This window comes from Geobacillus sp. C56-T2 (genome assembly GCF_007829715.1).
GTDB lineage: Bacteria > Bacillota > Bacilli > Bacillales > Anoxybacillaceae > Geobacillus > Geobacillus icigianus.
This window is the reverse complement of the sequence record NZ_VJWB01000001.1, coordinates 1,220,502-1,451,187: the sequence shown is the minus strand read 5'-3', so window position 1 is coordinate 1,451,187 and position 230,686 is coordinate 1,220,502. Positions and strand designations below refer to the sequence as shown.

Genomic DNA, 230,686 nt, shown 5'->3' with positions numbered 1-230,686 from the left:
ATCGTATTTATTAACAGTGGCCAGCCAACATTCATCCTCTCCTACTCATTGGACGATCACCCTGCGAATTTCTTGAGACGAAAGGCTTCCTCCGGAAATTAGGTTTTAAATAACAACAAACTGGCCGTTGACAACCCCTAACGGCCAATGGCCGCGTTCTAGCACAGCAATGAGAAAGTGAAACGGATTTGTCTCCCATCCTTCAAGATCAGACAATAGTTCCCAAGCACAAGCCATTCCACCGATGTACATCATATAGCCGACCGCGGTAGTGACAACATTATCTCCATACGGACGTAACACCGCAAATAACGGGTCAAAACTGTGTTGAAAAACCGCAGCCGGCACCTCATCGGCCAGCACCAAAAGCGCTTCCAATCTTCCTGCCTGTTCAGCCTGGCGCTTGAATTGATCAGGAACATGCCGCAGCGCCTGCCAAATGCTATCCTCTTCAAGATGAATGGCCTCGATTGACGATCGCAATTCTTGTTCAGCCAGCCACTTCACCCCGACGTGATGAACGCCGAAAAAATCAACAAATTGGCGGAGCGACTGTTCAACCTGTTCATCTCCCTGCTGGCCAAGCGAAGAAAGCCAATCGATATTTATAAAACGGTCGAGCAAACGGCGGACTGCTGCATTTTCCGTCATCGTTGTGGCTGTCTGATTGGTTCCCTTTTCAGAAACTGTGCTCATCGTCCCCCTCCTTATTTATACCCCCTACAGCTGCCGATCGCAAGGGAACGGCATTTAACTGCTTACCGCCCCTGCCTCGAACTCCCCGGCAACTGATTGATATCCGTTGTTATACGGGTACGCTTCTTCACGCTGCAACCCCAGTTTTTCCATAATCGGCAAATCATTGGCGCAGAAGAGAAGCGCATCCTCATTGGACGTGTTCACATGTTCATGCCAGGCCCAGTTCGGAATGACGAAATAGTCGCCTTTTGTCCAGTTGAACCGGACACCGTTAATGACTGTATATCCTTCGCCTTTGAACACGTGATAAATCGCTGAATACGTGTGGCGGTGCGCCTTTGAGTGATAGCCGACTGGCAATTTTTGCATCCAAGCAGCAATGTTCGGGTTGGCCGTATGACCATTTGATGGATTAATGTACTCGACCGCAATGCCATCATACGGATCCGGTTCAAAATCACTTAACCCCGTCAATGCCGCTTCAGTCTGTTTCCACTTGTACAACCCAAGCGGTGCGACTTGCGGCTTCCGGTCGCCAATCGGCCGAACCATGCCGCCGCGATACTTGCGCGCCGAGTAATCATCCGGAAGCGACGGCTGCTCAATGCCATCCGGGTACGGTTCAAAGAATGTACCGCCTGTCGAATAAATAAACGGGATATCTAAACAATCCATCCAGAACATCGGCTCTTCCCCCGGGTGGCTATGGCCATGCCATAATCCGCCTGGGGTGATGAGAAAATCTCCTTCTTCCATAAACAGACGTTCGCCCTGGACGATCGAATACGCCCCTTTTCCGTCTGTGATAAACCGCATGGCGCTTTGTGTATGGCGATGCGACGGTGCTGTTTCACCCGGCAAAATAAGTTGAACAGCCGCATATAGCGTGTTGGTCGTTGATGCCCATCCCCAGGGCTGCCGCTGCTTGAGCCCGGGATTTTGCAAGTAAATGGCTCGCCGTTCTCCGCCGCGCTCTGGTGTGAAAATTTGCGTGGCCTCCAGAAGTAATTCGCGGATCGTTTCTCCCTTCCATAAGTACGGCACTGCTTCCGGCCTCGGTTCTGTATGCATCAAATCCGGGATTGCCTCCCAAAGCGGACCTAAATGATACTGTTCAATTTTTTTCGTAAAATCTTTCACCTCTTTACTTTGAAAAAACGGATTCATTTCTGCCATAAACATTCCCCCTCCTCATTGTTTCGATTGCATAGCCTCATATTTATGCAAATTTCGTTCAATTTGGCGTAAATGGCCAGTCAAATGTTCAGTCAAAAAATGCTCAATTAAAAACGTCATCGGCTTCATGCCAAATTTCGGATTGCGGTGTGGCGCTTCCAACGCCAACTGTTCGTCATTTAGCGCCGCCAGTTGTTGATCGGCCAATTCCGCCGCCTCCCGAATCCCGTGAATCACCTCATCGACATGGCGGACGTCCGCTTGGCGAACCGCCGCTAGCCTCGCTTCATCATTGAGCCCCCGTCCCCACTCGCCGCCGCCAGCTTGAATGACACGAACAAGTTCCCTTATCCAGTAGCCGATCACTTCTTCAACGTGACAAAGGATTTCCATGATGGACCATTCGTCGGCAGACGGTTTCCAGCGGATCTCTTCTTCTGTCAACGTGCTAACTTTTTGGATGATCTTCTCGACCGACTCTTTAATTTCTTGGCGGTATTGCTCGATCAATGGCATGACGGTTCCACCTCCATCGGACTCGGTACAGCGGCGACCCGGTTCTCGAGTACGCCAATGTTCTCCACTTCAATACGCACAATATCCCCGTGCTGCAAAAAGACTTGCGGATTGCGGGCAACGCCGACGCCGCCCGGCGTTCCGGTGCAAATGACATCGCCCGGTTCAAGCGTCATGATATGCGACAAAAATTCTACAAGATAATGAACATTAAACACCAAGTTTTTCGTATTCGACCGTTGGCGCTCTTCCCCATTAACGGTCAATGAAATCTCCAAGGAATGCGGATCGGGAATTTCATCTTTTGTTACAAGCCATGGTCCCATCGGCGCGCTCCCATCGAGCGTTTTTCCTTGCAGCCATTGGATCGTCCGCCGTTGCAAGTCCCGTGCTGTCACATCATTGACAATCGTATACCCGGCCACATACTCGAGCGCATCCGCCTGCTTTACATTCCGCGCTCGTTTGCCGATGACGAACGCAAATTCCGCCTCGTAATCGAGCTGACTCGTGATCGGCGGCAACGGGATGTCATCTTCCGGACCGATGATCGCATTGCTAAACTTGGCAAAAATGACAGGGTATTCAGGCAGTTCTCGTTTCATTTCGAGAATATGCTCACGGTAATTATGGCCGACGCAAATGATCTTGTTTGGCTTTAACACCGGCGCTTCCATTTTGACATGGGCGCGGTCGATCGTAAGCCCATGTGCCAAGGCGAATTCAACCGCTTTTTGCGCCTCTTCCAAACTTTTCTCTCCGCCTTCAAGCAGCCCGATGGTATCGGTTGGAACAAGCGCGGCGGCAAGTTGCTCGGCGCGCGGATGCCCATCGGCTTTTAACCGGGCCACATACGCTTGATGGAGATCGATGACTTTGTCTTCAACGATGCACCCAGCGCGCACCGCATCCCCCAATCGGTAGTTGATGATTTTCATCCTTGTCCCTCCTTATGTGTGATCGGTATTGTCAAAAGTTTATCCTCCACACTCACGGTTTTCCCTTGAGTTTCAACGGTTAGAATAAAAAAAGCTTGCCACCCCCGTTGTTTTCGGCCATCATTGAGGTAACGACACCCAACAGCCAAAACAAAGGAGTGACAAGCTTTGTTACCTCAATTATTAGCCTATTTGCTCGAAATAATCAAGACCCAATATCAAATCATTGTGTATTTGATGGGTGTGATATTGGGAAAATCCTTGCATCTCGAGGACTTGGACGAACCCATCCAAAAGCCGTACCGGAAACTTCAGGTCGATGACCTTCCGATCATCGATGTGCCGGAAACCCTTGATTACCGGAAGCTGTTGGCAGACTATGAAGCCCAGCACAGACGTCCTTTACGGCCCATTCAGCGTCGCGCGAAGGCGAAACACCGTGTTCCGGATTCGTTGACCTGCCCCCGCTGCCAGGCTCCCTCTTCTTACCTGTACGCCAATAACGGCGGAAAAGGGCAATACCAATGCAAAGTGTGCCAATGCCGGTTCAACCACCGGAACCGATTCACCAAGCAAGCGGTCTTTCGTTGTCCGCACTGCAAAAAGACGTTGGAAAAAATCAAGGAACGCAAAGAATACAACATCTATAAGTGCAAGAACAACGATTGCCCGTTTTACCAGGCCAACCTTCGCCGGATGACGAAGAAGGAACGCCAACAGTTTCAACAGGATCCTCAAGCCTTCAAGGTGCGGTATTTGTTTCGAGAGTTCTTGTTTAACTTTCTCCCGTTGGCTTCCTCATCGCTCATCAAGCCGAAGGTCGATTTGTCCCGGCTGGCTGCATCGCCGCACGTGTTGGGGCTCGTGTTGACGTACTACGTCAACTTTGGGATGTCCTCGAGGGAAACCGCCGCCGCCCTGAAGGACATCCATGGCGTCTCGATCTCCCATCAGACGGTGCTCAACTACGCCAACAGCGTCGCGCTTTGGATCAAGCCCTTTGTCGACCGGTTCCCGTATGAGCTGTCCGGTTCGTTTTGCGGGGACGAGACGTATATTCGCGTCAAAGGGCGCTGGCATTACCTGTTCTTTATGTTTGACGCCATCAAAAAGATCGTGCTGTCCTATCGCGTCTCGCCCAACCGGGACACGCTCTCGGCCATCAAGGCGATCGATGATGTCCTCAGGAAGCTGCCGTCCCTTCCAGACGACTTGTCGTTCGTCGTGGATGGCAACCCGATTTACCGGCTGGCGCAACACTTCTTTGCCCAGCACGGGATTTCGTTTGACGTCCGCCAGGTGATCGGTCTGACCAACGAAGATCCGGTCTCGGAAGAGTTTCGCCCTCTCAAGCAGATCATCGAGCGATTCAACCGGACCTTTAAAGGCAACTACCGCCCGACCCATGGGTTCGGTGCGGAAGAAGGCTCGGTGTCCTTTGTGACGCTGTTTGTGGCGTATTTCAACTTTCTGCGCCCGCATAGCGCGCTCGAAGGCCGGGTGCCGGTCGTCATCCCGGAGCTCGACGGGCTGCCCCATATGCCAGCCCGGTGGACGAAGCTCATCACCATGGCTCAGGACTTCCTTCAAAACGAGGCAGCCTAACTTTTTTGTCCTCCAGAGCCCGTTGAACAGAACTCCTGCCGGATTCGGCGAAGCGAACCCTTGACCAACCGAACACCGCCAAAGGTAAAATTCGGTAAAAGCAGGGGCGGCTTTCTTATTGCCTTCTTTTTGTCCCCGTCGCCCTTGACGGCTCTTCCGCACCTTTGGCGGGTGTTGGTCAAGGGCGAATCCGGCTCTCTGCATGCCCCACGATGCCCAATGGGATGGTCTGTGTGGAGTTTTCATAGAACTTTTGACGCTACCGTGTGATCATGGCCGCCGTCTGCCGCACGTTCTCACGAAGCTCCGCCGGGATGGGAGCGGCTTTCGGCCTGCCTCCAGCGAATGTCGTCCACACCCGCACCTCATACCCGTCAGCCACAAGCTGGTCCCCGCGGAAAAACTGATGCTGGATGCGGAACGATTTTTCTCGCAGATCAGCGATAGATGACTTCACACAAACGTGATCTTCAAAAAAGAGCGGGGCAAGAAACTGACATTTCGCTTCCACAATCGGTATCCCGATTCGCTCCTCTTGAAACCATTTCCATGTCGAATGCCCAAGGCTGGCGAAAAAGTGGTGAGACGCTTCGTCCATCCACTTATAAAAATTCGGGTAAAAGACGATGCCTGCCGCGTCGGTATCCCCCCAGCGAACTTGAAAAGCGTACTCCATCGCGTTTCCTCCTGTTCAATATTTCGTCGACAGTTGCGGCGGGCCCGATTTCGGTCCATACGGTCCTTCATCAAGCCATTTGCCGAGACTTGGCAAAATCGGAGCAAGCGAAGCTGCTACTTCACGCTTCAGATGAATGGCCGGATCGGTGCCTTGAATATGCTCTAAGGCGATGCCTGCGCAATCGCGATTGTATCTTGCCGCGATCAGCCGCTCGTTGGCCGCTGCCGCAATGGCTGCTTTTGCTTCTTCGCGGTCTTCTGTGTCAAGAGCGGCCCGAATCGCTTTCGCCGCCATGATCGCATCCGGCACGCCGGAGTTCATGCCGCGGGCGCCAAACGGGGCAAACAAGTGCGCAGCCTCCCCGGCTAACAGCACACGATGATGGCGGTCGGTAAGTGATTTAGCAACCACTTGGAAAAAGCGGTACGTTGACACCCATGTGATGCGGTCTGCGTATTTGTCCGGCATCACTTTCGGCAGCCATTGTTTCACGCCTTCCACACTGCCGAACTGTTCCGGGTCATCCCCATCAAGCAGCTGCAAGTCAATGCGCCATCCACCAGCAAACGGTACAAAGAGGACGTTGCGCCCATCCACAGCCGGGTGTTGATAATGAAACACTCGCTCGAGCGGCAACGGATCCGCTTCATCTTCCTTCACATCGACGACAACAAAATAATCTTTCGTCCGCGGCCCTTCCATTTCAATGCCGACCGATTGGCGGACGGTCGAGCGCGCTCCGTCAGCAGCAATGAGATAATCGCACGACCACCGTTCACCGGATGCGGTGATGACAGTGACTCCTTCCTCATCGGTCTGGACATTGGAAACCGGCGTCTCCCAGACGAATTCGACCCCCTCCTCAAGGCAGGCGTTATACAAAAATTTTTCCGCTTCCACCTGCGGCAAACTCGTAAACGGCGGAAGCGCGTTCGGATCAGGAGACGGATATCGCTTTACATACACTTCCTTGCCGCGGAACAATGTGCGCTTAATCGGCCATACGATGCCATGTTGGGCAAAGGTTCTGCCTAGCCCGGGAGAAATATCCTCTAAATGCTGCAATGTCGCCTTATGAAAATAGATTGCCCGACTTCCTGGGCGAAGGCGGTCTTTTGGTTCCGCTTCCAATATGGTCGCGGGAAGTCCGACATGACGCAATGCTAAAGCAGCAGTCATTCCGATCGGTCCCGCCCCGACAACGAGAACAGAGCGCCGTTGAACGTTAGCTTGGCTCATCGTCCCTTCTCCCTTCTTTCCTATGACTTTTGTTTCCTTACTCAATTAACCCACTTGTTGTTGGTGATTGCGCTCATCGATGACTCGCTTGGCCTTCATCGAAAAACGGGGCAATGATCCCGGCGCGACCCGTTCGACATCAATTCGAATACCGATCCGTTCTCTGAGACGGTCGGCTAAACGCCATTCGACATCCGCTTCTGACTCGATTTGCACTTTTACTTGATTCATTTTGTGCTCTGTATAATAGACAATGCGAAATTCTTTAATCTCTATAAATTCCCTGACAACCGTTTCAATCGACGATGGGAAAATATTGACACCACGAACAACAACCATGTCGTCAGCCCGTCCAATGATCCCTCCCGGCAAAAAGCGATACGGATTACCACAAGAACATGGCGCTGACGAACAAAGCACGATATCTCTCGTCCGATAACGGATCAGTGGGTAACCGTAACGGCTGAAGTTGGTGAGCACGAGTTCTCCGCGTTCCCCTTCTTTCACTGGTTGCAGTGTTTCTGGATCGATAATTTCCGCCAGAAATTGTGCTTCGTTAATATGAAGCCCGTTTCGGACCGAACAGGAGTAACCGTACGCTCCCATTTCCGTCATCCCGGCATGATCGTACACGGCAGCTCCCCAGCGCGTTTCAATCTGCTCTCGCGTTGATGGCACTGATCCGCCCGGCTCTCCTGCGGTGATGATGGCTCTAACCGACGTCGATGGTAAATCAATGCCCATCTCCTCAGCCACCTCGGCTAAATGAAGGGCATAGCTTGGCGTACAAAGCAATACGGTCGCTTGATTTTCAATCATGCTGTACAATCGCTCCTTCGATGACTGTCCGCCTCCTGGGATAACAAGCGCCCCCATTTTTTTCGCCGCCTCATAGGCCGACCAAAAACCGATAAACGGTCCGAACGAAAACGCCAAAAACAAGCGGTCTCGATTTGTCACTCCGCTTGACTTCAACACTTCAACCCAACAATCCCGCCACCAGTTCCAGCTTTCTTCTGTATCCAAAATTTTGAGCGGCTTGCCGGAAGTGCCTGATGTTTGGTGGTAGCGGACATAACTCGTTTCGGGGTAACAGTGATTCCGGCCAAATGGCGGGTAAAGCTGTTGGTCTTGCACAAGCTCTTCTTTCGTTGTAAACGGCAATTTCCGGAACTCATCCATCGTCCGGATCGGCAAACAAAGGCTGCGGAACTTCTCCTTATAAAACTCGTTAAACTGGGTGACAAAGATGAGCAATTCATTGATTTTTTGCAGCTGATACTGCTTTAAATCGAGTTCCATCTCCCGAACCGACAACCCCATCCCGTTTCCCATCCCCTCTTTTCTATTTTGTTCTTAATGAAGTTGATAATATTTAAAACGTTCTGAAAGTTATGTTATACTATTATTGTCCCATATAAAAGTTTTATATTCCTCTATACGAAACATCGTAAGATTTTTTGAAAACGATTTCTTTTAAGCGAAGGAGGAAGGGAAACTCATGGGAGTGCGCAAAACTCGAACGTCTTTTTCTTCGTTAGAAAATGCGTTGAGACTGCTGCAGCTGTTTTCGATGGATGAAACAGAACTTAGCATCATCGATATTTCCGAGAGGCTGAATATCAGCAAAAGCGCCGCCCACCGGCTGCTGCAAACGTTAAAAAGCGAGGGATTTGTCAAAAAAGACGCGAAAACCAATCTATATTCCCTCGGTGCTTCTTTACTAGCAATGAGAAAAATCATTCATTCCCGCTTTCCGATTTGCCAGACTGCTCTTCCTTTCTTGCAAGAACTTGTTTCGGTATCAGGAGAAAGCGCACATATCGCCACGCTGCACGGTGCTGATGTCATTTATTTGCACAAAGTAGAATGTGATCATCCGGTTCGCCTTCTTTCTTACGTAGGCAAAAAAAATCCAGCGTTTTGCACAAGCACCGGTCAAGCCATTCTTGCTTATCAGCCGAGGGAAACGATCGACCGCATCATCGCCCGTGGACTTCCTTCGTTTACACCAAGAACGATCACCTCGCCATCGGCGCTTCTTGAAAAATTAACGCAAGTAAAACAACAAGGCTATGCCATCAGCAAAGAAGAACTTCATGAAGGGGTAACGTCAATCAGTGCTCCCATTCGTCACCGTAACGGTGAGGTGCGCTACTCTGTTTCCATCGCCGGACCAATCCAACGCATCAATGACCGTTCCATCCCTCATCTCGTACAGCTTGTCATGCAAACAGCCCATGCGATTTCTGCCAAACTGTAAAAACGATCCATCGAACTTATAGAACAAGCACAGATGTGATGAAAAAACAAAAGGAGGATCCTTACTTTGGAAAAAGCGACTGATACTCTTTCCTCTGTAAAAAACGGGATGCGCATTTTGCGTTTATTTTCTGTTGAAACGTCGGAACTAGGCGTTACGGAGATGGCTCAACGACTCGGGCTGCACAAGACGACCGTACATCGATTAGCCACGCTATTAGAAAAAGAAGGATTTCTTGAACAAAATAAAAAAACTCGCAAATATCGCCTTGGCCTTTCCATTTTGCATTTAAGCGGAGTGGTTGATTTGCATACCGAAATATTTCAAGACGCCGTTCCGATCTTGGAATCTTTGATGAAAGAGGCTAATGAAGCTGTTCATTTATCGGTGTTGGAAGACGATCGAATTGTTTACCTGTACAAAATAGAATGCCCGCACCCAGTGCGCCTGCTCTCTCATATCGGCCGAAGCAACCCGTGTACGTGCACAAGCTCGGGTAAAGTCATTCTAGCATTCAGTCCGAAATCGATAGTAGAAAGCATTCTCCGCCGCGGGTTGCCAAAATACGGACCGAACTCGGTGATCGACCAAAACGAGTTTATCCGCCAGTTAGCAGCCATCCGCCAGCAAGGGTACGCCGTCTGCATCGATGAACTCCATGAAGGAGCGACAAGCATCGCCGCCCCTATTCGCGACTATTCCGGTGAAGTCGTCGCCGCCGTCAGCATCGTCGGGCCAAATCAGCGGATTACTCAAGCAAACATTCTCCGTTTGGTTCAGCTCGCTTGCCAAGCCGCCCGCGACATTTCATTGCTGCTTGGATATTATGAATAAAGCTTTCTCTAACCAAGTGCAACCAATGACGAAAAAGATGGATTCCTTCCATATTATTACAAAAAGCCTGGAAGATCCGACTAAACCTGATCTCCCAGGCTTTCCCTTCATTAAAAAGGATACGTTCTTGCCTTCGTCTGCACGGACACCCATTTCACTGTCGTAAATTCATCGACCACCCACGGATTTCCAAAACGGCCTAAGCCGCTTGCTTTATTGCCGCCAAACGGAATGTTTGGAGCGTCATTAACCGTCTGATCGTTAATGTGTGTCATTCCGCTGTCAATTTGCAACGCCCACTCTTTTCCTTTTTCAATATCACCCGTAAAAATAGCGGAACTGAGTCCGTATTCCGTTTGGTTAGCAATGGAGATTGCCTCTTCGTCTGTTTTCGCTTTAATCACCACAGCAATGGGGGCAAACAGTTCTGTTTGGGCGAGCTTGCTTGCTGGATCGACATCAACAAACACATATGGGGTCAGCACATTGCCGATCCGCTTTCCTTCCAAGGCCACTCGGACTCCTTCCCGCTTGGCTTCTTCAATCATCTGCAGCGCCTTTTGCATTTGCTTTTCGTTGATGATTGGCCCAATCACGGTGCTTGGGTCGCGCGGATCGCCGCACGGAAGCGCAGCCGCCCTTTGCACGAACTTCTCGACGAATTCGTTATATTTGCTCTCATGGACAATAATGCGGTTGATGATCATACAAATTTGTCCTTGATGAATAAACTTACCAAAAATCGCTGCATTCACTGCTTGATCTACATCCGCATCGGATAAAACAACAAACGGGCTATTTCCCCCTAATTCCAATGCCACTCGTTTTAACTGTCTGCCGGCAATCTCACCAATTCGTCTGCCTACCGTCGTCGACCCGGTAAAACTGATAAGGCGTGAATGTGGATTGGTCAACATCTCATCGCCAATCTCATCAATGTCGGTTAACAAAACGTTCAATACCCCTTTCGGCAGCCCAGCGTACTCAAACGCTCGAGCAATCACCACACCCCCGACGAGTCCGACTTGGATATCGGGTTTATGCACGACGGTATTGCCCAAGGCAATCGCAGGAACAATCGTGCGCAGCGATAAATTTAACGGGAAGTTAAATGGAGAAATGGAAGCAATCACCCCTAACGGCAACCGATAAATGTAGTTGACTTTCCCCTCTATGTTAGAAGGCACCTCTTTTACAGCTCCAACCTCATCAACATAATGTAGCGCCTCTTCCAAAAGCTCAAGCGCCAAATGAAACTCCACGTTCGCTTTCAGCAGTGTTCCGCCTGTTTCGCGGACAATCAAGTCGACGATCTCCTCACGATTTGCTTGCAAATAGGCCATCGCTTTGTGCAACACTTCTTTTCGTTGGCCCGCTGAAGAACGCCCCCACTCCTTTTGCGCTTCGCTCGCCGCTTCAAATGCCCGATGAAGCTGTTCTGCTGTAGCCAACGGGATAGAGGCAATAACCGACCGATCATACGGATTCAAAATATCATAGGTACGGCCGCTTTCTCCTTCCACCCATTCTCCATTAATAAAGCTTTTGTTCCATTGTTCGTACCGTTCCATCTTCTTTCACTCCTTGCAAATTATCTTAAGCTGAAACCCCTAGATACTTATGCCTGACATCTTCATTGGCCATTAATTCATTCGGCGAACCGCTCCATACAATTTTCCCTTTATTCATGACCAAAATTTCATCTGCTGTTTTGCAGGCGAGGGCGATATTTTGCTCCACAATCAAAATCGACAACCCCGCTTCTTTCAACTGAACGATAATCTCCCCAACCTGGTCAATAATGATCGGCGCCAGCCCTTCAGACGGTTCATCCATTAACAAAAGCTCGGGATTGGTCATCAGCGCTCGCCCAATCGCCAGCATTTGCTGCTGGCCGCCTGACAACTGCGTGCCTAAGTTGTTCTCCCGTTCCTTTAAGACAGGAAACAACTGATAAACATTCTCCAGCTCCCAATGGCCGCGTCCTTCCTGCTCTCGTTTCCGCGCCGGCATCGTCAAATTTTCTTTTACCGTCAACGACGGAAAGATTCTCCTCCCCTGCGGCACAAACCCGATGCCAAGGCGAGAAATTTGATGGGGAGGAAGCGATTCAATCGATCGATCTTTGAACCGAATGCTTCCTTGTCTTGCCTTATGCAACCCGACAATTGTATGAATGGTAGTCGTTTTTCCTGCTCCGTTCCGTCCAAGCAAAGCGACGCATTTTCCTTTTGGAACAGAAAAGCTGACTCCCTGAAGAATGTAACTCGTTCCATAGTACGAGTGAACATCTTGGAGCTCAAGCATATTGTTTCGCTCCTCCTCCAAAGTAAATTTCTTTGACCATCTCATTGTTTCTGATCTCATCTGGGGAGCCGCTTAACACCACTTCCCCATGGTGCAGAACTGTGATGCGGTCCGCAATGGCAAAGACAACGTCCATATCGTGTTCAATAATCACCAGCGCTATAGAGCGAGGCATCTTTTGAATCATTGCCGCTGTCTGCGCCGTTTCCGCCGGCGACATTCCTGATGTCGGTTCGTCGAGCAAAAGAACCTTCGGATTGCTGGCCATGGCCAATAATACTTCAAGCAATCGCTGCTCCCCATAAGAAAGATGTTTTACCTTTACATGACGACGACTGAAAATTTCCCACTGTTCCAAAATATCATTGGTTTCCTTGCGTATGTCCGACCGGGCAGTCAGTGGTAAAAAAATATCGTACCGATACACTTTTTTTGCTGCAAGCGCCAAATGAATATTTTCTTCCACTGTCAAGTCGCCAAATAAGTTGTTTTTTTGGAACGTCCGTGACATGCCTAAATGGACAAGATGATGGGCAGGAAGCTTGCTGATCTCTTTTCCGTCCAAATACACAGCACCGGTGTCAATAGGCAGGATGTTCGTTATGCAATGGAAAAGCGTCGTTTTCCCAGCACCGTTCGGTCCAATGATGACATGGCGCTCCCCGTGGTTCACCTCCAAAGAAACATCGCGCAGCACTTGCAACGTTTTAAACGACTTGCTAATGTTTTCTACTTTAAGCAAGCTCAATGGACAGCCTCCCCCTTTTTTACCGGCTGTTGCGAAACCGCCTCACCGGTCCGTTTGCGTGAAACCAAAAGACGCCTTCCGTGTTGCAGCCAATGAATAAGCCCTCCTTTTCCAGCAAGAACAAGAGCGACAAGCAATACTCCCATAATCATCGGCCATCTTTCGGTATACGTGCTCATAAAATTTTGCAAGTAAATAAAGATGCTGGCGCCAAGTGCTGGCCCAAGCAACGTTCCTACTCCGCCGATAATCGCCATCACCATCACTTGCCCAGAAAACATCCAGCTGGACAAATCCGGCGAAACGAATACATTAAAATAGGCATAGAGCGCACCGGCCAGTCCTGCCAATGATCCAGACAATGTATAAACAAGCAGTTTGTAAGCTCGAACGTTATGACCGAGAGCGCTCATCCGCGCCTCATTTTCCATCACACCTCTCGTAATCCTTCCTGCCGGTGATTCAACAAACAGGTGCAAAAGAAAGTAAGAAATGACAAAAGCGAGTCCCATGACATAATAGAGACCATTCGGAGATACAATTCTTCCAAACCCAAAATTCATGACAGCGGAAACGGACATTCCGTCTGCCCCGCCTGTCCAAGTCTTTAATTGCCAAAACAAAACATACAACAATTGTCCAAAAGCGAGGGTAATCATTAAAAAGTAAAACTTGGACGTACGAATAAACACAACTCCGGTGACTAAGGCAATAAGCCCTGAAATGACCACAGCCAGCAGAAGCAACAAATATGTATTTGCTACGTGCTGACCGATAACGGCCACTGTATAAGCACCAATGCCAAAAAAACCGGCGTGCCCAAGCGACACCATTCCTGCATAGCCCATGATCAACCCAAGGCTCATCGCAAAAATGGCCATAATGTAGATCTCCGTTGCCAAGTTGATCCCAAAATCTGACAAAACGAGTGGCATAGCAAAAACAAGAGCAACCAACAACACAACACCAAACAACAACTTTTTCACTCTATACCACCTCTCTTCCAAACAACCCTTGCGGTCGAACGATAAGAACCATCATCATGATGAGGAACACGATCAACATAGACAAAGAGGGGAACCATACTTTTCCAAATGTTTCAATCACTCCGACTGCAATCGCACCAATAAACGAGCCCTTCCATGACCCCAGTCCGCCAATGACGACGACAATAAGGGACGTGACAAGAATTTCATTGTCCATGCCCGTATACATGCCGATCAACGGCCCGCCCAATACGCCGCTTAATCCTGCCAGCGCCGCTCCAAAAGCAAACACTCCAGTAAACACCAGTCCAACATTAACACCAAGTGCGCTAACCATGGCACGGTCGTCCACACCTGCGCGAATAATCGCTCCGATACGTGTTTTCGTTTCCAAGTACCATAGCAACCAAGCCAATAAACACCCAACCAAAACAACGAACAGCCGATACACCGGAAACTCCGTGCTTCCAATGGATAATGACCCACTCAACAAATCCGGTGTTGGAAGCGTATGCATTTCCGTACCCCATATCCATTCAACAGCATCGGCAATGATAAAACTTAACCCGAAGGTCAGCAACACTTGTTCAAGCTCTTTGCCATATACAGGCTTAATCAGCCATTTTTCCAGCACTAATCCCAATACAGCAGTCAAAAAAACAGCTAGAAGCAAAGAAATCCAAAAGCTTAGTTCATCATTGATAAACGTAAACGCAATATAAGCGCCAAGCATAAACAGCGTTCCGTGAGCAAGATTCACAACATTCATGACCCCAAGGATAATCGTCAAACCAGCGGCAATCATGAAATAGAGCATCCCATAGGCAACTCCTGTGAGCAACTGTGCTAGAATGGCAGACACCTCTCATCCCACCTTTTTTCTAAAATTTCAGTTCTATTGCTAATTTTTTAGGAAGGAGGAGATGACCATCTCCTCCTTGCTGGTGAATTAAAATGGTGAGTCCTCAGGCATCTTGACATTCTCTACGGTCTCCATGATTTGGGGAACGATGGCACCGTCTTTTAAAACATTTTTTGAAATATAGAAATTTTGAATTGGGTTATGTGTTGCCGGATCGATCGTAATTTTACCACGTGGGCTATCGAGAGAAATGCCTTTCAAGACTTTGATCAAATCCTGAGAGTTTAAACTTCCAGCTTTATTTATCGCTTGATCAATCGCTGCCGCTGAGTCGTATCCTTGGACGGCAAAAATATTTGGCAATTTTCCATATTTCTCTTTATAAGCTTCAACAAATTGTTTATTTTGTTCGTTGTCTAAGTACGGTGAATAGTTAATCCCAGCGATGATGCCTTCAGCCGCTTCCCCAGTAGGCTGAGTTAAAAGCTCATCCCCAAACTCCAGAGGACCTGTCAACGGAATCTTCCCTTTCAAACCAAATTCTTTATACTGAGTAATAAACCGAATGCCGTCGCTTCCAGTAAAGAACGCGTAAATGAAATCCGGTTTTTCCGCTGACGCCTGCTGAAGATACGGGGCGAAATCGTTCGTGTTCAACTTCGGATAAATTTCTTTCAAAACTTTTCCACCCGCTGCTTCAAAGGTAACCTTGAACGCCCGAAGCACTTCCTTCCCAGCTGGGTAGTCCGGAGCAAGGATAACGGCTTTTTTGCCGACTTGTTCTGCTAAATATTTCGCGGTGCTGCTACCGTTTTGCCAGTTCGAGAATGAGACACGGTAGACGTAATCGCTCTTTTTGCTCCACGAAAGATCATCACCAGCAGCGTTGGCATCGATTAGCACTTTTTTGTCCTTTTCGACTTCATCACGCAAGGCATACGCAACCGCTGAAGAAATCGGTCCTACAAGGATATCAGCTTTTTCACCATGAACTAATTGCCGATATTTACGCAAAGCCACCTGTGGGTTCGCTTCATCATCTTCCACCTTCATTTCAACCTTCTTTCCACCAAGCATCCCGTTATGCTGTTCTAAATACAGTTGAAAACCGTTGATGATCCCTTCGGATAGAGGAGCAAACGTACCGGTTTGCGAAAGAATAAAACCGATTTTGACCGATCCCCCTGAACCTCCTCCATTGCCCTTATCTGAACCGGATCCACTCGATGTGTTACTTTGCGCACATCCCGCCGTCATGAGCAAGGCGGCCATCACCATCATCCCCATTGCCCGTTTCCAAAACCCTTTCGTTTTCCTCATTCTTCTCGCCTCCTTTGGTTATTAAAGCGTTTTCATTTTTGTAAAATGAATCAATCACCAATCAAGAAAATGCAACCTATCCCCAGCGCATGCCACGGGATATATTGTAAATATTTAAAAGATTACAACTATTATATTAATGCAAAAGTTGTTGCGTATGAAAGCGTTGCATTCCTCTATATGAAACAAAACTAAAAGCAATGTTTTTTCAGCAGGAAACCAAATGAAACAACTTTCACGAGTGCTGTGCAGTCTGTTGCGGAACGTACAACGTCTTGTATTGGACAGGGGCAGGTTCGAACGTCATTACCACATTCCCACTGCCAGATGATTGGCCATACCCATAATAACGGCTGTGATAGTTTTCTTGAATGACACCAAGCAAGGCGGCCAAGTGGCGGCCTCCGGATTCAACACCGGCTGCTCGCGCGTATTGCGGAAGCATGTTCCAAGCGGCTCGCACACGATTGTTTTGTAAATATTGCAAAAACTCTCGGTCCAACGCCTGCTCGGCCAATGTCGGCAGCGCCTCGGGGCGCCGAACGAGGTTATGCGCTAACGCACCGCTACATACAAACATCGTCTTTTTCTTGCTTTCACGCAACACTTTGCCGATCACTTGTCCCCACGTATACGTTTCTTCCAAGTTGGCTGCCCACGTCACCGATAGACTAATAACAGCGATATCCTCATTTGGCACTAAGTAGCGAAGAGGAACGACCGTCCCGTAATCCCAAATGTACGTTGGATCGTTGACTTCAACGACCCGAAGCCCTGCTTCTTTCCCCACCTTCACAAGTTGTTTACCAAGCTCTTCATCCCCTGGATAATCGTAAGGGACATCAGCAATCAAATCCGGACATTCTACAGCGGTCAATATCCCCTTATGTCTTGGGGTGGCATCAACGAAATGGTCGAAACTTGACATCCAATGGCACGAGATCAAAACAAGGGTATCCGGTTTGACTTGCTCGACGATTTTCGCCACTTCGTGCATTCCTTTGACGAGTTCATGTTGAAACTCAGGAGTGCGATCCTCAAAACACATTCGCGGCGTATGCGGAACAAGCATGGCTAACTCCAAACTCATCGTGATTTTTCCTCCTCTTCCATTTTCATTGTTTATCGGACATTGGGATGCCGGCGACACCCCAATGAGATTTTGGTACTTCTGACACGATGACCCGCACGTTTTCCTTTGGCGAGCCTAAAACAGTGCTGATTGTATCAGTTACTTCGCGAATGACTCCTTGAATCTTTTCTTCCGGCCTTCCTTCGAGCAAATAGATATGAACAATCGGCATGCGGATCATCCTTTCCTTAATCTGTCGCTCGGAACGAAACCGTTCCTAATTGATCGAACTGGGCAAACACCACATCCCCTGCCACAAAGCGGACAGCTTCCGTCATCGCTCCAGCTAAAATGATTTCCCCAGCTTTCAGTCCTTCCCCTTTTCTAGACAGCATGCTAGCCAGCATGGCAATCGCGTTAGCTGGATGCCCCAACACCGCCGCACCAGCACCGAACGCCTTTCCTTCACCATTGATTGATAAACTCACTCCAAGCAAGTCGAGTTCAAGGGCGCTTGGAGAAACAAGGCGGCTTCCGAATACGACTCGGGATGAGGAAGCGTTGTCGGCAATCACATCCATCAGCGTAAATTGAAAGTTAGTATAGCGGCTATCAATAATTTCTAAAACCGGGATGATATACTGCGTTGCCTCTAAAATGTCTGCGGCGTCAATATTCGGCCCTTTAACATCTTCTTTTAAAATGAAGGCGATTTCCGCTTCCACCTTCGGATGGATCAGCTCATTCATGGCCACCGTCCCCCCGTTAGAGACGACCATATAATCGAACACATATCCGTAGATCGGCTCGTTCACCCCCATTTGCGCCATTTTCGCGGCGCTCGTCAATCCCATTTTTGGGCCGATGATGCGATAGCCGTTCTCCCGTTTCATCGCCACGAGCCGCTCTTGAACAGCATACGCCTCCTCAACTGTCATGTTTGGATATTGAACAGTTAGGCGAACAATTTCTCTCTTCTCATATTCAGCATTCAGAAGCTCCAAAGCGAGTTTTCCATAGTCAAGAGAGGTCATCGCCACTCTCCCTCCCCGACAGTAGCCTTTTGGCGTGCCATTTCAGCAGCGACATCGACAATCATATCTTCTTGACCGCCAACAACCTTTCGACGGCCAAGTTCGATTAAAATATCGCGGACATCGATGCCAAACATTCGAGCGGCCCGTTGCGCGTGAAGAAGGAAGCTTGAATAAATCCCCGCATATCCGAGAGTCAAACTGTCGCGCGTAATCTCCTGCGCTTTTGGCAAGATCGGTGCCACAAGCTGCTCGGCCAAATCCATCATTTTATACAAATCAATGCCGGTCGGAATGCCCATCCGATCCAACACCGCAACAAGCACTTCCGTCTGCGTGTTCCCAGCGCCAGCCCCTAAACAGCGAACACTGCCGTCAACGCGCGTCGCTCCTTCCTCGATCGCGGCTAATGTATTGGCCATCGCCAATGACAAATTGTTATGAGCGTGGAAACCAACCTCAATTCCAAGACTTTCCCTTAATGCCCGAACGCGCTCTTTCACTTCATGCGGCAAGAGGGCGCCGGCTGAATCTACGACGTAGACGACATCCGCTCCGTAGCTTTCCATAAGCCGCGCTTGATGGACAAGCACCTCCACAGGCGCCATATGCGACATCATTAAAAACCCGGCCGTTTCCATTCCAAGCTCCTTCGCTGCGGCAATATGTTGGGCTGAAATATCTGCCTCGGTCACATGAGTGGCAACGCGTACCATTTTCGCTCCTAAGCGGGCGGCCTGTTTCAATTCCTTAACCGTTCCGATGCCAGGAAGAAGAAGCACTGCAATTTTGGCCTGCCGACAAACTGCCACTGCTGTTTCAATCAGTGCAAATTCATCGGTACGCGACAATCCATACTGCAACGAAGACCCGCCCAAACCATCTCCGTGCGATACTTCAATATACGGAACGTTTGCTTCATCGAGCGCTTTGGCGATCATGGCCACTTGCTCCGTTGTATATTGGTGGGCGATGGCGTGGCTGCCGTCACGCAATGCCACTTCTGTAATCGTAATTGCTCGCTTCATCGTTTTCCCTCCTCAGCCAACAACTTCGACAGTCGATGTTTCGCGACTTCTTCCGCCACTTTCACCGCAGCGGCGGTCATAATATCCAAGTTTCCGGCATACTTCGGTAAATAATCGCCCGCTCCTTCGACTTCAATCATCACCGTCACCTTATTCCCTTCAATGATCGGACTTGTGCGCAACCGATAGCCGGGAACGTACGAACGAATGGTTTCTACCATTTCCTCGATCGAATCGCAAATTTCGCGCGCCGCTGCTTTATTTCCTTCCACAAGTGCATAAATCGTATTTCTCATCAAGATGGGTGGCTCAGCCGGGTTGAGAATAATGATGGCTTTTCCGCGCTTTGCCCCACCGATTTTTTCAAGCCCTCGAGCAGTCGTTGCTGTAAATTCATCAATGTTCGCTCTTGTCCCTGGCCCTGCGCTTTTGCTTGAAATCGTCGCGACAATTTCAGCGTAAGCGACCGGTTGGACGCGTCCAATGGCATGAACGATCGGAATCGTCGCCTGTCCACCACATGTGATGAAGTTAATGTTGGTTTCTTCTAAATGATCCGTTATATTAACAGGCGGCACAACAAACGGTCCAACGGCCGCCGGCGTCAAATCAAAGACGACCTTCTCGATCCGCTTCAACAGCTTTGCATGACGGATGTGCGCTTTCGCCGACGTCGCATCAAAGACGAAGTCCGCCCATTCCGGGTGTTCTAAAAACGTTTGAATGCCGCTGTCAATGACGCGATACCCTTTCTCCCGCGCCAGACGCAGCCCTTCCGACTGCGGATCGATCCCAATCACTGTCGTCAACTGCAACACATCCGAACGCTCAATCTTCAACATCAAGTCAGTTCCGATATTTCCAGAACCAAGAATCGCTACATTGATTTTCTCCACAGTCTCTCCTCCCTTACTTATGGCGCAAACTCGACCCGCACTTCCCCCAAATGGGCGAAGCGAGCGAAAAACACATCGCCGGGCTCGACGCTCACCGCTGCCGACAAAGCGCCGGATAAAATCACTTCTCCTGCTTTCAACCCTTTTCCATATTCATGGAGCTTGTTTGCCAGCCAAGCGACACAAAGCGCAGGATGTCCGAGCGCTGCGGCCCCAACGCCCGTATTGGCCAACTTCCCGTTTCGGTAAAGAGCCATGCCGATTTGCGCAATATCAACGGCGTGAACAGGCAACCGTTTTTCCCCCAAAACATAAAGTCCCGATGAAGCGTTATCGGCGATTGTATCCTCAAGACAGATATTCCAATCGGCAATGCGGCTGTCAACGATCTCCAGCGCCGGGACGATATAATCCGTCGCCAGTAGCACATCAATGACAGTCACGCGCGGGCCAACTAAGTCACGTTTTAAGACAAACGCAATTTCCGCTTCCACCTTTGGCTGCAACACCTGCTCCCACGAAACAACCCCACCGTTTTCCACCGCCATATCATCAAGCAAATGGCCATAATCCGGCTGGTCAACCCTCAACAACTGCTGCATCGCCTTAGAGGTCAATCCGATTTTCTTGCCGACAATCTGACGCCCTTCCTTTACTTTTTGTTCAATTGTCCTTAATTGAATTTGATAGGCGTCATACACGGTTAGCGCCGAATCGAGTGTCGTCAAGGGAGAGAGAGGACGTCTCTCCCTCTCAGCAGCCAGCAGTAACTTGGCATAATCGTTCCACTTCTTCACCATCATCACCTCCTTCGGTCATCGCGGCTAAAGCTTAATGCAAATATTCGTCAACTCTGTATAAAACTCAAAGCTATGCATGCCTCCTTCACGCCCAATGCCGCTTTGTTTCATGCCACCAAACGGTGTGCGCAAATCCCGCAAAAACCATGTATTTACCCAAACGATTCCGGCTTCAATACGCGCCGCCACCCGGTGAGCCCGACGCAAATCGTTCGTCCAAATCGTCGCGCTCAATCCATAGTGGGTGTCGTTCGCTTGGGCGATCACCTCCTCTTCTTCGTCAAACGGCATGACCGTCACCACCGGGCCGAACACTTCTTCCCGGACGATGCGGCAATTTCGGTTGACACCGACAATAATGGTCGGTTCAAGGTAATATCCTTGAGCCAGGCCATCCGGTCGCTTACCTCCTGTTAGAATACGACCACCTTCCTCCTTTGCTAGCTCGATGTAGCTCATCACCCGTTCATAATGCTCTTCGCTGATGAGTGCGCCGACATTGGTTTTCGGGTCAAACGGATCGCCGACAACAAGTTCTCTCGTTTTCGCTACAAATTTTTGCAAAAATTGTTCATAAACCGGACGTTCTACATAAATTCTTGATCCGCAGAGACACACTTCTCCTTGGTTCATAAAACTCGATTTCAACGTTGTCTCGATCGCTTCGTCCAAATCTGCATCGGCGAAAATGATGTTCGGATTTTTCCCCCCCAACTCGTAAGACAGCTTTTTTAACGATTTCGCCGCTGCCGCCATAATGACTTTCCCTGTTGTTGTCTCTCCGGTGAACGTAATAGCATCAACATCTGGATGCTCGCTCAACGCAGCCCCTGCTGAGTTCGGGCCAAACCCATGGACAACATTCACCACGCCATCCGGCACCCCGGCTTCTTTGCAAATTTCCGCCAGTACAGTTGCAGTGAGCGGCGTCCATTCCGCCGGCTTGATGACGGCTGTATTCCCACCGGCCAAACACGGGGCGAGCTTCCATGTCAACAACAGCAATGGCAAATTCCACGGATTGATCAACCCGACGACCCCAACAGGCCGACGGATCGAATAGTTGATAGCTACCTCATCGGTTTGATACGCTTCCGTGCCAACCGAACGCAAGTAGTCGGCGAAAAAATGGAAATTATACGCTGCACGCGGAATATCCAACGTGAGGGAGAGCGAATATGGCTTTCCTGTATCAAGCGACTCGAGGCGAGCCAATTCCTCTTTGCGCTCTAAAATGAGATCACCGATACGCCGCAAAACTGCGATCCGCTCCCCTGTCGTCATCCGCTTCCATGGACCATCCAATGCTCTTCTTGCAGCGGCTACGGCCAAGTCAATCTCTTCTTTTCCTCCTTCACAGACAGTGCCGATCACTTCTCCCGTAGCGGGATTGATATTTGGAAACACCTTTCCGCTTTTTGAAGGCAAAAACCTCCCATTGATGAAATGTTGACAGTCAAACGCTTTCACTTTCTCACTGATCATTGCTTCTGTTTGCATTCAATGTCTCCTCCCTTGTCAGAAAGCATCGAAATCAAAGAATTTAGAATCTTTTGTCCCCATCATAATGATTTGTTGTACCGTATACAACACTAATGTTCTTTTATATGAAACAATAAAAATTTTTTTATTTTTATTCTTTGCTATATTTTCAAAAATCATGTTCCCTATGTTATGATATAAGAAATATTGTTCTTTTATATGAAACTCTAAAAAGGAGCTGCATTCGATGGCACGCAATACAGAAGACTACTTGCTTTCATCCGTCAAAAACGCTCTCCGCATTTTGCGTAGCTTCTCACTGGATGAACCGGAGAAGAAAGTGACCGAATTAGCCTCTTCCCTTGGATTGTCAAAAAGCACTGTCAGTCGTCTTCTTCACACATTAGCCAGCGAAGGATTCGTCACGAAAGATCCGGAAACGCAAAAATATCGGCTTGGCTTGACCATTTTGCAACTAAACACGGTGCTGACATCCCATTTAGAAATCAACCGAGAAGCGCAACCGATACTGGAAAGGTTGGTCGACGACTTGCGGGAAACAGCGCATCTTGCCATGCTTGATGACCAGAGTGTGATTTACATTCACCGAGTGGAAAGCCGGCAACCTGTTCAAGCTCTTTCACACATTGGTCGAAGAAACCCTCTCCATTGCACCAGCTCAGGCAAAGTGCTGCTCGCTCATCAAAAAGATGAGGATATTGAAGCATACATCGAGCAAGGATTGACGCAGTTTACGCTGAATACGATGACCGACCCCCACGTGCTGCGCGAGGCATTGTATGCCATTCGCCGCCAAGGTTACGCCGTTAGTATCGAGGAACTCCGTGAAGGGGTCGCTTCCATCGCAGCACCGATCCGCGACTACACCGGAAAAGTCTCCTACGCACTCAGCGTGATCGGGCCGATTCACCGTTTTCATCCATACGATCCTACGGTCATCGCCAAAGTAAAACGCGCAGCAAGTGAGATTTCGGAAAAAATCGGCTATTGGCCGTCGTCACCGCCAACGAAACAGCCGACGATACCATGATGTAGAAAGGAGAAGAAAACGATGGAAAAACGTTTTGATGTCCATACGCACTTCATTCCACCGGAAGTAATGCAGTGGCTGAGAGAAGAACAAACCCACATTCCTGTTCATTGGGATGACGCGGAAAAAATGTTGACTATCAACCATCAGTGGGGATTTCGCCTAAAGGAGGAATTCATCGATCTCCATGCTTACCTCGAGGCGCAACGGCGGGCGGACGTTTTCCATTCACTCCTCTCTCCCATTCCGCAGCTGTTTTTATACAACGTGGAAGCCGCCGTCACCAATGAGCTGGCACGCCTTTACAACGATGCGCTGTGCCGATTGGCGTCAAACCACCCTGATCGTCTGTCGGCTTTGGCAACAGTGCCGCTCAATCATCCGGAACAAGCAGCCTTGGAATTGCGCCGGGCCATGAAAAACGGCTTAAAAGGGGCAATTATCGGCCCCTCTGTCGAACAGAAGCTCCTCACCGACGATTCATTCATCCCATTTTGGGAAGAAGCGGATGCGCTAGACGCCATTCTATTTATTCATCCGCTTCTTTGCGACGACCCACGCCTGAAAGGCCGGCGAATGACAAATTTGATTGGCGTCCCTTGGGAAACGACCGTTTGCGCTGCCGATTTACTGCTTGGCGGCTGGCTCGACCGCTACCCGCACGTCCGCATTTTATTGGCCCATGGCGGCGGCTTTCTTCCCTATCAAATCGGACGGTTGCAGAAAGGGTATGACGTATGGCACCCAGTGGCGTCTTCACTGCAAGCTCCGCCGCTCGACTATTTGCGCCGTTTTTGGTTCGACACCGTTGTTTGGGATCATCGCGTGCTGCAGCTATTGCTCGACCTCATCGGCCAAGATCGGGTGCTTCCGGGCTCAGATTTTCCGTTCGATTTATCACAATGGCCGCCTGTGCAGTCAAGCCTTGAAACCGTTCAGGCTTTCTTAGGCTTGCCATAAAGGAAAACAAGCAAAAAGGGGACGAATGTTCTTTGTCGTCCCCTTTGCCTCGTCTACATTACCATTTTAAAACAATATTGTTCATTGTCCATGCCTAAATCAATGACCACGCCTAAAAATGTCTACTAAATGCGGCAACATAGTTAACGTTCGATCAATGTAAGAAACAACCCAACCTAAAAAGAACATTAGCCATATGGTACCGCTGCCAACCTTTCTCCATAAACCATTCCTCCCTTCCTCGTTTACCGCAATACAGCCGTATTAGAGGCTAAGGCAACATGAACGGAGTATCCTCCGACTCCCTCGATTTCCATATGGATGACATCCCCATCATGAATCGGTCCAACGCCATCCGGTGTTCCTGTCGTAATGACATCGCCCGGTTCAAGCGTCATAATGTGCGAATAAATTTCCACCAACTCGGCGACAGAACAGATCATTTCCTTTGTGTTGACCTGCTGCCGAACCTCTCCATTGACTGTCAGCACCATATTGACGTTGTTAGGGTCGGCAATTTCCTCTTTCGTCACGATCCACGGCCCCATCGGTGTAAACGTATCAAATGACTTGCGCAAACACCGTTCCTCGTGGTGCGTTTCATCCGGACGCATCGTGACATCGATCAACCCGGTGTAGCCAAATATATAATCGTAGGCGTTTTCCGCTTTGACATTTTTTGCTGTTTTTCCGATAACAAATGCGAATTCCAGCTCATGGTCGAAACGACGGTTCGGATCCGGCAAAACAATCGTGTCGCCGGGCCCGATAATGGAAGAAGGCGCTTTCAAGAAAAAGCCTAGCCCTCTTGCCGTATGCTCCACTTTCATTTCCTTTTGGTGGGACACGTAGTTAACAGGAGCCGCAACGATTTTCCCCGGCTTTTTCACCGGCTGGCGCAGCCGAACATCCGCTAACGCATAAGCCGGACATTCGTATAAATGGTTTTCAATTTGCGGATAATAGGTGTCAAACTCGGCAACCAGCTGTGTCATTGGACAGAAACCAACCCCTTGATGCAGACGGCCGAACAGTCGGCTTCCAATCTCATAAATGACATCATCCACAATGACCCCAAGCTGAAAGTCATTAAACAGCGCTAGTTTCATATAGTTCATTCACTCCTTTTTCCTACTGGACTCCCGTCTGCGCGTATTGCTTGCGCAACATTCCTTTGCTCACCTTTCCTGATGCTGTCGTCGGCAGCTCGTCAATGATTTTTAAATATTCAGGTAGCTTATATTTTGCCATGCCCGCCTTAAGCAAATATTGCTGCATGTCCTTGAGTGAAAATGTCGTTCCTTCTTTCAAGGACACAATCGCACAGCCGCGCTCTCCAAGCCGTTCGTCGGGAACGGCGATCACCGCTGCTTGGCGAATATGCGGATGCGAGAGCAAGACTTCCTCAATTTCCGCGGCATGTACTTTCAACCCACCGCGATTGATAATGTCTTTTTTTCGGCTGACATAGTGGAGATAGCCTTTCTCATCTTTCCACCCTAAATCTCCAGTGAGAAAAAAGCCGTCTTTGGTCATAAATTGTTGAGTCGCAGCTTCGTTTTTATAATATCCTTTGAAGAGTGAACGACCTCGAAAACCGATCTCTCCTACTTGCCCGTTCGGCAACGGTTGCTGATTCTCATCAAAAATGCCGATTTCCCCTGTTGGGCACGGCCGGCCGACCGTATCGGAAGCGAGATAAGGCTCATCATTCGGCCGCGTAAATGATCCCGCTCCAATTTCCGTCATCCCCCACTGAGCAGCGACGCTACAACGGAAACGCTGACGGAACGATTCGACCATCCAAGACGGAATTTTTGTTCCCCCGGTTAAGACAAGACGCAGTGTTGAGGGATATTCTTTTGTTTCATCCGTTCCTTTTAATATATCAATCAAATGGGCAGGTGCAGCTACACAAAAGGTTACTCCGTGCTGGCTGAACGCATCTAAAACGTGCTCAACTGAAAATTGCGATAGCATGACTTGAGCAGCACCGTTATAAAGGCTCATTAAAATCATTGGTAAAGAAAACATATGGCTCATTGGGGTCAAACAAAGAACAACGTCATCATCCGTCAGCCCGTACTCCCGCCCATTGTACAAATGGGCGGGAATAAATGTCTCATACGTATGGATGACTGCTTTTGGATCAGACTCCGTTCCCGAGGTAAACATCATGATCATTGGATCATCTGGCGAAATCATGTCGTCATTCACTGAAAGCCCGTTACCTGTCAACAACGACTTGAAACCAGGCGTGTTGATTATCCAATAAAATCCAAAGGGTATAGAAAAAAGAGCACCTTTCCTGTAGAATGTGAGTAGCGACACAAACAAACCCAGGAGGTGCTCTCTATGAACAAGCATACCACACTCCCGAATTTGATGCAAAAACTTGTTTCGGATGAAGAGATTCAACTGATTGCCGAAGCGGTTGGGTATCGTGATTCGTCTCGAACCTTTACGTTGCGCGAGTTGATTCACTTCTTCCTGCTGGCCGCCATGCATCAATGGAAAAGCTTTCGCCACGGAGCCGATGTGGGGCCTCTGTATGGATTGCCGCGATTCCATTATTCAACTGTATCCAAGAAAGCGAAAGAAGTTCCCTATGACATCATGAAACGCTTGTTGGCGTTGATCATTTCCAAGTGCAACCGCCAAACCCGCCGTTCGCTTCGGTTTCCCAAACCGCTTCGGGTGGTGGATTCGACGACCGTCACGGTCGGGAAAAACCGCCTGCCATGGGCGCCGTATCACGGCGAACGCGCCGGAGTGAAGCTGCACGTCGCGTATTCGCCGGAATCCTCGTTGCCGGCAGACGTGGTGGAAACCATCGGACTGCGTCATGATGGCCCGGTGGGAGAACAGTTGACGAACGCTCAACAAGTGCTGGTGGAAGACCGGGCGTATTTCAAAATCGAACGCCTCGATCGATTTGTGGAGCAGCATCAGCTCTTTGTCATTCGGATGAAGGACAACATCGAACTTCATCAGAAAAAAAGCTTGAAACGCCTTTCCAGCACATCCTCATCGGTTCAAGCCGACTTCACGTGCCAGTTGGGGACGAAACAATGCCGCTCCACCAAGCGTCACCGGGTGGTGATCTTTCGAGATGCGAATGGCCGCGACATTCGGGTCGTGACGAACCTCTTCCATGCGTCTGCGGAAACCATTGCCGACATGTACCAACAACGTTGGACTGTTGAGGTCTTTTTCCGTTGGGTGAAGCAATATCTGAATGTCCCGACCTTGTTTGGCACGACGGAAAATGCGGTATACAACCAACTGTTTGCGGCGTTCATCGCGTATGTGTTGCTGCGATGGCTGTATGATCAAACCAAAAAACAGACGAACGTCTCTCTTTCCTTCATTTCGTTCGTTCGCCGTTTTTTCTCTGGGCAGCTTCCTCTCGATTGGAAATCCGGGATGGCCGCTGCTTTGTTTGAGTATGCCCAAATTTATGGAAGGCGTATGTATAATTTTGGATAATCAACACTCGTGACTTGAAACTATAGTGATCAGGATGCTTTCTCTCCCCAACGATGATGATATGTTGCAACGTTGGAATCGTTTGCCGGAGCGATTCCATCATTTTCGCATGATTAAATCCTTTCCATTCGTCAATGGCAATGACCGCTTTAACATGGGCAAACGAAAACATAAACGACAGCTCTTTTTGTCGATACACTAAATTGATAGGTACCATAATGGCTCCAAGACGTGCCAAAGCTAAATGAGCTATCACAAATTCCCAGCTATTTGGTAACTGTACAGCCACGGCGTCACCTTTTTGCACACCTAAACCTCTCAACCGCTCCGCCAGCCGCAAAAATCGTTCGTTCACTTCCACAAAAGACAGTACATGCTCTCCATCAATCAGGGCGGTCTTCTCCCCATAACGGGTTGTCGCATGATCCACAATGTCTTGCACCATATTCGGTATTGGAACCTTCAACCGCACAACCCTCCTGTTTTTGATTGGCACATTACAGACAAAAATCGTCTTTATCATTTATTCATTTAAATCGCTAAGCAAGCCGCTTATCAAGCTCGTTTCTCAAATAGATAAGCCTTGTCAGATCAGGATCGCCTTTCAAACGCTCCCCCATTGCTCAAGAGAAACAACCGTTTTTCACCAGCCTTCTAGGCACATCTTGAGAAAATGTGTATATACTAGATTTGGGAAAGTGGCTCGAACACATCAACGATAGATTGATAACCACCGTTTTTGTCATACTCCTCTTCCCTTTCCAAATCAAGCTTCTCCATAATTGGCAGATCATTAATGGAGAATAAATGAGCGTCTCCCTCTCCTGTATTGACATGCTCATGCCAACTCCAAGGCGGTAAAATGAAGAAATCACCTTTCGCCCATTCAAATTTGACACCGTTGATAATCGTGTATCCTTCACCGTCAAGAACGTGGTACACGGCGCTGTGGACATGGCGATGCGCCTTCGTGTGCATACCAGGAGTTAATTTTTGCATTGTTGTCCCAATACGCAAATCTGCTGATCCCCCTGTCAATGGATTGATGTAATCGACCGCATAACCGTCATAGGGATCAGGATCAAGTTGGGATAAATTCTCAAGTACTTGTTTCGTTGTCTTCCATTTATAGGCGATCAACGGAGATGGGTAGCCTTTTCGCTTCCGGTCGGAAACCGGACGCAGCGCTCCCGTTGCATATTTGAACGTTGAACCGTTGTGAGGGGCGACAACCGGGAATACATCTTCGGAATACGGTTCAAAGAACGAACCAGCAAAATTTCTCACCAATCCGACGTCGAGACCATCCATCCAAATGACCGGTTCCGTTCCTTCGTGACCGTGATCATGCCACGTCCATGCCGGGGTCAAAATCAAATCCCCGCGCTCCATATATGTTCGTTCGCCATCGACAGCCGTATAAGCCCCTTCACCTTCAATAATGAATCGGATCGCCGATTGGCTATGGCGATGTGCGGGTGCCACTTCGCCCGGCAACAACAGTTGCACTCCAACATACAGCGTGTTGGTCGAATAACCGATTAGACCTCGTTTCAATAGCGATGGATTCTGCAAATAAACGACTCGCCGCTCGCTCTCTCTCCCTAAGCGAAGCAACTCTCCAGCCTCCAGCAAATGCTTGCGGATCGTCTCCCATTTCCACAAGTACGGAACAACTTCATGATCGGGCTCGGGCGTCACCATTTTACCGAGTTTTTCCCATAACGGACCTAAATACACTTGTTCCAACTCTTCATGAAGCCGCTCAAGCGCCCTCATTCTCGTATCCGCCATCATTCCCTCTCCTTCCAATTCATATAGTGAATTAACAATTCATTTTTACACTTTAAATGATATAACAAACCTAAATACTTGTCAAACTATTTAGAATATAAATAAAAAAATATTCAATCTTCCCTCCAGCCTGGGCATCAATCATCGCTTTATGTTACAATGATGGACAGAGGTAAAATCGCTGCAGAGGAGCGCAATCATGAGAAAGGTAAATGTGGAGACAATTCGTTCAGTGGAACGAGCGGTTCAAATCTTGAACTGTTTTAGTTTTGAACGTCCGAGCCTTCCTATCGAAGAGATCGTCGCGAAAACAAAATTAGCGAAAGCTACCGTCTACCGCCTGTTATGGACGCTCGAAACGCAAGGGCTGATCCATTACGACCAAAAGGAAAACGTATACCGCCTCGGTTATAAAATGCTGGAATACGGAGGAATCGTTCTCGAAAACCTGGATATGCGGCGCGAGGCGGAACCGTTTTTGCATGACTTGCAGGCGCAAACTGGCTACACCGTTTTGTTTGGGGTGCGCCAACAAGACAGCTTGCAATATGTCATCCGTCTCGACAGCGATGATGGCTTTCAGCCCCGCTCATACATTGGACGTCGGCGCGTTTTGCACTACGGGGCGCTTGGAACGACCATTATGGCATATTTGCCTGATGAAGAAACAAAGGCAATTCTCGAAAAATATCCATTAGAAGCTCATACGCCGAACACGATCGTGGATAAACATCAATTTCTCGAGCGTTTGCGTGTCATTCGCAAAAACGGATTTTTTGTCGACAGGGATGAAACATTTATCGGTTTCACAGCGGTTGCCGCACCCGTTTTTGATCGAACTGGCATCATCGGCGCTATCGGACTGGCTGGTGCCACATTTAAAATGGCCGAGACATTGCCTGAGCTGATCCGTCAAACGGTCAATACGGCCCGACATATATCGAAACGGCTTGGACATCTTCCCCATCCCCCCTCCGCATAAAAAGTGTCTTCTTTTCCACTTCATTAATGCGTTATATAAAATCAGGCGGTTTTTCCTGTTGGGCATGGAAAAACCGCCGTTACGACTCATTTGCCAATTACCTTCCATTGTAAAAATACCGTCCTTATAATTCTTTTGCGAGCTTACAAACTTTCTCTTAGCCTATTACAGTCTCTCCCAAATCGCAGCAATGCCTTGGCCGCCACCAATGCATAAGGAAGAAACGCCGTATTTCTTTCCTCTTCTTCCTAATTCATAAACGAGCGTCAATGTGAGGCGCGTTCCCGAAGCTGCCAACGGATGACCAAGCGCAACTGCTCCGCCATTGACGTTACCTTTGTCGTCGTCAAATTCCAGTTCTTTCTGACAAGCCAAATATTGAGCTGAAAATGCTTCGTTGATTTCGATTAAGTCAAGGTCATTCATCGATAAATTCGCCTTGTCAAGCGCTTGGCGAATCGCCGGAACCGGGCCGATTCCCATGTACTGCGGCTCAACGCCGACGATTCCCCACGAAACGAGACGGGCGAGCGGCTTCAACCCACGCTTGGCGGCATAATCCTCCGAAGCGATAACGACTGCCGCAGCTCCATCGTTCATCCCACTGGCGTTTCCTGGGGTTACCACTCCATTTTCAAGGAAGCGCGGTTGAAGCGCCCTTAACTGTTCCAGACTTGTCTGGCGCGGATGTTCATCGGTGTCAACGACCGTTTTTCCCTTTTTTTCTCGTACGGTCACGGGGACAATTTCTTGGCGGAAATACCCGTTGGCCATCGCCGCAAGCGCCCGCTCATGGCTGCGGAGGGCATGTTGGTCGGCCTCTTCGCGCGTGATGTCATATTTTTTTGCTAAATTTTCTGCTGTTATCGCCATGCTACAACCACCAACGGTATCATACAGACCATCCCACAACCAGTCTTCCACCGTCGGACTGCCTAATGGTGTTCCCCAGCGCATACCTCGGATGACGTGCGGTACTTGACTCATGTTTTCGGTGCCCCCCGCCAGCACCACTTCCGCTTCCCCGGTTAAAATGAGGCGTGCCCCCATGATAATCGTCTCGAGTCCTGTTCCGCATAAACGGTTTACCGTTACGGCGGGCACATCGATCGGCACCCCGGCCTTCAAGCCAACATGGCGAGCGAGCAAGTGAGCATCGCGACTTGACTGCTGAACATTACCAAAGACGATATGATCGATTTCTTCCGGTTCAACGTTCGCCTTTTTTATCGCTTCCTTCGCTGCGATAGCTCCTAAATCGGTCGCGGAGATTTCACGAAACGAGCCGCAAAATTTGGCGAATGCAGTGCGTGCTCCTTCAAGCAGCACAATGTCTGTCCGCATATTCTTCCCTCCCAAGGTTTAACCCTCTTTGATCATCTCTCTTAATTTTCCTTTCTGAATTTTTCCGCTCGCCGTCGTCGGAAATTGGTCAACAAAAACCACTTTGTTCGGAAGTTTATAGCCCGCAACCAATGGACGCAAAAACTCGACAATGTCCGCCTCAGTTATATAAGACCCTTCCTTTGGTTGGATGACAGCGCAAACCTCCTCTCCCAACACCGGCTCAGGCAGACCGATCACTGCCGCGGCGAAGACACCCGGGTGCTGTTGCAAAATGGTTTCGATCTCTTTCGGATAAATGTTGTATCCCCCACGGATGATCAGCTCCTTTTTCCGACCCATAAACCGAATATATCCGTCCTCATCCATCATCCCGAGGTCGCCGGTATAATACCAACCTTCCTCGTCAAGCACTTCCGCTGTTTGTTCCGGCATGTTGTAATATCCTTTCATGACACCAAACCCTCGGCAGGCAATTTCACCAATTCTCCCTGGCGGCAGCACCTCTCTCCGTTCATTCACAATCTTCACCTCATTTCCTTCCAATGCCTTGCCAACCGTTTCAAATATTCGGTCTTCTTTTGCCTCAAACGGGGTGATCGTAACAGAGCCAGTCTCTGTTGTCCCGAATGATATGCATAATACCATTCCCATTTTTTCACGCACCGCTTTCACTGTTTCCAATGGACAAATATCAGCTCCCGTCATTCCCGCGCGCAATGACGACAAATCAAATGACTCATTATTCAACACATGCAACTCCATATGAAACATTGCCGGCACCGCATGATGAATTGTTACTCGTTCTTTTTCGATCAGTTGCAGCGCCTCTCTTGGGTTGTATCTTTCCTGCAACACCATTTTTGCTTGGCTGTACACAGCAGACATCAAGTTGCACGCCATGCCAAACACATGGAAAATCGGTGTACAAATAAGAAACACATCATCTTGACGGCACTTCAAGTTATCTGCAATGGCCATACCTGATTGGACGATGCCGCGATGAGTCATCATCACCCCTTTTGGGATTCCAGTCGTACCTGATGTATATAAAAGACAAAACAAGTCATGCTGCGGGTCGATTGCCACTGTACGCAACGGTTGATCAGTTGCATAGGATCTAAGTTGTTCCAAGGAAAGGAAGCCCGATTTGACAAACCGAACGGTGATGATCTGATTAACAATGGTCTGAATGAGATTCAATCCAATATGCTTTTCGATTTCCTCACATACAAACACAGTCCTCATTCCAGAATTTTTTATAATATGTTCGACTTCGTGCTGTCGATATTTCGGATTAAAAGGAACAACGATCGCCCCTATTTGGGAGATAGCAAAAAATAGTTGAACTGTCTCAAGCCAGTTTGGTAAACAAACGCCTACTCGATCTCCTTGTTTAATGCCGAGTGCGATCAACGCTGATGCTAACTGTCGTACTTCTTTATACAACTCACCATAAGTCATCCGATGACGAAGGTCATAAACAGCTTCTCTAGATGGATTGTCCGCCGCCGCTCGCTCCAACAATTGCGGAACAGACAAAACGCGAACTGTTTCCACCTCTCCCCATCCTCCGTTTCCCCAAAAGTTAGTTCACTTGATAAAACGCTACTTGTACTTCCGCTGGCTTCCGAATTCCTTCTCCAATAAATACCATTCTGTTAAAAAAATCATACCGACTATTCCGCACTTCAAAAGTAGGAGTCGTTTTAAAATAATACGAACCTTGTGGTACATCCTCGCCACGAAAAATTTTATCGATGATTTCTTGTGGTCCGTGTCGGTATCCTCTATTCACAACATAAATAGGTATTCCATCATCTGTCTCAATCACATAACAAGCAAGCAACTCTATGACTCCATCTTTCCGAATCAGTTGATAGTCTGCTCCTCCTGAAAGCACACGTCCCCGCATCCTCTTTCCTTCAAACCTTCCACCGATAATCGGCACTATCCTCCGATAACCAAAACCAACTTCGCCGATCTCAATTGGCTTTCCTACTTCGACATAAGCCGTAAATAGGTGTTCAAACTGAATGTTCATTTTCTCCCTTCCCAATCCCAATTGCATTTTCTGCGGAATGCCGACAGCACATGTTATGAAACAGTAATCTGTTCATTGGCTAATTCAACCCGCTCCGCACGATAAACTGCATATTTTTCCTGTACACATAACACGGCAATTCCTCCTAATACTGCGGCACTAGCAATAGCTGCAAAGTTATATTGTGGCGACAAGTTCAAAGACAGCAAAAATCCAACAAACGTTGGTGCAACGATACCTCCTATCCGACCAAACGCCATCGTGCTTCCTAAGGCAGTGGACCGCATCGCTTCCGGATAATATTGGGAAACAAATGCGTTGGCAATGTTTTGGACACCGACCGAAGCCGCACCAATAATGGCAATGAGAACAAAAGCAATCATCATGCTGTTCGCAAAACCAATGAGTGATAAAGCAACCGCTCCGCAAAAGAATAAGGGAACAAGCACTTTCTTAAACCCCCATTTATTAACCAACGGCCCAAAAACAACGGTGCCAATGATCGCCCCAATTTGCATCACCGCTGTAAACACAAGGCTAGAGCTCAAATCATAGCCAACTTCCATCATTAGCCGAGGAAGCCATGTGTTCATTGAGTAAATGAGAACAAATGCACTGAAGCAAGATAGCCAAAACATTACAGTGCTAAACGCCCGCTTCTCTGTGAATAATTTCACGATAGGCAAAGAAGCTTGAGTCTTTCTTTCAGGCTTGACTAGTTCAATAGCACCATCATGGCGAATATGAGGATCAATCAAAGCAAGAACCTTTCGCGCTTCCTCTTCTCTTCCCTTCTCTAGAAGAAAACCAACCGACTCAGGAACACCTTTCATCAAAAACGGAAGCAATAATACCGGAATGCCTCCGATCCAATAAATAGGTTCCCATCCAACTGTCGGTAAGAGTGCACGGCTCGTCAACGCCGCGGCAATCGCACCAACAGAATAACCACAAAAAATCGAGGCAACAATGGCTGTACGAACTCGTTTCGGAAAAATTTCTGTCGCTAGGGCAATGACGTTGGGCATAACACCGCCAAGACCAATCCCCGCAATGATCCGAGAGATGGTAAATAAGGTTGGATTTGGAGCAAAGCCAGCAAGGAAAGTAAAAAAGCCGAACAAAAATGTAGTCAACAAAATAATTTTTTTTCGTCCCATCCGGTCAGCTAGCATACCAAATAATACTGCTCCAATGGCTGTTCCAATCACCGTATAACTCCCGATGGCGCCAGCTGTAACATCTGAAATTCCCCACTCCCGAATCAATAAAGGAACCGAAGCACCGTAAATCACTACGTCATACCCATCAAGCATGATCACTAAAAACAACCAAATCATAAGCCAAATGTGGAATGGGCGGATCGAACTATTATCGATCACATTAAACGGATGGATTTGTTTCACATGGATTCCCTCCCTGAATAGCTTTTGTTATCCGTTTCCTTCGGGATGTTCATTGAGCCCTCCTTTCCCAAAGGTAACGGATACTGATCTCAATCTATCAGCAACCTGTGTAAACATAAGATTTATTCTGTCAATTTCCAAAATAATCTATTTACCGCTAAAAACTGGCTTTCGTTTTTCAGTAAACGCTCGCATTCCTTCTTTTCGATCTTCAGTCACAAAAGCGTTTCCAAAGCAGGCAGTTTCCACCATCAACCCGGACTGCAAGTCAACATTAGCTCCCGTGTTGACCGCTTCTTTGAGCATACGCATGGCAATGGCCGGTTTTTTCGCCAATTTTCCGGCCCATTCTTTCGCCGTCGGCAAAAGTTCGTCGGATGGGACGACTTTGTTTACCAAATGAATAGAAAGCGCCCGCTGGGCATCGATCATTTCGCCGAAATAAAGCAATTCTTTCGCCACCCCTTGACCGACGATGCGCGGCAACCGCTGCGTCCCGCCGCCGCCCGGAATAATGCCGAGATTGATCTCTGGAAAGGCAAATTTGGCATGCTCAGAACAAATGCGCAAATCGCATGCGAGCGCCAATTCACAGCCCCCGCCGAGCGCCAGCCCGTTCACCGCTGCGATCACCGGTTTGGATGCGTTTTCAATTTTCAAAAATGCACTTCGCGATATTTTGTTCATTTCCATCATGCCGACCAAATCCAAGTCCATCATTTCATGAATATCGGCGCCGGCCACAAACGCTTTTTCCCCCGCTCCCGTAATGACCACCGCCCCAACCTGCTGATTGGCTTCGAGCTCATCGATTAAGGCGGATAGCTCTTGAAACACTTTTGTATTCAACGGATTGAGCGGAGGGCGGTGAATGGATACAACCGCCACTCGATTTTCGATTTCACACTGCAAAAATTCGTAGTTCACAACTCATTCCTCCTCTTCAAATTTTTAGAAACGTAGTTGTGGCGTATAGCCGACATCACCACCTCTCCGTTTATCAGACATCATCGTAATCATAAAACCCGGCTCCTGTTTTTCGGCCGAGCCTTCCTGACCGGACAAGCTGTCTGAGCAATAAAGGAGCGGCAAACCGATCGTCCTTAAACTCTTCGTAAAAATAGTCCATGACATGAAGGCCGATATCGACTCCGGCGAAATCTTGCAACGTAAACGGCCCCATTGGGTAGTTCAAACCAAGCGTCACCGCTTTATCGATGTCTTCCATCGAAGCCACTCCTTCCTCGACAAGGCGAATTGCTTCGATAAACTGCGGAATCATAATGCGGTTGACGATGAATCCCGGGGAATCTTTTTTCACCTCAACCGGCTCTTTCCCCAGTTTCCGGGCGAGTTCTTTCGCCTGTTCGACCGTTTCATCACTCGTTTTGTATCCGCGTACTACTTCGACGAGTTTCATCAGCTGCGGGGGATTGAAAAAATGCATACCAACAACTTGGCTTGGACGGTTGGTGGCAGAAGCGATTTCTGTGATGGACATGGATGATGTGTTTGTCGCTAGGATGGCATGTTTTGCTGCAATGTTGTCCAATTGAGAAAAAACTTCTTTTTTCACCTCCATGTTTTCGATGACCGCTTCAATAATGACATCCGCCTGTCTCATTTCCTGTAAGTTAGTTGATCCCTTCACTCGTTCTAGCGCTTCATGTTTTTGTTCGGTGGTCAGCTTCCCTTTGGCCACGCTTTTATCCATAAATGCTTCCATGCGTGAGCGCGCTTTTTGCAACATAGGCTCGTCAATATCTACTAAGATGACATTAAATCCTGATAACGCGGCTAAATTGGCGATGCCGCTTCCCATCGTACCAGCTCCCACGATTCCGATCGTTGCTGCCATTCGTCAAACCCTCCCTTGTTTTTCGAATTTTCTATATTGTCTTTGCTATTGATTATAAATTAAGGTAAATATAAAAAAATACCTGCATAATGCAGGAAAACGTACTTATCTTTTCAGTATTTTGGCGGAAGGCGGGCCATATAAATCGTACAACTTTAACGCCATCATCAAGTTGAATCGCTGCTCTGCCCCGCTCAAAGAGAAACCGAGCATTTCTTCAATCTTTTCGAGCCGGTATTGAAGGGTGCTGCGGTGAATATACAGCCTTTCGGCGGTTTCAGTCAAATGACCGTTGCAATCGAGAAAGACACGAATCGTTTGCAGCCAATCCACGTTTCGTTCCGCGGAATGCCGGATCAACGGGCCAAGATAGTTGTCGACAAACAGTTTTGCCGCCTCCAGCTCTTTTAAATGGTGCAATACCGTGTATGCCCCAAGCTCGTCAAAAAACGCCAAGCTTGTCCCTTGAAAACTATGGAGAATGACGTGCAACGCCTGAACCGCCTGCTGATAGCAAAAATAATAGTCACGGATCGATGCTGTCTTCCCTCCGATCCCCAAAAAAGCTCGGCATGACGCCCCCTCCTCTTTGATCCACTCGTTAATCCGTTGGTACCATTTTTCCCAGTATTTAATTGGAAATTTTCCTTCCTTGCGAGCTGGTACAATTAAAATATACCAATCCCCAATAACCCCGTATAACACGTTAGGATCCTCCATAGTAATTCGTGCTTTTAAACGATCCCATAATGTTGTTTTCTCAACATTCCTTTTAAACAGATCTACCTGCCCTTCCGGTTCGGAAAATTGAAAATGCAAGACGGCAATACGGTGCTCATCAAAAATATTCCATTGAAATACATTGGCATACTGGATAATGCTCTCTTCCTCCTCGATTTCTGCAGCCAACAATTTATTTAAAAAACTATCTTTTAGTTGCTCCCTTGTATCAAAAACGAGCTTTTGTTTCATAAACTGGATAGAAAAAATATTAAGAGCTAGTTCAACACTCAAGCGAAAAAAATCATCAATCTCTTGTGGATGTACGCCAATAGCTAAATAACCCACCACATCCCTTCCCCTGTTAATTGGCCAAACTGTCACCGGAACGTCCGGTAAGCCATCGAGCAAAGTATATCCTTCCATTCGGCTTTGTCCGACCGCTTGTTGTAATGCTTTCTTGGCAATGTCCTGCAATTGTTGCTCATTTAAAGTCCCTAACTCATAAGCGATTGGTCGCATAAAACGATCAAATACCATAACTGCTTTGGCAAACATTTGACTAAGTGTCTTCGTAATGCCTTGAAAGTTTTCGTGTTGAATCGTTTCTTTCATCAACTTTTGTTGATATTGAAGGAGAAGATGAAGACGATAGGTATGATCCCGTTCCTGACGATATAATCGGAGGTTTTCGAGCGTAACCGCAACATAGTTGGCTAACATATCCAAAATTTCTAAATCTTCTTTTGTGAATTTTCCTTCCTGTTTCCGCTCAACATGCAACACACCAATTGTTTTGAAGTTAACAACGAGCGGCACTGTTAGCTCATCTCCACCTGGTCTCTCTAAAAAGCGAAAATAATCACTGACCCGGTAATTATTTTTCATCATTACTTGTTTCGGACTAGCTATATTTCCATATAAAGGAGGATGAACAACGAAACTATTGTCCTCCTCCCGGTATAAATACATGCAGGCACCATCCGCATTTGTTCCCTTGCCTGCTCGCTCGACAATTTTTTCAACAAACTGCTCAAGAGGTGAGTCGAGCGAAAAGTGTTGAGCAATCCACTCAAGGTCGATCATTTTTCGTCGTTGCACTTCCTTGTTCCGAGCCACTGTCACAGCAAGGGCAACATCTTCTCCAAAGTGATCAAACAATTGCTTAGCCTCTGCGAGTAGTGAAACGTGACGTTGAAACCCGATCATACAAATTCCGTATTCGTTTTCTTCATCTTTAATTGGAACGCTGAACCACGTTTTTATCCTATTTTTTTTCAACAAGCCAATCAATGGACACGCGCACTCGTCATTCACTTCTTGAAACGTTGTACTCCCTTTAAACAACCGGGGCAAACAGTTAGCCATTGCAATCGGCGAGTGTGGAATTCCATATTGAAAATCACCTTGATATAATGTTGGAATGACGTGATCCCCTTCCTTTAGCACAATGGCGATCAGATCGCACTCCAGTTCCTCACGAAAAGCGTTCACCAAGTATTGCAAAGCCTCCTTTTCGGTATCAAACTTTACTAATTTCCGTGCTGTCGTCCGTAAATGGTTTTCAATTTTTTTCATCAGCCTCTGTCGCTTGCTTTCATTCATAATACCAGCTCCCTTTGTTTATAGCCTTGTAGTAAGCATAAAGGTTGTTATTAAGCATCCCTGCTCAATAACAACCTTTCTCGCGCTTTACGAAAAATGCCCACTCATGTTCCATTTCTCCGCCAATTGTTTCGCCAGCTCGAGGAAAACGTCGAGCGCCTCTGGATTGGCCATCGAGCCCGGGTTGACCGCTTTTTCAAGCGGGAAGCCTAAGAGCAGCTTGCGGATCGGAATTTCCATCTTCTTTCCATTTAGCGTTTTTGGAATTTGCTTTACTTCGTAAATTTCGTCTGGAACAAAGCGCGGCGAGACGTGTTGCCGAATCGACTGGCGGATGCGGTCTTTCAGCTCATCATCGAGCGCCACGCCTGGCTTCAGGACGACAAACAGCGGCATAAACGACTGCTTGCCCATCATTTCTAAATCGACCACCAAGCTCTCCAGCACCCCGTCGACCGCTTCGACGGCGCGATAAATTTCGCTCGTGCCCATGCGGACGCCGGCGCGGTTGATCGTTGAGTCGGAGCGGCCGTAAATGACGCAGCCGCCTTGTTCATCAATCTTAATCCAATCGCCGTGCTTCCAGACGCCTGGATACGTGTCAAAATAGCTGTTCCGGTACCGCTCGCCGTCCGGGTCGTTCCAGAAAAAGAGCGGCATCGACGGCATTGGTTTTGTAATCACAAGTTCACCGACTTCATTCACAAGCGGCTGGCCGTTTTCGTCAAACGCCTGCACATCGGCGCCCAACGCGCGGCACGAGAGGACGCCGGCGCGCACCGGCAAAATCGGTGAACCGACGACAAACGCGGTGCACACATCCGTTCCGCCGCTGCATGATGCCAGGCAAATGTCATCCTTGACGTTTTCATACACCCAGGCGAACCCTTCGACCGTCAGCGGCGATCCGGTCGAAAGCACAGCCTCAAGCTTCGATAAGTCATAGCGCTCGTTCGGTTTGAGGCCGAGCTTCATGCAGACGTTAATAAACGCCGCGCTTGTGCCGAAATGGGTGATGCCTGCCTTCTCGGCGAACTCCCATAAAACGTTGCCGTCCGGATACGTCGGGCTGCCGTCATAGAGCACAATGGTCGATCCAGCCAGCAGGCCGCCGATGAGAAAGTTCCACATCATCCATCCGGTCGTCGTAAACCAGAAAAACGTGCTGTCTTTCGTCAAGTTCTCGGAAATGGTCAACGCTTTCAAATGTTCAAGCAAAATGCCGCCATGTCCTTGGACGATCGGCTTTGGCAAACCGGTCGTTCCCGAAGAGTACAAAATCCAAAGCGGATGGTCAAACGGGACGTCTTCAAAGACGAGCTCTCCCTTATTCGCCACGAGATCATCCCATAGCACGACACCCTCATCCGGGGCCTCCATCTGCCCGCGCCAATACGGAAGCAGCACCGTTTTTTTCAATGATGGCAGCTTGGCGCGCAGTTCGGATACGACCGGCATTTTGTCAAACTCTTTGCCGTTGTATTGGCAGCCGTCGACGGCAAACAAAACCGTCGGCTCGATTTGCGCAAACCGGTCGATGACGCTGCCGGCGCCAAAGTCCGGCGAGCAGCTTGACCAAATGGCGCCGAGCGACGCGCACGCCAAAAACGCCATCACCGTCTCGGGGATATTCGGCATATACGCCACCACGCGATCGCCGCGCTTTACCCCCATCGCTCGCAATGCTTTGGCGATCGCCGCCGTTGTTTCGCTCAGCTCCTGCCATGACACTTCCCGATACGGCACGCGCTCCGAGCGGAAAATGATGGCCGGACGGTCGGCGCGCGCATGCCGGAACATATGCTTCGCATAGTTGAGCGTCGCGCCCGGAAACCACTCCGCCCCCGGCATCTTCCGCTCGCGCAGCACGCATTCATACGGCGTCGCCGCTTGCACACCGCCATACTCCCAAACCGTTTCCCAAAATTCTTCAAGACGCTCAACTGACCATGTCCATAGCTCGCGATACGAGTTACATGACACCCCCTTTTTCTCTTTCAGCCAGTCCATATACCGCCGAATATTTGACCGTTGGATTTGTTCTTCTGTCGGTTTCCAAAGGATCGTCCCTTCCGTAATCGCTTTCATTGGATGGCGCGTCAATGGACGCCGTCACCGCCTTTCTGTCGATAGTTGATTCAAACTATTTATATGATAGCATTCTTTCAAACTATTTTGAATAGACGTTTCTCCGCCCATTTTGTCGGAAAAGAGCGGAACAAACGGATTGACAAAAAAGCCAAACTGGAATATGATAAACACAAAAGTTGGTCTAGGTAAAAAAAATGTCCTTTGACTAAAATATTAACAGGAGGGAAACTTTTATGGCCGAACGAAACGATTGTCCCCTTTCCCGTATGAAGCAGGGAGATCGGTTTCGCATTGCGAACATCGCCATTCCTGACCCTGTGCTGAGAAGAAGATTGCTTGACTTAGGCTTTGTGCCCGGTGGGGAAATAGAAGTCGGCCAAAAAAGTCCGCTCGGCGATCCGACTGCTTACCGCGTACGAGGAACAACGATTGCATTAAGAAAAGAAGAAAGCAATTATATTTACGGGGAGAGAATCAACAATGACTAGAATGAACTATACAATTGCTTTAATGGGAAATCCGAATACGGGAAAAAGCACGTTGTTCAATGTTTTGACAGGCCTGCGCCAACATACTGGAAACTGGCCGGGAAAAACCGTCATTCGTGCAGAAGGAGAATTCACCCACCGCGGTGCCACATACCGAATTGTTGACTTGCCAGGGACATACTCGCTTTATTCCAACTCCGCTGATGAAGAAGTGGCGCGCGACTTTCTATTGTTTGAACGGCCGGATCTTACCATCGTCGTCGTTGATGCAACGGCATTGGAGCGCAATTTGAATTTGGCGCTGCAAGTATTGGAAATCACCGACCGCGTCATCGTTGCCGTCAATTTGATGGACGAAGCGAACAAGAAAGGCATTCTCATCAACAGCAAAAAATTGGAAAACAAACTCGGCGTACCGGTTGTACCGATATCCGCCCGCAATAAAGAGGGAATCGACACGTTAGTGGACACCGTTGACGCGATGGTACGCGGCCGCATCAAGACGAATCCGCTTTCGATCCGATATAGCTCGGACATTGAACAAGGCATCGCCCGGCTTATTCCACGCATTCGCGAAACGGTCGGCGATGCGTATCCGGCGCGCTGGATTGCGCTTCGGCTGCTTGACGGCGATACATCGCTCTTGGCTGCGTTAAAACAGCCGCCGCAACGGGACACAAAGGAGGAGGGCGCTTATGCTTGCTGCGGATCGGTCAAATCGATTTGATCGTTTGCTAGAAGAAGCCCAAACGCTGGCGCCAGCTGACACGCGCGAACAGATCGTCACCGCCATCTTTCAAACATCGGCTGCGCTTTGCCGAGAATGTGTCACTCATACACATAGCGTGAAACGGGATCGAACGGAACAAATTGACCGGATCGTCACATCGAAGCGGTGGGGATTTCCGATTATGCTGGCGTTGCTCGCCGCTGTCCTGTACGTGACCATTGCCGGCGCCAACGTATTTTCCGATTCGCTCGCCCGTTTGTTCGGGACGATCGAAACGTATCTCACCATGGCCTTTCAAGCGATTCATGCCCCCGACTGGCTGCACGGGCTTATTGTACTTGGCCTATACCGTGGTACCGCCGCGGTCGTCAGCGTGATGCTGCCGCCAATGGCCATTTTCTTTCCGCTGTTTGCGCTTCTTGAAAACTATGGCTATTTGCCACGCGTCGCCTTTAACATGGATCGATTGTTTAAAAAAGCAGGCGCGCACGGCAAACAATCGCTGACGATGGCCATGGGCTTCGGCTGCAACGCCGCCGCCATTATGTCGACGCGCATTATCGAATCGCCGCGCGAGCGGATGTTGGCCATTTTGACCAACAACTTCGTCCCGTGCAACGGGCGTTGGCCAACGCTGATTTTGCTTTCTTCGCTATTTATGGCAGCTGGTTATACAGGGGGCTGGAACACGCTCGTCACTGCCGCAGTGGTCGTCGCCATGGTGCTGTTTGGCATCATCGTCACGCTGACAGTTTCATGGATTTTGTCTAAGACAGCTTTGCGCGGGATTCCGACCCATTACACGCTAGAGCTGCCGCCATACCGGCGCCCGAAAATCATGGAAACGATCATCCGGGCCACCCTTGACAAATCGCTCTACGTGCTAAAGCGAGCAGTGACGGTGGCAGCGCCAGCCGCCATTCTTACGTGGGTGCTCGGCAACGTTCATGTGGGAGATACGACCGTGCTGGCGTATTTAGCCGACGGGCTTGACCCATTTGCCAAAGCGTTGGGATTGGATGGCTACATTTTGCTGGCGTTCATTTTAGGCTTGCCAGCCAATGAAATCGTCTTTCCCATTTTATTGATGGGGTATTTATCCGCGGGAGCGCTCACCGAAGTCGACGGGCTATCGTCATTGAAACAAATTTTGCTCGACCACGGCTGGACTTGGCTCACCGCCCTCAATATGATGCTGTTTTCCCTGCTTCACTACCCGTGCGGCACGACGCTCGTCAACATTTACAAAGAAACGAAAAGCGTGAAATGGACGTTCGTCGCCTTTGCCTTGCCGACAGTGATTGCCATTATGGTCACCTTTACGACCGCGCAGTTGGCAAGATGGCTCGGGCTCGTTTAACACTCGAGGCTGTCTCGACAGGTCGGTTTAACAACCTGTCAAGACAGCCTCTTTTATCCGCTATATGTACACGGCAACTTCATGTTGTGTCTGTATTGCAGACCGACGACCTTTTAGAAGATCGATGAAAAACCGTGAATCCCCTTCATCAATGAGGGAGCGCGTGAAAAGGAGGACCGATGCAACAAGGTTTTTAGATGGCAATGCCGGATCCATGAATCAATCACCGGACTCTTAGAAGGTCGGTGAAAAAACCACTGTTTGCCTGATCGATGATGGAACGCGTGAACATCGAGGCTGACGCAGCAAGTTTTTTCTACTTGAGAACCGATTCCGAGAAGGCTCTTCACCAAAAGTTGTACTTGATTTTTCCAGCACACATCTTACTTATGCATCCACGAAAGAACAGGAAACCAATCATGTTTTGCTTACACCTGTTCAGAGAAGTGCAACGTCTGTCAAGTACACGTTGTGGTGATGAACCTCCGAGAAGCGGTTGTGTTAATCACCAGCTTCTTGGGCCCCTCTCTTTCGCATACGCACCGGCTTCTCATGTCACGCGACCCGTTGTCCCTATCTTGAGGACAGACCTTGTACGTCAGCCTTCGTTTATTGGCCGAAATCAACTCGTGTCTATACTTCTTTTACATTCTCCACATGAGAGGCATCTCCCTCTACGATTACGCGAAACCCGTTTTCATCCGCTTCGACGATCGTCACGCTTGTCCCGTACATATACGGCGGCGCCCAAAGCTGGTCAAGCGGCGCGCCTTTAAATGCCGCTATGAGGGTTTTCAGCACGACGCCGTGGGTGACGATCAAGACGGTCTCCCCCTCGTGCCGCCCGACGATGCGCCGTACCGCTTCCAGCGCCCGCTGTTGCACATCGAAAAACCGCTCCCCGCGCTGTGGCGCGTACAGATGCGGTCCGTTCCAAAAATGGTCGAACGCAACCGGATCCATTTGCCGGATTTCATCATGCGTCTTTCCTTCCCAATCGCCAAGATGAATCTCGCACAGCTGCTCGTCTTGATAAATCGGAATAAGCCGCGCGCCGCGAACCAACTCGGCCGTCTCAAGCGCCCGACCGCTCGTGCTTGTATAAATGGCGGCCAACTCGATCGCTTCGAGCCGTTTTCCAAGCCGCATGGCGTCTTGCCGCCCCTTTTCCGTGAGCGGCGAGTCTTGCCTTCCTTGCATCCGCTTTTCGACATTCCACTTCGTTTCCCCATGTCTTGTCAAATACAAGGTTGTCCTCATGTCTCCTCTCCCTTTCGATGGCTAAAAGCGGCCGAGCGGTTGTATTCCTCAAGCCATTGCTGCAGCTTTTCCGCTTCAAGCGAACGGCTGAAATAAAACCCTTGGGCGTAATCGCAATCCATTTGTGAAAGAAGGGCCACCTGCGATTCGGTCTCCACCCCTTCGGCCAGCACTTCAATATCCAAGCTTTTCGCCAAGTGGATGATAGTATCAACGATCGTAGCGTCCTTCGAATTTTCGGCAATTCCTTGAATGAAGCTGCGGTCAATTTTGAGCAGCGACACCGGCAAATTGCGAATATACGCGAGCGAGGAAAAGCCGGTGCCAAAATCGTCGATCGCCGCCTGCACGCCAAGCTGCTGCAATTCGGTTAAAATGTGCCTTCCTGTCTCAATGTTTTCCATCAGCCCGCTTTCGGTCACCTCTAGAATCAAGCGATCGGGCGCCAGTTCCGTCTCCCGCAAAATGCGCTTCACATGTTCGACAAGTTCGGGACGGTTGAGCAAAAACGGCGACAAATTCACCGCTAACTTCAGCCCGGGAAATTTCCTTTCCCATTCTTTCACTTGGCAGCACGCCCGCTCTAACACCCAAAGCGTAATTTCAAAAATAAATCCGCTCTCTTCGGCCAACGGGATGAAATCGAGCGGCGGAATCTCACCGAGCGTCGGATGGCGCCAGCGCAACAGCGCCTCAATTCCCATCGCTCGCCCTTGGGTCAACCGCACTTTCGGCTGATAGCACAAATAAAACTGCCCGCGCATAATGGCAAACGGCAAATCCTGCTCGATCACGATGCGCCGATGCTCGACCGGGCGATAAAACGCATAACCGTTCCGTCCCCGCTCCTTCACCTCATACAACGCCTGATCGGCATATTTCATCACCTGCTCGATCCGGTCGCTGTCTTTTGGGAAAAAGGCGATGCCGATCGATAACGTCGATTGAATGAGCTGTTTTTCATAATAAAACGGCTCATGGAACGAGCTGACCAACCGTTCCGCCAAAGCGATCATTTCCGTTTTCGTTACATTCGGCAGCAGCAACACGAACTCATCGCCGCCGATGCGGGCGAAAAAGTCATCATGGCGCAGCTCCCGGCTGACGCGTTTCACCGCTTCGCGCAAAAAATAGTCGCCAGCTTGGTGAGAAAAATGATCGTTGATCCATTTAAATTTATCAAAATCTAAATAACAGAGGGCAAATGGCGTGCCGCTCGCTATCAGCTCACCGATCTGCCGTTCGAAATAGATGCGGTTGGCGATGCCGGTGAGCGAATCAAAGTAAGCAAGTTGGCGCAGCTTTTCTTCATACTGCTTCCGCTCACTGATGTTTTTTACCGTGACGATGACGCAATCGAGCTTTCCGGCCTCATCAATGATCGCTTTCCCGCTAGCTTCCATCCAAATCCATTCGCCATGTTCGTCCCGCTTACGAAATTCCGCTGTTTGCGTCTCATATGTATCATACAAATTCGCCAATTTTTGTGTGATCACCGGCGCGTCGTCAGGGTGGACAAACGCCAACATATCATCATACGACGCTGGCTGCCAGTTCATTTTTCCCTTCCATGATGGCGGAATGTACGACAGCTGACGGTCACGTGAAAAAATGAAAACATAATCGTTTGAATGTTCGACGATCAGCTGCAAACGCCGCTCCGCCTCAGCGAGCCGCGCCCGCAGCTCCTCCGCTTGGGCTTGACGGCGCAACACGCACAATATAGCGGCCGCTTGGCCGCGCTCATCAATGATCGGCGACAACCCGGCAACGAAGGCGCCGCCGGACAGTTCCACTTGAAAAGCGGCTAGCTGTTCTTTCATCCGCTTGGCTAGCCCCCGCCCCGCAGCCATCAGCGCCTTTTCCGCTTCTTCGCTCAGCGCTAACCCGGCAAAGGCAGGGTTTCGATAAATCATGGTACCTTGCCCATTCAAGATGGCAACTGCTTCATTGAAGTGATGGAAAAAGGCTGTATACTTGTCCATGCAATGGTTACCTCGCCATTGATCGAAATATACCGTTATCCTCACTTCCATTTTCACGAAAACATCGGCAAAAATCAACAAATTTCGCAAAAAACCAGCGCCAAAATAAGAAACCGCCCACCGGCGGCTGACCGATCACCCAATTTGCCGCTGGCGGGCGCGAAGCGGGCACGTTTGACAACACGTTCCCCCCGTTGTATGCACGTATAAGCAGCACGTCGTTCGCTGCATGCCGCTCGCCCCTTTAAAAAAGCGGCGGAGCGGGTTGTCTTTTTGGCCAAACAGACGGCCATCAGCTTCATGAACGAGAAAACGAAAATCGTCCCGCAGCCGATCGGCGACGAGCGCAAGCGATTCATCCTCCAGCCAACGTTCATATACCCAATACACGTAAATGGCGACATTTTCCCACAAGACGAGCGGGGAGATGCGCGTCAGACGGCGCAACTGAGCAATGAGCGGCGCGAACAGCCCGGCGAACACGTCGCGAACGGCTTGCTCGCGCCAGCGGCTTCGTTCGCTGCCGCACATCTCCGCTTCTGCCGGCTCAAGGCGAAAACGCGGCATCCACATTTCCCCTTCGCCATCCGTATCAAGCCAAATGCGCTCAGGCTCAAGCAAAAGCCGCTTGTTCCATGCCGACATGGCGTATAACGCCATCGGCGCTAAAAAGCTGAGGCGCTTGACCAGCATCGACGCCGCCACAGCGTCATTCGCCGCCCCCATCTCATCACGCACGTGGGCGACATAGCTCGCAAGCTGTTCGGCGTCTTCCAGCAGCCGGGAAAACCGCATCGACGCCGAAGCATCGGGCTGCTTGCTTGAAAAACGATACGTTTCTAACGCTCTCATTTCGTCTTCGCACAGTCTCATCATGATACGCCTTCTTTCTGTAAAATGCATCGCCCTTTTCCGTACGGAATGCAAAGCGGCGTGCCAAAGAGCGGATCGTACGTAATTTGGCAATCCAACTGAAACACATCGTTTATGAGCTGGCGGGAAATGACGTCTTCTGGCTTCCCTTCGGCATACACTGCCTTGTCGCGAATGGCAACGAGATGATGTGCATAACGGCAGGCCAAATTTACGTCATGAAGCACCATCACGATCGTCCGCCGTTCCTTTTCATTCAGCTCAAACAATAAATCTAAAATGTCAATTTGATGGGCCAAATCAAGATAGGTCGTCGGTTCATCAAGCAAGAGAATTTCCGTCTCTTGCGCCAGCGTCATGGCAATCCATGCGCGCTGGCGCTGTCCGCCGGAAAGCGAATCAACCGGCCGCTCGGCGAGCTCTGTCAGCCCGGTCGCCGCCAAAGCGCGCGCAACGGCACGCTCATCTTCCTCACTCCATTGTTTGAACCACGTTTGGTATGGGTACCGCCCTTGCTTGACGAGCTGCAGCACGGTCAACCCTTCTGGAGCGACAGGCGACTGCGGCAAAATGGCCAAGCGACGGGCGATTTCCTTAGTTGGCTGTTTGGCGATCTCCTTTCCATCGAGCAAAACCGCGCCGCCTGCCGGCTTCAACAGCCGGGCCAAGGCGCGCAGCAACGTCGACTTGCCGCAGCCGTTCGCCCCAATAAACACGGTCATTTTCCCCTTCGGAATCGTCAAATGTAAGCGGTCGATCACGAGCGCGTCCCCGTAAGATAATGTTAACTCCTTCGCCTGCAGCACGTGCATGCTTTCCCCCTCCTTCATTGATGCTTTCCGACTCTGTACAATAAATAAATGAAATACGGCGCGCCAAGGGCGGCAGTAAACACGCCCGCTGGAATTTCCGTCGGCGCCAACAGCATTCGTCCGGCGAGATCCGCTCCCATGACGAGCACACCGCCTAACAGCGCCGCCGCTGGAAGCAGCGCACCAAACGCTGAACCGACAAGGCGACGCGCCATATGCGGCGCCATCAGCCCAACAAAGCCGATGCCGCCGGCGAAGGCGACCGCTCCCCCAGTGAGCGCGGTGCTCAGCAGCACCAGCCCGAGCCGTTGCCGTTCAACCGCGCCGCCAAGCCCAAGCGCCAACTCGTCGCCTAATTCTTGCACGTTGACGTGCCGAGCGGCGAGCATAGCAATAAGAAGCAACCCGATGACCGATGGAGCCATGAACGAGACGTGCTGCCAAGAAGCACCATACACGCTGCCCGTAATCCACACGTTCGCCTGGCTTGCCCGGTAAATCGGCCCGACGATCATCAGCAGCGTTGTCAACGCCTGCATCAGCGCGGAAATGCCAATGCCGACAAGCACGAGCCGAAGCGGGGCGAGACCGTTTTTCCACGCCAGCGTATACACGAGCCAAGCGGCGGCCGCAGCGCCGAGAAAAGCCGCGAGCGGCAGCCAGTGGATGCTGACGGTGAGGGAGTTGTTTTCATCGCTAAACAGCGCCAAAAAACCGACGACCGCGGCGGCCGCCCCGCCGGTGATGCCGAGCACATCCGGCGACGCGAGCGGATTGCGCACCATCCCTTGCAAAATCGCACCCGCGGCCGCAAGCGCCATTCCGGCCAGCCAAGCCACCAACACGCGCGGCAGGCGGAACGTCAAAATGACCGTCCGATGAATTTCCTCACCATAGCCAAGCAGCGCAGCGGCGGCGGCAAACGGCGAAATGCGCATCTCCCCGCTGCCAATGCTGACGAGAAAAAGCAGAACCGCGACCAATCCGAGCGCGGCGATCACGACGGCCGCTTTTTTATCGTAGAAAAACGATACATAGCTTCCCATCCGGACAGTGACGTATTTTTTCATTTTGCAGTGATCCCCCTGCGGGCAATGTAGACGAAAAACGGAACGCCGATCAAGGCGGTGACGATGCCGACTGGCACTTCGCGCGGCATGAGCACGTAGCGCGCCCCGATATCGGCAGCCAGAAGCAAAATTCCGCCAAGCAAGGCGCAGTACGGAAGCAGCCAGCGGTGGTCTATGCCGGCCAGCGCCCGTGCCATATGCGGCACCATCATGCCGATAAAGCCAATCGGGCCAGCGACAGCGACCGAGCCGCCGGCGAGCAGCACGACTAACAGGGCGGCGACCGCCTTGATCATAGTCGTCCGCTGCCCAAGTCCTTTCGCTACATCATCCCCCATCATCAAAATGTTGACATGGCGCGCCAGCAGCATGGCTCCGAGCCAGGCGGCGGCCAAATACGGGAAAACGGCAGCCAACAGCTCGAGCTTCCTGCCGGCGACCGACCCGGCCAGCCAAAAGAGCACTTCTTCAAGCGCCTTTTCGTTCATCGCCAACATCCCTTGCGTCAGCGAGGCAAATAACGCAGCGACGGCTGTGCCGGCAAGCGTCATCTTCAGCGGGGTCAGCCCGTCTTTCCCGGCGGCACTGATCACAAACACGATCGCCGCTGCGGCCGCCGCCCCCACAAACGCGACCCATGCCAACATTTGTAAGGAAGAAACGGAAAAGAACGTGACCATCACCACAATGAAAAAGCCAGCCCCGGCATTAATACCGAAAATGCCCGGCGAAGCAAGCGGATTGCGCGTCAGCGCTTGCATAAGCGCCCCGGCCATCGCTAGGCTCGCGCCGACCGCTGCGGCAATGAGCGCCCGCGGCAGCCGCACCGTCGCCACCACTAAATGGGCGTTTGAACCGTTGTTGTCGATCAAAGCGGCCATCGCCTCCCGCCAGTTCGTATCGGTATACCCGTACACCACGCTCATCCACATGGCGGTAAGAAGCAAGATCGACAGCCCAATGAGGCCCAGCGTTTTTTGGCGGTTCGTTGCGAACATAGTGTGAAATCTCCCTTAGTATTTCATTTAATAATGATATCTATCGTTAAGTCTATTTGATAATGACTCTCATCGTCAATATTTTTTGCCATCTTTTTATGATTTTCTCATCATTTTTTTATTTTTTTGTTGACAATGATTATCACTGTTATTTATGATAGTGACGTGAATGAAACTCATTATCACTTTTGTGAAATGGAAAAGGGGGATTTGCACCGTGAATGTGAAACAAACCCATCTTCTTTTCACCTTCCTCCTTTCTCTCCTTCTTCTCGCCGGCTGCGGTGGGAAACAGGAAGAAACGGCCAAACCGAAGGGCAGCAATCAATCGAAAGAAGCAAGCTACACCGTCGAACACGCCATGGACACAACCGAAATCAAAGGCACGCCCAAACGGGTCGTTGTATTGACAAACGAAGGAACAGAAGCCCTGCTTGCGCTAGGTGTGAAACCGGTCGGCGCCGTCAAATCGTGGACGGGCGATCCGTGGTATGACCACATTAAAGACAAAATGGACGGCGTCAAAGAGCTCGGGTTGGAATCGGAGCCGAACGTTGAAGCGATCGCTGCTTTAAAACCGGACTTGATCATCGGCAACAAAATGCGCCATGAAAAAATTTATGAACAGTTGAAACAAATCGCTCCAACCGTTTTCGCTGAAACGCTGCGTGGCAACTGGAAAGACAACTTTATGCTCTATGCGAAAGCGGTGAATCAAGAAGAGAAAGGAAAACAAGTCATTGCCGAATACGATCAGCGCATTGAAGACTTAAAAGCGAAACTCGGCGACAAGCTGAAAATGAAAGTGTCGGTCGTCCGCTTCATGGCTGGTGACGTCCGCATCTACCATAAAGACTCGTTCTCCGGCGTCATTTTGGACCAGCTCGGCTTCGCCCGTCCGGAATCGCAAAACGTCAACGACTTCGCGGAAACCGGCGTGACGAAGGAACGCATCCCGGCCATGGACGGCGACATCCTGTTCTACTTTACGTATGAAACAGGCGACGGCAAAGCAAGCGAAATCGAAAAAGAATGGATTAACGATCCGCTCTTTCAAAACTTAAACGTCGCGAAACAAGGCAAGGTGTACAAAGTGAGCGACACGATTTGGAACACAGCTGGCGGTGTGCTCGCTGCTCATCTGATGCTGGACGATATCGAGAAATATTTCTTGCAGGAACAATAATCTTACGTAAAGGCTGTGCGAAAGATGGCATACCGAATCTTCTGCACAGCCTTTGTCTTTGTGATCTTTTTCCGTTTCCACTCCCCTACCCAAAAAAGCAAGTCCATTGCCGTTTAACGCAAATTGTGATACATTCAAACTATGAAATGAACGAAAGAAAGGGAGAAGACGATTGAACCATCCAGCACGGATCGCAGCATGCCTGTTGTCGTTCAGCATTTTTTTGTCAGGCTGCACTGGTGGAAACAACCAAGAACAACACCACTCGCATATGACGAAAACCGCCACTGGCGATATTCGCGAGACAACGAAATCGATCGAGCATTTGCCAAGCTTTTTAGGCGCATTCGAAGAGGAAATGGCTGTGTTGTACCAACAGGCCGCGGAACACCGCGAACTGCTTGAAAACATCCCATGCTATTGCGGCTGCGGACAATCGGCCGGCCATAAAAACAACTATGACTGCTTTGTCTATGAAAATAAAAAAGACGGATCGATTGTCTGGGATGATCATGCAACCAAATGCGGCGTCTGTCTCGACATCGCTGCCGAATCGATCGCCGCTTACGATCAAGGGAAATCGATCAACGATATCCGGCATATGATCGACGAAAAATACAAAGAAGGCTACGCCGAACCGACACCGACAAAACCGCTTTAATCCTAATGAAAAAAGCGCCGAACTGGGCGCTTTTTTCCGTTGTTTTTGTTCCGTTGAGCGTTCTCATCCATATGGCGGTAAGAAGCAAAATAAACAGCCCAATGAGCCCCAGCGCTTTTTGACGGTTCGTTGCAAACAGAACATATTCTTTCATTTGCCTGTTGGCCAAGAAGGCTCGTGAAAAAACGGCTGAGCCCCTTCATCAATGGAAGAATGAGCGGAAAGCAGGATCGATAAAACAATGTTTTTAGAAATAAAATGCTAAGGATATATCCACGATTCAAGCACCAACCTCCAAGATCAGCTGATGAACCTCTCCCACCTACACATTGCTTAGAAGGCTCGTGAAAAAACGGCTGAGTTCCTTCATCCAATGGGAGAACACGTGAAAATCAGGATCGATACACCAAGGTTTTTCTAGTTGAGAAGTGACATTGCCAAGCTGGATCCAAGATTAAATTACCAGCCTCTTAGAGGTGGGAGACTTCGCGGTCAATGTGTTAAAACTCAAGTTCCCTTGTCAAAGATACTCCCCCAATGGCCTCTCGGCGCGGGCAACATCAACACCGGCTGAGCGCGGCGTACAAATCATGCAATGTTTCGATGCCGCGTTTACGCAGTTCGTCGAGCAAGATGACCCATAACTTCGCCATCGCTTCCACATCGCCGTCCGCCGTATGACGGCGCGGGCAGCGGATGCCATAACAGGCTAATGCATCGTCAAACGTCGGGCATGAATGGCCGATCAGCGTCATCATCGGCTGCAAGTCAAGAAAGCGCCCGCTCCATTTTTGCCGGTAATGGCGCCAAAGGGCATGGCGTAAAAACGCCAAGTCATGGCCAATGTGATAACCGAGGAGTACACCGGCGGCAATAAACGGCACAAACGTGCGCAGCGCCTCGGCAAGCGGCGGAGCGAACATGACATCCTTCGCCTCAATGCCGGTCAAGGCGGATATAGGTTCTGGAATGGGCTTTTCCGGCTTGACGAGCGTCATGTACGCATCCGTCACGATCCCTCCGACCGTTTTCGCCGCCGCCATGGCCAAAATTTCATCGCCTTGCTCCGGGGAAAAGCCGGTCGTTTCCAGATCGATGATGACAAACGGGATATCGATCAAACGGTCATGCCAATCGATGACGTGCTGTTTTTCCTTTTGCAGCGAGCGAAGCCACGATTCTTGTTGCCATGAATGGTCCTGTCCAAATAAGGCGGACGATGCCTCGCGCGGAACGCCGAGCGACAACATGCGGAGCGCCCGCTGCCAAAACCGGTGCCGCTCATGCATGAATGTTAGCCACCCGCCGGGCGACAAAGCGCTGCAATCGTTTAGCAGTGCGCATCGCTTGTTTCAGCCGCTTTTGTTCCATCCGCTCAAGCGCCCGCCATAACACGTATTCACGTCCGTCCCCCGCCTCAGTGCTGTACTTCAGGCGAATCGAATAGTAAACAGAAAGCGCCTCGTAAACGGCGTCGGAAAACGGCGCCGTCAACACGCCATTCGCTTCAAGCGCCCGCCGCCGCTCGGCTGTGCCCGCCGCCGGGACGTGCGCCAAACACGCCAACCATTTCAAAGCGTTGGTGAGCTGCACGTAACCGCCCTGTTTCATATGAACGGCCCCGCTGTACGGCCCCCATCGCTCCGTTTGCACGTTGCCCAACCAGCCGAGCGGAACCGGAGGAAACTGAACGTGCTCGCCCATGCGCGCCAACAGCAGCGGCCGTTCGGCCACCGCCGCAAACAGCGCCTTTCTTGCCGTCTCAGCCAATTCCGCTTCCCCATAAAGAGGCCGCATATCCATCGCAATCAACAAAAAACGAATGTCGTTCGGCCACCCGCTGTCCAAGTAGGAAACAAGCTGTTGCTCCCAACCGCGGACTGACTGCGCCCACCGCTTGTTCGTCGCCATCACGTAACCGGAACAGTACGGATACCCAGCCTCATGCAGCATGTCTACCCCGATCGTCGCCATATGGCGAATGAATTCATAACAAGCCGCTTCCTCGTTCTCAGGACAGTTGAATAAAATGCCGTGATCTTGATCCGTCCAAATCGTCGGCTCACACCGGCCGATGCTTCCCATCACATACCAGCACCACGCTGAGGGACGAACGCCGACCGACCGTTTCATCGTCTCCCGCTCCGCAAGGAAGAACGCGCGGCGAAGGATCGCTTCATGAACAGAAACGATGTCATTGGCGAGCTGACCCATTTGTTCACGTGCTGCATAGCGCCGCAGTTCGCGCGCCAGTTCATCGTGGCAAAAACGAAGTTCGGCGGCCGACTCGGCTCGGTTTAGCCGCTCGACCACCTTTGCCGCCAATAATTCCATCCACTTTTCCCCTCCCGGTTACTGCTGGGCGAGGGTTTTGGGCTGATACGCCGGATCGAGCTGTTCCGGATAGCCATACGAACCGTGCTCACTAATATCAAGACCGGAAATTTCTTGCTCCGCCGTAACACGCAGCCCGACCGTTTTCTTCATGGCATATAAGATGACAAACGAGACAGCCGCGACATACACCGCCGCACCGAGCACCCCGACCGTTTGCACAATCAGCTGATCGAATCCGCCGCCGTAAAACAGCCCAGCCTTCCCGATGCCCGTGATCTCGACTAAACGCGGCGAGGCGAAAAACCCGGTGGAAATCGTGCCGATGATGCCGGCGATCCCGTGGACAGAAAACGCGTAAAGCGGATCGTCAATCCCTTTGCGCTCAAAATAGATCGATGTCCAGAATGTCAACGCCCCGGCCACCGCACCGATCACCACCGCCGCCCACGGTTCGACGAACGCGCACGCGGCGGTAATGGCGACTAAAGCGGCGAGCACACCGTTCACCATCGCCGGAATGTCCGCTTTGCCAACCAAAATTTTCGCCGTCAAGATCGCGGCAACCGCCCCTGCCGCAGCAGCCAAATTCGTCGTCAGCGCCACATAGCCGAAAAATCCGTCGCCAACCGCCATCGTGCTGCCCGCGTTAAAACCAAACCAGCCGATCCATAAAATCAACCCACCGATGACCGTATATACTTGGTTATGCCCGGGGATCACGTTTGGCGTCCCATCTTTATTAAACTTGCCGATGCGCGGCCCAAGCAAAACCGTCGCCACGAGCGCCGCAATCGCTCCTTGCAGATGGACGACTGTTGAACCGGCAAAATCTTGCATTCCCATTTTTCCAAGCCAGCCGCCGCCCCACACCCAATGGCCGATCACGGGGTAAATGGCGATCGTAAAAATCGTCCCGAAAAGAAAATAAACAGACAGTTTCGCCCGCTCGGCAAAGCCGCCCCAAGCGATCGCCAGCGACACGCCGGCAAAGCCGAGTTGGAATAAAAATTTGAGCTCGAGCGGCACATTCGCCCACGATAACGAATCAAACGTTCCTTTTCCTTCTTTTAAAAACCATCCTTCCGTCCCGATGAAGCCATTCCCAGCCCCAAATGTAATCGCAAAGCCGAACGCCCAAAACGCCAATGATGCGAGGGCAAAACTTAAAATTTGTTTGCCGGCCACATGCCCGGAGTTTTTCATGCGCGTGGATCCGGCCTCAAGCAAAGCAAACCCTGCCTGCATGCCGATCACGAGCACCGCCGAGAGCATGACCCAGAGAGCATCGAGTCCGAGCGTCAACGTTTTTTCATCCATCGTGCACATCCCCCTCTGTAACTTTTCATAACTTTTATATGTAATAATATATAACATAATTCAACCGATAACAACGATCATTTTTTCTTGAAACCGGTTTCTGATAGAAAAAGTTTGTTAATTTTTTTAACAATAAAAGAATGCCCCTCATCACGAAGGGCATTCCTCACGGTGTTACGCCACACGAATCGGCTTGCCAAACGGCACGCGCGGCATATAATCGTCCGGCACAAGCCAAAACACTTCATAGTCGACTTCGAGTTCTTCATAAAAATAGCCGGTTACATCGGTAATGTAAAACAACGTATCAATTTTTTGCCTAGCGGCCCATTCCAGCACTTCGGTGTACGACGATTTCCCGTGCTTGAAATATTTGATCGTCGCCACGCCAACCGGAGAGACATCGCGAATTTTAAAATCCGCTTGGACGAGCAATGTGTCCGGACGCAGTTTTTCAAACAGGTTGACGATGTTTTGAATCAGCACCGGCCGCGCCGGACGGTTCGATGTATCAATCGCCAAGGCAATCGAATGGTCCTTCCGCTCCTTAAGCAACGACAACAATGCTCGCTGCCATCTCACGAGGATCATCCCCCTTATATCGGTGAATCGCCGTACGCACTACTAGTATAGACCGCCTTGGCGAAATGTACGAACTGTTTTTCTTTCCTGTTTTCCTTCCTTTTCTCAACCAAGCCGGCGATGGGCCCGCCGCAGTCAACCTCCGCCGCTTTACTCGGGCCGGGAGAAAGGAGTGTTCGCCTTTTTTCGGTCCGCCGCCTCGATCGTTCCTTCCATGTACACATCGCTGACTTGTTCATGCGTTTCCGCCAACGCAGCGTTAACAAGTGAAGCGGATGGGTCATCGTGGCGCTCGGCGACGTCGAGCGATCGTCTGTTTTCTGTCATCGTTGCTCCCTCCTTTCCGTTCATCACCTTCATTTTATTTATGTGGAACAAAGGGAAAAAGAAAAGAAGGAAGTTTATGGATGATACATGCATACATGGCGGCCCGCGCGACAAACTAATGATAAACGTTCACAGAGAGGATGATGACCAATGAAGCAGCCGAAACGAAACGACAGCTTAGAACAACAACAAAAAAAGCAGCAACCCGACAAAGAAATGGAAAAGCAACCGGGCTACGGCGATAAAAAACTAGAGGGCCCGAACTACCCGGCAGAATAAAGGCGGCAGGGCAAGATGAGACATTTGCTTGCGTTGACGCTCAAATTTTTGCTTACCGCGACGGTCATGTTCGCTATTTTGCCGCTGTTTTTGCGCATCTCATCAGCGGAAATATTGTCGTTCAGCCTCTGGCTAACGCTTGCCGCCTATGCGCTCGGCGACTTGTACCTTTTGCCGCGCCTTGGCAACGTTTCGGCAGCGATCGCCGATTTTGGCTTCGTCTTCGTTGCCGTCTGGATTGGCGTTGGCGTGTTTTACGACACCGCTGGCGGGGCGGTCGTAAACGCAGCGTTTTTCGCCGCGCTGCTTGCCGCGTTTGGCGAGCTGCTGTTGCACGCCTATGTTCTCCGGTTTGTCGTCGGCCAACACGGAGAGGAAGACGCGCCGCTTGCCGGCGGCCCGCGTTGGCAAACGGAAGCGGCGGAAGAGTTTGACGTCCGCGCCGCCCGCCCCGGCGATCAAGAAGGCACACAGGTGAAACAAGAAGGCGACCGGCAGGAACAAGAACCGCCCCATCCTCCTATTTTGTAAGCAGCGAACAGACGCCAAATAACCAATGCTCATCAGCGATGGCCGAACGGCGACCGATCTGTTCGTTTCTCCACCAAGCGGAACACTACAACAGCAAAAAAACGGGTGTCTTCTCGCTCGCGAGACACCCGTTTTACATATGATGATACTCACCCTAATCGCTTGTTTCCGCACTCAACGGGCCGCCCTCTGCCCGTTCGGCCAATGGCAAAAGAGCAACGGCGCCTTTTTTATTGTTCCGGCCGTTTCAGCGCCAGCAGCGTCTGCTTCAGTTCCGCTTCCATCGCTGCGAGTTCGCGTTCGGCCTGCTGCCGTTTCAACCGACCCTCGGCTTGAATTTTTAACGTTTCTTCGAGCGTGGCGATCAAGTTTTCTTGCGTTCGCTTCAATGTCTCGATGTCGAGAAGGCCGCGCTCGTTTTCCTTGGCGATTTCGATGCTGTTTGTTTTCAACATTTCCGAGTTGCGCAGCAACAGTTCGTTCGTCGTTTCGGCCACCCGCTTTTGCGCCTCTGCCGCTTTTTGTTGCCGGAAAAGGGTCAAGGCGATGACAATCTGATTTTTCCAAAGCGGGATCGCGTTTAAAATCGACGATTGGATGCGCTCGATCAATGTCTCATTCATATGTTGAATCATGCGGATTTGCGGCGCCGTTTGGATCGTCACTTGCCGGCTGAGCTTCAAGTCGTGCACCCGCTTCTCCAGCCGATCAGCGAACTGCCGCAAGTCCTGAACGTCTTGCCATGCCATTTGGTCGCCGGAGCGCTCAGCGGCCGCCTGCTTTTCGGGGATCGTTTTCGTCCGCAGCTCTGCAAGCTTATATTCGGCCGCCGCAATATAAATATTGAGCGCCTCAAAATAGTCTTTATTTTTCTCATAAAGCGTCTCGAGCATCATCACATCGCGCAGCAGTCCATGCCGATGTTTCTCAAGCTGGTCGGCGATTTTATCAATTTCGACGCCGATTTTTTGATATTTGGCGACCATGCCTTGCAGCGGTTTGGCCACCGTGCCAAACAGGCGCGACAGCCATCCTTTTTTCGCCGGCATGAGGTCATCCGGGTTGACCTCTTTAATTTTCGCCATCAGCTCGCTGATCACTTCGCCGATCGGGCCGGCATCTTTCGTCTGCACATGATGCAAAATCGTATGGGAAAACTTCGACAGTTCGGCTTGGGCTGCCACGCCATACTGTAAAATAGCTTGATGATTGGCCGGATCGATCTGTTTGGCAAGCGCCAACGCTTTTTCTCTATGTTCCGGCTTTAACGTCTCAAGCACACTGGCCGGCTTTTCCGCCTCTTCGGCGAACGGCGCCGCCGGAGAAGAAAACGGTCGAGCCAGCAGTTCATCGAGCACGCTTGTCCGTTCCTGTTCATGAGATAAGTCGATCCTGTCACGATTCCGTTCGTCCATCGTCATTCTCCTTTCGTTCGCGACAGCCGGTCAGCTCCCTTGTTTTGCTAACGCTTGAATTGCGGTTCTCCTTGCAGATAGCGGAGATGAAGCCGATCCGGCTGCTGGAGCGATTGCTCAAGCACTTTTGCTTCCGTCTGCAGCGACCAAACGTCGCCTGACAACACATCAAGCAGCTGCCGCTCCGCCGCTTCGGTCAGCTCGCTGAGCAACCGTTCCGTCTTCCGCAGCGCTTCCGTCATGTCGGCGCTTTGCACCGGTTGCCGCGACAAATATACGTATTTTTCGACCATCTCCACTGCCGTTGGCCATTCGTTTAAAAAAAACGGCTGAACAAGGCGGAGCTGATGCGGCTTTTGTTCGACGATGCGGATGAGCTGGTCAACGACCGCCCCTAACCGCGAGACGGTTTGCCACATCGCTACCGAGCGAAGCCGGTACCGAGCGCGGCGCAGCCGCTTCCATAACGCCCGCGCCTCGTGAAGCTGACTGCGGACGTAAGCCTGCTCCTCAACCGGCACACCGGCCACCAAGCGATGCCGCCTTTTCATGACGGCCGACACTCCCCACATCGCCGCCATTCCCGATACGAACGACGGCCAAAAGCGAAAATCAGCGGCGAAAAAAACGACAACAGCCGTCACAGCCCCAACATTCCACGAAACAAACCAACGCCATATCGTGCGAAACAATGGCTTCATGGTTCCATCCCTTTCTTCATCTTTTCTTCCATTATAGCATGTCCACATTTTGATACGCACAAGCTTTCCGGGAAGTTTCATCAAGCAAAGCCCCCCGGCCTTGTCCGGCTATGAGGTTGAACATTGGCTGCGCATCACCGTCCGCGACCCAAAAAAAGCCGGCTCCATTTACGAAACAGGTGTCACTCACGGGGCAAATCTGGCCCGCGGCTTGGAATTTCGGCTGGCAAACGAGCCGGTGTACTATCAACAGGCGCTCGCACGAGACGTCCACAATGCCAAAGAAAAAGCGCTGGCCATTGCCCGCGCTCTTGGCTTGCCGCTTTACGATCTACCCGTTGAGCTGAAAGAGGAGCCCGCCTCGCCGCCGACACCATACTCGCAAACGGCTGTTGCTGCTTTTTCCAAAGCGCCGCCCATCCAGACACAAGATGTGGCCATCTGTGCCTCCGTTAAAGCGATATTCGCCTATTCATTCATTTCGTGAGGTCGATTTCGCGAACGCGGGCCCCGCCGAACAACTCGACGCGGACCGTTTTCTTTTTCCCGTTTCGATCAACAACCGTGATCTCATACAAACCCGGCAAGCACGGGCCGATTTTTTGAACAAACGGGTCTTTCGTTGCTTCCCCCTTCATTGTCACTCCATTGACAACAAGCGTTACCTCAGGGTCATCGACGCGGACATGGAGAAAATAGAAAGCAGGCTCAAAAACGTACCGATCCCTAAAGGCATGGATCGCAAACACAGGGGGACGGGATGTCAGACCTTTGATGTATACATGCTCCCCCTTGCGCTGGTGGTCAAACTCTTTATCCAATTCATCATACGCTTCAGAATGCCGATCAAAGTAAGCGAATAAAGGCGCCAGCGTTTTTTCATTGATCGGCACCTCTTCATTCGTCACCCGCAGCATCCCCCGCAAGGCAGCTACATCATGATCGTCAATGGCATTTTTTAGCTGGCGAATGGCCATTTCACGGCTGGCCGCTGTTTTTAACGCGCCGTACCCGTTCCAAATCAACGTTCCTGCTCCCCAGGCGACAGCCAAAGCAAAAAACAGCCAGCTGAAGAAACGAACGGTTTTTTTTCTCTTTTCCCGGGACAACACATGCGCTTGCTGGCGTCTCGCATAACGCGCCAACGCCGCCGCGCCGTCTTTCCCGCTTCCCCCCTCAATTCTGTCCGGCTCAGACGTATACGGCTTCATGTTGCCTTCCCCTCTCCTTCTCTCTATCTAATTCCACTTTATGTAAGAGACAGGGAATCTATGTTACATGAACACCGATACGTTTTTTATTATAATGATCAATAAAAAAAACGGGTAGCCGTTTGCACAGTCCCGGCCACCCGGACATTAAGACAGCGAAGCACTGGATCGCTGCGCGGCTTGCCGAAACATCCAAGCATACAACCCCGCGCTGGCCAAAGCAAGCAAACCGAGACACGCAAACGTCCACGTATAGCCGATCCAAGTCACCGCCGCCAGCGACACCGGCGCCAGCATCCGACCGATCGTAAAGCGAAGGCTCGCCGCGGCAAAATATTGGCCGCGCATATCCCTAGGAGCTAGCTTCGACACAAACGCTTGCTGTAAACCGGCCGTCATCAGCTCAGCGAACGTAAACAGCGCCATCACCGCCATCAGCTCGATGATCGATGTAGCATGGCTAAACAACCACATCGTGACGCCGTATACCATTGACGAACCAATAAAGACCCATCGTTCATTGTAGCGTCCCATCCACCGCGTCACGATCACCGTGCCCAGGGCGACAAGCAACCCGTTTTCCGCAATCAACAACCCAAACGCTTGGGCCCCGTCCACCGTAAAACGCCCCCATACGGTTTCCTCTTTCATCATTTCTTTTGTATACACAGGAATCAATAAATCAAGTTGCATGAACGTTTGCGCCACCAATACCCCAGCAGCGATAAACAAGAAAAAAGTCCGGTCGCGGACGATCACAGCGTACTGCCGGATTTGTTCACGCCAAAACTGCGTCCATGACCTTGCTTTCTGGCTGGGCGCTGACAATGGCGCGGTTTCGCGCAACTGTTTCGCCAACAGCGTCGCCATCGCGAAACATGAGCCAGCAGTAGCCATTAGCAACGCAAACTGATGGTCCGCATAAAAGAGCCCCCCGATGGTGGGACCGATCACTACCGAAATGTTGACCGAGGTATAAAATACGGCAAACACATGACTCCGCTCTTGTTCCGGCACAACATCCGCCACCATCGCTTGGCTGGCCGGCCAATAAAACGCCCCGCAAATGCCGGCAAACGTAAAACAAAGAAACCCGACAAACGGCGACGACCACCATGGCGTGCTAGCCAAAGCAAAGAACAAAAACGCTGCCCCTTGCCCGTAGGCGGACAGCACCATCATCCGCTTGCGCCCGAACACATCGGCACAATAACCGCCGCACAAATTCGCCACAACAGAAAATAGCTGTGACACGATCAACAACACGCTCGCCGTTTCTTTGCCGAACGAATCGGCAAAGTAAATAGCCATAAACGGAAAAAACATCCAAAATGTCGTATTCATCAGCGCCTCGCCAAACAGGCGCACTTTCAAGTTGCGATCCCACTCACGTATTCGCATCCGCTGTCCCCCTAATCTTTCGTCTCTCAAACTTCTTTGGAAATTATATCATATTTTTATTGGAACGGTAGAAATAGTTTTCAAATAAAAGAATGACCCAAACGTTGTTTTCCTGAAACGAAACGCAACATACGGTTTTTGACCATAAGAAAAAGGTGCCCCATCCTTTTGGGACACCTTCGACTGACATGTATATCTTACTTGCGGATGAATTGCTGCGTCCAAATATAGCCGTTTTCTTCAAAACCAACGCCGATATGCGTAAAGTTTTTGTTCAAAATGTTTGCCCGATGGCCTTCGCTGTTCATCCACGCATTGACGACTTCTTGCGGGGTGCGTTGGCCTTTGGCAATGTTTTCCCCAGCGGCTGTGTACGAGATGCCAAATTTTTTCATCATCTCAAACGGGGAGCCATACGTCGGGCTGTTGTGCGAGAAGTAGTTGTTGACCGCCATATCGCGCGATTTTTCGCGAGCGACTTTGCTGAGGGCCAAGTCAACTTGAAGCGGCGGCAAGCCGTATTTCGCCCGTTCTTTGTTCGTCAGCTCAACAACTTGCTGCTCATAGGCGTTTAAGCCGGTTGTTTTTTGTGTGCCGGTCTTTGGTGCCGTGGCTGGCGTTTTCGCCGGCGCTTGCGTATTGGCTTGCGGTTTAGCCGCCGGCTGTTTGACCGTTGCTGGCGCTTGTGGTTTTGTCGTTGGCTGTTTTGCCACCGCCGTTGGCTGTTTTGCCGCCGTCGTTGGCTGTTTTGCTGCCGGTTGTTTTGTTACCGGCTTTACCGGTTGGAACGACACGAACGGGAAGTATTGCTTTACCCATTTCTCCACATCTTGAACGTTGGTCGCTGTATATTTTACTTGATATACGTTCGTCGTTGGGCACGTCGTCCCAGCCGCTTCCGTTTTCGTTGCCGCGAACGAAGCGCCGATGAGTGCGACCGAAGCGGCGATGGTTGCTACCATTTTTTTCTTCATGAGAATTCCTCCTTGTATCCTCTATTTAAAAGTCTCATAGATCTTGCGTCCATCTGACTACACAACGAGATTCGAAGGGAAACGATTTTCTTGTTCCCTTGCCTCGTCCCCATTATAGCACGGAGTTTTTGTAATATTTTTGGTCCAAAATGGAAAAATCAGCGCATTGGCAGCCTTCGGTAAAAAAGACGCTTGTTTTCATTGCCAAATCAACACTGATTGTTGGTGGCTGCAACAGTTGGAATAAACATCCTTTCACTAACATTTATTCCTTTTTTTCCTGTATCCCCCCAACCATCTATATTTTTCTTGCAAAAAAGGAGTTGACAGCCTCTCATTTCGGCCGTTTCGTTTAACAATTGTTACAGCTGTGTTACAAAACAGAAGAGAAACTCAATGTTTTGTTATAAAAAAAGAAGCTGCGGCGTTTCGCCCCAGCTTTGACGGTTATTCATGCTTTTGATCGACAATGAGTGCGGTTTGCACTTCGTTCGGCTTCGTCGATGAGCTGCTCATCGATCAACTTTTTTGTTTTTTCGATGACCGTTTTTCCGTCCGCCTTGATCGCCGTCTCATCCCGCTGCTCGAGCGCCAAAGCCGCCTTCAGTTCTGCAAACCCTTTATATCCTAATTTTTTGGCAAACCGGACGATCGTGTTCGGCACTGTATAAAGCGCTTCCGCCATTTTTTGAATCGGAATGTCGGCGATCTCCTCACGGTGTTTGATAATGTAATCGACAATTTGGTCATCCGTATCGTTCAGTTTATCGGCATACAGCCGCACCCGTTCGTCAAACCGCATCGGTCTCCATCCCCCACCGTCTTCTCGTTTGCTACTATTTTAGCAAGAACCGATGGCGGTTGGCTACAACGCTTGTTTCCGACTTTTTGAATGGCTTCACTTACTATATAAGCGGCTTTTTTTAGATTGCCCTTCTCATGTTTCAAAACGAGTTCCAAACGTTCGTTCACTTTTTGGAAATATTGATCGATCATCGCCCATTCACCCCTTAAGCGCTTGATTTTCTATCTCTAAACTAGATTTGGCCCCCAACAGCCGCGGTTGAAACGCTCCTGCAGCCAAAAAAACGGCTTCCTAATCAAAGGAAACCGTTCATCAGCTCGTTGTATTTGTTTCTTTATTGCCCTGTATACCCGCCAACCGGGATGTTGTCTTTCCGGGCAACGCCGGTGCGGTAAGCCGCTTCAATCACCGCCTGGCGGACGCGTTCCACGACTTTGCTGTTAAAGACGCTTGGAATGATATACGTTTCATTCAATTCGTCCTCGGTGACCACCGAAGCAATCGCTTTGGCAGCGGCGAGCTTCATTTCTTCGTTAATTTCTTTCGCCCGGCAGTCCAATGCACCGCGGAAGATGCCGGGGAAGCAAAGGACGTTGTTGATTTGGTTCGGATAGTCGGAACGTCCGGTCGCCATTACGCGCACGTGCGGCTCGGCCAGCTCTGGGTCGATTTCCGGAATCGGGTTGGCCATCGCGAACACGATCGGATCACGCGCCATTTTTTTCACGTCTTCGACTTTCAAAATGCCGGGGGCGGAAACGCCGATAAACACATCTGCGCCGGCGATCACATCCGACAAGCTTCCTTTCAGATTATCTGGATTCGTCATTTGCGCATATTCTTGCCAATACGGATTGTCGTACGTTTCGTCGCGGTGGATGGCGCCGTGGCGGTCCACCCCGATAATGTTGCGCACGCCAGCGGCAAGCAAAATTTTCGTACAAGCAATGCCGGCCGCGCCAATGCCGGTTAAGACGACCTTAATGTCTTCCAGCTTTTTATCAACAATTTTCAAGGCATTGAGCAATCCGGCGAGCAGCACGACCGCCGTGCCATGTTGATCATCATGGAACACCGGAATGTCCAACTCTTCTTTCAATCGCTTTTCAATTTCAAAACAACGCGGTGCCGAAATGTCTTCCAAGTTGATGCCGCCGAATGCCGGAGCGATCGCTTTCACAATTTGAATAATCTCTTCCGTGTCTTTCGTGTCCAAGCAAATCGGAAACGCATCGACACCGGCAAACTCCTTAAACAGCATCGCCTTCCCTTCCATGACCGGCATCGCCGCATACGGGCCGATGTCGCCAAGCCCGAGCACCGCTGTGCCATCCGAGACGACGGCGACCGTATTCCGTTTAATCGTCAGCGAATACGCTTTGCGCGGATCTTCAGCGATGGCCGTGCAAACGCGCGCCACGCCCGGCGTATACACCCGCGACAAATCATCGCGCGTTTTCACCGGAATTTTCGAGCTGGTTTCAATTTTTCCCCCGATATGCATCAAAAACGTGCGGTCGGAAACGTTCACAATTTTGACGCCCTGAATCCGTTTCAGCGCTTCGATGATCAAATCGCACTGCTTCGTATCAAGCGCACTGACGGTGATGTCGCGCACCGTATGGATTTTGCTTGATGAGATGACGTCAATCCCGACGATGTCTCCGCCCGCCTTGCCGATCGCCGCGGCGATATCGCTAAAAGAGACGCGGTCTTTTTCAAACTGAAGACGAATCGTAATGTTCATCGCTGCCCCGCCTGGTAATGCCATACCTATCGTCCTTCCTTTTCTCTATATTTTGTAAATGGTCTACGGTACAAATGTTATCTTATGAGCGCCAAAAAGACAACCCTTATTGTTCGAACAAGCCAAACGGATGCTGGCGTGACAGGCAAAGCGGCCAGCGCAGAAACAAGCCCACTTTGGCTGCATCAGTCGGTGGGAGTTTCACGAAAAAAAGCGGCCTTCCCGGATGCAGGAAGACCGCTGCCTTTCCGCTATTGAAGCAGGCGGAGAAACTCGCGCATAAACGCCGGCAAATCCGGCCACGCATGGGCGGAAACAAGGTTGCCGTCGACATGCACCGTACGGTCGGACACATACGTCGCTCCGAGCGCTTCAACCCCCGGTTTGCAGGCGATATACGCCGTCAAGCTCCGCCCTTTCAGCACCTCTGGCATCGTCTCAAAAATGAGCGAAGCATGGCAAATCGCCGCGATCGGCTTATTCGCCTCAAAGAAATGACGGACGATGCGCTGCACATTTTCATCAAGGCGAATGTATTCCGGCGCCCGCCCACCCGGAATGACTAACGCATCGTATTGCGTCGGGTCGATCTCGGCAAACGAGGCATGGGCGTCGATCAAATAGGCTTGTTTTTCCACATACGTATCCCAGTCGGCAAAATCATGGACAACGGTGTGCAGTTTCTTTTTCTTCGGCGCGGCAATCGTTACATCATGCCCTTCCTCCAACAAACGATAATACGGATAATACACCTCCAGCGCCTCAACAGCGTCGCCGGTGATGATCAACACTTTTTTGCTCATCGTTCTCGCCCCCCTTGTCCATTTTTTCCTTCTCTTTTATCATAATGGAAACCGGCGGAAAGGAAAAGCAAAATGATTGTCGAATCGATAGAAAAAGGGGCGTGTGAAGCTTTAACGAGGAAGAAGCGTATGATCAAGGAGGAATCAACCATGACCATTGCCTCTTGGCTCGCCGAATCGCGCCGAACGGTGGTGCTTACCGGCGCCGGCATGTCGACCGAAAGCGGGCTGCCGGATTTCCGTTCGCCGCGCACCGGGCTGTGGGCGCGTTTTAACCCGAGCGAACTCGCTACCATCGATGCGTTGTACCGCCGCCGCGAGGCGTTTGTGGAGTTTTACCAATACCGCATCCGCACCTTGCAGCAATGCCGGCCGCATGATGGACATCGCCTGCTCGCCGACTGGGAGCAGCGCGGAATCGTGCAGACGATTGTGACGCAAAACGTCGATGGATTTCATCAACAAGCCGGCAGCCGACGCGTCATCGAACTGCACGGCTCGCTCCGAACCGTCCATTGTCAGCGGTGCGGGCAATCAAAGCCTAGCTTTGTCTATTTGCACGGTGTGTTGACGTGCGAATGCGGCGGTGTTTTGCGTCCATCGGTCGTATTGTTTGGCGAGCCGCTGCCGGAGAATGCCATCAATGCAGCGTGGGAAGCCGCCCGCCAAGCGGACTTGTTCCTTGTGCTCGGCTCATCCTTGCAAGTAGCGCCGGCGAACCAACTGCCGCTTATCGCCAAACGAAACGGCGCCAAACTCGTCATCATCAATTGGGAACCGACGGAACTTGATGATCTCGCTGACGCCGTCATCCAGCAACGGAAAATTGGCGACGTGCTGAAAGAACTTAACGAACAGCTGACGGGAGGAACGTCATGAACCGGGAAGCGATGTTACAAGAGGCGCTTCGCTCAATCGGCGATGATTCACAAATCCGCCATTGGCGGCGCGTATCCGGCGGCGACATCAATGACGCCTACCGCGTCCAAAGCGGCAAGCAAACGTATTTCATCAAAATGCAGCGCTTTCCGCCAGCCGGCTTTTTCACCGCCGAACAAGCAGGGCTGGAACGGCTTCGCCAGGCGGACGCCATCCACGTCCCGGCTGTCTTTGGCGTGGGGGAAGCAAACGGATGGGGCTGGCTTGTCCTCGAGTGGATCGAAGGAACAGAAACAGCGCAGACGGCCAAACAGCTCGGGCGCGGCCTCGCCCGCCTCCATCGATGCCGCGGGCCGGCGTTCGGGCTCGACCACGATACATATATCGGGACGCTGCCACAACGAAACGGCTGGTACGGCCGCTGGCTTGACTATTACCGCGATGCCCGACTCGCCCCGCAAATGAAACGGGCGGCGGCAAACGGCCTCCTGCCCACCGAGCGACAAAGAAAGTTGGAGCGGCTGCTTGAGCGGCTTGACCGCTGGATTCCAAACGATTGTTTTCCGTCGTTGTTGCACGGCGACTTATGGGGCGGCAACCGGCTTCCGGGCCCCGGCGGAGCCCCCTATTTGATCGACCCGTCCGTGTTTTACGGTCATTATGAGTTGGAGATCGCATTTACCGAGCTGTTTGGCGGCTTTCCCGCTCGGTTTTATGCAAGCTATCAAGAGCTGATGCCCCTCACTCCGGAGTATCATGAACGAAAACCGCTTTACCAGCTGTTTTATTTACTCGTGCATTTGAATCTGTTTGGCGAATCGTATGGCCGATCCGTCGACCGCGTGCTTGAACGTTATGCGGGGGAGTAATCCCCCGCTTGACTTGACCGCTCATTCCGGACGCAACACCAGCGTGCTGCCGTTGACTTTTCCTAAACTTGTTACATGGTACGTGCCGTTGACCCAGTCATCAATTTGATCGTGATACCATCGGCTGCGAAAATGGCCAGCCTGCCCCGGACCAACGATATGCCACCCACGTTCAGGATCAGCCAAATCGATGACAAAGCGCCACGACGCGCCATGGTTGACGATCCCTTCATCCGTGTAGCTTGCCGCCTGTACCGTGACATCACTGCCGCCGATGGGAATCGGCTCTTCTTTATTCAAGAAAAACGCTAACATTGGCGATGCGCTCGATAGAGGATGAGCAAAAAACAACCGATGAGCGTTCCCCCATTTCCACTGCGCCGGATCATTTCCATATTCATCGGCCAATTGGCGAACGGTCCGACTCAGCGCTTCCGCCAACACGCGCGAAAAACCGCCGCCGTCTCGAAACCAAGGGGATACATCGCCTTTGTCCGCCCGCCTCAGCAACTCATCCACCACACTTTGTTTTCCCTCAAAGAACCGGTCGACGGTTGGCGGAATCTGACGTTCAAAAAGAACATCGGCGATTTCCTCCATCCAGCGATGAAAAATGAGCGGGGCTGCCTGTTCCTTATGGTCAACAAAATCCCACTGCTTCAGCTCATGAAGCGCTGACCGCTCCTGTTTCGAGAGCGGTTCGCTCGCCACATGTTTAAGCAGAAGCGGGACGAACTCCTTCGCCCATAAATTCATTTGGTCCATTTGCAGCCGTTTCATCTCGCTAGGCGTCCAATCATCCTTGCTCTGCAGCCTTTCAGCGATCCGCATATAGCGATAAGGCTGAGCCCAATGATGGCTTAAATGATATGGATAATGGTCGCCGACCACCTTATTGTTCGCCGTGGCGATAAATCCTTCTCTCGGGTTGACGGCACGCGGCAGGCGATCAAACGGAATAAAACCGATCCACTCATATTCATCCGTCCAACCTGGAACTGGAAGAAGCCCGTTTCCTTTCTTGCGAATCGGAATTTTTCCGTTTGCCTTGTAAGCAATCGTCCCGTCTTTCGCGGCAAATACGAAGTTTTGCGTTGGAGCGTGGAAATGTTCAAGCGCTTGTTCAAATTGCTTCCAATTTTTCGCTTTGTTCATTTCCAGCACCGCTTGCAGCTCCGTGGACGGATCGAGCGCGGTCCATCGCAAAGCCAACACGTCATTCCCGCTTGCCGGGACGGCGAATTCGGACAGAACAGGCCCATGCCGAGTGATCGTCACACGGTAGCGGATCGTTTTTCCTCCTTTCACCCGGATCGGTTCCTCGATGATTTTGGCGTTCTCCCATCGGCCGTTATACAAAAACTGCTGCTTGTTAGCCGGATTTCGCTTTTCTACATACAAATCTTGCACATCTGGACCCGTGTTTGTCACTCCCCAAGCAATGTAGTCATTATGACCGAGAATAATGCCGGGGACACCGGCGAAAATGACGCCGCTGACGTTGACCGTCGGCGCTTGCAAATGCATTTGATACCAAATCGAAGGAGTGGACAACGACAAGTGCGGATCGTTCGCCAACATAGGCTGGCCGCTTTTCGTTTTCCGGCCGCTGACCACCCAGTTGTTACTCCCGTTCCATTCAGAGGGCAAAACCGCTGCGGCAAACGCCTGCTCCACATCGATCGCCGGCAAAATGACCGGTGCCTCTTTCGGATAAGAGGGGAACAAATCGTACGCTTTTTCTTTCGGCAAATGGTTGAGCGCCCAATAGCGGAACACCTGACCTTCCCAATGCCCGCCGAGGTCAAACGCCATATACTTGCCAATCACGAGCGAATCTACGGGCGTCCACGGCTTCGGCTCATAACCGAGCAGCCGAAACTCGACCGGCAATCTGTCAGTTCGTTTAGCCCAAGTGATATACGCGTTCACACCTTGGGCAAATGCTTCAAGCACTTGCTTCGCCTCAGCGGAGTATATGTGATACGATGCCTCCGCTGCCCGACGCAATCCAAGCGTACGGAAAAATTTATCGCGTTCAATCGTTGCAACGCCTACCACCTCACTCAACTGTCCTGACGCTTGGCGACGGCTTAAATCCATTTGAAATAAACGATCTTGGGCTTGCACAAATCCTTGCGCGAAAAACAAGTCATGTTCATTGTTGGCGAAAATATGAGGAACGCCGTGCGAGTCACGAATCACGCTGACTTCGTCAAGCAACCCTGGAACCGCCAGTTTCCCTTCCACGATCGGCAAGGAACGGTGTATGTAAGCGCTAACAAAAACACCGATACCCGCCAAAGCAAAAAAGACAATCGCCAGCGTCAGCCAAGCTGTTCGCTTCCAGCGCTTCTTCTTTTGCGGCGCGTAAATGGCCGTCTCCATTCATGATCCCCCTTTATCTCATCATCTTCCCCCGGCCTCCACAACTTTTTGACAAAAACACCGCCTGTATGTCGATAAGGAGCGGACGCTCAAGCAGGCCCGCTCCCCAGTTCGCTCATTCTGCGCCGATCTTTTCAAGCAGCGCATCGCCGTTTCGGCTGACGCGCACATAAGCGAAACGGGCGTCCCGCCACCGTTCCCCGCTTTGTTCCGGCACGAAATACGATTCAATCCCGTATACGACTTGCGTACTATAAAAAGTGCCGTTAATCAAAATATCCCCTTGTTGCCGCTTAAATCCGGGCCATTCTTCCCCATTCACGGCGTACACCCCAGCAAAGCGGTGCACCCCATCCGATCCCTTTCGCAGCGCAACTTTCACCTTGCCGTTTCCATCCAGAGACGAGATCGTAGAAATGTCATAGCGAAGCCGGATATAATCCCCTTGCAGCACAGAACGCGGATCCACCGGCTCGAGCGCTAATTTTACCAACTGTCCGTCTCGCAATAGCCGTTCTTTCTCCCAAACGGTATATCCGGTAAACAGAAATTGGGCAACGACGAGCAACAGGACACCGAAGGAAACGTTGCGAGGCCACACCGCCTCCTTAGGGAAATGAAGCCGATTCCGTTTTTCCAGCCAAACAGCCCAAGCGAGCAACACCCCCCCAGCCGCCAACAAACTGACCGATTTATGGAGCAAGTTCCACGCCAGCTCATAATATTTGAGCACAAAATAAAGAACCGTATACCCCCAAGCAATGGTCCGCTCGCGGCGGCGCCGTTGAAACAAGAAAAAGGCGAGCACCGCTACCATAGCGAGATTGGACGCCATATAAAGCCCATCAGGTTGGGAGATGTGAACACTTGTCGCAATCCCGAGCGCACTAAGCGCCAGCACGAGCGGGGTCGCGGCCGTCTTCCCTCTCCATCGACTGTACGCGTACAACGCCCCGTTCCATAGGGCAAGCAGCAACAGCTCGACCCGTCCATTCTCCATGTTCCCATCAAGCACTACATACAAATAAAGCGTCAACGCAACCGTCGTCAACCGCTGCATCCCGCGCTCCGGGAAACGGATCACTCCCACGGCGAGCACGGCGATATAAAGAACCAACACCACCGTCGACAGTTCCCACGTCACCGTCCAGCCAAGCCCGTAACCGACCGCCAGCAGCGTATAACGGACAACGGCGTTCCAACGGCGGCCGAGCCAAGCCGGAAGCACCAATCCAAAGATCGAAAGGAAAAACAGCACATACGGCGACCACGTGTCCGCCCACAGAAAATACAAGCCGAGCAAACTCGATATGGCCAACGACGAAGCTGCGAGCGTAATCACCGCTTGAAACGCAGCCAAAAACCATTTCCCGGCCCGCGTTCCCGCCGAAAACATCCCGGCCCGCCGGAGAAAGACGACCCCTCCGTACAGGACGATGGTGGCAACGACAAGTCCGAAGAGAAGCAGCCATGTTTCAAAATGATCCACCAGCAAACGGTGGTATTGAATCAACAAAAACAAGCCGGCAAACAAACTCGTCACCAAACCATAGCCACGCTGTTTGGCAACGGAGAAAAAGTAGTAAAGCAGCCCGGCAAGCAGCGCCGCATACACGTACGGCCACCAAACATCGCGCCCGTACGAAAAGCCGGTGATGCCGATGACAAGCAGCCAGCCGTGCATCGCCGCATACGCGGGATACGCTGTCCAAGGCGAACGGCTGAAGCGAACGAGCGCGCCGTTGATCACAGCGAACAGAAGCAGCCAGCCAAACGATGCCCATTCCGTCCACTCGATATGGTAAGCGGAAGGAAAATAATAAAACCAGCAAGCAAGTTGCAGCAGCACGACAGCGATGACTGAAAGCGCCGGATCTTTCGTCAGCCGCGCCAACAACGCTGTCGGCGCCAGCCAAATGAGGAACAACCAATAACTGTCGGCGTGAGAATTATAAATTTGTCCTACTAACGCCAATGAGATGCCAAACGACAACACCCCACCGATCAACATCCAGCGCCCTAAAAAGCGATGGCGGCCCGCCAAAGCAGCGCTTGCTCCATAAAACCCCGCCATCATGCCGATACTGATTCCGACTTTCGCCTCTCGCCCCATCTCCGGCCAGTTGGCGGCAAAAAAATAAACGATGCCGGCAATGATGCACAAAAACGCCAACGCATACCCTGTTTTCACGATCCGGGCCGCCATATCGCTTCCCCCTTGACATTGGTTTTTTCTATAAAAATATATGCAGAAAAAGCTGTCTAGAAGACCGTTGAAAATACGCCTTATTTCCTCGCACGTTTCCAGCTGCCGCCGATCCGCTAGAAGGCTCGCGGATAGGGTGGTGCTCCAACAGCGCTTCTTAAACTGACACTGCCGGAAACACCACCCTCTTTCTCCGTTTTGTTTTCCAGCGGTTGTTTGTCACCAGTCTTCTCGGTTCCTGCTTGCGATGAAGAACATTACAGTTGGAGATGATGTTTTAAGTGGAAAATTTCCATATCATGCTCGGCCACTTTTTTATCAAATAATCGATGGATGTTTGCTTGGAAGAGAATTCGCGCGAAGCCAGATCAAGAGCGGCCTGATGCTTATGAAGCATGTTCTCGATGTGGCGAAAGTGGCTCCGCATTTCTGTTGCGAGGTTGTCCACTTTTTCTTCGACCCGTTCAACTTTCACTTCAAGCCGTTGCTGTCCTTCTTTCAATGTTTGCACATCGCCCTTGACCATGTCCATGTCCGCTTTCAGCGTTTGCACATCGCCTTTGACCACGTCCATGTCCGCTTTCAATGTTTGCACGTCGCCTTTGACCATGTCCATGTCTGCTTTCAACGTTTGCACGTCGCCTTTGACCATGTCCATGTCCGCTTTCAACGTTTGCACATCGCCTTTGACCATGTCCATGTCCGCTTTCAGCGTTTGCACATCGCCTTTGACCATGTCCATGTCCGCTTTTAATGTGCGCACATCCTCTTCCACTCGGTCAAGCCGCTGTTCCAAGCGGGCTTGTCCCTCTTGCAACAACTGCACTTCACCTTCCAAGCGCGCCTGCCCTTCTTTCAGCGCTTGGATCTCAATTTCCAAACGCGCTTGTCCTTCTTGAAGGGCCCGGACATCGCCTTCGATCCGATCGAGCCGCATGTGGATCGGATTCAACTTTTGGTCAAGCAATTCAGCCATTAGTTGCACGAGTTCGGCTTGGCTCATCGTTTCTCACCTCCTTTCCTCCATTGTATCATGGTCCCACACAACGTCATAGTATAGAAAAAGAGATTTTCTGCGCCTTTTCGACAAGATCAGACGCTAGATCAAGCCGATGAATCGGCTTCATCATCAAATCATCATGGGGCAAAAGTGATTTTTTGACGATCAGCTACCAACGGCCGCCGCGATGAATCGACATCCGATAAAGAGCAAGGCAGGCCGACAAGTAAGCGCCGCCAAGCACAAACCCGCCAAGCACATCAGACGGATAATGCACTTGCAAGCTTAGCCGGCTTAAGCCGGTTAAGAGCGCCAGCGTCGCAAACACGCCGTAAATGGCCGCCCGCTCCCCGCGCTTTGTGCGCGTTTGCGCCAAAAAATACGCCAAAAGCAGCAAATAAATCGTCCCGATCATCGCGTGGCCGCTCGGAAAGCTGAATCCTCCGATCTCGGCATGCGGCGGGCGCTCCCGCCCAACCACATGCTTGATCCATTCATTGATGCCATACCCCCCACCAACAGCGACGACCACCAACACCATTCCATAGACATCGCGGCGGAAAAACCATAAACCAATAACAAGCATCACACTGATGATGCCTATTGTTTTCCCATTGCCGAGAAACGTAAACGGATCGAGCCATTGCCATGAATCAAACAGCTGCAGCCCACCTTCGTCACCCGCCTTTGTCACCCCGGCTGCCACGCTCGCCCAAACAGCTAAAAAAAAGACCGCGCCGACAGCCGCTATCATCCATAATCGTCGGTTCACTCTGACTCACTCCTTATCGATGCTTCCTCACAACCGCATCAGTCGGTTATCTACCACGAGATCGTCAAATAGATTTGTACGATGAGATCAGATTAAAAGTTTCTCATTATCATTTTTTACGAACAAAAGAAAAATCCTCCTTAAAAAGCAGCACTTTTTAAGGAGGAAACAACCATTACGACGGCAGCTTCGTCTCTCCCATCAGGAACCGGTCCACTTCACGGGCCGCCCCCCGGCCCTCGTGGATCGCCCAAACGATCAGGCTTTGGCCGCGGCGGGCGTCGCCGGCCGCAAACACGCCTTCAATGTTGGTCGTATATTTACCGTACGGAGCTTTCACTTTATTGTTGATCGTTTCCACGCCAAACTGCTGCAACAGTGGCTGTTCAGGACCTTCGAAGCCAATCGCGATGAACACCAAATCGCACGGCCATACTTGCTCCGTCCCCGGAATTTCTTGAAAGATCGCTTTGCCGTTTTCATCAATGATTTTTTCCATTTGAACCGTATGCAGTTCTTTCACCCGGCCGTGCTCGTCGCCTACGATTTTTTTCGTTTGAATGCAATATTGGCGCGGGTCTGCCCCAAATTTCGCCTTCGCTTCCTCATACGCATAATCAAGCGTGAACACGAGCGGATATTGCGGCCACGGGTTATCGTCTGGGCGCTTGTCCGGAAACGCCGGGTGTTTGCCAAACTGGACGACGCTTTTGCAGCCTTGGCGCAGCGCGGTCGCCACACAGTCAGCCCCCGTGTCGCCGCCGCCGATGACGATGACACGTTTGTCCTTGGCGTCAATAAACTGGCCGTCGGCAAAATTCGAATCGAGCAAACTTTTCGTGACGCCTGTTAAATAATCCATGGCAAAATGAACGCCTGTAAGCTCCCGACCTTCAATGGCCAAATCGCGCTGCTTTTGCGCCCCAACGCACAACACAACGGCATCGTATTGAGCGCGCAACTCATCGGCGGTAATATCTTTGCCGACTTCGGTGTTTACAACAAAGGTGATGCCCTCTTCTTCAAGCAGCCGCACTCGCCGTTCGACGATGTCTTTTTCCAGCTTCATGTTCGGGATCCCGTACATCAACAAGCCGCCGATGCGATCGGCCCGCTCGTACACCGTCACCGAATGGCCAGCTTGGTTAAGCTGGTCGGCACAGGCGAGCCCGGCCGGACCGGAGCCGACGATGGCCACCTTTTTCCCGGTGCGCGTTTTCGGGATGCGCGGTTTCACCCAGCCTTCAGCAAACCCTTTATCAATAATGGCCCGCTCGATTCCTTTGATCGCCACCGCTGGGTCGGAAATGGCCACCGTACACGATCCTTCGCACGGCGCCGGACAGACGCGGCCCGTAAACTCTGGAAAGTTGTTCGTTTTCAAGAGCCGATCGAGCGCTTCTTTCCAACGGCCGCGGTACACTAAATCGTTCCATTCCGGAATGAAGTTGTGCACCGGGCAACCGGAGGTGAGGCCGTTCAGCTCCAATCCCATATGGCAAAACGGCGTGCCGCAATCCATACAGCGAGCTCCTTGGCGCGCCAACACGTCTTCGGAAAACGGCTCTGTATATTCCTTCCAATCATCAAGACGGGAAAGCGGGTCGCGCTTTTTTTCTTCCTCGCGAGCATATTCCATAAACCCCGTTGCTTTTCCCACGACGGTTCCCCTCCTTCTGCGTCCTCTCTTCTCTCCGCTCTATCCTTCCCGCCTGTTTGGCAGCCAAAAAGCGAGCCCCGCGGCGGCGCGGGGCCGAAGCGGCGCCGCCATGCGCAGCCGACCGAAAAAGCGGGACTACTTTGCGGCCGCTTGCAACATAGGAGCGTTGGCGGCAGCCGCTTTTTTCTGTTTCGCCACCGTTTCAAACGCCGCCATGGCAGCTTCATCATACGAAAGCCCGGATTGTTCGAGCGCTTGAATCGTTTCCACCATCAGTTTGTAGTTGTGCGGAATGACTTTGACAAACCGTTTCACATAAGCGTCCCACTCGTCAAGCACGAGCGAGGCCCGCGGACTCCCGGTATAGCGGAAATGGTTTTCGATCATCCGGCGGACGGCGCGAATTTCTTCCTCATTCTCGAGCCGTTCCAAGGAAACGAGCTCAAGGTTGGCTGCTTGCGTCCAGCTGTCTTCATCAGCGAGGACGTAGGCGATGCCCCCCGACATGCCGGCGGCGAAGTTTTTGCCGACCGAGCCGAGGATGACGACACGGCCGCCGGTCATGTACTCACAGCCGTGGTCGCCGACGCCCTCGACAACGGCATGGACGCCGCTGTTGCGCACGCAGAACCGCTCGCCGGCGCGGCCGCGAATATACGCCTCGCCGCCCGTCGCTCCGTAGAAGGCGACGTTGCCGATAATGACGTTGTCCGCTGCGGCAAACGGCGCCTCATCCGGCGGACGGACGATCACTTTGCCGCCGGAGAGTCCCTTGCCAACATAATCGTTCGCGTCGCCGACAAGCTCGAGCGTCATCCCTTTCGGCACAAACGCCGCGAAGCTCTGCCCTGCCGATCCGGTGAAGCGGAGGCGGATCGTATCATCCGGCAATCCTTCTTCACCGTAGCGTTTCGAAATTTCGCTGCCGGTCATCGCTCCGACCGTCCGATGGACGTTGCGGATCGTAAGTTCAAGCGCAACCGGCTCCCGGTTTTCGAGCGCCGGCTGCACCGCCGGCAAAATCGCCGTATAGTCAAGCGTTTCTTCCATGCGATGGGTTTGCCCTTGGCCGCAAGTGCGCGGGCCGTCGACTTGGTGCAGCAGGCGCGACAAGTCGAGATGCTTCGCTTTCCAATGCGTTTTCGCCCGCTCGCTCACTGTCAGCACATCGACGCGGCCCACCATCTCGTCGATCGTGCGGAAGCCGAGCTCGGCCATGATCTCCCGCACTTCCTGAGCGACAAAATACATGAAGTTGACGACATGCTCCGGTTGGCCGGTAAATTTTTTGCGCAGCTCCGGATTTTGCGTCGCCACCCCGACCGGACATGTATCCAGATGGCAAACGCGCATCATGACGCAGCCCAACACGACGAGCGGCGCCGTCGCAAACCCAAATTCCTCGGCGCCAAACAGCGCCGCCATTACAACGTCGCGGCCGGTCATCAGTTTGCCGTCGGTTTCCAACACGACACGGTCGCGCAAGCCGTTGAGCATCAGCGTCTGGTGTGTTTCCGCCAAACCGAGCTCCCATGGAAGCCCTGCGTGCTTAATGCTCGTCTTCGGCGACGCGCCCGTGCCGCCGTCATAACCGCTGATGACGATGACATCAGCGTTCCCTTTCGCCACGCCGGCCGCAATCGTGCCGACGCCCGCTTTGGCGACGAGCTTGACGCTGATGCGCGCGTCTTTGTTCGCATTTTTTAAGTCGTAAATGAGCTGAGCCAAATCTTCGATCGAGTAAATGTCATGGTGCGGCGGCGGAGAAATGAGCTCTACCCCCGGCGTCGAACCGCGCACTTTGCCGACCCACGGGTACACTTTGTTGGCCGGAAGCTGTCCGCCCTCGCCTGGTTTTGCCCCTTGGGCCATTTTAATTTGCAATTCGTCGGCGTTGACCAAATAATGACTGTTCACACCAAAACGCCCGGAAGCGACCTGCTTGATCGCGCTGCGGCGCCAGTCGCCGTTTTCGTCCTTCACATAGCGAGCCGGGTCTTCCCCGCCTTCACCGCTGTTGCTTTTTCCCCCGATCCGGTTCATGGCAATCGCCAACGCCTCATGCGCCTCTTGGCTGATCGAGCCAAACGACATCGCTCCGGTTTTGAAGCGGCGGACAATCGACTCGACTGGCTCGACTTCGTCAATCGGCACCGGCGTCCGGTTCGGATCGAAGTCGAACAAGTTGCGCAAGAACGTCAACTGTTCTTCATTGGCCAGTTTCGAATATTGCTTATAAAGATTGTAATCATTTTTCCGGCACGCCCATTGCAACAAATGGATCGTCTTCGGATTGAACGCGTGATGTTCGCCGTTGCGCCGCCATTGCAGCTCGCTGCCGGTATCGAGCACATGATCTTCGTGCCGGGCGGCAAATGCCGCTTCATGGCGCATTTTCGCCTCTTTGGCGATTTCCTCAAGCCCGATGCCGCCAATTTGCGAGGCGGTGCCGGTGAAGTATTGATCAATGACATCGTTGCCGATGCCAACGGCTTCAAAAATTTGCGCGCCGCGGTAGCTTTGCACCGTCGAGATGCCCATTTTTGACATCACTTTGACGACGCCGTCAACAGCCGCCTTCCTATACGTGCTCACCGCGTCACGGTACGACAAGGCAATGACGCCGTTTTCGGACGCCTGGCGGATCGTCTCGAGCGCCAAGTACGGGTTAATGGCGTCCGCCCCGTAGCCGATCAGCGCCGCAAAATGATGGACTTCGCGCGCCTCGCCGCTTTCGACCAGCAGGCTGACGTTTGTGCGCGTCCCGTTCCGGATCAGGTGTTGATGAAGCCCGCTCACCGCCAGCAACACCGGAATCGCCACATGCGTCTCATCAACGCCGCGATCGGACAAAACGAGAAGCGTTGCCCCGTTCGCGATCGCTTCGTCCGCTTTGGCAAACAACTCATCCAACGCTTGCTTCAAGTCATCCGTAAACAGCGTCGGCAGCACCACACATGCAAACTCCGGATACGGATTGGCTTTTAACGCGGCCAATTCTTCGTTCGTCAATAGCGGCGTCTCAAGGCGAATGCGCCGCGCCGCTTTGGCGTCTGGATGCAAAATGTTTCCTTCTTTGCCGAGCAGCGTCATCGTTGACGTGACGACATACTCGCGAATCGCGTCAATCGGCGGGTTCGTGACTTGGGCAAACAGCTGCTTGAAGTAGTTGAACAAGCTTTGCGGCCGCTCCGACAATACGGCCAACGGGGCATCCATGCCCATGGCGCCGGTCGGGTCTTTTCCTTCCGTCGCCATCGGTAAAATCGTTTTTTCCACATCTTCAAACGTGTAGCCGAACGCTTTTTGCCGTTTGACAAGCTGCTTCGGCGCTTCGACGTCCTCCGGAATCTCCAGATCGCCAAGCGTGATCATTTGCTCATTGATCCATTGGCGGTACGGCTGTTGGCTCGCCATTTCTTCTTTAATTTCCTGGTCGGAAATGATCCGCCCTTGCTCCAAATCAACAAGCAACATTTTCCCTGGGCTCAGCCGTTCCTTATATAAAATGTTGTTCGGATCGATATCAATGACGCCGACTTCGGACGAGAAAACAATGTAATCGTCTTTCGTGACGTAATAGCGGGCCGGGCGCAAGCCGTTCCGGTCCAAAATGGCACCGATTTGCTTGCCGTCGGTGAACGAAATCGCCGTCGGGCCGTCCCACGGCTCCATGAGACAGCTATGATACTCGTAAAACGCCTTTTTCGCGTCATCCATTTGTTCATCCCAAAACCACGGTTCCGGAATGAGCATCATCGCCACATGGGCCGGATTACGGCCAGCAAGGACGAAAAATTCAAACGCATTGTCCAAAATCGACGAGTCGCTCCCGTTTGTATCCAAAATCGGCAACACTTTTTCCAAATCGGCGCCGAACGCTTCCGACACAAATTGCTTCTCGCGCGCCGCCATCCAGTTGACATTGCCGCGGAGCGTGTTGATCTCGCCGTTATGAATCAAATAGCGGTTCGGATGGGCCCGCTCCCAGCTTGGGAACGTGTTCGTGCTGAAGCGCGAGTGCACGAGGGCGAACGCCGAGCGGAACCGCTCATCCTGCAAATCCAAATAAAACGCATCGATTTGTTCCGGCGTAAGCAGCCCTTTATAGACAATCGTCCGGCTCGAGAAGCTCGCTACATAGCACTCGTTGTGTTCCACCCATTTTTCGAACTGTTTGCGGATGACATACAGCTTCCGTTCAAACGCCAGCTCATCGGCCGCATCATCCCCTGCCGCGACAAACACTTGACGAATGAACGGTTGGCTTTGCCGCGCCAGCTTGCCAAGCTTGGTGCCGTCAACCGGCACGGTCCGCCAGCCGAGCAACTGTTGTCCTTCCTGGGCGATGATTTCATTTACTTTTGCTTCATAATACGCCCGTTTTTCTTCATTTTTCGGCAAAAAGAACATCCCGACCCCATAGCGCCCTTTTTCCGGCAAGTTCATCCCATTGCACACGTCTTGAAAATATTCGTGCGGAATTTGCGTCATAATGCCCGCGCCGTCGCCCGTTTCCGGATCGCTTCCCTGCCCGCCCCGATGTTCAAGCTGACGGAGCATATGGAGCGCTTTTTCGATCACATCATGCGACGCTTTTCCTTTTAAATGAGCATAAAACCCGATCCCGCACGCGTCATGTTCAAATTCCGGACGATACAGCCCTTGCGCTTTCGGTAATCCGTAGTGTTTCATGCTGCCTTCCCCTCCCGTTCCGAATTGTCTGTAATATTCATTGTAGTTTTCAAAATTAATATAAACAATATATAATTTAGATAAAATTGATCTCATTTCGCGATCAATGAAAAAGGAGGGGGAGAATGGAGCTGCGGCAGTTGCAATATTTTGTGGAAGTCGCCCGGCGCGAACATGTCTCTGAAGCCGCCGATGCCCTTCATGTCGCGCAGTCGGCGATCAGCCGGCAAATCGCCAACTTAGAAGCGGAGCTTGGCGTCCAGCTCTTTGAACGGGAAGGACGGAACGTCAAGCTCACCCCGATCGGCCGCCATTTTTTGCCGCACGCCGAAGCGGTGTTAAAAGCGGTTGAGGATGCAAAGCAACAAATTGAGGAGTATTTGGATCCGGAGCGCGGAACGATTAAAATCGGGTTCCCGACCAGTCTCGCGAGCCATATGATGCCGATGGTCATCTCCGCCTTTAAAGCGGAACACCCAAACGTCTCGTTCCATCTCCGCCAAGGATCGTACTATTATTTAATCGAAGCGGTGAAAAAGCGGGAAATTGATTTGGCCTTTCTTGGCCCCATTCCCGCGCGCGAAATGGGCATTAAAGGGGAAATTTTATTTTCCGAACCGTTTGCCGCCCTCTTGCCAAACAGCCATCCGCTCGCTCGCCGCGACCGGATCGTGTTGAACGAACTGCGCCACGACCCGTTTGTCACGTTTCCCAAGGGATACATTTTGCATCAAATTTTAATCGACGCCTGTCATCAAGCCGGGTTTTCCCCGAACATCTCCTCGGAAGGCGAGGATCTCGACGCCATTAAAGGGCTCGTCTCCGCCGGCATCGGCGTCACTCTGCTGCCGGAAAGCGCCTTGTCGGAGAGCCTCCTCCGCTACGCCGCCAAAGTGCCGATCGAAACTCCGCAAGTGAGGCGCAACGTCGGCATCATCATCTCCGACCATCACGAGCTCGCCCCGTCGGTGAAAGTGTTTTACCGGTTTGTGAAAGACTTTTTCTCCGAGCTTGAGCGGTATCAGCTTGGGTAGGAAGCACGAACGAAAAGGGAAGGGGAGATGCCTCTTCCCCCTCCCGCTAAACAACATGAGAGCGTTCGTTTCACCAGCTTTTATTCTACAATTTTTTCCATTTGCTTCGCTGCTTCGCAATCCTAAGCGAATAGTCGGCCGGTAAAATCGAGATAGTTCCCGATCAGGCCAGCCGCACCACCATCCGGCCGCGCAGCTCCCCACGCAAAATGCGCTTAAGCGCTTGCGGCAATTCAGCGAGTGAAATTTCTTTGGCAATCCGCTCCAAATCCGGCTTCAAATCGCCAGCGAGCCGTTCCCAAATGCGAAGCCGCAAATCCATCGGACAATAGACGGAATCGATGCCAAGCAAGCTGACGCCGCGCAAAATGAATGGGTAAACCGTCGTCGGCACGTCCGCTCCTCCCGTCAATCCGCTTACCGCCACGGCCCCGCCGTAACGGATGCGGCTTAGCACGGTCGCCAGCGTCCGGCCGCCGACCGGATCGACCGCCGCCGCCCAGCGCTGCTGATCGAGCGGGCGAATGCGCTCGGCGGTGACGTCTTCGCGCGCCAACACTTCCTTGGCGCCAAGGGCGCGCAAATAATCGTGCTCCGCCGCTTTGCCTGTACTCGCCTCTACCGTGTAGCCGCGCTTCGCGAGCATCGACACCGCCAGACTGCCGACGCCGCCCGTCGCCCCCGTAACGAGCACCGGCCCGTGTTCCGGCGTCAGCCCGTGCTCCTCAAGCCGATGGATGGACAACGCCGCCGTGAACCCCGCCGTGCCGATCGCCATCGCTTCTTTCAACGTCAACCCTTTCGGCAATGGCACGAGCCAGTCGCCGGGCAAACGCGCATACTCGCTGTAGCCGCCAAAGTGGGTGACGCCAATTTCATAGCCGGTCGCGATCACCTCATCCCCTTCAAGGAACCGCGGATGTTGCGACGAGACGACGACTCCGGCCAAGTCAATCCCGGGCACGAACGGATACGTTTTCACAATTTTGCCGTCCGGGATCGACGCCAGCCCGTCTTTGTAGTTGACGCTTGAATAATGGACGTGAACGACGACATCCCCTTCCGGCAAATCGTCCATCGAGATCGTTTTCACCTCAGCTGTAAACTCCGTTTCCGTTTTGTTGACAACAAACGCTTGAAATGCGGACATCATTTCCTCACCCTTTCCCCATGCATTTTTCCCTCATGTCATTCGACAAACAGACGCTACATTCCTTTCTGAACCAAGAAAACCTTCACTTCGGCTTGTGGGCGTAGGCAAGTGATGAATAAACCTCTCATGAGAGTCCTCCCTACCCTTCCTTGATTTCTTTTGCTAAACTGGAAACAAACGCATCCTTAAAATGAAAGAGGGGGAAACAGTGGGCAATATCCCTGACCCGAACAAAATTTACACGTACGCGGACTGGAAAACATGGGAAGGTCGCTGGGAACTGATCAATGGAAAAGCCTATAATATGACCCCTGCTCCATCTTCGGAACATCAATTTGCAGTCGGAGAATTGTATTTTGCTTTGCGCCATTTTTTCCAAAACCAACATTGTTACGTCTTTATGGCGCCGTTTGATGTATTCCTTAGCAAAAATGAAACGTATGAAACCCCTGATGACATTGTCCAACCCGATATTGTGGTGATTTGCAATAAAAAACAGATTGTCAAAAAAGGATGTTACGGGGCGCCTGCGCTAGTTGTTGAAGTCTTGTCACCTTCAACCGCTTTAAAAGATTACAACGAAAAATTTTATACTTACCAACACTATGGCATTGCGGAATATTGGATCGTCGATACGGCTAACAAAATGGTTCATGTATACCATTTGCACGAAGGAGTCTATCAACGGCATGCCACATACGGGCAACAAGACACGCTGCATTCCGTACAATTTAAGGACTTAGCTATTCCATTAACGTATGTATTTGAATGGAGTTAAAATCCCCAATAATGATGAACCGTCAGCAGCTTTTTATTCAACTCTTGGGAATACGACTCAAGCTGGGAGATCATTTGATATTGCTGATTAATCAAACACGTATGAATGTCATGGGTAATCTTGACGAAAGGAACTTCCTCAAGAAAAAGAATAAGCGGGAAATGGTGGCGGTTAGCCAGCTCTAATGCCTCCTTTGGGATCGAGGAGGCGTACGTTCCCAATTCGATGCATCGCCCCGAAGCGTCACATTCAATCAACTGCCGAAGCAGCGATAAAAGCAATGCGTCATCATCCCGCCAACCGACCTCTCCTTCTGCTTCATCTTTGCTAAGAATATTCAAAACTTTATGACCAAACTCCTTCTAAAACGGCACCGTCCATTGACAGCGGTCATCGCCAGCACGCTGTTTGGCTACATCGCCGTCATCATGAACTATGTCTCTCCGGACAAAGTGTTTCTCTTTCTCGTCAACTCTTCCGGGGCGATCGCGTTGCTCGTCTATTTAGCCATTGCTGTCTCGCAACTCCGCCTACGGAAGAAACTCGAACGTGAAAACAATGCTGCCTTAAAAATTAAAATGTAGCTGTTTCCATACTTGACTTATTTTACAATTCTTGTTTTGCTCGTCATCCTCGTTTCTATGCTATTCATTGAATCCATGGCTTCTCAGCTGTTGTTAACATTGCTCATTACCGTTGTCGTGATCATTTGCTACTTCGTTTTTGCCCGGCGCCATCTTCAGCCAAACTACCACCCGCCAGCATCAACAGTCATAAAAGAGTAACGTTCATTATGGATGAATGAGCCTAGCGCCCATCACAAAGGGCGCTATTCCTTTTGAACAGCCCGTCTTCTCTGCTCGCCCCCAACCACGTCCACACAGACATACAAACTTGACAACTTTTCAAACTTCCTCTCGCATTGGTATACATCGATTCCATTGCTATATATACTGATATTGAGAACAATTTCACAAACTAGGAGGCCGAAACTATGATCATTCATGAACTGATAGGGATAGAACATTTGTTTACCGAGCAAGTTCAAAAAGGCTATTACATCATCCGCGAAACATACCAAAACGTACTCGTTGAACCAAAAGACGGCGACACCGTCCGGCAAGTGGACGCCGGCACGGAAGAAGTCGTCACCGTCGTATTTGATCCCGGCGACGAATACTCCCTCATTCTCCTTGACACCTATACTTTCGCCGACGGCATCCCGTCTTTAGCGGAGCTCAAAGAAACGATTGCCGCAGAATACGATGTCTTTATCAATGACCGTTGGGCTGCGGCGTCGTTGTAAAAAACGCCCGAAACGATGGACAGCGGAGACAGCGCCTTTCATTCACCTAGTCAAGGAACCAGCCCGTTCGCCTAGCGATCGGGCTGATTGTTCCGTTCAATCCGAAACACTTGAAAACCGATATCCAACTCCGTCTTCCCCGTTTCATAAACGATTTTCTCCCCCGCACGGCGAATGCGCTCACGGCCGATGTCGCAAATCGTCCGAAACCCAGCCCGATATGCCGCTGACGTTTCCGCCAGCCGTTCAGGAAGCTGCACCATAATAAACGACCGCCGGCCGCCGTCTTCGGCGTTTTGCTGCATGACCGCATGGGCCGTTGTCGCCGAGCCGGAAAAAAAGTCGAGGATGACATCATCGTTCTTCGTCGTCAGTTCGATCATACGCTGAAGCAGCTTGACGGGCTTCGGGTAATCCATCACCGCCACCCCGTTAAACAGCTCCTTCAGCTCCTTTTTCGCCTCCTGCGAGTGGGACACCTCATCATGCGTCCAGATCGTGAGCGGTGTCATCGTCGGTTTCACCTCGCGCAAAAATCGCTTTAAGCGCGGCACCCCGTTGCCGTCTTTACCAAACCAAATGCGGTTGTCCGCCGCCAACTCGGCAAAGCGCTCTTTCGTCACCCGCCAACAATACCCGTGGGGCGGCGAAACAATCCGGCCGCTTGGGGTCACGATGTCATAAATTTTTTCCGGAATCGGCGGGCCGACCGACAAATCACCGGACGTCCACGGACCGCGCGGATCATTGTCCGGGTTGGCATACCGCCCGTCCGCTTCCGGATGGCGCGGCAAGCCGTACCAAGCCAGACGATCGATGTTTTTCGCGTAACATAAAATAAAATCATGATTGCGCGAGGCGAACTTGTTCATATTCACGGGCGAAAATGCCCGCTGCCAAATAAACGTCGCAACGAAATTCCGCTCACCGAAAATTTCATCACACATTTTTTTCAAATTCGCCTGCTCCGTATCATCAATAGAGATAAAAATCGCCCCTGTTTCAGCCAACAACGCCTTCGCCGCGCAAAGGCGAGGATACATCATATTGAGCCAGCCGGCATGGGCACGCGCCTCTTCCCGACCTAAACCTGAAGCGGCGCGTTTTCGCTTGCGCCAATTGTCTTTGTACGTCAACGCTTTTCCTGTATTATACGGCGGATCAATGTAAATCATTTGCACTTTTCCTTCATGTGAGGAGCGCAACAACTTTAACGCTTCCAAATTATCCCCTTCAATGTACCAATTGCTTGTCGTCTCCCACCTCTTGCTTTTCTCCCGGTCGGGCCGCAGCACTCCCGTGGCGGGCATCTCCGCCAACCGCTTCGCCTCCGCTTTTCCTGGCCACGTAAACTCATACACTTCGTCCTCCGCCTGGCAGCCAAGCGCCTTTTTCAGCCGCTGCCAGTCGATCGCTTCGCCCGTCACCGCTTCCGGAAAAAGCTCCTTAACCAGCTCAAGCCGCGCCCTCGCTGCTCCTTTTGCTTTCCTGCCGCCGTTTGCCATCGCACGCCCCCTCCCCCACGCCGCCTTGCCCGCGGCGTTTCTTGTCCGCGAAAAAGTGCTCGTGTTTCCATTATTTCGCCATGGCAAACGGTTTTCCTGCCTCCATTTCTAGCCGAAAAACAACCCCGCCTCCTGCGAACGGAAGCGGGGGTAGAATCCTCTAAACGAGGCTTTCCTCTTTCAAGATATTGAGAATTACACTAAAGAAGAAATGGAAGAATGTTTCAATCCTCTAAACGAGGCCTTCCTCTTTCAAGCGTCCATATTACGAAGGCTGAGTTTGTCGACCAAATCGGTTTCAATCCTCTAAACGAGGCCTTCCTCTTTCAAGGGTAAAAGAAAAAAATGCCATCGATGAAGCAGTAAAAACAAGTTTCAATCCTCTAAACGAGGCCTTCCTCTTTCAAGCATAAAGCCTTGCGTAAAGAAGTGCAACGTCAAACTGTTTCAATCCTCTAAACGAGGCCTTCCTCTTTCAAGAGCACCTTCATTTTACCATCGATTTTCTAAGGCGGCAAGAGGCCATTTTGCACACCCCTTCTACCCCTTTGAAAAATAAAATGTGGTTATGTCAACTTGTATGATTGACCAAAAACGTCAATTGTCCAAGCTTTTGATAAATCAAGGTGATGTTTCGTTTCACGAAAGAAAAACAGCCATGCACACCTCCCCCGTTTTTTCGCCGTTTTTGGACCGTGCACCGCGCAAAATGCGCGGGAACGAGCCGAACTGGTCGGGCGGGGAAGGCGGCATGGCAGCTTGATCAGTCAGCGGCTGTGCTATTCTCTTTTCCTTACCCACTGCGGGAAGCCACCTGATCGAACACGCGGCAACCGGCTCGATACATGTGCAAGACGGCACCGTCAACAACGAACGTTTGGGTTTCCCCGTGCTGCGAAGCGTAGCGCTCAAGACCTACCATTTTTCGCATGGGGAAATCCGTCCATATAGCTGAACAATTCGCTTTCCAGCAAAGCGACACAAATGGCCGCACAGTTTATAAGGACGAACGGCTGGCCAGTCCGCAGGCTTTCCCGATGAATCACCTAGGAGACTGGTGATTTCGTGTAAAATGCTACTGATTCCATCCATTTCTCAATGAGAGAAACTTTGCAGAACCAGCTTTCTTTTTTGAATGAAAATGCCGCCGATTGGTGTGCGACAGCGGCTTTTCACCGGCCTTGTAGGCGAACGGCTCCTTGCCGGTTCCGCTTTCCCCATCATGAACACTGGCGGGTCCGACTCTGCTGCGCGTTTGGCGATACAGACCATTTCTTGGAGTCGAGCGCTATGCTTGTTGTTATTTTGTATGTGCCTATGCCGCTCTTTACGACGACAAAAACGCAAAAATCTCCTCCACGGAAAAACGCACCTCGGGAAACACGGTCGATGCAGCCATCCCGTTGGCAACATCGTACACGTCTTCTAGGTGAAACGTCCCCGATTGCCAAACGTATTTTTCCATCGTCTGGTGCTGGTAATCGACAATCCAGTACTCACGGACTCCCGCTTTCTCATAATAATAACGCTTAAACAGCCGGTCGTTGCGGGCCGTACTTGGCGACAACACTTCCACCACAAGGTCAGGGGCGCCATAACACCGCCCTTGGCGCAGTTTCGTCCGGTCGCAAACAATAGCTAGATCCGGCAACACGGTCACGTTTCGCTTTCCTTTTTGTTCGTCTTCAAACAAAAAAACGACTTGGAGATTGCTGCCGAATACAAGGCAAGAACTTCCTTTTAACGCCATGCGAAACTCCGCAATCAAATTGGCGACCACACCTTCATGCTCATAAGGAGCTGGGGACATTAACACCATCGTTCCTTCGTACAGCTCCATCCGTTCGTCTCCAGCTAAAGAAAAAAACTCGTCCAGCGTATACCGGCGCTGTTCATCCGGTTGGCTCATGCCACTCCCCCTCTCGCACATGCTCTTTTTTCTATTGTAAGCAAACCGTTCACGCACCGACAATCATCTTTCCTCTCCTCGCGCCAAATCGAGTAGGAACGAGCGGCTAACCCCCGTCCCTTCACCCCCTAGCATGCGGATCTGCACTAGGCGGTTCGTCAACCTTGACGGAGCTCGAAATATCGTTGCGTCAAGCTCTTGAGTCCTTGAGCGATCCAGTAGGTCTTGCCCAAGGCTTGATGGAGTTGCGGCGTTTTTGCTGTTTGTCAGGCTCCTTTTCAGGTGTTGGCGATCTCCATCACCGCTGTTTCTTTCAGTCTCAGCGCCCTTAACTCACGGATTCTCGTTCTGACCTGTTTCCTATTGAAGCCATTGACAGAGTCGAAGTCTCCTCCGCATCCATCCTTCGATAATCTGAAGGACAGACGGGGTTTCGACGAACCGAAAGTACTCGATCCATCCCATGACGCATTGATTGACGCGATGAGTCCGTTCCGGCATCGACAGGCTCCGGTTGGGGTTGGTCAGTTGTCGAATCCGCTGTTTCAGGCGTTGAATCGACCTTGGGGCGAGCCGGATTCGTGCTTTTCGTTCGCGTGTAAAACTACACCCTAGAAAGATCCGCTTCCACGGGCGGTTCACTGCACTTTTCTCCTCGTTTACCTTTTTCACCTCGCGATGGACACCTTTGCTTTCACCTAACGGTAGGGGCTCGCCAGCCCCCGTTCGGGACTTTCACCCTATAGCATCGCCCCCATGCCGGGCGTATAAAAACAACCCCGCCTCCTGCGAACGGAGGCGGGGGTAGAATCCTCTAAACGAGGTCTTCCTCTTTCAAGGTTTTCTCAATGTTTTCGGGAAAAACAACAGAACATTCCTGTGTCAATCCTCTAAACGAGGCCTTCCTCTTTCAAGAGCACCTTCATTTTACCATTGATTTTCTAAGGTGGCAAGAGGCCATTTTGCACACCCCTTCCACCCCCTCGAAAAATAAAACGTGGTTATGTCAACTTGTATGATTGACCAAAAACGTCAATTGTCCAAGCTTTTGATAAATCAAGGTGATGTTTCGTTTCGCGAAAGAAAAACAGCCATGCACACCTCCCCCGTTTTTTCACCGTTTTTGGACCGTGCACCGCGTAAAATGCGCGGGAACGAATCGAACTGGTCGGGCGGGGAAGGCGGCATGGCAGCTCGAGCAGCCAGCGGCTGTGCTATTCCCTTTTCCTCCTTACTGGCTGCGGAAAGCCACCTGATCGAACACACGGCAACCGACTCGATACATGCGCAAGACGGCACCGTCAACAACGAACGTTCGGGCTTCTCCGTGCTTTGATGCATAGTGCTCAAGACTCAACATAAAGTTGACCCCTTCGCGATACTCGTCGTTATCTAACACGTGCAGCGAGGGGGACAGCAGATGGCGGGAAAGGAAAAGAATCGCCTTTTTCCGCGCGCGTGTGAGAGAGACGTTCAATCGGTTGAGGCTGTAGATGAACTCCCCTTCCATCGCGGCCAGTTCCGGGTCGGCGACGCCGTAGCTGATGATCGCCGCATCCGCCTCTTGCCCTTGCATTTTATCAACCGTATCGACAAAAAACGGCGGGCGCAGCCCTTCGCGTTCAAGCTCACGGCGAATGGCGCGGATCTGCGCCCGATGCGGCGAGATGATAAACAGCCCGCGGCGCCAGAACGCTTGGTCGCCTTCTGATGAGTCATCGTACCGTTTCCCCTCGCTGTCGAGAAGCCGTTCCCGCAACACCTTCGCGATGCCCGCCACCCAGCGCGCCTCCGCCTCGTTTTCTTGGGCACCGTATACACCGTCATACGTGCAGACGACAAGCGGATAGTCAGGGTCGATCGCCGCTTCGATCCACCCATCGGCCCGGGGCGCAGGGGCGAGCGTCAACGTTTGTTCGGCAATCTGGCGGGTGAACGCGGTATACTGGGAGCTGTAAATCCGCTCGGCCGGGTAGCGGCAAAGCGCCTCGTTCATGCGGAAATTGTCCGTCAGTTGGCGGGTATACCGCTTCTCCACATCCGCGTCAAACAGCAGGCGGAAAATCGAGTCGAACAGGTGCGGCTCCCCTTCCGCGGCCGCATACGCCCCTTGAATGATTGGCGGCAGCTGGAAATGGTCGCCGACGATAAGCAGCCTGCCTGCTTTTTTGACATGGCGCAACGCCAATAGCGAATCGGCAACACGAATTTGCGACGCCTCATCCAGAATGACGACGTCAAACTCTTCTAGACAGCCTTTTTCATACGCCCTTTGAATGCCGTACAGCGTAGCGCCAAGCACCCGATGCCCGCCGTTGCCCAGCCATCGGGGAAGGTCACGGTCCGCCACCTCGGCGATTCCTTTGGCGTTTTCCGTCTGAATCTCACCAAGTTTCGCGATATGGACGCTGCGCCGCGGCGCAAGCTCCTGAATTTTGCGCAGAACGTTTTCGATCGCCGCATGGGTGAAACCCGAAACAAGAATGGCAAGCCTGCGCCCCTGCTTTTCGTAAATCGGCATAAGCAGCCGAAGAGCGACGGCAATAAAATGCGTTTTCCCGGTGCCAGGCGGCCCCCAGACGAGCGTCAACGTATGACGGAGAAAGTGGAGAAACGCCTGACGCTGGCTTTTCGTCAGCCTGCTTTGGCGGAGAAGCGCCTTGACTTCCTCTGCATCCCAGTTGGGACGAAACGTTTTCCGATAGCGAATCGGATCGCGAATCAAGTCCAAGATGCGATGATTGTCCTTATCCAACTGTTGCAACGCCTGCAAGACGCGCGGGGTGGTAAAATCCGCATGCCGAAGCGACAGCCAATACTCCTCTCTTTCCACAAGCGGGAACCGATCGAGCCATTTGGGCAACTCGAGCTTGAGTTCAGCTGTCTTGCCATTATCTTCGATGGCGCGAATGCGGACAAAATAGACATTGGCCCATTGGGGCGGCTTCCATTCACTGGCGTACTTATGATCAGGAAACGTCTGTTGCGCCTTTTCTCCTTCCTCATTGCACTCCGTCAAAAGCCAGCTCGCCTTTAGATCGATCGTTTCAAGCGCCTGGCGGTTGTTCAATCGGAACCGATCGCCGCCAAGGTACGTGACATGAAGCGTCACTCCGTTCTCAAGCCGCTCCGAAAGCGGGAGCAGGCGCTTTTGGCGAATATCCAAGTAGTTTAATAGCGCCTCGTAGCGCGCCATAAACGCCAGCTTGGACACAAGCGGATCGCGGTAATCAGCCGAATGAGGAAAAGCAAATTTTTCCGGCCAGACCATAAGTGGCGAAGGAGCGACGCTCTCGGCCCACGCACGGATTCCTTGAATGATGCTGTGAGCGGCCCAAAGGCGGCGGCTCAGCTCCTTCTCGACCGCTTGCCGTGTTTCCGTGTCCCCTGTTTGCCAGGCATCATGCAGCACGTCCAGTTTCATGGCGTTTGTCAAGCGGAACGAAAAGCGCTCGCTCGCCGAGTACAGAAACGGCGAATCATGGTAGGCCGCAATATACCGCGACAAGTCTTCAAGACGGTACGCAACATGCGTCGGCAAGGCGAACAGCTGACTCACAGCCGTTGTCAGCACAACGACAGGAAGCGGAACGATTTCATCTGGATGATCGTTGGCACTTGCTAGTGAGCTGCTATGAAAATACGACAGCAGCCGAACAGCTTTTTCGTTATAGTCTGGATCGAACAAAAGCGCTTGAAGCAGCTGCTGCACATTGTCCCATTCATAGTTGTCGACGACATACGCCTGCACCGATTTTTGCGACCGCCACTCTCGCGCTCGGTTGTAATCGTGCACCGTCTGAAGCAAACGATCAAGCGCATCCGCCAACTTTCGGCCGACCTCGTCGCATTCCGCAAACGAACCGGCGATAAAATGATACATTTCCGATCCCGTTCCAAACACATCTGCTCCACCAACGCGGTACAACGATGCCGCCGCAACCTTTCCCGTCAATGGATCGCGTTGAGCGGTGAGAATCAAGCGGATGTCTTCCCATATCGGCATATGCGTCACCGCCTGGTCATACGGAACGACTCTTTCCTCTGTGATGGCCTCAAGCTGCGCTTCAAGCCGCCGAAGTTGGCGCGCCAGCCCGGCGTTTTGTTTCAGCACATACCTGTTTTCTTGACGTTCAAGAAATTGGCGAAACTCACCGATCGTCTCAGGCAGCTTCCGCTCACGAATAAAGCGGGACGCGTGGCTCGACAGGTACGGAACGAGAGAGATGTGCTTCTGCCGCCGCGCTTTGTCTAAACAATAATCATAAAACGGGCACCATTCACACCGATAATCCAAGTGCCAAAACAGCTCACCGGGCTGCTTCTCGGCCAGCGCCGGCAGTTCGGCGGTCAAAAACTGTTCGACATACGGGATCAACTGACTGATATCGGCCGTTTGCGGCTGCCCGCTTTTGTACGTCCATACCCCCGCTTCGCGCCAATCGACGTTGCCCCTAATGCCGTGCTCCTCTAAAACCGACGACAAAATCAACGCGTACAATGCCGTTTGCACGCGATGGGAAAGCTTCAGCACGTCTGATGATTTGATGTCGATGATGCGAAACGTCCAGCCGTCTTGTCCTTGCACACATTCGATTAAGTCCGGGCGACAGGCCGCAAAACGGACGATACCGGAATCCAATCCGTACCGTTCATAAAAACGCGGCGGCACAATCAAAGTCGGCTGATACAAATACCGCTTGCTCGGTTGTTTGAGCTCCCTGATCGTCTCTTCACCATCCAAATAGCAGTGGGAAAGGGGCATGCCATGCAGCTGCCTTCCCATCTTCACTTGGCCGGCTAAGTAGGTCGAAACCACTTCTTCTTCCCAATCAACTCCGCGGCGCAGCACACCCTCATGAACGGCAGGCCGTTGAAACAGCTGTTCAGGTACATCGAGCTCCCCGCGCCGTTCCTTCGCCAACGACTGAAAGTAAAAATTCCGCTCGCACTCATGATAAAAATAGCTTGCGATCTTGGCAGGAGAAACGTAAAGCATACATTGATCCCTTTCTAAAAACATACTAGCCGACATCCGCACTGGGACTTGTCAGTTTGTTTATTCATTGTATCATATGTTTGTACGATTTCCTATATACGCCATTCGTGCTTGTCCGACAAGAACATATGTGCTATAATGAAAGAAATTAGAATGAAAGAGGGGCCAACCATGAGCGAAGAGATCCTCTTGCAGTTGTTCAACCGCCTTGGTCATATCGAGAACACGCTGCACCTCCTCGTCGAAAGCCACAAACGGCTGGAAGCAGAACAACAAGAAATCCGAAAAGAGCAACAGGAAATCCGAAGAGAACAACAAGAAATGCGAAAAGAACAGCAGGAGATCCGAAGAGAACAACAGGAAATGCGGAAAGAGCAACAGGAGATCCGAAGAGAACAACAAGAAATGCGGAAAGAACAAGAAGAATTCCGACGCATCCAGCAAGCTCTCCTTGAAGGCCAAAAGCGGTTGGAAGAAGAACAAGTCCATATCAAAGCCGGCCAAAAAGAGCTGTATGACTTGATGTCTGCCCTGCTTCACCGCCAGGATGAAACCGACGCCGCACTCGACGCCCTCGCGATGGACGTGCACAAACTTCACGGTGAAGTTTCTTCCATCCACCAAAGACTCGACTCCTTAGAGAAAAAAGTCGATTCCCATGCCCAATCATTCAATGAACAGCTGAACAACATCAAACTTGACATCACCTTCCTCTCGAACAAAGTCATCGAACACGAACGGGAAATCTACAAAATTAAGAATATCATTTTATGACGATAAAGCAGGCGGGCCGCCTAAGCCCGCCTGTCCTTTTATTTCAATCCTTCTTCCACCTGTTTGATCATTTCCGACACCGACGTCAATCCGCCGCCTGAGAGATACCAATAATTTGGATCCAAGTAGACAATGTGGCCGTTTTGATATGCCTTCGTCTTTTTCACAAGCGCGTTCTCAATGGTTTGCTTGGCTGTCGGCTTTCCTTCAACAACGGCATCGCGGTCAATGACAAACAAGTAATCTGGATTTTTTTCGGCAATGTATTCAAACGACACACTTTGTCCGTGCGGATTCGTTACTTTCAAATTCGGATCCGCGGCCGGGACGCCGAGCACATCATGAATGAGACCAAACCGTGATCCCGTTCCATACGCGCTTACTTTTCCTCCTGTCGTTAGAATAATCAACGCTTTCTTATCTCCCGCTTTCGCCTTCACTTCTTCGATTTGTTTCTCGATGTTCGCTAATTCCTCATCCACTTCTTTCTCTTTGCCGAATATTTGTCCGATTAGCTTCATATTGTTTGTGAACGAATCCCAATAATGCTGGGTGTCAATGCCCATGTACACGGTAGGACCTATTTCTTTCAACTTGTCATACAAATTGGCCTGCCGCCCGGAAATAAAAATAACATCAGGCTTTATTTCGCTTAACTTCTCAAAATCTGGCTCCATCAAACTTCCCGCGTTTTGATACTCATTGCTTTTGTATTTTTCCAAGTATTTCGGAACGTTCATCTGCGGCAAGGCGGTCACTTTGACACCGAGTTTATCTAATGTGTCCAACACTCCGAAATCAAAGACGACCACTTTTTCAGGATTTTTCTTCACTTTCGCTTCTCCAAGCTGGTGCTTGATCGTCATTTCTTCTGCCTGTTCCGTTTTCTTTTCGTTATCCTTTCCGCTCGTGCCGCTACTTTCGCTCGTTGTTTGGCTGTTTCCGCATGCGGCCAACATGACGACAAGCAAGGCTACAACTAGCATCAGCCAACGCTGCTTCATTGGCTCTTACCCCCTTCAACAATGTTCTGTATATGTTGACGGCTTTCTTTTCCCACGGCAAGGGGCGCCCTTTCTTGCCAATGTTCCAAGGAAAGCCGGATCAACCTGTTGTACGTTACTGGAATAGGAGTGTATCCATGCGCTTCGCCAGTCTCCCGCATGGTGTTTCCAATCGAACCCCCTTGAAGTGTCATCATTTCTTATGATTTCCACCGATCGGGCGAATCGGTTGGTTTTCACTAGCCTCTTAAAAATACAGACAGATGCGGCTATTCCCGGCAGGCCCATTTGCGCCTCCGTCATCGCGAACCTTAAAAATACACACAGATGCGTCTATTCTCTATCGTTTGCACGCGCACATCCAAATCGTAAATACGGTGAAGAACCTCATTGCGCATGATCGATGAGACATCTCCTTCGCAGATGACCGTGCCATCTTTTAAAGCGACCATATGATCGGAATAACAGGAAGCAAAATTGATATCGTGCATCACAACGACAATCGTTTTGTTGAGCTCATCGACCAGCTGGCGCAACACTTTCATCATTTGCACCGCATGTTTCATATCCAAATTGTTCAACGGTTCGTCCAAAAAAATGTAATCCGTATCTTGCGCCAACACCATGGCGATATAGGCCCGCTGACGCTGTCCGCCGCTCAGCTCATCAATATACCGGTTTTGCAACTCTTCCAATTCCATATAGCGAATCGCTTCGCGCACATAGTCCCGGTCTTCGCGCGTCAAACGGCCGCGCGAGTATGGAAAGCGGCCGAACGATACCAATTCGTTGACCGTCAGCCGGGCAGCGATATGATTGGACTGCTTTAAAATGGAAATTTTTTTCGCTAACTCTTCTGTCCGATAGCAACTGATTTCTTTCCCCTCAACCCAGATTTCTCCGTCATCTTTTGAAATCAAGCGGCTCATCATGGCAAGGAGCGTGCTTTTCCCCGCTCCGTTCGGTCCGATGAGCGACGTTAATTGCCGAGGCGGAACGGTTAAAGATACGCGATCGACGACCGTCTTTCCACCGTACCGCTTTGTCACTTGTTTCACCTCTACCATGCCTTTCGCTCCTTTATCAAGAGGTACAGAAAATACGCGCCCCCGACTATATTGACGATGACGGACAATGGCGTCGAAAACACAAACACTCTCTCGACGATCAGCTGACCACCAATCAGGGCAGCGATGCCAAACAGCCCCGCTCCCGCAAGCAAATACCGATGCTCATACGTTTGAAAAAACGCATACGCAAGATTGGCGACGATCAGTCCGAAAAACATGATGGGCCCGACAAGCGCTGTTGAAATTGAGACAAGCAGAGCCACCACCATCAACAATCGCTTGACGATCCGTTCATAATCCACCCCCAAATTGATGGCGTGATCTTTGCCTAGCGATAACACATCCAGCTCATGAAGGTGGCGATATGTATAGGCCGTGGCAGCGGCAATGCACCATCCAGCCGGCCAAAGCAAATCGGTTTTCATATTGTTGATGCTCGCAAACATTCGGTCTTGAATGACGGAAAACTCATTCGGATCAATCAAATATTGCAAAAACGACGTCACACTCTGCATAAACGTACCGAGAATCATCCCGACAAGCAAAATGAAATAGAGGTTTTGCCCCTCTCGACGAAATAAGAAAGAATACAACAAGACCGAAAACCCCATCATTGTGCCGGCTGAAAAAAGAAAGTGAGACGTGTCGCTCATCATCGTTAACGTCGTCGAACCGAAAAAAAACACAACGACGGTTTGCACGAGCATGTAAACCGCGTCCAAGCCGATGATGCTCGGCGTTAAAATTCGGTTGTGCGTCATCGTTTGAAATAAGACGGTCGACACTGCCCCTGCCCAACCGACAAACACCATCGCCATGATTTTTTCACCGCGCGAACGCAACACATATTCAAGATCGCCGCGCAAATGGGTAAACAAAAACAAAACGGCTAATATAAGAACCAAAACGACAAGCACCGCTACTTTCATCCGCTTAGACATACCGCTTTGTTCTCCTTGCCAGCAAATATAGAAAAATGCCGCTCCCTATCACCCCGACCGTCAACCCAATCGGAATTTCATACGGATAGATGACCACGCGCCCCAATACATCACAAAACAACACAAACAGCGCGCCAAACACCGCTGTCAGCGGCAACACTTTGCGCAAATGATCACCGTAATACATCGTTACAAGATTCGGGACGACCAAGCCCAAAAACGGCAGCGTCCCCACCGTCAGCACTTCAATCGCTGAAATGACCGCGACAATAAGCAGCCCCGCATACACAACCGATCGATAGCGAAGCCCTAAATTCGTTGCCATCTCCTCTCCCATTCCCGCGATCGTAAAACGATTGGCGTATGCATAGGCAAGACCCATCAGCGGGACGCTCACATACAACGTCTCGTAGCGCCCCTCCATCATCACGGAAAAGTCGCCGTGCAGCCAAGCGGAAAGCGATTGAATTAAATCGTACCTATAGGCCAAAAACATCGTCACTGAACCGATGATGTTACCGAACATCAAACCGACAAGCGGTATGAACACGGAATCTTTATATTTGATGCGATCCAACATCGTCATGAACAGCAGCGTTCCGACAAACGCAAACACAACAGCTATAGCGGCTTTGACCAGCGGAGCCGCCGAAGCGAACAAAATCATGGACACCAGCAAGCCGAGCCGCGCCCAATCCATCGTTCCCGCGGTTGTCGGCGACACGAATTTGTTTTGGCTCAACTGCTGCATAATCAAGCCGCAAATGCTGACGCTTGACCCGGCAAGAAGAATGCTGATCAGCCGAGGCAAGCGGCTAATCAACAAAATTTCCCAAGCCGCCTGGTCACCGGAAAGCAGCGCGCTGGGCGATAAATCATGAACACCGACAAACAGCGAACCTACGGACAGGACAACAAGCAACAATATCCACTTTTTCATTTTTCCTCATCTCGTTTTCCATTCTATCCCATACCCCCGACGGGACGGCACGAATCATTTTCACAAAACAATCATGATAGTAATCGTCTTTATTAATAAACAGTTTGTTTCCAAGCAGGCGGCGCTGCTATGGCAATCGGCCTCTCCCGCCAACTCTGTATACTTTTCAAATCAACCCCCTCCTGCTTAACGACTATCGCCACCTTCTGCCAATCTTCTTGGCAATTCCTCAAAAAGAAAGATTATCATTTTCATATCTCATATTTTAATTGATAAAAATTATCATTGTCAATGCTTTTTTCATCATTTTTCCATCACTTTCTTATTTTCATCGGCCAACAAAAACGAGACCCCTTCTCCTTTCCTCCCCTCGCGCGAAAAAAAGCGCCCTGCCTAACCGGCAGCGCACTTTCATCAACGTCTTATCCTTTGACAAACACCGTCTTGATCGCCGTGAAAAACTCAATGGCCGCTCGCCCTTGTTCTCGCGAATGGGAGCTCGACTGCTTCATGCCGCCAAACGGCGCTTGCAGTTCAACTCCTGCGCTTTCTTCATTGATGCGAACGAGCCCGGCTTCAATATCTTGGATAAACGTTAACATTTTTCCGATGTTTTGAGTGAAAATTGAGGCGCTCAATCCAAACGGCGTGTCATTGGCTAACGCCAATGCTTCCTCAAACGTCTCCACTTTGATTAAGGCGAGCACCGGCCCGAAAATTTCCTCGCGGGCGATCGTTTTGCCGACATCATTGGAACCGGTGAAGGTGATCGCGGGAATATGCGGATGTTCGGCCATGGCGTTGCCGATCAAAAAACAGAAGGCGCCCCAAAAAGATTAGGACACCTTCTTACGATTATGTCACTGAATGCTGATCTTGAAGACAGACGACTTTTTAGGTCAGCCCCAGCCAAAATGAATCCGCATCATCTTAATCATGGAAATTCGTTCCGTCTGTGACTTCTTTGACAATACCGGCCCGAATGACGAAGTCGCCAAAACGTTCGCCGTCAAGCCGCTCTTTCGCGTAGCGGGACAAAAGGACGCGCAGTTCGCGCAAAATGTCTTCTTCGCCGATGTTTTCGCGGTACAGTTTGCCAAGGCGCGTGCCGTTGAAGGCGGCGCCGAGGTACATGTTGTATTTGCCGACCGCTTTGCCGACGAAGGCGATTTCAGCGAGCACGTGGCGGGCACAGCCGTTCGGACAGCCCGTCATGCGGATCGTGATTTCTTCGTCGCGCAAGCCGTTTTCATCGATGATTTCCTCAATTTTATCGAGCAGTTTCGGCAAGTACCGCTCCGCTTCCGCCATCGCGAGGCCGCATGTCGGCAGCGCGACACAGGCGAGCGCGTTGCGGCGCAAGGCGGTGTACCGGCGTCCGTCGGTCAAGCCGTACTTGGCGATCAGCGCCTCGATTTCCGGTTTTTTCTCGCTCGTCACATTGGCGATGACTAAATTTTGGTTCGGCGTCAGCCGAAAATCGCCGGTATGAACGGTGGCGATTTCGCGCAAGCCGGTCATTAGCTTGTAATCATCGTAGTCTTTGACGCGGCCGCCTTCGACAAAGAGGGTGAAATGCCACGTTCCATTGACGCCCTCAACCCAGCCGTAGCGGTCGCCGCTATGTTCAAAATGGTATGGACGTGCTTCCTCAAATTTCCAACCCAACCGGCGCTCAATTTCCTCTTTGACCGCTTCCAAGCCAAGCCGGTCGATCGTGTATTTGAAGCGGGCGTGTTTGCGTGACGAGCGGTTGCCGTAGTCGCGCTGCACGGTCATAATTTTCTCCGCCACGTCCACGACTTGATCCGGACGGCAGAAGCCGATCACTTTGGCGAGCTGCGGATAGGTTGTTTTGTCGCCGTGGGTCATCCCCATGCCGCCGCCGATGGCGACGTTAAACCCGGCGAGCTTGCCGTCCTCGACAATCGCGATGAGCCCAATGTCTTGCGAGAACACATCGACATCGTTCGACGGCGGAACGGCGATGCCGATTTTAAATTTCCGCGGCAAATAGGTCGAGCCGTAAATCGGTTCTTCCTCCCCGTCGACTGAAGGCGTCCCCGCCACTTTTTCATCATCCAGCCAAATTTCATAATACGCCCGTGTCCGCGGCAACAAATGGTCGCTGATCAGCTTCGCCCATTCGTACACTTCCGCGTGCACTTCCGATTGGTACGGGTTCGGGTTGCACATCACGTTCCGATTGACATCGCCGCAAGCGGCAAGCGTCGTCATCAAAGCGCTGTTGATGGCTTGCATCGTTTTTTTCACGTTCCATTTCAAGACGCCATGCAATTGAAACGCTTGACGCGTCGTCAGTTTCAACGTGCCATTCGCGTACTTGCGGGCGATTTCATCCATGACCAGCCACTGCTCCGGCGTCGCCACCCCACCCGGCGTGCGGACGCGGATCATAAACTGATACGCCGGCTCAAGCTTTTGTTTTTGCCGCTCGGTGCGGACATCCCGGTCGTCTTGTAAGTAGCTGCCGTGGAACTTCATCAGCCGGTTGTCATCATCGGGAATGCCCGCGCTGAGCGGGTCTTCCATCGTTTCAGCGAGCGTGCCGCGCAAGTAACGGCTTTCCCGCTTGATGCGCTCGACATCGCTTGGCGGTCCGTCCGGCGCCGTTAAGATGACTTTCGCCATTTTCCTTCCCACTCCTTTTTTCGATTAATAAACATCACGTTGGTACCGTTTTTGCTTTTGCATCTCAGTGACATACGCTTCTGCCTGTTCGCGGCTCATACCGCCTTCTTTTTCGATAATATCGATGAGCGTCTGATGGACGTCGCGCGCCATGTGCTGCTTGTCGCCGCATACGTAGACGACGGCGCCTTCCTCAAGCCAGCCGAACAGCTCCTTGCTTCGTTCGAGCATCCGGTGCTGGACGTACACTTTTTTCTCCGTATCGCGCGAGAAGGCGACATCCATTTTGGTCAGCACGCCGCTTTTCAGCCACGCGAGCCATTCCGTCTGGTATAAGAAATCGGTCATAAAATGTTGGTCGCCAAAGAACAGCCACGATTTTCCGCTCGCACCTGTCGCCTCGCGCTCTTGCATAAAGGCGCGGAACGGCGCCACCCCAGTTCCTGGACCAATCATGATGATCGGCGTGTCCGGATCCTTCGGCAGCTTAAAATTCGGGTTCGGCTGCACAAAGACCGGCAAGGTGTCGCCGATTTGGACGCGCTCGGCGCAAAACGTCGAGCATACCCCTTTGCGCAGGCGGCCGTAAGACTCATAGCGAACCGCCCCGATCGTCAAATGCACCTCGTCCGGATACGCGGCTAAGCTGCTCGCGATTGAATACAGGCGCGGCGGCATTTTCCGCAGGATGGAAATGAGTTGTTGCGGCGCGGCGTCCCACGGGCCGAAATCGCGCAGGGCATCGAGCAAGTCGCGGCCTTTGGCGTATTCTTTCAGCTTCGTCTCATTGCCTGGCGCCACAAGCTCTTGAAGCGCGCTGTTTTTCGATAGCGGCGCCAGTTTTTGCAGCAGCGCTTTCGTCAAAACGGTGATTTCAAAATGGGACGTGAGCGCTTCTTTCAGCGACCGCACTTCGCCATCTTTATCGATCGTCACCGTTTCTTCCGGATTCCATTTCATTTCTTGGATGATGAGGTCAACAAGCTCCGGATCGTTTTTCGGGAAAATGCCAAGCGCATCGCCCGGCTCATATTTCAAGCCCGATCCTTCCAGCGACAATTCGAGATGGCGCGTTTCTTTATTCGATCCGCGGCCGTTTAAGTTGATGTTTTCCAACACCTCGGCCGGGAACGGATTTTTCCGCGAATAGACGACGGCCGGCTCCGCTTTCGGCGCGGCGGAGACAACCGACAAAAGCGGCGCCGCTCCGCCGCTGGCGTTTGCCTCTTTGCTCAACTCACCAAGCACGCCGTCAAGCCATTTCGCCGCCGCTTCCTCGTAATCGACATCGCAATCGACGCGCGGATAAAACCGCGTTCCGCCCAGCTCCTCGAGCCGCTTGTCGAAATCTTTCCCCGTCTGGCAAAACTGCTCGTACGACGTATCGCCGAGCGCGAGGACGGAGAAACGGAGATGATCCAGTTTTGGCGCCCGCTTGCTGTGGAGGAATTCGTAAAACGACACCGCGTTGTCCGGCGGATCGCCTTCCCCATGCGTGCTCACGACAATGAGCAGCGTCTCCACTTTCTTTAATTCGTTCGGCTTAAACTCAAGCATCGACGACACTTTCGCCTCAAAGCCGCGCTCCTTGAGCGCCTTGCCCGCTTTTTCCGCCAATTTTTGCGCATTGCCGGTTTGCGAACCGTAAAGAACGGTCACTTCTTTCGAAACCGGCTTGCCGCCTCCGGCAAACAGCGCCGGCGCTTCGGCGTCCAACACGGTGACCGCCGCCTCGGCCGCGGCCAAATACCCGCTCAGCCAAAGCTTTTGCGACGGCGTCAGCGTCGGCAGCAAACGGTTCAGAAGCTCGATTTGCTCCTGAGTAAACGGACTGTTGGTTACTTGCAGCTGCAACGGTGTCCACCCCTCAATCGAAAAGTCGCATGGAACGATGGCGCCATGGTCGCCTCCTATTCAAGCACCAGCGCCAAATATCCATTATTCCTATAAAACAAGTAGACTTTAAATATAGATCATATTTACACTTTACCCTAAAACAGAACATTAGTAAAATAAATATAAATTATTAACATGATTAATATTTCTAATAAATCCAACCAAAAAAAGCGCCAGCCTGCTGTTTGAACAGGAAACATTTTCTACCCTTGGCGCATCCATGATTACACAACGCTCGCTCCCGGCCATGATGATTAAGAACGACGCTTGCTTCCCAGCCGTGAACAACCCATGATTGAACGGTGTTCGCCTCTCGGCCATGAACATCCAAACTCACCTAGCAGGCGAGTGAAAAACAGCGGTTTCCGTCAATCAATACGCCGCACCGGTACCGCTAAGTTTCTCTAATTGCTAAATGGGGTTTGCCTCGATCCTCATGGCCGGTGGTAGCCAGCGACAGTCGGCACAAAACCCGTTCCACCAAAATAGGGCAGGAAGCCGACAGCCCGATTCAACTGCAGATGGAGGAATCACTGATGTACTACGATGAACTAAAAACGTTCATTACGCTGGCAGAAGTGAAAAATTTCACAAAAACAGCGGAGATTCTCCACCTCTCCCAGCCGAGTGTCAGCTTGCATATTAAAAACTTGGAAAAAGAGTTTCAAACGAAACTGTTTATCCGTTCCCCGAAGCAGCTGCGAATGACGCCGACCGGTGAACTTCTGTATGACCGCGCCAAACAAATGATGGCGCTTTATGAACAGACGAAACAAGACATTTTAGAGCATCACCACTCGGTGAAAGGCGAATTAAAAATCGGCGCCAGCTTTACGATCGGGGAGTATATTTTGCCGCCGTTTTTGCTCGACTTCCAACAGCGCTACCCGGAACTCGAACTTGAGGTAATGATCGGCAACACAAAAGAAATCGTCGAACTCGTCCGCTCGTACCAAGTGGATATCGGCTTGATCGAAGGGCAAACGAACGAAAAAGAGCTGTCCGTTCACCCGTTCATGCAGGACGAACTTGTCATCGTCGCTTCCAACCGCCACGAATTGGCACAAAAAGAGGAAGTGGCGATCACCGATTTGCAAAATGAAGCATGGGTGGCGCGCGAAGTCGGATCAGGGACAAGGGAATATTTCAACCACTTCATCCGTTCCAACGGATTAAAGGTGAAATCACTCATGATCATCAGCAGCAACCAAGGCATCAAAGAAATGTTAATCAACGGCAACGCCCTGTCCTTGCTGTCGCGCAGCGTCGTCGCCCGCGACATCGAGCACGGCCATCTGTCAGTCATCCGCTTGAAGCACCCGCCGTTTTACCGAATGTTTTCCTACATCTATTCTCCGGTGATGGAAAACAAACAAAGCGTGCGCATTTTTCTTGACAGATTGCAAAACCGTTAAACGACGAAGGCGTTTTCCGCACGGCCTCCGTCTCCGGCACCTCCCATCGCCTCCATCGGATCAACGGTTCACGGCCGCCTAAGGCAGCAGACATATGCCGGGCAACCAACAGAGGGCGGGGCCACAAACAGCCCGCCCTTACACTTCCATTTCGCTATGACGGATGTGCGGCATTTCGATTTGAATGGTCGCATGGCGAATGTGAAAACGGGTTTCCACTAAATCGATCGCCTGCTGCAAAATCGCCTGCGCATCGCGGCCATCTTCAATAAGCAAGTGGCAGCTTAACGAATCGAGTCCGGAAGTGATCGTCCAAATATGCAAATCATGGACATCGACCACCCCGTCAATGCCGGAAAGCGCCGTTTTGACTTCTGCTTGATCAATAGCCACAGGCGTTCCTTCCATTAAAATGTGCACCGTCTGCCGAACGACGGCGAAGGCCCCTCGCAAAATCAAAACGGCGACCAAGATGGAGATGAGCGGATCGGCCGCATACCAGCCAAACAGCCACATGACAAGCCCCGCCGCAATCGCGCCGACCGAACCTAGCGCATCGCCGAGGACATGAAGATACGCGCTGCGGACATTGACGTTTTCTTTGACGTCTCCTTGGCGCAACAACACCCACGCGCTGACGAGATTGGCCGCCAACCCGACGGCCGCCACGGCCATCATCGTCCCGCTCGCGACATCAGGAGGATTCACCAGCCTGCCTGCCGCTTCCCAAATAATCCAAGCCGCAATCCCGACCAGCGTGACCCCGTTTACGAGCGCCGCTAAAATCTCAAACCGGTAAAATCCATACGTTCTCTTCGGCGACGCGGGCCTGGATGCCAGCCACACCGCCACCAAGCTTAACAGAAGCGAAGCCGCATCACTCAGCATATGCCCCGAATCGGAAAGAAGAGCCAAGCTGTTCGTCACAAGCCCGCCGACAAACTCGAGCACCATAATCCCGACCGTTACGCCAAAGGCGATCGCCAACCCTTTTTGATTTCCCTCTCTGTTTTGATGATGCCCGTGATGGTGATCGCAATGGCCATGCGTATGATGATGCATCCATTCTCTCCCCCTCATGAATGTTGAGCGTGATCAACCGCCTGCCTGAGCAACGAAATGACATGTTCGTCATCGCACGAGTACACCAACATTTTCCCCTCGCGACGATATTTGACAAGCCGCAACGTCCGCAGCAGCGCCAACTGATGGGAAACCGCGGATTGCGACATGCCGAGCACTTCCGCCATATGGCCAACATGGCATTCTTCTTGGGAAAGCAAATACAAAATTTTAATCCGTGTCGGATCGGCTAACGCTTTAAAAATCCGTGCCACTTCCTCAATTACACGTGGATCTAAAAACGAATGATCCTCTGCGTTCATGGCTGTTCCCCCACATTTTAATATATGAGCATTTGTTCATATATGTGAATCATAACCGACGTTTTTTCCATTGTCAATTCGTTTGCCCCGCTACAAACTGCCGCTGACCGACATTTCCACCGCAGCAGCCAAACAAAAAGAGGCCTGACCCAAAAGTCGGCCTGCCTTCCACATAGACACAACATATAGGACGAACCAGAAACCGATGTGTAGAACAAGCGGTCTCCCCTTTTGCGATGCTCTCTCGCCCATTACGGTTTCAGCCGCACCGCCGTCCCCGTGGCAATGCACATCATCATGCCATCGCCCAGCGTTTCAAAGTCGAGATCCACCCCGATCACGGCATTGGCGCCAAGACTTCTCGCCTGATTGACCATCTCCTTGATCGCCGTCTCCCGCCCTTCGGCCAGCTTGCTTTCATACGTTCCGCTTCGCCCGCCGATAATATCGGTAATGCTGGCGAGGAAATCGCGGATGATATTGGCGCCCAAAATGACCTCTCCCGCGACAATGCCTAAGTATTCCTCGATTTCTTTTCCTTGAATGGTACTGGTCGTTGTCACAATCACAAGCAATCCCCTCCCACTCACTCATAAACAGTTTGATTCGTTGCTTTTCCTTTATTGCCGAGCCGCTTTGTACACATGCAGCACGATCGCACCGATCATCGTCACTCCGATCAATGACCATACATACACAATCGGTGAACCTGTTTGACTGAACACCACTTCGTTTTGCAGCTGGCCGACGCTCTCCCAAGCGTTGACGACGTCAGGTTGATACATCGTTGTTTTCCAGTATCCCCAACCAAGCGTTGCGGCAAAATACATCATATGAGCGATAGCTGAAAACATAAACGCTTGCCACATCGTTTTCATCAGTCATTCCCTCCCCCGCAAATACACACCAACCGTCCATTCGTTAAGAGACAACAGCCCAACTAACGGTGGTTTACATCATTTTACCATATTGACGAGCCAACCGCCAGCGGTTTAGGCCATTCATAGAAGCGACGGCTCTAGAAAACCGGTGAAAAACCGCTGATTTCCTTCAACAATGGGGGAACGCGTGCAAATCGGGACCGATGCAACAAGGTTTTTCTAATTGGGAAAAGGGATGGCAAAGCTGTATCCACGAGTCAATCACCAGCCTCCTAGATACTTTTCCGCCATCGCGCGGCAGCACAAATCCCCTAAAGTCGACTGGATGATTTGAAAAATCGTGACCCCGTCCTTTTTCCGGGTGGTTTCTCTCGAACAGGTGCACAATCCCCAAAAAAGAAGGGATACTCACCAAGTCGCCATTGGAGTAAGCTTAACGATAGCAGGCTTTCTTTTGGCGTTGCGCCCCCGTCCTAAAAGGCAAGGGAAAAACGCCTTTTCGCTCTGCCCGGGGCGCCCGGCAGGAACGGAAAACGGGTCTGATCGAATTGGAATCCGCGGACTTTTTCTTACCCACCGCTCTCCTCAAGCATCGGCGCATTCAACAACGAAAAATGAATGAACATTCATTCTTTGTGGTATAATGGTGGCAGCATCTGCACACAAAGGGAGGAACGCTAGCCATGTGGATCCATAAAATCATCAAAAAACGATTTGAAGCCGAAACGGTCAACAACGTGCACATCGCCAAAGCGACCGCTTCGTTTCAAGGCGTTCGGCTTACGGTCCGCTGCTTCATCGCAGACGGCGTTCTCATTGATACCGGAGCCAAATCGATGGAAAGCGAGTTCGCCTCGTTTTTTCAGCAGCACGACATCGATCAAGTCGTCATCACCCATTACCATGAAGACCATACCGGTTGTGCGGCGTTTTTGCAACAAACGATGGGATTGCCCATCTATATGAATGAACCGATGATCAAGTATTGCCGACAAAAGGCGGATTATCCGCTGTATCGGAAAATCTTTTGGGGAAAGCGCGACCCGTTTGCCGCCGAGCCCATCGGCGCTGCGTTTTCCTCGCGAAACGCCACATGGGAGGTGATTCCAACACCGGGCCATGCCGTGGACCATGTCGTCTTTTTGAATCGCGAAACGGGCCAGCTGTTTAGCGGCGACTTATACTGCCAAGAGAAAACGAAAGTCATCCTGCGCGAAGAAGACATCCCGACGATCATCGCCTCGTTGCAACGCGTGTTGGCGCACGACTTCGGCGATGTCTTCTGCGCCCACGCCGGCTACCTTCCGAACGGGCGTGAGGCGCTGCAGCGGAAGCTCGACTACTTGCTTGAACTACAGGATACGATCATCGACCTGTACAAAAACGGAATGCCGCCCAAACAAATTCAAGCGCTCCTGTTTCCGAAAAAATATCCGATCGTCTTTTTTTCCGGCGGAGAGTGGGACTCGCTCCATATCATCCGTTCCGTCATTCGGCACTACCAAGCGAAGCAGCAGGCCAGCTGAAGCCGCCCCTTACTTGCCGCCGTCAAACGCTGAGAAGGCTGGCGAAAAACAACGTCAAGGCAAACAGCGGTTTTTCACCAACTTTTTAGGGCAGCTCCCCCGCTGCCCTTTTTCCTTTTTTAGAAAACAGACCGACCCGCTCGCACCGATATGACCGCTGTCTCCTATGCCCACGGTCGCAAACCAGAGCTGCGCGCTCGGATGATCCGTTTCTCTAATCGCCCAGAATGACGGTAACGCCTCTACAAAATGTCATCAAATTTTGCCACTGCTTTCCGCTTCGGCGGCACTGCTCCTTCGAGCAGCGGCGAGGGGGTGTGCTGATAAAATACTTTCAATTCATGTTGGGCGCGGGTCACGAGTACATAAAGCAGCCTAGCATGCAAGTCGTCTTTCGGAAAATGCTCTTCATTCACATTGACTAATATCACCGCATCAAATTCCATCCCCTTGCTGTGATAAGAGGCCAAAACCGAAATGGCCTGTGTTGACATCCCTCGATCTGGATCAATGTACGCCACGTCTCCTTTGTATTCTTGTTTCAAATATTCAGCCAATTTCGTTGCCCGTTGTTCATCTTTATGAATGATGGCAATCCGCTTATAACGTTTCCGCCATGCTCGAATCGTGGAAACTATATGATTCATCAATTCCTCGCCAGACTGAACTTCCTCAAATTGGACAGCCGCTCCGCTCCTGTTGATCGCCGTAATAGGCTGAGACAACATTCCGTATGCATTTCCTAGAACAGTATTAGCCGTTTCGATAATTTGTTTTGTAGAACGATAGCTTGTGCCTAGCGTCAACAACATGTCATGGTCCGGTTCAAAGACGGAATTCATCAAATACTTCCAGTCTTCCTGACCATACCCGACATAAATCGATTGATCCTTATCTCCTATGATAGTCATCGTTTTCGTTAATTTTTTAAGAACCGCAAAGTGCAAATAACTAAAATCCTGCGCCTCATCCACCACAATGTGAGCATATTGAACAGGGTTGCCGTACAGCAACAAGTAAATATACAACAAGGGCGGCAGGTCAAAATAGGTTATTTTCTCCAAAGCATCATTTTCAAACAAAGGAGGAATATCCGTCCCGATCTCATGCTCAAAAGCTTTCAACACCTCATAGCTCAACACCTGTTTATACACGGCCAAAGGATCCGGCACCGCCATTTTCGCTTTCCATGAGGACAGGGACGTTTTAAACTGATTTTTTAACTGACGAACTTTATATTCATAAATCCCCTCCATTTTCTTTCTTAGTTGCTTATATTCCCCGTCAGTTAGTCCTCCGCCCTCTAAAAACTTTTCAGCGGCGTGATATTGATGTCTCAGGCTATCAATTTTTTCTTGCAGCTTGTTTTGGAAATATCCTTCCACACTGTGAAGAAAGCGCTCTACTCTTTCGGCAAACGGCAAATAGCTGTAACCATCGTATATCTCCTTTAATTTTGCTTTGTCCAAGTAGTGATCAAACATCATAATCGGCTGAATGCCTATCTCGTATTGCTTTTTCATTTCCTCAACAAAGATATCCAGGAGGATCATCAATAATTGTGACCCTTTAAACTCGATCCGTTTCTGCTCCTCCTCCGACCCCTTAGCAAATAAAACATCCTCAAAATACCAGCGATTGGATAACTCAATTGGTTCTTTCATGATCTGCCCCAAAATCTCTAACGCCAACTGCTGAAATGTCATTTGCTGGATACCTTCTAGATTGAGCTCCGGAAGCAATCCTTGAAACGAACTGATAAACAGCTTGGACGGCGCCAAAATCAGGACATTTTCCGGCTTCAGCTGCTTATTGTTGAACAGCAAAAAGGAGAGACGATGAAGCGCGATCGAAGATTTTCCTGACCCAGCGACCCCTTGAATGATTACATTCCGGTCAATTGGCTGCCTGATGGCCTCATCCTGCTCCCTCTGGATGGTCGCAATAATTTCTTTTAAGTACCCGGTTGTTTCACTTTGTTCCAAAATCTCCCTCAAAAAATCATCGACAATGGCCAGTTGTTCACCAGTTTCCGTCAACGCCACATTGAGGTGGCTGTCCCGCTGTGCAGCCTGTTGAATGATTTTCTCGATCTTTCGATTTTTAATCGTATACTTTCTTGTCTTTCGCACCTCCACACTTATCTTTTCTGTTCGGCCCGTCTTCGGATCTTCTACCGTATACGACTGCTGAGGCTGCTCAGGCGTGAAGTTGTAATAAACGGAAGCAATCGGCATCCTCCAATCGACAACAATCATATTTTCCTCTCGATCCCGGATCCCTTGTTTTCCGATATAAATTGTTTCTTCCCCTTCCTCAGCCGAAAAGATGTCCATACGCCCAAAATAAGGCTCGTCTTTGGCTTTTTGTAATATGTGCTGCTCGCGCACTCCCCGCCGGTACACGATTTCATCGCCCGCTGAGCCCTGTCCTTGTCTCAGCAGCATTTTTTTCCTTTCAGTAATCTCCCATATGTAATAGGTTTGATCCTCTATACGCCGAATGGTCTCATCTAATTTTCGCTGTTCTTGCTGAAATTCTTTTCGGTTCATTCCATCGCTCCCCCAACATTCCAGTTGACTTTATTGTAGCAATAATAAGAAAAAAACAGTGTCGAACTATGTCGAACCATCCATAAATTTCTCACGAATCGCTCAAGACCCCAGAAACGGGGCAAGGGGAAATCAGCAAAATTCTCTGTAAAAAAACCGCCACCAAACGGTGATTTTCATCCCGGGAGGAGGGCAGCGCTGCTTATGGAACTTTTCGTAAAAACGCGCCTCCTTAATCCGTCATTTTCATGCCAGGATGGGGAGCAAGGCTTGCTCATGAATATTTTGATAGAAAACATAGGAGACCGGTGATTTAAGGGGACAAGTCGCTTATCAAGCCCGTTTCTCAAATAGATAAGCCTTGTCGCATCAGGATCGCCTTTCAAGCGTTCCCCCATTGCTCAAGAGAAACAACCGTTTTTCACCAGCCTCATAGGTATAGTGGTTGGTAAGAAAGAGCGCTTTCCAGCACTCGGAGGCCGCGATCAGCCCTTTTAGCTGCGCCTCTGGCTTCTCCGTTCGCCCAGCGTATGATATGCTAGTAGAAAAAAGAGGCTCTTCACCAAAAGCTGGACTTGATTTTTCATCACGTACCTTACTTATGCAGCCAAGAAAGAAACGATTTTTTGCATACACTTGTTCCAAAGAAGGGTACCGTCTGGCAAGTCCTTGTTGTGGTGATGAGCCAAAAAAAGAAAAGGTGTGAATATGGGATCGTACGTTGTTGTCGGAGCTGGTATTTTAGGGGCGGCGACGGCTTACCACTTAGCCAAAGAAGGGGCGGCGGTCACGATCATCGACCGCCATGACAAAGGACAAGCGACCGATGCGGCGGCGGGGATCGTCTGCCCTTGGCTGTCGCAGCGCCGCAACCAAAAATGGTATCGGCTAGCGAAAAATGGGGCGGCGTTTTACCCTTCCCTTATCGAAGAGCTGCAATCTTACGGGGAAACAGAAACCGGCTATGCTCGTGTCGGTGCCCTCTGCTTGCATACCGATGAACAAAAGCTGGAACAAATGGCGGAGCGCGCGCGCAAACGGCGCGAAGAGGCACCAGAAATCGGGGACATCGTGCGACTTGGGCCGAAAGAGGCGAAAAGGCTGTTTCCACCGTTAGCCGAAACATACGATGCGATTTATGTCAGCGGAGCTGCCCGCGTCAACGGCCGGGCATTGCGCGACGCGCTCATCAACGCGGCCCGCAAGCTCGGCGCCGCCCACGTCCGCGCCAACGCTCGCCTGCTCCATCAAGGGGCACGCGTCATTGGCGTCGACGCTGACGGTACGACCTATGCGGCTGAAGCCGTCATCGTCACAGCCGGCGTGTGGGCCTGCGAGCTGCTTCGCCCTCTCGGCATCGAGCTGCTCGTCACCCCGCAAAAAGGGCAGCTGATCCACTTGGAACATCCGAATCAGGACACTTCCGAGTGGCCGGTGGTCATGCCGCCGAACCATCACTATATGCTCGCTTTCCCAAAAGGGCGAATGGTGATCGGAACGACGCACGAAGACGAGGCAGGATGGGACGCCCGCCCTACGGCCGGAGGAATGCACGAATTGTTGAACCAAGCGCTTGCGCTTGCACCAGGCCTCTCCACGTTTACTTATGTCGAGACACGAGTCGGATTCCGACCGCGCACACCGGGCTTTCTCCCCGTCTTTGGGGCGCTTCCGGGGCTGTCCGGACTGTACATCGGCAACGGACTAGGCTCGTCAGGCCTCACCGTCGGCCCTTATGTCGGCAAGGAACTGGCCAACCTTGTTCTCGGCCTGCCGACCGAACTCGACCCGAACGACTACGAAGTGTCCACTGCCATCGTGCCGAGCCGTCCCTGACCGGCTTGATCAGGAACATGCCGATCTGCCGGCGCTCGATGTGCTCGTGCTCTCACGGCCCGAAGCGCAGCCAACCGTTTCGACCGACAAACCGCAGGGCAAAGCGAAGCAACGAAATTCAGCTTTGCCCTTCGTATTGTTTCAGCTGTTCTGTCAGCTTGTAAAACAGCTCCATGTCCTTGCGATCCAACGCTTGATCGATTTGCAGCTTCAAACGCGCGACTTCATGGCGCTTCAACGCCTCATCGAGCACCTGTCCTGCCGCTTTCGCCATTTTCTCATGGCGTTCATGCCGCCTCACATTTTCAAACGCTTGATGGTCAATCAATCGGAGATAAGAAACGTTTCGCAGCTTCCCCGGAAAGTGAAGCGTTACATAGAGCGGTTCATTTGGATGCAGCGCCAAATCGCCCATAATCGACGCTAGGCTCGTGCTTTTTTGGCCGCGCCGATAAAAGACTAGCCCTTCCTCCTCGACCGCTGCACTGGAAACAACGAGCCACCGCGCCTGCCTTTGGTCCGTTTCGGTAAAATGCATATTCTCAAGCAAATGGGGGTGCTGCAGCAAATAACGAAGCACAAAGCGGGCGTCAGGATGCTTTAACCGATGCGTTTGCAAAAACGACGTCAAAAAACGGCGCTTTTCTAGCGGCGACACCCATCTCATCGCCCCACCCCTTTCCGCTGACCTTTGATCGGCAGCCACACGCCTCATTCCGACCGTGCCTCGCCTATGAAAATGGGAAAAAAGGCCAGCTCAGCTTTGGGCCGTTCCCATTCATTCTCACGAGACGAAACGAGGCCATTCGATTTGGCATCCCCACCCCGTTCGCCTCCCTTCAGCCTCGTTCCTTCGCCATGATGAAAACAAGGGTGTCCCAAACGCGATGAGACGCCCCCTTCACTACGACAGATCAACGCCAGCTTCGTCTCCATGTTTCGCTCGAATCGAACGCTCCTTTGCGTCCCTTCCCATCGGTCCGGCAGACGGACCAGCCGAAAGCTTACGCAAGCTGGAGCGCAAAATGACCGTTCAGCCCGAGCGCTTCGGCGGCAGACGCCTGCACTTGCCGCAGCAGCGGTTCATTGTTCATCAGCGATTGGCCATAGGAAGGAATCATCTCCTTCACTTTCCGCCCCCACTCGCTCATCCGATCGGGGAAGCATTTTTCAATGACTTCCAGCATGACATGAACCGCCGTCGATGCGCCCGGCGACGCGCCAAGCAACGCCGCGATCGAACCGTCAGCCGCATGGACGACCTCGGTGCCGAACTGCAATGTCCCTTTGCCGCCGGATTCCGTGTCTTTGATCACCTGTACTCGTTGTCCGGCCACGATGATCTCCCACTCGTCGCTTTGCGCGGTCGGCACAAATTCGCGCAGCTCTTGCATGCGCTGTTCTTTGGACAACAGCACTTGCTGGATCAAATAGCTCGTCAAAGCCATATTTTTCACGCCCGCCGCTACCATCGTCAACACGTTATGCGGCTTGACCGAAGTAAACAGGTCGAGCATCGAGCCGTTTTTCAAAAACTTCGGCGAAAAACCGGCAAACGGCCCGAACAGCAACATCTTCTGATTGTCGATAAACCGTGTGTCCAAATGCGGAACCGACATCGGCGGCGCGCCGACTTTCGCTTTGCCGTACACTTTCGCGTGATGCTTTTCCACCACTTCCGGGTTGTTGCACACCATAAACAGCCCGCTGACCGGAAAGCCGCCAATGCCTTTTCCTTCCGGAATGCCGGACTTTTGCAACAAGTGAAGGCTGCCTCCCCCGGCGCCGATGAAAACGAACTTCGCTGCATGCCGTTCGACAACGCCGCTGTCCAAATTCCGCACTTTCAGCTCCCATAAACCATCGCTTGTCCGTTTGATATCTTCCACATGGTGGCGGTAATGAATCTCCACGTTTTTCCGTTTTAAATGTTCAAACAGCTCGCGCGTCAACGCTCCAAAGTTCACATCCGTCCCTGATTCGATTCGCGTCGCCGCCAGCGGCTCCGTCACTGTCCGATCTTCCATCATGAGCGGCACCCATTCGGCCAGCTTTTTCGGGTCATCGGAAAATTCCATGCCTTTAAACAGCGGATTCGCCGCCATCGTTTCATACCGCTTTTTCAAAAACGCCACATTGTCCGCGCCTTGCACGAAGCTCATATGCGGCAGCGGGCGAATGAACGTTTTCGGATCGTGAAGCACTCCGCTGTTCACCAAATGAGCCCAAAACTGCAAGGAAACATAAAACTGTTCATTGATTTTAATGGCTTTGCTGATGTCGATCGATCCGTCCGGCTTCTCCACCGTATAGTTCAGTTCACAAAGCGCCGCATGCCCCGTCCCGGCGTTGTTCCACTCATTCGAGCTTTCCACACCGGCTTCTTCCAACCTTTCGAACACCGTGATCTCCCACTCCGGCGCCAATTCCTTCAACAGCGTCCCCAATGTCGCACTCATAATGCCAGCGCCGATTAAGATCACATCGGTTTTTGCTTGTTTGTTGCCCATCATTACCATCCCTATCCGTAGAATAGTCAAGAACATCGAGCGCTCGCTCGAAATAATTCCGTTGACACCCGTTCATTTTGGGTGCGGTTACAAAATCATTATAACACAATAGCTAAATAGTATAACATTATGATCAAGCAAGAAGAAAATATATTAATATAATGAGCAACCCCCTGCTTTACAGCGGTTTCAACAACAAAAAGCAACGAACTTCCTTTACATCAATTTTACAAAATCGTTGAATATTTCGCCACCATCTCGAGCAAAAAACAAAAAATTTTTTAGGGCGGCCATCATCCGTTTACACATCCCCGTACATCCGGACGAGTGGCCAGCCCTCATCGGAAGGAAAAATTACCAAACAAAACAGTCAAAAATATACTCAAACAGGCGGGGCTATGATAAGTCCCCTCTAAAGGAGGACGAATGGGCGCGCTCGTTTATCCCATGCAAAATGATTTTCAGCTGCTATCCCGGGCAAAAAAGGCCGAGCGATCCGCCTTCTTTTCTTCTTCCGTTGTTTTCAAACACCGACCTATGAGGTCGGTGTTTTAAGGGAGCAGGTCGCTTACCCACCTCGTTTCTCAAATAGAAAAGCCTTGTCGCATCAGGATCGTCTTTCAAACGCTCCCCCCATTGCTGAAAAGAAACAACCGTTTTTCACCAGCCCTCTATACTTCCTCCAACTGAACCTGCTTACAAATAATTTTTAGCAATGGCTCTTTATAATCAAAGGTATAAATATGAAAATGGTGAAACCCATTTAAATTTGCCTCTACATTTTCGAAGCGAATAATGGTGAACAAGCTATCAAAATGGATATCATCCCTTGCCATTTCTAGTATCTCTTTTTTTAGTTTGTACTCCACAGCCAAGCAATCCTTAAAATGCAACGCCACTATTCTGTTTTCTTCCCTGTTTTCCTGTGTATCCCAATAATAGTCGATCGTGATAGAAAAATCTAACGGATTGTTCCATTTCATATCCGTTATAATACTATCCGTGAAATCAAAATGATCGTTGATTTCTGTATAATTGTTGGTGATGATCATTTTATTCACCTACTTTCCAAAATCATTTTTATATGGGCAACGCACTTCTCATGCCCACAAAATTCGTGCAAAATTTGTTCGGATTCTATCGTTTTTTTCAGGATTCCCAAAAAATGAAAAATGACCGCAAACGCGGTCATATCAAGGGTTTCAGTAACTTCAACCCGAGCCGATCGTATGTAGATGGCGGCCCCGAGAGGATTCGAACCTCCGACGCACGGTTTAGGAAACCGACGCTCTATCCACTGAGCTACGGGGCCGTGTTGGCTCTGCATTCGGCATTGGACGGATAAATAGGCGGGCTCCTGAAGCCGTTGCGGCGGGAGAGTGAATGAAAGTCAAGAAACATCGCTCCTACAGAGAGCACAAGCAGCACGGTTTCCCCTTTTGACGCCGTGTTGCGCGCTTAACGTCGGCGACTCCGTTCTCTCGTTTACGGCAGGGAGACCGCATCTAGCTGCCAACGTACTGTCTATGAGACGTACAGCCTGTATTATAACGGTTTTTTGCTATGGTGGCAAGCTCTCTTTTATTCTTCCATCGCTCTCTTTGTCCGGCTTTACTCAGTCGCTTGTCCGTATCTCTCAGCTTGGCAAGCCATAGAGTCGATCATGCAGCTTCCTCATTTCGGGAAACCGCATGACCGACAATTTTACAGCGAAAGAACAAAGCTGTTTTGAACAGGAAAACGGTAAATGTTTTGCTTCACATTTCTAACCGCGCCCATTGACGACCATGCTTTCACCAGCCGGCTCACAACCTGCACCTGTGATCCGTTCATTTTTTGCAATTCATCAAAACATAGAATGATAGAGTTCTGCACCATCCGTTTAGGTCGTTACACACCATTCTCTACGTTTTGGCTATAAGCTGTTCAATCGGTTTCTTTCAATCTTGATTGTATTATCTTTTCCATCCAATACGTCTGCACGTTTGCTGCCGTAGAGGCGCAACTTGGGAGATCCTTTTACCGCTTTGATGGAGAGCCTCGACGTTCCCCGGGTTTGTTGTTTTTGGATATCCACACATTCGAGAAACTCATCCCAATGCACAATCGCAATGACTTGATTAGAATCGTTCAACTGTCTCTGCGCGCAGATAAAAGCAAAAATAATCTCTTTCTCCTGGTTGGTTTCCGCATGAAGTTTGTTAATTTCCTTAATCTCATTGTCGCTGAATGAAAACGACCAGGTGAAATCTTTTGAACCTGATGGAGTCGTATTGTATTTCGTATAAATGAGATATGTGCCTTTATCCGTTGTTACTTCATAAATTTGACGGTTGTCGTTTTCCTTTTCAAATAGCGCGGGAACCAACCCGCCGTTGACCAACACAGAAAGCAATGACCCGTAATAATAATCAGCTTTGCGAATGACAGCCACCTTGCTCCCCTCCCACTTTCACAACATTCAACTATACTGGCACAACCGTAATAACTGCATCGATTTCGCCAAATATTTACGCGGGCCATCCACGTTTTCACCAATAAACAGAAGCCGTTGCATCTTTTTGTTTTGTTCCTACTTTCAACGGCTCAAAGCTCGCAACATAAACCGCTCCTCGTCGTTCTCTGGTCCGATAAACTCGATATCGGTGTCAATGGCCTGAAAGTGCTTGCGGGCAAACGCGATTTTTGCTGATTCGCTAGGACGCAGCTCGTCTTCCCATTCTTCCCCCTTTGTCTCGAGGACGAAGTATAGTTTTTCCTCCCCATCTTTTTCAACGACAAGCGCCCAATCCGGATTGTAAGAACCGATCGGGGTATCGATTTTGAACCAGCTCGGCAGTTTCACATACACTTTGACGTGTTCGTCGTTTTCAAAGCGCCTAGCAAATCGCTCTTCTATATCGGAATCGTAAATGATATGGTCAAACGGCGATTTTTGGCTTGGGATGGCATTATCATTCAGATAGGCGAGAAGTTCCTCATTTTGGAACAACTCAACCGCATAATAGACACCATCGCCAATTTTATGATACTTCACGCCGTCTTTCAGCAGCTGCTTCATTTGCCGCTCGATGATATTGGCGACTTCCTCAATAAACTTTTGCGGATGGTTTTTGAAATCATCGAGCCGCTTGCACCCGGTTAAAATACGAACAATGGTTTTTCTTGTTAAATTGGTGCGGTTTTGCAGCTCCGTAATGACGTCTGGAAGCGTATGGTGTAAGCTGACGTAATCTTCGACGCTTTCGCTTACTGTTTGCGCCTGTACTCCTGTCACACGGTCGATTTCGATTTTTCCCTTTCGGCTTAAAACACGAATTTTCTCAATACGCGGCATCGCTTGAATGCCTTCGATGCACTTTTGAATCAATTGTTCGCTATCAAAATCGACGGAATAGACCGTTTTATATTTAATTTTATCCCATAACTGTCTGAATTCCTCCTGATTGAATACCGACATATTTAATTTCACTCTTTGCTTTTTGGTTGCGTCTTTGATCGGCAATCCCTGCAAGTGGGGCTTGATTTCTTTGACGATCGCCGGCAGCCATGGTTGGAATGTGTCGCTCAAACGGAGATCATAATCTTCGATCGCTTGTTTGAGTTTTTCGGTTACTTTGTCCTGGTTGTCAATATAGCCGTTTTGCTTTAATTCCTCATACAGCTTCACTGACAAATCATACCCCATTTGCACCGGCTCTTCCGTCTTCTCATCGATAAAGACGAGTTTGGCAAATAGATGTTTTTCGATTTTGCCGAATTTGATTCCCGTTTCTTCTTCGATTTCTTTTTGCAGCGTTGCCGCAAACTCTTCGTACGATTCGGTCGCCATGACCGTTAGCGTGTTGATATGATCGTCATATACCCGCTCCCCGTTTTGATTGACGGCCAGCCGCAATCCGCGCCCGATTTCTTGGCGTCTTGATACATACGTTCCCGCGGAGTCTTTCAACGTGCAAATTTGAAAGACGTTCGGGTTGTCCCATCCTTCGCGAAGCGCCGAATGGGAGAAAATGAAGCGAAGCGGCTCATGGAGGCTGAGCAGCCGTTCTTTGTCTTTCATAATCAGGTTGTACACATCCGTGTCCGCTTCCGTATTTCCCTTTGTATCTCTCAGGCGGCCCTTTTTATCTTGTGCGAAATACCCGTTGTGCGCTTTTTCCACGTCCGGATCAATGCCTGGGTCGTCCCAGAGCGGGCGGTATTTCGGTTTTTGCATCAAATTCTTATATTCTTCCTCAAACATCAACGCATATTTTCCTTTAATTGGATTGCCGTCTTTACCATAATCGCGGTAATGGGCAACTTTGTCGATAAAGAATAAGCTGAGCACTTTAATCCCGCGGGGGCGGAGCCACAATTCTTTATTTAAATGCTCTTCGATCGTTTTGCGGATTTGATATCGCCTAATCGCATCGTCATCCAAATCGCCGATCGCTTCCCCGACTCGCAAGCGGTAGCCGTTAATTTCGATCGCTTCGTTTCCTGTCGTCCAATCAATTTGCTCGACAATATAACCGCGATACCATTCCCGTTCCCCGGAAATATCGTATAAATCATCTCCGTATCTCACCGTTTTCGTCGCCCGCTTCACCTTTCCGCGCGATTCGACGTCCAGTTCGATCTTCGCTTTCCCTTCCTTTACCTCGATTAGTTTGATATACGGTACGTTAAACGACGGCTCAGAGCGAACAGACATGACTTCAATTTTTTTGACGAGTTTTTGATTATACGCGTCGACCGCATCGAGGCGGTACACCATATTATATTTTTCCACATGCGTCGCCGAATAGCGCAGCGTGCAAAGCGGATGGAGCGAAGCGATCGCTTCTTTCGATTTCGGCGTCGTATCGACGCTTTGCGGTTCGTCGATAATAACAATCGGGTTCGTCTGTTGAATAAATTCAATGGGGCGATACCCGTTTAAACGATCGTTCGGACGGTGGATGACGTTCGCTTTATCTTCTTTTTCCGGATCTTCAAAGCTTTTACGGAACGCGTCGATATTAATGATCATAATTTGAATTGTTGTCGCTGTCGCAAAATTACGGACTTGATCGAGTTTTTGCGAATCGTAAATAAAGTACTCTACTGGCGTATGGTCATACAGTTCATTGAAATGGTCCCGCGTAATTTGCAGCGACTTGTATACCCCTTCACGAATCGCCACGGACGGAACGACGATGACAAATTTGGTAAACCCGTAATGTTTATGCAACTCGTAAATCGTCCGCAAATAGACGTATGTCTTCCCCGTCCCCGTTTCCATTTCAACGGTAAAATGCATGCCGTCCAACTTTTCGCTGCGCGGCAAGCCGTTTTTCATTTGAATGTCCTGCACGTTTTTTAAAATTTCTTCAGGCGTCAGGTCAAGCCGATTTCCTACCCCTAAGTCCGTCTGAATCATCCCGGCATCCGGTCCGTACGAAACGGTGAAATTGGACTGACTTAGTTCCTGTCCTTTGAAAATATGTACCACCGATTCAATCGCGCGTCGTTGGTAGTCCAGATCCGCATTAAACTTCAGCTTCATCGGTTATACACTCCTCACATCCGTAATGCCGTGCTTTTTCAACGTTTGCAAGGCATTCGTTTTCACCGCGTCGCTCATAAAACCGGACTCTTTAAAAATCACTTTCGGCGACATATGCTCGGAACGATGGTTTAACATCTCGTGAACAAGATCAAGATCAATCTCGTCTTCTAGGCAAACCAACACAGAACCATAGGCGACATTGTAAATCGTTTTGCCGTTATAATCAATTTCTGCAATCGGCACAGTGAGCGGCAGGCCGATTTTCAGCAAAATCTCATACAACAAATCTTCTTTCGTACGGTCTTCTTTAATGTTATCTTGCAAATCGAAAAGGGTTTGCTCGAGGTTATCAAAGTCCGGATCCCACTCTTTGATATTGGAAGAATCGAGCTTAAACACTTTAAAGCCGATATCCAAATCCGTTTTTCCGGTTTCCTCAACAATCTTTTCACCAGCGCGGCGGATGCGTTCTTTTCCGATTTCACAAATGTTTTTATAACCGGCTTTATACGCCTCTGATTGTTCATCTGTCTTCTCAGGCAGCTGCACCATAATAAACTTGCGATTACCGCCGTCTTCTGCATTTAACTGCATTACGGCATGGGCGGTGGTAGCAGAGCCGGAGAAGAAGTCTAATACTATATCATGATCTCTTGTAGATAGCTCTAAAATTCTCTTCATCAATTTTACTGGTTTGGGATAATCCATCACTGACTGATCATCGAATAATTCTTTTAATTCCTTTTTAGCATCTTGTGAATGTGATACTTCTTGATATGTCCATACAGTTAATGGAGTAATAGTAGATTTCACTTCACTTAAAAAGCGTTTCAAGCTGGGAACATTATTCCCATTTTCGCCAAACCAAATTCTATTATCTGCCACAAGTTCTTCAAAGCGCTCCTTTGTGACCCTCCAACAATATCCTTTAGGAGGATAAACGACTCTACCACTCGGGGTAGTAATTGGATATACTTTACTTTCTACTACAGGTCCAGCTGATAAATTATCGCTCTTCCATACACCACGTGGGTCATTGTCTGGATTTTTATATCTACTATTTGCTTCTTCACTTCTTGATAAGCCGTAAAGTGATAAATAATCTATTTTCTTAGCATAACATAGAATAAAATCATGATTACGAGAAGCAAATTTGTTCATATTAACAGGTGCATAAGCTCTTTGCCAAATAAAAGTTGTTACAAAATTGGTTTCACCAAATACCTCATCACATAATTTTCTCAAATTTGCCGCTTCCGTGTCATCAATAGATATAAAAATAACCCCATCCTCTCTCAACAAATTCCTTGCCAATTTCAACCTCGGATACATCATATTCAACCAATCCGTATGATATCGCCCGTTTGTCTCCGTATTCGCCTTTGTCGTTTGTTGCGTAATTTCTTTGTAGTTTTTAATGTTGTCCCGAAAATCGTCTTTGTACACAAAATCTTTCCCCGTATTATACGGCGGGTCGATATAGATCATTTTAATCTTGCCGAAATACGATTTTTGCAACAGCTTCAATACTTCGAGGTTGTCGCCTTCAATATAAAGGTTTTCCGTTGTATCCCAATTTTTGCTCGACGCTTTGTCCGGCCGCAGCGTGCCGGTGGACGGCGTTTGCGCGAGTTTCATCGCCTGTGTTTTGCCGTGCCATGTGAACTCATATTTTTCATTGCGTGTTTCGATCTCTTCACCGAGAACGAGCTTTAGTTTTTCAAAATCGATTTTTCCTTCGGTGACTACTTCCGGAAATAACTGTTTTAGCGCTTCGATGTTCATTTGAACGAGATCCATCGATTTTCCATCCAGCTTTTCCATCGTGCTACTCCTTTCTGTGCAGTTGTTGTTTCCACTGCTCGATTTGCTTTGTTAGCTGTTGAATGTTCATGTTGTACTCTACTTTTCGGTTAAACTGCGTTTCTTTTTTCATTTTGTTTTTCCATTTCGCAATTTCGGTTTCTGCCTGTTCAATTTGGGCAATCAGTTTACGCGATTCTTCATCGGTAGCGATGTAAAACGCGCCGACCGCTTTCGCGTGCTGAAACGCCTGTACCGCGATATGAATATCTTGATAAAATCGGAAGAAGTGAGAAAAAGATAACGCTGTGATATGAACCGCATTGATAAATTGCTGAACCGCTTCATCGTCGCTGTCGGATGCAAACCACGGCGTATACGCAAATTCCTCCAAAACGACTTGTGTTTGATCGACTTTGTTTAATCGTTTTAAACACGTACCAACCTGAACGTTTCCTTCTTTTTCAAATACGATGACGACAGGGTTTGGCAACGCCCCTTGAATCATCTCTCCAATGACAGAAAGGTGAGCGTCTTTTGTTTCATTTCTTAATCGAATCGTGATAAACATAACTCCTTCGTAATGGTACTCCTCATTGATGAATGGCTGGATATTCACCACACTCGGCGTCAGTAAATACGTTAGCTCAATCCGATCAACGTATTTCGTAATATAGTCTTTTTCCTTTTTTGTTAAATCGGCGAAATCGTAAAACATTTTTTTATCCAACTTCTTATGTAAAGGGCGGACTTGATCGTCCAGCCCTATTCTAGCATAAAATGTGAATCCAGCCACCGCTCTCACCCTTTAATGATAAGATAAGAGATGATTTCAAAATCTTGCAAACTCGTATTCGCGTTCGTCACCAAGCTGTCCAAGTTGCCGAGGCTAAATATGTTCAGCGTGATTTGCTGATCAAATTTGCCAACGATATCTTCCACCGCTTTTTCCAACAGCGCTTTATATTGTCCCATATCTTTTCCGTTCTTCGTTTCTTGGTAAAACGTTTCGTATAACTCCCACTCCACTTCTTTTTTTCCGTTGCATAGTGAACGGTAGAAGTCCAAAATTTTTTTTACGTGGACATGGTTATACAACACCTTGCCGTCTTCCCGCACGTACACTAAGTAATACGGATGGAGCGCGTTTTGTTCGTTTGATGATGTGACGTTGTTCACTTGTTTCAGACAGAAAATAACCCCGGGTTGAATTTCGGCCTTTAGTTTTTCGTTTTGATTCACGGTCACGCTAAACAATCCTAGCGGCGCTTTTTCCACCGCTTCTTTATGTTCCTTCATGAAATTGAGTAAATCCATGCGGAAGTCATCTAGCGTAAAATCGGTTAGCGAAATGTTCCCAGAAATGTCCTCTAGATCAATGACTTCGTTTTGGAGTTTCTCGAGCTGTTTGCGACGGTATTCCAAATCTTTCATTTCATTGCTGTTGTCGGCAATGACGTTTTCTTCTCCGGTGGAAGAAATATCAAGAATGGTCATTCGGTCTTTTACCCTGTTGACGAGATTAATATATTCATCGAGTTCCATCGACGGCCAAAAGGTAACGAGTTGAATGCGCTCGTTTTTGCTGCCAATCCGATCGATACGACCGAAACGCTGGATAATGCGAACCGGATTCCAATGGATATCATAGTTAACGAGATAATCGCAGTCTTGCAAGTTTTGCCCTTCGGAAATACAGTCGGTAGCGATCAGTATGTCAATTTCCTCTTTCATCTCGGGCATTACTTTTGCCCGTTCTTTCGAAATAGGTGAAAAGTTCACTAAGACATTATTAAAGTCGACTTTTTTCATTTTTAATGTCGTTTTCGGATGATCTGAACCTGTAACAACAGCGGAGTGCAGGCCAAAATGGCGATAAATCCATTCATGCAAGTTTTCATATAAATAGTTCGCCGTATCCGCAAACGCGGTAAAAATCAGCAATTTCTTGTTTTGGCTGTTAATGGGGTTCTCGATTTTGTTTTGAATGACTTTTTTCAAGGCCAATAGTTTTTGATCGCGCTCCGGTGTTACTTTTCGCGCTTGGGCAAGCAGCTTCGTCAAAATTTCGCGGTCATATAATAAGTCTTGCTTCCAGCGGATTAGGTCCATATCTTTGATGAAAATTTTCACTTTCGAGCCGATTAACGCGTCTTCCAAGTCAGGATCTTCCATATCGATATCGTTAATCTCTCCGACCGTTTCGTTTTTCGGGTCATAATGATCGATTTTTTGAATGTGCGAATCGATCTGATGAATGATGTTTTCCAATCTGTAGATGAGCATTTTTCATTACAGTAATTTCCATTCCCTAAGAGACAAACAGGGGACCCCTTAGGCGACATGGAGCTGTTTTTTGATCACATCAATGGGAATATCTTGCTTTGCGGCGTCATAGATGAACTCGACGACGCTGTGCCCTTTCCGAGACCGAAGAAGCTCCAGGCCGGAAGAGAGGTCTTGTTGAGATTCCGCGATGCTGTATACACAGGCGAACAGCACCACGACCCAATACCGTTTCACCGCCCGAACGTGGCGAACACGGTACCCATCGAGCTTCAGCTGGTCTTTTGCCTGCCGGAAAACGCATTCGATCGTCCAGCGCTGGGCATCGTAACGCAAGATGTCTTCGTCACTCAGCTCCCGGTCGGTGCTCAAGACGACATGGAGATGATCCGGCGTCATCGGTTGATCCGCCTTCCAAGCCAGCAGCACCACCGCGTCATCAAGACCGTTGAGCGCGCCTTCGTAGCGGTAGACACGATAGCGCTCGCTCCCCACCGTGACGAGGCGGGTGTCGTTGGGCTCGATATAGCGGGCAAACTCCTTCGCTTGAATGGCGATGCCTTTCGGGTAAAGAATCCGGTTCGTCTTGAGCATGGCGATGACATGGAATCCTTGTTTCAGGCAGGTTTCGATGAGCGGTTGGGACGGATACCACGAATCCATAAGCACATACACCGGCTGAGCCCGCTTCCCCTTGAGCGAGGAAAGCATCTCGATCGCTAGGTCGATTTTGCTTCTTCCCGATGTCTTGTCATACAGACGAAAGGCGAACGGAAAAGTTCCATGGGCAGCGCGATCTGCCCTCCACCCGGGGATGAAAATCCCGCGCCAGTTCGGCATTTTCACAGAAACGCTTGCGTGAAGGTGTGCACCATCAGCCAAACAAGCGAATGCCCCCAGACCCATTGATGATCGCTGTGAGAGAAATGCCAGTCACACCCTTGAATGGCGTGGGCGGCCCGTGACGAAGGCTTTGTTTTTTGGCAAATGGTATCATCAATCGAAAGGAACAGGGGTTGATTCGTCCGTTTGGCCAGGCGTTCGATCTGGCGAAGGATCCATTCTTGAAGCTTCTCAAGCAGGTTTTCCTCGTTCCAAGGGCTTTTCGTGAAAAAATGGCTGAGCGTGGTTCGATGATTCGGGTGAAAACTCCAGTACCGGACATCCGTCAATGTCCCCGAAAATCCCTTGGTCGTCAAGGCGTCGACAAGATGAACGAGATGCTTGATGACCGGCTTCGAGAAATAAAGCGCCAATCCCAGCGTCATGAAAAACTTGTGGATTCCTTGATGGTTTGCTAATCTATTCATGAGACATGAACCTCCTTGTGTGAATGGGTTTGAGCACATCTATTTTACTCAAGGGGCTGGGTTCATGTCTCCTTTTTTGTTTAGTTGTCAATTTATGTTAGCGAATTTGCTCATCTACAGTTCCAATGTTAAAGAAAAGGAATGAATGCTGCTTTCCAGTCGCTTCAACAAGTTGGATTTCATTAAATAGACAAGGTTATTTTCTCGGTCCGTTTGTTTAAAAATCCTACCGTTTGCCACTTTCGTATCGTACTTTTCGCTATAAACGGCTTTTTTATGTGGCAGAATATACTGCATCGGCGAATAAACGGCCAATCGCAACCGCAATATGTCATTATTGATTTTTTCGAGCGGCGGAAATTCATCGTTGGCGTCAATCGTTTCTTTCATATTGATCGGCTTCAGGCGAGTCGGAAACGAGCCGATCGCGTTGACATTGTAATATTTTTCGATGTGGCGGCGCGAACGGGCAATGGTTAATGAGTCAAGTAAAGTAAAATAATCCCAGTTTAGCATATCTAACAACCGCTCAGTGGTCCGCTCTTCTTCAGGAAGACTGCTCCATTTGTTGAACTGCGACTGCGCGCGGCGGATCGTCTGGCTGATGCTTTTGATGTTCGCTGTCTCCGCCAAGGCTTTATCATTTCCTTCTGTAATGAAGGCAATCTGGTTCTTTAAGTCGTCGAGCTTGTTATTGACAGGGGTGGCGGAGAGCATTAATACTTTTGTTTTCACCCCTGCTTTAATGATATCGTTCAGCAAACGGGAATATCTCGTCACCCGGTCATTGCGCGGATCGTTGTTGCGAAAGTTATGCGACTCGTCGATCACAACTAAATCATAATTTCCCCAGTTCACATGTTCCAAGTTAATATCGCCGCTATATCCGCGCTCGCGCGATAAATCGGTATGGTTGAGCAAGTCATAGGAAAAGCGGTCTTCCGCCAAAATGTTGCGCTTATCGTTTAAACGGTAAATCGCCCAGTTTTCCCTTAGTTTTTTTGGCGCCAGCACAAGAACGCGATGATTGCGCAGTTCGTAATATTTAATGACCGCTAACGCCTCAAACGTTTTTCCGAGCCCGACGCTGTCGGCGATAATGCATCCCCCGTACGTTTCGATTTTATTGATAGCGCCGACGACCCCATCGCGCTGAAAATCGTAAAGTTTGTTCCAAATGACCGTATTTTCAAATCCCGTTCTTGTTTGCAGCGATTCGTAGTTTTTCGCATCTTGCAAGAAGCCTTTAAATAAATGGTAGAGCGTCACGAAGTAAATGAACTCCGGTGAGTTTTCTTTATACATCACTTCCAAGCGACGCAATATTTCGTCCTTCACATCTTGCAATGCCTGCTCGTCTTGCCATATGGCGTCAAACTGACGGAGCAGTTGGGTGCTGGCATGCTCATCGTCGACAATATGGTTAATATAAATGTTGGAAGAATTGCTGTAGCCTAGCCCAGGACTGGAGAACGGCGCACCGCCAATTAAGCCGATTTGCGTTCCATCGTTATTCCTGACATGATACAAACCGCCTTGAATTCGCTGATTGGTGACGGATTTAATTTGTGCTTTTCGCTTTAGCCACTTCGCTAATTCTTTAGCTATGTATGCCTGGTTTAACTCTACTTTATATTTTCTCTCTTCTTCCACTCCATACAGGGTCGTTTCGTTTTTCTCTATTAGCCCTTTTAACAATCCGTTTCCGCGCACGAAGGCAGGCTCTGTGAAAATAAAACGGAATTCATCGAGTTGTGACAGCTCTTTTTTTAGCTCGACAAACGCATATAAAGTAAAATGCGCAGCCGCAATCGACAGTTTGCTGCCTTTGGACATATGTGTTTTTAAAACATCGCCCACTAAACCGTTCCGCCTATTGTCAATAATTCCTTTCAGTTTCATTACAGCCCGATGCTCCTTATCTTTTTTGGTGAAACATGATTCTATTTTACTAAAAAGATTGACCAGATGGTGTCGAAATTTGTCGTGCAAGAAACCCACTTGTTGAAAATAGGCTTTCTCTCACCCAAAACAGCAAAACATCCGTTTCGCCTCTCCTGCACCCTTACGTCTCCCCTCTATCCCCCATCATCCCTACCACTTCGCGAAACACGGCCGATGGCTGTTGACGGAGCAGTTCAGCAGCGATCGTTTTTCGCTTCGCGCCGCTCGTGATGGTGAGCAGGCCGTTTTCAAGGCGGATGAGCAAGTTTTTGACCCGGTATGCCGTGATTTTTGATGCCTGGTCCAAGTAGCGGGCGTCAAGGTCGAAGCGGACGCGGTCGGACAGTCGCCGCAGCAAGCGCCAAAGGGCAATTTCCTCGCTTGATTTCATGAATAGCTCGGGCAGTTCTTTTGCTTGCTTGATGGTATGAAGCGTCGTCATCGCGTAAACGGCGATGCCATAACCGACCGGACGGATGACATCACTAAGAAACTGCCAATGGTCGACTTCGAAGCGAACGTATTCTTCGTCGCTTCGTTTCGGCAGTTCGGTAATGTCCGACCGTTTAACAATGTTCACAGCGGCGATTTTGCCGAGACATGTGACCCCGTTTTCCAGCGCGGCTCCCCGTTTCGGATACAAGGCGATGTAACGGGCGTCTTGCCAGCCTTTTTTCAGCCGTTTCACAGGGATGTGGTAAAAGCGATGCTTCAAGTAAGCATGGTAGTGCTCGGCGCTTGGCACCATGCCGACAAGCACGCATTCATCGAACGCCGACCGCCATTCTTCGATGATCCCTTGCGGCAAAATGCCTTCGTTTTGCAGTTCCTCGGGGCTTTTTTCAATCAACCGCTCGATGAATTGTTCAACCAAGCGGGTAGCGTTCGGCAAAAACGGCAAGCCGCCGATGTTGACGTCATTAATACTTTTGTACAGTGGGTGCTCTTGATAGCTGTCTTCGTCATGCCACGGGAACAGCACATAGGCGCCAAAGGTGGTGCGCTCGTACGGGCCGCTGCGGCGGGCGACAAGCGAATCGCGGTAGCGGTGCATCGTATTGATGTCATCTTCCATCGGGCCCGGCATTCCGTACCGCTTTTCGTAATGGCTTCCTTCGACGGCGAAGTCAAGACGGTATTTGGCGTCGAAAATGTAGTTGAACGTATAGTCTTTCCCCTTTTTTTCAATGGCAAGCACCGTGTCGGGAAGCTGCGGAACCGTCGGCAGCCTGCCTTCATACGGCTGGTAGGTCAGGACGATTTTTTCGCCGGTGTGCGGATGTTCGTACACCCGTTTGGCCGAACGGTTTCTTTCAAGATTGACGAACAGTCCGGCGCGGTTGACTTGGACGACATTTTGGCTGATGAGCTTGTATTTTTTGCCGAGCAGCTGCCCGAGCTTCAGAAACGTCCAATATTCGTAGAGCGTGGCGACATCTTTGACCGACATTTGATACAGCTTCCCTTGCAAGGCGAGGCCGCGAGTGACAAGGAGAAACAGCTGGTAAGCATCGCGATATCCTGGCGCCATTTGCAAGACGAGGCTTGTCACTGAACGGTCAAGCCGCCCGATCGACCGCCAAAAAACGTGACGGAGATGGGCTTCGAGCGCGTCGATCATCGCTGCAATCCGCTGAAGCAACTCGGGGTCTGGCTCGGTTTCATACCGCTTTTGTTTCTCCTCGACGCGTTCAAGCAAATCGCGCAGCTTCTCGCCAAGGCGCGTCATCATCCATTTGACAAACCGGTTCTCAAGCGTGTCGTACGTCAGTTCTTTTTTCGCCTTGAGCCCGAATGTCGGCATGACGGAACGCGCTCCGATGCTGATGCCGTGCTTGACATCACGGAACAAATGCGGACGTTTGCGCAAATCGTTTCTTCCCGCTGCATCCAACCGACCGAGCTGGTCGCCGCGCACTTTCACATGGATGGTGGACAGTTGATGATGCGGCTGCCGCTCGATGTGCCGAATAGCGCGCAAAAAATCGCCGATATGTGTGTCCATGAGGCGGAAAAATTCGCTTCTTGACGGCGTGCCGTCACGCTTCGCCTTCGCCCGTTGATACGTACGTTTTATGAAATGAAAAGCGAGGTTATATATTTCTTCGCTCACTTCGTCAAGAAGGCTTTGATAGTCTCGTTTATACGTCAGCTTCGTTGGAAACACTTCGATCGTCACGTCCAATACAACACGATCCCCATCGCGGATTTCAAAGGTCGACAACCCGACTTCGTTCGGGAAGTGAAGGTTGCCCATCAATACGTGTTGACCGCCGATGTCAACAAGGCTGATGGCGTTTCTCAGCGCCGGCGATTCGTGGTCAAACGAGAGAAGTCGGTCGGTTTTCGGAACGACGAGCAGCTGATAGACACCGTTTTCAAAGAAAATCGGGCGGTGGCCGCCCACCCAGTCTACGAGCGCCCCGGCGTCAACGTCAAACAGTTTGACATCAAGCACATCTTCACCGCTCACGAAAAACTCCATCGGTTCGTGGAAGTCAAGGCGGCGATACTGCTTAAGCCCTTCGTATTGCTCATGGTACGGCTTTCCTTTGATTACGAGGGTGAGCTCTTTCGTTTCGATATGGACGAGCTCGCGGTCGTCACGCCCCGAGCCAGAACGAAGTGAAGCCATCGTCCTCCAACCTCCGCAGCATTTGCCAAATTTTCTCCGCACTTTTTGGATAATCGGCGTAAGAAAGGTCAAGCATGCGATCGTATTCCCCGTCCGGTTCAAAACCGGCGCAAAGGACGAACAGTTCCTTGAGCGCCCGCTCTATGCGTCCGTCGCTTCCCGAGAGGCGCGGCAAAATTTTTTGCATTAAGCAATAGTCAAATGCTTGTTGAAACTCCATAAACTGTCCTTCTTCGTTATAGGCCAGGTAGAAGCAAATTTCATCGCGGACGCGGTAGCCGATGTGCGCACCGAGCGGCTCGAGGATGCGGTTGATGTCAACGAGTTTTTTCGTTACAGTCTCCACAAGCGCCGGGTGGCCTGCATACACATCTTTTAAATGCAAATACCGGGCCGCAAACCATTCTTGTCCGACCGACAACGGCGCGACGGTTGGCAAGCTGCGCAAAAAGTCAAGATGGTCGAGCCGGACGCGATTGAACTCGATCGTATTCGCCCGATCGAGCACTTTTTTGCTGAAGGGGTGGGTTGTTTCGTCCATGTTGACGGTGCCGATGATATAGACGTTTGACGGGAGAAAGAGATCACGCCCCGCCGTTTCTTTCGGCAGCAGCCGCGATGAAACGATGCGCCCATTTTCCCAACGGCGGCTTTCCATCACGCTTAAGACGTCGCTGAAATAATGTTCGACACGGGCGAGGTTCATTTCATCGAGCACAACGAAATATGGCTTGTCCGGATGGTTCTCGGCTTCGGTGATGACATTGGTGAGCGGCCCGGGCTTGAAATCACCCTTAATGTCGACATAGCCAAGCAAGTCAGAGCCATCGTTCCAGTCTGGACGGACGGGAATTAAGGTGAACCGCCCGTTGTCTTCCGTCGCGCCAACGCTTTCAGCCAGCCATTGGGCGATTTTCGTTTTTCCAGTTCCGGAAATGCCGCACAAAATGACAAACGGTTTTGTTTTTAGCGATAAAATGAGATTCATCACTTCTTCTTGCGTATAGTAAAACCCTTTAGCCGTTATGTAGGAATGAATATGCTCGACAACTGCCCGATCAGAGAGCGATGGCTCGATCGATCTCATCCTTTCCGTTTCCACATATTGTCGATAATAGTCCATCATCGTTTCCAAGTCGTTCACAAGTTGTTCATCGGGCGGCAGGTTGTCAAACGAATAGGCCATATACGCCGCCACCGACCGTTCGTATTCTTTCGCCCGTTTGCTTTGACCAAGACGGATGGCGCTATCGGTTTGCACACGCCCTCTAGCAGGAATGCGCTGACGGATCTCTTTGTTCACCCGTTCCATTTCGTCTCTTGGCGTTTCTGTCACTCCTTGGGCGAGCGTCAAATAGAGCCGGCGCATATCCTCACTGAACAAGTAGACGAGATAATAGCCGCGTTGCGTCGAATCCGTTACTTTCTGATCCATCACCGCCACCCATGGCACATCGGTCCACACTCCCTGGCCGACTGAGCCTTTGACGATATATCGGTCGGGCTCAACAAACGAAAGCGTTTTTATCTTTTCCGGAATCGCCTTGGTCACAAGTTGAAACGCCCGCCGCTCTTTGGACAATTTTTCACGTTTTTCTTCCTCGTAAATGGCCATCACTTGGCGGAAAAGATCACGCAATGACATCGGAAATGTCTCCTTCTCGCAATTTTTTCTTCTTTTCTATTTTTCTTCTATTCTACTAAAAAGCAGCTTTTTCAACTAGGAGAAAAGTTGCTTGGTGCATCAATATCGCTGTTTGTCACATGCAAACGACGCTTCCCACGCGCTCGTTCGAACAAAGCACATGGATTCGTCGTCCAATTATCGAACATCCTTCCACCCCCCTCCTCTCCAACCCGCGAGAGAACAATTGGAAAATGCAAAAAACGGCTTGAGATATGGCGCTCATTTCTCAAGCCGCTTATGTTCTATTCAGCTGCGAGAGCATCGGCCTTTGTTCGGTGCACAGTACCACGCGGGTGCTGCGGGGGCGCATAGATGGAATAGAGCTTGAGCGGGATCGTTCCGGTGTTGATGACATTATGCCATGTTCCCGCTGGGACCATGATCGCAGAACCGGCACGTACGTTTTTCTCAAACGTTAATTCCTCTTTTCTCTTGCCCATTCGGACGATTCCTTCCCCTTGTTCAATGCGCAAAAATTGATCGACATGAGGATGAATTTCTAATCCGATATCTTCCCCGACATGCAAGCTCATTAATGTCACTTGCAAATGTGGTCCGGTCCATAAAGCGATACGGTACGCATCATTTTGTTTCGCCGCCTCGCTGATCGAGATGACAAACGGCTCCGGCCCATAATCGTTTAGCTTGATATTCTCTCTGTACGGAACCAGACCGTAAGGCGGCCTGCCGTGATCGTGCACGGGCGGATAAACATAAACCGGATACGGATGCACATATGGGTAGACAGAAGGATAGGAAGGTAAAAAAGGAACGGTATACATGGCTCCACCTCTTCGATGATTGATCATGGTCATCTTATGCACAGCTACGAAGATGTTGACTTTTGTTTTTATGCGCCGCCTGCTCACAAAACAGCCATACGCCATGGCTGTGCCCGATGACAGGTGTTCCCCGCTGTCAGGACGCTTCTTCCTTTGCATTGGGAGGGATGGCGGGATACGTCCTGTGATGGTGGCATCTCCAAAAACAGCAAAAAAGACCGTTGATGAAAAACATCGTTTCCTTTCACACTCTGCCCATTTCGAAAAGGGAAGCTTCTCCGTTCGAGATGATGAAGGGGAGTGGATATGCTACAATGAAGATAAGGTGATCGGCGCAGGCATGCGTGACGGCGGGGCGCTGACAACTTTTTCTGAATGGGCTAGTGTCAAAAGTTCTAGAAGGCCGGTGATTTCAGGCGCATGTTGTTTCTCAAGTGAAGAAACCTTTTGGCATCGGCTGCTTGTTTCATGTCGTCCGACGTCAGCTAAGGGCCATCGCTGTTTTTCACCCCCTTCTAAGAAAAACCGGCACAAGCCATCCGGGCATCGCATGGTGTGCTCATCAACACCTGTCCAAAGGGGCGACAGGGAAAAATAAGAAGGCCAGCGAACAGCCGGCCTCGCCATGACTGAATTTTACCTTTTTATGGAGGAATGGACGATGAAAGCTCCTGCTTTGTTTCTCGCTCACGGGTCGCCGATGTTGGCGATCGAGGACCATGCCTATACATCCTTTCTGACGAAGCTCGGAGAAGGGCTCTCCCCTAGGGCGGTCATCATCTTTACGGCGCATTGGATGACGCGCAAGCCGACAGTTTCGGCAGTGGAAGGAACGTATAAGATGATTTATGATTTTTCTGGATTTCCTCGCGAGCTGTATGAAGTCGTTTATCCAGCGCACGGGTCAGTCGAGTGGGCGGAGCGCGTGCGGGAACGCCTCGCCGGTGTGGCGGAAGCGGTCGCCGATCCAACGCGCGGGCTTGACCACGGCTCATGGGTGCTGCTTTGCCGCTTGTTTCCAAAGGCGGACATCCCGGTCGTGCAGGCGTCAGTCGTGCCGTGGTGGACGCCAAAACAATTGTTCCAGCTCGGCGAGGCGCTGCGCCCGTTGCGTGACGAAGGAGTGATGATCATCGGCAGCGGCGGAACGGTGCACAACTTAATGGCGCTCCGCTGGGAAGGGCATGCGGAGGCAGAAAGCTGGGCGGCCGCTTTTGATGACTGGCTGCTGCGCGAGTCAGCCGCCGGCAGTGAGGATGTATTCCATTATGAAGAAAAAGCGCCCTATGCCAAACAGGCCGTACCGACGCCCGAACACCTCGCGCCATACTGGATCGCCTATGGCGCAGGCGACCGCGGCAGGGCACCACGCGTCTTGTTCCGCGACTACCAGTACGGCAGCTTAAGCCTCATGGCCGTATCCTTTTAATGAAGCGGCCCAGCCTTGCATGAACCATGCAGGGCGGGCCGTTACTTACCGGCCAACATCTAAAAGGCTGGTGATTTCGTGCCCAATCGCGCTGCCCCCAGACATGTTCAATGACACCTTGCGGAAACAGCTTCTTTCCGTGAAAATCATCGTTTGCGAGCAGTGATTTTCATGCCGAGGTGGGAAGGACCCATTCCTCCAAGGGGCCTTTCTGTGAAACGAACATGTCGGTGGGAATTGATTTTTATACCTAGATCGGGAGCAACATTTTCTCATGAATGTTTTTGGCGAAATACCTCCGACGGGCTGGTGACGGCTGTGTTTTACCGGCCTTCTCATGTTAAGGAAAACTTGTCGATTCCTTGATGCTGTGCTACTCTATCCATAAGACATGAACTTCCTTGTCTGAGTGGTTGGCACATCCATCTTCCTTAAGCAGTCCGGTTCACGTCTCCTTTTTCGCTTGATCTCTGGTGTTAGTGGATCGGTTAGTTTACAGTAAATAACAAAAAGGGGGAAGAAGGTGTTTTTGTGAGCCTGCCTAACAACCATTTCGTTTCTCTCGAAGAGTTTTACCAAATGAAAGAAAGTACAGATCGGATCTTAGAAGCATCGTGCGGATCTTTGTTAAGCAACAAGCCCGCTCCTCACTTTCGGGCGCGGAGGCGGGCTGTTGGTTAAGCCAAGTATGTGTGCTTATTTCCCGCAGCACTTTTTATACTTTTTCCCGCTGCCGCATGGACACGGGTCGTTGCGGCCGATTTTGGGCTCTTCCCGGCGGTATGGAACGTTTTTTGGCAAAGGCGGGTTTTGCAACAACGCTTGAAAATGGCGGTATCTTTGATCGGCGAGCTCCTTCCATTTTTCTAATTTCGGATGGTCGAGCCCCAGAATGGTATAATATCCGTAAGCGGTTTGTTCTACATCGATCAGCCCGGAATGCCCCCGTTTTTCCACTCTTTCTAAATATTCTTCCACTTCCGGAAGCGCTTCTTGATCTAGCTGGTGGCAAAGCGCCTCAAAGCAAAACGCGCGCATGTCATCATCGCGCAGCTCGGAAAACACGTCCCGCAATACACGGACGGCCTGCTTTGATTTAATGTTGGCGAGCACATGAATGGCCGAAAAGGCCGTTTCCTTTTGAAACGCATATGGGCGCACGGCTTCGATGACTTCGCCGTTTTGAAACGTCGACAACGCATAAACGACTTGATCGAGGAGCACATCGTCATCCTGTTGTTCCAACAGCGAGGCTAGTCTTGGAATATATTCGGTGGCGCCCATCAACGAAAGCGCATACACCGCCAAAATACCGTCGTACGTAAACCATGGCTGCTGTTCATTTTTTGTCCACGTGAGACTCACGTCTTCCTTTGTCAGCCACTCGCGCTCAACGAGAATGCGCACGACTTGCTTGGCGGCGAAAAACAAGTTCTGGTTAAACATCTCTTCCTGTTCCAAGCGGGAAAGCAACGAAAAGTAGTGATCCCATACGTCGTCTTCCGCTCCCTCGGCCACAAGCCGGACAGCGCGTTGCCAAGACCGCGGGAAGTGGCGAAGCAGCTGCTGTCCGTAGGTTTCAAGTTGCGCAACCGAAAACGGGAAAAACCAGCGGACATACTTGGCCGCATCTTTGATGGTCAACAACCGTTCAAGCGCCCGATCGGTCAGCGGTTGTTTCGATACGCCGTGCAAAATCATGCTTCGCGTTTCCTCGTCGGCAGTTGTGACGGCCTCGTCAATGAGACGCTCCACCCACGCAGCTGGAACGTTTGGATACTCCTCTATTGCGTAAAAGGCAAACTGACGGAGGAGAGGATCTTCACAAAATAAATACGGTTCGATCGTTTCTAAAAAAGACATGATCACACCCACCTTTTTCTTCCTTCGTCTCTGGTGCCAGCCTTACATCGACGTTCAGCTAGTCCCATGACGAATATTTTTCATTTTAACACTCCAACCGCAAAAATCGCAATGAAAACGATGGCCGTGACAGCGGTCGAAACGATGGCTATCGGCAACCAAATAGATGCCAAACGATGAATACAGGGACATTTCTGTCATGGCTGTGCCCCCCTTTATAATCATTGACAAAATCCCGCCTGTTTGAAACCTATCTTTTCTTCTCGTTAGCTTGCTTGTCTGATATACTAGAGAGAAAGGAGGTGAGTGTTTATGGAAGAAAAAACGATATTGGCGCAAATTTTGCAAGCGCTTGATTTGTACGCGGCAGACATGCGCAAACAGTTCGAAGCGCTCTATGAGAAATTTGACTCGCTCCAACAACAAGTCCAAACGCTGAACGAACAGACGAACATGATGAACAGACGGATGGAAGACATGGAAAGACGCATGGAAGAGATGGACAAGCGCATCGAAGAAATGGATGGGCGCATCGAGGAGATGGACGGACGGTTTGAGCGGCAAATCGCCCAGTTGGAGCGCACCGTGAACGAACGGTTCGAACGGCTCGAAGCGAAACTCGGCCACATCCGCGTTGAACTGGTTGAAACACAAGAGACCGTTGACTTCCACTCCGTCAAAATCGCCCAGCATGATCGAAAAATCCGCCATTTGCTTCACACCCGATAACATCTCCACTGCCATCATGCCCCCGCTCTTCCATCGGAGCGGGGGCGCGCACATTAAGACAGTTCACAGGCAAGTAAACAAGTCTTCGAGGGTCGGCAACCGCGGTTCACATTAAGACAGTTCACAGGCAAGGTCGGCCGCTAAGGCGGCGTTGTTTTTCACTAAGGCGATGTTCGCTTGTAAGCTTTTCCCGTCGGTGAATGTTTTTACCCGGTCAAGCAAAAACGGGGTGACCGCTTTGCCGGTGATGCGCTTTTCTTCCGCTTCCTTGAGCGCTTGTTCGATGATGGCGGTGATGTACGATTCCTCGAGCTCGTCTTCTGGCGGAACTGGATTGGCGACGACGATGCCTCCGGCTAAGCCGAGCGCCCATTTGGTTTCAATGAACGTGGCGATCTCTTTGGCGCTGTCTAAGCGGTAATCGACGGGAAACGGGCTTGTCCGCGAGTAAAACGCCGGCAGGACGTCCGTCTGATAGCCGAGAACCGGAACGCCGTGCGTCTCGAGGTACTCAAGCGTCAACCCTAAATCCAAAATCGATTTCGTCCGCCGATGCAGACGATGGAAGCTTTCGTTCGCATGCCTTTCATCCTTTCGGGCGCATCCTTGCCAAAGCGGCGCCCTTGCTTCCTATTTTCCTTATTGTATCATACGGCGCCTACAAATGAAAAAAGCACCCCACCTATACAGCGGGGCGCAAGATTGCTAGTTTTTGTATGCGCAATACGGGCGCAGCTTGACGCCGATCAAGCTGCCAAGGAAAGCAAAGACAAACCAAGCCCAGCCGTGAGCGCTGAAGGAAGCGATGCCGCCAAAATACGCGCCGATGTTGCATCCGAACGCCAATCGAGCGCCGTAGCCCATCATCAATCCGCCGATGAGCGCGCCAATCGTCATGCGCGTCGGCCGCTTCCATTGCACCGGCTTCGCATAGCGGCCAGCGAGCGCCGCGGCCAATAAAGCTCCGAACATTAAGCTAATGTCCATAACCGTCGTTGTATCATAGTAGAGCGGATTGGCGAGCGCCTGCCGTTTCGCTTCGTCCTGCCAATATGTCCAAGCGGTCGGATCAATGCCAAACAGTTGCACCGCCTTCGCGCCCCATAAGGCAAACGCGGACGTGATGCCCCACGGTTTGCCGCTGATGAGCAGCACGAGCGCATTGACAAAAGCGAGCAGCAGCGCGCCAGCGAGAAGCGGCCAAGGACCTTTGTACATGGCCTTCCAGCCGTTCCGATTGGCAAGCGTCATCGTCATCAGCTTGCCGTAGCGCCGCTTTTCCATCACCGTCACAATATAATAGACCGCTCCTAACAAAACAAGCTGACATCCAAACCCGCCAAGCGCGCCGAATTGGACGATGAACGAGAACGGCTCCCATTGCGGCATTTGCGCCCATACATCAAAGTGAGCCGTCGCAATGACCGATCCGGCGATAAAACCGATGAGCGTCACGATGCCATTGGCATCGCCGCCGCCAATATGATACAACGTCCCGGACGCGCAGCCGTCCCCCAGCTGCATGCCGATGCCAAACAGAAAGGCGCCGACGACCACCGACACCCCGACACCAAATACATACCCTGACACCGGATGGCCAAACGCCGATCCTTTCAACAATAGCGGCAAAAACAACGCGCTGGCCACCGCCATCATGATCATCTGCGCCCGAATGCCTTCTCCTTGGCGGTACAAAATGAATTTCCGCCACGCCGAGGTAAAGCCGAAATGGGCCTGGTAAAGCACAAAGCCGCCGAACGCTCCCAACAAATACAACAGCGCCTGTTGCCAAGACACGCGGCTATACAAGAACAACGCACCGCCGATTAGGACGAAGCAGGAGACTGCAATGATCCATGCCGTCGGATTTTTCGGGGCGTTCGCCGCCTGTTTGGCGCGAACGTCTTGTTGCCCGGTCATTTCCATGGTGCATATCCCCCTTTTTGCTTTCGTTGACACGCTTATAATACTATAAATATGATCGATTTTCTATGATTACGTCTCGAAACGTTTTTCCCAAGCCGCTGTATGGTATAATACAGGAAACGACCGTTCAAGAAATGAATGTTGTCGAACCATATTTTTTGACGCCGTTGAAAGGCCGAACATCCTTGATAGATCAACATTTCTAGAGGGAGGAGACTGTCATGTGGAACGAATTTAAAAAATTCGCCATCCGCGGCAATGTCATTGACTTGGCCGTCGGGGTCATCATCGGCGGGGCGTTTGGCAAAATCGTTTCCTCGCTCGTCAATGACATCATCATGCCGCTTGTCGGGTTGATTCTAGGCGGCATTGATTTCAGCAGCTTATCATGGAAAGTCGGCAAGGCGGAAATCAAATACGGATCGTTTATCCAGACGGTCGTTGATTTCTTGATCATTGCGTTTTCCATTTTCCTGTTTGTCAAACTCATTAACAAACTGTATGAGCGGGTGAAAAAACAAGAAGAAGTAAAGGAAACAGCGCCGACGTTGACAAAAGAAGAGGAGCTGCTCACCGAAATTCGCGATTTGTTAAAGCAGCAGCGAGAAATGATGTGAGCGTCTGGCTATAAGGCCGGTGATGAAAGGAGCAGGTCGCTTTACCGCCAAGTCTCTCCATCGGAGACACTTGGCGGCATCAGCTTCCCGTTTCACGTGATCTGGAATCCTTACTAGCACGAAGCGGCACGGCCGGGCGAAGCCATATTGGCAGCGCCGATGCGGACGGCCGCTTCACAAAGTTCGGGGGAGTTCGGTCCTGCCGCTCTATCAAAGGAAATCATCCACCCTCAAGCGAACGAATCGCTAGGGTGGATGCTGTTCTTTTGCCGGCGCTGATCCTCACGGCGCAAACCGCGTATAGCTAGGTCAATGATGGACGACGTCACTGATCAATATCGATTCGTTTCTGCCAAGAAACGCCTCAAGGCTCAGTGGACGTCAATGACGACATAGTCCCAGTACGTGTTTCCGAGAAAAACAAGCAACGCCCACGTCCCCGGTTCTCTCAGCTTCATATTGGACGGAATATGAGCGTCCGCCCCGTTGTTCGGCCCTCCCGGAACTCCCGTTGTCCAAACGCTTTTTCCATCTACGGTTAACGCAGGGGCAAGCTTGTGGCTTCCTTTTTTCACCGCCACGATCGTCAACTTTCCTTCTGGAATGGAGCCGCCCCAGAAATGCCACATGTATTTGTGAGCTTGATTGGCTGTAAACGGCGCATCAATGAACCCCACCTTATTCGGCACTCCGCGCATTTGATAATTTCCCGATGGAAAAACGGGGCTTACTTCCCAATTGATGCGCTCAATGATGTTTTGATCGATTTTGACAGGCAGCTTTTCCATATCACTAACCGCAGACGGAGGGGAATGAACTTGTTTTTCATTCGTTTCCCATATACTGCATGCGGATAAGAAAAAAAGGATTGCGATGGCTAGCCAATGTTTCACATTGATCATTGTTTTGGTGACCCCTCCCCCGAAGTTCGAGCAGTCAAGATCTCCTCGCTCGTTCCCAATCGGAAAGAAACATCCGCTTGTCTTGACGCCCGCTCATTGTCAAAGCAGCCAGTACGCCAGCGGTGCGGTGAGGATGAGCGTCAATACCGTCCGCTCGAACCAAATGACGAGCAGTTTCGGCAAACTGAGCGGAATCTCAGTCGATACAATGCATGGAATGACAGCAGAAAAGAACAAGATGGCAGAAACGGAAACAACGGCAATTATAAATTTTGTTACGAGCGGTGCTTCAGTGACAAGCAAGGCCGGCAAAAACATTTCGGCGATCTCGATGGCCGAGGCTTTCGCTGCCAACAACGGCTCCGGAATTTGCAAGAGAAGAGTAAACGGATGACGGACCGATCCGAAACACAAGCATGACAGCCACGATCAATCCAAGTACTTTGAGAATGGAAAAAACAGCGGTGACCGCGTCTTTGTTCCACGTCTTACTATAGAACGGATAAACCGCTCCAAGGGCAATAACGATAAGCGCATAATACGGGACGAGTCCCGGAAACTGCGCACGAATCCATGTCACAATATGATCGAGCAAAATTGACGATGTGCCGCCGATCGACACCGGGACGAAAAATACGAAAATGCCGATGGCGCTAAAGACGAAAAACTTCCATGCCCCGCTTGCCGGCGTTGGTGCCGGCGTGGATGGCGCCATGGTTGGATTCGCTCTCATTTCTCTCCACCCCCATTGTTCTTCTTACGCAAGACTGTGCAATCGGAAGCATCCCGCTTCCGGTCGCCAACCGCTTCAACGGAAGACCATCCCCCTTCAAACGCGCACCTTTCCTCCCGCCACCACCACCTTCCCATCCTTGATCACCGTCTCCGCATGGTTGACGCCGTAATAGTACATGATTTGCACGTAGTTCGGGACGTTGAAAACGACCAAATCCGCTTTCTTGCCTGGTTCAAGGCTGCCGATCATATGGGCGCGGCCGATGGCGTGGGCGGCGTTGATCGTGGCGGCGGTAAGCGCCTCGGCCGGGGTCATGCGCATATGCAAGCAGGCAAGGCTCATGACCAACGGGAGCGAGACGGTCGGCGATGAGCCGGGGTTGCAGTCGGTCGCTAAGGCGACCGGGACGCCAGCGTCGAGCAAGCGGCGGGCGTTGGCGGCTTTGGTTAGTAAGAAAAACGCTGTGCCTGGCAGGAGGACGCCGATCACGCCGCGCTCCGCCATGCGGCGGAGGCCGTCATCAGAGGCACGAAGCAAGTGGTCGGCCGATATCGCCCCCACCTCAGCGGCCAGTTCGGCGCCGCCGTACGGTTCGATTTCATCGGCGTGGATTTTCGGCGTCAAGCCGTGCGCTTTGCCTGCTTCGAGGATGCGGCGCGCCTCATCAGGGGTGAACACGCCGCGCTCGCAAAAGACGTCGTTGAACTCAGCCAACCCCTGACGGCTGACTTCAGGAATCATTTCTTCGATGATCAAACGGATATATTCCTCCCGGTCGTGCTTCCACTCCGGCGGAACGGCGTGGGCGCCAAGAAAGGTGGAAACGACATCGACCGGATGGGTATCATCGAGCCGCTTGGCGACGTTAAGCTGCTTGATTTCATGTTCAAGGCTTAACCCGTAGCCGCTTTTCGCCTCAACGGTCGTGACGCCGTGAAGCAAAAACTGATCGAGCCGCCGCTTGCTTTCTTCATACAGCGTCTCTTCCGACGCCTCGCGGGTTGCCTTTGTCGTCGCGTGAATGCCGCCGCCGGCGTTCATGATCTCCATATACGTCGCCCCGCCGAGGCGCATCGTCCATTCGTGTTCACGGCTGCCGGCGTAAACGAGATGGGTGTGCGGGTCGACAAGGCCAGGGGTGACCGTTTTGCCGCGGGCGTCGATCACCTCCGCTTCGGCAAGCCGATCCGCGAAACGGCGGACGAGTTCGTCGTCCGGTCCAACGGCGGTGATCGTGCCGTTTTCAATCCAGACGCTGCCGTTTTCGATGATGGAAAGGTTGCTCATCTGTTCTCCCACAAGCGGGGCCGCGGAGCTTCCCGCCAGCGTGACGAGCTGGCGGGCGCGGCGGACAAAGAGCGGGCGCATAGGCGGTTCTCCTTTCTACTTCAGCATCGGCATATCGATGCCTTTTTCTTTCGCTGTCCGAATGGCGAGCTCATACCCGGCGTCGGCGTGGCGGACGACACCAAGGCCGGGGTCGGTCGTCAACACGCGTTCCAGCCGTTTTTCCGCCTCTTTCGTCCCGTCGGCGACAATAACCATGCCGGCGTGAATGGAGTAGCCCATGCCGACGCCGCCACCGTGGTGAACCGACACCCAGCTTGCGCCGCCGACCGCATTCAACAGGGCGTTTAAAATCGGCCAGTCAGCGATGGCATCGCTTCCGTCTATCATCGCTTCCGTCTCCCGGTTCGGCGAGGCGACCGAACCCGAGTCCAAATGGTCGCGTCCGATGACGATCGGCGCCTTCAATTCACCGCGGGCGACCATGTCGTTGATGATTTTTCCGAACTTCGCCCGCTCGCCGTAGCCAAGCCAGCAAATGCGCGCCGGCAACCCTTGGAATTGGATTTGTTTTTGCGCCATGCGAATCCAATGGCAAAGGCGTTCGTTCTCGCTGAACTCGCGCAAAATGACTTCATCGGTTTTGTAAATGTCTTCCGGATCGCCGGAGAGCGCCACCCAGCGGAACGGTCCCTTTCCTTCACAAAAGAGCGGGCGGATGTACGCCGGCACAAAGCCCGGGAAAGAGAAGGCATCTTCGACTCCTTCGTCTTTCGCTACTTGGCGGATGTTGTTGCCGTAATCAAACGTCACCGCTCCTCGGTGTTGCATCGCCAGCATCGCCCGTACGTGCTCAGCGATCGATTGTTTGGCGCGGGCAACGTACTGCTTCGGATCGCGCACCCGCAGCTCAGCTGCCTCCTCAAGCGTCAACCCCGCGGGGATGTAGCCGTTTAACGGATCATGGGCGGACGTTTGATCGGTCAAGACGTCCGGAACAAAACCTATATCAACGAGCCGCGGCAACACTTCGGCCGCATTGCCGACAAGGCCGATCGACAGCGCTGTTTTCTCTTCCTTCGCCCGTTTGGCCATGGCGAGCGCGGCGTCCAGACTGTCGGTCATCGTGTCAAGGTATTTCGTGTCAAGGCGGCGCTGGATGCGGGCCGGGTCGACTTCAACGGTGAGACAGACGCCGCCGTTCATCGTCACCGCCAACGGCTGCGCCCCGCCCATGCCGCCAAGGCCGGCTGTGACCGTGATCGTTCCTGCCAGCGTGCCGCCAAAGTGCTGGCGCGCCACTTCGGCAAACGTTTCGTACGTCCCTTGGACGATCCCTTGGCTGCCGATGTAAATCCAGCTGCCGGCCGTCATTTGCCCGTACATGATCAGCCCTTTTTTGTCGAGCTCATGGAAATGGTCCCATGTCGCCCATGCCGGCACGAGGTTCGAGTTGGCCATGAGCACGCGCGGCGCGTCCGGATGGGTGCGAAACACCGCGACCGGCTTGCCCGATTGAATGAGCAATGTCTCATCGTTTTCCAACCGGAGAAGAGTGTCCACAATCGCCTCGTAACATTCCCAGTTGCGCGCCGCTTTCCCGATGCCTCCGTAGACGATCAACTCATCGGGCCGCTCGGCGACATCCGGATGCAAATTGTTGTGCAACATGCGCAGCGCCGCTTCCTGAATCCATCCTTTCGCTCGCCGCGTTGTTCCGGAAAGCGCTTGCACCGTTCGCTTGTCTGTCATCGTCATCCTCTCCTTTTCCCTCTTTGCTTTTATTGTAACTCACATTTCGCACCCTCCCAACGAAAATCGGGAGGATTTTTTGTGTCCATCGTCGAATGAATCCTTGACATACAAGGAAAGTGAAGGAGTTTTTCTCTCATGAACGTTCAAGTCAAAAAGGTCTATCGTAATGATTATTTGAATATAATAAGTGCCCTATTCAAGAAACTGGGCCTGCCCCAATTGATTGACCATCTCGTTCCCGTTGATCCACAGTGCCAGACTCGAGTCAGCGATGCCGTTCAGGCCATCATCTACAATCTGTTTGACGGCCGGCAAGCCCTCGTTCACGTGGAACGATGGGCTCAGGAGATCGATCTAGAGAAACTCATCCGTCCCGGTCTCCATCCTTCCTGGTTGAACGACGATGCCTTGGCTCGTCATCTCGACCGCTTGTATGAGGCCGACATTCACAAGGTGATCAGCACTTGCTTGATTCACATTTATCGCAAAGAAGGCCTTTCCCTCCGAGCCTTTCACGCCGATACGACGGACAAGACGGTTTACGGCGCGTATGAATCGGCCTCATTAGAGGCTTTGCAGATCACACATGGCTATAACCGCCATCATCGTTGGCAAAAACAGATCGGCTTCGGACTGGTCGGCAACGAGGACGGCATCCCGTTTTACGGCGATGTGCACGACGGCAACCTGCCTGACAAAACGTGGAATCCGGAGGTGCTGTCCCGTGTCCACGAACAGCTCAAACAAGCCAAGATGGAAGACGAATGGATTTACGTGGCCGATTCCGCCGCGATGACAAAAGACACTCTGGCGCAAACCAAAGCGGCCAACGCCTTTTTGATCACCCGAGGCCCTTCGTCGCTTCGGATCGTGAAACGGGCATTAGCGGAGGCCGATTCGCCTCACATCCCGTGGAGCGAACCCTTTACCCTGGCGGAGAGAAACGGCGCCACGTACCGGGTATGGGAAACATCCTCCACCTATGAAGGCCACCCCGTTCGGCTGATCGTCGTCGAATCGAGTGCGCTCGACCAGCGAAAAGGAAAGACGCTCGAAAAAGAACGAACCAAAGAAGCGGAGCTTCTTCGCGAGGAACAAGCCCATTGGGAGCGCCACCCTTTCTCGTGCCGGGAAGACGCTGAACAAGCCTTGGCGTCCCTCAAGATGTCCCTTCGCCCACGGTTTCATCAGGTCAAGGCCGCGATCGAAGAGATCGTACGCCCGAAAAAACGGCGCGGACGGCCGAAAAAAGGGGCGGAACCCGAGATGGAGACGCGGTATCTCTTGCGCCTTGACGTCGAATTCGACCAAAACGCGTGGGAACAGGCAAGACGGAAAGCGTCCCGGTTTGTCCTCGTCACGACCGTTCCGGAGGAATGGAAGGGCCAACAAATGGATGCCCAAGAGATCTTGAAGCTATATAAAGGGCAGATCTCGGTGGAAATGAACTTCGCTTTTTTGAAAGACCCTTTTTTCACGGATGAGATCTATGTCAAAAAGCCAGAACGAGTTGCGGTATTGGGCTATTTGTTTCTCTTGGCCTTGGCCATTTACCGCGTCTTTCAGCGCCGGGTGCGCCAGTTCATCACACCCGAACACCCATTAAAGGGCGCCGGAGGCCGCAAGCTGACCCGACCGACGGGGCAGGCGATTTTCCAGCTGTTTCAATATGTGAACGTCGTCCTCCTGGAGCTGCCGGATGGACGCATCCAACGCTCACTGGATCGCTCCCTCACCCCTGAACAACGAAGGATTCTGCAGGGGTTGGGGCTGGATGAGAGCATTTACGTGTAACGTCATACGGAACGACCAGCGATGGTAAAAAAAGGATAGCCATCGCTCGTTGTGTTGGTCAAAAAGTTATTCTGAAAAACTAAATAAAAAATCCTTTGTTTTGACCTTGTTAGGGTGCGAAATGTGAGTTGTAAAGAAGGGAAGAGAACGGAGATAGATGCACCTCTTTTAAAGGTGAGTCATTTTTTTCGAAATTTCATATTTCTTTTCTCTTCATTGATCCATTTCTTTTGATGACTGTTCATTTTTTTTGAAAAAAACCGCCTACCGCGGTGATGACCGATACGATCGTTGTTCATCGCGGTAGGCGGTCGGTGTTCGGTTCAGTTCGGCTTTAAAGACGCGCGTCAAATAATGGGCCGTGCGAAACCCGGTCTGTTCGGCGATTTCCTTAATCGAGAGGTCGGTTTGGCGGAGCAGCCGTTTCGCCTCCTCAAGCCGCCGGTTCGTCAGCCATTGGCGGAACGTCACGCCGCGCTTTTTCGACAACAAATGGCTGAAATACGCAGGGCTGCGGCCGGCTGCCGCCGCGGCCCGCTCCAACGTGAGCGACGGGTCACGAAAATGGGCTTCCATATAGCGGAGCCCCCGTTCGATGGCGTCGACGCGCGCGTCTGTGTCAGCCCGCCTCGCCTCGTAGAGAAGCCGATATAAAAACAAAATCAATTCTTGGACGATGCGATACAGCACAGGATTGTACAAAATCTCTTGAAACAGGCGCATATACTCGCGTTCGGTCGCGCCGCGGTCCAGACGGTACGTCTTCATAAACCGGCGGATTTGCGCCAAGATGCTCGTCAACCGCGTGCGCACCATCTCCGGGCTCGGAAACGGCGGCGTCCAATCGGAAAATTCCCGTTGCAGCCATCGTTTGACCGCTTCATGGTCAAACCGCTCAAGCATCTCGATCCATTGCCGCTGCTCTTCCGGCGTCAGAAACGGATCCAAGTGGCGCCACGGTCCGTCATCCGGCGCCGGAGCGATCACTTGCCGGTAGCCGATAAAAAACGTCGTCTCGAGCAGCCGGCGGGCGGCTTGGTATCGCTCACGCACCGATCGCCGGCCATCCGGCGGCATGATGACGACCGCCAATGGCTCATGATGGTCCTCCTCCCAATCGCGCAACATCTTCCATGCCTCTTCTTTTCCATCACCCGGCAGCTCGGGAAAGAGACAGGCCGCCATATAGGTCAACGGCAAGACGCGCGCCCGCCGGCGAAACGGATAGTTCGTTAAAAAGCGGACCACTTCGGAAGAGAAGGCAGGTTGTTCGGCCTGCACAAGCCATACGTGGGTCGACACATCAACACGGTCATCGACAAATAACGAGCGATAATCGTCATCATAGCCGCCAACACCGACGGACGGCCGACAGCGCCCGTCCCCGGCGAAAAATGAAGCCACCGTTCGCAACGCTTGCTTCAATTTGGTGGGCTCAAGCGGCTTCACAAGCAAATCGACGCATTGCCAGTCGATGGCTTGCTTCGCCCGTGCGAATGTCGCCTCCGCAGTTGCGGCAATCACGCGCTGGCAAAACAGGCGGATGCAAGATGCCGCTTTCCCCCACTGTTCATACGGAATCATATCCAATTCAACGTACAATAGCTCCGGCGCTTCCCGCTCCAGCAGCGCCATCATCTCCTCGACCGTAGCCGCCGTATATACTTGCTCAATCGGCAAGGAATACGCGGACACGAGCCAGCGGATCGCTTCTCGTTCCTTGTCGTCCCGTTCGGCAATGACGAGTTTCATCTTCTCACCGCCTTAGCTGCTTGATGAAATGGTTCAGGCAACGTGTTCAGCGAATGTGTTCGGCGCTGTTTCGCAAACGTTGAAAGTCAACTGCCCCCATGGTGCCTGCTCCTGAATGAGGGGCCTCCTTGCCAACATTGGAGATGAAGAAGGATTTCGAAGCAAAAAGCAGCGGCGAGCGCCACGGTTTTTCCGCCTTCATCCACGAGCGGGTTGACTTCGCAAAGATCGACGCTGATCGTGTTCGGATGCGCAACGATGCGGCGGATGAGCGCGCGCACCAGCGATGGTGCGAGTCCAAACGGCGACGGCGCGCTCACCCCCGGCGCGGCGGCAGCGCTGATGGCGTCCATGCAAATGGTCAACATCACGCCGTCATACGCTGAGGCAAATCGTTCGATCTGTTCATACGCTGCTTCCATCGGCCCCGCAGTCAACTGTTCTTCCAGCATGTACTCGCATCCGTACCGCTGTGCATCCGCAAACAGCGCCGCCGTGTTGCCGAGCTTCTGAATGCCTAAGCAGCAATATCCCACTTGTTTGTCCTCATCCAAAATTTGCCGAAACATCGTCCCGGATGTCGGCCCGTTATCATACGGCCGCAAATCGAAATGGGCGTCAATGTTGATGATGCCAAGGCGGGCGTTCGGCCCTAGCGCTTCGCGGACGCCCAAATAATGGCCATACGCCGTCTCATGGCCGCCGCCGATCACCACCGGCGCCGCGCCGCTTCGCAGCAGGCGGGCGACGGCTTTGCCGAGTTCGGCTTGGCTTTGTTCGAGCTGTCCGTCCACGCAAACGACATCGCCGGCATCAAAGACGGACGCGCCTTGCGGAAGATGCCATGGCAACCGCCCCAACGCCGCTTTCACAGCGGCCGGCGCCTCTTTCGCCCCTTGGCGGCCTTGGTTGCGGCGCACGCCCTCGTCGCAGGCAAAGCCGATGAGAGCCGCTGCTCGTTCCATCGGCGCCAACGGCTGCGATAAATCCAACAGGCGGATGCGCTGGTGGAGGCGAAACGCCCGTTCATCGCTCACACTGTCCACCCGCCCCGTCCAGCGGCTTTTCTCGGGGTGTTGATACATCGAATCATCCCCTTTCAACGATCAGCTACCTGTTTCTTTCGCGGCTGCTTTGCCGTTCTCCTTCTGGCATGGGCAGAAAGAGGTGGGAGAGGTTGCTCGAAATGCCGCTTGGTCCGCTTTCGGAATCCCCTATGTCCCGCTCGCACGAATGACCGGTGTTTCATCGTTTTTCCATGATCAGTACAGATGACGTGGCGCTCGCCACCTCTTTGCCGTTTTGCCGCACGATGGCGGTCACATAGGCGATTGTGCGGCCGAACTTTTCCACTTGCGCCTCGATTTCCGCCTCCCCGGCTTCCATCGGACGATGAAACGTCGTTTGTAAGTTGATTGAAGCGTGCATTTGATCATCATGAAGCAAGGTCGTCACCGCATACGCCATCACGATATCGGCCGCCGCACCGACAAACCCGCCCATAATGACGCCGTTGCCGTTGAGCAGCGATTCACTTACCTTCCATCCCCCTTTCGCATAGCCGTTTTGTGCTTCTGTCAAGCGAACGCCGAGCGTTGTATCGCACGGCGGCGGCGCGCTTTGGCCGGCGATGACGTCATGCAAGTTGACGGTTGATTTCATGCTGTGTCCCCCTTTCTGTTGTCGTATCCGTATTCTTTTATTCGCGGGAAAGACGCGATTTCCGTTACAGAAAACTTATAAAACTTTTATAAAGCCTTTATCAAACTTTATAAAAGTTTATGTTTCTTTCCTTGTTCATCGCACCCGATTTCGCCAAAGCTACTCTCGTTGGATGTGGTGCTCCGAAGGCTTCAATTCCCCACTAACGAATGGGTACATATCAATGCCGTTTTTCGTGCTAGGCTATTGACTCACCATATTTTTTTAAGTTTCTACTTGCGTTTACATCCCTGTCTATGTGATTTCCGCATTCATCACATACAAACGTTCTTTCTGACAAAGAAAGTTTCTCTTTTACAGCCCCACAATGGCTGCAAGTTTTAGACGAAGGGAAGAATCGATCGGCAAGTATAAACTTAATTCCATTCCAGGCACACTTATATTCCATTTGCCTTTTCAACTCGTGGAATGTTTGTTCTTGGATGGCTTTCGATAGCTTTCTGTTCTTTAACATTCCAAGAGTATTTAAGCTCTCCATGACTACATACTCTGGCTTGGTTTTCACCAAAGATGTAGTGATTTGATGAATAGAATTGTGCCTGATGTTTTTCAGCCTTCGGTACGTCTTTCGAACAAGGAATTCCAATTTCTTTATATTGTTTGTTTTTCTGTAACGGAATTCACCTCCTTCTGTTTTTATTTTGTTTTTCTCATATTTCCTTGATCGTTTGCGTTGCAACCGTTTCAGCCTTTTCTCCAACTTCTTCACTTTGTTGGATTTGTTTATATTGCGAAACCTCTGCCCGTTGCTAACGACAGCTAAATCTTTTACCCCTAAATCGATGCCTATGCCATCGGTATAATTTTGGTTTTTGTTTTCAACTTCTTCAACTCCAATACTAAACCACCAATTTACTCCGTCGAATGTGACTCTTGGATTAACATATTTGATGTTATCCCCTGTTGGGATTCTGCCTTTTTCAGCTAACTTAACATAGTTAAATTTTTGCTTGTTCTTTTTCTTCGAAGTAGTCAGCTTTTCCAATTTTACATGCGTTTTTGTGATTTTTATTTTTGCCGTATCTTGATAAAAACTTGGTTTGCTTTTCTTTTTTGACTTAAATGTTGGAAACTTTGTCCTGCCTTCAAAGAAGTTTTTATACGCTTGACAGGCATCTTTAATCGCTTGTTTTGTTATATTATTGGAATAATGGTTAAGCCAAGCATATTCTTTTTGCTTTTTTAATTGCGTCAATATTTTTCTCAATTCACGATCGTTTAAAAACGTTCCACCATTTTTGTAGTTTTCTTGTTGTGTAGCCAACGTCCAATTATACGCCCATCGGGATACGCCTGCACACTCAAATAACTTTGTTCTTTGCTTATTGTTTGGCAAAAGCATAACTTTATAAGTCTTGATCATCTTTTACCAACTCCTGAATCATTTTCTTGGCTTTATTTGCTCTTTTCCCCTGCAATTTACAACATAATGTGATGATTTGAACCGCTTGACACTCTGCAATAGCCTACAATTTTTCTCTCGCGTTTCCTATTTTTTATACCAAGAAAATGATTAAGTTGCTCTTGTGAATCATACCTGAACCCCGATGGAGAAACATATGCAGGTTTTCATACACCAGATTTATCCCAATTTCTTAACGTTTGTTCCGTTTTCCCTATCAGTCTTGGCAAATTGTCCTATACTGTAATATTTCATCATCATCACCTCTATACACAATTTGTATAATAGTTTTTGCAAATTGTATATAGAGTTTTACGAAATTTTGTAAATTTATTTTAACTGTTCCATGCCTTCCTAGACCCCAACAATGACAAGGGGGATGATGGGCTTTGCCCGCCAGCGCGAGCCGAACTGCAGGGGGCGCTCAGTTCCTAACCGCCCTCGGCGGCAAAGCGCCGAAGAAAGCGCTGCCAAAAACAGCGGCTTTTCGGCGCTTCCCGTTGCTTGTTAAGAGCGGACAAACGTTTTCGGCATCACGACGGCGATGACTTGCCCGCGGGCGCATAATTCACCGTTCGCGAACACTTCGGTGTCAACTTGCCATTTTTTCGGATGAATTTCCGTCACCGTGCCGATGGCCACAAGCGGCACCCCGTGCGGCGTCGGTTTGAGAAAATCGACGTGCAGCGAAGCGGTGACAAAGCGCGGCGGCGTCTCCCCGCTGCCCGGCTCATGGCCGTTTTTCCGGTGCAGCGCCAGCGCCGCTGAACCGGTGCCGTGGCAGTCGATGAGCGAGGCGATCAATCCGCCGTACACAAATCCAGGGATGGCTGTATGTTCGGGGCGCGGCGTGTATACGGTCACCGTCTTGTCCCCTTGCCATCCGGTGCGGAAATGGTGGCCCGTCTCATTCAAACGGCCGCAGCCATAGCACCAAGCGAATTCATCCGGATAGTCGTCTTGAATAGCGTGAACGATCGTTTCTTCCACGAAATCTCCTCCCCTCTTTTTCTAGTATATCATCCAATCGGAAAGGCCTCGACCCCTAAAGCGCACTTTTCGCCCCAAAGTTGCTGTCCATGCCACAATGAGCGTCATGAACAACGAAGCGGCTCCATCAGGAATCGTTCCCGAATGTCAGCCCATACACGGACTGCCATCCGTGCAAAACGAAGCTGACAGGACCTATAAGGCTGGTGATTTCGGGAAAAATACAGCTGGCCACCCATTTCTGTGAAAATGCAGGACTGACGCGGATTTTCATCCCCGGATGAAGGGCAACCCGTTGCCCACGGAACTTTCCGTGAAAATGCCGCACTGGCGCGAGGTTTTCACCCCTAGGTGGAGGGAGATCACACTGCCCATGGAACTTTTCTGAGTAAAAAGGCCACCGATTGGTGTGTGACAGCGGTTTTTCACCGGTCTTCTATGCCACCGATCGACGTGCGGTCAAGGCAAGAAAATAGAAAGAGGCGCCAGCCACGCTCTGGCGCCCAAAGCCCGATCGATGCAAAATCGCGGGCCGCCTGTTTTCATTCTTCTTATCGTTCCGGCTCGTAAAATTCGATCCATTCCCCGTCCGGGCCGAGGAAAAACAAATATTTCGCCCCGTTCGGAAGCTCGGTAATGTCCTCCCAAACGAGCGGAACGCCAAGCGACACGAGCCGCTCTTTCTCCTGCTCAATGCCTTCGACCGTAAATGCGACGTGATGCACTTTTCCTTCCGTCGGCAAATCCGGATTGTATCCTTCGATGAGTTCGACGATGACTTGGCCGTCAAGCCCCAAAAACGCCAGTTTCATCGTCCCATTCGTATGAATCATCTCGCTGAGCAGCTCGAGGCCGACGACGTTTTGATAAAATGCTTTCGATGTTTCGATATCTTTCACTTGGATGCCGACGTGTTCAAATTTTTTGACTGCCATTCGCTGTTCTTCCTTTCTCTCATGTTCTACGATTCAATGGAAAACACAGCCCGCAAATACGGGGTCATTCGCGGTGGAAAAATGCCTTTTTTTCCTAGCTCCTGCCATAGATAGCGGTCAAGGGCGTACGGCCCCTCCGCTTTCCATTCCTCCACCTCATCGTTCGTCAGCACGAGGGAAATCATCGTCCCTTGCGCTTCCCCATACAAGTGGACATAGCCGTCCCCGCGGTCGACATGCACGACCGCCCGGCGATCGAACCGGATGAGCTCCGTCCGCACGCAGCGCATGACGTGAACGGCAAACGTCGCCGCCGGCAAATGCGCCGCCATGCAAGCGCGCAGCGACAGTCGTTCCGCCACGCCCCCTCACCTCCCATCATCAAAAACCCCCCTTCCGCCTCGGAATGACGCGAAAGGGGGTGGCCGTTCTTATCATCCAAAGCGACATCGCTTTGCGGGTGTTAGCACCTTGCCAGCGGCAGGTTGCTGTGGGGTCATCAAGCCCGTTCTCTCGCCCACTCTTGATAAGACGTATGCAATTTGTCTTCTATCTTATCATACATCATCAGAGGCGGCAATCGTCATTGTTCGACTTCCGGCTGCTCGGACGTGACGCCGACATCTTTCCACGTCAGTTTCGAACTCGGATCGACCGTGAAGTTGGCGACGCGGTTGTTGACGGCATAAATGGCCGAACGATACAACGTCGGAATGACCGGAACTTCTTCGTTCATCAATTTTTGCCATTCACTGTAAATTTTCCGGCGATATTCTTTGTCAAACGCCTGTTCAGAATGGCCTTTTTCCAACAGTTCATCGTTTTTCTCATTCACCCAGCGCGAGTAGTTGAACATGACGTTCCGTCCATACAATCCGTATGGATCGACGTCCGTGCCCGTCCCCCACGCGGCTGCGTAAACGTCCACTTTCGGATCGTCTTTTTCGACCATATCATAGAAGGAGTTGAACTCCGCCAAACGTCCGTCCACAAGCTGAACATCGAGGCCGACATCTCTCCAGCATTGCATATAAAATTTAGCCAACGGTTCAGCGATGTCCCCGCCGCTCATTGCCAAGAAGTTGATCTTGAATTTTTTGCCGTTCGGATCTTCGCGGAGGCCATCGCCATCCACATCTTTATATCCGGCTTCATCCAGCAATTGTTTCGCTTTTTCCGGATTGTACGTATACCCTTTGATGGAGCTGTCATGATAGCCCGGGAACGACGGCGGAATGAGCGTGTTCGCCGGGAAGCGCAAACCATGATACAGGCGGTCGGCCACCTCTTGGTTGTTGATGGCGTACGCCATCGCCTGGCGCAGTTTTTTGTTTTGGAATTTCGGATTGTCCATGACGTTTTCCTGCTTTTTCGCATCCCAATGGCCGAGTTTAAAGCCGATATAGTTGTATGCCAAGTCCACTCTGCCGACAAACTGAATGTTTTTCGTCCCTTTCGCGTTCAAATATTGGTCGGTCGGGAACTCGGCGACGTCAATTTCGCCTTTTTTCAGCGCTTGCAGGACGACTTGCGGGCTGACGACTCTCAAAATGACGCCTTCCAAGTTCGGTTTGCCGGCCCAGTAGTCATCATTGCGAACAAACTCGACCGACTCGCCCGGAACGATTTTCTTCACTTTGAACGGTCCGAAGCCGATCGGGTTTTTCCGGATTTTATCCGATTTCGCCAAGTCTTTGATCGGAATGTCTTTCAAGTAATGCTTCGGCAGCGGATACGCCCAAATGCCGGTCAACACCGACGGATTGGCCTGTTTCCATGTGATCGTCAACGTCTTTTTGTCGATGACTTTAATGCCGGAAATTTTATCCGCTTTGCCGCTATGATATTCTTCCATCCCGACGATGCCTTGGATGAGCGCATCGCCATAGCGGACGCCGGTGTAATCTTTATGGCCGATGACCAAATACGCATACTCCAAGTCTTCGGCGGTCACCGGTTGGCCGTCATGCCAGTTGACGTTGTCTTTGATGCGGATCGTCATCGTCTTTTTGTCTTCGGACAACTCGTATGTGGCAGCGCCGTCATTCGTAATCTCATAGTCGCCGTTCGTCCGGAAAAGCGACTCGTCAAAAAATTGCAAAATCTCCGCGTCGGGCGCTCCCGTGTAGAACGCATAGCTGAGCGTTCCTTCAAACGGCGTATCGGACACAAGGCCGTATTTCAGCACGCCGCCATCGATGATTTTCCCGTCGTTTTTCACCGTCATCGGGAATTTGCTGATGTCTTCCTTCTGAGCCGCCGGTTTTTCGTTGTTGTTGCCCTTTCCGCTCGTTGTGTCGGATTTGCCCGTGCACCCGGCGAGCACGAGCAAGAGCGCGGCGAGAGCCGCCAGCCATTTTCTCTTCACATTTTCTTCCCCCTTATCCTAGTCGTTGTCTTGCATCAGCCGCACGTTTCAACGCTTGGCCGATGAAATTTATGCACAGCATCATCACTAAAATAAGCAATGACGCAGGCAACCAAACCCACCATTTGTTTTGCAACACATCCGGATTGGTCGCGTAACTGACGAGCGTGCCCAAGCTCGGCGTGCTCTCCGGCAGCCCGAAGCCAAGATACGTGAGTCCGGACTCGATGCCGATGTTGCCCGCCAAGCTTAACGTCAAATTGACGATAATGATCGAGCTAAGGTTGGGCAAAATTTGAAAAATAATGATTTTCCAATCCGGCGTACCGAGCGTTTTTGACGCGCTGACATAATCCAGCTCGCGCTCGGCCAGCGTTTTGGCGCGAATCAGCCGGGCTTTGCCCGTCCACAAAAACGCGCTCATGATCAAAATGAACGTCAATACATTATATTTAGGCACAATGGCGACAAAAACAATAACGAGCATCAAAAACGGCAGAACGAGAATGAAATCGATGATGCGCATAATGACATTGTCAATCCAGCCGCCAAAATACCCAGCGATCAGCCCGATCGTCAGCCCGATGAAGCCGGTAATGAGCGTAATGGCCAGCCCGATCGTAAACGAATTGCGGGCGCCGATGATGAGCTGGCCAAACACGTCGCGCCCCCCGTAGTCTGTGCCAAGCCAGTGTTCCGCTGACGGCGGAGAATGGATGGAAAGAAAATCGACTTTCACGATTTCCTCTTGATCCAAAAAGAGCGACACGCCATAGACGATCGACAAAATGATTCCTAAAATGATGAGCGAGCCAAGCGCGAGCCGATCCCGAACTACCTCCCGCCACATGATCGAAAAGGCGGAAGGGCTTTTCTCGATGTTCGCTCCGGCCGGCGTTGGGCCGCTGATTTCCGCTTTCATGTCAGCCGTCTTCCTCCTTTCCTACTCAATCCGGATGCGCGGGTCGACCGCACTCAAAATGATGTCCGACAACAGCGTGCCCACCAGCGTCGCCAAGCCGGAAATCATGACGAGCGCCGTCACGACGCTGTAATCCCGCTGCATAATCGACTGCAAAAACAGCTGGCCAAGCCCCGGGTAGCTGTAGATCGACTCCAAAAACACGGAACCGCCGACAAGCCCGGTGATTTCATACCCTAAAAACGCCGCGATCGGCAAAAACGAATTGCGCAAAATATGGCGCCAATAAATATGCCGCTCCGGCACGCCTTTCGCCCGCGCCGTTTTCACGAAATCTTTCACTTTCGTATCGATGATTTCGCTGCGCAAATATTGAATCGTAACAACCGTGTTGATGAGCGCTCCCGACAACGCTGGAAGCATGAGATGGTTCAATTTGCTTAAATAGTAAGCGAGCGTCCCTTCCTCGACCTGAACGTCCACGCTGCCGCCGGTTGGAAACCAGCCAAGGTGAAAGCCGAAAATAAACAGCATGATCAAAGCAAAAATGAACAGCGGCGTGGCAAACCCGAGATAGCTGTAGCCGACGATCAGCTTATCAGCCCATGTATCTGTCCATCGGCCCGACACGATGCCGAGCGGAATGGCAATCAAGTACGTCAAAATTAAAATCGCCGCCGACAGCAACACCGTATTCCCGATCCGTCCGGCCAGCAGATCGGTGACCGGCTGCTGGTGGGTATAGGAAAGGCCGAGATCCCCTTGCAGCATGTTTTTCACCCAACGGATGTATTGAATATGTACCGGATCATTCAAGCCAAGTTTTTCCCGCATTTCCTCAAGCGTCTGCGGATCCATTTTCGGGTTGGCCGCCAGCTGCCCCGTCAGCGCATCGCCCGGCATCGCCTTCGCCAGCAAGAAAATGAGGACGCTTAGCAAAAACAATTGCGGAATCATAATGAGGATTCGCCGTAAAATAAATTTCAGCATCTTCCCGTCTTCCCCTCTTTACGGAATGGCCACCGAGTGCGTCGGCGAAATCGGCTTGAGCGGGTGAGCCCGGCCGTTTTCATCAAAATAGCGCGAATACGACTGCTCGTATTCTTTTTCCACTTCGCGGCGAAGCGCCTCCTGCCGGCCGCGTTCGCGCGGATCGGCGTTCGGAATGGCGGAGAGCAGCCGTTTCGTATAAATATGCTGCGGATTCGTAAAAATTTCCTCGCTCGTCCCTTCCTCCACGAGCCGGCCGCGGTACATAATGCCGATGCGGTCGCACATATGCCGGATGATCCCTAAATCATGGCTGATGAACAAATACGTCAGCCCGTACTCCTGCTGGATTTCTTTCATGAAATTCAACACTTGCGCCTGCACCGACACATCAAGCGCCGACACCGGCTCATCGGCGATGATGAGCTTCGGATTGAGCGTGAGCGCCCGCGCAATGCCGATGCGTTGGCGCTGTCCGCCGGAAAATTCATGCGGATATTTGTAAATCGACTCCGCGCTCAAGCCGACCCGCTCTAAAACGTATTGCACCTTCTGCCGCTCCTCTTGCGGGGACAGGCGTTCAAAATTGCGGAGCGGCTCGGCGACAATATCGAGCACACGTTTGCGCGGATTGAGCGAAGAATACGGATCTTGGAAAATCATCTGGATGTCTTTTCGATACGGATGAAACTCGCGGCGGCGAAGCTTTGTCAAATCCGTTCCTTCAAACAGCACTTCCCCGGCCGTGGCGCGGATCAAACCGATGATCGTGCGCCCTGTCGTCGTCTTGCCGCAGCCGGACTCGCCGACGAGCCCGTACGTTTCCCCTTTGTGCAGCGAAAAACTGACATCATCGACCGCGCGCACGTGGTCGACCACCCGGCGAAAAAACCCGCCGCGCACAGGATAATACACCTTTAAATGCTGAATGTTAAGAAGCGCCATAATCGATTCCACCTACCGTTTGATCATCAGGGAAATAAAAATGTTCATAACATGTACAGCGCACCCAATGGCCCGGCTCCACTTCGCGCAGTTTCGGCTCCGCCTCATGCTTGTCGGCTCCGATCCAGCCGATGCGCGATTGGAAACGGCAGCCGCGCCGCGGCAGTTTATGCAACGGCGGAACGATCCCTTGGATGACATGGAGCCGTTCTTTTTTTGTTTGGGCGGACGGGATCGACTGCAGCAACGAGCGGGTATACGGATGGAGCGGACGGTGGAAAATGGCATCGACATCGGCCAATTCGACGATTTCCCCTGCGTACATGACGGCGACGCGGTCGGCCATTTCCGCCACCACCCCCAAATCATGCGTGATTAAAATAACGCTCGTTTTCATTTGTCGCTGCAGCTCTTTGAGCAGCCCCATAATCTGCGCCTGAATCGTCACATCAAGCGCCGTTGTCGGTTCATCGGCGATGAGCAGGGCGGGCTCGCAGGCGATGGCGATCGCAATCACGACCCGCTGCCGCATTCCCCCGGACAACTCGTGCGGATAACGGTGGTACACCTTTTCCGGTTCCGGAATGCCGACTTTGCGAAGCAAGTCGATCGTTCGCTTCTTTTTCTCGGCTGCTGACAACCGCAGATGGTAGTCCATGCTTTCTTCGATCTGCCGGCCGACCGTCATGAGCGGATTGAGCGCGGTTAACGGATCCTGAAAAATCATCCCGATTTCTTTGCCGCGAATGCGGTTGAGTTCAGCAACGGAGAGCGACAGCAAGTTTGTCCCTTTAAAGTGCAGGCGCCCCTCAATTTTTGTCTTTTCGGGCGGGTGGAGACCCATGATCGACAACGCGAGCGCGCTTTTGCCGCACCCCGACTCCCCGACAAGAGCGACGACTTCGTTCTCCCCGATCGCCAGCGAAACGTCGTCGACCGCCGCATAATAGTCATCATCGATGCGAAAAGAGACTCGCAGCCCCTCAATTTCCAACAACGTTTGCTTTGCCAATGTGTCCTTCTCCCTTTTGTTAGTTTCACTAAATTTTAGACTATGTATAATATTTTGATATTATTCTATCATATTTTTTCGCAAATTCAACATTTTCTAGTAATTTTTTTGATACCTTCCCAATCTTCTGACTAATCGACAACGCCACTATAGGCAACGGTTCGTGTTCGCTCCCATCCGTTGGACAATCAAGAGGCGGATGCTCCGTGAAGGAACCATCCGCCTCATCAATGGACAAAACAGCGGGAAAGGAGCCGACGGGCCGCGCCCCTCCCCTTTACGTCCGATTTTCGTTTGTTTATTTAAACGCCATCGCCGCCCGCACCGCTTTTTTCCAGCCCTCATAGAGCGCGGTCCGCTTAGCGTCGTCCATCTTCGGCTCAAACCGGCGTTCGAGCTGCCACTGAGCGGCAATCTTTTCGCGGCTATCCCAATAGCCGACCGCCAACCCGGCCAAATACGCCGCTCCGAGCGCCGTCGTCTCGTTAATGACCGGCCGCTCAACCGGCACGGCGAGCAAATCACTTTGAAACTGCATGAGCAAGTTGTTTTTGACCGCCCCGCCGTCAACGCGCAGCGTGGTCAGCGGGAGGCCGGAATCGGCTTCCATGGCGGCGAGCACGTCTTTCGTCTGATAAGCGAGCGATTCCAACGTCGCGCGGATGAAATGCTCTTTCGTCGTGCCGCGCGTGAGGCCGAACACCGCCCCGCGCACCTCGCTGTCCCAATACGGCGTGCCGAGGCCGACGAACGCCGGAACGACGTACACCCCGTCCGTGGACTCGACTTTTTCCGCGTACGTCTCGCTGTCGGCCGCCGTTTTGATCATCCGCAAGCCGTCGCGCAGCCATTGAATGGCGGAGCCGGCGACAAAGATGCTGCCTTCAAGCGCGTATTCGACCTTGCCATCGATGCCCCAGGCGATCGTCGTCAGCAGCCCGTGTTTCGATTGAACCGCTTTTTCCCCCGTATTCATCAACATAAAGCAGCCGGTGCCGTACGTATTTTTCGCCATCCCTTCCGCAAAGCACGCCTGACCGAACAAGGCCGCCTGCTGGTCGCCCGCCGCTCCGGCGATCGGCACTTCGACGCCAAAGAAATGGTATGGAACGGTTTTCGCGTATACTTGCGAGGATGGCCGCACTTCAGGAAGCATCGCCTTGGGCACGTTTAAAATCGCAAGCAGTTCGTCATCCCATTCAAGCGTATGAATGTTGAACATCAAAGTGCGCGATGCGTTCGAGTAGTCGGTCACATGGGCGCGGCCGCCGGATAACTTCCAAATGAGCCACGTGTCGATCGTGCCAAACAGCAGCTCGCCGCGCTCCGCCCGTTCGCGCGCCCCCTCGACATGGTCCAAAATCCATTTCACTTTCGTTCCCGAAAAATAAGCGTCAATGAGCAGTCCCGTTTTTTCGCGAAACAGCGGATCATACCCTTTCGCTTTCAACTCGTCGCAAATGCCCGCCGTCTGCCGTGATTGCCAGACGATGGCGTTGTAAATCGGGTTGCCGCTCTCTTTTTCCCAAACAACGGTCGTTTCCCGCTGGTTCGTAATGCCGATCGCCGCCACTTGTTCCGGCTTCACTTGCGCCTCGGACAAGACGCTGGCAATGACGGCAAGCACCGATCCCCAAATTTCGTTCGCGTTATGCTCGACCCAGCCGGGTTGCGGAAAATATTGGGTAAACTCTTTTTGCGCCATATGGACGATTTCGCCCTTTTGATTGAACAAAATCGCCCGCGAGCTCGTTGTGCCTTGGTCGATGGATAAAATGTATTGATCCATAGTCTCGTCCTCCCCTTTTCTTGGTCGTTTTCGATCCACTTCGTTTCCTTCGCGCCAGCAAAAACGGTTAAGAAGAATAGCGGCTTGCGGCGTTCGACGCCTTTCCGGCTGTCAGTTTCGCTCCGGCCAACACGACGGCCGTGGCCGTCAGCACTCCCCATAAGGCGCCGGTCGGTTTTCCTAAGAACACGGCTTTATACACCAAGCTGCCTAACGCGCCGCCAAGCAGCGGCCCGACAATCGGCACCCACGCATAGGACCAGTTCGACGACCCCTTTCCCGGAATCGGCAGCAAAAAGTGAGCTAGCCGCGGCCCAAAATCGCGCGCCGGATTAATGGCGTAGCCGGTCGTACCGCCGAGCGACAGCCCAATCGCCACAATCAAAAAGCCAACGACAAACGGATTGAGTCCATCGGCGAATTTGTTAGCGCCAATGGCCAAGATGGCCAAAACCAACACAAACGTACCGATGATCTCACTCAACAAATTGGCAGCCGGATTCGGCACGGCCGGCCCGGTGGCAAACACGCCAAGCTTGACGCCTGGATCGTCCGTTTCTTTCCAATGTGGCCAATAGTGGAGATAGATGATGGCAGCTCCAATCATAGCGCCGAGTACTTGTGCCAACACATAGCCGGGGACATCTTTCCACGGAAAATCGCCGCTGAGCGCCAACGCCACCGTCAACGCCGGATTTAGATGGGCACCGCTGTACTTGCCGACCGCATAAGCGGCCACCGCCACCGCCAGCCCCCATCCCATCGTAATGACGATCCAACCGGAGTTGGCCGCGTACGATTTCTTCAAATTGACCCCTGCACACACACCGGCGCCGAAAATAATCAGCAGCGCCGTCCCAACGAATTCTCCCAAAAATGCCGACATCCGTCTTCTTCCCCCTTTTCTTTCGTTATGTTTCGGTTCATTTCCTGCTTTGCTACCCTTCCGGAAGGGATTGGTTGGGCGAAAAACACAAAGACCCACACACTTCCCCTGCCAAGGGAACATGTGTGGGTCTCCGTTTCTCCGCCACAACAGAATATTAACTTACTTTGAGAATACCATTGTTTGAAAACGCTGTCAACCTATTTTTTGGCTAAAATTTGCACATAATCGAAGTCGAGCGTATCGACGGCGTCTTCGATCTGAAGGCGGGTGATGAACCGGTACGACCGGCCGGGGCGCGATGGCGGCAAGGTTTCGGGAATCACGTAGGAAAACGGAATTTCCTTTTTCTCGTTCGGCTTGATCGAAAACGCACCGGCGGCCGGAATGACGGCGACAATGTCATCGAGCTCCTTGCCGTTTTCGATTGTTTTTTGCACAAGCTCCACATCGAGCCGCTCGATCCTTTGTTCCACCGTTCCGCCGTAAATGTGGACGATTCCTTGAATCATTTCTCCCTGTCGCCATAACGATTTATCTAAGATCAAGTCGACGTGCGCCGACCCGACTCCGACTTTTGACATCATTTTGCGCAACAGCATCGTTGTCACCTCGTTTGGCCTCTCTTGTTACATTCAATATTACGAAAAAAAACCGCCGCCCGTTTCAGCCAAACGAAAAAATAAACAGACGCCCCCGCCGATGCGGCCACGTCTGTCCCAAGGCGAAAACAGGCGAACACGTTTTTTGTTACCGCTTACATTTGAGATTACCGCATTCGCTTTCAATTGTCAATCAACTATTCGTACACGTTTTCGCTTTCGATAATATAGTCGATCCGGATCACGGGAACCTCTTGCTGCTCCACTTCAGCAACGATCAAGCCGACGCGGTCGTGATAGATGCAAAATGTGTCTTGCCCTTTGCGAAACGCTGATTCTCCATACGAAAGAACCATGTGGTAAATTTTGTTGTCGCTGAAATAGCGGCGGCTGACCCGGCTGCCCAGTCGGACGATCACTTCTTGACCCGCGATTTTCCCGCGGTACATCCGCTTCTCCCCCTTTTCGCCGTTCCTATTCCAATGTATGGCTTTTGTTTCCCGTTCATGACTTTTTCCTTAGATGACTGGTGAAAAACAACCAATTGGCTCGATTGGGGAGAAGTCACGAGGAATGAAATGATGACGTTGCAACGTTTTTTGGTTTGGGAACACTGTCGAAGAGCAGTATTTCTCCTTAAATCACCGGCCTCTTAGAAGGACGGTGATCTCTAGGAGACCGGTGATTTAAGCGGACAAGCCGTTTATCAAACCCGTTTTTCAAATAGAAAAGCCTCGTCGCATCACGATCACCTTTCAAACGATCCCCCATTGCTCAAAAGAAACAACCGTTTTTCACCAGCCTTCTAGGCAACATGCCTGTTTGGCGATGGTGAAACAATTTTTTCGGAAATTTCCTTTCTTTTGCTTGACGCGGTGACGCCCGGTAGTGTATAGTTAAGTCATCACATAACAGAATATATTTCAGGCATTCAGCATGAAGGCGCACCTTGGATTGCTGTGGAGTATATTTTGTTATTTGATAAAATCTCAAGGTTAGCCGATCAGGCTAAAAGTATTAGGAGGAATTCAGCATTATGCAACGTGGTAAAGTAAAATGGTTTAACAATGAAAAAGGTTACGGTTTCATCGAAGTGGAAGGCGGTTCGGACGTATTCGTACACTTCACAGCCATCCAAGGTGAAGGGTTCAAAACGTTAGAAGAAGGCCAAGAAGTTTCGTTTGAAATCGTCCAAGGAAACCGCGGACCGCAAGCAGCGAACGTTGTCAAATTATAAGGCTTCGTTGACATAGACGAAAGAACGGGAGCGGAAACAAAAGGCACCTTGCACAGTCAAGGTGCCTTTTTCCATTTCGATGCATAGATTCAGTCAAGAGGCAAACAATAGCAAAGGGAGGTGTTGATATGGCGAATCATGATGCCAACATACATACAGGCTACAACGATTTGAAACAAGTGGAACTGTTCGTGGAGACGGCGGAAAAAATGGTCGGCCACGCCACAATGCAGCTCGACCCCGAGATGATTCAGCACGCCGAACGAGCGGTGCAAAACGCCCGCCATCAGCTAGCTCGCGCTCGCCAAGAAGCAACGGGCACAGACGATGACGTTCTCGCCCGCTGCGAACAGCGGCTGGCCCGCGCCGAACATCAGCTGCGCGAGGCGCAGTCATAATCCGAATCGAATGGGGGGTGTCCCAAAAGGAGCGGGATCCCCTCTTTCGTTGCTCGATATACGTGCTGACTGCTTCTGCCGCCCGATAAGTTGTACCGATCTTGAAGGCAGACAACCTTTTGGGTCAGCCTCTTGTTGCGTCCGGGCATCAAGGGCAACGTTTCTTTGTCCGCGGTTCGGCCAGGTCCGCATGCGCCAGCCGTACTCAAGACCATGGCCGCGGTGCCGTTCCGTCGCCCTATTGACGCGGACGGGGCGGGGCGGAAAGCAGCATTTCCCCGTACTGCCGCATCTGTTCGCCCACCGTGCAGCGCTGAATGCAAAACGCCTGGGCGTACGTTTTTCCGTACTCTTTGCGGAACGTGCTCTTTAAAAAACAGCCATCGCAGTACATTTCTTCAAGCTGAGCGATTTGTTCCAATATTTCTTTCCGTCGGTTTCGCTTCTTTCCCATCGAACCTTACCCTTTCTCTGTCAATTCCATCCGGCTTGTGATCAGCTGCCCGGCAAGCGCTTGGCGGGCGAGCGCGTCCGCCTCTTTATTTTGCTTGCGGGAAATCGGTTCATACAACGGGTCGATGTGAAGCTCGCGCAGTTTTGCCTCGATACGGTCGAGCCAAGCGTTGTAATCGTCTTCAAAGCAAGGCCAGTCGCCCGACAGCTGCTTCAAGACGACGTGAGAATCGCCGCGAAACGTCACCGGCAAATGATGGACGCCAAGCTCCTCAAGCAGCTGCATCACAAACCAAAACGCCGCATATTCGGCCTCGTTGTTCGATTTGATTTCGCTGAGGCGGCGGTTGGCGCGCAGCCGGTAGCGCTGGTCGTTTTGCTTGTAATACACGACCGCGCCGACACCACCTTGAGAAGTTTGATGATCGAACCCGCCGTCGAAATAAACGACGACTTCATGCGGTTCGGCCGCGATTTCTTCAAGAAGTTTGCCAAGCTCCTTTTTCGACCATGCCGTGCCATTTCGGTCCATGAACTCGAGCGCCTTCGTCCGCCCGGTTTTTTCAAAATCGCCCGCGACGGCGAGCGCGTCTTTCGCCTCGAGCCATTCCGAAGTCAACCGCACCGCCTGTTTGTTGGGCGTGACGTACGTCCAATGAATTTGCACCTCCAACGTTCTGCCACCCTTTCGCATCACGATGATTGAGGCTGCTTTTTATTTTACCACACTCGTTCCCGTCTGTTCATCGTTTTCCGCCTCGATCGCTCTGTTCCAAAAAAGTATGTTTTTTTCGGCGCATTTATGATACACTAGCGGCTAGCAGCCGATCAAATGGCTCGACGTGAACAGACAAACAAGGGGGGATCGAATTGAAGCAGCAAACCGTCGCTGATCTTAGTTTGCTGGCGGTGGCGTTCGTCTGGGGGGCGACGTTTGTCGTCGTCCAAAACGCCATTTCCTTTTTAGAGCCGTTATCGTTTAACGCCGTCCGCTTCAGTTTGGCCGGCTTGTCCTTGTTCGCATGGACAGCCATCGTTTCCCGTCCGCTGCTCGGCCAGTTATCATGGCGGATCGTCGGCGCCGGGGCTTGGATGGGGCTGTGGCTGTTTAGCGGCTATGCATTCCAAACGGTCGGGCTTTTGTATACAACTTCCTCGAAAGCAGGCTTTATTACCGGGCTGAGCGTCGTGCTCGTGCCGCTGTTTTCGTTTTTGATGCTAAAGCAAAAACCGACCGCAAATGCAGCTGTCGGAGCGGTGCTCGCCGCCTTCGGTTTATATTGGCTGACGGGCGGAGCCGAGCTGTCATTCAACCGCGGCGACGTTTTCGTCTTCTTTTGCGCCATTTCCTTTGCCATGCACATTCTTATCACTGGTCAATATTCGTCACGTTATTCGACATTGCTGTTAACGATGGTGCAAATTTTTACCGTCGCTGTCCTCTGTTTCATCTTTGCTTTTTGGTTTGAGGAGGCGACAAACATGTGGAACACGGCGGTGCTCCGCCGCCCGGAAGTATGGGGAGCGCTCGCCGTGACATCGCTGTTGGCAACGACCGCCGCTTTTTTGATCCAGACGGCGGTGCAAAAACATACGACTCCCGCCCATGTCGCTCTCATTTTCGCCATGGAGCCGGTGTTCGCCGCTTTGACGGCGTATCTTTGGGCGGGGGAACGGCTGTCGCCATCCGCTTGGCTCGGCGGCTTCGCCATTTTGGCTGGCATGGTGCTTGCCGAACTGCCTAGCGTGCGCTTATGGGGGAAGCGGTGGCGAGCAAAGCGGAACATCTCCTCATAGCAACAAAAGCTGTTCTGCATGAAAGGCGGGACAGCTTTTTTCGTCGCATTGGGCGTCACTGTCCATCATCCCGGCAGCGAACCGATCCACGTCTGCAACGTTTCTCCGCTTGAAAAACGAAAGGGACGGCGCTTCCTTGCTCGTTCACTTGCCGGCCTTCCCGAAAGACGGTGAAAAACACGTTTTTCTAAGGGAAAAAGAAACATGGCGTCCATCCTGCTTTCCAAATTAAGAAATGGCATAATGCAGCTTCATTGTCCGGTCCATCTCATCCTCCTGAAGCGCCGATGCCTCATTCGCTTCACCGTCTAGCCTTTCGCCGGCGGCGGCACGCCCAATGGGAAACAGCGCCAGTCGCGATCCCAAGAAGCGCTCCGCCGACGACTTCGATCGGCTCGTGGCCGAGGCGGGCGCGGAGCTGTTGCTGCCGTTTTTTGTATACGGCCTGTTGCGGATCGTCTTCGAGCTTTTTCACCTCTTCGGCAAGCTCGTTCAGGCGCAAGGCAAGTTCGCCCGCCTGGCGCCGCACTCCTTGCGCATCGTACATGACGATTAATCCGAACAGCGCGGCGAGCGCAAAATCAATCGTCCGCATCCCCCGCTCTAACGCGATAAACGTCGCCAACGCCGAAACGCCGGCGGAGTGGGAGCTCGGCATTCCTCCTGTTTCGAAAAACAACCGCCAATCCCATCGGCCTGTCTCAAGCTGTTTGATCGGGATCTTTAAAAACTGTGCCAGCGCGATCGTTGCGAGCGCCGTTTTTAACCCTTTGTTCATCGCTCTTCCCTCCTTTGCCGGCCGTGCTTTGCTTATATTTTCACCTAGACCGGCCATACTATCCAAGTGGAGGTGAAAACGATGGCGAAAAACGGCGGCCGCAATCGCGGCACGAAGGCGCCGGGCGTCAACCCGCAAGGCTTCGGCCAAGATGGAACGCTTACTCCGGACCCGAAAAGCAAGCTCGAAAACGCGGCGAAAAAGCTCAACACAAAATAAAGCAGGCTTCCCGATGCGGAAGCCTGCTTTTTGTCGTTATTGCTTCACTTTCGCCAATTTTTCGCGCAGCACCATTTGCAAAATGCCGCCGTGGCGGTAGTAGTCGATTTCGACTTCGCTGTCAAAGCGGACGATCACGTCAAACTCTTTTTTCTCACCCGTCTCTGGGTTCGTCGCCGTCACTTTGACAAGATCGCGCGGTTTGACGTTTTCATCGATGTGAATGTCAAACACTTCTTTGCCCGTCAAGCCGAGCGTTTCCGCGTTTTCGCCTTCTTTGAATTGCAGCGGCAGAACGCCCATCAACACGAGGTTCGAGCGGTGGATGCGCTCAAAGCTTTCGGCGATAACCGTCTTGATGCCGAGCAAGAACGTCCCTTTCGCCGCCCAGTCGCGCGAGCTGCCCATGCCGTAGTCTTTGCCGGCGACGACGACAAGCCCGGTGCCGTCCTGTTTGTATTTCATGCACGCGTCATAAATCGACATCACTTCACCGGTCGGCCAGTACGTCGTGTAGCCGCCTTCCGTGCCCGGCGCGATTTGGTTGCGGATGCGGATGTTGGCAAACGTGCCGCGCATCATCACTTCATGGTTGCCGCGCCGCGAACCATATGAGTTGAAGTCTTTCGGCTCGACGCCTTTCGAGATCAAATATTGGCCGGCTGGCGTGTTTTTGCCGATCGAACCGGCTGGTGAAATATGGTCGGTCGTGACTGAATCGCCGAATTTGCCGACGACGCGCAAGCCGGTAAGCGGTTCAACTTGACGCACATCCGGGGACAGCCCTTCAAAGAACGGCGGATTTTGGATGTACGTCGAGTTTTCGTCCCATTGGTAAAGCGGCTCATCCGTCGTCTCGATGGCGTTCCAGCGCGGATTGCCGTCGAACACGCGCTCATATTCTTTGCGGAACAGTTCCGGATCGACCGCTTGCTTGACGACGTCTTTCACTTCTTCCATCGACGGCCAAATGTCGCGGAAGTAAACGTCATTGCCGTCTTTGTCTTTGCCGATCGGCTCGTTGAGCAGATCGATGTCGACCGTGCCGGCGAGCGCATAGGCGACGACCAGCGGCGGCGACGCCAAATAGTTGCCTTTCACTAGCGGATGGATGCGGCCTTCAAAGTTCCGGTTGCCGGACAGAACGCTTGTGACAAGCAAATCGCTTTCCGCGAGCGCTTTTTCGAGCTCCGGCGCGAGCGGGCCGGAGTTGCCGATGCACGTGGTGCAACCGTAGCCGACGATGTTGAAGCCGAGCTGCTGGAGATACGGCAGCAAGCCCGAGTCACGCAAGTAGCCGGTGACGACTTTCGAGCCCGGCGCAAGCGACGTTTTCACGTATTTCGGCACTTGCAAGCCTTTTTCCACCGCTTTTTTCGCCACCAAACCAGCCGCCACAAGGACGTATGGGTTGGACGTATTCGTACAGCTCGTGATCGCCGCGATGACGACCGCGCCCGTTTTCAGCTTGACTTGTTCACCGTTCAGCTCGACGGTAATTTCCCGCTCCAAATCCGCTTCCGTCAGGCCGAAGCCTTGGTTGCCTTGCGGCGCTTTCACCGCTTCGCGGAACGATTGTTTCATTTTCGAGAGCGGGATCAAATCTTGCGGCCGTTTCGGTCCGGACAAGTTCGTTTCGATTTCCGACAAATTGATTTCGACGACGTCCGTAAACACCGGCTCCGGCGCGTCCGGCGTGTAGAACAAGCCGTTCGCTTTGCAGTACGCTTCAACGACTTGAACGTGATGTTCGTCGCGGCCGGTCAAGCGCAAATAGTCGAGCGCTTCAGCATCGACCGGGAAGAAGCCGCACGTCGCTCCATACTCCGGTGCCATGTTGGCGATCGTTGCCCGGTCGGCAAGCGGCAAGGTCGCCACGCCCGGTCCGAAAAATTCGACGAATTTACCGACAACGCCTTTTTTCCGGAGCACTTGCGTCACCTTAAGCGCCAAGTCGGTGGCCGTCGCTCCGTCCGGCAACTTGCCCGTCAGGCGGACGCCGACGACTTCTGGCACTGGGAAGTAGGACGGTTGGCCGAGCATGCCAGCTTCCGCTTCGATGCCGCCGACGCCCCAGCCGAGGACGCCGATGCCGTTGATCATCGTCGTATGCGAGTCCGTGCCGACGAGCGTATCCGGGAACGCTTCGTATTCGCCGTTTTCCCCTTCGACTGCATGAACGACGCTAGCCAAATATTCCAAGTTCACTTGGTGGACGATTCCTGTAGCCGGCGGAACAGCCCGATAGTTGTTAAACGCTTTTTGCGCCCATTTCAAAAACTTGTACCGCTCGGCGTTCCGTTGAAATTCCAAGTCCATGTTGTACTCGAGCGCATCGTCCGACCCGTAACGGTCGACTTGCACCGAGTGGTCGATGACGAGATCGACCGGAATTTCCGGGTTAATTTCATACGGATCTCCGCCCAAATCGGCCATCGCTTTGCGCATGGAAGCCAGATCGACGACGGCAGGCACGCCGGTGAAGTCTTGCAAAATGACGCGCGACGGCTTAAACGGCACGTCGATCTCTTTCATTTCCGGCGTTCCCCATTTCGCCAAGTTCTCGACGTGCTCTTTCGTAATGACGCGGCCGTCGACTTGGCGAAGCACCGATTCAAGCAACACTTTGATCGAGTACGGCAGGCGGCTCACCTGACCGATGCCCGCTTCTTCAAGCGCTTGCAAGCGGTAATAATTGTATTTTTTACCGTTGACTTCGAATGAAGAGCGGGCGTTGAATACATCTTGTTTCGCCATATGTACAACCCCCTTCACTTCACAATAATACTATACTATTTTTTTGCGCAAAAGTCGAAAAAATCGTATCCATTCTCGCATTCCTCGCAAAGCTTGGCACGACTTTATCTTATTATAAAACGGGAAGGACTGTAAATCATGGATTTCTAATGACCTTCCTCCTTGTTTTCTTATCACGCCCTAGTCGGAATAATCCCCTTGTTTCATCACAAACTACAACCGGAGGTGAACGAAATGGCCAAACGAAAAGCCAATCACGTCATTCCCGGTATGAACGCGGCCAAAGCGCAAGGAATGGGCGCCGGCTACAACGAAGAGTTTTCCAATGAACCGCTGACCGAAGCGCAGCGCCAAAACAACAAAAAACGAAAAAAGAACCAGTAGCGTGGCGGCCGCTCCGCCATCCCGGCCTGCCATAGCGCACAAAAAAGGGAATGTCCGCCGCCGGCATTCCCTTACTCGTTTTGATTGATTTCCTCCACAATGGCCTGCAAGTCGCTGCGAAATTTCTCGAGCTGCACGCGCTGTGTTTCCGAGGCGACTTCGAGCGCGTTTTCAATTTGGGCGAACGCCTCGTTGACTTCCTGACGCAGATGGGCCAGCTGGTGGCCGTAGTCGGCTTGATCGCGCACCAAGTGATCGTGCCATTCTTTCGCTTCCATCGTCGCCTTTTGCGCCGCTTGAAACGCGTCCTGTTTCGTTTTATGATACACCATCGCTCGTCCCTCCTTCGCGGTCGTTCACTACTTATCGTTTCAAACTGGGCGCAAATTATGCGCTGAATAAGCGAAAGCACAACGCCGCATGCTAACGGACAAAGGAGGGACAACCAATGACAAACAAAAACGATGGCAAAGATATGCGCAAAAACGCGCCAAAAGGCGACAATCCCGGGCAGCCGGAGCCGCTTGACGGTTCGAAAAAAGTGAAAAACCGCAACCATACGCGGCAAAAGCATAATACAAGCCACGACATGTAAACGTCTTGGAGCGGCGCTGACCGCTTCGGCCCGGTCATAGGGCGCCGCTCCCTTGTTTTGTTCGTCTGTCGTCGCTTGTTCACACCTTGAACCGGATTGTACTTCCGGCGTTGCTTTTGGACACTGGTGTTTCGCCGCGGTCTCAATGAGTTTACGTAATAACATTATGGTATACAAAATCGATTTGCTTTTCTGCCCCCTTGCCTAGATGACTGATGAAAAACGGTTGTTTCTCTATAAACGATGGGGGGAGCGTGTGAAAGGCGATACCGATGCGACAGGGTTTTTCTATTTGAGAAACGAGGCCGGTAAACGGCCTGCTTCCTTCAATCACCGGCCTTCTAGGAGGCTGGTGATTGAATCGTAAATACGGCTTTACCGTGTCATTTCTCAATTCGAAAAACCTTGTTGCATCGATTCTGCTTTTCGTCTATTCTCCCCATTGAGTAAGGGAATCAGCCGTTTTTCACCGTTCTCCCAGACGATCGCGGGCAAGGGGAACCGCTTACGGAGTCATTCGTTCGTACAGTTCGATAAATTCCGCGGCCAGCTCTTTGACCGCCATCGCGGTCATTAAATGGTCTTGAGCGTGCACCATGAGCAGTGTCACAACGGTCGATTGCCCGCCGGCTTCTTGTTGCAGCAGCGATGCTCAGTCCAACCCGAGAACGAGAGCCAACTCTTCAGCGCTCACCCACCGCTTCCCATTCCGTTCCCATTCTTGCAGCGTTTCGTAGACAAGATCCACTCTTTTCACAGCCGCTCCCCCCTTGATCAACACATTCGCAACCGCACCGGCAAACTCCTGCCGGCTTCCCGCGGAAACGTTGGACCGATCCGCCGCCCTTCCTTGGCCGGACACCGCTACACCGGTCGAAAAGCGCCCGCCTTTGTCAGCGGTGTCATGACCGTCAGTGCGAAAACATCGAGAACACGGTTGACCCTCACGAAGCCAGAAAAACTCCGCTTTTTTCTCAACAACATGGCGGCGGAACATGTTTTTCCCCGCCCTAGCATGAACATCACAACTCGTCGAAGAGCGATTTTCGTAGAAAAAAAGAGCGTCCCCAAAAGCGGGGAAACGCTCTCCTCTTTGTCGATCGGCTGTGCTTTACTCAACCGGCCATCCTTTTTGAAGCCGAACCGTTTATTTCGTAAAGACGTGATGCCCAATGCGAATCGTCACCGGGCGCGACAACATCCATTTGTCTTTGGTGATTTTCGGATTGTAGAAATAAAGTGAGCCGCGGCGGTCGCTCGGAAACAAGGCCAACGCCTTGTCAACGGCCGCGTAATCTTGCTTGGTCGGCCGAATACGGGTCAACTTTCCCGTTTTGACCGGCACAAACGCATAACCGGATTTCGTCTTTTGATAAATGACGCCGCGCACCGTTTTTGGAAACTCCGGGTGCGTTGTGCGGTTGAAAACGACAAGCGCCACTTCCACCTTGCCGGCAAACGGCTCGCTCGAACCGGTTTCCGCCTGCACCAACTGAGCGAGCAGCTTCCGGTCGGCGGCGCTTAATGAGATCGATTTCTTCTTTGCCGGCGCCGAAGCCGTCCGCTTCCCTGCCGCCGGAACCTTCAGCCGTTCTCCAGCGTAAATGAAGTCATGCTTTAAGCCGTTTAGTGCGCGCAGCGATGAAACGGTCGTATGGTATCGCTTGGCGATCGCTGACAGCGTATCGCCCTTTTTTATTTGATAGTATGTATACGAGCCAGCCGCTTCCGTCGTCGGCCCCTGCCAGCCGAACGCCAGAAAACAGGCGGCAGCGAGCGCGATCATCGTCTTTTTCATTCCTTCGATCCCTCCCTAGTTCTCCACGTTCCGCCTAGCTTCTTTGTCTATTAGATAGATTAGCAGGCGGCAGGAAGGACGTCACTGTCTATCATTTCCATTCCTATCTAGGCTTACCTTGCGAACGCTTGTTGTTCTAAGGCGGGACAAGCTTTTTTACAGTTGCGTTACAGTTGCGTTACGATCGATGACAGGCGCCCCTATCGGTTTCTTTGTGGCGAAACAGCGGGAGCGCGTTTTGAGCCGAGGCGGCGCCAAACTTGCCAAACAGCACGCTTTTCGACATAATAATAGACGAATCTTGCGCCAAATCCAGCCGGAAAGCGGGATCGCCTTTTGGTTGGAATACGACCCGGCGGCCGTCGCACCCAATGGCTTGACAGGGCAAAGGGCGCATAGCACCGAATTAACGCATGGGAGTGGGGATCATGCTGACGGGATGGTTTCTCTGGTTTATTCTGTTTTGGGTCGTTTTTTTGCTCGTCATGATGTCCATTGGCGGCTTTTTCATGTTCCGCAAGTTTTTAAAGCGACTGCCGAAAGAAGACGGAAAATCGGAGCTGGACTGGCAGGAGTATTACATTGAACAGACGCGCCATTTATGGGGGGAAGAAGAAAAAGCGCTTCTTGAGGAACTCGTTCGCCCCGTGCCCGAATTGTTCCGTGACGTCGCGCGGCAAAAGATCGCCGGCAAAATCGGTGAACTTGCCTTGAAGGAACAGGCGCCGCGCATCACGCGCGACCTGTTGATTCGCGGTTACATCATCGCAACGCCGAAGCGCGACCATAAATTTTTGATTCGGACATTGCAGGCGAAAAACATCGATCTCGCTCCTTATCAGCATTTGCTAGAAAGCCGCTGACCGTCCCTCGCATTCCCGAAAAAGCGGTTCGCGAGCGTAAAAAAGCGCCCCGCTCGTTTTTCGGGACGCCATCATTTATGTGAGGACCGGCGGCTTCAACCGCGCGGCCAGCTTCCGATATGAAACGTACATGGCAATTCGCCACGGGACGATCATCGAAAACGCCAGCAAGTAAAACATTCCGCTTAATTGGCGGTAATCAATCGTCCGCCCTAAATACGTTTTCAAACCGAGGCGAATGATGATCAACCCAAGCAAAATCCAAATGAACGCCTTCGAACGTTTCAAATAAATGTCATGGCCGCGAACTTCAAATTTCGATGTTTTGATGAGGAACAACGAAAAAAACAACCCGAGAACGACCGCTTCGATGAGCTCGCCGCGCGTGACCCGGAACACCGGATCAATGAACATCAGCGCGCCGGTGCTCATAAACAGCGGCGGCAAAATGATTTTTTTGGCGTTGGTCGGCTTTTCCGACGCCTTTATGCGCACAAAGAAGATGAAAAACGCCATCACGACGGCGATGAGCGAGGTAAAGAGCGTCAAAGCCATCACCTTCTTCCGACAAAAGTAGCTGGACAACGTTATTATAGCAAAAACCGTTTCGCTTGCCTACCACCGCGCGTGCCGATTATACCCAGAAACTCCCTTTCCCAAGTGCAAGTCTTTTTATAAAAGGCGGGCGACCGCTTCCAGCACGCGTTGTTCTTCGAATGGCTTGACGATGAAATCCGCCGCCCCCGCCTCGACCGCTTCCACGACCATGCGCTGCTGGCCGAGCGCCGAGCAGATGATGATTTTCGCTCCCGGATCCAACTCCTTGATCGCCCGCACCGCCTCGATGCCGTTCATCACCGGCATCGTGATGTCCATAATGACGAGATCGGGGCGCAGACGACGGTACAATTCCACCGCATCCTTGCCGTTTTCCGCCTCGCCGGCCACCTCATGATGCCCCTTCTGCAAAATGCGCGCCAACGTTACCCGCATGAACTTCGCGTCATCGACCACTAAAACAGAAGCCATATTCCACTCTCTCCTTTTCCACGAAAATCTTGTAAAATCAAAACATGAGCGCCTTCATTGCTCGGTCAAAGGCGACATAGCGCTTTCCACGAAAATGTTGTAAAATCAAAACCCGGTAAAGCCGCCAAACAAGCTCGTCGCATACCCAATCAGTTTCGTCATCCAATCAAAATACAAAATCACGCCCATCGCGATCATGACATAGCCGCCCGCTTTCATCATGGACGCGCTATGGCGATGAATCCATTGCAGCTTGCCAAGGAAAAACGACAGTACGAAAAACGGGACGGCAAAACCGAGCGCATAAGCGAGCATATAGAGGATTCCCGACCCGGGATGGGTGGCCGCCAGCGCCACGACAGCCACTAAAATCGGGCCCATGCACGGCGTCCAACCGGCGGCAAACGCCATGCCGATCAGCATCGAGCCGACATAGCCGGAGGGCCGCTCACGAAACGATACACGCCGATCTTGCAGCAAAAATCCCGGCTTCCATACCCCGGCCACGACGAGACCGAGCGCGGTGATCACCACGGCGCCGATTTGCCGAATCGCATCTTGGTAATCGACAAACAAGCGGCCGATTAGCGAGGTGCCGAAGCCGAGCGAAACAAAAATGAGCGAAAATCCGAGCAAAAAACAACCCGTATGCCATAGGCTGCGGCGATTGAGCATCGCGTTTTCTTCTTTCAGCTCGCTGACCGACATGCCGGTAATATAGGATAAAAACGCCGGATAAAGCGGCAGAGTGCACGGGGAAAGAAATGACAAAAATCCGGCGCCAAATGCGAGAAACACATTCAATTGATTCACGGGCGAATTCACTCCTAGTCGTTTCTATAATTAAGTTGCCATTTTGTTTTCCATCCCGCTGACTACTCTCATAACGGCTTGTACTTCGATGAAACCCGCAACGAAAAATCGGAAATTCTCATTTTGTTTTACGTAGCATTGCTCGCTCTTTTTGTCACCTTGCCAGCTTGTTAGATGATAAAGACGGGACATGGAGATCGGAAATGGTTTATTACAATCGATCTATATTTCTATTTTAGCAAAAATGCGCCCTTTCGTATAATGCGTTTCTCATGTTTTTTGGACAATTTTTCTATTTTCCATTTTTGTATTCATTGGTAAAATAGTATAAAATACAAGAGGAAAAGGGCGATTTTTCGTGCCAAAACAAAGCTTATTGACATTGATTGAACAAAAACGGATGGAGCTTGTCGATATCGTCGCCAAAACCGGCCTGAACTCGCCGGCCGCCATGAAAATCAGCAAAGAACTCGACACGCTGCTCAACGCCTATCAGCGCGAGCAAAGAAACGAACGAAAGCAAAGCGCCTCCCGCTAAAGCGGAACCGGCGCTTTTTCTTTGCCCAAAAGCGCCCATCGAACGCTGCCGGCGGCCAAAACGAAAAACCTTGCCGATGCTCCGCCTAGCGGCGGGCATCGACAAGGCCGTTTTGCAGCAAATACATTTGATAATAAATCCCCCGTTGCGCCAAGAGCTGCTGGTGCGTGCCGCGCTCAACGATTTCGCCGCGCTTTAGGACGAAAATTTGATCCGCGTCTTGAATGGTGGACAAACGGTGGGCGATCACCAGCGTCGTCCGCCCTTTTCGCATTCGCGCGAGCGCTTCTTGAATCGCTTCCTCGGTTTCTGTGTCAATATGGGCAGTCGCTTCATCGAGCACCAAAATTTTCGGATCGGCAGCGATCGTGCGTGCAAAGGAAAGAAGCTGGCGCTGACCGCTCGATAACGTCGCCCCGCGCTCAGCGAGCACATGGTCGTAGCCCCCCGGCAGCCGCTCAATGAACGGCTCGGCTTGCACCAATCGGGCGGCCGCCCTCACCCGCTCCTCATCGATGGCTTCGTTGTACATGCGAATGTTGTCCCGCACCGTTCCGTAAAACAAAAACGGATCTTGCAAGACAAGGCCTAGCCGGCGGCGGAGCTCGGCGCGCGAATAATCGCGGATCGACCGGCCGTCAAGCAAAATATCGCCGCGGTCAAACTCGTAAAAGCGCATGAGCAAGTTGATGATCGAGCTTTTGCCGCTGCCCGTATGGCCGACAAACGCGACCGTCTGTCCGGGATGAATCACAAATGACACGCGCTTGATGACATCTCGTTTGCCATCGTAAGAAAAACTGACATCGCGAAACTCAATTTCACCGCGCTCGATCGTATACGGAGCTTGTTCCGGATGAAACGGCGCCTCCTCCTCGCGGTCAAGAAGGGCAAAGACGCGCGAGGCGGAAACGATCGCCTGTTGATACAGCGACAGGCGCATCATCATTTGCGTTACCGGCTCAAAAAAACGCTCCAAATAGTTGACAAAAGCGTAGAGCACGCCGATCTCAACCGGGCTTTCGAGCGCAGAAATGCCAAAAAAGCCAAGCACAACCATAATCGAAGCCATATAGATCACATCGATCGCCGGCCGAAGCAGCAGCCCGTCAAGGCGGATGTTTCGCATCCCTGCCCGGTAGTGCGCCTCGTTCACAGCCGCGAACTCCCGGTAGAGGCGCTGCTGTTGACGAAACGCTTGAATGATGGCCATCCCTTGCAACGACTCATTCAATTTGGCATTCAGTTCGCTCAGCCGCTCGCGCATGTCTTGATAAAATACCGAGCTGTAACGGCGATACGTGCGCATAATGAGCGCGATGGCCGGCAGAATGAACAGGCAAAACAACGCGAGCCGGACGTTGAGCACAAACATGGCGATAAACACGCCAATGACAAACAGACCGTTTTGCACAAACACCGCTAAAACGCTAATAAACATGTCTTTGATGGCTTCCGTGTCATTCGTGACCCGCGAGACGATGCTGCCGCCTGGCGTTCGGTCGAAATAGCTCATCCCAAGGCGGTGCACCTTGGAAAACACGTCCATCCGCAACGCTTGAATAATATATAAAGCGAGCCGCTGAAATTCAACAAGCTGAAAGTACGTGATCACGGTTTTCGCCCCGAGCACGCCGAGATAAGCGGCAGCCAACGCCGCCACCGGCTCAAAAGCCAGGCGGCCCGGCATGAGATAATCATCGATGAACACCTTCACCAAGTACGGTCCGGCAAGCTCGCCGGCCGTGGACAAAAGAAGAAGGAAAAACGCAAGCGCGGCTTCCTTTTTGTATCTTCCCATGTAAGAAAGCAACCGCCAAAGCACCCGCCGCTGTTCTTTGGCCGTCAACGTCTGCCCGTTCATGCCATCCCTCCGATCTGTGGTCCTTCCACGAACGCTTCGAGCTGTTGGCGCTGATGCATGTCGCGATACCAGCCGTCTTCGGTCACAAGCTTCTCGTGGGTTCCGGCCTGCACGATTCGTCCGCCATCGAGCACCACGATCCAATCGGCATGCTCGACCGCGCTTAAACGATGAGCGGCGATGATCGTCGTTTTGCCGCGCCGCTCTTGTTTTAAGGCGGCCAAAATGCGCGCTTCCGTTTTCGCGTCAACCGCCGACAACGCGTCGTCCAAAATGAGCACTTCCGGATTTGTCAACAGCGCCCGTGCGATCGACAACCGCTGTTTTTGTCCGCCTGACAAAGAAACGCCGCGCTCGCCGACAACGGTCGCATAGCCGTCTGGAAATTGAAGAATGTCCTCATGAATATGGGCGAGCTGCGCCGCCCGCACGATTTCCTTTTCCTCAGCCTCCGGTTGGGCGAAGGCGATATTGTCGCGCACGGAAGCCGAAAACAAAAAATGGTCTTGCGGCACGTAACCGATCGCCGAGCGGAGCGCCGACAGCGTGTAACCGCGAATGTCGCGGCCGCCGAAGCGAATTTCTCCGTCATAGCCGTCAAACTCGCGCAGCAACAGACGAAGCAGCGTCGTTTTCCCGGCCCCGGTTTTGCCGACAACGCCAAGCGTCGCCCCGCTCTTGAGCCGAAATCGAATGTCCGAAAGCGCCGTCCTCATCTCCCCAGGATAGGCGAACCGCTTGATGTCGTACTCGATGTCGCCGCGCGGGGGAACGTCGATGGCATCGGGAGCTTCCTGAATTTCATCCTGCTCGGCCAGCAGCGCCCGCACCCGGTCATACGAGGCGCGTCCGCGCTCAACGATGTTAAACAGCCAGCCGAACGCCAACATCGGCCAAATGAGCAAGCCGAGATAGGTGGTAAACGATACGAGCTCCCCAATCGTCAGTTCGCCGGTCAACACCATCTCGCTTCCAAACGCGACCGCGAGGAAAAACGACAGCCCGACAAGGAAGCCGATCGTCGGGTCAAAGAGCGCATCAATTTTGGCGACAGCGATATTTTTAGCCACCACATCTTCCGATTGACGGCGAAACGCCTCCACATCTTGTTTTTCATACCCAAACGCTTTGATCACCCGAATGCCGCTGATGCTTTCCTGCACTTTATCGTTGAGTGACGAGAACGCCTCTTGCGCCGTAACAAACCGCCGATGAAGGATCGCTCCGTAGCGGCTCGTCGCCACCGCCATCACCGGCAGCGGCAATAGACTGATGAAGGTCAACTTCCAGCTGATCGAAATCGCCATGGTCGCCAGCACAAATCCGCCGAGCGTCAGCGAATCGACAAGCGTCAAAATGCCGCTGCCGGCCGTTTGCTGGATCGCTTGCAAGTCATTGGTCGCGTGAGCCATCAGATCGCCGATCCGCTTCCGCTGGTAAAACGACGGCGACATCTTCGTAAAGTGTTCATACAGCTCATTGCGGAGCTGGCGAGTGAGCTTGACGGCCGCTCCGAAAATGCAAATGCGCCAAGCATAGCGAAGCCCATAGAGCGCCGCCGCCACAACGGCAAGGACGGCAAGCCAGCGAACAAGCACGCCGCGCGTCATCGTTCCATTTTTCATATGGTCAACCAAAATGCCGATCACTTTCGGCGGAACGGTTTCGAAAAAGGCGACGACCACAAGCAGCAACACACCGGTCATGTACGCTTTTTTCTCTTGGCGAAAAAACCAAAACAAGTCGCGAAACACGCGCACAGTCCCATCTCCTTCCTTCGATTGCCGAACAATCGCTATATCATTGTAACAAAAATGAAAAAATTTTGAAAGGACATTTTCGCAAAATAAAAAGACACTCTTCATCGAGTGTCTATGTTTCCTTATTTCAGCTGGTTGTTCATCATTTTCATCATCTGGTTGATTTTCTTCTGCGAAGGCGTCATGCCCATTTGCATCATCATCATCCGAATCATCTGTTCATTGATCGGCGGATTTTTTTTCAAATAATTGATCATCGTTTTACGGGCGATGAAAAACCCGATTGCCACACCGGCGATGAGCGCCAGCACGCCAACGAGAATCGTATCCCACATCGCAGCGATTTTCCTCCTTCTTGTTGTCTCTTTAACCAGTGTACTAAACGATGCGCCATTAGACAATATTCCGCCGCAAAAATCTTCACATTATGCGAATTTTCTCCCTGGCGCCGGCGCGCATAACCAATGGTAGTCAGCAAAATCGGCAGCCACCGCCAAAAACGTTGGCGCTAGTTTGGCGAGCGCCCGTCCGATGTCAGCAGCCAGCGCTGCGCTGTCGGCGACAAGCAACAGGCGGCGTTTTTGGACGACAAGGAGCGCTTCCTCGCCAGATTCATGGCGCAAAATGAACATATTGCGTTCCAAATTTTTGCCGACGCGTCCAGTGAACGATTGTTTCAAGCCGAGCTCGAGACGGGAAAACGACAACCGTTCGGTGATGAACTCCACTTGCTTGCGGCAAATCGCTTTTAACGGCGCTTTCGCGTGTTGATGCTCCCGTAGCAGTTCGACAATTTTTTCCGTCCGATGGCGATAATGCGCCGCCACTTCATCCTTCAACAAATAAATCCAATAACGAACCATGTTCGATCCCCCATTTCCGTTCCATCTGTTTTTATTATAGAAAAAGAAGGGGGAAAAATATGTCTATTGCCGGCAATTTTTTTCACTAACATTGTCGATTTTTGCGCGCAGCCTTTCAACCTGTGGCCGCTTGCGGCAAGGCTTGGCCCAGCCAGTTCAGCCGCGCCGCCGCGGCCCAACAACAAGCGGGTAACTGACGCGCGACATCCCGAACGTCGGCGAAGGCGGTTCAGCCGCACGGCCGCGGGCCAAAAAACAAGCCGCCCCTGCTGCGGCGCAAGGGCAGCTGTCCCGACTCTCTTCCGAATCTAACGAAGAAACTGGTCGATGTCCTCATCCGCCCAATGAACTAGGCGGTTGAGGTCGTCATCCGCCCAATAAACTAGGCAGTGGAGGTCGTCATCCGTCCGGAAGATCGGCTTTCTCCGCTCATTTTCCAAGCAGCGCTTTGACGCGGCGAACAACGTGGTCGACGGTAAAGCCGTACTCAGCCATGATTTTTTCTCCCGGTGCGGAGGCGCCAAACCGGTCGATGGCTAACACATCGCCCTCGTGACCGACGTAGCGCTCCCAGCCGAGCGAGGCGCCCATCTCAATGGCCAGCCGCTTCGTTACGGTCGGCGGGATCACTTCATCACGGTACGCTTTTGGCTGCGCTTCAAAGCGGTCCCACGATGGCATGCTGATGACGGAAACATGAATGCCTTCAGCAGCGAGCGCTTCTTGCGCGTTCACCGCCAGGCTGACTTCGGACCCGGTCGCCAAGAGCAGCGCCTCCGGAGCGCCGTTTTTCGCCGGTGAGACGACATAAGCGCCTTTTTTCACGCCTTCATACGCCAGCTCCGCCGTTTGCGGCAACGTTGGCACATCTTGGCGCGTCAACACGAGCGCAGTCGGCTTGTCTGTCGCTTCCAGCGCCAGCCGCCACGCTGCCGCGGTTTCATTGGCATCGGCCGGTCGGATGACCGACAAGTTTGGCATGGCGCGAAGCGAAGCAAGATGCTCCACCGGCTCGTGCGTCGGGCCATCTTCACCGACGGCGATGCTGTCATGCGTCAACACATACGTGACCGGCAGCCCCATGAGCGCCGCGAGTCGAATGGCCGGGCGCAAATAGTCGGAAAACACGAAGAACGTGCCCCCGAACACCTTCAATCCACCATGGAGCGCCATGCCGTTCAACGCCGCTCCCATGGCAAATTCGCGCACGCCAAACCAAATGTTGCGGCCCTCGTAGCTGCCCGGCAAGAAGTTGCCGCCGCCTTTGATGAGCGTTTTGTTCGAGCTCGCCAAGTCGGCCGAACCGCCAAACAATTGCGGCACCGCTTTAGCGATGGCGTTGATCACTTCCCCAGAAGACGAGCGGGTCGCTAGGCTTTTGCCCGCTTCATACACCGGCAGCACAGCTTCCCAGCCGGCAGGAAGCGTTCCTGCGATCGCTTGCTTCAACTGGGCGGCCAGCTCCGGATGCGCCTGTTCGTAAGCGGCAAAGAGCTCGTTCCATTCCGCTTCCTTTTTCGCTCCCGGTTCTTGCACGGTCTCCCGGAAATGAGCGTACACCTCTTCCGGCACGTAGAAATCTTCGGCGAACGTCCAGCGGTACGCTTCCTTCGTCAACTTCGCTTCTTCCGCGCCGAGCGGAGCGCCGTGAACGCCGGATGTGCCCGCTTTTGTCGGCGCACCGTAGCCGATCGTCGTTTTTACTTCAATGAGCGTCGGCCGGCTAAGATCGGCCCGTGCTTCTTCCAACGCTTTTGCGATTTCTTCAATGTTGTTGCCGTCCTCAACGCGCAAATATTGCCAGCCATAGGCTTGGAAGCGTTGGGCGACGTTTTCTGAGAACGACAAATTCAGCTCCCCGTCCAAGGAAATGTCGTTCGAGTCATACAGGACGATCAAGCGGCCGAGCTGTAAATGGCCGGCAAGCGACGCTGCCTCGCTCGCCACCCCTTCCATTAAATCGCCGTCGCCGCAAATCGCGTACGTATAGTGATCGATGATGGGAAACCCGTCGCGGTTGTAAGTCGCCGCCAAATGCCGCTCGGCCATCGCCATGCCAACGGCCATCGCAATTCCTTGCCCGAGCGGGCCGGTCGTTGCTTCCACTCCTGGCGTATGACCGTATTCCGGATGGCCCGGCGTCTTGCTTCCCCATTGGCGAAACTGTTTGAGATCGTCCATGGACACATCGTACCCGCTTAAATGAAGCAGGCTGTACAGCAGCATCGAGCCGTGCCCCGCTGACAGGACAAACCGGTCGCGGTTGAACCAGTTCGGATTGGCCGGATTGTGGTTCATCCATTTCGTCCAAAGCACATACGCCATCGGCGCCGCTCCCATCGGCATGCCCGGATGCCCAGATTTCGCCTTTTCGATCGCGTCGATCGACAGCGTTCGAATGGTGGTAATGGCTAATTCTTCGATTGAATGCGCCATCGTCTTCCTCCCTTTCATCAACATGGTGTCATTTACTATCATATAGAAAATGGGCTCCCTTGTACAACGTTTAGTTTCCAAACGAAGCATGGGAACGCCGCCGCGCGGCGCCAACACTTAATGGAGGCGCCGGCGTTGACTTTCTTTTAGCTTTTTCGGCGTGACATCGTTCCCGTTTGGATCGATGACCGTCACGGTATGAAGCATATCGGTCATCGCCTTGCGGAACGCCTGAATGTATTCGCGGCGCAACTTCGCCTGTTCGATCGTTTCTTCCGCCGTCAAGCCAGACGTTTTCGCCTTTTTGGCCAGTTCATTGATGCGGTCTAATTTCTGTTTGGCAAGCATCCGTTATCTTCTCCTATTCGTTAGGATGATCGTTCTCCGTTCTATGTTATCTGCTAAAACGCGAAGATGGCAACAATGACGCCTCGGCCGCCTTCCTCTGCCTTTCTATCGCTTCGCAGCGCGCCTTCCTTGCCGCTCGCCCGTATATTCGTGATCGCGCTCGGTGCCGGGCTCGTAGCCGCTGGGCTGTTCGGCTTGCCGCTCGTCCATATATTCCTGGTAGCGGCGATGAACGGTCGCTTTGGACGCCTCATAGCCAAAGCTTCGGAGCGTGGCGGCGATATCGGCAAACGTGAAACCGCGCGCGCGCAGGCGGACGATCTCTTCGATCGGCAGTTCGATGCGATCGCGCCCCGCGTTCTCTCCTTGGCGCCGCAAGTTCCGCTCCGGACGATAGCCGCGCGCGATGGCTCGCTGCATGCCGCGCTTGATTTTCGCGTTATGTAGTTTCCGCTGATACTCCTCGACGATCGCAATGATCGACAACACCATCTCATCGGCCTCGGATAGCGGCATCTCTCCGCGGTGGCTGGCGCTGTATAGCTTGACCCCTCGCTTTTTCAGGCAATGAAGCAGCGCCATGCGCGCATGGCCGCGCCCGAGCCGAGTTTCGTCTTGAACGAGCAAGACGTCCACGAGCCCCTCTTCACACAGTTCGAGCAGCTCGAGCACGCCGTCACGGTCAGCTTCATAACCGCTCGCCTGCTCGGCGATCACCTTGACCACCTCAAATCCGCTTTCCGCCGCGAGCCGTTCAAGCTCCTCCCGCTGCCGAGCCAGCGATGTTTCCTGCTCGCTTTTGTCCGTGCTGACGCGGCAATAAATGACCGCCCTCATGGCCATCCCTTCTTTCTTGTTACTGATTGGCGGCCAATGAACCGCCCCGCTTCGATTTTAACACGGGAATGACGATCTGTTCACCAGCTGTGAGACGGGAACTGCGAAGATGGTTCACCTCCACCACCCAGCGGATGAATTCGTCCGGCGATAAGCCGTGCTCCTGTTCATATTGCTTGGCCAACCCCCAAAGCGTATCGCCTGATGCGACGGTCACCGTCACATATTCCTGTTTATCGACCGGGCTGCCAGCGTAGATGAACGCAGCTGTGAAAAGCGTCATCAAAACTGAAAATACTAGATAGTGTAAAAACGTCTTCTTCATTTTCCCCACCCCAAAAAGAGAATGTTCGTTCGCTTTCCTTCATTATAATCAGGAACATTTGTTTGTGTCAACAAAAAATTCGAACTTATGTTTGTTTTTTCCCTTTCGGCATGATATAATGAAGGCAAATGACTTGCCGGAGGTGCAGGGAATGACGAAACTGTCGAAACGGCAGCAGCAAATTTTAGAGTTTATTAAGCAGGAAGTCAAAACGAAGGGCTATCCGCCGTCGGTGAGGGAGATTGGGGAGGCGGTCGGACTGGCGTCGAGTTCGACTGTCCATGGGCATTTGGCGCGGTTGGAAAGCAAAGGATACATCCGCCGCGACCCGACCAAGCCGCGCGCCATTGAAATTTTGGACAACGATGGCGGGAAGGAAAAAGAGGGCGAGGACATCGTCTCCGTGCCGATCATCGGGAAAGTGACCGCCGGGCAGCCGATTACGGCCGTAGAAAACATCGAGGACTATTTCCCGCTTCCGAAACGGCTCGCCGCCGGCGAAGAACAGCTGTTTATGCTTGAAGTGATGGGCGACAGCATGATCGAAGCCGGCATTTTGGACGGCGACTACGTCATCGTCCGCCAGCAATCATCGGCCCAAAACGGCGACATCGTCGTGGCCATGACCGAAGACAATGAAGCGACCGTCAAGCGCTTTTTCAAAGAAAAGGATCATATCCGCCTGCAGCCGGAAAACGCTCATCTCGAGCCGATCATCGTCCGCGATTGCACGATTCTCGGCAAAGTGATCGGCGTCTATCGCCTGATCGGCTAACGGAAGCGCAACGAAGACGGCGGACGGGGCGGACAAACGTCCATCACCTTGTCGGCTGACGCCGCGCGCCGCCGCAACGAGGCGGACGGGGCTTGAGCCAAAACCCGAACAGCGGGGTTGCCGGGTGTGAGCGGCCTGCCGCGGAAAAGGGCCGGTCCACAAGGCGGCATGGCAAAAGCGCGCGAGCCGAACAAGTTAGACCGCAGAAAAAAGGGCCAGTCCACAAGGTGTCTGGTTTCAGGGTAGGCACAACCAATCATGGGCCGGAAGCGCCGGTACCTATATAAAAGAGGGGCTGACCTAAAGGCTGTCTGCCTTCAAGATCGACGCAACCGATCGTGCGGCCGAAGCAGTCAGCACGTATATAGGGCAACGAAAGAGGGTATCCCGATCTTTTTGGGATACCCTCTTTTTGATTAGTACAGCTCCATGTATTGATCCAATTCCCATTGGTGGACGGTCGTCCGATACATATCCCACTCGATTTCTTTCGCTTCAACGAAGTGCTCGAATAAATGCTTGCCGAGCGCTTGGACGATCACTTCGTCGGACTTCAAGTTTTCAAGCGCCTCAATGAGCGTAGCCGGCAAATCGACAATGCCTTCTTCGAGCCGTTCTTCTTTCGTCATGACGTAAATGTTCCGATCCACCGGTGCCGGAGGGGTGAGTTTGTTGCGAATGCCGTCAAGCCCCGCCGCCAACAGCACCGCCATCGCTAAGTACGGGTTCGCCGACGGGTCAACGCTGCGCACTTCAATGCGCGTGCTCATGCCGCGCGAAGCCGGAATGCGAATGAGCGGGCTGCGGTTGCGCGCCGACCAAGCGACATAGCACGGCGCTTCATAGCCCGGAACGAGCCGCTTGTACGAGTTGACGGTCGGGTTCGTCACCGCCGTAAAGTTCGGCGCGTGTTTCAGCACGCCGGCGATAAACTGGCGGGCCGTTTCGCTCAACTGCAACTCGCCGTTCGGATCAAAAAAGGCGTTTTCCCCGTTGCGGAACAGCGACAAGTTGCAGTGCATACCCGAGCCGTTGATGCCGAAAATCGGCTTCGGCATGAACGTCGCGTGCAGCCCATGCTTGCGGGCGATCGTCTTCACGACGAGCTTGAACGTCTGAATATCATCGCACGCTTTGATGGCGTGGGCGTATTTGAAATCAATTTCATGCTGTCCTGGGGCAACTTCGTGATGGGACGCTTCGATTTCAAACCCCATTTCTTCGAGCTCAAGCACGATGTCCCGCCGGCAGTTTTCCCCCAAATCCGTCGGCGCTAAATCGAAATAGCCGCCGCGGTCGTTCAACTCCATCGTCGGGTGCCCTTTTTCATCGAGCTTAAAGAGGAAAAACTCCGGTTCCGCCCCTAAGTTGAACGCCGTGAAGCCGAGCGCTTCCATCTCTTTGAGCACGCGTTTTAAGTTATAGCGCGGGCAGCCTTCAAACGGCGTGCCGTCGGCATTGTAAATGTCGCAAATAAAGCGGGCGACTTTCCCTTTTTCCGCCGTCCACGGAAAGATGACAAACGTGTCCAAGTCAGGGTACAAATACATGTCCGATTCTTCGATGCGGACAAACCCCTCGATCGATGACCCGTCAAACATCATTTTGTTGTTCAGCGCTTTTTCCAGCTGGCTGATCGGAATTTCCACGTTTTTAATCGTGCCTAAAATATCGGTAAATTGCAGGCGGATGTATTTGACGTTCTCTTCCTTGACGATGCGCATAATGTCTTCACGCGTATATTTTGCCATCTTGAACCTCCTCACCGGCTCCGAAATCATTTCCCATCGTTAGTGAAAGAAGCGAGCGAGATCTCCTTGGCGAAGCGATGCGCGCTGAAACCGCCCGGCCTGAAGCAGCTCCGTCCGCAAAATTTCGCGCAGCTCTTCGTCCGACAGCTTCGGCTTTCCTGCCTTGTCGACTTTTTCCGGCTGTTCGTGACGCCCTTCCTGCCGCGCGGCAAAAATGCGCTTAATTCCAGCGAGGTTGACGCCTTGATCAATCAAGTCTTTAATTTCAAGCAAACGATCGATGTCATTGAGCGAAAACAGCCGCCGATTGCCTTCGGTGCGCGCCGGCGTGACGAGGCCGTGCTCTTCGTAATAGCGAATTTGCCGGGCCGATAAGTCCGTCAGCTGCATCACAATCCCGATCGGAAACAATGGCATGGAACGACGAATTTGGCTGCTCATGCCAATTCCTCCTCGCTTTTCATACCTTTATTTTATCATAATGTGAAGAAAACAGTCAATTATATGTTACCTTTTCTCACAAACAAATGAGCTGCTGTTCCAGCAAGCGGTGAACAGCGGAGCAAACGGCGATTTTGACATGAGAATACGTCAATCCGCCCTGCACGTACGCCACGTATGGCGGACGCAGCGGCCCGTCCGCCGTCAGCTCGATGCTGGCGCCTTGCACGAACGTGCCCGCCGCCATGATCACTTGATCCTCGTAGCCGGGCATGTCGCTCGGGTACGGAGTGAAATGGGCGTTCACCGGGGAAGCCGCTTGAATGGCTTGGCAAAAAGCAACCATTTGCTCTGGATCATTAAAGCGGACCGACTGCACCAAATCGGTGCGCTTCGCGTTCCATGACGGCGAAGTCTCAAGCCCGACCCGCTCGAGCAATGCGGCGGTGAACACCGCCCCTTTGAGCGCTTGGCCGACGACGTGCGGAGCGAGGAAAAACCCTTGATACATCTCAAGCAGGCTGTACAGCGAAGGGCCGACTTCGGCGCCGATGCCCGGCGAGGTCATCCGATAGGCGCACGCTTCGACGTATTGGTGCCTGCCGACGATATACCCTCCTGTTTTCACCAATCCCCCTCCAGGGTTTTTGATCAACGAACCGGCCATCAAATCGGCGCCGACATGGCAAGGCTCTTTTTCCTCGACAAACTCCCCGTAGCAATTGTCGACAAACACAACGACATCCGGCTTGATCGCTTTGACAAAGGCGATCATCTTGGCGATTTCATCGACCGTAAACGACGGGCGCGTCGCATACCCGCGCGAGCGCTGGATGCCGATCATTTTCGTCCGCTCGTGGATCGCCTCGCGCACCGCCGGAAAATCAACGGCTCCGTCCGCCGTAAGCGGCACGCTCCGATAACGAATGCCAAACTCGTTCAGCGAACCGACGCCGCGGCCGCGGACGCCGACGATCTCCTCAAGCGTGTCATAAGGGGCGCCCGTGATGTAGAGCAATTCATCGCCCGGGCGCAGCACGCCAAACAGCGCGATGGCAATCGCGTGCGTGCCGGAAATGATTTGCGGGCGCACTAGGCCGGCTTCCGCGCCGAATACATCGGCGTAAATGCGATCGAGCGTGTCACGGCCGACATCATCATAGCCGTAGCCCGTTGTCGGGATGAAATGGCCGTCGCTCACTTGATGGCGACGGAAACTGTCAAGGACGCGATGCTGGTTTCCGTCAACCAGCCTCTCAATCGAGCGATGGATCGGGGCAATTTGCGCCTCCACTTCTTCGATCAGCGCAGCGATCGTCTCTCCGTGTTTCCATGTTGTCCAAAACATTGGTGAACCCTTTCTATCATTGGAATGATTGCAGCTCCCTGTAAAGCGGGTGAGTCGGGAGCACGTACCCTTCGCATTCGTACGTCCCTTCTTGTTCATTATAGCGCCATTGCTGCAAAATCGTGTCCGCTTTTAACCGTGCGAGCCATTTTCCTTGGCCGCTTGGAATGGAGGCGTGGTAAAGGACCATTTGCCGCTTGATCGCCTCCTCCAAAAACGCGCGAAGCCGTTCGATATCAGCGGCAGAAAGCGCGCTCATGACGAGCGCCTCTGTTGTCGTCGGAATGAATTCTGGCGCCTGCCGGTCACGTTTATTGTACACTGTGACCATCGGAATGGAGGACGCCCCCAACTCCGCAACGAGCCGCAACACCGTTCGCTCATGTTCGGCGTAATCGGGATGCGATGAATCGACGATGTGCAGCAACAGATCCGCTTCCGTCACCTCCTCGAGCGTCGAGCGGAACGCGGCGACAAGCGTCGTCGGCAAGTCTTGAATGAACCCGACCGTGTCGGTGACAAGCACCGTATACCCACACGGAAGGACGCATTGGCGCGTCAGCGGGTCGAGCGTCGCAAACAGCAAATTTTCCTCGAACGAATCGGCCGCCGTCAGCCGATTAAAAATCGTCGATTTGCCGGCGTTCGTATAGCCGACGAGCGCCACTTGAAACGCGTGATTTTTTTGCCGGCGCCCGCGGTACCGCTCGCGATGTTCGGCGATGCGGCGCAGTTCGGCTTTAATGTCGTCGATGCGGCGGCGAATGTGGCGCCGGTCGGTCTCCAGCTTCGTCTCCCCCGGACCGCGCGTGCCGATGCCGCCGCCCAAGCGGGATAGCGCCGCGCCTTGGCCGCCAAGGCGCGGCAACAGATACTCGAGCTGCGCGAGCTCCACTTGCAGCTTTCCTTCTTTCGAACGGGCGCGCCTTGCAAAAATGTCTAAAATGAGCTGCGTCCGATCAATCACTTTCACCTCGCCAAGCATGTTCGTCAAATTGCGGGCTTGACTAGGAGAAAGTTCACTGTTGAAAATGACAATATCCGGCATCAGCTGTTTGACGAGAGCGGCAAGTTCCTCCGTTTTTCCTTTGCCAATGTACGTCGCCGGATGCGGCGCTTCCCGTTTTTGTGTCAACTCGGCTACCACCTCACCGTTGGCGGTCGCAACGAGCGAAGCGAGCTCCTCCATCGAATAGCGAAACCGCTCGTCATCGATTCCATGAAGTTGGCAGCCGACGATGATGGCTTGTTCGCGGCTCATAGCCTTCCTTCTCCTCTCGGGCGCAGCCATGTGATCCGCATGGAGCGCCAACCGTTTTTATGGCGCGGACGCTCGGGCGCATCCCGGCCATCCGCACGGGCTTCGCTCGGCTTTCCGCGAATGACCGAAAGCGGCTGTGTCCTCTTTGTTCATCATACCAAATTCAAGCAGCGCACGGCTAGTTCATTCCCGAAAAAACGATTGATTCCCGCCGCTTTTGCCTCTACAATGATACAAGAACATGACACGGAAAGGAACAGCACGAATGACGTGGGAAATATTGAGCATCATCGGCACGATCGCCTTTGCCATCAGCGGGGCGATCGTCGCGATGGAAGAGGAATATGATTTGCTTGGCGTCTACATTTTAGGGATCGTCACGGCGTTTGGCGGCGGGGCCGTGCGCAATTTGCTGATTGGGGTTCCCGTATCGGCGTTATGGGAACAAGGTTCGCTCTTTCTTGTCGCCTTAGTCTCGATGACGATCGTCTATTTGTTTCCGAAGCAGATGCTCCCGCCATGGAAGCGGTGGGGCAACTTTTTTGACGCCCTCGGGTTATCGGCGTTCGCCATCCAAGGGGCACTGTATGCCGCAAAAATGGGCCATCCGTTAAGCGCGGTCATCGTCGCGGCGGTGTTGACCGGCAGCGGCGGCGGCATCATCCGGGACGTGCTTGCCGGGCGGAAGCCGCTTGTGCTGCATGCGGAAATTTACGCCGCTTGGGCGATTTTAGCTGGCATCGCCGTCGGCCTGAAATGGGCGGAGTCGCCCGTGGAACTGTATGTGCTGTTTATTGCCGTCGCTGCTCTTCGCATTTTGTCATACACGTACGGCTGGAAGCTGCCGCGGCGGGCGGTGGGGGAAAAAGCGGGCGGGTAATCGCTTCCAGCGTAGATTCGAGTGATTGGGCATCAAACCATGGCCAAAGAAGAAATGGCAAGCAAGGAACGCCCCCGCGCGGGCGCTTCGCTGTCCTTACGCGCTTTGCCCGCTCCGCACCGCCACCGCCACTCCCGCGACGATAAGCGTTCCGCCCACCCAAAAGGACGCGTCAAGCCGCTCATGCAAAAACAGCCAGCCAAAAAGCGAGCCGATGAGCGGCTGAAAAAAGAAAAAGAGCGAGCCGATGCCGGCGTCGATCATCTCCATCCCTTTGTTCCACAAGAAAAACGCGCCCGCCGTTGACACGATGCCAAGGTACAACACGCCCATCGCAACGGGCGCGTTCCATTGAACGGCCGTCAGCCCTGGGCGCTCCACCATCAACATCGGCGTCATGCCGACAAACGCTACCAAGATGGCGAAGGTCGTAATGGAAAGAACGGACATGCGCGCCGATGCCATTTTCACCAGCACCGACAACAGCGCCCAAGTGACCGCCGCGCCGACTAACGCCATATTTCCAGCCAGCGTCGACTCCCCGTTGTCTCCGAGGCCGACGATGACAATCACTCCCGCCGCCGCCAACACCAGCGCCACAAGCTTCCGCCACGTGAGCGCTTCCCCAAGCAGCCAACGGGCAAATAAAACGACAAACGCCGGTGTTGAAGCCGTAATGAGCGAAGCCGTATGGGCGTTCGACCATTTTGTGCCGACAAATTGCAACGAAATGGAAATGACATAGCCGATGACGCCAATCGCGATCACCATCAGCCAATCGCGCCCGCGCATTGGCGGGCGCTCGCGTTTCATTGCCGCGATCAAGACTAGCGCGATCAAGGCGACACCGTAGCGCAGCCAGACGAGCGTCAGCGGCGGGATGTAGTCCAATACGTACTTGCTTACGACATACATCCCGCCCCAAATGCCGGCGGCGAGCGATAAATAGATGGAGGCAAGAACCGGTTGTTTCATCTTGCCCAGCGCTCCCCCTTTCGTCCGCTTTTCCTCATCTTATCACACCCGACCGGCTTCCGTCCCGCTTGGTTTTCAGCAAAAAATAGCGGGCTTGGCGGCCGCCCCGCTGCTGCTGGTGCGAACGTTATGTGTTTTGTCGCGCTCTACATTCGCTCAATGATCGTCGCTGTCGCCATGCCGTGCCCGATGCAAATCGTCAATAGCCCATAGCGGCCTTCCCGCCGCTCCAGCTCATGAACGAGCGACGTCATCAGTTTGACGCCGGTGGCGCCGAGCGGATGGCCAAGCGCGATGGCGCCGCCGTTGACATTCACTTTCGCAAGCGGGGCGCCGATTTCTTTTTGCCAGGCGAGCACGACCGGGGCGAACGCTTCGTTGATTTCAATGAGATCGATATCCTCGATCGTAAGTCCGGCTTTTTTCAGCACTTGTCTTGTCGCCGGAATGACGCCATCCAGCATATACGTCGGGTCGGAGCCGACGACCGTTTGCGCGACGATGCGCGCTTTCGGCTTCAGTCCGAACCGACGCGCCGCCTCCCGCTCCATGAGCAACAGAGCGGCCGCCCCGTCGCTCATTTGGCTCGCATTGCCGGCGGTGATGACGCCGTCTTCTTGAAACACCGGCTTGAGCGCGGCGAGCGCTTCCGGCGATGTATCGGCCCGCGGCCCCTCATCATCGGTGACAAGGATTTCGCGGCCATCGCGGTCAAGCCCTTTGACCGGGACGATTTCGGCGCGAAACTTCCCTGCGCGCATGGCGGCTAAGGCGCGCCGATGGCTTTCGTAGGCGTAGGCATCCAGCTCCGCGCGCGTCAGGCCGTATTTTTTGGCAATCCGCTCGGCTGAAACGCCTTGGTGGATGAACTCGTACTTTTCATGAAGCGACGGCGGAATCGTCCGCTCATTGCCGTCGCTGAAAATCGGGACTTTCGTCATGCTTTCGACCCCAGCGGCAATGGTGACATCCATATCGCCGGAGCGGATTTCTTGAGCGGCAAAATGGATCGCCTGCTGCCCGGAGCCGCACATCCGATTGATTTGCACAGCCGGCACTTCGATTGGGAATCCAGCCTCCAACGCCGCGAGCCGCCCGATGTTGTATCCTTGCTCGGCGATCGGCGTCACACAGCCCATGACGATATCTTCCACCTGTCCTTTTTCTATGCCCGCCCGGCGCACGACTTCATCCAACACCGCCGCGGCCAGATGAACCGGATGAACGTCGCGGAAGACGCCGTTCCGTTTACCGACCGGCGTTCTAACGGCTTCCACAATCACCGCTTCGCGCACCATCTTCGCCTCCTTGTTGTTGTCAACGCCACGCCTTGACGGCGCGGCGGCCACACCGTTGTATCGAACGGCGCACTGCGGCGCCGCCAAACAGGCCTGTTTCTGTCCACCTCTCCGTGAGCGGCACCTGTTCATGTTGTAATACGTATAGAACTCGAAGCTAACTTGAAACGGCTCTGTTTCCGCTTCAAGCGCCTGTTCATGTTGTATACGTATAGAACCCTTTCCCTGTTTTCCGCCCTAAATGCCCGGCTTCAACGAGCTTGCGCAAAAGCTGCGGCGCGCGGAACCGGTCGCCGGGCGGATGCGGCCGAGCGCCGCCTCCGCCTCTTGTTCGGACAACTGCCCCGCTTTCACAAAGCGGCGCAAGCTTTTTTCGACCGAGGCGAGCCCGTTTTGCAAAGCCGTTTCGGACACGTCATAGAAATGCACCGTTTTTCCCGCCATCGCCGCCGTTTGCGCGATGCCGCTTCCCATCACTCCGGCGCCGATGACCGCAATCGTTTCGGACACGGTGTTCGCCTCCTTTACTCCGCCGCCGCATCGGCATAGCGCGCCGCCATCTCATCGCGCAGCTTCCGCTTCAAAAACTTGCCGACGCTTGTTTTCGGAATTTCATCGAGAAACACAATGTCATCCGGCAGCCACCATTTCGCAAATTGCGGGCGCAAAAAGTCGTACAGCTCTTCTTTTGTCACGCTTTTGCCTTCTTTCAGCACGACGCAGGCAATCGGACGCTCCTGCCATTTCGGATGCGGCACGGCGACGACCGCCGCTTCGAACACCGCTTCATGGGCCATAAGCGCATTTTCCAAATCAACCGATGAAATCCATTCGCCACCGCTTTTAATGACGTCCTTCGTCCGGTCGACGATTTTCACAAACCCTTCTTCGTCCACGGTGACGACATCACCGGTATGGAGCCAGCCGTCGCGGAACGTCTCCTTCGTTCGCTCATCGTTGTAGTACTCGGCAGCGATCCACGGCCCGCGCAAGCAAAGCTCGCCCATTTCCTTCCCGTCCCAGCGAACCGGCCCGTTTTGACCGATTACTTTCATTTCAAGCCCTGGCGCAAGCAGCCCTTGTTTGGCGCGGATGTCGAGTTTCTCCTCGTACGACAGCCCATCTTGATAGCTTTTCGGGCGCGAGACGAGCACAAGCGGGCTCGTTTCCGTCATGCCGTACGCGTGAATAAACGGAATGCCGTATTTTTCTTCAAAGGCGCGGATGACTCCTTTCGGCGCGGCCGAACCGCCGCAAATGACGCGCGTCAGGCTGCTGACATCATAGCGGCCTTTCTCCAATTCTTGCAGCAGCCCGAGCCAAATCGTCGGCACGCCGGCCGTGATCGTCACCCGCTCGGCTTCAATCAGCTCGGCAAGCACTTTCGGCGTAAACGCCGGCCCCGGCATGACGATCGTCGAACCGAACCACGTGGCGGCAAACGGCAGCCCCCAGGCGTTGACGTGAAACATTGGCACAACCGGCATGGCGACATCGCGCTCGCACAGCCCTTGCGTATCAGCTAGGCCTAGCGCCATTGCGTGCAAGACGGTGCTCCGGTGCGTGTAGACAACCCCCTTTGGACGGCCTGTTGTCGCCGATGTATAGCACATTCCGGCCGGTTGGTATTCATCGAGGTCTTTCAAAAACGGGAATGCCGGATCGCCCTCGGCAAGCAGTTTCTCGTAATGGTACACCGGCGCCAGCGCCGTTTCCGGCAGCTCGTCGGCGTCGGTCATAATGATGAAAGCGCGCACGTTCGGGATCTCGTCTTTCACCGCTTCAATGGCCGGCAGCAAATCATCATCGATCAGCAAAACGCGGTCATCGGCATGGTTGATGATGTAGGCGATATGCTGCGGTGAGAGACGGATGTTGATCGTATGCAGCACCGCCCCGATGCCGGGAATGGCAAAATACGCTTCCAAATGGCGGTGATGATTCCAGGCGAACGTGCCGACGCGGTCGCCGACTCCCACCCCGAGCTGCTTCAACATGCTGGCCAGCCGGCGCGTCCGCTCCCCAATCTCTTTGTATGTATGGCGGACGACACCGCCTTTCATGCGGGAGATGACTTGTTTTTTCGGAAAAAACACCTCCGCCCGCTCAAGCATCATCGAAATGTTTAACGGTGTTTTCATCATCGGTTATTCCTCCCCCTTCAATAAATCAGCATGTTCATTGACTTTAGGCGGCGCTTCGACGTTCCACCGGCCATCCGGCCCATGCGCAGCCGTCCACACGCCATCCAGCTGCATCGCGACAAGGCGGCGAACTTGGCCGTCGGCAAACAGCCGCTTCGCTTCATCCGTTTCAAGCACCGGAGCAAGGCAAGCGTCGACCCTTTCCGCGAAGGCGCTCCATTCAGAAAGCGTTTTTTCGCGAAACAAAGCGACAAGTCCGTCATACACCGCCTCTCCCGGCCGCGCCGGCGCCCACTGCGCCCCGATCCATTCCGGATGGCCGATCGCTTCGCAAAACTGGCGCCAAAAGTGCGGTTCAAGCGCCGCTACGCTCATATAACGACCGTCTTTCGTCTCATACAGCTGGTAGCACACCACCTCCCCGGCAAGTTCGGCAAGGCCATGTTTCGGCCCGCCGCCGTGTTCCATGGCAAAATGGCCCGCCATCATCGCCGCCAAGCCGTCAACCAGCGAGACGTCCAAATAGGCGCCTCGGCCGGTCCGCTCGCGGGCCAACAGCGCCGCCAAAACGCGCTCCGCCGCCGCCATGCCGCCGATAAAATCAGCCAGCGTCACTTTCGGATGAACCGGACGGCCGCGTGCATCGGCGAGCTGCGCCAATACACCGGAGAGCGCCATATAGTTCAAATCATGGCTGCCGAGCAAGGAGCGGCCGCTCCGCTGGCCGAAGCCGCTGATCGAGCAGTAAATGATCCCTTCGTTGTCGCGGCGCACATCGTCATACCCGAGCCCAAGCCTGGCCATCACTCCGGGGCGGAAGCTCTCGATCACCACATCGGCGCGGGCGGCGAGCCGCCGCGCTTGCTCGCGCCCCTCGTCCGTCTTTAAGTCCAAGGCGACGCTTTTTTTGCCGGCGTTATAGGCGGCAAACAGCCGCCCCCCGGCGAACGGGCGCAGACGGTCGCCGGAGGGGGGCTCGATTTTGATCACTTCGGCTCCGAGCTGGGCGAGGCGCCAGCTCGCAAACGGACCCGGCAAGTACTGGGAAAAATCAAGCACAACGATGCCATTCAACATGGTCCTTCCCTCTTTCTACAAATCTAGCTCGCGAGCGATGATCGTTTTCATCATCTCGTTCGTCCCGGCGTAGATGGCGCTCACCGGAATGTCACGATAGCGCCGAGCGATCTCGTATTCTTCCATATAGCCATAGCCGCCATGGAGCTGCATGGCTTCGGCGGCGACGCGTTTGGCCATCTCGGTAATCCACCATTTTGCCATCGACACTTCGGTGACGATCCGTTTTCCTGCCATATGCTCTTCAATGACGCGGTCGACAAACGTACGTCCGAGGGCGATCTCGGTCGCCATTTCGGCGAGGCGGAACTGGACGGTTTGAAACTCGCTCACCCGTTTGCCGAACGCCGTGCGTTGTTTGACATATTGCTTCGTCAAGGAAAACATCACTTCCGCCGCCGTCTGCGCGGCGATGGCGACAACGAGCCGCTCCTGCTGGAGTTTTTCCATTAAATAATAGAAGCCTTTTCCTTCTTCACCGAGCAAGTTGGACGCCGGCACTTTCGCATCTTGGAAAAACAGCTCGGCCGTATCTTGGGCGTGCAGCCCGACTTTCTCAAGCTTCCGCCCGCGCGTAAACCCCGGCGTATCCCGCTCCACGACGAGCAGGCTGATGCCGCGGTGCGGCGGTTTCGCGTGCGGGTCGGTTTTGCAGGCGACGATGACCAAGTCGGCATGAATCCCGTTGGTGATAAACGTTTTTTGCCCGTTGACAATGTAGGAGTCGCCATCTTTCACCGCCGTTGTCGAAATGTTGGCCAAATCCGACCCAGCCCCCGGCTCGGTCATGGCGATGGCGGTAATGAGTTCGCCGCTGACGCATTTCGGCAGCCATTTTTGCTTTTGTTCCTCCGTTCCGTACGAGGCGATGTACGGCGTCACAATATCGTTATGCAAGCCGATGCCGACAAGGCTGGAACCGACTTTTTCCAGCTCCTCATTGATGACGACCGAGTAGGCAAAATCGGCGTTCAATCCCCCGTACTTCTCATCGACCCATGGGCAAAGAAAGCCGTTTTCCCCCATTTTCGCCCAAAACGAGCGCGGGATGATGCCGCGCCGCTCCCATTCGTCGTAGTACGGATACGCTTCTTTCTCTAAAAACTTGCGGAATGCATCGCGGAAAATCTGGTGCTCCTCGCGCAAATAGCGAGCTGTCACCGTTCATCCCTCTCTTCTGTTCGGTCACTTTTTCTCCGTTCCGCCTGCCGCCTGTTTTTTCAGCTGTTCACGCAGCAAAAACTTTTGGATTTTCCCGCTCGCATTGCGCGGCAGGGCGTCGATGAAATAATAGGCGCGCGGCCGCTTGTACGGGGCGAGGCGGTCGCTCGTTTGGCAAAACTGCTCGAGCTCATCGGCGGTCAAGCTGTCCTCCTTTTTGACGATGAAGGCGACGACTTTTTCGCCCCACAGCTCATCCGGCTCGCCGAGCACAGCGACATCAAGCACTTTCGGATGCTCATACAACACGTCCTCGACTTCGCGCGGATAGACGTTTTCTCCGCCGCTGATCACCATGTCATCGACCCGGTCGGCGACATACAAATAGCCGTCTTCATCAACGTAGCCGAGATCGCCGGAATGATACCAGCCTTTGTACAGCGCTTGTTCCGTCGCTTCCTCGCGCTTGTAGTAGCCGACCATCATGCACGGTCCGCGCATCACAATTTCACCGACTTCATACGGTGGCAGCACATCATCTGGGTCGGACGGCCCGTCCTCCCGCGCGCGGACGACGCGGATTTCATGGTTGAGGCAGGCGCGCCCGGCGGAACCCGGTTTCTTGAGCTGCTCATCTTCCAACAAAAACGTCACCGCCGGCCCCATTTCCGTCATCCCGTACGCTTGAATCAGCTCAATGCCGAGCCGCTCTTGGCATTGCCTCACCAGCGCCGGAGCCATCGGAGCGGCGCCGTATAGGCCGAGGCGAAGCGATGATAAGTCGTAATCGCTTACATTTTCCTGCAAAATCATGTTCCACATCGTCGGGGCGCCAAACAGGAGCGTAATCCGCTCACGTTCAATCGTCTCGAGAACGAGCTTGGCATCAAAATGGTGCAAAATGACGCTCGCCGCTCCCGCATGCACGCGCGGCAGCAAGCAGCAATGCAGTTCGGCGCAATGGAACAGGGGCGCTGCCGCCAGCCCGCGATCCGTCTCGCGGATGCGCATGACGCCATGGCAAAGGACGCTTTGCTCGATCATGTCGCGGTGCCGATGCATCACTCCTTTTGGACGCCCGGTCGTGCCGCTTGTATACATAATGGCGTACAGATCGGTCTCTTCCACTGGCACGCGCGGCGCTTCTGCGGAAGCCCGGGCCGCCTGTTCATGAGCGCTTTTGGCAAACGGCGGCGGATCATTGTCGATCGACCAAAACGACACGTGCGGAAACCGGTGGTGAATCGCGGCGAGCTGCGGCTCAACCGCCCGTTCCAACAGCACGAGTTTCGGCTCCGCATCGGTCAAAATATAAGCGATTTCTTCCGCTTTCAGCCGAAAATTGATCGGATTGAACACGGCGCCGATTTTGGCGCAGGCAAACAGGGCGGTGGCGAGTTCAAGCGTGTTGTACAGAACCGTAGAAACGCGGTCTCCCTTGCGCACGCCGGCTTCCTGAAACGCATTCGCCCACCGGTTCACGTCCCTCTCCCATTCGGCGTACGTATAGCGGCGGCCGGTCGCCACCTCGACGACCGCTTCCCGGTTTGGAAACTTTCGCACGGTCTGAGAAAACATCTCACCAATCGTCATATACAAGCGGCATCTCTCCTTTTCTGTTCGATTTGCGCCAATCAACGGCGCTGTTTTTATAATACAGATAATTCAGACTATTTATCTTAACAAACGGCCTTTTGTTGTTTATGTATTCGCCTTTTTTTCAAGCATTCCTCTTTTCCAAAGCAAAAAAAAATGCGCCCGTTTCTTGTCCTTGCCAAGAACGAGCGCATCGGCTGGACAGATTACGCCTGAATGACAAGGTCGCGATCGCGGATCGTCATCAGCTCTTTTTTATCATAGCGTCCTTCATGAAGGAGGCGGACCGCCTGTTTGCGGATCGCTTTTTCGATCAAGTTGCGGATGTAGCGGCCGTTGCTGAACTTGAGGCGGCCGGTCGCTTCCAGCGTCCCTTCGAGATGAATGTATAGTTTCCGCTCCGCTTCCGGCGTCATTTCATATTCGCGCTCGCGCAGCATTTGCTTGGCGATTTGCACGAGCTCCTCGACCGTGTAATCCGGAAACTCGATCGTCAACGGAAAGCGCGACGGCAAGCCCGGATTTAACGACAAAAAATAGTCCATTTCTTTCGGATAGCCGGCCAAAATCACGACCAAGTCGTCGCAAAAGTCTTCCATTCCTTTCACCAGCGTGTCAATCGCTTCTTTGCCGAAGTCCTTCTCCCCGCCGCGGGCGAGCGAATACGCTTCATCGATGAACAAAATCCCCCCACGCGCTTTTTTAATCAAGTCGCGCGTTTTGTTCGCCGTATGCCCGATGTACTCTCCGACCAAATCGGCCCGCTCCGCTTCAATGAAATGCCCTTTGGACAGGACGTTCATTTCGTAAAACAATTTGCCGAGCAAGCGCGCCACCGTCGTTTTGCCGGTGCCGGGATTGCCTTTGAAAATCATATGGAGCGCCTGCCGGCTCGATTTTAACCCGTTCTCTTTGCGCAGCCGGTTAATGTACAGCCACGCGTAAATTTCCTTGATCATCTTTTTCACATGTTCAAGGCCGATCAGCTGGTCAAGCTCCCGCTGAATGTTGCGAAGCGCTTGATGTTCTTCGCTATCCATCCAGTCGCTTGGCTCTTCCTTGATCAGATGGTTGACCGTTTTGGAATTGAGCACGATATTGATTTGCCCTTTCGCCTTATTCATCGTCAATTCTGACAAGGGGCGTCACCTCGCTTCCTGTTTTCTTCCCCCCGCACCATTTTCACCGCGTCTTTGATGCCTCACCTTTTTGCTATTAATATACGTATGCCGCCGTCCATTCGTGACAATCGCCTAGAAGGCCGGTGAAAAACCGCTGATTCCCTTCATCAATGGAAGAATGATTGAAAAGCAGGCCCGATAAAACAAGGTTTTTCTAATTGAGAAATGACATTGGAAAGCTGTATACCCCGTTAAATCACGAGCCTCTTAGAAGCCGGACAGCTGAGCAATGGGCAAAGGGAAGAAGGCGACAAGGAAAGTCTATACATGTTTATTCAGCAAGGAAGGCTTTTACGCATGCGAAGTCCCCCTTCGCTCTCGTTTACGGTGGAAAGCTCCTTGCCGCCAGTTGCGGGGCGAAGAAGCGGCGAAGCGAGAAACACGGAAAAAATCCACGGGCAGCACGATCTGCCCTCCACTTAGGGATGAAAATCCGCGTCAGTTCGGCATTTTCACGAAAAAAAATCCATGGGCAACGTTTTGGCCTCCACGCGGGGAGGGGGGACATCGCGCGCCAGTTCCGCATGTTCACGGCAAGTTCCATGGGCAGCAGTCCGCCCTCCACGGAGATGAAACCTTTGTGTCAGTTCCGCATGTTCACAGAAAAGACGCCCCGCTCGATGGGGCGTCTTTCCGTTCGGCGTTATGTACCGACAGCTTATTGCTCGGCATCGAAATGAATGTTCCGCTCCGGCGCAAACGTCGAAATGGCATGTTTGTAGATGAGCTGCTGCTTCCCTTGCACTTCGAGCAGCACGGTGAAGTTGTCAAACCCTTTAATGTACCCGCGCAGCTGGAAGCCGTTTAACAAGAAGACCGTCACTTGGATGCCTTCTTTGCGCAGCTGGTTCAAAAACTGATCTTGAATGTTGATGACATTTTTCATCAAACGTCCTCCTCTTTTCTCTCTTAAAGATATGGTTATATATTCGCTTCGAGTTGAAGCTTTCCTGCTATGTAGTGAAAAATTTCCTCCGTTCTGGCGGGAAACGCAGCGAAGTCGGTCATGTCAAACCACGTCACCGGCATTTGGTTGCGAAACCATGTCAGCTGCCGTTTCGCGTAGCGGCGCGAATGTTGCTTCAATTGTTCGATCGCTTCCTCGAGGGAGACGCGGCCGTCAAAGTAGTCGTACAGCTCTTTGTAGCCGATCGCCTGCACCGCTTGGCAATCGCGGAATCCGCGATCGTAAAGGGACTTGGCCTCTTCGATCAGCCCTTCGGCGATCATGGCATCGACTCGTTCGTTAATGCGGCGGTAAAGCACGTCGCGCTCCGCCGTCAAACCGATGATAGCCGCCTCATACAACAGCCGCCGCTCGCCCCGCTGCCATGCACTGAACGGTTTCCCGGTGCAATGATGCACTTCAAGCGCCCGAATGACGCGGCGGATGTTGTGCGGATGGATGCGCGCCGCGCTTTCCGGATCAACGGCCGAAAGCTGCCGATGGAGCACCTCCGGTCCTTGCTCGGCCGCCAGCTGCTTCAGCGTCCGGCGATACGCTTCATCGGACGGGGCGTCAGAAAACTGATAGTCATAGATCGCCGCTTGGATGTACAATCCGGTGCCGCCGACGATGATCGGCAACCGCCCGCGCGCGGAAATCTCGGCGATGAGCGTCCGGGCGAGCCGCTGAAACTCGACGACGGAAAACGGTTCGCATGGCTCCTTAATATCGATGAGGTGATGTGGAATTCCTTCCATTTCATCCGGCTTCACTTTCGCCGTGCCGATGTCCATTCCTTTATAAATTTGCATCGAATCGCCGCTGATGATTTCTCCGTCCAGCTTTTTGGCCAACGCAATGCCGAGCTTCGTTTTGCCGACCGCCGTCGGCCCCACGATGACGACGACTTTTCCACCCATAGCGCTTCACTGCTTTCCATGTCAGAACTCCTGTTCAAACACCATTATACTGAAAAACGGCAGCGCATGAAACCATTTCTTTCTTATCGTTTTCGCCATCCTGCCGTTCTTTTATACATGGCGCTTTCACTGCAAGCAAACGGGGTGTCCCTAAAGGCCCGGGACACCCTCTCTCATCGCTATATAGAAGCAGCAGCCGCTCCCCTGCCATACGATAGGTTATGTCTTTCTTGAGGGGCGATCGCCTTTTGGATCAGTCCTCTTCCTTTTCCGTATCTACGTGCGGACTGCTTCTGTCGCCCGATATGCCGCCCTTATCTCGAAGGGACACCACCTTTTCGGTCAGCCCCCCTCAAAGCGAAAATTTGCGGACAATCGCCTGCAAATCATCGGCCATTCTCGCCAGTGCGGCGGAAGAAGCAGAAATTTCTTCCATCGATGCCAGCTGCTCCTCCGTCGCCGCCGAGACTTCTTGCGCGCCGGCGGACGTCGATTCGGCGACGTCGGCGACTAGGCGGACAGAGCGGACGATTTGTTCGGAAGAAGCGGCCATCTCGCCGACCGCGGTGGATACATCGCGGATTTGCGCGGCGACTTCGTCGACGGCGGCGCGAATTTGCGCGAACGTTTCTCCAGAAGTCCGGATTACATTCGTCCCGGATGCGACTTCATTGACGACCGATTCCATCGATGCCACGGCATGAGCCGTCTCTTCTTGGATCGCGGCGATCAGCTCGGCGATTTGCTGCGCCGAAGCGGCCGATTGTTCCGCGAGCTTTCGCACTTCATCGGCGACGACGGCAAAGCCCCGGCCATGCTCACCGGCGCGCGCCGCTTCAATCGCCGCATTTAAGGCAAGCAAATTCGTCTGTGCCGCAATGGTGCGGATCGCTTCAATAATGGAACCGATTTGTTCGGAGCGATGGCCGAGCCCTTTGACCACCCCGGCAAGCTGTTCTACGGTGCGGTTCACGGTATCCATTTGCGCGACGCCCGCATCGATCGTTTTGCCGCCGTCAGCCGCCCGCTTTGACGTGTCGGCGGCGATGGCGACCACGCTCTGCGCGCGGGCGGAAACTTGCCCAATTTGTTCCGACATGGCATTAATGACCGACGATGTTTCTTCAACGCTTTGCATTTGTTGGTCGACCCCCGAGGCGACGCTCTGGACGGTCATGGCGATTTGTTCGGTCGCTTTGCTCGTCTGCTCGGCGCTGGCTGCCAACTGTTCGGAAGCAGCGGCGACTTGTTCGGCATTTTGCGCCACTTCATGCAACACGCCGCGCAAGTTGTTCGCCATTTGTTCGAACGCGGCAGCCAGCTCGCCGATTTCATCGCGGTTGCGCACGCTTATGTTCGCCTCGCGCAAATCACCAGCGGCAATCCGCTTGGCCGCATCGGTGAGGGCAAGCAGCGGGCGGGACAGCGAGCGGCTGATATAGTAGCTAGCGGCCGCTCCCACCACGATCGTCAAAACGCCGACGATAAGAACAAGCCGGATAACTATCGCCGCCGATGCGCTCGCATCGCGGCTCGCCTGTTTCATCTCGCGCTCGTGCAAAGCAATCAATTGGTCGAGTGTTTGCTCAAACTGCGTGGTTAAATCGCGGCCGGTTGTCACGATCAACGCCGTATATTGCTCAGTCTTGTTTTGATCCTTTAATTCAAACGTTTTTTGCCCGAGCTCATAAAACTGCTGTTCAAGCAAATCGAGTTCGGCCAGCCGCTGTTTTGTCGCTTCTTGGGTTGACGAAGCGGCCAGTTTTTCGCTCGTTTGTTTGTACGCTTCATGCGCTTTTTCGAAGTTTTCTTTCGATGTGGCATCCCCAGTCAGCAAGTAGCCGCGCATGCTGCCAACCTCGCGGCGGATAAGCACCTCAAGTTCTTTGGCGTTAACCAGCTTTGGCACCCTTTCTTCGATGACATCCGTATATGTACGGTCCAGTACGGAAATTTCGTAATAAGCAAAACCGACCAGCAGCGCGATGAGCACGTAAACGAGGCCAAACCCGGCGAACAGTTTTTTACGAACGGTCAATTTCATTGACATATCCCCCATCTGCAAGTAAATTTCCACCGCTCCTTCTATATTATCGGATCACGCGCCAGCAATGTTTAGCCTGTTCGAGCAGGAGAACCGCCTCTTTTTTTCACGGCCAAACCGGCGCGCCGATGGACCGCGGTCCGGTCCCGACCCCGATCCGTGATCCGTGTCCGCCGTTATGCTTGCGCTGCCCATTCGCACACCGGAAGGCGACCGCCGTTCCCTTTTGGCTGTCGCTGGCTGTAATCCTTTTTCCCGGGCTTAACCGACTACGCCGTCCATTTCAGTTCGTTCGGCCGGGTTGGCCGTCGACCGCGGCGGAGGAAACCTTACCCTCCTACGCCGTTCCTTCCGGCTCCCATGTGTTTCCGTTCGCCTCAGCTTGATCGCGGATCAAAAACGACGTCGCAAGAGCAACGATGCTGCCGATGAACCCAAACAAAAACAGGTGGTGAATGCCGGTTATAAAGGTCGGGGCCTGCGCCAAAAACGCCCCCATCACCGTGACGCCGATCGCCGTGCCGATATTGCGGCAAAACATAAAAAACGATGTCGCAATTCCTTTTTCATGAGCGTCAGCCAGCTGCTGCGAACCGATGATCCCAACGGTCGATGTCAAGCCGAACGACAGCCCTTGCAAAAACATGATGAAAAAGACGTACCAAAATCCATGGCTTTCGTTCAGCAAGGCAAGCAAAAGGCCGGAAACGACAAGCAGCACGTTGCCGATGATCAGAAGCGAGCGGTAGCCATAGCGCAAAATCCACTTCCCCGCCGGCACGGCGGCGATCATCCAGCCGACCGACGAGCCAAGCAACGCCACGCCGCTCATAAACACGGACAAGTGGGCGACATTTTGCAAAAACAGCGGAATGTAGCTTGACGTCCCAAACAAAGCGACACAGCTGACAAAGCCGTTAATGTTCATCCATTTCAGCGTCCGATGATGGACAAGCGACAGCGGCACAAGCGGAGATGGCTGCCGTTTTTCAAAATAATAAAAGGCGACAAGCAACAGCGCCCCGGCCCCACCGTACCACCATTGCCCTCGTTCAACGACCGTCACAAGCAAAAGCAAGCTGATCGCCGCTGCAAACAGCGCCGCGCCCATATAGTCGACCGCCGCCCGCTTCGGTTCATACACTTCTTGATACGGAAGCAAGGTCAAAAGCGAAAGCAAGCAAATCGGGATGTTGACGTAAAAGATCCAGCGCCATGTCGCATACTCGACAAACAACGAGCCGAGCAGCGGGGCGAGCACCGCCGAAATCCCCCACATGGCCGTAAAAAACGCTTGAATTTTTCCACGCTTTTCCACCGGAAACAAATCGCCGGCGATAATTGCCGGAAACGGCATCATAAATCCGGCCCCCACCCCTTGCAAGGCGCGGAACACCACAAGCTGCACCATGTTTTGCGACAAACCGCAAAGAAGCGAGCCGATTAAAAATAACATAATGCCAAAGCTAAACACTTTTTTGCGGCCGAACAAGTCCGAGAGACGGCCAGCGATCGGCGACAAGACCGTCATCGTAATCATGTACGATGCAAACGCCCACGCGTACAAAGAAAATCCACCGAGTTCGTTCGCGATGATCGGCATCGTCGTGTTCATAATCGTCGTATCCATAGACGCGACGAGCATCGCCAGCACGATGCTGATCATGACCGACAGGCGGCTGTTCATACCAATGACCTCCTTTTTTAAGTAAGCTACGAATATTTTATTTTACATGATAAAAAATGATGGCACCAAATGATATGCGTTGAACATCTAAATCATTTGTATTCGTTGTCGAACTTTGTTACCCTATAAATGGAAATCCCCAAAACTGCTAACCTGACTCCCATCATATCATCGCACCAGTAAGGAGGAGAGAGATGAAAAAAACGACGATTGTCTTTTCGATTTCGATTGTGATTGCCATTGCGTTTATTATTTGGGGGATGATTCCGGAATCTTTATGGCCGCGCTACAATTTAAATGCGGTCAGCAGCGCGGTACACACGTTTCTAATCGATAAATTCGGCTGGTTTTATTTGCTCAGCGCTTCGTTGTTTTTAGCGTTTTGTTTGTTTCTCATTTTTTCCCGCTACGGAAATATCCGTCTTGGCCGCGACGGAGAAAAACCGGAATACAGCTATATGACATGGTTTGCCATGCTGTTTAGCGCCGGAATGGGAATCGGGTTAGTGTTTTGGGGAGTGGCCGAACCGATGTCCCACTATTACACGCCGCCAACAGGGGAAGGGGCGACAGCGGAAGCGGCCCGTCTGGCGATGCGCTACTCGTTTTTCCATTGGGGGCTGCATCCATGGGCGATCTACGGTGTCCTGGCCTTGGCGCTCGCTTACTTCCAGTTTCGCAAACGGGAGGCCGGTGTTGTTAGCCGCACGCTGCGCCCGCTGTTTGGCGCACGCACAGAAGGCGGCCTCGGGGTAGCCATTGATACATTAGCCGTCTACGCAACCGTGTTTGGCGTCGCCACTTCGTTAGGGCTGGGAGCCATTCAAATTAGCGGGGGATTGCATCAGCTGTTTCCCCGTATTTCAAACAGCTTTTCGACGCAGCTGCTCATCATTGTCGTAGTCACTGTCTTGTTTATGCTCTCAGCGCAAACCGGCCTTAACAAAGGCATAAAATGGCTGAGCAACTTAAATATTGCGCTCGCGTTGCTGCTCATGGTTTTCATGCTGTTTGCCGGGCCGACGAATTTTATCATGGATGTGTTCACAGCAACGATCGGGACGTACTTGCAAAACCTCCCGTCGATGAGTTTCCGGCTGAACCCGTTTGAACAAAATGATTGGCCGAAAGTGTGGACCATTTTTTATTGGGCGTGGTGGATCGCGTGGGCGCCGTTTGTCGGGACGTTCATCGCCCGCATTTCCCGCGGGCGCACGATCCGTGAATTTATGATCGGCGTTTTGGCAGTTCCAACGATTTTCAGTGCTCTCTGGTTTTCTGTTTTTGGCGGTTCGGCCCTTTATCTCGAACAGTTCCGACATGCCGGCATTGGCGAAGTGATGAATGAAAAAGGGATAGAAACAGCCTTGTTCTTTACATTCGAACATTTCCCGCTCGCTACATTGCTTTCGGGAATCGCCATTTTGCTCATTTGCACGTTTTTTGTCACATCGGCCGACTCGGCGACGTTTGTGCTTGGGATGCAGACGACCAACGGCAGCTTAAACCCGCCAAACTCGGTCAAATTCGTCTGGGGCATTGTCCAATCAGCGACAGCGGCCATCCTTCTGTTCGTCGGCGGACTTGAATCGCTGCAGACAGCATCTATTATCGCCGCGTTCCCATTTGCGATCATCATGATTTTGATCGTTCTGGCCCTTATCCGCTCCTTCCAGCAAGAAACAGCGCGAAAAGCGCAAAAACCTGTCGAATAATGACTAAAGGTGTCCCGCTTTTAAGGACACCTTTTCTTATTTATATACCTAATGATTGTCAAACGCTATCATTCACACCGCCCCCCTGATGGACAGCTACGGCAAAGGTCATGCATCGAAAGCACAAGAAAAAGGCTGCCCGCCAAAACCACAAAGCGCTTTATGCGAGCAGCCTTCCGCCGCATTCGGTTATGTGTTTAGGCGACAGGCAAAACGCCCATCCCCCATTCCGTTAGTTAAGCACCCGAACCGCTTTTACAAACCGCGTTTTCCAATACGAGGAAGTGAGCGATGAATACGTAACGCCTAACGAAACAGTCGCATTGATCATTTGCCCGTTGCCGGCATAAATGCCGACGTGGTTGATCGTGCCGTTCGAATCGGTGTCAAAAAAGACGAGATCGCCTTTTTGCAATTGGTTAAACGACACCGTTCTTCCGGCTTGCGCTTGGGCCGATGATGTGCGCGGCAGCGAAATGCCCACCTCGCTAAAGACGCGCATCGTAAACGAAGAGCAGTCAAACACATCGGTGCGCGATGGGCTCGCCCCGTACAAATATCTCGCCCCTAAATATTTTTCACCGATTTCGATGATTCGGTCGGCAAGTGAAGCGGACGATTCAGCCGCAACCGGCTTGACGGCCGATACGCTTTGCTCGGCGCGGACAGCGGTTGCTCCGCCCGCCACTTTAATGGCTTGGCCGATGCGAATCACGTTCGGGTTCGTAATTTGCGGGTTAAGCGCCAACAAGCGGTCCACGGTCGTTTGAAACTTGTTGGCAATCCCCGACAATGTGTCCCCTTTTTGGACGATGTACTGGCCGTTCACAGCCGCGGCCGCCGGCTGCACAGTATATGTATTTGTGCTTGCCTGTCCGCCCGTTACTTGGAGCGCTTGTCCGGCGCGGATAAAGTTCGGATCGGCAATGCTTGGATTCAGCTTGAGCAACGCGTCTACCGTTGTGCCAAACTTCCGGGCAATTCCGCTTAACGTGTCGCCGGACTGAACGGTGTATGTACTAGTAACAGCTTGTTCGCTCCCGCTTTGTTCATCGATTTGCAATACTTGACCTGGAAAAATGAGATCAGAAGATAAATGGTTTTGTTGTTTTAATCGATCAACGGTCGTATCATATTTCTTCGCAATTCCCCAGAGCGTATCGCCTTTTTGCACCGTATAGCTCGCGGCTGAAGCGGCATGGCCGGCTAATAACGATCCGATCAATGTTCCGGTAAATAGAAGTGTTTTTTTCATGCTGCATCCCCCTATGACATCAATTTGACATTCCTCTATTTCTTTAGGTAAATTTCGCTATCACTCTACAAAATTCGCCATGTATTCCTGCACATGAGCCATTATAGTAAAATAAAAACAAGACGTCTGTAACAAGAAGAATAAAAGTAGATTACAAAATGATTACAAAAAAAGCTCCCTTGTCACAAAGGGAGCGTCATTTACATTACCCGTTTAAATAACTTTTCAATTTCATAGGTTGAAAAATGCACGATGATGGGCCGGCCGTGCGGGCAAGTGAACGGGTCGGTTGTCTTCCGCAACGCTTCGAGCAAAACGAAGATTTCATCGTTGCGCAAATGTTGGTTCGCTTTAATGGCGCGCTTGCAGCTCATCATGATGGCGGCTTGCTCGCGCAGCTGCTTGATATCGACCGTTTTGGCCGCCAGTACGTGTTCAATCATTTCCTCGATGATTTCTTTTTCTTTCCCTTTCGGAAACCATACGGGATGGGAGCGAACAAGAAACGCCCGTGGGCCGAACGGCTCAAGAAACACGCCGCAGCGGGCGAGTTCGTCGCGGCAGGCGACGAGGCGCTCGTATTCATCGGCCGGATATTCCAATGTCAGCGGGACGAGCAGCTCTTGCACCTCGTTAGACACTTGAGCCAGTTTTTCGCGGAAATATTCGTAATAGATCCGTTCTTGAGCTGCGTGTTGATCGATCATATACAACCCTTGTTCATTTTCGGCCAAGATGTACGTTCCGTGCAGCTGGCCGATCGGATAAAGCGGGGGAAGGCGATCAGTTTGCTTTGTCTCCGTTTGTCCGTCAGCAGGCAGCGACGGCGCCTCCGGTTTGTCCCCGCCATCCGCATGCGGTCGAGCAACGGGCGAAGCAGAGGCAGCGCCTTCCTTTTCTTCGTTTCCAACGTCAGCGGATGGCGGCGGGGAAAACGGCCGCCCAGCGGACGGGGGCATCGTTCCCGTCTGCCGGCTTTCCTCGCCGATGTGCGCGTTCGCCTCCTCGCTGCCAAGCCCCGGCATCGTCCCTGCCCGTTCGGAGTTCTCCCTCTGGCTGTCCGACTCCGCGGGCGGTTCATGAACATGATGGGCGAACGTAAACGAAGCTTGCTCCGTTTTCGGTTTGACCGTCTTGTTGGCCGCTGATACGGACGGAATGAGCGTTCGCCGCCGGAACGCCTCGCGGATGGCAGATGCGACGAGCTCTTGCAGCTCCGCTTCTTTGCTGAAGCGGACTTCGAGTTTGGCCGGATGGACGTTGACATCTACGAGCACCGGATCCATTTCGATGGCGAGAACTACGATCGGATAGCGGCCGACCGGCAAAAGGGTATGGTAGCCGGCTTCAATCGCCTTCACCAGCGGCGCGCTGCGCACGTAGCGGCCGTTGACAACGAGCGACATGGCATGGCGCGAGGCGCGCGTCACCTCAGGCGGCGACAGGTAGCCGCGGACGAGAAAATCAAGCGACTCCGCTTCCATCGGAATCATCTGTTTCGCCGTCTCGGCACCGTAAATGGCAGCGAGCACGTGCCGGACATCGCCGCTGCCGTTCGTCAGAAGGAGCGTTTTGCCGTGATGGCGAAGCCGGAACGACACGTCGGGATGGGCGAGCGCAAGCCGTTGAACGACATCGACGGCATGGCCGAGCTCGGTGTGAATCGTTTTCATATATTTCAAGCGCGCCGGCGTATTGAAAAATAAGTTCGATACGGTCAAATCGGTCCCTTTGCGCGCTGCCGCCCGCTCGCGCGACAACAACCGGCCGCCTTGAAGCACCAGCTTCGTGCCCGGGCCGCTTCCCGTGCTTGTCACCAGCTCGACTTCCGATACCGCGGCGATGCTCGGCAGCGCCTCGCCGCGAAAACCGAGCGTGCGGATGCGAAACAAATCATGCTCATCTTCGATTTTGCTGGTCGCATGCCGCTCAAAAGCAAGAAGGCTATCGTCTTCCTCCATTCCGTCGCCGTTGTCGATGACGCGAATTTTCGTCATCCCCGCCTCTTCCAATTCAATTTCAATCGCTGTGCTATGGGCGTCAATGGCGTTTTCAACGAGCTCCTTGACGACCGAAGCCGGCCGCTCAACCACTTCGCCGGCGGCGATTTTATTCGCCAGCAGATCATCGAGTTTGCGGATGCGTCCCATCGCTTCTCCCCCCTTACTTCAGGAGCTTTTGCAGCTCATACAGCTTGTTCAGCGCCTCCAGCGGGGTCATCTCGAGCAAATGGAGGTCTTTCAGCGCCGCGAGCACCTTTTTTTCTTTTTGGGAAAAGGAGGCTCCCACAGGCGCGGGGGCAAGATCGGGAAACATGGTGAGCTGCTCGACCACCGTTTCTCGCTCCCGCGCTTTCCTTTCGCCCGCCGCCCGGCTCGGCGGCCGTCCGCCCGCTTGTCCTGCTGTTTTGGCAGGCGCGTCCTCTTCATCGGCCTGCGGACTGCGCGCAGACGATTCCGCCGCTTCCCGCTTCGGTGTTGATTGTTCCCATTCGGCCAAAAGACAGCGGGCCCGCTCAATGAGCGAAGAGGGCAGCCCAGCCAGTTCGGCGACATGGATGCCGTAGCTCTTGTCGGCGGCACCAGCGGCGATTTGATGGAGGAAAACGACCTTTCCGTTTTCTTCAACCGCGCGGGCATGGACGTTCACAAGCCGAGGCAGCGTCTCTTCCAGTGCGGTCAGCTCATGATAATGCGTGCTAAACAGCGTTTTCGCACCGATTCGGTCGTGAATATATTCAATGATCGCCTGAGCGAGCGCCATGCCGTCGTACGTCGATGTGCCGCGTCCGATCTCATCGAATAAAATGAGACTGTTTTGCGTCGCATGGACGATGGCGTGGCGCGCCTCAAGCATTTCCACCATAAACGTGCTCTGCCCGGCCGCTAAATCATCGGCCGCCCCGATGCGGGTGAACACTTGGTCAAAGATCGGCAACACCGCCCGTTCCGCCGGAACGAAGCAGCCGATTTGCGCCATGATGGCGGTGAGCGCCACTTGCCGCATGTACGTGCTTTTCCCGGCCATGTTCGGCCCGGTGATGAGCAGCATTTCCCGCTCGCGGTCCATATAGCAGTCATTCGGCACATACGTTTGCGTGCCGAGCACTTTTTCGACAACCGGATGGCGCCCCCCTTGAATGGCCAAGACGCGCTCCGTGGAAAATTGCGGGCGCACGTAGCGGCGCTCGTCGCTCACCGCGGCGAACGATTGCAGCACATCGAGCTCGGCAATGGCTTTCGCCAGCGTCTGCAGGCGTGGGATGTATTGCTTCGCTTGCTCGCGAATGGCGACAAACAGCTCATATTCGAGCTCGATGCTTTTTTCTTCGGCCTCTAAAATCAGCGCTTCTTTTTCTTTTAACTCGGGAGTGATGAAACGTTCCGCGTTGGCGAGCGTCTGCTTCCGCTCATAGCGCCCCTCTGGCACGAGCGGAAGGTTCGGCTTTGTCACCTCAATGTAATAGCCAAACACGCGGTTGTAGCCCACTTTCAGCGACTTGATGCCGGTCGCTTCCCGCTCCTTCGCCTCCAGTTCGGCGATCCACGCCTTGCCGTTGCGGCTCGCGTCACGGTAGCGATCAAGGCGTTGGTCATATCCGTCTTTGATGATATTCCCTTCCTTGACGGAAAGCGGCGGCTGTTCTTGAATCGAACGCTCGAGCAACTCGACGAGCTCTTCGCACGGGTCGAGCCGCTCGGCGAGCCGTCCGGCTTCCGAAAGCGGCAGCGCGCCGACCGTCCGGCGGAGCGCCGGCACTTCAAGGAGCGATTTTTTCAACTGTACGAGGTCGCGGGCGTTGGCGTTCCCGTAGGAAATGCGGCCGGCCAAGCGTTCGATGTCGTAGACGCTGCGAAGTCCGCTGCGCAGCTCTTGACGTTCGAAATACGCTGCTTTCAATGTTTCGACGAAATCGAGGCGCCGTTCGATCTCCTCGCGGTTCACAAGTGGGCGGTCGAGCCATTGTTTCAGCAGACGGCCGCCCATCGCCGTCACCGTTTCATCCAACAGCCATAACAGCGAGCCTTTCCGCCCTTTCAAGCGGACGGTTTCGACCAGTTCCAAATGCTGTTTCGAATGCCGGTCCATTTTCATATACTGGTCGACTTGATACAGTTCGGCCGGCTGCAAATGATCAAGCCGGCGCTTCTGCGTGCGGACAAGATAATGAAGCAGACGGGCAAGCGTTGAACGGAGCTTTTCTTGCCCGACGTGCCCGGCGACACGATCCCATTCGTCCCGCCACGCCGCTTCATCTTCATAAGAAACGGTCGCTGCGAACCGTTCTTTCAACTCGCGCACCCATCCGTCATCGCTGTCTGACGAAACGACGAGCTCCCGTGCCCGAATAGCATGGAGCTCATTGGCCGTCTCCTCCCAAGATGAAAGCAGCGTCAACCGCACTTCCCCGGTCGACAAATCCGCGTAAGCCAATCCGTATGTACCATCCGCAAACGGCGTGAGCGCCGCCAAGTAGCAGTTTTCCTTGTCGGAAAGCCCCTTTCCTTCCATGAGCGTACCCGGGGTGATGAGCTGCACCACTTCGCGGCGCACAACCCCTTTGGCCGCTTTCGGATCTTCGACTTGTTCGCAAATCGCGACTTTGTATCCCTTTTCGATCAGCTGTTCAATGTATCCTTGCGCCGAATGGTACGGCACCCCGCACATCGGCACCCGTTCATCGCCGCCTCCGTCGCGGCTTGTTAATGTGATTTCCAGCTCCTGCGCCGCCTGGATGGCGTCATCAAAAAACAGTTCGTAAAAGTCGCCAAGCCGAAAGAACAAAAACGCGTCCGGATATTGTGCTTTAATATGCAAATATTGCTGGATCATCGGTGTATACGACGGCATTGCTTCTCCCAACCTTTTTTGCCCGAAGGCTCATTGATTGCGCTACTATTATAACAAGCGGCAAAAGAAAAAACTAGGAAAGAAATTTCCTAGTTTTACTCTTCCTCACCAAGCAGCAGTTCAGGGCTTAAATCTTCCAATTCCTCGTCAAGGTCATCATCGTCGCAGAAATCATCGTCTTGGCCGCAGCCTTCTGGGTTGATGGCAACGCATACTTTCGTTTCGCCGATCACTTCGGCGACAAATTCCCTCTCAACGTCGACGACGATTTTGTTGCCGTTCGGCGAAATCGTGCATTCGAGGCAGTTCGGCTGCTGGATGACGCGGACGATAATATCGGTGTCGTCGCTAATTAAATGGTCTTTATCACGGTATTTTAACTTGACCACATCAGTGTACGAGACCGTTTCCGTAACGACTTCCGTTTTTGTATTGTTGTTGTACGAATACCAGACGTTAATGTCGTAGTGGCCGTGAATTTCGACCGTTTTATCGCATTTTTTCGCTTCATAGCGGTGGTTGATGATCCAGCAGCCAAGAATGCTTGACGGGCGGTTCGGCGCCGTCACCGTATGGGTCGATTGCGTAAACTTGCGGCCTTTGCCGACAACGGCTTTTGTAATAATTTCCCTGTATTCAGACATCGAACGGAACCCTCCTCAAATGAATCTTCATTTCATCCTATGCGCCATCTCCGCTAATGTGCACAGCAAATGAATCATTATTCCGTATAGTTCATTGTATGCGCCCGCTCCGTTCGATGTGTCTTCTTTTTTGCCGCTGGCGGCGGAAGCGCCGACCCAATCCTTTCGGTTAGCGCTAGGAGGCCGGAGAAGATCGATGTCCCTTTTTCCATCGGCCGATGAAAAAAAAGCGCCCCCGCTTAAGGGACGCTTTTGACCCGTCTCTTCCGCTCCGCCAGCGTTTTAATGGCAGCCGCCGGGCTTGCTGTGACGAAGCGCGGCACCCGTTTCACCGCGCAGCACGTCACCGCCGGTCGAAGCGAGAATTTCGTCGGTGACCGTATTGGAAATCGTCGAGGCGACGAGCTGAAGCAAATCGTTCACATCGGCTTGCGATTGCTGGAATTCGCTGACGATCGGGATTTGCGACAACTGTTCGTAAATGGCGTCAATTTGCTGCTCGACTTTTTTCAACGCCTCGCGTTTGCCGTAATGCTGGAGGTTGACCGCCTGCTTTTGCAGCGATTTCAACTCGTTGATCAGCGCGCGCACTTTTTCGTTTTGATGGATTTTTTCTTCGGCCCGTTTGAAAAAGTCGACTTCTTCCGTTTCGGCGATCATTTTGGCGAGCTGCTTCGCCTGCGCCAATACATCATCCCGCGTATACTTTGCCATGTTCGTTCACCTCGATCGCTTCATTCACAAGTTCTCCTGTCAGCGTCCACGTCTTCGCCTGCGTAATGCGCACGTTGACCAATCGGCCGATGAGCGATTTCGGGCCAACGAAGTGGACGAGCTTGTTTTTGCGCGTATAACCCGCCAATACATCCGGATTCGTTTTGCTTTCGCCTTCTACAAGCACTTCGACGACTTGCCCTTCGTATTGCTTCATTTTCTTGGCTGCGATTTCTTGTACAAGGTCGTTCAGCCGCTTGAGCCGCTCTTTTTTCACTTCCATCGGCACGTTGTCTTTCATGTTCGCCGCCGGGGTGCCTTCGCGCGGCGAGTAAATGAACGTGTACGCCGAGTCAAACCCGACTTCGCGGTAAAGCGACAGCGTTTCTTCAAACTGCTCGTCCGTCTCGTTCGGGAAACCGACGATAATATCGGTCGTCAACGCGACGTCCGGAATGGCGGCTTTGATTTTGCGAACGAGCTCCAAATATTCCTCGCGCGTATACTTGCGTCCCATCATTTTCAAAATTTCCGTGCTGCCTGATTGCACTGGCAGATGAATATGCTCAACCAAGTTGCCGCGTTTGGCGAGCACTTCGATGAGCCGGTCGTCAAAGTCGCGCGGATGGCTCGTCGTGAAACGGATGCGTGCAATATCGATTTTGCGCAGCTCATCCATTAAATCGCCAAGGCCGTACTGAATGTCGGTGAAGTCTTTCCCGTAAGCGTTGACGTTTTGCCCGAGCAGCGTAATTTCTTTGTAGCCTTGGGCGGCGAGCTGGCGCACTTCTTGGATGATGTCTTCCGGGCGGCGGCTCCGCTCTTTGCCGCGCGTATACGGGACGATGCAGTACGTGCAAAACTTGTCGCAGCCGTACATGATGTTGACCCACGCTTTAATCTTCCCTTTGCGCGCTTTCGGCAAGTTTTCAACGACGTCCCCTTCTTTTGACCATACTTCGACGACCATTTCTTTCGACATGTACGCCTCATGCAAAATGTACGGCAAGCGATGGATGTTGTGCGTGCCGAAAATCATGTCGACGTATTGGTATTGCTTTAAAATTTTGTTGACGACCGCTTCTTCTTGCGACATACAGCCGCACACGCCAAGCAACAAGTCTGGATTCGTCGTTTTGAGCGGCTTTAAGTAGCCGAGCTCGCCGAACACTTTGTTTTCCGCGTTTTCGCGGATCGCACACGTGTTGAGCAAAATGACGTTTGCGTCTTCCGGTCGGTCGGTCGGCTCATAGCCGAGCGCCATGAAAATGCCGGCCATCACTTCTGTATCATGCTCGTTCATCTGGCAGCCGTACGTGCGGATGTAAAATTTCCGCCCGCGCCCCATGCCGCGGAATTCATCGGGAATCGCAAAGTCTTTCACATATTGCACTTCTTCCTTGCCGCGTTTTTTCGCTTCTTTTAAATTCGGCGGGAGAAAGACGCTCGAGAAGTATTTCTCATAGTCTTTCGACGTTTTCGCTTTCAGCCGGTCCAAGGCGGATTTTCTGTCCGCTGGATGGCTTTCCGTTTTGATTTGTCCTGTTTGCTCCAAACGTTGTTTTTCGTTCATCGCAATCGCGATCTCCTTTCTGTCCAACATCATTGCATGATCCTCGCAAAATTCTTCCAAACTACACATTATCATAGTATATCGTCAACTGCCAAGAAACACAACGGGAATTGTTCCGGAAGCCCGGAACATATTATGATAACAAAAAACCCCCGATGGGACAAGCCCTACGGGGTGTCAGTTGTTTCCTTTTTTACATAAATTCCGCTACAAGTTGTTCGAACTGTTCTTTGTCTAGTTTCAAGTCCGCCTCAGCAAGCGGCGCTTCGCTGTAGCCCGGCACAAGCTCTTGATACGACTTTTGCTCTTCGTTTTGATAAATCACTCCGGTGACGAGCCCATCGTATTTCATGACCGTCTGCATCGCCATCTCGCGATTGGCCGGGTCGTATCCTTCGATGTCGCTCACCTTGACGAGCCGTTCTTTGAACCATTCGTACGTGTTCACTTTATTGTATGTGACGCACGGGCTGAAGACGTTGATGAACGCAAATCCTTTATGCTTGACGCCTTCTTCGATCAAGCTTGTCAACTCTTTCAAGTCGCTTGAGAACCCTTGCGCGACAAACGTCGCTCCGGCGCTTAACGCGATCTCGAGCGGCGACAGCGCCGGCTCGATCGATCCGTGCGGCGTGCTTTTCGTTTGAAATCCGGCGGCGCTGCGCGGCGAAGTTTGTCCTTTCGTCAGCCCGTAAATTTGATTGTCCATGACGATGTATGTGATGTCGATGTTGCGGCGAATGGCGTGAACCGTGTGCCCCATGCCGATCGCAAACCCATCGCCGTCGCCGCCGGCGGCGATGACGGTCAAATCGCGATTGGCCATTTTCACTCCTTGGGCGAGCGGCAACACGCGGCCGTGCGTGCCGTGGAAACCGTAAGAGTGAATGTACCCAGAAATGCGGCCCGAACAGCCAATCCCAGAGATGACGGCAAGCTCATGCGGTTCGAGCCCAAGATTGGCGGCCGCCCGTTGGATGGCCGCTTGCACGGAAAAGTCGCCGCAGCCGGGACACCAGTTTGGCTTCACATCATTGCGGAAATCTTTAAAGGTGGCCATTGCATGAACAACTCCTTGCATTTAGTATAGACATCGCCCGGCAGGAACGGATTGCCGTCGAATTTCAAGACGCTGGCGATTTTATCCGCATGCCCGACGTTCATTTTCAACAAGCTCGCCAATTGCCCGGTCGCGTTTTGCTCGATGACGACGACTCGCTTGGCTTTTTCGACAAGCGGGCGCATGTCATCCTCCGGGAACGGGTGAAGGAGGCGGATATGGGCATGGTTGACTTTGACGCCGTCTTGTTCGAGCCGCTCCATCGCTTCTTCAATCGCGCCTCGCGTTGACAAGAAGCCGACAAGCAGCAAATCCGGCTCCTCATGGCGGAGCTGTTTATGCACCGGTGTCGGGAAATGGAGATGCGCGAGCTTGCGCAGCCGCTTTTCCATTTGCGCTTGGCGGTTCGCGGCTGTTTCCGACGGCCGCCCTGTCTCCGCGTGCTCCACCCCGGTGACGTGGTGGATGCCGTTTTTCGTCCCCGGCAGCACGCGCGGCGAAATGCCGTCCGGCGTCAGTTCATACCGTTTGAAATTGTCCTTGCCGGAAAGCGGCGGCAATTCCCCGGTGACAAGCTTGCCGCGGCGAATTTCAATGCGGTCGTAATCGAGCGGTTCGACCGTTTGTTTGCCAAGTGACAGCTGCAAATCCGACAAGAAGATGACCGGGCATTGGTATTCCTCAGCTAAGTTGAACGCTTCCGCCATGTCGTAAAACGCTTCTTCGACCGTGCTTGGCGCCATGACGATTTTCGGGATTTCCCCGTGTGTTCCGTAAATCATCGCCAGCAAGTCCGACTGTTCTTGCTTCGTCGGCAAGCCCGTGCTCGGACCGCCCCGCTGGGTGTCGACAACTACAAGCGGCGTTTCCGTCATCCCGGCCAGTCCGATCGCTTCGGCCATCAGCGACAACCCCGGTCCGGCGGAAGCGGTGAACGCCCGCACGCCCGCGTAGTTGGCGCCGATCGCCATCGTGCAAGCGGCGATTTCGTCTTCTGTCTGAATGACTGTCCCCCCGAAACGAGGCAATGTTTTGATTAAATATTCCATGATTTCGGAAGCCGGGGTGATCGGGTACGCGGCCATCAAACGGGCGCCGCCGGCAAGGGCCCCCAAGGCGATCGCGTCATTGCCGATCATAAACAGTCGCTGTTTTCCATCGGCTTGAGCGAGTTTCATCGGCTCGCCGCGGCCGTCCAGCTGCTTTTCCATATACCGCGCCCCGGCGCGAATCGCTTCCATGTTTTTGGCGACCACTTGCGCCCCTTTGCGGGCAAACGTGTCCGCCACCACGCTTTCGAACACGGCGGCGTCTAAACCGAGCACAGCGCTCGTCGCGCCGATGGCGACCATGTTTTTCATCAGCGGGTTGCCAAGTTCCGTCGCGATGTCGGTGAACGGAACAGCGTAAAGCGCCACTCCCGTTCCTTCTGGAATCGCCGGATCGAATTTGGCGTCGGCGATGACGATGCCGCCGCTATGAAGCTCGTGAAAATTGAAATCAATCGTCTCTTGGTCGAACGCCACGAGGATGTCCAAATCGTCCGCGACCGCCCGCACCGGCTTCGTGCTGACGCGGATTTTGTTGTTCGTATGTCCCCCCTTAATGCGCGAAGAAAAATGACGGTACCCGTATAAATAGTACCCGAGGCGGTTCAAGGCTGTGGAAAAAATTTCTCCGGTGCTCTCAATCCCTTCCCCTTGTTGGCCGCCCACCTTCCATGACAACTGTTCGATCATGCTTTACACCCCTTTATGTTCGCTCCAACCTTCACTGCTATTGTACCACTTTTCTGACAAGTCGACCACTCCCTTCCCTCTTGAAAACGAGCGGCCGGCGCGGTCAATGATTTGCCTTTCATTTTAGGATACGCCAAGCCGCTGTTCAATGACATTCATCACTCCGGCAAATGTGCATAAAAATTATCGAACAAAAACCGTTTCACTTGATCGGCGGAATAATGCCGATGGAGCTCGTCAACAAGCCGGGCGTAGTCTCTCACCGAGGCAAGACCGGCGACCGTCTGCGTGATGCCGTCAAAATCGGAGCCAAAGCCAACGTGGCGCTCTCCCCCGAGCGCACAAATATGATCGAGATGGCGAAGCACATCGGCCACCGTCGCCCCTCGTTTGTCATCGGTCAAAAAATACGGCACAAAGGTAATGCCGATGACTCCGTCTTTTTCGATCAGTGCGCCAATCTGCTCATCGGTCAAGTTGCGCCGATGCGGACAAAGGCGATGCGCGTTTGAATGAGAGGCGATCGGAAAGCGGGCCACCTCGATGACATCCCAAAACGCTCGCTCCGACAAGTGCGACACATCGACCCACCGTTTCGTTTCATTGAGCAGCTCGATGACTTGCCGGCCAAACGCGGTCAGCCCGGCGCCGCGCGTTTCCCACGCCCCGTCGGCGACGGCGTTCGGAAAGTTCCACGTCAAGCCGACAGACGCAACACCGAGACGAAGAAGCGTTTTCAGTTTGATAAGGTTTGAGCCGATAGCATCGCAGCCTTCGAGCGTCAGCATCGCGCCGATCTCCCCCTCTTTGAGAGAGGCAATGTCCCGCTTCGTGCGCACCACCTTCATCGCTGGAAAGGCATCGATGAGGCGGGTGAAAAAAAGATCGGCCATCTCAAGCGCCGTCGTGAACCGGGCCTCTTCCGGCACCGTTTCCGGTATGTAGATGGCAAAGCATTGCACCTTCACCCCGGCTTCCGCCATTCCCGAAAACGTCACATGAAGCGATCGTCCGTCACGGAACGATAAAGACCGATCTTGCCACAGTTTCATGAGCGCATCGCAATGGGCGTCAAAAATCATGTATACTCCCCCTTAAAAAACAAAATAACCTGCCTGCCTTCAAGGTGGAAGGCGCCAACAGGTTATATTTTACCATTCGCCAATCATCCAGTTAACGAGGTTCAACGATCAATTTGATCGCGGTCCGCTCTTCGCCATCGATAATAATATCGGTAAACGCCGGAATGCAAATCAAGTCCATGCCGCTCGGTGCCACAAACCCTCGTGCGATCGCTACTGCCTTAACGGCTTGATTCAACGCGCCTGCGCCGATCGCCTGAATCTCCGCCGCGCCGCGCTCGCGCAGCACACCAGCCAGGGCGCCGGCTACAGAGTTCGGATTCGATTTGGCTGACACTTTTAATATTTCCATCCCTAGTTCCTCCCTCGTCCCCTTGGAAAAATGATTTCGTGAAAAGGTCTTCATTAGTAACTATATTCACGGTTTCAACAACTATTCCTGCTAGGGAGGGACACATTTTTTAAAATTTTCAAAAGATGAACTATTCAAAATAAGGATGATCGTCATTAATGATCAGCCGCTCGATCTGAAGCGCCCGCCCGCTTTTGGCGTCTACATCGAGAAGCACGGCGTTCAGCTGGCTTCTTCCTTCCTTAACGCCAAAACGGACCGGCAAGCCGGTTAAAAATTTGCGCAACACCGCTTCGCGATCGACGCCTAAAATGCCGTCGTACGGCCCGGTCATACCGACATCGGTAATATACGCCGTCCCTTTCGGCAAAATGCGGTTATCAGCCGTCTGAACGTGCGTGTGCGTGCCGATGACGGCGGACACGCGGCCGTCCAAATACCAGCCCATCGCCTGTTTTTCGCTCGTCGCTTCGGCGTGGAAATCAACGATGATGACAGGCGTGCGCGCGGAAGCAACGGCAATCAGCTCGTCCGCCTTTTGAAACGGGCAGTCAATCGCCGGCAAAAACGCCCGCCCTTGCAAATTGATGATCGCCGCTTCCCCTCGTTCGGTCGCCACATAGACGATCCCCGTCCCCGGCGTGCCGGACGGGTAGTTCGCTGGGCGAATAAGCGCCTTCGCCTGATCGATAAACTCAAAAATCTCGCGCTGGTCCCACGCATGGTTTCCTAAAGTGATGACATGAGCGCCGCAGGCAAGCAACGATCGGTAAATCGATTCGGTGATCCCTTTTCCGCCGGCTGCGTTTTCGCCGTTGATGATGACGACATCGGGACGGTATTTTTCCTTCAGCTTCGGCACATAGTGCTCGACCATTTTTTGTCCCGGCGCGCCGACCACATCACCAATAAATAATATTCTCATCCCAGATCCCTTTCTACCTCAACACGATCACCGTCAGCGATCGCCGTTTATGTTTATTGTACGGGCAAAAAAAGAAAGTGGCAACAGCCTGCCACTTTTTACTTCGCGTACTCTACCGCCCGCGTTTCGCGGATGACCGTGACTTTAATATGGCCCGGGTAATCGAGCTCTTCCTCGATCCGTTTGCGGATATCGCGCGCCAACCGATGCGCTTCCAAGTCGTCGATCATATCCGGTTTGACCATGATCCGCACTTCGCGGCCCGCTTGGATGGCGTATGATTTTTCCACGCCTTCGTAAGACTCGGCGATTTCTTCCAGCTTCTCTAAGCGGCGAATGTAGTTTTCCAGCGTTTCGCTGCGCGCTCCCGGCCGCGCTGCCGACAGCGCATCGGCTGCGGCAACGAGCACGGCGATGACCGACGTCGGTTCGGTGTCGCCGTGGTGCGAAGCGATGCTGTTGATGACGACCGGATGCTCTTTATATTTTGTCGCCAGCTCGACGCCGATTTCCACATGGCTTCCTTCCACTTCATGGTCAATCGCCTTGCCGATATCATGAAGCAAGCCGGCCCGGCGTGCCAGCATCTCGTCCTCTCCGAGCTCAGCCGCCATCAACCCGGCTAAAAACGCCACTTCAACCGAGTGTTTCAAAACGTTTTGCCCGTAGCTCGTCCGGAATTTGAGCCGTCCCAAAATCTTGATCAAATCCGGATGCAGCCCATGAACCCCGACTTCAAACGTCGTTTGTTCGCCGACTTCGCGAATATGTTCGTCCACTTCGCGGCGCGCCTTTTCGACCATCTCTTCGATGCGGGCCGGATGAATGCGGCCGTCTTGGACGAGCTTATCCAAGGCGATGCGCGCCGTTTCGCGGCGAATCGGGTCAAATCCCGACAAAATAACCGCCTCCGGCGTATCGTCGATGATCAAATCGATGCCGGTCAGCGTCTCGAGCGTACGAATGTTCCGCCCTTCGCGCCCGATAATGCGCCCTTTCATTTCATCGTTAGGCAAATTGACGACCGAAACCGTCGTTTCGGCGACATGGTCAGCGGCGCAGCGCTGAATGGCGAGCGATAAAATCGCCTTAGCTCGCTTATCCGCTTCCTCTTTCGCCCGCGTTTCCGCCTCTTTGATCATCATGGCGACTTCATGCGACAGCTCTTTTTCGACACGCTCTAAAACAAGCTGGCGCGCGTCGTCGCGGGTCAATCCGGAAATACGTTCCAGCTCGGCTTGTTGCTGTTGGACGAGCATTTCCACTTTGCTTTCCATTTGTTCAATATGCTGTTGCCTTTCGTTTAGCGCTTCTTCCTTCGCTTCGAGCAGCGCCTCGCGCTTATTGAGCGCTTCGTCTTTGCGGTCGAGATTTTCCTCTTTTTGCATGAGACGGTTTTCTTGTTTTTGAAGCTCGCTTCTCCGGTCGCGGATGTCGCGCTCCGCTTCCGTGCGCAGTTTATGAATCTCATCTTTGGCTTCAAGAAGCGCTTCTTTTTTCAAGGCGTCCGCCTCGCGTTTCGCCTCCTCGATCAGCTGCTCGGCAGCTGCTTTCGCCCCGCCAATTTTCGCTTCGGCAATCGATTTGCGAACAAAAAAGCCAACAACGGCACCAATGACTAAGGCAAGCAAAGCGGAGATGATGATTGGACCCATCGTTTCACCTCCTCTTGCTGTTCAATGTTCCCCTGCATTTTTCGCGCGCCGCCATCGTTGGCGCGGATGGATGTTCCCATTTTCAACGTATTGGCTCGACCCATTTTGCACAGCGATCGCCCGCGCGGCTTTCGGCATCTTCCCGTCCCGCCGCGGCGGACGATCGTTTGACCCCGCCATGCGTATGGACAAATATACATGTTCATTGTAAAGGCGCCCGTAGCAATTGTCAAGATATTACACAGGCCACGCCCACCGCCTAGGGGAAAGCGAACATGGAAAGGAGCTGACGCTTATCTTTCGCATCGTATGCATGCGCCGTCACGTTTGGGAAAGCGAACTCGGAAAGGGGCTGACGCAAAAGGTTGTCCGCCTTCAAGATCGGCACAACCGATCGTGCGGCAGAAGCAGTCCGTACGTATATCGAGCAACGAAAGAGGGTGTCCCGATCCTTTCGGGACACCCTCCGGAGCGCTTATTCCTCAAGCAACGCGAACTCGTCTTGCTGCGGTTCACCGCCCGCCTCGCTGCCGTCAATGCCGTAATGTTGACGGATGGCACGAGCGATTTCATCGGCAATATGCGGATTTTCTTTCAAAAATTGCTTCGCGTTTTCCCGGCCTTGGCCAAGCCGTTCGTCTTTGTACGAATACCACGAACCGCTCTTTTGCACGATGTCGAGTTCGGACGCCATATCGATGATTTCCCCTTCGCGGGAAATGCCTTCGCCGTACATGATGTCGACATCAGCTGTTTTAAACGGCGGCGCGACTTTGTTTTTGACGACTTTGATTTTCGTCTTGTTGCCGACCATGTCGTTGCCTTGCTTGATTTGTTCGGCGCGGCGCACTTCTAGGCGGACGGAAGCGTAAAACTTCAGCGCCCGTCCCCCCGGCGTTGTTTCTGGATTGCCAAACATGACGCCGACTTTCTCGCGGATTTGGTTGATGAAAATGGCGATCGTTTTTGATTTGTTGATGGCGCCAGACAGCTTGCGGAGCGCCTGCGACATGAGACGGGCTTGCAAGCCGACGTGGGCATCGCCCATCTCTCCTTCAATTTCCGCTTTCGGCACGAGCGCCGCCACCGAGTCGATGACGATAATATCGACCGCGCCGCTTCGTACGAGCGCTTCGGCGATTTCGAGCGCCTGCTCGCCGGTGTCGGGCTGGGAAAGCAACAGTTCATCGATATTGACTCCTAATTTTTGCGCATAGATTGGATCGAGCGCGTGCTCGGCATCGATGAAAGCTGCTTGCCCGCCCCGCTTTTGCACCTCAGCGATCGCGTGAAGGGCAACGGTCGTCTTCCCTGATGATTCCGGGCCGTAAATTTCCACAATCCGCCCGCGCGGATAGCCGCCGACGCCTAACGCGATATCGAGCGCCAGCGAACCGCTCGGCACAACGGAAACTTTTCGTTCCACTTGCTCACCGAGCTTCATGATGGCCCCCTTGCCAAACTGTCGTTCAATTTGTTTTAACGCCTGCTCCAACGCGGCTTGACGATCTTGATTCACTCATTTCCTCCTCCTTTTGTAAGGCTACTTATACTATACACCGTTTTCTGACCATTGCCAAGCAAAAAATCGAACGTTCATTCGTTTTTTGGTGGGGAAACTAGCAACAATCGCCATGCTGATCCGGCGGAAACAAACGATGGGCGGTGGAGGGTGTGAAAGGAGGGAGCGGCCGAGATCAGCGGTCGGCCGCAAGCAGCTCCAGCAGCAGAAAACAACCGTATTTGGCGGCGCGGATGCGGATGTCGCCGCGCGTGCCGGACAACGTCAAACGGCGGACAGCGGTGCCGCGCTCGCGCATGGCAATGCCGATATAGACGGTGCCGGGCGGATGGCCTTCAAGCGGGTCGGGGCCGGCGACGCCGGTGAAGCTGATGCCGACATCGGCGCCGCATAGCGAACGGACGTTTTCCGCCAACACGCGCGCGCACGATTCGCTCACCGCCCCGTCCGTTTCGAGAAGCGGCCGCGGCACGCCAAGCACCTGTTGTTTGACGCCGTTCGTGTAGCAAACGACGCCGCCTTGAACGATCCGCGACGCCCCGGGAGCGGCGGTGAGCTGTTCGAGAAACAGCCCGCCGGTCAGGCTCTCGGCCGCCGCGATCGTCCATCCTCTTTCTTTTAACCGTTCGCTTGTCTTCGTAAACAGCGTTTCATCGTCATAGCCGTAACAGTAGCGGCCAACGCGCGCCAAAATCGCCGCTTCTGCTTCATCAAGCAGCCGCTGCGCTTCCGCCTCGTCCCGATGCTTCGCCGTCAAGCGGAGCGTCACCTCGCCGTCACCGGCCAGCGGCGCGATCGTCGGATTCGATTGCGCGTCAATCAAATCGGCAAGCGCCGTCTCCAGCGCCGCTTCACCGATGCCAAAAAAGCGGAGCACACGCGACTCAATGCGTCCGGACAGCGGGAACGCAGCGCGCAAAAAGGGGATCCCGTAACGGGTAAACATCGGGCGCATTTCTTTCGGCGGCCCGGGCAGCAACATGTACGTGATGCCCGCAACGGTGAGCGCCATCCCCGGCGCCATGCCGTTCTCGTTTTTCAGGACGGTCGCCCCTTCCAAAACGAGCGCTTGCTTTTTGTTGTTGTCTGTCATCGGCCGATGGGCGCGGGCAAAGTACGCTTCGATTGCCCGCAGCGCCTCTTCATCGATGACGAGCCGGCGGCCAAGCAAACGGGCGATCGTCTCCTTCGTGACATCATCCTTCGTCGGGCCGAGACCGCCGGTGAAGATGATGAGATTCGCCCTCGTTTGCGCCGTTTTCACCGCCTGCTCAAGGCGGCCGGCGTTGTCGCCGACAACCGTCTGGAAATAAACATTGATGCCCAAGGCGGCAAGCTGCTGTGACAAAAACTGGGCGTTCGTGTTGACGATTTGGCCAAGCAGCAGTTCCGAGCCGACGGCGATGATCTCCGCGTTCAATGAACAGCCTCCTCCTTCGCGGCCACCCTATTATTTGGAGCGAGCGAACGCATGTTTGTTTTTCGCGAAATAGTCCCATCCCGACCAAACGGTGAAAATGACCGCCACCCAAAGCGCCAAGTCGGCAAACGGGAACGCGATGAGCGAAAACGGTAGATTATGAAGCAACAAGGCGGCAATCGCGATGATTTGCGTCCACGTTTTAATTTTGCCGAGCATATTGGCTGCCACGACTTCCCCCTCACCGGCAAGCACGAGCCGCAAGCCAGTGACGGCAAACTCGCGGCTGATGATGATGATCACCATCCAAGCCGGCGCGAACCCGAGTTCAACGAGCACAATGAGCGCCGCCGATACGAGCAGCTTATCGGCAAGCGGGTCCAAAAACTTGCCCAAATTGGTGACAAGCCCATACTTGCGAGCATAATAGCCGTCAATCCAATCCGTCGTTGACGCCACGATGAAAATGAGTGCGCCGACAAGGTGGGCGATCGGGAGCACCTCGCCGCCGATGCGAATGCTGCCCCAACCGAACGGGACGAGCATCACAATCAAAAAAAACGGGATCAACATGATGCGCGCTACCGTAATTTTATTCGGCAAGTTCACAACGAATACCTCCGCTACTCAACATCGATGCGGGCAAAGAAGCGGCTTTCGCTGCGAAAGGCCGCCTCTTGCCGTCACTTTTTCAAGATGAATCGCAGTTTTTGAAACACTTCATCGTTTGGATCAAACGGATAGGCAAACGGCTCCCCGTTTACTTTTACATCAACGTCAAGCGCGTTGCCGATTTTCACCCAGACTTCGCTTTCCGCGGACAAATCGAACGTTTTCGTCTGGCCTTTCGTTAAATTGTTGCGGAAAAACGAATGGCCTTTCGTGTTGTACACCTCGACCCAAGATTTCCCGCGCGATGACAGCTCGATGGTGAACGTATCGGCATGTTGCACTTCAATCGTCGCCGTATTGCCGCTTTTCTCCTTTACACTGAGCGTGGCGGCCGGCTTCTCTTCGCTTTCAGCCGGAGCAGACTGCTCGTTTTCTTCGCCGCCTTCACGGGTCGTTTGCTCCTCTTCTTTCAGCTCTTTCGACTGCTCAAGCGGCGAATGGTTCGACTTTTCCACTTCCGCCGTTTTCGGGCTTGTCTTCGCCGGCGGCACTTCCGCCGTGTTGCGCTGAAGGAGCAGCCAGACGAGAACAGCGGCGCCGATCACCGCGGCAACGCCGATCAGTTTCGGCAGCCAATCGAGCCATTTCGCTCCCTCCGCGGACAATTGTTGGCGCGTTTTCACGCGCGAGAGCGGTTGTGGAATGTCCTCTTGATACGATTGGGGAATATCCTGCTTGTATTGCTCAAACAGCTCGTCCGGATCGAGGCCGACCGCCTCGGCATACTGCCGGATGAAAGCGCGCACGTAAAAATTTCCCGGCATGATGGCGTAATTTCCTTCCTCAATACCGAGCAAATACCGCTTTTGAATTTTCGTCAACTCCTGCAGCTCATCCAGACTCATCTTCTTTTCTTCCCGCGCTTCTCGCAAACGTTTCCCTAGTTCTGTCAACGGACAACACCTTCCGTTTTTTAGACTTGAAGCAAAGAAAAGCTGATTCACTGATGGCCTTTAGCCTCAGTAGCTGCCGAACGCGTAGGAGGCTGGTGATTTACTCACGGATACGGCTTTACGATGTTAAAATCTCGTTGCATCGGTCGTGCTTTTCGCTCATTCTCCCATTGATAAAGGGAATGAGCCGTTGTTCACCAGCCTTATAGGGGGCGCCCCATTACAATCCGAACTCGGAAAACCCGTCGCCGCCTAACAACGTCGGGCGCTCAATCGCTTCATAAGAAATCTCTTCATCCGGTTCATGGCGCAGCTCAATAATGTAGTTAAAATCGTCGAGCGTGTATTCCGTATGGCGGACAAACAAATCCGGATGTTCGACGACCTTCGTCGCCTCAAGGCGCATCAGCTCGCGGACCAGCTGCCAATGCTGCTCATTTCCGCGGCGCGCTGAGACGATGCCGTCAATGATAAAAATATTGTCGACGCTATATTCGTCTTCCATGAGCTGCGTGCGCACCGTTTGCTTGATGAGCGTCGATGAGACAAACATCCACCGCTTGTTGGCGCACACGCTGGCGGCAACGATCGACTCCGTCTTGCCGACGCGCGGCATGCCGCGAATACCAATCAGCTTGTGCCCTTTTTCTTTAAAAATTTCCGCCATAAAATCGACAAGCAAACCGAGCTCATCGCGGACAAAACGGAACGTTTTTTTGTCATCGGCATCGCGCTGGATATAACGGCCGTGGCGAACGGCGAGACGGTCAAGCAGCTTCGGCTGGCGCAGTTTCGTCACCGTAATGTTGTCCATCGTCCGCAAAATCGTCGCCAGCCGCTCGATTTGCTCATTGCTGTCGCAAAGGAGCAGCATGCCGCGGCGCGAGTCCCGGACACCGTTGATCGTCACGATGTTGATGGACAACATGCCGAGCAGCGAAGCGACATCGCCGAGCAGCCCTGGGCGGTTGACATGAATTTCGTATTCCAAATACCATTCCTGCTTGCCCATTCCGTCTCCTCCTTGCCGGTGTCCGCACAAACGCCTTATGCTAAATTCATACTACTATAACCGCAAATGGAAAAGCAACCGAAAAGGAGGAGGAAAAACGCCATCTCCGTGCGAGGGGAACAGCAAGAGGATCTGCCCGGCCGGATCGTCTCCAGCGGCGGCCTTGGCCGCATGTTCGGGGCGAAAGCCGCAGCCGGCTTCCAGCAGAAAAGGTGCCCCGCTCTTTCGTTTGGGACACCTCGTTTGCTTGTTCAGTGTTGGCGATGTTGAACGAGCTTCACCATCATATTGGCGAGCGCATGCTGTTCTTTTTCATCGGCTACGCTCCAAAGGTCAGCAAGCACCCGCTCTTCCGGGTTTTTCGGATCGACGTGCTTGGCCAAATAGTCCCCGATTTGATAAGCGACATCGGAGATGACTTGCTGGTTCAATCCTTGTTGCTGCGCCTGCTGCAGACGTTCAGCCAAGAATTC

Annotated in this window: 197 protein-coding genes, 1 tRNA gene, 14 pseudogenes, 1 CRISPR repeat array and 1 riboswitch (1 of these 214 running past the window's edge); of the genes and pseudogenes, 42 read left to right on the top strand and 170 right to left on the bottom strand. The window is 52.3% G+C overall.

Annotation, left to right across the window (positions count from 1 at the left end; all coding sequences use genetic code 11):
- Nucleotides 1-105 precede the first annotated feature (105 nt).
- The 4 genes from GC56T2_RS07290 to GC56T2_RS07275 are packed head-to-tail and all read right to left on the bottom strand — an operon-like array spanning nucleotide 106 to nucleotide 3,329.
- Nucleotides 106-696: a hypothetical protein gene (locus GC56T2_RS07290; RefSeq protein WP_144974136.1), complete on the bottom strand. Its 591-nt coding sequence runs from the start codon at nucleotides 694-696 to the stop codon at nucleotides 106-108.
- A gap of 54 nt (nucleotides 697-750) precedes the next feature.
- Entirely contained in the window at nucleotides 751-1,875 is a 1,125-nt protein-coding gene (locus tag GC56T2_RS07285; protein ID WP_144974134.1) for a cupin domain-containing protein, read from the bottom strand.
- A 15-nt stretch (nucleotides 1,876-1,890) separates the two neighbouring features.
- Complete coding sequence (locus GC56T2_RS07280; RefSeq protein ID WP_144974132.1) at nucleotides 1,891-2,391, bottom strand: DinB family protein; 501 nt, start codon at nucleotides 2,389-2,391, stop codon at nucleotides 1,891-1,893.
- The gene (locus GC56T2_RS07275; protein WP_144974130.1) at nucleotides 2,382-3,329 is read right to left on the bottom strand and encodes a fumarylacetoacetate hydrolase family protein; all 948 of its coding nucleotides are present in this window, start codon (nucleotides 3,327-3,329) and stop codon (nucleotides 2,382-2,384) included. Before GC56T2_RS07275 ends, GC56T2_RS07280 begins: the two co-directional genes overlap by 10 nt.
- A 168-nt stretch (nucleotides 3,330-3,497) precedes the next feature.
- Here GC56T2_RS07275 and GC56T2_RS07270 point away from each other — a divergent pair, with 168 nt between their 5' ends.
- Entirely contained in the window at nucleotides 3,498-4,934 is a 1,437-nt protein-coding gene (locus GC56T2_RS07270) for a DDE-type integrase/transposase/recombinase (RefSeq protein ID WP_144974126.1), read from the top strand.
- Between the two features lie 259 nt (nucleotides 4,935-5,193).
- Here GC56T2_RS07270 and GC56T2_RS07265 read toward each other — a convergent pair whose 3' ends face one another.
- From GC56T2_RS07265 to GC56T2_RS07255, 3 genes are read right to left on the bottom strand one after another with little or no spacing between them, the layout of a single operon-like run.
- Nucleotides 5,194-5,610, bottom strand: a complete 417-nt coding sequence (locus GC56T2_RS07265; protein ID WP_144974123.1) for an acyl-CoA thioesterase — start codon at nucleotides 5,608-5,610, stop codon at nucleotides 5,194-5,196.
- Nucleotides 5,611-5,625: 15 nt separating this feature from the next.
- Nucleotides 5,626-6,852, bottom strand: a complete 1,227-nt coding sequence (locus tag GC56T2_RS07260; protein WP_031409946.1) for an FAD-dependent monooxygenase — start codon at nucleotides 6,850-6,852, stop codon at nucleotides 5,626-5,628.
- Between the two features lie 45 nt (nucleotides 6,853-6,897).
- Nucleotides 6,898-8,187, bottom strand: a complete 1,290-nt coding sequence (locus GC56T2_RS07255) for a phenylacetate--CoA ligase family protein (protein ID WP_255516044.1) — start codon at nucleotides 8,185-8,187, stop codon at nucleotides 6,898-6,900.
- 166 nt (nucleotides 8,188-8,353) lie between these two features.
- Here GC56T2_RS07255 and GC56T2_RS07250 point away from each other — a divergent pair, with 166 nt between their 5' ends.
- Entirely contained in the window at nucleotides 8,354-9,115 is a 762-nt protein-coding gene (locus tag GC56T2_RS07250) for an IclR family transcriptional regulator (protein ID WP_144974120.1), read from the top strand.
- A 66-nt stretch (nucleotides 9,116-9,181) separates the two neighbouring features.
- The gene (locus GC56T2_RS07245) at nucleotides 9,182-9,949 is read left to right on the top strand and encodes an IclR family transcriptional regulator (RefSeq protein ID WP_144974118.1); all 768 of its coding nucleotides are present in this window, start codon (nucleotides 9,182-9,184) and stop codon (nucleotides 9,947-9,949) included.
- A 110-nt stretch (nucleotides 9,950-10,059) separates the two neighbouring features.
- On the opposite strand, the gene GC56T2_RS07240 is transcribed toward GC56T2_RS07245, so the two are convergent.
- The 13 genes from GC56T2_RS07240 to GC56T2_RS07180 all read right to left on the bottom strand — a co-directional run bounded on the left by GC56T2_RS07240 (nucleotide 10,060) and on the right by GC56T2_RS07180 (nucleotide 22,502).
- Nucleotides 10,060-11,520, bottom strand: a complete 1,461-nt coding sequence (locus GC56T2_RS07240) for an aldehyde dehydrogenase family protein (RefSeq protein ID WP_031409953.1) — start codon at nucleotides 11,518-11,520, stop codon at nucleotides 10,060-10,062.
- A gap of 25 nt (nucleotides 11,521-11,545) precedes the next feature.
- Complete coding sequence (locus GC56T2_RS07235; protein WP_144974116.1) at nucleotides 11,546-12,256, bottom strand: ABC transporter ATP-binding protein; 711 nt, start codon at nucleotides 12,254-12,256, stop codon at nucleotides 11,546-11,548.
- Entirely contained in the window at nucleotides 12,249-13,004 is a 756-nt protein-coding gene (locus tag GC56T2_RS07230) for an ABC transporter ATP-binding protein (RefSeq protein WP_144974114.1), read from the bottom strand. Before GC56T2_RS07230 ends, GC56T2_RS07235 begins: the two co-directional genes overlap by 8 nt.
- Nucleotides 13,001-13,990, bottom strand: a complete 990-nt coding sequence (locus tag GC56T2_RS07225) for a branched-chain amino acid ABC transporter permease (RefSeq protein ID WP_144974112.1) — start codon at nucleotides 13,988-13,990, stop codon at nucleotides 13,001-13,003. The genes GC56T2_RS07230 and GC56T2_RS07225 overlap by 4 nt, the downstream gene beginning before the upstream one ends.
- 1 nt (nucleotide 13,991) lies before the next feature.
- The gene (locus tag GC56T2_RS07220; protein WP_144974110.1) at nucleotides 13,992-14,852 is read right to left on the bottom strand and encodes a branched-chain amino acid ABC transporter permease; all 861 of its coding nucleotides are present in this window, start codon (nucleotides 14,850-14,852) and stop codon (nucleotides 13,992-13,994) included.
- A gap of 87 nt (nucleotides 14,853-14,939) precedes the next feature.
- Nucleotides 14,940-16,172, bottom strand: a complete 1,233-nt coding sequence (locus GC56T2_RS07215) for an ABC transporter substrate-binding protein (RefSeq protein ID WP_144974108.1) — start codon at nucleotides 16,170-16,172, stop codon at nucleotides 14,940-14,942.
- Between the two features lie 235 nt (nucleotides 16,173-16,407).
- Nucleotides 16,408-17,262: a DODA-type extradiol aromatic ring-opening family dioxygenase gene (locus GC56T2_RS07210; protein ID WP_031409969.1), complete on the bottom strand. Its 855-nt coding sequence runs from the start codon at nucleotides 17,260-17,262 to the stop codon at nucleotides 16,408-16,410.
- 25 nt (nucleotides 17,263-17,287) lie between these two features.
- A complete protein-coding gene (locus GC56T2_RS07205) occupies nucleotides 17,288-17,485 on the bottom strand; it encodes a 4-oxalocrotonate tautomerase (RefSeq protein WP_222427768.1) in 198 nt (65 codons plus the stop codon).
- Between the two features lie 7 nt (nucleotides 17,486-17,492).
- The gene (locus GC56T2_RS07200) at nucleotides 17,493-18,278 is read right to left on the bottom strand and encodes a 2-keto-4-pentenoate hydratase (protein ID WP_144974106.1); all 786 of its coding nucleotides are present in this window, start codon (nucleotides 18,276-18,278) and stop codon (nucleotides 17,493-17,495) included.
- Nucleotides 18,275-19,306 carry a 4-hydroxy-2-oxovalerate aldolase gene (dmpG, locus tag GC56T2_RS07195; RefSeq protein WP_144974104.1) on the bottom strand — a complete coding sequence of 344 codons (1,032 nt, stop codon included), beginning with the start codon at nucleotides 19,304-19,306 and terminating at the stop codon, nucleotides 18,275-18,277. The genes GC56T2_RS07200 and dmpG overlap by 4 nt, the downstream gene beginning before the upstream one ends.
- Nucleotides 19,303-20,202 (bottom strand): acetaldehyde dehydrogenase (acetylating), encoded by a 900-nt coding sequence (locus tag GC56T2_RS07190; protein ID WP_144974101.1) that lies wholly within the window; start codon nucleotides 20,200-20,202, stop codon nucleotides 19,303-19,305. The genes dmpG and GC56T2_RS07190 overlap by 4 nt, the downstream gene beginning before the upstream one ends.
- 17 nt (nucleotides 20,203-20,219) lie before the next feature.
- A complete protein-coding gene (locus GC56T2_RS07185; protein ID WP_172706499.1) occupies nucleotides 20,220-21,005 on the bottom strand; it encodes a 2-keto-4-pentenoate hydratase in 786 nt (261 codons plus the stop codon).
- A 21-nt stretch (nucleotides 21,006-21,026) separates the two neighbouring features.
- A complete protein-coding gene (locus GC56T2_RS07180) occupies nucleotides 21,027-22,502 on the bottom strand; it encodes an aldehyde dehydrogenase (RefSeq protein ID WP_144974096.1) in 1,476 nt (491 codons plus the stop codon).
- Between the two features lie 229 nt (nucleotides 22,503-22,731).
- On the opposite strand from GC56T2_RS07180, the gene GC56T2_RS07175 reads away from it, so the two are divergent.
- Complete coding sequence (locus tag GC56T2_RS07175) at nucleotides 22,732-23,535, top strand: IclR family transcriptional regulator (protein WP_031409984.1); 804 nt, start codon at nucleotides 22,732-22,734, stop codon at nucleotides 23,533-23,535.
- Nucleotides 23,536-23,556: 21 nt separating this feature from the next.
- Nucleotides 23,557-24,495, top strand: coding sequence for an amidohydrolase family protein (locus tag GC56T2_RS07170; protein ID WP_144974094.1), 939 nt, complete (start codon nucleotides 23,557-23,559; stop codon nucleotides 24,493-24,495).
- Between the two features lie 245 nt (nucleotides 24,496-24,740).
- Here the strand turns inward: GC56T2_RS07170 and GC56T2_RS07165 are convergent, their stop codons facing one another.
- Both GC56T2_RS07165 and GC56T2_RS07160 read right to left on the bottom strand, forming a co-directional pair.
- Nucleotides 24,741-25,604 carry a fumarylacetoacetate hydrolase family protein gene (locus GC56T2_RS07165; protein ID WP_031409988.1) on the bottom strand — a complete coding sequence of 288 codons (864 nt, stop codon included), beginning with the start codon at nucleotides 25,602-25,604 and terminating at the stop codon, nucleotides 24,741-24,743.
- A 22-nt stretch (nucleotides 25,605-25,626) separates the two neighbouring features.
- Nucleotides 25,627-26,862: a class I adenylate-forming enzyme family protein gene (locus tag GC56T2_RS07160; protein WP_255516042.1), complete on the bottom strand. Its 1,236-nt coding sequence runs from the start codon at nucleotides 26,860-26,862 to the stop codon at nucleotides 25,627-25,629.
- Between GC56T2_RS07160 and GC56T2_RS07155 the strand changes: the two genes are divergently transcribed.
- Nucleotides 26,851-27,984 carry an IS4-like element IS5377 family transposase gene (locus tag GC56T2_RS07155; RefSeq protein WP_015375695.1) on the top strand — a complete coding sequence of 378 codons (1,134 nt, stop codon included), beginning with the start codon at nucleotides 26,851-26,853 and terminating at the stop codon, nucleotides 27,982-27,984. The genes GC56T2_RS07160 and GC56T2_RS07155 overlap by 12 nt on opposite strands.
- 43 nt (nucleotides 27,985-28,027) lie before the next feature.
- On the opposite strand, the pseudogene GC56T2_RS07150 reads toward GC56T2_RS07155, so the two are convergent.
- Nucleotides 28,028-28,429, bottom strand: a pseudogene (locus tag GC56T2_RS07150) (AMP-binding protein); the annotation flags it as partial.
- A 239-nt stretch (nucleotides 28,430-28,668) separates the two neighbouring features.
- Nucleotides 28,669-29,763, bottom strand: a complete 1,095-nt coding sequence (locus GC56T2_RS07145; protein WP_144977128.1) for a cupin domain-containing protein — start codon at nucleotides 29,761-29,763, stop codon at nucleotides 28,669-28,671.
- Between the two features lie 214 nt (nucleotides 29,764-29,977).
- Between GC56T2_RS07145 and GC56T2_RS07140 the strand changes: the two genes are divergently transcribed.
- Nucleotides 29,978-30,760 carry an IclR family transcriptional regulator gene (locus GC56T2_RS07140; RefSeq protein WP_144974091.1) on the top strand — a complete coding sequence of 261 codons (783 nt, stop codon included), beginning with the start codon at nucleotides 29,978-29,980 and terminating at the stop codon, nucleotides 30,758-30,760.
- Nucleotides 30,761-30,925: 165 nt separating this feature from the next.
- On the opposite strand, the gene GC56T2_RS07135 is transcribed toward GC56T2_RS07140, so the two are convergent.
- The 8 genes from GC56T2_RS07135 to GC56T2_RS07100 all read right to left on the bottom strand — a co-directional run bounded on the left by GC56T2_RS07135 (nucleotide 30,926) and on the right by GC56T2_RS07100 (nucleotide 41,825).
- Nucleotides 30,926-32,104: an acetyl-CoA C-acetyltransferase gene (locus GC56T2_RS07135; RefSeq protein WP_144974089.1), complete on the bottom strand. Its 1,179-nt coding sequence runs from the start codon at nucleotides 32,102-32,104 to the stop codon at nucleotides 30,926-30,928.
- 18 nt (nucleotides 32,105-32,122) lie between these two features.
- Nucleotides 32,123-33,664, bottom strand: a complete 1,542-nt coding sequence (locus tag GC56T2_RS07130) for a class I adenylate-forming enzyme family protein (protein WP_144974086.1) — start codon at nucleotides 33,662-33,664, stop codon at nucleotides 32,123-32,125.
- Nucleotides 33,665-33,692: 28 nt separating this feature from the next.
- The gene (locus GC56T2_RS07125) at nucleotides 33,693-34,148 is read right to left on the bottom strand and encodes a DUF3237 domain-containing protein (RefSeq protein WP_255516040.1); all 456 of its coding nucleotides are present in this window, start codon (nucleotides 34,146-34,148) and stop codon (nucleotides 33,693-33,695) included.
- 53 nt (nucleotides 34,149-34,201) lie between these two features.
- Nucleotides 34,202-35,554 carry an MFS transporter gene (locus GC56T2_RS07120; protein ID WP_144974082.1) on the bottom strand — a complete coding sequence of 451 codons (1,353 nt, stop codon included), beginning with the start codon at nucleotides 35,552-35,554 and terminating at the stop codon, nucleotides 34,202-34,204.
- 147 nt (nucleotides 35,555-35,701) lie between these two features.
- Complete coding sequence (locus GC56T2_RS07115) at nucleotides 35,702-36,481, bottom strand: enoyl-CoA hydratase/isomerase family protein (RefSeq protein WP_144974080.1); 780 nt, start codon at nucleotides 36,479-36,481, stop codon at nucleotides 35,702-35,704.
- A 73-nt stretch (nucleotides 36,482-36,554) separates the two neighbouring features.
- Nucleotides 36,555-37,412, bottom strand: coding sequence for a 3-hydroxyacyl-CoA dehydrogenase family protein (locus GC56T2_RS07110; RefSeq protein ID WP_144974078.1), 858 nt, complete (start codon nucleotides 37,410-37,412; stop codon nucleotides 36,555-36,557).
- A gap of 105 nt (nucleotides 37,413-37,517) precedes the next feature.
- Nucleotides 37,518-39,737 (bottom strand): helix-turn-helix domain-containing protein, encoded by a 2,220-nt coding sequence (locus tag GC56T2_RS07105; RefSeq protein WP_144974076.1) that lies wholly within the window; start codon nucleotides 39,735-39,737, stop codon nucleotides 37,518-37,520.
- A gap of 87 nt (nucleotides 39,738-39,824) precedes the next feature.
- Nucleotides 39,825-41,825, bottom strand: a complete 2,001-nt coding sequence (locus tag GC56T2_RS07100; protein ID WP_172706197.1) for an acetoacetate--CoA ligase — start codon at nucleotides 41,823-41,825, stop codon at nucleotides 39,825-39,827.
- A gap of 236 nt (nucleotides 41,826-42,061) precedes the next feature.
- On the opposite strand from GC56T2_RS07100, the gene GC56T2_RS07095 reads away from it, so the two are divergent.
- The 3 genes from GC56T2_RS07095 to GC56T2_RS07085 are packed head-to-tail and all read left to right on the top strand — an operon-like array spanning nucleotide 42,062 to nucleotide 44,406.
- The gene (locus tag GC56T2_RS07095; RefSeq protein ID WP_033022837.1) at nucleotides 42,062-42,316 is read left to right on the top strand and encodes a FeoA family protein; all 255 of its coding nucleotides are present in this window, start codon (nucleotides 42,062-42,064) and stop codon (nucleotides 42,314-42,316) included.
- Nucleotides 42,309-43,043 carry a FeoB small GTPase domain-containing protein gene (locus tag GC56T2_RS07090; RefSeq protein ID WP_144974072.1) on the top strand — a complete coding sequence of 245 codons (735 nt, stop codon included), beginning with the start codon at nucleotides 42,309-42,311 and terminating at the stop codon, nucleotides 43,041-43,043. The genes GC56T2_RS07095 and GC56T2_RS07090 overlap by 8 nt, the downstream gene beginning before the upstream one ends.
- The gene (locus GC56T2_RS07085; protein WP_144974070.1) at nucleotides 43,012-44,406 is read left to right on the top strand and encodes a nucleoside recognition domain-containing protein; all 1,395 of its coding nucleotides are present in this window, start codon (nucleotides 43,012-43,014) and stop codon (nucleotides 44,404-44,406) included. The genes GC56T2_RS07090 and GC56T2_RS07085 overlap by 32 nt, the downstream gene beginning before the upstream one ends.
- Nucleotides 44,407-45,039: 633 nt before the next feature.
- Here the strand turns inward: GC56T2_RS07085 and GC56T2_RS07080 are convergent.
- The 6 genes from GC56T2_RS07080 to GC56T2_RS07055 all read right to left on the bottom strand — a co-directional run bounded on the left by GC56T2_RS07080 (nucleotide 45,040) and on the right by GC56T2_RS07055 (nucleotide 51,404).
- A complete protein-coding gene (locus GC56T2_RS07080; RefSeq protein WP_144974068.1) occupies nucleotides 45,040-45,666 on the bottom strand; it encodes a histidine phosphatase family protein in 627 nt (208 codons plus the stop codon).
- Nucleotides 45,663-47,651: a putative bifunctional diguanylate cyclase/phosphodiesterase gene (locus GC56T2_RS07075; protein ID WP_144974066.1), complete on the bottom strand. Its 1,989-nt coding sequence runs from the start codon at nucleotides 47,649-47,651 to the stop codon at nucleotides 45,663-45,665. Before GC56T2_RS07075 ends, GC56T2_RS07080 begins: the two co-directional genes overlap by 4 nt.
- Nucleotides 47,652-47,786: 135 nt before the next feature.
- On the bottom strand, nucleotides 47,787-48,524 hold the full coding sequence (locus tag GC56T2_RS07070; RefSeq protein ID WP_144977124.1) for an IucA/IucC family C-terminal-domain containing protein: 738 nt from the start codon (nucleotides 48,522-48,524) through the stop codon (nucleotides 47,787-47,789).
- Nucleotides 48,524-49,336: an ABC transporter ATP-binding protein gene (locus GC56T2_RS07065; protein ID WP_144974063.1), complete on the bottom strand. Its 813-nt coding sequence runs from the start codon at nucleotides 49,334-49,336 to the stop codon at nucleotides 48,524-48,526. Before GC56T2_RS07065 ends, GC56T2_RS07070 begins: the two co-directional genes overlap by 1 nt.
- Before the next feature lie 14 nt (nucleotides 49,337-49,350).
- A complete protein-coding gene (locus GC56T2_RS07060) occupies nucleotides 49,351-50,406 on the bottom strand; it encodes a FecCD family ABC transporter permease (protein ID WP_144974061.1) in 1,056 nt (351 codons plus the stop codon).
- Nucleotides 50,403-51,404 (bottom strand): FecCD family ABC transporter permease, encoded by a 1,002-nt coding sequence (locus tag GC56T2_RS07055; protein ID WP_144974059.1) that lies wholly within the window; start codon nucleotides 51,402-51,404, stop codon nucleotides 50,403-50,405. The genes GC56T2_RS07060 and GC56T2_RS07055 overlap by 4 nt, the downstream gene beginning before the upstream one ends.
- Nucleotides 51,405-51,621: 217 nt before the next feature.
- On the opposite strand from GC56T2_RS07055, the gene GC56T2_RS07050 reads away from it, so the two are divergent.
- Both GC56T2_RS07050 and GC56T2_RS07045 read left to right on the top strand, forming a co-directional pair.
- Nucleotides 51,622-52,590 (top strand): ABC transporter substrate-binding protein, encoded by a 969-nt coding sequence (locus tag GC56T2_RS07050; protein ID WP_370454535.1) that lies wholly within the window; start codon nucleotides 51,622-51,624, stop codon nucleotides 52,588-52,590.
- 172 nt (nucleotides 52,591-52,762) lie between these two features.
- Nucleotides 52,763-53,251 carry a PCYCGC motif-containing (lipo)protein gene (locus GC56T2_RS07045; RefSeq protein WP_144974057.1) on the top strand — a complete coding sequence of 163 codons (489 nt, stop codon included), beginning with the start codon at nucleotides 52,763-52,765 and terminating at the stop codon, nucleotides 53,249-53,251.
- A 560-nt stretch (nucleotides 53,252-53,811) separates the two neighbouring features.
- Here GC56T2_RS07045 and GC56T2_RS07040 read toward each other — a convergent pair.
- The 5 genes from GC56T2_RS07040 to GC56T2_RS07020 form a co-directional block, all read right to left on the bottom strand.
- Entirely contained in the window at nucleotides 53,812-54,540 is a 729-nt protein-coding gene (locus GC56T2_RS07040; RefSeq protein WP_144974055.1) for a 3'-5' exonuclease, read from the bottom strand.
- Complete coding sequence (locus GC56T2_RS07035; protein ID WP_144974053.1) at nucleotides 54,533-55,585, bottom strand: DUF294 nucleotidyltransferase-like domain-containing protein; 1,053 nt, start codon at nucleotides 55,583-55,585, stop codon at nucleotides 54,533-54,535. Before GC56T2_RS07035 ends, GC56T2_RS07040 begins: the two co-directional genes overlap by 8 nt.
- A gap of 18 nt (nucleotides 55,586-55,603) precedes the next feature.
- Complete coding sequence (locus tag GC56T2_RS07030; RefSeq protein WP_144974050.1) at nucleotides 55,604-56,905, bottom strand: ammonium transporter; 1,302 nt, start codon at nucleotides 56,903-56,905, stop codon at nucleotides 55,604-55,606.
- Nucleotides 56,906-57,079: 174 nt separating this feature from the next.
- Nucleotides 57,080-57,487 (bottom strand): VWA-like domain-containing protein, encoded by a 408-nt coding sequence (locus GC56T2_RS07025; RefSeq protein ID WP_033022695.1) that lies wholly within the window; start codon nucleotides 57,485-57,487, stop codon nucleotides 57,080-57,082.
- Nucleotides 57,488-57,637: 150 nt separating this feature from the next.
- A complete protein-coding gene (locus tag GC56T2_RS07020) occupies nucleotides 57,638-57,814 on the bottom strand; it encodes a YozQ family protein (RefSeq protein WP_144974048.1) in 177 nt (58 codons plus the stop codon).
- A gap of 150 nt (nucleotides 57,815-57,964) precedes the next feature.
- Here GC56T2_RS07020 and GC56T2_RS18085 point away from each other — a divergent pair, with 150 nt between their 5' ends.
- On the top strand, nucleotides 57,965-58,093 hold the full coding sequence (locus tag GC56T2_RS18085; protein ID WP_255516038.1) for a hypothetical protein: 129 nt from the start codon (nucleotides 57,965-57,967) through the stop codon (nucleotides 58,091-58,093).
- A gap of 15 nt (nucleotides 58,094-58,108) precedes the next feature.
- Nucleotides 58,109-58,624, top strand: coding sequence for a YndM family protein (locus GC56T2_RS07015; RefSeq protein ID WP_144974046.1), 516 nt, complete (start codon nucleotides 58,109-58,111; stop codon nucleotides 58,622-58,624).
- Between the two features lie 230 nt (nucleotides 58,625-58,854).
- Here the strand turns inward: GC56T2_RS07015 and GC56T2_RS07010 are convergent, their stop codons facing one another.
- Complete coding sequence (locus GC56T2_RS07010; protein ID WP_033844009.1) at nucleotides 58,855-60,045, bottom strand: toxic anion resistance protein; 1,191 nt, start codon at nucleotides 60,043-60,045, stop codon at nucleotides 58,855-58,857.
- A 41-nt stretch (nucleotides 60,046-60,086) separates the two neighbouring features.
- Nucleotides 60,087-60,740: a 5-bromo-4-chloroindolyl phosphate hydrolysis family protein gene (locus tag GC56T2_RS07005; protein WP_144974044.1), complete on the bottom strand. Its 654-nt coding sequence runs from the start codon at nucleotides 60,738-60,740 to the stop codon at nucleotides 60,087-60,089.
- 49 nt (nucleotides 60,741-60,789) lie between these two features.
- Between GC56T2_RS07005 and GC56T2_RS07000 the strand changes: the two genes are divergently transcribed.
- Complete coding sequence (locus GC56T2_RS07000; RefSeq protein ID WP_255516037.1) at nucleotides 60,790-61,227, top strand: SIMPL domain-containing protein; 438 nt, start codon at nucleotides 60,790-60,792, stop codon at nucleotides 61,225-61,227.
- Here the strand turns inward: GC56T2_RS07000 and GC56T2_RS06995 are convergent.
- The 7 genes from GC56T2_RS06995 to GC56T2_RS06965 form a co-directional block, all read right to left on the bottom strand.
- Complete coding sequence (locus GC56T2_RS06995; protein WP_144974040.1) at nucleotides 61,217-61,951, bottom strand: zinc ribbon domain-containing protein; 735 nt, start codon at nucleotides 61,949-61,951, stop codon at nucleotides 61,217-61,219. The genes GC56T2_RS07000 and GC56T2_RS06995 overlap by 11 nt on opposite strands.
- 147 nt (nucleotides 61,952-62,098) lie before the next feature.
- On the bottom strand, nucleotides 62,099-63,352 hold the full coding sequence (locus tag GC56T2_RS06990) for an MDR family MFS transporter (protein WP_144974038.1): 1,254 nt from the start codon (nucleotides 63,350-63,352) through the stop codon (nucleotides 62,099-62,101).
- Nucleotides 63,353-63,549: 197 nt separating this feature from the next.
- Nucleotides 63,550-64,326 carry a CAP domain-containing protein gene (locus GC56T2_RS06985; protein ID WP_144974036.1) on the bottom strand — a complete coding sequence of 259 codons (777 nt, stop codon included), beginning with the start codon at nucleotides 64,324-64,326 and terminating at the stop codon, nucleotides 63,550-63,552.
- A gap of 451 nt (nucleotides 64,327-64,777) precedes the next feature.
- The gene (locus GC56T2_RS06980) at nucleotides 64,778-65,128 is read right to left on the bottom strand and encodes a MurR/RpiR family transcriptional regulator (protein WP_255516036.1); all 351 of its coding nucleotides are present in this window, start codon (nucleotides 65,126-65,128) and stop codon (nucleotides 64,778-64,780) included.
- Entirely contained in the window at nucleotides 65,086-65,322 is a 237-nt protein-coding gene (locus GC56T2_RS06975) for a hypothetical protein (protein WP_144974034.1), read from the bottom strand. The genes GC56T2_RS06980 and GC56T2_RS06975 overlap by 43 nt, the downstream gene beginning before the upstream one ends.
- Before the next feature lie 143 nt (nucleotides 65,323-65,465).
- Nucleotides 65,466-66,902 (bottom strand): NAD-dependent malic enzyme, encoded by a 1,437-nt coding sequence (locus GC56T2_RS06970; RefSeq protein WP_144974032.1) that lies wholly within the window; start codon nucleotides 66,900-66,902, stop codon nucleotides 65,466-65,468.
- Between the two features lie 227 nt (nucleotides 66,903-67,129).
- Nucleotides 67,130-67,681, bottom strand: a complete 552-nt coding sequence (locus tag GC56T2_RS06965; protein WP_144974030.1) for a DJ-1/PfpI family protein — start codon at nucleotides 67,679-67,681, stop codon at nucleotides 67,130-67,132.
- A 150-nt stretch (nucleotides 67,682-67,831) separates the two neighbouring features.
- Between GC56T2_RS06965 and GC56T2_RS06960 the strand changes: the two genes are divergently transcribed.
- Both GC56T2_RS06960 and GC56T2_RS06955 read left to right on the top strand, forming a co-directional pair.
- A complete protein-coding gene (locus GC56T2_RS06960; protein WP_144974027.1) occupies nucleotides 67,832-68,560 on the top strand; it encodes an NAD-dependent deacylase in 729 nt (242 codons plus the stop codon).
- The gene (locus GC56T2_RS06955) at nucleotides 68,557-69,429 is read left to right on the top strand and encodes a fructosamine kinase family protein (protein WP_144974025.1); all 873 of its coding nucleotides are present in this window, start codon (nucleotides 68,557-68,559) and stop codon (nucleotides 69,427-69,429) included. The genes GC56T2_RS06960 and GC56T2_RS06955 overlap by 4 nt, the downstream gene beginning before the upstream one ends.
- A gap of 21 nt (nucleotides 69,430-69,450) precedes the next feature.
- On the opposite strand, the gene GC56T2_RS06950 is transcribed toward GC56T2_RS06955, so the two are convergent.
- From GC56T2_RS06950 to gltB, 6 genes and pseudogenes are all read right to left on the bottom strand, one after another.
- Nucleotides 69,451-71,817, bottom strand: coding sequence for a penicillin acylase family protein (locus tag GC56T2_RS06950; protein ID WP_144974023.1), 2,367 nt, complete (start codon nucleotides 71,815-71,817; stop codon nucleotides 69,451-69,453).
- A 115-nt stretch (nucleotides 71,818-71,932) separates the two neighbouring features.
- The gene (locus GC56T2_RS06945) at nucleotides 71,933-74,023 is read right to left on the bottom strand and encodes a GDYXXLXY domain-containing protein (protein ID WP_144974021.1); all 2,091 of its coding nucleotides are present in this window, start codon (nucleotides 74,021-74,023) and stop codon (nucleotides 71,933-71,935) included.
- A gap of 257 nt (nucleotides 74,024-74,280) precedes the next feature.
- A pseudogene (locus tag GC56T2_RS06940) lies at nucleotides 74,281-75,026 on the bottom strand (hypothetical protein).
- Nucleotides 75,027-75,192: 166 nt separating this feature from the next.
- Entirely contained in the window at nucleotides 75,193-75,777 is a 585-nt protein-coding gene (locus tag GC56T2_RS06935; RefSeq protein ID WP_172706202.1) for a phosphatase PAP2 family protein, read from the bottom strand.
- Nucleotides 75,778-75,970: 193 nt separating this feature from the next.
- Nucleotides 75,971-77,455 carry a glutamate synthase subunit beta gene (locus GC56T2_RS06930; RefSeq protein WP_144974017.1) on the bottom strand — a complete coding sequence of 495 codons (1,485 nt, stop codon included), beginning with the start codon at nucleotides 77,453-77,455 and terminating at the stop codon, nucleotides 75,971-75,973.
- Nucleotides 77,456-77,590: 135 nt separating this feature from the next.
- A complete protein-coding gene (gene gltB / locus GC56T2_RS06925; RefSeq protein WP_144974015.1) occupies nucleotides 77,591-82,150 on the bottom strand; it encodes a glutamate synthase large subunit in 4,560 nt (1,519 codons plus the stop codon).
- Between the two features lie 125 nt (nucleotides 82,151-82,275).
- On the opposite strand from gltB, the gene gltC reads away from it, so the two are divergent.
- Entirely contained in the window at nucleotides 82,276-83,184 is a 909-nt protein-coding gene (gene gltC / locus GC56T2_RS06920; protein ID WP_144974013.1) for a glutamate biosynthesis transcriptional regulator GltC, read from the top strand.
- A 163-nt stretch (nucleotides 83,185-83,347) separates the two neighbouring features.
- Here gltC and GC56T2_RS06915 read toward each other — a convergent pair whose 3' ends face one another.
- Nucleotides 83,348-84,334 (bottom strand): NADPH:quinone oxidoreductase family protein, encoded by a 987-nt coding sequence (locus GC56T2_RS06915; protein WP_144974011.1) that lies wholly within the window; start codon nucleotides 84,332-84,334, stop codon nucleotides 83,348-83,350.
- 211 nt (nucleotides 84,335-84,545) lie between these two features.
- On the opposite strand from GC56T2_RS06915, the gene GC56T2_RS06910 reads away from it, so the two are divergent.
- Nucleotides 84,546-85,115: a Uma2 family endonuclease gene (locus GC56T2_RS06910; RefSeq protein ID WP_144974009.1), complete on the top strand. Its 570-nt coding sequence runs from the start codon at nucleotides 84,546-84,548 to the stop codon at nucleotides 85,113-85,115.
- A gap of 8 nt (nucleotides 85,116-85,123) precedes the next feature.
- Here the strand turns inward: GC56T2_RS06910 and GC56T2_RS06905 are convergent.
- A pseudogene (locus GC56T2_RS06905) lies at nucleotides 85,124-85,420 on the bottom strand (PucR family transcriptional regulator ligand-binding domain-containing protein); the annotation flags it as partial.
- 54 nt (nucleotides 85,421-85,474) lie between these two features.
- Here GC56T2_RS06905 and GC56T2_RS06900 point away from each other — a divergent pair.
- Both GC56T2_RS06900 and GC56T2_RS06895 read left to right on the top strand, forming a co-directional pair.
- Nucleotides 85,475-85,900: pseudogene (locus tag GC56T2_RS06900) on the top strand (GABA permease); the annotation flags it as partial.
- 209 nt (nucleotides 85,901-86,109) lie between these two features.
- Nucleotides 86,110-86,421 carry a hypothetical protein gene (locus GC56T2_RS06895; protein ID WP_144974007.1) on the top strand — a complete coding sequence of 104 codons (312 nt, stop codon included), beginning with the start codon at nucleotides 86,110-86,112 and terminating at the stop codon, nucleotides 86,419-86,421.
- A 71-nt stretch (nucleotides 86,422-86,492) separates the two neighbouring features.
- Here GC56T2_RS06895 and GC56T2_RS06890 read toward each other — a convergent pair whose 3' ends face one another.
- The 5 genes from GC56T2_RS06890 to GC56T2_RS06870 all read right to left on the bottom strand — a co-directional run bounded on the left by GC56T2_RS06890 (nucleotide 86,493) and on the right by GC56T2_RS06870 (nucleotide 94,834).
- Nucleotides 86,493-87,926, bottom strand: coding sequence for a site-specific DNA-methyltransferase (locus GC56T2_RS06890; RefSeq protein ID WP_144974005.1), 1,434 nt, complete (start codon nucleotides 87,924-87,926; stop codon nucleotides 86,493-86,495).
- A gap of 149 nt (nucleotides 87,927-88,075) precedes the next feature.
- Nucleotides 88,076-88,406: a CRISPR direct-repeat array (repeat unit 36 nt; unit sequence GTTTCAATCCTCTAAACGAGGCCTTCCTCTTTCAAG).
- Between the two features lie 428 nt (nucleotides 88,407-88,834).
- A complete protein-coding gene (locus tag GC56T2_RS06885; protein ID WP_144974003.1) occupies nucleotides 88,835-88,972 on the bottom strand; it encodes a sigma 54-interacting transcriptional regulator in 138 nt (45 codons plus the stop codon).
- A 281-nt stretch (nucleotides 88,973-89,253) separates the two neighbouring features.
- Nucleotides 89,254-89,835 (bottom strand): Uma2 family endonuclease, encoded by a 582-nt coding sequence (locus GC56T2_RS06880; RefSeq protein ID WP_144974001.1) that lies wholly within the window; start codon nucleotides 89,833-89,835, stop codon nucleotides 89,254-89,256.
- A 360-nt stretch (nucleotides 89,836-90,195) separates the two neighbouring features.
- Nucleotides 90,196-90,336, bottom strand: coding sequence for a group II intron maturase-specific domain-containing protein (locus GC56T2_RS18080; protein ID WP_255516034.1), 141 nt, complete (start codon nucleotides 90,334-90,336; stop codon nucleotides 90,196-90,198).
- Between the two features lie 730 nt (nucleotides 90,337-91,066).
- Nucleotides 91,067-94,834, bottom strand: coding sequence for a bifunctional RecB family nuclease/DEAD/DEAH box helicase (locus GC56T2_RS06870; protein ID WP_144973999.1), 3,768 nt, complete (start codon nucleotides 94,832-94,834; stop codon nucleotides 91,067-91,069).
- Between the two features lie 171 nt (nucleotides 94,835-95,005).
- Between GC56T2_RS06870 and GC56T2_RS06865 the strand changes: the two genes are divergently transcribed.
- On the top strand, nucleotides 95,006-95,608 hold the full coding sequence (locus tag GC56T2_RS06865) for a hypothetical protein (RefSeq protein ID WP_144977119.1): 603 nt from the start codon (nucleotides 95,006-95,008) through the stop codon (nucleotides 95,606-95,608).
- Between the two features lie 38 nt (nucleotides 95,609-95,646).
- Here the strand turns inward: GC56T2_RS06865 and GC56T2_RS06860 are convergent, their stop codons facing one another.
- The 7 genes and pseudogenes from GC56T2_RS06860 to GC56T2_RS06830 all read right to left on the bottom strand — a co-directional run bounded on the left by GC56T2_RS06860 (nucleotide 95,647) and on the right by GC56T2_RS06830 (nucleotide 104,069).
- Entirely contained in the window at nucleotides 95,647-96,612 is a 966-nt protein-coding gene (locus tag GC56T2_RS06860; protein WP_144973997.1) for a siderophore ABC transporter substrate-binding protein, read from the bottom strand.
- Nucleotides 96,613-96,923: 311 nt separating this feature from the next.
- Complete coding sequence (locus GC56T2_RS06855; RefSeq protein ID WP_033844028.1) at nucleotides 96,924-97,679, bottom strand: iron ABC transporter ATP-binding protein; 756 nt, start codon at nucleotides 97,677-97,679, stop codon at nucleotides 96,924-96,926.
- On the bottom strand, nucleotides 97,673-98,623 hold the full coding sequence (locus GC56T2_RS06850) for an iron chelate uptake ABC transporter family permease subunit (RefSeq protein WP_033844029.1): 951 nt from the start codon (nucleotides 98,621-98,623) through the stop codon (nucleotides 97,673-97,675). The genes GC56T2_RS06855 and GC56T2_RS06850 overlap by 7 nt, the downstream gene beginning before the upstream one ends.
- Nucleotides 98,616-99,563 carry an ABC transporter permease gene (locus tag GC56T2_RS06845; protein ID WP_144973995.1) on the bottom strand — a complete coding sequence of 316 codons (948 nt, stop codon included), beginning with the start codon at nucleotides 99,561-99,563 and terminating at the stop codon, nucleotides 98,616-98,618. Before GC56T2_RS06845 ends, GC56T2_RS06850 begins: the two co-directional genes overlap by 8 nt.
- Nucleotides 99,564-99,985: 422 nt before the next feature.
- A pseudogene (locus GC56T2_RS06840) lies at nucleotides 99,986-100,300 on the bottom strand (aldehyde dehydrogenase family protein); the annotation flags it as partial.
- A 193-nt stretch (nucleotides 100,301-100,493) separates the two neighbouring features.
- Nucleotides 100,494-102,215: an assimilatory sulfite reductase (NADPH) hemoprotein subunit gene (cysI, locus tag GC56T2_RS06835; protein WP_144973992.1), complete on the bottom strand. Its 1,722-nt coding sequence runs from the start codon at nucleotides 102,213-102,215 to the stop codon at nucleotides 100,494-100,496.
- Between the two features lie 24 nt (nucleotides 102,216-102,239).
- The gene (locus GC56T2_RS06830) at nucleotides 102,240-104,069 is read right to left on the bottom strand and encodes an assimilatory sulfite reductase (NADPH) flavoprotein subunit (protein ID WP_144973990.1); all 1,830 of its coding nucleotides are present in this window, start codon (nucleotides 104,067-104,069) and stop codon (nucleotides 102,240-102,242) included.
- Nucleotides 104,070-104,647: 578 nt separating this feature from the next.
- Between GC56T2_RS06830 and GC56T2_RS06825 the strand changes: the two genes are divergently transcribed.
- Nucleotides 104,648-105,526, top strand: a complete 879-nt coding sequence (locus tag GC56T2_RS06825; RefSeq protein WP_144973988.1) for a LysR family transcriptional regulator — start codon at nucleotides 104,648-104,650, stop codon at nucleotides 105,524-105,526.
- 138 nt (nucleotides 105,527-105,664) lie between these two features.
- Here the strand turns inward: GC56T2_RS06825 and GC56T2_RS06820 are convergent, their stop codons facing one another.
- The 4 genes from GC56T2_RS06820 to GC56T2_RS06805 form a co-directional block, all read right to left on the bottom strand.
- Nucleotides 105,665-106,588: a cation diffusion facilitator family transporter gene (locus GC56T2_RS06820; protein WP_144973986.1), complete on the bottom strand. Its 924-nt coding sequence runs from the start codon at nucleotides 106,586-106,588 to the stop codon at nucleotides 105,665-105,667.
- A 14-nt stretch (nucleotides 106,589-106,602) separates the two neighbouring features.
- A complete protein-coding gene (locus tag GC56T2_RS06815; protein WP_144973984.1) occupies nucleotides 106,603-106,911 on the bottom strand; it encodes an ArsR/SmtB family transcription factor in 309 nt (102 codons plus the stop codon).
- A gap of 251 nt (nucleotides 106,912-107,162) precedes the next feature.
- A complete protein-coding gene (locus GC56T2_RS06810; protein WP_144973982.1) occupies nucleotides 107,163-107,480 on the bottom strand; it encodes a YbjQ family protein in 318 nt (105 codons plus the stop codon).
- Nucleotides 107,481-107,531: 51 nt separating this feature from the next.
- On the bottom strand, nucleotides 107,532-107,789 hold the full coding sequence (locus tag GC56T2_RS06805) for a hypothetical protein (protein ID WP_144973980.1): 258 nt from the start codon (nucleotides 107,787-107,789) through the stop codon (nucleotides 107,532-107,534).
- Nucleotides 107,790-108,475: 686 nt separating this feature from the next.
- On the opposite strand from GC56T2_RS06805, the gene GC56T2_RS06800 reads away from it, so the two are divergent.
- Nucleotides 108,476-109,318, top strand: coding sequence for an MBL fold metallo-hydrolase (locus GC56T2_RS06800; RefSeq protein ID WP_144973978.1), 843 nt, complete (start codon nucleotides 108,476-108,478; stop codon nucleotides 109,316-109,318).
- Nucleotides 109,319-109,560: 242 nt separating this feature from the next.
- Here GC56T2_RS06800 and GC56T2_RS06795 read toward each other — a convergent pair whose 3' ends face one another.
- A complete protein-coding gene (locus GC56T2_RS06795) occupies nucleotides 109,561-111,870 on the bottom strand; it encodes a HelD family protein (protein ID WP_144973975.1) in 2,310 nt (769 codons plus the stop codon).
- A 369-nt stretch (nucleotides 111,871-112,239) separates the two neighbouring features.
- On the bottom strand, nucleotides 112,240-112,515 hold the full coding sequence (locus tag GC56T2_RS06790) for a hypothetical protein (protein ID WP_144973973.1): 276 nt from the start codon (nucleotides 112,513-112,515) through the stop codon (nucleotides 112,240-112,242).
- A gap of 63 nt (nucleotides 112,516-112,578) precedes the next feature.
- Between GC56T2_RS06790 and GC56T2_RS06785 the strand changes: the two genes are divergently transcribed.
- Nucleotides 112,579-113,706 (top strand): NAD(P)/FAD-dependent oxidoreductase, encoded by a 1,128-nt coding sequence (locus GC56T2_RS06785; RefSeq protein WP_144973971.1) that lies wholly within the window; start codon nucleotides 112,579-112,581, stop codon nucleotides 113,704-113,706.
- 118 nt (nucleotides 113,707-113,824) lie between these two features.
- On the opposite strand, the gene GC56T2_RS06780 is transcribed toward GC56T2_RS06785, so the two are convergent.
- On the bottom strand, nucleotides 113,825-114,373 hold the full coding sequence (locus tag GC56T2_RS06780) for a YpiB family protein (RefSeq protein ID WP_144973970.1): 549 nt from the start codon (nucleotides 114,371-114,373) through the stop codon (nucleotides 113,825-113,827).
- A gap of 337 nt (nucleotides 114,374-114,710) precedes the next feature.
- Nucleotides 114,711-116,216, bottom strand: coding sequence for a malate:quinone oxidoreductase (locus GC56T2_RS06775; protein WP_144973967.1), 1,506 nt, complete (start codon nucleotides 116,214-116,216; stop codon nucleotides 114,711-114,713).
- Nucleotides 116,217-116,513: 297 nt separating this feature from the next.
- Between GC56T2_RS06775 and GC56T2_RS06770 the strand changes: the two are divergent.
- A pseudogene (locus GC56T2_RS06770) lies at nucleotides 116,514-116,618 on the top strand (type II toxin-antitoxin system HicA family toxin); the annotation flags it as partial.
- 269 nt (nucleotides 116,619-116,887) lie between these two features.
- Here the strand turns inward: GC56T2_RS06770 and GC56T2_RS06765 are convergent.
- The 12 genes and pseudogenes from GC56T2_RS06765 to GC56T2_RS06710 form a co-directional block, all read right to left on the bottom strand.
- Nucleotides 116,888-117,268, bottom strand: coding sequence for a hypothetical protein (locus GC56T2_RS06765; RefSeq protein ID WP_144973965.1), 381 nt, complete (start codon nucleotides 117,266-117,268; stop codon nucleotides 116,888-116,890).
- Between the two features lie 184 nt (nucleotides 117,269-117,452).
- A tRNA-Arg gene (locus tag GC56T2_RS06760) sits at nucleotides 117,453-117,528 on the bottom strand.
- A gap of 603 nt (nucleotides 117,529-118,131) precedes the next feature.
- Nucleotides 118,132-118,650 carry a hypothetical protein gene (locus tag GC56T2_RS06755; RefSeq protein ID WP_144973963.1) on the bottom strand — a complete coding sequence of 173 codons (519 nt, stop codon included), beginning with the start codon at nucleotides 118,648-118,650 and terminating at the stop codon, nucleotides 118,132-118,134.
- A 144-nt stretch (nucleotides 118,651-118,794) separates the two neighbouring features.
- Nucleotides 118,795-121,749 (bottom strand): type III restriction-modification system endonuclease, encoded by a 2,955-nt coding sequence (locus tag GC56T2_RS06750; protein ID WP_144973961.1) that lies wholly within the window; start codon nucleotides 121,747-121,749, stop codon nucleotides 118,795-118,797.
- Between the two features lie 3 nt (nucleotides 121,750-121,752).
- Nucleotides 121,753-123,576, bottom strand: coding sequence for a site-specific DNA-methyltransferase (locus GC56T2_RS06745; RefSeq protein ID WP_144973958.1), 1,824 nt, complete (start codon nucleotides 123,574-123,576; stop codon nucleotides 121,753-121,755).
- 4 nt (nucleotides 123,577-123,580) lie between these two features.
- Nucleotides 123,581-124,351 (bottom strand): DUF4391 domain-containing protein, encoded by a 771-nt coding sequence (locus GC56T2_RS06740; RefSeq protein ID WP_144973956.1) that lies wholly within the window; start codon nucleotides 124,349-124,351, stop codon nucleotides 123,581-123,583.
- Nucleotides 124,352-124,356: 5 nt separating this feature from the next.
- The gene (locus GC56T2_RS06735) at nucleotides 124,357-125,841 is read right to left on the bottom strand and encodes a C-terminal helicase domain-containing protein (RefSeq protein WP_255516033.1); all 1,485 of its coding nucleotides are present in this window, start codon (nucleotides 125,839-125,841) and stop codon (nucleotides 124,357-124,359) included.
- Nucleotides 125,842-125,889: 48 nt separating this feature from the next.
- Nucleotides 125,890-127,151: pseudogene (locus GC56T2_RS06730) on the bottom strand (transposase).
- Nucleotides 127,152-127,271: 120 nt separating this feature from the next.
- Nucleotides 127,272-129,053, bottom strand: a pseudogene (locus tag GC56T2_RS06725) (DEAD/DEAH box helicase family protein); the annotation flags it as partial.
- 163 nt (nucleotides 129,054-129,216) lie between these two features.
- A complete protein-coding gene (locus GC56T2_RS06720) occupies nucleotides 129,217-131,730 on the bottom strand; it encodes a restriction endonuclease-like protein (protein ID WP_144973954.1) in 2,514 nt (837 codons plus the stop codon).
- Nucleotides 131,699-133,375: an MrcB family domain-containing protein gene (locus GC56T2_RS06715; RefSeq protein WP_144973952.1), complete on the bottom strand. Its 1,677-nt coding sequence runs from the start codon at nucleotides 133,373-133,375 to the stop codon at nucleotides 131,699-131,701. Before GC56T2_RS06715 ends, GC56T2_RS06720 begins: the two co-directional genes overlap by 32 nt.
- A gap of 284 nt (nucleotides 133,376-133,659) precedes the next feature.
- Entirely contained in the window at nucleotides 133,660-134,199 is a 540-nt protein-coding gene (locus GC56T2_RS06710; RefSeq protein ID WP_144977116.1) for a cupin domain-containing protein, read from the bottom strand.
- Between the two features lie 187 nt (nucleotides 134,200-134,386).
- Between GC56T2_RS06710 and GC56T2_RS06705 the strand changes: the two genes are divergently transcribed.
- Both GC56T2_RS06705 and GC56T2_RS06700 read left to right on the top strand, forming a co-directional pair.
- Nucleotides 134,387-134,797, top strand: a complete 411-nt coding sequence (locus tag GC56T2_RS06705; protein ID WP_144973950.1) for a hypothetical protein — start codon at nucleotides 134,387-134,389, stop codon at nucleotides 134,795-134,797.
- A 63-nt stretch (nucleotides 134,798-134,860) separates the two neighbouring features.
- Complete coding sequence (locus GC56T2_RS06700) at nucleotides 134,861-135,628, top strand: DODA-type extradiol aromatic ring-opening family dioxygenase (protein WP_144973948.1); 768 nt, start codon at nucleotides 134,861-134,863, stop codon at nucleotides 135,626-135,628.
- A 696-nt stretch (nucleotides 135,629-136,324) separates the two neighbouring features.
- On the opposite strand, the gene GC56T2_RS18290 is transcribed toward GC56T2_RS06700, so the two are convergent.
- On the bottom strand, nucleotides 136,325-137,491 hold the full coding sequence (locus GC56T2_RS18290) for a HEAT repeat domain-containing protein (protein WP_144973946.1): 1,167 nt from the start codon (nucleotides 137,489-137,491) through the stop codon (nucleotides 136,325-136,327).
- 312 nt (nucleotides 137,492-137,803) lie between these two features.
- Here GC56T2_RS18290 and GC56T2_RS06690 point away from each other — a divergent pair, with 312 nt between their 5' ends.
- Nucleotides 137,804-138,220, top strand: coding sequence for a hemagglutinin (locus tag GC56T2_RS06690; protein WP_144973944.1), 417 nt, complete (start codon nucleotides 137,804-137,806; stop codon nucleotides 138,218-138,220).
- Nucleotides 138,221-138,331: 111 nt separating this feature from the next.
- On the opposite strand, the pseudogene GC56T2_RS06685 reads toward GC56T2_RS06690, so the two are convergent.
- Together GC56T2_RS06685 and GC56T2_RS06680 are read right to left on the bottom strand one after the other, a co-directional pair.
- Nucleotides 138,332-138,780 (bottom strand): annotated as a pseudogene (locus GC56T2_RS06685) (pseudouridine-5'-phosphate glycosidase); the annotation flags it as partial.
- A 145-nt stretch (nucleotides 138,781-138,925) separates the two neighbouring features.
- A complete protein-coding gene (locus tag GC56T2_RS06680; RefSeq protein ID WP_144973942.1) occupies nucleotides 138,926-140,146 on the bottom strand; it encodes a YeeE/YedE family protein in 1,221 nt (406 codons plus the stop codon).
- Between the two features lie 221 nt (nucleotides 140,147-140,367).
- Here GC56T2_RS06680 and mscL point away from each other — a divergent pair, with 221 nt between their 5' ends.
- Nucleotides 140,368-140,763: a large conductance mechanosensitive channel protein MscL gene (gene mscL, locus GC56T2_RS06675; RefSeq protein ID WP_144973940.1), complete on the top strand. Its 396-nt coding sequence runs from the start codon at nucleotides 140,368-140,370 to the stop codon at nucleotides 140,761-140,763.
- A 371-nt stretch (nucleotides 140,764-141,134) separates the two neighbouring features.
- On the opposite strand, the gene GC56T2_RS06670 is transcribed toward mscL, so the two are convergent.
- The 4 genes and pseudogenes from GC56T2_RS06670 to hutU form a co-directional block, all read right to left on the bottom strand.
- Nucleotides 141,135-141,551 carry a DUF4871 domain-containing protein gene (locus GC56T2_RS06670; RefSeq protein ID WP_255516031.1) on the bottom strand — a complete coding sequence of 139 codons (417 nt, stop codon included), beginning with the start codon at nucleotides 141,549-141,551 and terminating at the stop codon, nucleotides 141,135-141,137.
- Nucleotides 141,552-141,764: 213 nt separating this feature from the next.
- A pseudogene (locus GC56T2_RS06665) lies at nucleotides 141,765-142,398 on the bottom strand (hypothetical protein).
- Nucleotides 142,399-142,494: 96 nt separating this feature from the next.
- Nucleotides 142,495-143,769 (bottom strand): imidazolonepropionase, encoded by a 1,275-nt coding sequence (hutI, locus tag GC56T2_RS06660; RefSeq protein WP_144973936.1) that lies wholly within the window; start codon nucleotides 143,767-143,769, stop codon nucleotides 142,495-142,497.
- Nucleotides 143,770-143,784: 15 nt separating this feature from the next.
- Complete coding sequence (hutU, locus tag GC56T2_RS06655) at nucleotides 143,785-145,440, bottom strand: urocanate hydratase (RefSeq protein ID WP_370454533.1); 1,656 nt, start codon at nucleotides 145,438-145,440, stop codon at nucleotides 143,785-143,787.
- A gap of 138 nt (nucleotides 145,441-145,578) precedes the next feature.
- Between hutU and GC56T2_RS06650 the strand changes: the two genes are divergently transcribed.
- Nucleotides 145,579-147,237, top strand: a complete 1,659-nt coding sequence (locus tag GC56T2_RS06650) for an IS1634 family transposase (protein WP_144973931.1) — start codon at nucleotides 145,579-145,581, stop codon at nucleotides 147,235-147,237.
- A gap of 264 nt (nucleotides 147,238-147,501) precedes the next feature.
- Here the strand turns inward: GC56T2_RS06650 and GC56T2_RS06640 are convergent, their stop codons facing one another.
- The 17 genes and pseudogenes from GC56T2_RS06640 to GC56T2_RS06560 form a co-directional block, all read right to left on the bottom strand.
- Nucleotides 147,502-148,989, bottom strand: a complete 1,488-nt coding sequence (locus tag GC56T2_RS06640) for a helix-turn-helix domain-containing protein (RefSeq protein ID WP_144973930.1) — start codon at nucleotides 148,987-148,989, stop codon at nucleotides 147,502-147,504.
- Nucleotides 148,990-149,075: 86 nt separating this feature from the next.
- Nucleotides 149,076-150,074: a formimidoylglutamase gene (gene hutG / locus GC56T2_RS06635; RefSeq protein WP_144973928.1), complete on the bottom strand. Its 999-nt coding sequence runs from the start codon at nucleotides 150,072-150,074 to the stop codon at nucleotides 149,076-149,078.
- Nucleotides 150,075-150,234: 160 nt separating this feature from the next.
- The gene (locus GC56T2_RS06630; protein ID WP_063166182.1) at nucleotides 150,235-150,651 is read right to left on the bottom strand and encodes a PaaI family thioesterase; all 417 of its coding nucleotides are present in this window, start codon (nucleotides 150,649-150,651) and stop codon (nucleotides 150,235-150,237) included.
- 238 nt (nucleotides 150,652-150,889) lie between these two features.
- Nucleotides 150,890-152,074, bottom strand: a complete 1,185-nt coding sequence (locus GC56T2_RS06625) for an RNA-guided endonuclease InsQ/TnpB family protein (RefSeq protein ID WP_144973926.1) — start codon at nucleotides 152,072-152,074, stop codon at nucleotides 150,890-150,892.
- Between the two features lie 83 nt (nucleotides 152,075-152,157).
- A pseudogene (locus GC56T2_RS18070) lies at nucleotides 152,158-152,368 on the bottom strand (MerR family transcriptional regulator); the annotation flags it as partial.
- Between the two features lie 252 nt (nucleotides 152,369-152,620).
- Nucleotides 152,621-153,103, bottom strand: a complete 483-nt coding sequence (locus tag GC56T2_RS06615; protein WP_144973924.1) for a PaaI family thioesterase — start codon at nucleotides 153,101-153,103, stop codon at nucleotides 152,621-152,623.
- A 551-nt stretch (nucleotides 153,104-153,654) separates the two neighbouring features.
- Nucleotides 153,655-154,038 (bottom strand): VOC family protein, encoded by a 384-nt coding sequence (locus GC56T2_RS06610; RefSeq protein WP_144973922.1) that lies wholly within the window; start codon nucleotides 154,036-154,038, stop codon nucleotides 153,655-153,657.
- A gap of 26 nt (nucleotides 154,039-154,064) precedes the next feature.
- Nucleotides 154,065-154,400, bottom strand: coding sequence for a hypothetical protein (locus GC56T2_RS06605; RefSeq protein ID WP_144973920.1), 336 nt, complete (start codon nucleotides 154,398-154,400; stop codon nucleotides 154,065-154,067).
- A 66-nt stretch (nucleotides 154,401-154,466) separates the two neighbouring features.
- Nucleotides 154,467-154,571: riboswitch (SAM riboswitch) on the bottom strand.
- Between the two features lie 50 nt (nucleotides 154,572-154,621).
- Nucleotides 154,622-156,406, bottom strand: coding sequence for an oligopeptide ABC transporter substrate-binding protein (gene opp4A, locus GC56T2_RS06600; protein ID WP_144973918.1), 1,785 nt, complete (start codon nucleotides 156,404-156,406; stop codon nucleotides 154,622-154,624).
- Between the two features lie 13 nt (nucleotides 156,407-156,419).
- Nucleotides 156,420-157,328, bottom strand: coding sequence for an ABC transporter permease (locus GC56T2_RS06595; RefSeq protein WP_144973916.1), 909 nt, complete (start codon nucleotides 157,326-157,328; stop codon nucleotides 156,420-156,422).
- 21 nt (nucleotides 157,329-157,349) lie between these two features.
- Nucleotides 157,350-158,318 carry an oligopeptide ABC transporter permease gene (opp4B, locus tag GC56T2_RS06590; RefSeq protein WP_144973914.1) on the bottom strand — a complete coding sequence of 323 codons (969 nt, stop codon included), beginning with the start codon at nucleotides 158,316-158,318 and terminating at the stop codon, nucleotides 157,350-157,352.
- An 18-nt stretch (nucleotides 158,319-158,336) separates the two neighbouring features.
- Entirely contained in the window at nucleotides 158,337-159,263 is a 927-nt protein-coding gene (locus GC56T2_RS06585; RefSeq protein ID WP_144973912.1) for an ABC transporter ATP-binding protein, read from the bottom strand.
- Complete coding sequence (locus GC56T2_RS06580) at nucleotides 159,250-160,275, bottom strand: ABC transporter ATP-binding protein (RefSeq protein ID WP_144973910.1); 1,026 nt, start codon at nucleotides 160,273-160,275, stop codon at nucleotides 159,250-159,252. Before GC56T2_RS06580 ends, GC56T2_RS06585 begins: the two co-directional genes overlap by 14 nt.
- 298 nt (nucleotides 160,276-160,573) lie before the next feature.
- Nucleotides 160,574-162,064, bottom strand: a complete 1,491-nt coding sequence (glpK, locus tag GC56T2_RS06575) for a glycerol kinase GlpK (RefSeq protein ID WP_033021715.1) — start codon at nucleotides 162,062-162,064, stop codon at nucleotides 160,574-160,576.
- Between the two features lie 67 nt (nucleotides 162,065-162,131).
- Nucleotides 162,132-162,950, bottom strand: a complete 819-nt coding sequence (locus GC56T2_RS06570; protein ID WP_144973909.1) for an MIP/aquaporin family protein — start codon at nucleotides 162,948-162,950, stop codon at nucleotides 162,132-162,134.
- Nucleotides 162,951-163,150: 200 nt separating this feature from the next.
- The gene (locus tag GC56T2_RS06565; RefSeq protein ID WP_144977113.1) at nucleotides 163,151-163,552 is read right to left on the bottom strand and encodes a sporulation protein; all 402 of its coding nucleotides are present in this window, start codon (nucleotides 163,550-163,552) and stop codon (nucleotides 163,151-163,153) included.
- 197 nt (nucleotides 163,553-163,749) lie between these two features.
- Entirely contained in the window at nucleotides 163,750-164,001 is a 252-nt protein-coding gene (locus GC56T2_RS06560) for a hypothetical protein (RefSeq protein WP_144973907.1), read from the bottom strand.
- A 587-nt stretch (nucleotides 164,002-164,588) separates the two neighbouring features.
- On the opposite strand from GC56T2_RS06560, the gene cspD reads away from it, so the two are divergent.
- A complete protein-coding gene (cspD, locus tag GC56T2_RS06555) occupies nucleotides 164,589-164,789 on the top strand; it encodes a cold-shock protein CspD (protein WP_003251474.1) in 201 nt (66 codons plus the stop codon).
- Nucleotides 164,790-164,917: 128 nt separating this feature from the next.
- Nucleotides 164,918-165,187, top strand: coding sequence for a DUF2564 family protein (locus GC56T2_RS06550; protein ID WP_144973905.1), 270 nt, complete (start codon nucleotides 164,918-164,920; stop codon nucleotides 165,185-165,187).
- Nucleotides 165,188-165,425: 238 nt separating this feature from the next.
- Here the strand turns inward: GC56T2_RS06550 and GC56T2_RS06545 are convergent, their stop codons facing one another.
- Both GC56T2_RS06545 and GC56T2_RS06540 read right to left on the bottom strand, forming a co-directional pair.
- Entirely contained in the window at nucleotides 165,426-165,641 is a 216-nt protein-coding gene (locus GC56T2_RS06545) for a zinc-finger domain-containing protein (RefSeq protein ID WP_061912733.1), read from the bottom strand.
- Nucleotides 165,642-165,647: 6 nt separating this feature from the next.
- A complete protein-coding gene (locus GC56T2_RS06540; RefSeq protein WP_144973902.1) occupies nucleotides 165,648-166,313 on the bottom strand; it encodes a ribonuclease H family protein in 666 nt (221 codons plus the stop codon).
- Between the two features lie 197 nt (nucleotides 166,314-166,510).
- Between GC56T2_RS06540 and GC56T2_RS06535 the strand changes: the two genes are divergently transcribed.
- Nucleotides 166,511-167,437, top strand: a complete 927-nt coding sequence (locus GC56T2_RS06535; protein ID WP_144973899.1) for a DMT family transporter — start codon at nucleotides 166,511-166,513, stop codon at nucleotides 167,435-167,437.
- Between the two features lie 301 nt (nucleotides 167,438-167,738).
- Here GC56T2_RS06535 and GC56T2_RS06530 read toward each other — a convergent pair whose 3' ends face one another.
- Nucleotides 167,739-168,215 (bottom strand): divergent PAP2 family protein, encoded by a 477-nt coding sequence (locus GC56T2_RS06530; RefSeq protein ID WP_144973897.1) that lies wholly within the window; start codon nucleotides 168,213-168,215, stop codon nucleotides 167,739-167,741.
- An 81-nt stretch (nucleotides 168,216-168,296) separates the two neighbouring features.
- Between GC56T2_RS06530 and sspL the strand changes: the two genes are divergently transcribed.
- Complete coding sequence (gene sspL / locus GC56T2_RS06525; protein ID WP_020959474.1) at nucleotides 168,297-168,434, top strand: small, acid-soluble spore protein L; 138 nt, start codon at nucleotides 168,297-168,299, stop codon at nucleotides 168,432-168,434.
- Between the two features lie 36 nt (nucleotides 168,435-168,470).
- Here sspL and acnA read toward each other — a convergent pair whose 3' ends face one another.
- Entirely contained in the window at nucleotides 168,471-171,191 is a 2,721-nt protein-coding gene (gene acnA, locus GC56T2_RS06520; protein ID WP_144973895.1) for an aconitate hydratase AcnA, read from the bottom strand.
- A gap of 234 nt (nucleotides 171,192-171,425) precedes the next feature.
- Between acnA and sspO the strand changes: the two genes are divergently transcribed.
- On the top strand, nucleotides 171,426-171,575 hold the full coding sequence (gene sspO, locus GC56T2_RS06515) for a small acid-soluble spore protein O (protein WP_008879509.1): 150 nt from the start codon (nucleotides 171,426-171,428) through the stop codon (nucleotides 171,573-171,575).
- 71 nt (nucleotides 171,576-171,646) lie between these two features.
- Here the strand turns inward: sspO and GC56T2_RS06510 are convergent, their stop codons facing one another.
- Nucleotides 171,647-171,907, bottom strand: coding sequence for a hypothetical protein (locus GC56T2_RS06510; protein WP_144973893.1), 261 nt, complete (start codon nucleotides 171,905-171,907; stop codon nucleotides 171,647-171,649).
- A 116-nt stretch (nucleotides 171,908-172,023) separates the two neighbouring features.
- Here GC56T2_RS06510 and GC56T2_RS06505 point away from each other — a divergent pair, with 116 nt between their 5' ends.
- The gene (locus GC56T2_RS06505) at nucleotides 172,024-172,170 is read left to right on the top strand and encodes a small acid-soluble spore protein P (protein ID WP_011230843.1); all 147 of its coding nucleotides are present in this window, start codon (nucleotides 172,024-172,026) and stop codon (nucleotides 172,168-172,170) included.
- A 505-nt stretch (nucleotides 172,171-172,675) separates the two neighbouring features.
- Here the strand turns inward: GC56T2_RS06505 and GC56T2_RS06500 are convergent.
- From GC56T2_RS06500 to GC56T2_RS06490, 3 genes and pseudogenes are all read right to left on the bottom strand, one after another.
- A pseudogene (locus GC56T2_RS06500) lies at nucleotides 172,676-172,816 on the bottom strand (PTS lactose/cellobiose transporter subunit IIA); the annotation flags it as partial.
- A gap of 6 nt (nucleotides 172,817-172,822) precedes the next feature.
- Nucleotides 172,823-173,167 carry a hypothetical protein gene (locus tag GC56T2_RS06495; RefSeq protein WP_144973891.1) on the bottom strand — a complete coding sequence of 115 codons (345 nt, stop codon included), beginning with the start codon at nucleotides 173,165-173,167 and terminating at the stop codon, nucleotides 172,823-172,825.
- Between the two features lie 150 nt (nucleotides 173,168-173,317).
- Complete coding sequence (locus tag GC56T2_RS06490) at nucleotides 173,318-173,968, bottom strand: cell wall hydrolase (protein ID WP_144973889.1); 651 nt, start codon at nucleotides 173,966-173,968, stop codon at nucleotides 173,318-173,320.
- A 428-nt stretch (nucleotides 173,969-174,396) separates the two neighbouring features.
- Between GC56T2_RS06490 and GC56T2_RS06485 the strand changes: the two genes are divergently transcribed.
- Nucleotides 174,397-174,831, top strand: a complete 435-nt coding sequence (locus GC56T2_RS06485; protein ID WP_033023234.1) for a DUF2621 domain-containing protein — start codon at nucleotides 174,397-174,399, stop codon at nucleotides 174,829-174,831.
- A gap of 75 nt (nucleotides 174,832-174,906) precedes the next feature.
- On the opposite strand, the gene GC56T2_RS06480 is transcribed toward GC56T2_RS06485, so the two are convergent.
- From GC56T2_RS06480 to GC56T2_RS06470, 3 genes are all read right to left on the bottom strand, one after another.
- On the bottom strand, nucleotides 174,907-175,386 hold the full coding sequence (locus tag GC56T2_RS06480) for a CcdC family protein (RefSeq protein WP_370454532.1): 480 nt from the start codon (nucleotides 175,384-175,386) through the stop codon (nucleotides 174,907-174,909).
- Between the two features lie 117 nt (nucleotides 175,387-175,503).
- Nucleotides 175,504-175,860 (bottom strand): response regulator, encoded by a 357-nt coding sequence (locus tag GC56T2_RS06475; RefSeq protein ID WP_033023231.1) that lies wholly within the window; start codon nucleotides 175,858-175,860, stop codon nucleotides 175,504-175,506.
- Between the two features lie 105 nt (nucleotides 175,861-175,965).
- Nucleotides 175,966-176,673: a cytochrome c biogenesis CcdA family protein gene (locus GC56T2_RS06470; RefSeq protein WP_144973887.1), complete on the bottom strand. Its 708-nt coding sequence runs from the start codon at nucleotides 176,671-176,673 to the stop codon at nucleotides 175,966-175,968.
- A 358-nt stretch (nucleotides 176,674-177,031) separates the two neighbouring features.
- Here GC56T2_RS06470 and GC56T2_RS06465 point away from each other — a divergent pair, with 358 nt between their 5' ends.
- Nucleotides 177,032-177,211 carry an aspartyl-phosphate phosphatase Spo0E family protein gene (locus GC56T2_RS06465; protein WP_033023226.1) on the top strand — a complete coding sequence of 60 codons (180 nt, stop codon included), beginning with the start codon at nucleotides 177,032-177,034 and terminating at the stop codon, nucleotides 177,209-177,211.
- Between the two features lie 85 nt (nucleotides 177,212-177,296).
- Here GC56T2_RS06465 and GC56T2_RS06460 read toward each other — a convergent pair whose 3' ends face one another.
- The 8 genes from GC56T2_RS06460 to yneA form a co-directional block, all read right to left on the bottom strand.
- Nucleotides 177,297-179,075, bottom strand: coding sequence for an ABC transporter ATP-binding protein (locus GC56T2_RS06460; protein WP_144973885.1), 1,779 nt, complete (start codon nucleotides 179,073-179,075; stop codon nucleotides 177,297-177,299).
- The gene (locus GC56T2_RS06455) at nucleotides 179,072-180,835 is read right to left on the bottom strand and encodes an ABC transporter transmembrane domain-containing protein (protein ID WP_144973883.1); all 1,764 of its coding nucleotides are present in this window, start codon (nucleotides 180,833-180,835) and stop codon (nucleotides 179,072-179,074) included. Before GC56T2_RS06455 ends, GC56T2_RS06460 begins: the two co-directional genes overlap by 4 nt.
- A 122-nt stretch (nucleotides 180,836-180,957) precedes the next feature.
- On the bottom strand, nucleotides 180,958-181,170 hold the full coding sequence (locus tag GC56T2_RS06450) for a YneF family protein (RefSeq protein ID WP_033023223.1): 213 nt from the start codon (nucleotides 181,168-181,170) through the stop codon (nucleotides 180,958-180,960).
- Between the two features lie 90 nt (nucleotides 181,171-181,260).
- A complete protein-coding gene (gene sirA / locus GC56T2_RS06445) occupies nucleotides 181,261-181,698 on the bottom strand; it encodes a sporulation inhibitor of replication protein SirA (RefSeq protein WP_144973881.1) in 438 nt (145 codons plus the stop codon).
- Nucleotides 181,699-182,127: 429 nt separating this feature from the next.
- Nucleotides 182,128-184,134 carry a transketolase gene (gene tkt, locus GC56T2_RS06440; RefSeq protein ID WP_144973879.1) on the bottom strand — a complete coding sequence of 669 codons (2,007 nt, stop codon included), beginning with the start codon at nucleotides 184,132-184,134 and terminating at the stop codon, nucleotides 182,128-182,130.
- Between the two features lie 117 nt (nucleotides 184,135-184,251).
- On the bottom strand, nucleotides 184,252-184,482 hold the full coding sequence (locus GC56T2_RS06435) for a DUF896 domain-containing protein (RefSeq protein WP_033023217.1): 231 nt from the start codon (nucleotides 184,480-184,482) through the stop codon (nucleotides 184,252-184,254).
- Nucleotides 184,483-184,587: 105 nt separating this feature from the next.
- The gene (locus GC56T2_RS06430; protein ID WP_255516030.1) at nucleotides 184,588-185,319 is read right to left on the bottom strand and encodes a YneB family resolvase-like protein; all 732 of its coding nucleotides are present in this window, start codon (nucleotides 185,317-185,319) and stop codon (nucleotides 184,588-184,590) included.
- Nucleotides 185,320-185,338: 19 nt separating this feature from the next.
- Nucleotides 185,339-185,644 carry a cell division suppressor protein YneA gene (gene yneA / locus GC56T2_RS06425; protein ID WP_144973877.1) on the bottom strand — a complete coding sequence of 102 codons (306 nt, stop codon included), beginning with the start codon at nucleotides 185,642-185,644 and terminating at the stop codon, nucleotides 185,339-185,341.
- 151 nt (nucleotides 185,645-185,795) lie between these two features.
- On the opposite strand from yneA, the gene lexA reads away from it, so the two are divergent.
- Nucleotides 185,796-186,419, top strand: coding sequence for a transcriptional repressor LexA (gene lexA, locus GC56T2_RS06420; protein WP_033023215.1), 624 nt, complete (start codon nucleotides 185,796-185,798; stop codon nucleotides 186,417-186,419).
- Nucleotides 186,420-186,835: 416 nt separating this feature from the next.
- On the opposite strand, the gene glnA is transcribed toward lexA, so the two are convergent.
- The 4 genes from glnA to hflX all read right to left on the bottom strand — a co-directional run bounded on the left by glnA (nucleotide 186,836) and on the right by hflX (nucleotide 191,220).
- The gene (gene glnA / locus GC56T2_RS06415; protein ID WP_033023213.1) at nucleotides 186,836-188,170 is read right to left on the bottom strand and encodes a type I glutamate--ammonia ligase; all 1,335 of its coding nucleotides are present in this window, start codon (nucleotides 188,168-188,170) and stop codon (nucleotides 186,836-186,838) included.
- 39 nt (nucleotides 188,171-188,209) lie between these two features.
- The gene (locus GC56T2_RS06410) at nucleotides 188,210-188,611 is read right to left on the bottom strand and encodes a MerR family transcriptional regulator (protein ID WP_033023211.1); all 402 of its coding nucleotides are present in this window, start codon (nucleotides 188,609-188,611) and stop codon (nucleotides 188,210-188,212) included.
- Nucleotides 188,612-188,687: 76 nt separating this feature from the next.
- Complete coding sequence (locus GC56T2_RS06405) at nucleotides 188,688-189,959, bottom strand: methionine gamma-lyase family protein (protein ID WP_144973875.1); 1,272 nt, start codon at nucleotides 189,957-189,959, stop codon at nucleotides 188,688-188,690.
- Nucleotides 189,960-189,975: 16 nt separating this feature from the next.
- The gene (gene hflX, locus GC56T2_RS06400; protein ID WP_144973873.1) at nucleotides 189,976-191,220 is read right to left on the bottom strand and encodes a GTPase HflX; all 1,245 of its coding nucleotides are present in this window, start codon (nucleotides 191,218-191,220) and stop codon (nucleotides 189,976-189,978) included.
- Between the two features lie 265 nt (nucleotides 191,221-191,485).
- On the opposite strand from hflX, the gene GC56T2_RS06395 reads away from it, so the two are divergent.
- Nucleotides 191,486-192,100: a trimeric intracellular cation channel family protein gene (locus GC56T2_RS06395; protein ID WP_033843567.1), complete on the top strand. Its 615-nt coding sequence runs from the start codon at nucleotides 191,486-191,488 to the stop codon at nucleotides 192,098-192,100.
- A gap of 96 nt (nucleotides 192,101-192,196) precedes the next feature.
- Here GC56T2_RS06395 and GC56T2_RS06390 read toward each other — a convergent pair whose 3' ends face one another.
- From GC56T2_RS06390 to GC56T2_RS06330, 13 genes and pseudogenes are all read right to left on the bottom strand, one after another.
- Entirely contained in the window at nucleotides 192,197-193,075 is an 879-nt protein-coding gene (locus tag GC56T2_RS06390; protein ID WP_144973871.1) for a DMT family transporter, read from the bottom strand.
- A 146-nt stretch (nucleotides 193,076-193,221) separates the two neighbouring features.
- Complete coding sequence (locus GC56T2_RS06385; protein ID WP_172706083.1) at nucleotides 193,222-194,373, bottom strand: thiolase family protein; 1,152 nt, start codon at nucleotides 194,371-194,373, stop codon at nucleotides 193,222-193,224.
- Nucleotides 194,374-194,569: 196 nt separating this feature from the next.
- Nucleotides 194,570-194,668, bottom strand: a pseudogene (locus tag GC56T2_RS18355) (3-hydroxyacyl-CoA dehydrogenase family protein); the annotation flags it as partial.
- A pseudogene (locus tag GC56T2_RS06375) lies at nucleotides 194,662-194,883 on the bottom strand (3-hydroxyacyl-CoA dehydrogenase NAD-binding domain-containing protein); the annotation flags it as partial. The pseudogenes GC56T2_RS06375 and GC56T2_RS18355, both read right to left, overlap by 7 nt.
- 14 nt (nucleotides 194,884-194,897) lie before the next feature.
- On the bottom strand, nucleotides 194,898-196,517 hold the full coding sequence (locus GC56T2_RS06370) for a long-chain fatty acid--CoA ligase (RefSeq protein WP_144973867.1): 1,620 nt from the start codon (nucleotides 196,515-196,517) through the stop codon (nucleotides 194,898-194,900).
- A 3-nt stretch (nucleotides 196,518-196,520) separates the two neighbouring features.
- On the bottom strand, nucleotides 196,521-197,594 hold the full coding sequence (locus GC56T2_RS06365) for a CaiB/BaiF CoA transferase family protein (RefSeq protein WP_144973865.1): 1,074 nt from the start codon (nucleotides 197,592-197,594) through the stop codon (nucleotides 196,521-196,523).
- Nucleotides 197,595-197,609: 15 nt separating this feature from the next.
- On the bottom strand, nucleotides 197,610-198,755 hold the full coding sequence (locus GC56T2_RS06360; protein WP_144973862.1) for an acyl-CoA dehydrogenase family protein: 1,146 nt from the start codon (nucleotides 198,753-198,755) through the stop codon (nucleotides 197,610-197,612).
- Between the two features lie 24 nt (nucleotides 198,756-198,779).
- On the bottom strand, nucleotides 198,780-200,354 hold the full coding sequence (locus GC56T2_RS06355; protein WP_144973860.1) for a fatty acid--CoA ligase: 1,575 nt from the start codon (nucleotides 200,352-200,354) through the stop codon (nucleotides 198,780-198,782).
- Nucleotides 200,355-200,557: 203 nt separating this feature from the next.
- Nucleotides 200,558-201,490, bottom strand: a complete 933-nt coding sequence (gene spoVK, locus GC56T2_RS06350) for a stage V sporulation protein K (RefSeq protein ID WP_033023188.1) — start codon at nucleotides 201,488-201,490, stop codon at nucleotides 200,558-200,560.
- Between the two features lie 700 nt (nucleotides 201,491-202,190).
- Entirely contained in the window at nucleotides 202,191-202,418 is a 228-nt protein-coding gene (gene hfq, locus GC56T2_RS06345) for an RNA chaperone Hfq (RefSeq protein WP_033023186.1), read from the bottom strand.
- Nucleotides 202,419-202,453: 35 nt separating this feature from the next.
- Nucleotides 202,454-203,398, bottom strand: a complete 945-nt coding sequence (miaA, locus tag GC56T2_RS06340) for a tRNA (adenosine(37)-N6)-dimethylallyltransferase MiaA (RefSeq protein ID WP_144973858.1) — start codon at nucleotides 203,396-203,398, stop codon at nucleotides 202,454-202,456.
- A 352-nt stretch (nucleotides 203,399-203,750) separates the two neighbouring features.
- Complete coding sequence (locus GC56T2_RS06335) at nucleotides 203,751-205,448, bottom strand: methyl-accepting chemotaxis protein (RefSeq protein ID WP_144973856.1); 1,698 nt, start codon at nucleotides 205,446-205,448, stop codon at nucleotides 203,751-203,753.
- A gap of 331 nt (nucleotides 205,449-205,779) precedes the next feature.
- Entirely contained in the window at nucleotides 205,780-207,129 is a 1,350-nt protein-coding gene (locus GC56T2_RS06330) for an MDR family MFS transporter (RefSeq protein ID WP_144973854.1), read from the bottom strand.
- Nucleotides 207,130-207,323: 194 nt separating this feature from the next.
- On the opposite strand from GC56T2_RS06330, the gene GC56T2_RS06325 reads away from it, so the two are divergent.
- Nucleotides 207,324-208,844 carry a glycine betaine uptake BCCT transporter gene (locus GC56T2_RS06325; protein WP_063166219.1) on the top strand — a complete coding sequence of 507 codons (1,521 nt, stop codon included), beginning with the start codon at nucleotides 207,324-207,326 and terminating at the stop codon, nucleotides 208,842-208,844.
- Nucleotides 208,845-209,076: 232 nt separating this feature from the next.
- Here GC56T2_RS06325 and GC56T2_RS06320 read toward each other — a convergent pair whose 3' ends face one another.
- From GC56T2_RS06320 to GC56T2_RS06235, 18 genes are all read right to left on the bottom strand, one after another.
- Nucleotides 209,077-210,099, bottom strand: a complete 1,023-nt coding sequence (locus GC56T2_RS06320; RefSeq protein WP_144973852.1) for a C40 family peptidase — start codon at nucleotides 210,097-210,099, stop codon at nucleotides 209,077-209,079.
- Between the two features lie 200 nt (nucleotides 210,100-210,299).
- Nucleotides 210,300-212,249 carry a DNA mismatch repair endonuclease MutL gene (mutL, locus tag GC56T2_RS06315; protein WP_144973850.1) on the bottom strand — a complete coding sequence of 650 codons (1,950 nt, stop codon included), beginning with the start codon at nucleotides 212,247-212,249 and terminating at the stop codon, nucleotides 210,300-210,302.
- A gap of 13 nt (nucleotides 212,250-212,262) precedes the next feature.
- Nucleotides 212,263-214,950, bottom strand: coding sequence for a DNA mismatch repair protein MutS (gene mutS, locus GC56T2_RS06310; protein ID WP_144973848.1), 2,688 nt, complete (start codon nucleotides 214,948-214,950; stop codon nucleotides 212,263-212,265).
- Between the two features lie 95 nt (nucleotides 214,951-215,045).
- Entirely contained in the window at nucleotides 215,046-215,594 is a 549-nt protein-coding gene (locus GC56T2_RS06305; protein WP_033023165.1) for an outer spore coat protein CotE, read from the bottom strand.
- A gap of 282 nt (nucleotides 215,595-215,876) precedes the next feature.
- Complete coding sequence (locus GC56T2_RS06300) at nucleotides 215,877-216,308, bottom strand: YlbF/YmcA family competence regulator (RefSeq protein ID WP_033023162.1); 432 nt, start codon at nucleotides 216,306-216,308, stop codon at nucleotides 215,877-215,879.
- On the bottom strand, nucleotides 216,286-217,881 hold the full coding sequence (miaB, locus tag GC56T2_RS06295; RefSeq protein ID WP_144973846.1) for a tRNA (N6-isopentenyl adenosine(37)-C2)-methylthiotransferase MiaB: 1,596 nt from the start codon (nucleotides 217,879-217,881) through the stop codon (nucleotides 216,286-216,288). The genes GC56T2_RS06300 and miaB overlap by 23 nt, the downstream gene beginning before the upstream one ends.
- A gap of 193 nt (nucleotides 217,882-218,074) precedes the next feature.
- Nucleotides 218,075-218,941, bottom strand: coding sequence for a 2-oxoacid:ferredoxin oxidoreductase subunit beta (locus GC56T2_RS06290; RefSeq protein ID WP_144973844.1), 867 nt, complete (start codon nucleotides 218,939-218,941; stop codon nucleotides 218,075-218,077).
- Nucleotides 218,908-220,680 (bottom strand): 2-oxoacid:acceptor oxidoreductase subunit alpha, encoded by a 1,773-nt coding sequence (locus GC56T2_RS06285; protein ID WP_144973842.1) that lies wholly within the window; start codon nucleotides 220,678-220,680, stop codon nucleotides 218,908-218,910. The genes GC56T2_RS06290 and GC56T2_RS06285 overlap by 34 nt, the downstream gene beginning before the upstream one ends.
- A 158-nt stretch (nucleotides 220,681-220,838) precedes the next feature.
- Complete coding sequence (locus GC56T2_RS06280; protein WP_144973840.1) at nucleotides 220,839-221,762, bottom strand: dipeptidase; 924 nt, start codon at nucleotides 221,760-221,762, stop codon at nucleotides 220,839-220,841.
- Nucleotides 221,763-221,853: 91 nt separating this feature from the next.
- Nucleotides 221,854-222,114, bottom strand: a complete 261-nt coding sequence (spoVS, locus tag GC56T2_RS06275) for a stage V sporulation protein SpoVS (RefSeq protein WP_003251598.1) — start codon at nucleotides 222,112-222,114, stop codon at nucleotides 221,854-221,856.
- A gap of 130 nt (nucleotides 222,115-222,244) precedes the next feature.
- Nucleotides 222,245-223,039 (bottom strand): TIGR00282 family metallophosphoesterase, encoded by a 795-nt coding sequence (locus tag GC56T2_RS06270; RefSeq protein ID WP_144973838.1) that lies wholly within the window; start codon nucleotides 223,037-223,039, stop codon nucleotides 222,245-222,247.
- 98 nt (nucleotides 223,040-223,137) lie between these two features.
- Nucleotides 223,138-224,694: a ribonuclease Y gene (gene rny / locus GC56T2_RS06265; RefSeq protein WP_033023152.1), complete on the bottom strand. Its 1,557-nt coding sequence runs from the start codon at nucleotides 224,692-224,694 to the stop codon at nucleotides 223,138-223,140.
- A 475-nt stretch (nucleotides 224,695-225,169) separates the two neighbouring features.
- Nucleotides 225,170-226,213 carry a recombinase RecA gene (gene recA / locus GC56T2_RS06260; RefSeq protein ID WP_033023151.1) on the bottom strand — a complete coding sequence of 348 codons (1,044 nt, stop codon included), beginning with the start codon at nucleotides 226,211-226,213 and terminating at the stop codon, nucleotides 225,170-225,172.
- 178 nt (nucleotides 226,214-226,391) lie between these two features.
- Complete coding sequence (locus GC56T2_RS06255; RefSeq protein WP_144973836.1) at nucleotides 226,392-227,636, bottom strand: competence/damage-inducible protein A; 1,245 nt, start codon at nucleotides 227,634-227,636, stop codon at nucleotides 226,392-226,394.
- 30 nt (nucleotides 227,637-227,666) lie between these two features.
- A complete protein-coding gene (gene pgsA, locus GC56T2_RS06250) occupies nucleotides 227,667-228,245 on the bottom strand; it encodes a CDP-diacylglycerol--glycerol-3-phosphate 3-phosphatidyltransferase (RefSeq protein WP_144973834.1) in 579 nt (192 codons plus the stop codon).
- A 74-nt stretch (nucleotides 228,246-228,319) separates the two neighbouring features.
- Nucleotides 228,320-229,201, bottom strand: coding sequence for a helix-turn-helix domain-containing protein (locus GC56T2_RS06245; protein ID WP_144973832.1), 882 nt, complete (start codon nucleotides 229,199-229,201; stop codon nucleotides 228,320-228,322).
- A 220-nt stretch (nucleotides 229,202-229,421) separates the two neighbouring features.
- Nucleotides 229,422-230,213: a DUF3388 domain-containing protein gene (locus tag GC56T2_RS06240; protein WP_033023144.1), complete on the bottom strand. Its 792-nt coding sequence runs from the start codon at nucleotides 230,211-230,213 to the stop codon at nucleotides 229,422-229,424.
- Between the two features lie 251 nt (nucleotides 230,214-230,464).
- Nucleotides 230,465-230,686, bottom strand: the 3' portion of a protein-coding gene (locus GC56T2_RS06235; RefSeq protein WP_144973830.1) for a DUF3243 domain-containing protein. It continues 33 nt past the right edge of the window; the window shows 222 of its 255 coding nt (coding positions 34-255); its start codon lies off the right edge, out of view — the gene reads right to left on this strand; the stop codon is at nucleotides 230,465-230,467.

What these genes read in the sequence shown, in the direction of transcription:
- GC56T2_RS18085 (WP_255516038.1), top strand. Translation starts at nt 57,965, where the DNA reads ATGAAGCAGCCGAAACGAAACGACAGCTTAGAACAACAACAAAAAAAG.
- sspL (WP_020959474.1), top strand. Translation starts at nt 168,297, where the DNA reads ATGGCGAAAAACGGCGGCCGCAATCGCGGCACGAAGGCGCCGGGCGTC.
- GC56T2_RS06670 (WP_255516031.1), bottom strand. Translation starts at nt 141,551, where the DNA reads ATGGAAAAGCTGCCTGTCAAAATCGATCAAAACATCATTGAGCGCATC.
- GC56T2_RS06545 (WP_061912733.1), bottom strand. Translation starts at nt 165,641, where the DNA reads ATGGGAAAGAAGCGAAACCGACGGAAAGAAATATTGGAACAAATCGCT.
- GC56T2_RS06585 (WP_144973912.1), bottom strand. Translation starts at nt 159,263, where the DNA reads ATGGCGCTTCTTAACATTCAGCATTTAAAGGTGTATTATCCTGTGCGC.
- sspO (WP_008879509.1), top strand. Translation starts at nt 171,426, where the DNA reads ATGGCCAAACGAAAAGCCAATCACGTCATTCCCGGTATGAACGCGGCC.
- GC56T2_RS06975 (WP_144974034.1), bottom strand. Translation starts at nt 65,322, where the DNA reads ATGATCGATCAATATTTCCAAAAAGTGAACGAACGTTTGGAACTCGTT.
- GC56T2_RS07005 (WP_144974044.1), bottom strand. Translation starts at nt 60,740, where the DNA reads ATGAAGCCATTGTTTCGCACGATATGGCGTTGGTTTGTTTCGTGGAAT.
- GC56T2_RS07185 (WP_172706499.1), bottom strand. Translation starts at nt 21,005, where the DNA reads ATGATGGTGAAGAAGTGGAACGATTATGCCAAGTTACTGCTGGCTGCT.
- GC56T2_RS07260 (WP_031409946.1), bottom strand. Translation starts at nt 6,852, where the DNA reads ATGAGCCAAGCTAACGTTCAACGGCGCTCTGTTCTCGTTGTCGGGGCG.
- GC56T2_RS06435 (WP_033023217.1), bottom strand. Translation starts at nt 184,482, where the DNA reads ATGCTTGCCAAACAGAAATTAGACCGCATCAATGAACTGGCCAAAAAG.
- GC56T2_RS06950 (WP_144974023.1), bottom strand. Translation starts at nt 71,817, where the DNA reads ATGGAGACGGCCATTTACGCGCCGCAAAAGAAGAAGCGCTGGAAGCGA.
- GC56T2_RS07010 (WP_033844009.1), bottom strand. Translation starts at nt 60,045, where the DNA reads ATGACGATGGACGAACGGAATCGTGACAGGATCGACTTATCTCATGAA.
- GC56T2_RS07110 (WP_144974078.1), bottom strand. Translation starts at nt 37,412, where the DNA reads ATGGCAGCAACGATCGGAATCGTGGGAGCTGGTACGATGGGAAGCGGC.
- GC56T2_RS06995 (WP_144974040.1), bottom strand. Translation starts at nt 61,951, where the DNA reads ATGAAGCCGTATACGTCTGAGCCGGACAGAATTGAGGGGGGAAGCGGG.
- GC56T2_RS07215 (WP_144974108.1), bottom strand. Translation starts at nt 16,172, where the DNA reads ATGAGGAAAACGAAAGGGTTTTGGAAACGGGCAATGGGGATGATGGTG.
- GC56T2_RS06800 (WP_144973978.1), top strand. Translation starts at nt 108,476, where the DNA reads ATGTGGATCCATAAAATCATCAAAAAACGATTTGAAGCCGAAACGGTC.
- GC56T2_RS07165 (WP_031409988.1), bottom strand. Translation starts at nt 25,604, where the DNA reads ATGAAACTAGCGCTGTTTAATGACTTTCAGCTTGGGGTCATTGTGGAT.
- GC56T2_RS06305 (WP_033023165.1), bottom strand. Translation starts at nt 215,594, where the DNA reads ATGTCTGAATACAGGGAAATTATTACAAAAGCCGTTGTCGGCAAAGGC.
- GC56T2_RS06895 (WP_144974007.1), top strand. Translation starts at nt 86,110, where the DNA reads ATGATCATTCATGAACTGATAGGGATAGAACATTTGTTTACCGAGCAA.
- GC56T2_RS07055 (WP_144974059.1), bottom strand. Translation starts at nt 51,404, where the DNA reads ATGTTCGCAACGAACCGCCAAAAAACGCTGGGCCTCATTGGGCTGTCG.
- GC56T2_RS07040 (WP_144974055.1), bottom strand. Translation starts at nt 54,540, where the DNA reads ATGCATGAGCGGCACCGGTTTTGGCAGCGGGCGCTCCGCATGTTGTCG.
- GC56T2_RS06980 (WP_255516036.1), bottom strand. Translation starts at nt 65,128, where the DNA reads ATGCGGTTTGACGAACGGGTGCGGCTGTATGCCGATAAACTGAACGAT.
- GC56T2_RS07250 (WP_144974120.1), top strand. Translation starts at nt 8,354, where the DNA reads ATGGGAGTGCGCAAAACTCGAACGTCTTTTTCTTCGTTAGAAAATGCG.
- gltB (WP_144974015.1), bottom strand. Translation starts at nt 82,150, where the DNA reads ATGAAACACTACGGATTACCGAAAGCGCAAGGGCTGTATCGTCCGGAA.
- GC56T2_RS06690 (WP_144973944.1), top strand. Translation starts at nt 137,804, where the DNA reads ATGGAAGAAAAAACGATATTGGCGCAAATTTTGCAAGCGCTTGATTTG.
- GC56T2_RS07280 (WP_144974132.1), bottom strand. Translation starts at nt 2,391, where the DNA reads ATGCCATTGATCGAGCAATACCGCCAAGAAATTAAAGAGTCGGTCGAG.
- GC56T2_RS07085 (WP_144974070.1), top strand. Translation starts at nt 43,012, where the DNA reads ATGCTTGCTGCGGATCGGTCAAATCGATTTGATCGTTTGCTAGAAGAA.
- GC56T2_RS06320 (WP_144973852.1), bottom strand. Translation starts at nt 210,099, where the DNA reads ATGAAAAAAACACTTCTATTTACCGGAACATTGATCGGATCGTTATTA.
- GC56T2_RS06625 (WP_144973926.1), bottom strand. Translation starts at nt 152,074, where the DNA reads ATGATCAAGACTTATAAAGTTATGCTTTTGCCAAACAATAAGCAAAGA.
- GC56T2_RS06890 (WP_144974005.1), bottom strand. Translation starts at nt 87,926, where the DNA reads ATGGCAAACGGCGGCAGGAAAGCAAAAGGAGCAGCGAGGGCGCGGCTT.
- GC56T2_RS06795 (WP_144973975.1), bottom strand. Translation starts at nt 111,870, where the DNA reads ATGAACCGAAAAGAATTTCAGCAAGAACAGCGAAAATTAGATGAGACC.
- GC56T2_RS06610 (WP_144973922.1), bottom strand. Translation starts at nt 154,038, where the DNA reads ATGGCAGTCAAAAAATTTGAACACGTCGGCATCCAAGTGAAAGATATC.
- cspD (WP_003251474.1), top strand. Translation starts at nt 164,589, where the DNA reads ATGCAACGTGGTAAAGTAAAATGGTTTAACAATGAAAAAGGTTACGGT.
- GC56T2_RS06870 (WP_144973999.1), bottom strand. Translation starts at nt 94,834, where the DNA reads ATGCTTTACGTTTCTCCTGCCAAGATCGCAAGCTATTTTTATCATGAG.
- GC56T2_RS06370 (WP_144973867.1), bottom strand. Translation starts at nt 196,517, where the DNA reads ATGATGAAAACACCGTTAAACATTTCGATGATGCTTGAGCGGGCGGAG.
- GC56T2_RS06335 (WP_144973856.1), bottom strand. Translation starts at nt 205,448, where the DNA reads ATGTCAATGAAATTGACCGTTCGTAAAAAACTGTTCGCCGGGTTTGGC.
- spoVS (WP_003251598.1), bottom strand. Translation starts at nt 222,114, where the DNA reads ATGGAAATATTAAAAGTGTCAGCCAAATCGAATCCGAACTCTGTAGCC.
- GC56T2_RS07140 (WP_144974091.1), top strand. Translation starts at nt 29,978, where the DNA reads ATGAGAAAGGTAAATGTGGAGACAATTCGTTCAGTGGAACGAGCGGTT.
- GC56T2_RS06820 (WP_144973986.1), bottom strand. Translation starts at nt 106,588, where the DNA reads ATGCATCATCATACGCATGGCCATTGCGATCACCATCACGGGCATCAT.
- GC56T2_RS06750 (WP_144973961.1), bottom strand. Translation starts at nt 121,749, where the DNA reads ATGAAGCTGAAGTTTAATGCGGATCTGGACTACCAACGACGCGCGATT.
- GC56T2_RS06385 (WP_172706083.1), bottom strand. Translation starts at nt 194,373, where the DNA reads ATGGTGCGCGAAGCGGTGATTGTGGAAGCCGTTAGAACGCCGGTCGGT.
- GC56T2_RS07255 (WP_255516044.1), bottom strand. Translation starts at nt 8,187, where the DNA reads ATGGGAAACGGGATGGGGTTGTCGGTTCGGGAGATGGAACTCGATTTA.
- yneA (WP_144973877.1), bottom strand. Translation starts at nt 185,644, where the DNA reads ATGAAGAAGACGTTTTTACACTATCTAGTATTTTCAGTTTTGATGACG.
- GC56T2_RS06485 (WP_033023234.1), top strand. Translation starts at nt 174,397, where the DNA reads ATGCTGACGGGATGGTTTCTCTGGTTTATTCTGTTTTGGGTCGTTTTT.
- miaB (WP_144973846.1), bottom strand. Translation starts at nt 217,881, where the DNA reads ATGAACGAAAAACAACGTTTGGAGCAAACAGGACAAATCAAAACGGAA.
- GC56T2_RS07095 (WP_033022837.1), top strand. Translation starts at nt 42,062, where the DNA reads ATGGCCGAACGAAACGATTGTCCCCTTTCCCGTATGAAGCAGGGAGAT.
- GC56T2_RS07015 (WP_144974046.1), top strand. Translation starts at nt 58,109, where the DNA reads ATGAGACATTTGCTTGCGTTGACGCTCAAATTTTTGCTTACCGCGACG.
- GC56T2_RS06705 (WP_144973950.1), top strand. Translation starts at nt 134,387, where the DNA reads ATGGTGGCATCTCCAAAAACAGCAAAAAAGACCGTTGATGAAAAACAT.
- GC56T2_RS06650 (WP_144973931.1), top strand. Translation starts at nt 145,579, where the DNA reads ATGAACGTTCAAGTCAAAAAGGTCTATCGTAATGATTATTTGAATATA.
- hutI (WP_144973936.1), bottom strand. Translation starts at nt 143,769, where the DNA reads ATGCGCCCGCTCTTTGTCCGCCGCGCCCGCCAGCTCGTCACGCTGGCG.
- GC56T2_RS06815 (WP_144973984.1), bottom strand. Translation starts at nt 106,911, where the DNA reads ATGAACGCAGAGGATCATTCGTTTTTAGATCCACGTGTAATTGAGGAA.
- GC56T2_RS06325 (WP_063166219.1), top strand. Translation starts at nt 207,324, where the DNA reads ATGAAAAAAACGACGATTGTCTTTTCGATTTCGATTGTGATTGCCATT.
- GC56T2_RS06805 (WP_144973980.1), bottom strand. Translation starts at nt 107,789, where the DNA reads ATGAAAACGATGTGGCAAGCGTTTATGTTTTCAGCTATCGCTCATATG.
- GC56T2_RS06490 (WP_144973889.1), bottom strand. Translation starts at nt 173,968, where the DNA reads ATGAAAAAGACGATGATCGCGCTCGCTGCCGCCTGTTTTCTGGCGTTC.
- GC56T2_RS07180 (WP_144974096.1), bottom strand. Translation starts at nt 22,502, where the DNA reads ATGCAAACAGAAGCAATGATCAGTGAGAAAGTGAAAGCGTTTGACTGT.
- GC56T2_RS06510 (WP_144973893.1), bottom strand. Translation starts at nt 171,907, where the DNA reads ATGGTGTATCATAAAACGAAACAGGACGCGTTTCAAGCGGCGCAAAAG.
- GC56T2_RS18290 (WP_144973946.1), bottom strand. Translation starts at nt 137,491, where the DNA reads ATGTCTTTTTTAGAAACGATCGAACCGTATTTATTTTGTGAAGATCCT.
- GC56T2_RS07240 (WP_031409953.1), bottom strand. Translation starts at nt 11,520, where the DNA reads ATGGAACGGTACGAACAATGGAACAAAAGCTTTATTAATGGAGAATGG.
- GC56T2_RS06285 (WP_144973842.1), bottom strand. Translation starts at nt 220,680, where the DNA reads ATGATCGAACAGTTGTCATGGAAGGTGGGCGGCCAACAAGGGGAAGGG.
- GC56T2_RS06965 (WP_144974030.1), bottom strand. Translation starts at nt 67,681, where the DNA reads ATGAGCAAAAAAGTGTTGATCATCACCGGCGACGCTGTTGAGGCGCTG.
- GC56T2_RS06720 (WP_144973954.1), bottom strand. Translation starts at nt 131,730, where the DNA reads ATGGCTTCACTTCGTTCTGGCTCGGGGCGTGACGACCGCGAGCTCGTC.
- GC56T2_RS06880 (WP_144974001.1), bottom strand. Translation starts at nt 89,835, where the DNA reads ATGAGCCAACCGGATGAACAGCGCCGGTATACGCTGGACGAGTTTTTT.
- GC56T2_RS07070 (WP_144977124.1), bottom strand. Translation starts at nt 48,524, where the DNA reads ATGAGACTGTGCGAAGACGAAATGAGAGCGTTAGAAACGTATCGTTTT.
- gltC (WP_144974013.1), top strand. Translation starts at nt 82,276, where the DNA reads ATGGAGCTGCGGCAGTTGCAATATTTTGTGGAAGTCGCCCGGCGCGAA.
- opp4B (WP_144973914.1), bottom strand. Translation starts at nt 158,318, where the DNA reads ATGCTGAAATTTATTTTACGGCGAATCCTCATTATGATTCCGCAATTG.
- GC56T2_RS06405 (WP_144973875.1), bottom strand. Translation starts at nt 189,959, where the DNA reads ATGTTTTGGACAACATGGAAACACGGAGAGACGATCGCTGCGCTGATC.
- GC56T2_RS18080 (WP_255516034.1), bottom strand. Translation starts at nt 90,336, where the DNA reads ATGCCGGAACGGACTCATCGCGTCAATCAATGCGTCATGGGATGGATC.
- GC56T2_RS06560 (WP_144973907.1), bottom strand. Translation starts at nt 164,001, where the DNA reads ATGTACCGCGGGAAAATCGCGGGTCAAGAAGTGATCGTCCGACTGGGC.
- GC56T2_RS07075 (WP_144974066.1), bottom strand. Translation starts at nt 47,651, where the DNA reads ATGGACAAGTATACAGCCTTTTTCCATCACTTCAATGAAGCAGTTGCC.
- sirA (WP_144973881.1), bottom strand. Translation starts at nt 181,698, where the DNA reads ATGGTTCGTTATTGGATTTATTTGTTGAAGGATGAAGTGGCGGCGCAT.
- GC56T2_RS06595 (WP_144973916.1), bottom strand. Translation starts at nt 157,328, where the DNA reads ATGAAAGCGGAAATCAGCGGCCCAACGCCGGCCGGAGCGAACATCGAG.
- lexA (WP_033023215.1), top strand. Translation starts at nt 185,796, where the DNA reads ATGACGAAACTGTCGAAACGGCAGCAGCAAATTTTAGAGTTTATTAAG.
- hfq (WP_033023186.1), bottom strand. Translation starts at nt 202,418, where the DNA reads ATGAAAAATGTCATCAACATTCAAGATCAGTTTTTGAACCAGCTGCGC.
- GC56T2_RS07060 (WP_144974061.1), bottom strand. Translation starts at nt 50,406, where the DNA reads ATGAAAAAATACGTCACTGTCCGGATGGGAAGCTATGTATCGTTTTTC.
- GC56T2_RS06630 (WP_063166182.1), bottom strand. Translation starts at nt 150,651, where the DNA reads ATGAAATCAACCGTCAACTTGCATGACGTCATCGCCGGCCAAAGCGCG.
- GC56T2_RS07235 (WP_144974116.1), bottom strand. Translation starts at nt 12,256, where the DNA reads ATGCTTGAGCTCCAAGATGTTCACTCGTACTATGGAACGAGTTACATT.
- GC56T2_RS06765 (WP_144973965.1), bottom strand. Translation starts at nt 117,268, where the DNA reads ATGATCATCACCAACAATTATACAGAAATCAACGATCATTTTGATTTC.
- GC56T2_RS06935 (WP_172706202.1), bottom strand. Translation starts at nt 75,777, where the DNA reads ATGATAGCGGCTGTCGGCGCGGTCTTTTTTTTAGCTGTTTGGGCGAGC.
- GC56T2_RS07170 (WP_144974094.1), top strand. Translation starts at nt 23,557, where the DNA reads ATGGAAAAACGTTTTGATGTCCATACGCACTTCATTCCACCGGAAGTA.
- GC56T2_RS07020 (WP_144974048.1), bottom strand. Translation starts at nt 57,814, where the DNA reads ATGACAGAAAACAGACGATCGCTCGACGTCGCCGAGCGCCACGATGAC.
- GC56T2_RS07065 (WP_144974063.1), bottom strand. Translation starts at nt 49,336, where the DNA reads ATGCACGTGCTGCAGGCGAAGGAGTTAACATTATCTTACGGGGACGCG.
- GC56T2_RS06280 (WP_144973840.1), bottom strand. Translation starts at nt 221,762, where the DNA reads ATGATTTTTGACGCCCATTGCGATGCGCTCATGAAACTGTGGCAAGAT.
- GC56T2_RS06475 (WP_033023231.1), bottom strand. Translation starts at nt 175,860, where the DNA reads ATGGCTTCTGTTTTAGTGGTCGATGACGCGAAGTTCATGCGGGTAACG.
- GC56T2_RS07285 (WP_144974134.1), bottom strand. Translation starts at nt 1,875, where the DNA reads ATGGCAGAAATGAATCCGTTTTTTCAAAGTAAAGAGGTGAAAGATTTT.
- GC56T2_RS06855 (WP_033844028.1), bottom strand. Translation starts at nt 97,679, where the DNA reads ATGGTAGAGGTGAAACAAGTGACAAAGCGGTACGGTGGAAAGACGGTC.
- GC56T2_RS06860 (WP_144973997.1), bottom strand. Translation starts at nt 96,612, where the DNA reads ATGAAGCAGCGTTGGCTGATGCTAGTTGTAGCCTTGCTTGTCGTCATG.
- GC56T2_RS07160 (WP_255516042.1), bottom strand. Translation starts at nt 26,862, where the DNA reads ATGCTTGTTCATAGAGAGCACCTCCTGGGTTTGTTTGTGTCGCTACTC.
- mutL (WP_144973850.1), bottom strand. Translation starts at nt 212,249, where the DNA reads ATGGGACGCATCCGCAAACTCGATGATCTGCTGGCGAATAAAATCGCC.
- GC56T2_RS07265 (WP_144974123.1), bottom strand. Translation starts at nt 5,610, where the DNA reads ATGGAGTACGCTTTTCAAGTTCGCTGGGGGGATACCGACGCGGCAGGC.
- GC56T2_RS06270 (WP_144973838.1), bottom strand. Translation starts at nt 223,039, where the DNA reads ATGAGAATATTATTTATTGGTGATGTGGTCGGCGCGCCGGGACAAAAA.
- GC56T2_RS06300 (WP_033023162.1), bottom strand. Translation starts at nt 216,308, where the DNA reads ATGGCAAAGTATACGCGGGATGATGTATTGGCGCAGGCGAAGCAGCTC.
- glpK (WP_033021715.1), bottom strand. Translation starts at nt 162,064, where the DNA reads ATGGATCAATACATTTTATCCATCGACCAAGGCACAACGAGCTCGCGG.
- GC56T2_RS06960 (WP_144974027.1), top strand. Translation starts at nt 67,832, where the DNA reads ATGACCATTGCCTCTTGGCTCGCCGAATCGCGCCGAACGGTGGTGCTT.
- GC56T2_RS06240 (WP_033023144.1), bottom strand. Translation starts at nt 230,213, where the DNA reads ATGGGCAAGCAGGAATGGTATTTGGAATACGAAATTCATGTCAACCGC.
- GC56T2_RS07275 (WP_144974130.1), bottom strand. Translation starts at nt 3,329, where the DNA reads ATGAAAATCATCAACTACCGATTGGGGGATGCGGTGCGCGCTGGGTGC.
- GC56T2_RS07205 (WP_222427768.1), bottom strand. Translation starts at nt 17,485, where the DNA reads ATGATCCGCATGCCGATTGTTCATATCTATTTGCTCGAAGGAAGGCCG.
- GC56T2_RS06970 (WP_144974032.1), bottom strand. Translation starts at nt 66,902, where the DNA reads ATGGCATTACCAGGCGGGGCAGCGATGAACATTACGATTCGTCTTCAG.
- GC56T2_RS06390 (WP_144973871.1), bottom strand. Translation starts at nt 193,075, where the DNA reads ATGAAACAACCGGTTCTTGCCTCCATCTATTTATCGCTCGCCGCCGGC.
- hutG (WP_144973928.1), bottom strand. Translation starts at nt 150,074, where the DNA reads ATGTATCAACACCCCGAGAAAAGCCGCTGGACGGGGCGGGTGGACAGT.
- GC56T2_RS06505 (WP_011230843.1), top strand. Translation starts at nt 172,024, where the DNA reads ATGACAAACAAAAACGATGGCAAAGATATGCGCAAAAACGCGCCAAAA.
- GC56T2_RS06330 (WP_144973854.1), bottom strand. Translation starts at nt 207,129, where the DNA reads ATGAACAGCCGCCTGTCGGTCATGATCAGCATCGTGCTGGCGATGCTC.
- hflX (WP_144973873.1), bottom strand. Translation starts at nt 191,220, where the DNA reads ATGAGCCGCGAACAAGCCATCATCGTCGGCTGCCAACTTCATGGAATC.
- GC56T2_RS07100 (WP_172706197.1), bottom strand. Translation starts at nt 41,825, where the DNA reads ATGAAAGCGATTACGGAAGGGACGATCCTTTGGAAACCGACAGAAGAA.
- GC56T2_RS06460 (WP_144973885.1), bottom strand. Translation starts at nt 179,075, where the DNA reads ATGAACGGGCAGACGTTGACGGCCAAAGAACAGCGGCGGGTGCTTTGG.
- GC56T2_RS06745 (WP_144973958.1), bottom strand. Translation starts at nt 123,576, where the DNA reads ATGGAAAAGCTGGATGGAAAATCGATGGATCTCGTTCAAATGAACATC.
- GC56T2_RS06785 (WP_144973971.1), top strand. Translation starts at nt 112,579, where the DNA reads ATGGGATCGTACGTTGTTGTCGGAGCTGGTATTTTAGGGGCGGCGACG.
- GC56T2_RS06365 (WP_144973865.1), bottom strand. Translation starts at nt 197,594, where the DNA reads ATGTTGAATGGCATCGTTGTGCTTGATTTTTCCCAGTACTTGCCGGGT.
- GC56T2_RS06775 (WP_144973967.1), bottom strand. Translation starts at nt 116,216, where the DNA reads ATGGGCAACAAACAAGCAAAAACCGATGTGATCTTAATCGGCGCTGGC.
- GC56T2_RS07155 (WP_015375695.1), top strand. Translation starts at nt 26,851, where the DNA reads ATGAACAAGCATACCACACTCCCGAATTTGATGCAAAAACTTGTTTCG.
- GC56T2_RS07145 (WP_144977128.1), bottom strand. Translation starts at nt 29,763, where the DNA reads ATGAGGGCGCTTGAGCGGCTTCATGAAGAGTTGGAACAAGTGTATTTA.
- mscL (WP_144973940.1), top strand. Translation starts at nt 140,368, where the DNA reads ATGTGGAACGAATTTAAAAAATTCGCCATCCGCGGCAATGTCATTGAC.
- GC56T2_RS06640 (WP_144973930.1), bottom strand. Translation starts at nt 148,989, where the DNA reads ATGAAACTCGTCATTGCCGAACGGGACGACAAGGAACGAGAAGCGATC.
- GC56T2_RS06410 (WP_033023211.1), bottom strand. Translation starts at nt 188,611, where the DNA reads ATGAGCAGCCAAATTCGTCGTTCCATGCCATTGTTTCCGATCGGGATT.
- tkt (WP_144973879.1), bottom strand. Translation starts at nt 184,134, where the DNA reads ATGGCGCATTCAATCGAAGAATTAGCCATTACCACCATTCGAACGCTG.
- GC56T2_RS06570 (WP_144973909.1), bottom strand. Translation starts at nt 162,950, where the DNA reads ATGTCGGCATTTTTGGGAGAATTCGTTGGGACGGCGCTGCTGATTATT.
- glnA (WP_033023213.1), bottom strand. Translation starts at nt 188,170, where the DNA reads ATGGCAAAATATACGCGTGAAGACATTATGCGCATCGTCAAGGAAGAG.
- GC56T2_RS06450 (WP_033023223.1), bottom strand. Translation starts at nt 181,170, where the DNA reads ATGTGGGATACGATTCTCGTTGGCGTGCTGGCGCTCATCGCCGGTGTG.
- GC56T2_RS06780 (WP_144973970.1), bottom strand. Translation starts at nt 114,373, where the DNA reads ATGAGATGGGTGTCGCCGCTAGAAAAGCGCCGTTTTTTGACGTCGTTT.
- acnA (WP_144973895.1), bottom strand. Translation starts at nt 171,191, where the DNA reads ATGGCGAAACAAGATGTATTCAACGCCCGCTCTTCATTCGAAGTCAAC.
- GC56T2_RS06700 (WP_144973948.1), top strand. Translation starts at nt 134,861, where the DNA reads ATGAAAGCTCCTGCTTTGTTTCTCGCTCACGGGTCGCCGATGTTGGCG.
- GC56T2_RS07175 (WP_031409984.1), top strand. Translation starts at nt 22,732, where the DNA reads ATGGCACGCAATACAGAAGACTACTTGCTTTCATCCGTCAAAAACGCT.
- GC56T2_RS07290 (WP_144974136.1), bottom strand. Translation starts at nt 696, where the DNA reads ATGAGCACAGTTTCTGAAAAGGGAACCAATCAGACAGCCACAACGATG.
- GC56T2_RS06955 (WP_144974025.1), top strand. Translation starts at nt 68,557, where the DNA reads ATGAACCGGGAAGCGATGTTACAAGAGGCGCTTCGCTCAATCGGCGAT.
- GC56T2_RS06290 (WP_144973844.1), bottom strand. Translation starts at nt 218,941, where the DNA reads ATGGCCACCTTTAAAGATTTCCGCAATGATGTGAAGCCAAACTGGTGT.
- GC56T2_RS06565 (WP_144977113.1), bottom strand. Translation starts at nt 163,552, where the DNA reads ATGCTGTTGCGCAAAATGATGTCAAAAGTCGGAGTCGGGTCGGCGCAC.
- mutS (WP_144973848.1), bottom strand. Translation starts at nt 214,950, where the DNA reads ATGCCGTCGTATACACCGATGATCCAGCAATATTTGCATATTAAAGCA.
- GC56T2_RS06550 (WP_144973905.1), top strand. Translation starts at nt 164,918, where the DNA reads ATGGCGAATCATGATGCCAACATACATACAGGCTACAACGATTTGAAA.
- dmpG (WP_144974104.1), bottom strand. Translation starts at nt 19,306, where the DNA reads ATGAAGCGAGCAATTACGATTACAGAAGTGGCATTGCGTGACGGCAGC.
- GC56T2_RS06715 (WP_144973952.1), bottom strand. Translation starts at nt 133,375, where the DNA reads ATGTCATTGCGTGATCTTTTCCGCCAAGTGATGGCCATTTACGAGGAA.
- GC56T2_RS06495 (WP_144973891.1), bottom strand. Translation starts at nt 173,167, where the DNA reads ATGTTCCGCCGCCATGTTGTTGAGAAAAAAGCGGAGTTTTTCTGGCTT.
- GC56T2_RS06915 (WP_144974011.1), bottom strand. Translation starts at nt 84,334, where the DNA reads ATGTCCGCATTTCAAGCGTTTGTTGTCAACAAAACGGAAACGGAGTTT.
- GC56T2_RS07030 (WP_144974050.1), bottom strand. Translation starts at nt 56,905, where the DNA reads ATGGATGAAAAAACGTTGACGCTCGGACTCGATGCTCTCTGGGTCATG.
- GC56T2_RS06865 (WP_144977119.1), top strand. Translation starts at nt 95,006, where the DNA reads ATGAGCGAAGAGATCCTCTTGCAGTTGTTCAACCGCCTTGGTCATATC.
- cysI (WP_144973992.1), bottom strand. Translation starts at nt 102,215, where the DNA reads ATGGCGAAAGTCATCTTAACGGCGCCGGACGGACCGCCAAGCGATGTC.
- GC56T2_RS07210 (WP_031409969.1), bottom strand. Translation starts at nt 17,262, where the DNA reads ATGAGTTTGGAGTTAGCCATGCTTGTTCCGCATACGCCGCGAATGTGT.
- GC56T2_RS06985 (WP_144974036.1), bottom strand. Translation starts at nt 64,326, where the DNA reads ATGAAGAAAAAAATGGTAGCAACCATCGCCGCTTCGGTCGCACTCATC.
- rny (WP_033023152.1), bottom strand. Translation starts at nt 224,694, where the DNA reads ATGGGTCCAATCATCATCTCCGCTTTGCTTGCCTTAGTCATTGGTGCC.
- GC56T2_RS07135 (WP_144974089.1), bottom strand. Translation starts at nt 32,104, where the DNA reads ATGCGGACAGACATTGTGCTGCTTGAAGGAGCACGCACTGCATTCGCC.
- GC56T2_RS06480 (WP_370454532.1), bottom strand. Translation starts at nt 175,386, where the DNA reads ATGGCTTTGACGCTCTTTACCTCGCTCATCGCCGTCGTGATGGCGTTT.
- GC56T2_RS06680 (WP_144973942.1), bottom strand. Translation starts at nt 140,146, where the DNA reads ATGGAAATGACCGGGCAACAAGACGTTCGCGCCAAACAGGCGGCGAAC.
- GC56T2_RS07125 (WP_255516040.1), bottom strand. Translation starts at nt 34,148, where the DNA reads ATGAACATTCAGTTTGAACACCTATTTACGGCTTATGTCGAAGTAGGA.
- GC56T2_RS07200 (WP_144974106.1), bottom strand. Translation starts at nt 18,278, where the DNA reads ATGACCTCTCTTGACTATGGAAAACTCGCTTTGGAGCTTCTGAATGCT.
- GC56T2_RS07090 (WP_144974072.1), top strand. Translation starts at nt 42,309, where the DNA reads ATGACTAGAATGAACTATACAATTGCTTTAATGGGAAATCCGAATACG.
- GC56T2_RS06395 (WP_033843567.1), top strand. Translation starts at nt 191,486, where the DNA reads ATGACGTGGGAAATATTGAGCATCATCGGCACGATCGCCTTTGCCATC.
- GC56T2_RS06710 (WP_144977116.1), bottom strand. Translation starts at nt 134,199, where the DNA reads ATGTATACCGTTCCTTTTTTACCTTCCTATCCTTCTGTCTACCCATAT.
- GC56T2_RS06530 (WP_144973897.1), bottom strand. Translation starts at nt 168,215, where the DNA reads ATGAACAAAGGGTTAAAAACGGCGCTCGCAACGATCGCGCTGGCACAG.
- GC56T2_RS06735 (WP_255516033.1), bottom strand. Translation starts at nt 125,841, where the DNA reads ATGCTCATCTACAGATTGGAAAACATCATTCATCAGATCGATTCGCAC.
- miaA (WP_144973858.1), bottom strand. Translation starts at nt 203,398, where the DNA reads ATGGGTGGAAAAGTCGTCGTCATCGTGGGGCCGACGGCGGTCGGCAAA.
- GC56T2_RS07035 (WP_144974053.1), bottom strand. Translation starts at nt 55,585, where the DNA reads ATGGAATTATTGGCGGCAAAGGTGGTCGAGCGGCTAAACCGAGCCGAG.
- GC56T2_RS07080 (WP_144974068.1), bottom strand. Translation starts at nt 45,666, where the DNA reads ATGAGGACAACCTTGTATTTGACAAGACATGGGGAAACGAAGTGGAAT.
- GC56T2_RS06825 (WP_144973988.1), top strand. Translation starts at nt 104,648, where the DNA reads ATGTACTACGATGAACTAAAAACGTTCATTACGCTGGCAGAAGTGAAA.
- GC56T2_RS06430 (WP_255516030.1), bottom strand. Translation starts at nt 185,319, where the DNA reads ATGAGGGCGGTCATTTATTGCCGCGTCAGCACGGACAAAAGCGAGCAG.
- GC56T2_RS07105 (WP_144974076.1), bottom strand. Translation starts at nt 39,737, where the DNA reads ATGAATGAAAGCAAGCGACAGAGGCTGATGAAAAAAATTGAAAACCAT.
- GC56T2_RS06850 (WP_033844029.1), bottom strand. Translation starts at nt 98,623, where the DNA reads ATGTCTAAGCGGATGAAAGTAGCGGTGCTTGTCGTTTTGGTTCTTATA.
- GC56T2_RS06945 (WP_144974021.1), bottom strand. Translation starts at nt 74,023, where the DNA reads ATGGCGGCCCGGATCGTGAAAACAGGGTATGCGTTGGCGTTTTTGTGC.
- hutU (WP_370454533.1), bottom strand. Translation starts at nt 145,440, where the DNA reads ATGACAGACAAGCGAACGGTGCAAGCGCTTTCCGGAACAACGCGGCGA.
- GC56T2_RS06845 (WP_144973995.1), bottom strand. Translation starts at nt 99,563, where the DNA reads ATGAAAAAGTGGATATTGTTGCTTGTTGTCCTGTCCGTAGGTTCGCTG.
- GC56T2_RS06990 (WP_144974038.1), bottom strand. Translation starts at nt 63,352, where the DNA reads ATGCGAATACGTGAGTGGGATCGCAACTTGAAAGTGCGCCTGTTTGGC.